This is a genomic window from Clostridium neonatale, assembly GCF_001458595.1.
Lineage (GTDB): Bacteria > Bacillota > Clostridia > Clostridiales > Clostridiaceae > Clostridium > Clostridium neonatale.
Map to the genome: position 1 here is coordinate 1,153,431 of NZ_LN890328.1, position 230,686 is coordinate 1,384,116.

Genomic DNA, 230,686 nt, shown 5'->3' on the forward strand with positions numbered 1-230,686 from the left:
GATACTGAAAATGCTTGTGGTAAAATTATATATCTAAAAACTTGTAAATTGTTTAACCCTATGCTTGTTCCTGCCTCAATTTGTGACTTAGGTACAGATTCAAGCCCCGCTCTAAAGCTTTCACACATATAACTGCCTCCCAAAAAGGCTAGTCCAATTATTCCGCATGAAAATCCACTTAAATGTACTCCTATTTTAGTAAAACCATAATATAAAAAGAATAGTTGTATTAAAAGTGGTGTATTTCTAGACAATTCAATATATATATTTACGATTTTACGTAATACTTTCACTTTAAAATATAAAATAGAACTGCATATAATTCCAATAATAACTGATAACGCTATTCCACCTACTGCAAGTGCTAAAGTTAAGTACATTGCATCAATATATTTGGGAACATGCTTAAATATAAACCCCCAGTCCATTTATTTACCTCCTCTTATGATATTTTAAAATTGTCATACAATAATCCCGATTATCTTTATAGGAATTATTATATAACAATTTAATTAGATGTCAATACCACTACTTAAAAATAATGTAATTTATTTATCAATTATGTATTTTTAACAAAAATTATTTTACTAAATAATATACCTGATTATTTTGTTGCTAAATTTGTAATCATCATTCTTTATATATGATTTTTATGGACTATATTTAATAATGTATCAGCATCAGTATATTTTGTTACAAATCTAAATTAGGCTTTATTATTATTTTTTATAAGCTATAATAAAAAAATATCCCTTATTTATAGTTTTGCTAACCATAAATAAAGGACGTAGAATCATGGTTTAGTGGATAACAACCGAAATTCAATATATGATATGCTCGATTGCGTAAATATTTCAGCCAAAAATTCTAATGAAAGAGGTTGTGCCCAAAACAGTTTGCTCCAACAACAAGTGTTGGACAAACAATTTTGGAACAACCTCCAGCCTCTTTCAAAGAATTTAAAGGCTAAAATATTTAATGCAATACTACGCATAAGCAGAGAACTCAAATCTTTGATTTGGTGTGAATCGCTTACCCAGCGAACGAATGTGAGTCGGGTATTCATATATTGAATTTCTTTGTTTTTCTCTAAAATCATAGACATCTAATTTATTTTAGTTATAATTATGTGGCTACTTAGAAAATCCAAGTATTCCCCAATATATAAGAAAAGTTCCGAATTACAGTATAGCTGCTCTTTGGCATATAATGCTTGGTGATGTACGAACTTAGCAGTATAGCCCCTATTCATCTAATGATGAATAGGTTTCCTTATAAGTGCACATTCGTAAGGATTTATATTCTGATATTTATAAATCTATATCTTTTAAAAAATGATAAAATATTAACTTTTTAAATCTTTAATATCTATAAATAACTATTCCTTAATTTAAAAATGTATTTATGTATAGCAGCAATAATACAGATACTCTGAATTTAGATGAAACAAAGAAATAAAGCTCTTATGTGTGCGGTGTCTTGCATTCAAAAATTGAGCTTTAGAATTCTTCATGTAGACTTGTTCCAAAATTGTTTGTCCAATTTTACATTGGAGCAAACATTTGTGGGTGCAAGTCTGCATGTTTGAATTCTTAGCTTCATTTTTGTAGCAAGCGAGCACCACATAAGAGCTTTATTTCGGTTATTCACACTAAACTCAGTACGTCCCTTATTTAAATTGAGTATATGTCAGAAAATTCAATATCAAATCTTTCAACTTTTGATGTTATTTGTTTTGTATATGTATAATTCTCATTCTTTTCTTCAGTTAATCTAATTGGAAGAATAAATACAAATTTGCTACCTTTTAATTCTGATGTATCTACATAAATTCTCCCTCCATGCAATTCTACCAATAGTCTAACTAAAAACAAACCTATTCCTGTTCCTTCTCTTTGTCTTGTATATAAATTTTCAGACTGAGTAAACCTTTCAAATATTTTTTCTTTATCTTCATTATGTATGGGATCTCCATCATTTCTAACACTTATTATAACTTCATTTTTTTCAGAGTCCATATCAACAAATACTTCGATATTACCTTTTTCATATGTATATTTTAATGCATTTGAAAGTAAATTAAGTATTATCCGTTCTATTTTCATCGGATCACAAGCTAAAATAATTTCTTCTTCAGTTGTATCAAAAATTATATTTCTTTTATTTTCAGTTATATATTCTGCAACTGAAAGAACAATATCTTCAATTAGACTCACAATATTGTGATTTCCAAGTTCTAAACTGTAGCTTCCGCTATCAATTTTAGTAATATCCATTATATTATTTACAATCTTTAAAAGCCTGTATGAATTTTGCTTAATACCTTTTAAATACCTATTCATATCTACTTTGCAGATATTACATGTATTATTAGAATTATTAAATCTCTCTGCTAGTACTTGTACAGTTGTAAGTATTATATTTAATGGGGTTTTAAACTCGTGAGACATATTAGCAAAAAATTCTGTTTTTAAACTTTCTAATTCAATTGTTTTTTCTAACTTCCTTTTTTCATCTTCTAATTTTAATCTAGAAGTTATATCTTTTCCTGAAATAAAAAATTTATTATCTTCACTAATGTACATTATATTCCACTCAATACTTTTATACTCATTATTTGCACATAAGTATCGTACTACAATTCCATGTATTTTCTTGCATTCTTTTGCAATTTTATATATCTTATCAACTTTTTCTTCATCATCTGGATGACGTAAAATTTTCTTTTTATATCTATCTCCTATTTCTTGAATATCATATCCAAAAAACTTCTCTAAATGTTCTATTTCACCTCCATTTTCAAAATAATTTTGCTCACCATCAAATATAATATAAAAATCAATTGTATTTTCTAAAAAAATCTGAAGCTTTTTTTCACTTTTTTTTCTTTTTTGCAGTTCCATTTTATACTTATTTGTAAGAATTCTGTTTTTTATAATTACTCCAAGTCTATCACATGTATTCCAAATTAAATCTTCCTCAATGTATGAATATGAACTTTTATCATCATAATGAATATTTAATATTCCAATTAATTCATTTTCATATTTTATAGAATAGGTTTTGATAAAACTTATGATATTCTTACCATTATATTCTATTTTAAAAGGCTTATTAACATTATTAGCATTCATCAAGTAATCTTCATATTCTTTATGTAATTTAACATTATAATCTTTTGGAATTATACTATCATTATATGTCTTTAAAAATATATTCATTTTTTTATTTTCTTCATCAAATATAAATACTGTTACTCCACTTGCTTTTAAGGTATTTTTCAAAATATATGGTAACTCGCTTGTATTGTTAGCGTTCTTATTATCTAATAGTGTAAGTGTACTTTCCTCAATTTCTTTATAAAGATTCTCATTAAGTGTTATATCTCTTCCTATTCCACCGATTAATTTTATATCTTTGTTGTTATTTTCTAATATCATTCTAGAAACTTCAAAAAAATTCTTGAATTTCATATTAACAGGGGTTTTCCTATGAAATACAGTTTTCTCATTATCCAATATTTCTCTATCTTCTGATAAAAATAGTTGTGATGTTTCCTCATCTCTAATATCATAGTCACTTTTTCCTATTATGTCTTCTGGGACCATGTTAGTTATTTCTGCATACTGCTTATTAACATACTTATATATTCCATCGCTACCTTTAATCCAAACTGGATAAGGAATATTATCTATTAAATATTTTAAATCTTCTAATTTATAATCTTCAGTGTATTTATAATTATTTCTCATACTCTCAACCCTTTATATGTTATTTTAGCAATTATTCATAAGATATTTGTACAATATACAATAAGTATATCCTGTTATTATAATATTTACAATAAAATATAATTAATTACTTAATATTGAATTTATTCTTTGATAATTACAATTTCTCCAAGAATTTTTCAAGTATTTCAGCAGTTATTCCCCATATAACATAGTGATCATATTTATAAAATAAAGTTCTTCCTATTCCTTCTCTGAATTTATAATTTTCTCCATCTTGTATCAAATCATAAGGGAAATCTTTCTCACGTATAGCTATTAATCTTTCTTTTGTTTTTATAGGTTCTATATTATATATTTTCTTTATTGGAATATAAAAGATATGATCAACTTCATCCGTATTGATTTCTAATTCATCTAAATTCTTCACTTGCCCCAAAAAAGGATATATTATTGTAGACTCAAATTTAACAACTGTATCAAGTTCACATATTATATCAATTGACTTAAGACCGATTTCTTCTTTGGTTTCTCTAAGTGCTGCCTCATATGGAAATTCATTTTCTTCAATTTTACCACCCGGAAAGCATACATCCCCTGGCTGAGTTTTTAATGTTTTAGCTCTAACTTCAAATATTATATTCAGTTCGTTATTAATATTAATTAATGGTATTAATAATGAATATTTTTTCATAGTCTTATGTCCACTTATATTAACTTTTCTATCTTTTAATTTATTTTTTATTATTTCAATATCCATATCTATAAAAATCCTTTTCTTTCATACTATGCTTATTATTATAATTTATTTTTTCAATGAAATATAATTCTTTACATAAAATATTGTTAAAATTCTTTTACTAAAGTATACTTATTTTATAAAGTATATATTAATTTTTTGTTACTTAAATGTTTTATTTTTAGAAAGGTTTGTTGTTATGGGCGATGTTTTAATAATTGGAATACTATTTATTGTAGCATACATAATTGGAAAAGTTATTGGTAATGTTATTTATAAAAAACGTAAAGGGAAAAAATAAAAAACCTGGGAGAACCCAGGTTTTCATTTTTTAATCATTATATTCGTAATTTGTTATTTCGTTTATTGTGTTATCATCATTCATAAATACAACCTTAGGTTTATGCTCTTTTGCTTCTTCCTCACTCATTTGAGCGTAAGCAATTATTATTACCTTATCTCCAGGCTGTACACATCTTGCTGCAGCACCATTTAAGCAGATTGTACCTGAACCTCTTTTACCTGGAATAACATATGTTTCAAGTCTTGCACCATTGTTATTATCAACAATTTGTACTTTCTCATTTTCAAGAATTCCAGCAGCATCCATTAGATCCTTATCTATAGTTATGCTTCCAACATAATTTAATTCTGCTTGAGTAACCGTTGCTCTATGAATTTTTCCTTTTAACATTGTTAATACCATTTTATATTTCCCCCATTTGTTTCTAAGTTATAATACATAAACAAAAATCATAGTTTTTCAATTTTTTAATAAAAACTGTTTTTAGGTTTTTATAAAAAATATTGTATTTTTAGATTTTATTAAAAATTTAGATTTTTATATATTATTTAAATTCTTATAGTTTTTTAATAATTACGTTTTTATAAAAATATCAAAAAATCAGATTATCAATAAGTCTTGTTTTTCCTATATAAACTGCTATTGGAATTAAAATTTTATTTTCTATTGTATTAACATCTTCTAAACTTTCTGCATCCACAACTTCTACATAGTCAATCCTAGCTAATGGATCTAAGTTTAACTCATTTCTTATTATCTCTTTAATTTTTTGTGCATCTCTTTCTCCTGACATTAAAGCTTCTTTAGCTAACTTTAAACTTCTGCTTAAAACTAATGCAGACTTTCTTTCATCTATTGAAAGATAAGTATTTCTTGAGCTTTTAGCTAGTCCATCTTCTTCTCTTATTATTGGACATTCCACTATTTCAACATCAAAATTTAAATCTCTTATCATTCTCTTTAAAACAGCAACCTGCTGAGCATCTTTTTGACCAAAATAAGCTTTATCTGGAGTTACTATATTAAATAATTTAGATACTACTAGGCAAACTCCATCAAAATGGCCTGGTCTTTTAGCTCCACAAAGTTTATCTGTTAAATTCAATACACTTACACTTGTAGATTTATTTTCAAAATACATTTCACTTGGTTCAGGGTTAAAAACTATATATGATCCTGCTTCTTTTGCAGTTTCTAAATCTTTTTCTATATTTCTTGGATAAGCATCATAATCTTCAGTTGGTCCAAATTGAGTTGGATTTACAAATACACTTACAATAACTTTATCGTTTTCTTTTGCTGCTCTTTTTATTAAACTTTGGTGACCTTCATGAAGTGCTCCCATGGTTGGAACAAATCCTATGGTAAATCCTTGTCTTTTATATTCTTTAATTATATTTCTTAATTCTTTAATTTCTTTAACTAACATAATTTTGCCCCTTTTATAATTAATTAAATTTTAGATTTTATTTTTTATATATAATTCTTTTAAAATTCAGTTTTTGTGAAGTATTTTATTTTTTATAGCTTTTTTTAATTTATATAAAATTTATAATATACTGCTTTTTTAAAAATTTCTTAAAAATCATAGTTTTTATGATTTTTAAGAAATTTAGTTAATTTTTTATTTTTTTAATTTATAATAAAAAATATATAAATTAAGATATATGAGTTAATATAATTTCTTTAATTCTTCCTCATTTATACTAAAAGTATGTTTTTCCTCTGGAAAACTTCCATTTTGAACTTCACTTATATAACTTCCTACAGCTTCTTTTATAACAGTTCCTAGGTTAGCATATTGTTTAACAAATTTAGGAACAAAATCATTAAACATTCCAAGCATATCCTGATAAACAAGTATCTGCCCATCGCATTCCTTTCCTGCACCTATTCCTATTGTTGGTATACTTATTGAATCTGTAATCATCTCTGCAACCTTTCCTGGTATTCCTTCTAGAACAACTGCAAATGCTCCAGCCTTTTCTATAAGTTTTGCATCTTCAATTAATTTTTTTACTGTTTCTTCACTCTTTCCTTGAACTTTAAATCCACCAAAAGCATTTACTGATTGAGGAGTTAGCCCTAAATGTCCCATTACAGGAATCTGTGCATTAACTATTGCTTCAATTTGTTTTATTACATGAGCTCCACCTTCAAGTTTAACTGCATGAGCTCCACCTTCTTTTACTAATCTTCCAGCATTTAATACAGCTTGTTCAACTGATATATGATAAGATAAAAAAGGCATGTCACTTACTATTAATGCATTTTTTGCACCTTTTTTAACCGCTTTTGTATGATATATTACTTCATCTATTGTAACACCTAATGTATCTTCATCACCTTTTATAACCATACCAAGTGAATCCCCTATTAATATCCCATTAATATTACATTCATCAAATAATCTTGCAGTTGAATAATCATATGCTGTAAGCATTGATATTTTTTTATGTTGTTTTTTCAAATCCTTAAATGTTAGAATTGTGTTTTTCATTACTTTCTGCTCCTTTAAGTAATTCATAAATTTCTTCATATTTTTGAATTTTACAAAAATTATTTTGATTCATTGCATTTTCCTTTTTACAAGCTAGTTCTAAAAGATTTAAAGATAGAATATCATAAAACTTATTATGTTCTTCGAATAAAGATGCTTTATGTTTTTTTATTGTTTCTAAATCTCCACGTACAACTGGTCCTGTAAGTGAATTTAAAAAGCCATTTTCAAAAATATTATTCATATTTCCATAAATAAGTGGTTTAAGTGCTTTTAAAGCTTCTTCTTCACTTAAATCAAAGTACTTTAGATAGCCTGTCCCAATATTTATTAAAGATAATACTAGGTTAGAAACAATAACATTACATAAATGATATTTTGAATCTATTTCGCCGTTTCTAATAAAATATTTATTAGGCAGTTTGTTCAATAAATCTACTATTAATAAATGACTGTTAAATTTTAAATTAGCATCTGTTTTCTTAGAAATATTTTGACTCTCTAAATTGTCTCCTTCAATTGAAAAATAGATTTCTTTTAAATCTCTCATAATTACATTTTTATTTGGAAATGCAAAGATTGGGTGTATAGAATAGATAAGTGCTCCAGCACTTTTTGCATTAGATAATACACATGATTTTAGAGAGCCACTGCAATGACAAATGCATCTGCCTCTTAAATCAAATTCTGAAATTTTTTTATCTATAATTGAAATGATATCGTCAGGAGTTGTAATAAATATTATATTACTTTCTTTAATTATATCTTCAATATTCACATAGTATTTCGAATTTGTAATTATTGAAGCCTCTTTTGCGCTTATAAAATTTTGACCATAAAAGCCTGTTACATATAATTTATTGTGAGTAAAGTAGCGTCCAAGGTTTACGCCTACCTTCCCAGGTCCTATAAAACCTATTTTTAAACTTATAAGTACCACCTCCATATAAAGTGATACAACATCCTAATTTCAATCTCATTCAATATACTAGATATGAGTTGTATTATTAAATAATAAAAAGTCTGGTGTAGTTCTATCTTGATACTACCCAGACTTATTTTATCATCTTGTTATAAAATTAACAATACAATTTTTATTTTTAATCTTCTTTGAGACAGCATACACCATCTATATTATTAAGCTGCATCATATATTCATTATGGTCTCTTTTTTCAGCAAGAGTAAGTGTCATAGAAAAGGCTATAGTATGGCTGTCTAATTTATCTAACTTTCTTACTTCTACATTTGTTATTTTAGTTCCATCAGACTTTACAACTTTCATAAAGTTTGCTATTCCTACTACTTCCTCAAGTTCAACGTATATATCTAATACCCTTGTATGCATTCTAGAATGAACATCCCATCTGTGGAGTACAGTAACAACTGCATATAAAAAAATGCAAGAAAGTATTGCACCTTCATAAAAACCTATTCCAACAGCTAGTCCCATACAAGCACAAGCCCAAAGGCCCGCAGCTGTAGTAAGTCCTTTTACTTCATTTTTTCCTACAACCATAATTGTACCAGCACCTAAAAAACCAATTCCACTTATGACCTGAGCTCCCATTCTGCTTGCATCGCCAGTCATCCCAAGTATATCACTCATGTACTGACTTGTTATCATTATCATAGCTGCACCAATACATACAAGTATATGTGTTCTAAATCCTGCTGGTCTTTTCTTTCTTCCTCTTTCAGCACCAAGAATTCCTCCACAAATTGTTGCAAGAGTAAGTCTTATAATTATAGAAATAGTATTTATTTCTCTTAAGTATAATGTAAGTTCTTCAAAGTAGTTTTGTATATTCTGCATTATAAAATCACGTCCTTTGTATAATGTTTAAAATAACTCTTTTGTTAATAAAATATTCAACTATTAAAATTAAGTTCTATTATTAAATACTAATACTAATTTTTATTATCTTTAAGATATTAATTTTTTTACAAATTCCTCGTATTTGAAAATATGATTAGAGTATTATGGTACATATAAAATTAAATAATAAATAGTCATGTTAACTAATAAATATGAAATAGATTATATCATAAAATACTAGTTAAAACAGCATTCATTAAAATATATAAGTCTATAACTTTTATATTTTAAGTTATAGACTTATAATACTTAATTAAATAGTGATAAAATATCCTCCTCAGATAACGTATTAATATTATCTGCACTTAAATCATCACCTAAAATTTTAGAAATAAGTTCTCTCTTAGTATCTTGAAGATCAACTATTTTTTCCTCTATTGTTCCTTTAGCAATAAGCTTAATAACTTCTACAACATTTTCCTGTCCAATTCTATGTGCTCTGTCTGTTGCTTGATCCTCTACAGCTGGATTCCACCAAGGATCAAAATGTATTACAATGTCTGCACTTGTTAAATTTAACCCTGTCCCACCAGCTTTTAATGAAATTAGAAAAACACTATTTTCTCCATTATTAAATTCTTCAACCATCTTCATTCTATCAATTGATGGTATAGATCCATCTAAATATGAATATCTAAAATTATTTTTTTCTAATGTTTTACCTATATTTTTAAGCACAGAAGTAAACTGAGAAAATACTAGTACTTTATGATTTTCACATACACTTTGCTCAAGTAGTTCCATAAGTGAATCTATTTTCCCACTATCCCCATTATACTCCTCCATTACCACAGACGGATCTAAGCATAACTGACGAAGTTTTGTTATATAAGATAAAATTTCGATTTTACTCCTAGTAAATTCTAAGTCTTCTACCTTTTTAGCAATTATATCTTTTACGTATTTTGAATAAGCTTCATATACTTTTGTCTGCTCATCACTAAGTGGAACATATAATCTTTTTTCAATCTTATCAGGTAATTCTTTAATTACATTTTTCTTATACCTTCTAAGTATAAACGGCTTAATAAGTCTATTTAATTCTTGAATAATTTCTGGACCTTCTTCAAGTCTTCTAAAATATCTAGAAGTAAAACGCTTTTCATCATAAAGATAATTTGGCATTATAAAATCGAAAATTGACCAAAGCTCCATAAGGGAATTCTCTATTGGAGTACCAGTTAATGCAAATCTTCTTTTAGCATTAATAGTCTTCACAGCCTTTGCATTTTGAGATGATGAATTTTTTATATTCTGTGCTTCATCTAAGATACAATAATCAAATTCCATAGTATAAATATCTATATCACGTCTTAAAAGATTATATGTAGTTATAATAACATCGTATTCTTTATACTCTTTAAGGAGTTTTTCTCTCTCTTCTTTGCTGCCGTTTGCTATTGCAATTTTCATATTAGGTGCAAATTTTTTGAATTCATTATTCCAGTTATATATAAGAGATGTAGGTGCAATAATTAAACTTTTGCTTCCTTTGTTTGATAATAACAATGTTATGGTTTGAAGTGTTTTACCAAGGCCCATTTCATCACCAAGTATTCCACCAAAACCTAAATAATCTAGTGTTTTAAACCAATTATAACCACTTATTTGATATTCTCTTAAGCTTGCATTTAAATCATTTGGAACTTCAAATATTTTGCCTTCAATATTTGTAAGCTTCTTCTTAAGCTCCTTAATTTCTTTACGCCCCTTTATATAGCGCATTTTTTTATCTTCTAAATAGTCTTCTAAATATACAGCTTTATTTAAAGGTATTTCTATTACATTTTTATTTAATATTTCTTCTTCTATTAAATTATCAATAAGAGTTAATGCTTCTTTAATGTTTATTTCTTCTAAATCTAAAAATTCTCCATTTTCAAGCTTATAATACTTAACATTATCTCTAAAACTTCTTAAAATCTTAGTTATTTCTTCCTCTCCCAAATCCCCAAGATTAAATTCAAATTCAAAGTAGTCATATTTTCCTTTTCTAACTTCACCTTTAAATTGTGACTTAGTTAATTTCTTTAACCCCTTAAACCTTTCTGAATAATATACTTCTCCATAACTTTGAAGCTTTTCTATATCATACTTAAAAAATCTAAAGCCTTCCCCATCATCACCTATAAAGTAAAATTTATTATCTACTTCTTGGAAATGTAGTCTTCTTATAAGACCAAATACTTCACTTTCAGATGCAGAATCCCTATATATTACCTTATCTTTATATTCTTCAAAGTAATTAAATTCGTGGCCAGCGTATGAAACTTTAAATATTAAAGATATTTCCTTATCTTTATCAAAATAAAAGTTAAACTTAGGCTTTGATATTACAACCTTATTTTTTATACTTTTTGATAATATTAAACCATCAGTCACTTTTTGAATGGATGGTATTAAATCCGTTAATATTTTAGTTTCCTTATCTTTAGGAAAACTAATTTTTGAAGTTGCACCAAAAATCTTTAAGTAGGGCTCAAGCCTTTCACATTGTTCTAATGATGGTATATAGATTGAAGTTCCATATAAAAATACATCTTCATCTTTTGTTAAAGCTTCAGGCATTCCATTATTAGCTTCCAAAGTTACACTATCTTTTTTAGTATCTAAACTCAAAGGAATAGGTATATCTTCTTCTAATATCTCACTTTCAAGTACTCTATAAAAAAATCCATCCCCTAAATAAACTCTATTTTTTTTAATTATTCTTAAAAACTCTTTTACCATATAATCTGGAATTGTTATTAATTTTCCGTCTATAAGTTTATCTTGTGATCTTCTAAAACTTCTATCATTTTCAGCAATAGATCGGATATTATTCATAAATTTAAACAATCTTTTATCTTCTAATGATAATCTTTGCCTTCTTAAATCAAACTCAAAATCTTTTCCATATTTTATAGGAACATTATTGTAACTACAAAGTAAAAATTGATTAATGTCCCTAATTATATACATCTTACTACTTTTCTTTCTAATCCCAACTTTAAATTCTGCTTGTAGTTTTGATGACCAATTATTTTTATTTATTATAATATCAAATTTAAGTAAATCCTTCTCTTTATCATCTATTAAAAGAGATAATAAACTTAAGCTGCTATCCCTAGATGTACTATTTTCTGATTTATTTTCTAAAGATTTAGAAAGTTTTTTTCTTAGTTCAGAATCATTATCTATACTTTTTAAGAAAGAGTAAAAGGTTGCTGTAATATGTTTACAGCAATAATTATCTTTCCTAAATTCATTTTTTTCAAAATCTGCACAACTACAGTGAGTTCCAATAAGTTCTCTCGTTATATTATCAATTTCTAAATTGCATGAATACTCACTATAAAGGCTTTCAGAAACAACATATGATTTTATATTAATAGAATCGTCTTCTACATTTATATTTATATCTTTAATAAGATCATTTTTTAAAACTCTTTCTCCTTTAGTTTTCATAAGATTTGTAATGTGCTTATTAAATTCTTCAAGTAAAATCTGTTTTATCAAAATATCACCCTTTTATTCAACTGACTTCATTCTAGTTATAAGTTTGCTATCAATATATTGTGATTTAGAAAAGCCTTTTCTAAAATATCTTATCTGCTTATATTTAATGCCTTTCATTTCTATATCTAGAACGTCAATTCTATCACCACTAAAAATCATAGGCTCCATCTTACCTTTTAAAAAAATATGTAATTCCATTATGATACTCCCTTTTGTATATATAATAAATCTTTTCTTTAATATAACATCACATTCAACCATTTAATAAAAGTTTTGCTGATATTAAATCTGATATTAAATAATATTTATTATATAAGTATACTAATTAATTTATTTTGAATAATTCTTTATAGCTTCAGCTATTTCATTTAAATATTCCCATCTCTCATACTTAAATTCAAGCTTTCCTTCAAGTTCTTCTTTTTCTTTCATAAGCTCATTAAGCTTTCCATAGTTTGAAGCGTTTTTGCTCATCTCATTTTCAATTTTTTCAAGATTCTCTTCAAGTTCAGCTATCTCGTCATCAATTACTTCATATTCTTTTTGTTCTTTAAAAGTAAATTTAGGTTTAGTTTCTTTTGTCTTTTCTTTTACATTTTTTGTTTTATCATCTTTTTCTTCTTTTATGATTGCATTGTTATTTTCAACATCTGATTTTTCTATTTCTTTATATATAAGAAAATCACTATAATTGCCGTGATATTCTTTAATAAGTCCATTCCCTTCATAAGAAAAAATCTTATTACATATTCTATCTAAAAAATATCTATCATGTGATACAACAACTACTATTCCCATAAATTTATCTAAAAAATCTTCTAAAATCTGTAATGTTTCTATATCTAAATCATTTGTAGGTTCATCTAAAATTAAAAAGTTTGGTGATTCCATTAATACTCTAAGAAGGTGCAATCTTCTTCTTTCACCACCTGATAATTTTTCAATTGGTGTATACTGCATAGTACCATCAAATAAAAATCTCTCACACATTGTTGAAGCGGTAATCTTAGTTCCATCTTCTACTGGAATATATTCTCCACCTTCTTTGACATAGTCGATTACTCTCATTTTAGGATCCATATTTTCGTTGTCTTGGGCAAAGCATGCAATCTTAACTGTATCTCCAATATGAATAGTTCCGTTATCCTGCTTAAACTTTCCACGAAGAATATTAACTAAAGTTGTTTTACCTACACCATTTTCACCAACAATTCCTATTCTGTCATCTCTTAAAAATATGTAACTAAAATCTTTAATTATAACTTTATCATCGAATGATTTAGATATATTAGAAAGTTCAACTATCTTTTTACCAAGTCTTGTTCCTACAAAAGACATTTCTACATCGTCTTGTCTTTTTATACTCTCAGTATTTACAAGTTCATCAAATCTTTGAAGTCTTGCTTTTTGCTTTGTTGTTCTTGCTTTAGCACCACGTCTAACCCATTTAAGTTCATTTCTTATTAAAGCATTTCTTTTTTCTTCCTGTAAATTTTCTATTTCTATTCTTTCCATCTTTTTCTCTAGAAAATCTGTATAATTTCCAGGATATGAATAAAGATTACCACGATCAAGTTCAATGATTCTATTTGTTACTCTATCTAAAAAATACCTATCATGTGTAATCATAAGAAGGGCACCTTTTCTTCCATTTAAATATTCTTCAAGCCATTCAATAGAATCTGCATCCAAATGGTTTGTAGGCTCATCTAAAATTAAAAGATCACATGGAGTTATTAATGCACATGCAAGTGCAATTCTCTTTTTTTGTCCACCTGATAAATTACCTACTCTCTCATTGTAATTTTTTACTCCAAGCTTAGTTAAAATAGTCTTAGCACTACTTTCTAAATCCCAAAGATTTAAACTGTCTATTTGCTCTTGCAGTTTTAGTAATTTATCATTTAAATTATCAAAGTCATCTCCATTAGAATTTTCTATTCTTTCAATAGTTTCCTCATATTCTCTAAGTGTTATCATTTCTTTTGTTTCACCTTTAAATACCTGTTCAAGAACAGTTGCATCTTGGTCAAAAGGTGGATTTTGATCTAAATATTCAATTCTCATATTTTTGCCCTTTGATATACTTCCATCAAAGAATTCATCTTTTCCACCTATTATTTTTAAAAATGTAGATTTACCTGCTCCATTTATACCGATTAATCCAATCTTATCTCCATCATTTATCCCAAGAGATACATCTTTTAATAATACTTTTTCACTATAATTCTTACTTATATTTTCTAATGTTATTATGTTCATTTATTCATGCTCCTTTAAGAATCCTATATAAGCTTTATTGTATCATAATTTAATATATCTTGCATAAAAATTGAGTTTAGTCTTTTTAAAAGTAATATTAAAAAACTGTTTAAAATTCAATAAAATTCATTTATAAATGATTACCTTAATCGCTGAAAGCCCTATTTTTGAGTTTAGAACTTTTGTTGTATTTTGTTTTTTTGTATAGTTTAGTTTACATAATATTTATTATTTCTACTAATTTTCTTAAATATAACGATTTTCTTACATTCTTTATTCTTTAAATTTCTCAAAATAAGGTAGCTCTTACTACGTTTATTTAATTAAGAATTTAGTAACTAAAAATTAAAGCTTCCTCTCTATTTAATTATAATAATCTTAACATCTTTGTGGCTTTTTTCATTATTACTTCTTCACTATTTATTATCTTTTCGATGTTTAACTTTTTATATCTTTATATTCAATAAAAAAGCTGTATCAAAATTATTATTAAAATTCTGATACAACTTATCCAATTAATATACTATTTATTTAACCAGCATCATCTTTTCTTCTACATCATTGTATTCTTTATTTTTATCATAAACTATCTTAAAATGCTCATATGCTTTATTCTTGTCATTTAAATTCAAATATGCAATTCCTAGAAGATAATCAAATTCTAATAGATCTCCTTTTAACTCATCTGAAGTATCTTTTTCTCTTTTTAAAAGCTTTATAGCTTGTTTATAATCCTTATTAAAACAATACGCTTTTCCAAGTAATATGTTTTTTACATGTTTCATAGGATCGTTGTCATCATATCTAACTAAATTTAAATATTTAATTGCTTCTTTATATTTATTAAGCATATAATAACAGCTTCCAACTAAATAATTATATTTACTTCCTTCTGTGGTTAATACTTTGCTGTCTTCTAAGGTTTTTACAGTATTTATATAATCCTTTTCTTTATAATATATAGATGATAACAAAATATATGCTTGTCTGTTTTCTGAATTTAATTTTATAGCATTATTTAGTTCTTCTTTAGCTTTATTCATCTCATTTTTTCCAATACTATCTAATGCCATATTAAAATAAGTAGCTGAAGTATTTTTAGGACTTTTTTTATATAAAAGAAATATAGCTACTGATACTAACATTAAAAAAATTCCGCCCTCTAAATTCTTAATAGATAATATAATTCCTGAAATAAACATCCAAATTACCCAGCTTCCAGCTAGCTCTTGATAATTACTGCATTCTGTTAAGTCTACATCTCTTTTTAAGACATTATTTTTAAAATTCACATTAAATCCCCCTTACCATTAACTATATTAACTATTTTTATATTCTTTCTTTAATAAAGAATAGTATTTACAATCTATAAATTTGTTATTGTTATCTTTTATAACACTCCTTAAATTACCTTCATATAAAAATCCACATTTTTTTAAAACTCTCATTGAAGGTATATTATTTATAGCACATTTAGAAGTAATTCTATTGATTTCCATTTGATTAAATACAAAATCTAAAACTAATGTTAAGCTTTCAGTCATAATGCCTTTGTTCCAAAATTTGTCGCTTAAACAGTATCCAACTTCTAGGCTTTCGTTTATATTGTCAATATTGGTCAAATTTATGCTTCCTATAACTGTACTACTATTTCTTTCTTCTATGCACCAATTATAGTAATCTATATTTTTATAATTTTGAATCCAATTTCTTATAATAAATTTTGTTGTTTCAATATTAGTATGAGGCTTCCATGTTAAATTTTTAGTTACTATAGTGTTAGATGCCCAATTTTTATACATGCCATAAGCATCACTTAATTGAAATTGCCTTAATATAAGCCTATCACTTTCGAGTCTTACGGTACCCTTATGATTTATCATTTTCTCTCCAACCTTAATTATAAAATCAATGAAATTATAACATGATAAATAATTTTATACCAATGATTTCATATAATATAAAAATTTTATATTATAACCTATGAACTTTTTAAATCATTTACATAATTTTTTTTTATAAGTTTATAATAAAAGTGTAGAAAATATATGAAAAATATTATGTAATTTAGACATAATTATTTATTTTATGGTTTTCATATCCACAAATTTAGAGTATAATAATCTCTAGGGATAAATTATTATATATATTATGTCCCTAGAAAATTCAATTTCTATACTATTTAGAAAAAATTTATTTAATTATGGAGGTTACATTTATGTTAGTATCAGCTAAAGAAATGTTAAACAAAGCAAGAGATGGAAAATATGCTGTTGGACAATTCAACATCAATAATTTAGAATGGACAAAAGCTATTTTATTAACAGCTCAAGAAAATAATTCACCAGTAATTTTAGGAGTATCTGAAGGTGCTGGAAAATATATGTGTGGTTACAAAACTATAGTTGGAATGGTTAACGGAATGATGGAAGAATTAAACATCACAGTTCCAGTTGCTCTTCACTTAGACCACGGTAGCTATGAAGGATGCTTCAAAGCTATGGATGCTGGATTCTCATCAATAATGTTTGATGGATCTCATTATCCAATCGATGAAAATGTAGAAAAAACTAAAGAATTAGTTAAAATAACTTCAGAAAAAGGATTATCTTTAGAAGCTGAAGTTGGATCTATCGGTGGAGAAGAAGACGGAGTTATTGGTAGAGGTGAAGTTGCAGATCCTCAAGAATGTAAGCAAATTGCTGATTTAGGAGTAACAATGCTTGCTGCAGGTATCGGTAATATTCATGGAAAATATCCATCAAACTGGCAAGGTCTTGCTTTCGATGCTTTAGAAGAAATCAATAAAGCTTGCGGAAATATGCCATTAGTATTACACGGTGGTACTGGAATTCCTGAAGATATGATAAAGAAAGCTATATCACTTGGAGTATCAAAGATCAACGTTAATACTGAATGTCAATTATACTTCCAAGAAGCTACAAGAAAATACATTGAAGCTGGAAAAGACTTAGAAGGAAAAGGATTCGACCCAAGAAAGCTTTTAGCTCCAGGTTACGAAGCAATAAAGACTATAGTTAAAGAAAAGATGGAATTATTCGGTTCAATAAACAAAGCTAACTAATTCTACTCTTTAAAAAAGAGCTACAATTTGTAGCTCTTTTTTTCATTATTTAAAACATTTCTCTCACTTCTTACTTTCATCCATTCAAGTTTATTACTATGAAGATTATATATAGAATCACTCATATATTCTTTAGATATTTCTATATCTCTATTAGTCCATGCTTCTTGCATTTTAAAGTAAGTTTCTTCTACTCTGTCATTAAGTATATCTTTTGAATAGTTATTATCAATTTTTCTAAGATATATTATTAGATTATTAGCTTCTTTATTTTTTCTTATTACTTTTACTTTACATATGATTTTTTCTCTTTGCCATATCATTGCAAAGAAAATAATATTTATTGCAATACTCATTGGACTTGCATGTCCTGTACTCCTTCCATTTGAAGAGTGACTGCTACTACTATGGCTTCCACCTCCTCCACCACCGCCAGATCCTCCTCCACCTGATCTTGCAAATGATAGGGTATAGCTTTGAAATATAATCATAATTATCATTGAAAATATAATAAAATATTTACTGAATCTTTTCATAAATATTCTCCTTGATTTCTATTAGACTCATATATAGGACAACTTTTATTTTATTATATCTAATATGAAAAATACAGTCTATAAATTTAGTATTTTTATATTATGTATATCATAGAAAAAGCATCAACAATTACTAACTTTAAATTGTTGATGCTTAATTTATATTATTAGGTTAAATAAGAAAATGCGTTAATTAATATTTGAAATACTAAATTTATATTCTAAATCTTTGCTAGAATCTATTAGATATTCATCTAAAACAGGTGCGCCCCAGCTATCATCTCCACCTACTCCCATTTGTTTTCCTATAATATTTACATTTGTATAGTTTACTTTTGGAAGCTCTTCTATATGAAGTGCATTTTCAAGTTCCATATAATTATAATTAAGTACACTAAATTCAAATGGAACTTTATCATAAGTAAATTTTAATCCTTCTCCTTTATGATTTCTTATTTTTACATATCTTGTATTTGTTCTATTGCCGCATTCCTGTGGTACTAAATACCTTGACAAGTTATTTTCTGGGGTATTTGTATAAACTCCTAGTTTTGCTCCTTCACATCTATCTATATAATTTTCTTCTGGTCCCATTCCATAGTATGTGAATACGTTAAACTCACTTAAAAGTCTAAAATTCATACCAAGTAGTGGAAGTTCAGGAAGACCATCTACTCCATTATATTTTACATGTATTTTTATTACTCCATCTTCATCAACTGTATAATTTATGTTAACTAATGTTTTTGGAATTGTAGGCAGTTCATAAATATATTTTAATTTTATCATATCTTCATTTTCTTCAACACTAAAATCTATATACTTTTGTCCTACACTTGCAGCCAGCCATTGTGAGCATCTGAAGTCATATTTATTACCTCTATCATTGTCTGTAGCAGCCCTATAATAATATGGTTTTGGAACCCTTGTTATAAACTCTTTACCAGAGTATCTTAAAGATACAATTCCACCTTCTTGTTTTGAAAATATCACTTTAAAATCTTTCCCTGAAACGCCTATATTAGCATCTCCATGAATTACTTTAAATTTAGATAATCTCTTTTCTATTTTTTCTTCATTATTTAATACATACTGTCCAAATGCTATCTCATATCCTTTTTCTTCCCAAATAGTATTATATGATAATCTAATAGAAACAGTATACACATATTCTCCTGAAGACTTAATATCTATAAATGGAAGCTTTATATATTTTTCTTCTAATGGCTTAACATTTACCTTTGTTACACCTTCCATAATTATTTTTTCTTCTTTTTCAATCTTATAGTATAAATCATAAATATCTGTATTAATAAATAAATTTTGATTTTTAATATTTACACCATTTTTATCTACATTTAATTTTATATTTTGATAGAGATATTTTACTTCTTGGGCTTTTGGAGATACAGTTCTATCTGCATATATAAGCCCATTTCCAGAAAAATTATAGTCAGTTGGTCTGTCAGTAAAATCTCCTCCGTATCCTAATACTTCTTCACCATTTTCTTTTTTTCTATATAATGCTTGATCGCCATAATCCCATATAAATCCCCCCTGATACATAGGATACTTATCTTCAAGCTCCGTATATTTCATCATTCCACCAGTTGAATTACCCATAGAATGCATATATTCACAGCTTATATATGGCTTTTTAGGATTATTATTTAAATATTCTTCGATATCCTTAACTTTTGCATACATTCTGCTTTCCATATCACTTGTTTTATCATATTCTCTATTCCAGAACACGCCTTCATAATGAACCAATCTTGAAGAATCTTTTTTTCTAAAATACTCAGACATCTTAAATATATCTTCTCCTGCATAGCTTTCATTACCACAAGACCATATTAATACTGAAGGATGATTCTTATCTCTTTCAAGCATTGATTCTGCTCTGTCAAGAACACATGCTTCCCATTCTTTCAAGTTTCCTGGAACATTCCAAGATGGTTCACATTGGCCCATCTTTTGCCATGATCCATGGCTTTCAAGATTGGCTTCATCTATTAGATAAATTCCAAATTCATCGCATAATTTATACCAAAGACTTTGATTTGGATAATGTGATGTTCTGACTGCATTAATATTATGCCTTTTCATAAATTTAATATCAAAAAGTATTTCTTCTTTAGTTATAGCGCGTCCATGTCTGGCACTAAACTCATGTTTGTTTACACCTTTAAAAACAATTCTTTTTCCATTTAGACACATGACTTTATCCTTCATCTCAAAATGCCTAAACCCTATATTTTCTGGAACTATTTCAATCAAATTATCTTCTATATCATTTACTTCTATATAAAGCTTATAAAGATATGGATCTTCTGCACTCCAGAGATTTATATCTTTAACATCTAGTGATAAAGTTAAGAAATTTTCTATATCCATTTTCTGAGTTTCAGCTTTTATATTATTATCTGCATCTTTTAAGTAAGCTTTTATGCTTCCTTCTAAATTACCAATTATTTTAACTTCTGCCTTTAACACTGCATTTTTAAATTCATCATCTAAATCTGTTTTTATAAATATATCATTTATATGTGTTTTAGGAACTGCATATAAATACACATCTCTAAATATTCCTGAAAATCTAAAAAAGTCCTGATCTTCTATCCAACTTGCACTGCTTCTTTTATAAACTTCTACTGCAAGTTTATTTTCTCCCTCTTTTAAATATTCAGTAATTTCAAATTCACTTGGCGTAAATGTATCTTCACTATATCCAACAAATTTTCCATTTACCCATATATAAAATGCTGTCTCAACTCCTTGAAAAGATATGAATGTATCCTTATTTTTTAATTCTTCTTTTACCTCAAAAAATGTCACATAGCTTCCAACAGGATTATATGTTTTTGAAATGTGTGGTGGTCTTAATTCATCATGACCATCCCATGGATACATTGTATTTATATATTGACATTTGTCATAGCCTTGAAGCTGAATATGTGCAGGTACATCAATATAATCAAATCCACTTACATCAAAATCTTCTTTGTAAAAATCTCTAATTCTAAGTGATGGATTTTCGCTATATGAAAATCTCCATTTACCATTTAAACTTTGCTTGAGTGGCATGTTATCTTCTAATTTTATATGATTCATTTCTTCATAAAAATAATGATCTGAATGTGCATCAATTCTATTAATTCTAAATACTTCTGGATCTTCTAACCAATCTAATGTTGGTTCATTTATTTTCATAAAATTTCCTTCTTTCTTGCATTTAAATTTTTATTTAATCCTTTACACTAATCTTATAGTATTTTTAGTAAAACTTCAACTTATTTTTACTAAATTTTATTTATATGTTTTTATAAAAATTTGATAAAAATATTGTTTTATATTATAATATTTTAGAATAATAAATTTAAATTTATTATTTTGGTCTATGAATACGTATTCTAAAGTATTACTATATATTGTTAATTATTTTAGTAAAGTATTTTTTTCTTTTTATCTATATACATAGAAAGGGTGAATATTCTTGAATGAATATTGCAAAATTCTAATAGTTGATGATGAACTAATTATGAGACAAGGTATAAAGCATATGATTGATTGGGAGAAAGAAGGATTTCAAATAATAGGTCAAGCTTCTAATGGACAAGAAGCTATTGAGTTTATAAATAATACACTTCCGCATATAGTAATTACAGATGTTGTTATGCCAAAGGTTGATGGTGTTGAACTTATAAAATTTTTACAATCTAACTATCCAAGTATAAAAATTATTGTTCTTAGCAGTTATAGTGATTTTGATTATGTAAAATCATCTTTTACTTATGGTGCCATCGATTATATATTAAAGCCCTCATTAAATATTGATGAACTTTTAAATACTTTAAAAAAAGCTGCAAGCAAACTTGAAAACTTTAAGCTTTCAACTAACAATGCTACATTAACAGAGAAAAATATGTTAAGCAGATTACTTATCGGCTTTGAATCCTTAGATGATCTTACTTACTTTAACAATATTTTTACTAATGACTCATTTTGTTTATTAGGCATAAGCACAAAAGGTCTTGGATATGACTATAAAACAAAATCAGCTTTAATGAATTCCTTATATCATGATTTAAATGAGGAAAAATCAAAAAATTTTATTATTAAAAATATAAGCATAGATTATGATAATATAGTCTTTATTGTAAATTTTAATAGTAATCACTACAATGAGTTAAAAGATACATTCATTAAAATTTCTAATTCTTTATTTGATAGATATGAAAATTCTTTATTTATGCTAAGTAAAATTTTCTTATCCCTACAGGACTTAAGAAATATATTTGAAAACGATTTTTTAAAACTTACAGAACAGGCCTTTTATAAAAAAAATTCATCTTATATTATTTCATCGGAAATTAAATCTTTTTCTAATATGGACAAGTTTAATTTTAAGCATTTTTCAGAACTAACATCAAAGCTTGAAATTGAAGATGCCCTGGATATGCTTACTTCTTATATTAATGATTGTATTTTAAAAGAAAGCATTAGTAAATTTGAAGTAAAAGCCCTAATTCAAAATTGCTTTTATAACATAATTTCTACATTGGAAACACTAGATTATAATTTGGAGAAACTGCAATCTTTAAAATATAAATGTTTTAGCATTATCGATAAAGATCTATATGCTGAAGATTTACTAATAAATTATAATAATTTATTAATCGATTTCAAAAAAATTATTTATGAATGTCAAAATAGATTTAATTCTCACATGATTAATAAAATAATAAAATATATTAATGAACATTTTGCAGAACAACTAACCCTTTTGGATGTTTCAAAAATATTTAATTTCAATTATTACTACCTCTCTTCATATTTTAGTAATCACAATAAGGAAGGTTTTAATGAATTTTTAAATAAAATAAGAATAGAAAAAGCCTGTGACTTTTTAAGGACAGATATACCTATATCAGATATAAGCAGCATGGTTGGTTATTCAGACCATAGTTATTTTTGCAAGGTATTTAAAAAATTCACTGGTGTTACTCCAAGTAAATTTAGAAAAGATAGCATTAAAGTAGTATCATAGATATTTTGTGTTTAGAGAGGATTTTTATAATGTATAAAATTTCAAAGTTTATGCACTCAACTAGCCTTTTCTTTAGAGTTGCATTTATCGTATTAATAAGTATAATATGCGTTTTTCTTTTAACCTGCACAATAACTATAAGTATTTCTAAAGATGTACTTGTTGATACATTTAGCAAGTCAAATTATAAAATTTTAAATCAAATTACTGATAGACTTGGTGTTTTAAATGATAATATCATAAATATAATGAATGTTATAGATTCGAGCTCTGATTTCGAAAATTATTTAACTTTAACAAATGTAACTTCAGCTGAAACTTTTAAAACCTTGTATAATATGGATATAACATTAGATACTGTTCCTGAGAAAGACTTTAATGACATTACATTATTAGTTATAGGACGTAATGGTGAATCGTTCTTAAAAGGACATAATTATTTTAAATTTGATACAGATGAAATTTTAAATAGCGATTTAACCCAAAATGCGGTTTTAAATAGTAACGTTGTATTTTATCAATATTCTGAATTTCAATTAGTCAACGCTCAAAATAACTCCAGTGCTATAACTGCTGTTAAAGTACTATGTGACGATAAAACAAAAGAAATTTATGGATTCGTTTATGTTATTATAAGCCAAGATGATTTTAAAAAATATTATGTTCCATTTGTAGGTACTTCAAATAATATAGCTATTATCTCCAATGATGGACAAATTGTATCATCAAGTATTCCATATGAAATTGGTAGCACAAATAATAAATTATTAGATATATCTAATAAAATTCAAAATGATAATTTGCAATATTATAATACAAACATGAACAATAAAGATGTTGCAATTTTATCAAAATATCTTCCAAGATATAATTTTAATATTGTAGGTATAATTGAAAAAAGTGCTATTTTAAATGAAGTATATAATACATCTCAAATTTATTTTGTAACAATAATAATTGCATTAATTTTTCTTTTAATAACATTTGTTATAATAAGAAGAACAACAAAACCACTTTATAATTTATCATATAAAATGTCACAAGTTACGGATGGTAATTTTAAAAACTACGTTAAAGTGGAAGGTAGCTATGAAGTCCGTCAACTCTCCTATGCTTATAACTATATGCTGGATGGTTTAAACTCTTATATGAATGAACGAATGGAAATGGAAAAAGAAAAAAGAAAAGCTGAAATACATGCTCTTCAAATGCAGATAAACCCACATTTCCTTTATAACACATTATCATCTATAAAATGGCTTATATGGCAAGGTAATACGGATAAATCAATAAAGACAATAGATGCTTTCATTTCTCTTTTAAGAAATACAATAAGCAATAAAAATGAAATGATTACTATTAGTGAAGAAATTGAAAATCTAAAAAATTATGTTTTAATAAATCATATGCGTTATGGTGAAAGTATTACAGTAAACTTTTTTGTTATGCAATCATGTGAAAACTACATAATTCCTAAGCTAATACTACAACCATTTATTGAAAATTCATTTTTTCATGGCTTTGTTGATAAAAATAGTGGATTTATACATGTTTTTATTAATAAAAAGAATCATATTATAACCTGTGAAATCATAGATAATGGAGTTGGAATTTCTAATGAAACCATACCAAATCTTTTAAAGACTTCTGTAAACAAAAGTGATCATTTCACGAGCATTGGTATAAATAATGTTAATGATAGAATAAAACTTCTATATGGAGATGAATATGGTGTTGTTATTTCAAGTGAAATAAATGTTGGAACTACTGTTAAAATTAAAATTCCAGCCATAAAAAAATCTGATCTTCATGATTCAAATCAATCAAGCACTTAAATTAAACTGTTACACATATAAATAAGGGACGTACTGAGTTTAGTGTGAATAACCGAAATAAAGCTCTTATGTGGTGCTCGCTTGCTACAAAAATGAAGCTAAGAATTCAAACATGCAGACTTGCACCCACAAATGTTTGCTCCAATGTAAAATTGGACAAACAATTTTGGAACAAGTCTACATGAAGAATTCTAAAGCTCAATTTTTGAATGCAAGATACCGCACACATAAGAGCTTTATTTCTTTGTTTCATCTAAATTCAGAGTATCCGTATTATTGCTGCTATACATAAATACATTTTTAAATTAAGGAATAGTTATTTATAGATGTTAAAGATTCAAAAAGTTAATATTTTACCATTTTTAAAAAGATATAGATTTATAAATATCAGAATATAAATCCTTACGAATGTGCACTTATAAGGAAACCTATTCATCATTAGATGAATAGGGGCTATACTGCTAAGTTCGTACCTCACCAAGCATTATATGCCAAAGAGCAGCTATACTGTAATTCGGAACTTTTCTTATATATTGGGGAATACTTGGATTTTCTAAGTAGCCACATAAATTATAACTAAAATAAATTAGATGTCTATGATTTTAGAGAAAAACAAAGAAATTCAATATATGAATACCCGACTCACATTAGTTCGCGGGGTAAGCGATTCACACCAAATAAAAGATTTGGTTTCTCTGATTATGCGTAGTATTGTATTGAAAATTTGAGTTATTAAATTCTTAGACAGAGGTTGTTCCCAAATTGTTTGTCCAACACTTGTTGTTGGAGCAAACTGTTTTGGGCACAACCTCTTTCATTAGAATTTTTGGCTGAAATATTTACGCAATCGAGCATATCATATATTGAATTTCGGTTGTTATCCACTAAACCATGATTCTACGTCCTTTATTTATATTGTTTAATGATTCTTTTTATAATTTCTTTAATACTTTTACATCATATTTACCTAGAGTTATATGATCAGTTATATTTTCTTCTTTTATCATATCTGTATATTGTATATTTCCAAGTTCTACTTTCTTTTCTTCTTCTGTAAAGTTCATTATAAATACATACTCATTTGAATCCTTTGTACGAACTTGAGCTGTAACACCAATAGGAAGCTTTCCTTCTATTACACTTTTAATATTAAGATCTTTAGCTAATTTCATATAAAAGTCATTATTGAAGTCTCTGCTTGTTCTAGCTGCTATATAATAACATTTTCCTTTACCATAATAATTAACTGTAAGTGCAGGCATGTTTTTATAAAAATCATTTTTATATGTTCCAAGAACTTTTGCAGTTTCTGCATGGATTAATTCACAGTAATCTTTTACTTCATATTCTCCATTTACGCCTTCAAGTACATTTTCTTTAACTATTATGTGATTATTTTCATCATCATATAATGAGTCAATTTCTTCTGCCCAAATTCCAGTTAAATCTTTAAGTGGTCCTGGAAAGCCACCAAGGAAACATAAATCATTTTCATCTACTACTCCACTAAAGTAGCTTGTTACTAGAGTTCCTCCATTTTTAACAAATGCCTCAAGTCTTTCAGAAACATTTGGTTTAATCATATAAAGCATTGGAGCAACAATAAGCTTGTATTTTGAGAAATCGCAATCACTGCTTATCACATCTGTGCTTATTCCATTTTGCCAAAATGCTCTATATTGTTCCTGGCATATTTCTTCATATCCCTTTTTATCAGCACCATCTTTCCTAGCTTTAGTTTTTAGTCCTTGAAGATCATCAATTGCCCATCTATTTTCAACATCATAAATAATTGCAACTTCTGAATTTTTCACTGATCCTTGTATTTCATTAAGCTTTTCAAGAGCTTCTCCAACTTCTGTAACCTCTCTAAATACCCTTGTATTTTCATGTCCACAATGATCTACTACAGCTCCATGAAATTTTTCTGATGCCCCTCTTCCCTTTCTCCATTGGAAATAAAGAATTGAGTCTGCTCCATGGGCTAAGCTTTGCATTGATGATAAAAAGTGCATCTTTGGACGTTTTAGCTTATTAACTTCATGCCAGTTAACAAGACTTGGAGCATTCTCCATTATTAAAAATGACTGTCCACCCTTAAGGCTTCTATAAATGTCGTTAACAAAACTAACATTAGCTGCCAAATCATAAGTTGTTTCAAAATTATTATGCCATGCAGGATAACTATCCCAGGATACTATATCAACTTCCTTTGCAAATTTTGAGTAATCTAGTCCAGTAAAAAGTCCCATGTGAGGATAATTCCCCATAAAGTTTGCTGTAACAGGAACATCAGGCGTAATTTCTCTTATTGGTGTTATTTCATTTTTATAAAAATCTATTGTTTGATCTGTAACAAATCTATTCCAGTCAAGATTATGTCCATGTACAAATATTTCACCAAGTTCTGATGGACTTTCAATTTGTGAAAAATCATTAAATCTATGGCTCCAGAATCCTGTCCACCATGCATCATTTAGCTTTTCTATATCATTATCATATTTTTTCTTAAGCCAGTTTCTAAATGCATCCTGGCATTTATCACAATGACACTCTCCGCCATATTCATTAGAAATATGCCACATAATAAGTGCCGGATGATCTTTATATCTTTCAGCTAAAAACTTATTTATATTATAAGTTTTTTCCCTATAAATTGGTGAAGTAAAACAGTGGTTATGTCTTTGTCCATGAAGATTTTTAGTTCTATCCTTATTTACTCTTAATACCTCTGGATATTTTTTTGACATCCATGCAGGTCTTGCACCACTTGGTGTAGCAAGTATTACATTTATATTATTTTCAGCCATTCTATCCATAAGCTCATCAATCCATTCAAATGTATATTTGCCCTCTTCTGGCTCAATTGCACTCCATCCAAATATATTTATTGATACAGTATTGCAATGTGCAATCTTCATAAGGCGCACATCTTCTTTTAATATTTCTGGATATTTAAGCCATTGATCTGGATTATAATCACCACCATGTAAAAATCCTTTTATTTTATCAAGTCTTGAATTCTGTTCCATATAAAGTCCCCCTGTCTATTATAAGTTTTGCAAATATAAATCTGTTTATTTCAATTTAATTACTTGGATTTAATATAAATTTCTTTAGAATATTGTTTAAATTTTCAGATTGTATTGCAAGTTCTTCACTTGCAGATGCACTTTCTTCTGCTATTTCTGAATTTGATTGAACAACTCCAACAATAGATTCTATCCCTTCCTTTATCTGCTCAATTGACATTGATTGTTCCTCTGATGCCATTGTTATTTTAGAAACTAAATCTGTTGCTTCTTTAGTCTTTTCTAGAACAATTTTTAAGGAGTTTGCTGTGCTATTTGTGATATTTTTTCCATTATTTACTGATGCAATAGATTCTTTAATTAAACTCTCTGTATTCTTAACAGCTTCTGAAGACTCACCTGCAAGCTTTTTTATCTCTTCTGCAACTACTGCAAAACCTTTTCCTGCTTCCCCAGCTCTTGCTGCCTCTATTGCAGCATTAAGCGAAAGCAAATTTATTTGTTCTGCTATCTCATATATAGTATTTATAATATTTTTTATATTACTTGAAGATTTTTCTATGTTCATCATAGCTTCAAGCATATTATTCATTCCTTTATGGCCTGTTTCCATTTCATCAACTAGCCTTTTTACTATCTCATCAGTACTTTTAGCATTTAAAAGATTATTTCTTGCTTTTTCATTTATTTCACCTGCAAGCGCTGTTAATTCTTCTATAACACTTGCTTGATCTGTAGCACCTTGTGATAAATACTGTGCATTTTTTGCAACCTGCTCAGATCCATTTTCAACTTCAATTGCAGACATTCTTATTTCATGAAATGTATTATTTAATGATAAAATTATATTATCTAGTGACTTCTTTAAAGCTATAAAATCTCCACTATAATTATCACTAGTAAATGTATTTAAATTACCATTTGATATATTTCCCAATACTTCATCTATTTCACCAATATAATTTTTAAAATTATATATCATAACTTTAAAAGATTCAAAAAGATAGCCGATTTCATCTTTTGACTTATAGTCTAATTCTATGTTAAGCTTTCCACAAGATAAATCGTTTGCTGCATCCTTTATGGATTCTAATGGCTTAGAAATTGATGTTGAAACTTTTTGGCTTAATCTTGATGATATAATAATAAATACTAATATTGAACTTAATGAAATAATAATTGATATTATTTCAAGTCTCTTAAGATTATTAATTATAATCTCACTCTGATTTATATTTTCTTCTAACAAACTATTTATCTCTTCTGATATTACATCTGATATTTGATTTCCTTGTTCTGTAAGTAAAAGTAACCCTTCTTCATTCTTTTCATCAAGAAATAAATTCATGGCCTTTTCTCTAATTTTTCTATATTCTAATGAATTGTTTGTAATTTGCGAATAAATCTCTTTTTCTTTATTTCCAACTATTGTTTTTCCCAATTCTTCTAAAAGCTTAGATACGTCTTGAATATTTCTATTTAAAGATTTATTAATCTCCGCTAAAGTAATTTTATCATTACTTAATGCCATATTACTAAGCAATGCTCTTTGTTCATTGAATTCCATACCAAGCTTACCTATTGTTCCTTGAGAATATCCATAATTTTTCACTGCATATTTATAATCATGATTTGTTTTAATTAGAAAAATCACTCCTAGTAAAGATACAATAATCCCTAGGATCCATACATATCTAAATGATATATATATTTTTTTTCTTATGGTTAAATCATTAATTTTATTTTTATATTTGAATTTTTTAATTTTCATATGATTTAACTCCTATCTAAATAAATACAATAATAATCAAATTCCTGAATTATTCAATTTTTTAGTATAATATAATTCAACTGAATAATTCAGGATTTATTTAATTTATAATTGCTATAAATTATTTTACAGAACCAAGCATACCTTGAACAAATTGCTTTTGCATTACAAAGAATACAAATGCAGTTGGAAGTGTTGCTATTACTATTGCAACCATTATCATTCCATAATCAGGAGTATAACTTGACCCAAGTGTTGAAATTATTAAAGGTACAGTTCTCTTTTCTGGAGATTGAAGTGCAAGTAATGGCCATAAATAGTTATTCCAACTACTCATAAATGTAATTATTGCTGCAGCTGCATATGTTGTTTTCATCATTGGCATATACATTTTGAAGAATATACCTATTTCACTTAATCCATCAATTCTTGCAGCTTCCAATGTATCTTTTGGAAATGACTTTGTATTTTGTCTAAAGAAGAATATTAAAAATGCTGTTGCTATACTTGGAAGTATTATTGCACCAATTGTATTTAATCCAATAAACTTTAATGGTGTAGTTTTTAAATATCCAAACATCTTAAAAAGTGGAATCATAAGAGCTGAAAAAGGCACCATCATAGATAAAAGAAGTATATTAAAAACTTTATCTCTTGTATCTGTTCTAAAGATTTCAAATCCATACCCTGCTATTGAAGATACCAAAAGTGCAACTATTGTTGTTATAATTGCTATTTTAGCTGAATTTCCAAGTGAATTAATAAATCCTAAGTCTGAACCTAAAAGATTATTGATATTTGTCATCAAATTACTTCCTATTGTTAATTTTCCTCTTGTAACATCAACTGATTTATTTGTTGCACCAATTATCATCCAAAAAAACGGAAAGATTGATATAAATGCTGCTAAACTCAAAAATACATATTTAAAAGCTGATGAGAATTTAAATTTACGTTTATTCATTACTGTCCCCTCCTATTTTAAATTGGATTAATGAAAGAATTACAATCATAATAACAATAACATAAGCAACTGCTGCTGCATAACCGAAGTTTGGTGTATATGTGAAACATAAGTTATAAATATAATGTGAAATTGTTGTTGTGGCATTTGCTGGTCCACCGTTAGTTATGTTTACGACTTCATCAAATAATTGAAGAGTACCAATTGTTGATGTTATTGTTGTAAATAAAATTATTGGTTTTAATAATGGAATTGTTATTTTTGTGAATTTTTTAAATGTTGATGCTCCATCAATAGATGCTGCTTCATAAACTGCTGGATCTATATTTTGAAGTCCAGATAAGTAAAATATCATATTGTAACCAGTCCATCTCCATGTAATTGCAATAATTATTAATATTTTTGCCCATATAGGATCTGTTACCCATTCAATAGGCCCTGAAATTATGTTTATTGCCATTAAGAATTTGTTTACAAGTCCATCAGATGCAAATATACTTTTCATTATTATTGAATAAGCAACTAATGAAGTTACACAAGGCAAAAATATAGCTGTTCTAAAAAATCCACTGAATTTTAAATTCTTGTCATTAAGTATGGATGCTATTATAAGTGCCAAAACTATCATTATTGGAACTTGTACTAATAAATATAAAAATGTATTTGAAACTGCTTTTATGAATGTTGCATCAGTTAACATTCTTTTGTAGTTATCTAAGCCAACAAATTTCAGATTATTTCCCATACCAGATTTTAATGATGTTATAAATGATTGCACTGTAGGATAAAATACAAATAATGTTATAAGAAATACACTTAGTGATACAAAAATCCATCCCCATCGGTTAGTCTTTCTTTCTATACCTTTATGCTTCATTATTATCAACTCCTTTAATTGTTACTAAGACCACTTGTCAAATTCTAAATTACAATTTGACAAATGGTCTTGAAAAAGATTTTAATATATAAATTTCATTTGTCATAATTGTTTATTGTCATATAAAAGTTTAATTGAGATTATTAAAAATATTTTTTAGGATTATTAAGATATAGTTTTTCTTTATATCTTGTAGGTATTATCAATTTCTAATAACACCTACAAGAATTTATTTTAAAAGAAAGAGTTTTTAAGTATTTATACTAGTTTCCTACTGAGGCTTCTGCTTGAGCTTGAGTATTATTTAATGCTTCATCTATGTCTTTACCTGAAACTATAGATTGCATTCCCTCTGCCATTATGCTTTCCAATGCATAAGTGTGAAGTCCATAATTTACAGGTGGAATTTCTTCGGTCCATTTAGCAAAATCTTTAAATATTTCTTGTCCACCAAAGAATTCTGAAGGAGTACTGTAGTTTTCACTGCTACTTGCTGATTTTAATGTACTTACTAAATTAATAGCAGGAACTAAATCATTCATTAAATCATCACTTGATCCAAAAGTCTTTGCTAAGAAATCTGCTGCTAAATCCGAATTACCAACTTTATCTAATACATACCAACTACTTCCACCACTATTTGATGTATTTACTGATTTAGGATCTGAACCCATTCTTGGTGTTGCTGCTACTGCCCACTTTCCTGCTTGATCTTCAGCAGCTTGAATTGAAGATGAAATCCAACAGCCATTAACTACACTTGCAACATCTCCACTTTGGAAAGCTCCTACAAATGCATCCCATCCTGATATTTGTTTTGCAATGTTTGCATCAACCATCTCTTTATAGATTTCAACAGCTTTTCTTAAAGATTCATTGTTATTTATGCTTACTTTACCATCTTTATCAACATACCAAGCACCAGCTGATTGCATCATAACTCTAATTTGATTTAAATCACTTGGATCCATTGTTAACATTGCTTTACCAGTCTTTTCTTTTACTGCTTTACCAATTTCAATATATTTTTCCCAAGTAATATCTTGCATATCTGCTTCTGTATATCCAGCTTGTTCAATTAAATCTTTTCTATAGAATAGAGCTGTTACACCACTGTCAAATGGCACTCCATAAATTTTATCTCCTTCTGTCATAACACTTAATTTGTAATCCATAAATTTACTTGGATCTACGTATCCACTTAAATCTTTAAGTTCTCCTGGATATGATAAAAGGTAATTTTGAATCTTATAATCTTCTATTAAAACTATGTTTGGAAGTCCATCATATGTTCCAGAAGAAAGGCTTGTATTTAATTTTTGTACTACATCATCTTGAGCCATACTTACAACGTTTATAGTTACGTCAGGATGATCTTTTAAATATCTTTCTTTAGCCATATTGGCTGCTTTAATATTAAATGTATCATCCCATGCCCAAATTGTAATTGTCTTATCATCTGATGATGCTGAACCTGCCGAAGATGATGAATCTGTGCCTGTTGCACCACCACATGATACTAAACCTAATGTCATAACTGCAGTTATAGTTGCTGCTAAAATCTTTTTAAGTTTCATAAATAAATCCCCCTTAATTTTTTTATCTTACATGAGATTAGTAAAATTATTTCTCATGTATTTGTTTACATTGTAACATTTTTAGTAAAAAAGTTGTTATGATATTATTTATTATAAATAGTAATAATTTTATAATCAGTAAAAATAAATTTGTACTTTTTTTAGAAAATGGTATTTATTTATGAAAACAATTACAAAGTATTGTTGTTTTTTACTTTTGCTCTTAATTATTTTACTAAATTTATTTCTTTAATTATACTAAAAAAACTATTGTTAATAATTTTAACAATAGTTTCTTTTGTTTTATTTGCTTATTGCAACACAACTCTCTCTTATTTTAAGCTGTGTTGGTATAACTACTTTTTTATTATATTCTCTATTATTTGATATGTTTTCAATTAACAGTTCCACTGAAGCTTCTCCCAAATACTCACTTGGTATTCTTATAGTTGTAAGCGATGGAATCATATATTTTGCACTTGGCTGATCATTAAAAGCAACAATGCTTATATCATCTGGAATTTTCAAATTTGCTTCAGCTATTGCTTTATATGCTCCAACAGCCATTGTATCATTTCCAATTAAAATAGCAGATGGTCTATCTTTACATTTTAACAATTTTTTAGCACCTTCATATCCACATTTAAATGTGAATTTTTCAACCCTATGAATATATTCTTCATTGAATATATCTCTGCTTTTCATAAATTCAAAATATTTATTTTGCCTTGAATCAACATCAATTTCTCTTACTATTTTTTTATTATTTTCACTGCCACCAATGAATCCTATTTTTCTGTGTCCTAAATCATATAAGTATTCTAATGCTGTTTGTGTTGCCTTTTCTAAATCTGGTATTACTGAATCAAATCTATTTTCATCTGGAGAATAATCTACAAAAATTATATTTTCGTTTTTCATATAAAGTTTTTCTATTATACTTTCAGAAAATCTTCCTATTGCTATTATTCCAATAACATCACCAATTTCGGAATCCATACTGTTTTCATTTAATCTTACTAAATTTAAATTATATTCATTACATCTCTTTTCAACTGCCCATCTTAAAGTTAGATAATATGGATCTCCTAATTCTTCCTCATAATCATACCAATATATAATTCCTACATTTTTTGTTTTCTTTTCTTTATTTTTTTTACTCTTAGTTGATATATAATCTAATTCATCTGCAACCTTTAATATCTTTTCTCTTGTTGTGTTACTTACATTTAATGTATCATCAAAATTTAAAACCCTTGAAACTGTTGAAATTGAAACTCCAACTATTGATGCTATATCTTTTATAGTAGCCATAAAAGCTCACCTCACTTAAATATCAATAAATCAATTTATATCTGAATAAATGTATAGTAAAATTTAATTTATTTTACTAAAACAAATTTTAGTTCTATTCTGAAATTATTATATTTAATTGAAAATATAATTTAGTATTACTATTATCTCTTCCTATATAATATACTATATTTCATGAAAAGTTAAGCTTTTAATAGTAAAAAGTCATAAATATTATAATATTTATGACTTTTTACTAAAATTCTAATTTTATTTTATTTTAAAGCTTCTTCAACTTCATTAAGCATTTCATTTGCTGCTTTAATTCCAGCGCCTCCAACATACCAAGTTTGAGGATCTAAATAAACAATATTTCCATTTTTATATGTATCTGTAGTTTTAACTAATTCATTTTCTATTATTTCTTTAGCTGGTTGATTTTCTCCACCTGTCATTGCGCCTTTATCAATTACAAATAAGTAATCTGGATTTTTACTTACTAAATATTCATTTGAAATACTTTGACCATGATTTGATATCTCAATACTTGAATCAGCTGACATAAATCCAAGCTCATTATAAATTATATTAAATCTTGAACCTTCACCATACACACTCATAGAACCATCACTTACCATTGTCATTAAAGCATTTAAATTATCTGCTTTAACCTTTTCTTTTATAGAATTCATTCTATTTTCAATTTCTTCTATTTTTTCTTTTGCTACATCTTCCTTATCAAATATTTGCCCAAGTACTGTTACATTGTTTTTTAATGTTTCTAAATAATTTGCTCCATCAGAACCTAAATATATTGTAGGTGCAATTTTAGAAAATTCATCATAAGAATCCGCTTGTCTTCCTTCAATAATTATTAAATCTGGATTTAATTCATTTACTGCTTCTAAATTAAATTCTTTAACCGAACCTAAATCTGTATATTTTTCATCGTTATATTCATTTAAATAGTCTGGAAGACTTTTCTTTGGAAGAGCTGAAACTGAATCTACTCCCATTTCATTTAATATATCAAGTGAACCATAATCTAAAACAACTACATTCTTTGGATTTTTACTTACCTCTGTTTCTCCACCTCTATGAGATACTGTTATAGTTTGAGTATTATCTTGTTCGTTATCACTAGTTTTAGTATTACATCCAATTAATCCTCCTACTAAACTAATACCTAATGCTAAGGTTACTAATAATTTAACTTTCTTTTTCATATTTATTCCCTCTCCTTTTTACATTTCCAACTTTATTTTACATAATAATTATTATTTAGATTATATTATTGTTTATCTACTCTTTTTTATATTTATTTCTAAAATATATGCATATTTTTATCTTAATTCGATTTTAGAAATATACGCATATTTTATTATCATTAATATTCTTTATATCAAAATCTATTTCATATACACTTTCAAGAATTTCTTTATTTATGATATTTTCTGTCATATCATCTTTAATAACTCTTCCATTTTTTAAAATTACTATATTATCTGAATATACAGATGCAAAATTTATATCATGAAGTACTATTACTACTGTTTTATTAAGTTCATCAACAAGTTTTCTTAATACTTTCATCATTGCTACTGAATGTTTCATGTCCAAATTATTAAGTGGTTCATCAAGAAGTATATATTCTGTATTTTGAGCTATAACCATTGCTATATAAGCCCTTTGTCTTTGTCCTCCACTTAATTCATCTAAATATTTATGCTCTATATCTTTAAGCTCCATATATTCTATAGCTTCATCTATATATTTTATATCTTCCTCATTAAATCTTCCTTCGCAATAAGGATATCTTCCAAAGCCTACTATTTCTCGTATTGTGAGTCTTACATTTATATTATTAGATTGTTTTAGAATAGAAATTTTCTTTGCCAACTCCTTGTTATCATATTTATCTATATCTAAATCATCTATTATAACAGAACCTTTATCCTTATTCATTATTCTCGATATCATAGAAAGTACAGTACTTTTTCCAGCTCCATTTGGTCCTATAAATGATGTTATTTTTCCTTTTTCTATATTTAATGAAACATCATCTACTACTTTTTTGTTTCCATAGATTTTTACTAAATTTTTAACTTGTATCATTTTAAGACTTTGCCTCCTTTAATAAAAGGTATATAAAGTATAACCCACCTATAAAGTTGATTATTATACTTACTGTTGTACTAAAGTTTAGTATTCTTTCTACTATGAACTGTCCGCCAACAAGAGCTATTATACTTATCAAAACACTTCCTGTTATAAGATAGCTATGCTTATATGTTTTAAAAAATTGATATGATAAATTTACTACAAGAAGTCCTAGAAAAGTTATTGGTCCAACTAAAGCAGTTGAAATCGAAACAAGCACTGCCACAACTAGAAGTAATTTTTTACTTAATTTATCATGATTTATTCCAAGATTTATTGCTATTTCACGGCCTAAATTCATTACATCAAGTTTTTTTATATCTTTATATGTAAATATAAAGATTCCACATATTAATACTAAAGCAATTATCAAAATATCTGTATTTATGTTAGTAAAGCTTGCATACATTTTGCTTTGAAGCGCTATAAAATCGTTTGGATCTATAAGTACCTGCATGAAAGAACTCATGCTTCTAAATAAGGTTCCAATGACTGTACCAACTAACAATAACACAAAAACATTGCCGCCTTTTTTAAAAACAAATTTATATAATAATAACGTTCCCAAAAGCATTATTAAAACAGATACAAAGAAGTTTACATTTTTATTAGTCATCATAATACTTTCTATTCCAAATAAATAGACACATAAAGTTTGGCCAAATGTATATATTGAATCCAAGCCAAGTATACTTGGAGTTAAGATTCTGTTATTTGTAATAGTTTGAAATATAATTGATGAAAATGCTATTGCACCTCCTGTAACACATATTGCAATTATCTTTGGTATTCTTTTTGACAAGTTATATGCATAATTTCTCGCATTGAGTCCGCTAAAAATAAACAACATTATAAAAACTACTGCAATCATAGATAATATATAAATTTTTGTTTTATCATCTATTTTTACTTTTTTCTTTACATTGCTTTTTATCGAAATTTTACTGCTAAGCTGCATTTCCATTCCTCCTGAATATAAGATAAAGGAATATTATACTTCCTATTACCCCTACTGTAAGACTTATTGATACTTCATATGGATAAATAACAATTCTGCTTAAAATATCGCAAACAAGTATAAAGTTTGCACCAAATAATGCTGTTATTCCTATGTTTTTACTTAGGTTGTCTCCCTTATAAATAGATACTATATTAGGTACTATAAGGCCTATAAAAGGAATACTTCCTACAGTTATTACTACAAGTGCTGTAATTAAAGCTACTATCATCATTCCAACATTGCATACCTTATTATAATCTAATCCAAGATTCTTTGATATGTCTTCACCCATTCCTATAATAGTAAACTTATTTGCATACAAAAACGCAATTATTAATAGTGGAATAGTTAAATATAATAGCTCATAATTTCCTTTTAAAATCATTGAGAATTTCCCTTGAAAAAATGATCCCATATTTTGTACTAAATCATATTTATAAGCAATAAATTCTGTAAGTGATCCTATAACATTACCGAGCATTATCCCAACAAGAGGTATAAATATTACACTTTTCATCTTTATGTTTTTAAGTATTTTCATAAATAAAAACGTTCCTATAAGCGCAAAAATAAATGCTGTAATCATTTTTTGCATGACTGTAGCCGAAGAAAACATCATCATAGCAAAAATCACACCAAGCTGCGCTGAATCTATAGTTGCTGCAGTTGTTGGAGATACAAATTTATTATTGCTTATTTGCTGCATTATAACTCCACTTATACTCATCCCAACTCCCGCAACTAATATGCTTATAAGTCTAGGTATTCTGCTTATAAGTAATACATCAAATTTTTCTTTAGTCATTGAAAATATATCTGTAATACTTAAGTCATGAACACCTATGAAAAGTGATATAAATGAAAGTACTATTAAAGTTAAAATCAAAATTTTTTTCTTCATATGTTTTCAATTCAAAATTCTAATTTTGAATAATACCCCTTCCTAAAAAAACTATAAATCATCTGATAATTTATCTAATTGATAACGGTTCTCTCTTGTATCTATATTACTGATATTGTATCTCAATGTCAACTATTTTTATCTTAAAAATATAAAAAATATAGCTTTATGAGCATAATCCATCCTTATTATGTTAAAAATCCACACATAAAACAGATTAATTGTAAAAATCTATTTTATATGTGGATTTTTTATAATTCTCATTTTATCCAATATATTGGAAAATTAGTATTGTTACATCATCAGTTTGATCTTCACCTATACAATATTCATCAATGCTTTCTTCTATTAATGGTATTATTTCATATATATCTTTACTTTGAGTACACTTTTCATTAAGAACATCCCTTAGCTTCCCAGCACCATACAAGTCGCCATTAATATCCATTGCTTCAGTAACTCCGTCTGTATACGCAAACAAAATATCTCCTTCTTCTAATTGTAACTCCTGCTTTTCAAACTTAGCTTGTGGCATAATTGCAAGAATGCAATTATTTTTTACATTCATATAATTAAATTTATCATTGTTTCTTTTAATTAATGGTGGGTTATGTCCAGCATTAACATATGTCATGATTCCTGTTTTGAGGTCTACAATGCCTAAAAATGATGTTACAAACATAAATGTATCATTATTTTCACTTAACTCATTATTAACTTTTTCAACTACATCCTCAATATCAGAAGAAGATTTTAGTAAGTTTTTAATTATAGTTTTAGATATCATCATAAAAAGTGCTGCTGGTACTCCTTTTCCTGATACATCTGCTATTACAAAAGCAAGTTTATCTTCATCTATGAGGAAAAAATCATAAAAATCTCCTCCTATTTCTTTTGCTGGATTCATTCTTGCTACAATATTAAAATCCTTTCTCTCTGGAAAAGCTTCAAATGCTTTTGGAAGTATTGCTGACTGTATATTCTTTGCCACGGATAATTCTGTACTTTCTTTTTGAATCTTTTCTGTTACTGTAGATAAATTTTTGACATAACTTTGAATTTGACTCATCATTTTTTCAAAGGCTATTGCTAGTTCTTCGATTTCATCTCCTGTTTTTATTAAAGCAAATTCTTCTTTTATTTCTTCTTGTTTTTTCTTATCATAATGTTTATTTCTTCCAAATTCTTCTACTGAATTAAATAAAATCTGTATAGGAATTATTATCTTACTTTCAACATATCTTAAAGCTAATAATGTTAACCCAAATACTAAATATCCAAATATGCAGATGGTTAAATAAATTTTTTTATATTTAACTACTAAATGTTCAGTAATATTGATATTAGTATTAAAGCCTAAAGCTGCTTCAATTGACACATAAGCTACTATACAAAGAATAACTATGAATACAATGCCAAACGTTAAAAGTCCAACAGTTATCTTTCCTTTAATAGAAAAAACTCCTCTAATTTTAGATATTTCAACAGTATTTACTTTATTAACTATAGGCATACAAATAAAGATAAATAATAGTACATATATAAATGCCAGTCCTAAAATGATTAATATTTTATTCTCTATAAAATTATTATTAGATATTAAAATAAGGATAACAGATAATAGAGCCATTAAATATACTATATATTCATAATTCACATTTTTTAATATGTTAGTTTTTGACCTTGGTATATGTGGTTTTATATCAGTAGTAGATAATATTATCAAAATTAACATTTCAAGTATTACTTGAAAATTATAATTATTCAAAAATCTTAAAATCATAATCTCAATATTAATATTTTGTCCTAGCAGTATACTTAATGATAATTCAGAAATAAGACTTACTGAAAGATAATTAATAAAAATAATAAAAATATATTTTAATATAGATCTAATATTATTTAAATTGGGTATTTCACATTTATCTTTTATATTAAATGTATACCAAAGTTTATATGGAGCATATGAATAAAAAAAGTTTAAGCAAAAGTTAACCATAGCAATTGATAAAGAATACTTACAAATTGATACATCTATTATTAAACTTCCAATTGCTACTCCAAGTGCTCCACTTGGTCCTAAATATAATCCTAATACAGGAAACAATGCTTTTTCAGGTCTTATCATCAGCATATTAGATATACGTAAACTTATAAGCTCGCTTATTAATGATATTATGAAAATTATTATTCCGCTTATTAGTATTTTATTTCTTTCATCTTTTCTCTTTATTATAGAAAAAATTTCCGTCAAAAAGTTTTCACTCCTTTTTAAAACGTACTGTATTTTATTCAAATTTATTTATTATCACTAAAGTGATTGATAATGTTTTTTGATAGTTAATACATTCATATTTTCTCTTCGTTCATATTCAATGATATCTGATATTTTTTTCAACAAAAATATTCCAAGTCCTCCAATGCTTCGTTCCATAATATCGCTTGTAATATCAGGATTATTTTCCTTAATCGGATTAAATTCAATTCCATAGTCACAAACCTTTAAAGTAAGACAATTATTTTCCTTATCATATTCATAACCTGCAATCATTTCTCCATGCCCTTTTGGATATGCATAATTAATAATGTTCATTAAGGCTTCTTCACAAACAAGCCTTATCTCCATATCTACATGTTTTGTAACCTTAACATCTTTTCTTAAGTTTTCAATTATAAAGTCTATCATTATGTTTAAATTACATATATTAGCTTCTTTTCTTAACCAATCCATAATAATCACCTTCACCATATTTAAATAAACTTAATTTATAATTCAAAATTTCTTAAGATAAAACTTTTCAATATTTATTGTTTACTTTTTCCAGTGAGTATAATTATGCTTCTAGGATTTACATAAATTTCATTTTGATTTTCGATTAATATATATTTATTTTCTTCATATATATCTTCTCCATATTTACAAGAAGTGTCACAAAATTTATACCACTTTTTATTTGCTGGAATAATCGGTAAACTGAACTTATGCATTTCCCAATGCATATTAATAGCTATATATATATAAGTATCTTCTTTAACATTATATTTATATTTGTCTTCAACAAACATAACAGCAAGATGCAATGAATTGTATATATTATCAGTATTCCAAGGAGTTTCGCTATGCCAGGAAACTTCTGGATATCCAGTTTTATTTATGTCAATATCGTAGGAAGAATTTTTTAATACAGGATGTAATTTTCTAAACTTTATAATATTTTTAAAATAATTATAAATATCATTGTTTTTCTCTAGCATGTCCCAATTTAGCCATGATATTTCATTATCTTGACAATAGGCATTGTTATTTCCAAATTGAGAGTTACAAAATTCATCTCCTGAAAGAATCATTGGAATCCCCCTACTTATAAGCAAAATGGTTATTGCATTTTTTATTTGTTTTTTTCTAAGTTCTACTATAGAAACATCTGTAGTTTCACCTTCACACCCACAATTCCAACTATTATTGTCATTTGTTCCATCAGTGTTATTTTCCCCATTTGCCATATTATGTTTTTCATTATATGAAACTAAATCATAAAGAGTAAAACCATCATGACAAGTTATAAAGTTTACTGATGCATTTGATGATCTATTATCGTATAAATCTTTTGATCCAAGAATTCTTTCCATAAATTCACTTGTAATATTTGAATCACCTTTAATGAATCTTCTTATGGTATCCCTGTACTTTCCATTCCATTCTGCCCATCTTCCCCATGAAGGAAAATTTCCTACCTGGTAAAGTCCGCCTGCATCCCATGCTTCTGCAATAAGCTTGCACTTAGATAAAATTGCATCATGTGCAAGTGTTTCAAGTAGTGGTGGATTTGTCATAGGCTCACCATCTTCATCTCTAGATAATATTGATGCTAAATCAAATCTAAATCCATCAATATGATATTCAGACACCCAATATCTTAAACAGTCTAATATAGAATTTCTAACTATAACATTATTGCAATTTAATGTATTTCCACATCCGCTAAAATTATAATATTCTCCATTAGGTGTTAAAAGATAGTATGTTTTATTATCAATTCCTCTATATGATATATATGGACCTCTTTCATTACCTTCTGCTGTATGATTAAATACAACATCAAGTATTACTTCAATTCCATTTCTGTGAAGTCTCTTTATTAGATTCTTAAGCTCATCAACTTCCATTCCATACTTTCCTGTAGCTGCATATCCAGCCTTTGGTGCAAAAAAATTAACAGTACTATATCCCCAATAATTATATAATCTATTTCCATCTATTATTTTTGAATTTTCAAATTCATCAAATTCAAAAATAGGTAGAAACTCTATGCAGTTGACTCCAAGCTCCTTTAAGTATGGTATTTTATCAGCGATTGCTGCAAATGTTCCTCCATATTTAGCTTTGCTTGAACTATGCTTTGTAAAACTTCGTACATGTGTTTCGTATATTATGAGATCTTCCATTGGTATTTCAAGAGGAATATCTCCTTCCCAATCAAAGTCGTCATAAATTATTCTTCCTCTATGTTGAAATTCATTTTCAAAGTCAGGATCTTCTCCCCATATATTTCTTCCTGATACTGATTTTGCATATGGATCTAAAAGTGTCTTTTCCTTATTAAACCAAAACCCTTCTCTTGGTGAAAACTTTCCATCCATTCTATATCCATATTCAACATTCTCATAATCTATATTAAATACTATCATAGAAAAAACATCACCAATTCTAAATTCCTTTGGAAATGGTATTATTGCATATGGCTTTTTTTCTCTTTTTTTATAAAGAACCAGATCGCATGATATGGCATATTTTGAAAATATAGAAAAATTAACTCCATTTGGCACAATAGATGCCCCATAAGGAAGAACTTTTCCTATTCTATATTTAATTCCATCATGTTCATGTGTAGGATAACTATCAACTCTTATCATCAATAACCTCCCATTATACTTATTAATTTATTTTATAAAAAGTAATATATTTATTAATCCTCAAAACCTTTAAATATTCCGCTGAATCCTGTTATCTCCATAACCTCTTTAACATCTTCGCTTAAATTAATTATGTTCATATGTCCACTTTTCAATTTTATAGTTTTACCAATAGTAAGTAAACTTCTTAGACCTGCGCTTGATACATACGGACATTTTCCCATATCTATTACTATATTATTACTTTCATTTAATATATCTAAAACTTGTTCAGTTACATCATTACTTGAATTACCATCTAAATTCCCTATTAATTGTATATACTTTTTGTCTTCCATATCTTTAATATTTACATTCATTAATTTCACTTCCTTTTTATTACAAGGATTTATATAACAATTATATCACAAATTTCTACTAATTTTCTTTATAATACCAACTCCATAATAATTAATTTTCAATGATTAATTTAATTTAAAGCTCTTTCAAAACTTCTACTAATTATTTTTTTAGATTTTGTGATGCGAAATCCTCTTTCACTGATCATTTATATTTGAAAGTTTATCATTAAAATATGTATTTAGATAAAACAAAGAAATAAAGGTCTCATGTTCTGCTTAAATCTCGCATCAGAAAAATGAGCTTTAGAATTCTTACATCAATGATTGTTCCAAAATTGTTTGTCCAATTTTATATTGGAGCAAACGGTTTTGGGCACAATCATTTATGTTTGAATTCTTAGCTTATTTCTCCTGCAAAGCTAGCAGAATTTGAAACCTTTATTTCGATTATTTCTCACTAAACTTAGTCTATACTTTATTTGAAGTATTGATCACCATATCCGTAATTTTCTACTACGTAATCAATGTCTTTATCTCCACGTCCACTTAAGCATACTAATATAGATCCCTGTTTCATTTCTTTTGCTTTTTTCATTGCATATGCTACTGCATGTGAACTTTCAATAGCAGGTATAATTCCTTCATATCTTGATAACTTAAAGAACGCTTCCATTGCTTCTTCATCACTTATTACGTTATAGTTAACTCTTCCAACATCTCTTAAAAATGCATGCTCAGGTCCAACTGATGGATAATCAAGTCCACTTGCAATTGAATATACTGGTGCTGGTTCTCCATCTTTATCTTTTAGCATTATACTTTCAAAACCATGCATAATTCCTTTTTTTCCAAATTTCATTGATGCTGCATGATCTCCAAGTTTTTCTCCTCTGCCTAAAGGTTCAACCCCGATAATATCTACTGGTTCATCTAAAAAAGGTATAAACATTCCAGCTGCATTACTTCCACCACCAACACATGCTGTTACGACATCAGGTAACAATCCTGTCATTTCTTTAAATTGCTCCTTTGCTTCGTATCCTACTACTGATTGGAAATCTCTTACCATAAGTGGAAATGGATGAGGCCCAAGAGCTGATCCAATGCAGTAAATAGAATCTTTATAATTTTTAGCATAGGATTCAAATGCAGAGTCTACTGCTTCTTTTAATGTTTTTAATCCATGTGATACTGGTACTACCTTTGCGCCAAGTATTTTCATTCTTGTAACATTAGGTGCCTGCTTTGCAATATCAACTTCACCCATATGTATTTCACATTCGAGTCCAAAAAATGCAGCAGCTGTAGCTAAAGCAACTCCATGCTGTCCTGCACCTGTTTCTGCAATCAAACGTTTTTTCCCCATATATTTAGCAAGTAACCCTTCACCCATACAGTGATTTAGCTTATGTGCACCTGTATGATTTAGATCTTCTCTTTTTAGATATATTTGACAGCTGCCAATTTCTCTAGATAATTTTTCACAATGATAAACTGGTGTTGGTCTTCCCTGAAATTCCTTACGTATTCTTCTAAGTTCATTAATGAATTGTGATGAATGGCATATTGTTTGATATGCATCTGCAATTTCCTCAAAAGCTGGAATGAGTTCATCACTTAAATACGCACCTCCATATTCACCAAATCTTCCATTTTGATCTGGATAATCTTTTAAATACCTTTTAAAATCCATATATATCCCCCTTATAATAAAGATTTTTGTTATTTAATATCTTTTATTTTATCACTAACTTCCTTTATGGAAGAGGATAAGCTATTTAATTTGTCTATTGCTTTCATATTGTCATCTATGTTTTCTGACACTGAGATTATATTATTTAGCTTATTACAATAACTTTCATTTAGTTTATTAAGACTCTTTGAGTGTTCTAGATTATTTACTTCATCCTTTATATTTTTCAAATCATCTATGTAATATATTAAATCATTTTCTGCACTCACATCGTTTTCTGAGAGAATGGATACCATGTTCTTTAAATCCTTTTGAACATTAATTGTCTGCTCAGAAATAGACTTTATGTAAACAGCATCATTTTTTAAATTCTCAGCTGTTTTTGCAGGACTTTGATTTAATATTATAAAATTATATCCAAATAAAATTAAAATAAAGATACTTATTATTATAACAGCACCTTTAATAGCCCTTTTTAAAAGTCCAATTGCAATAACTGCTACAATTACTACTAATAAAATTTTAAAGATTGAACTTTCTAACATATGCACCTCATAATTAATCTGTTGCAACTAGTTTGTATATTCTGTTTCTTGTCTCAACATAAATATCATCATTATCAAAAAAATAATTTACAACGGGACTTGTCTTTATATAGACTTCTTCATCTATATTTTTCATTGTAAGAGATTCATCTTTTAAAATTGTATTTTTATCTATTCCTACTCTTTTTCCTAATCTATTACTGCTTTCTAAATCTGGCTTCTTAGTTTTACTGTTAATTATTCCATCAATTATATAATTATTCATATTTTCATCTCCTCTTAGCTAATAAAACATATCTTTATTATATCATATGTATATTATTTTAGCCTTAATTTTACTTTAAAAAAGAGTTTATACTTAAAATTAGGTATAAACTCTGAAGTTTAGAAATTTAAAGTTTTTAAAATAACTTATCTTTACCAGATTTTTTTAATTTAAGGAGAATTCATTATTTTATCTTTAAACATATCATTGTTTGTGAAACTGTATCAGAAAATAGCTCTATATTTTCTGCTTTTATTACATGAATAACATTAGCATAGTCACATTCTATTAATTCACCAATTATATTTTCAGACTCTAATATTAAATCTTCATTGAATTTCACATTATCATCTCCATTAAAAATAGCACCATAAAATATTCCTGATTCGACTAAATCCTGAAAGAAATGACTTCCATATGAAAGCTCTGGCATCAAATTTTCACTTTTATAGGCAACTTCAAATATGCCAAGCATATTACAAAGCTCAGTAAAATGAACTGGTACTCCGAGTGAAGTTATCGTAGTGCCCCATCTTCCAGGGCCTATTAATATTGCATTCCTATCTTTTAACACAGAATTTAGCTCTCCAACTTTTCTAGCTATTTTGAATCTTTCTTGTTCATTTAAATTTAAGTATTCTTTTGCTTTTATATGAACTATATAATCAACTTTATAATGTACATTTCCTCCCATAAAATTACCGTGTGTCTTAAAAAGACATTTTATTTCTTCACTTTCTTTTGGGATATCTACAAGTTTTCCAAGACCTCTAGTTTGAAGTGGTCTACATTGAAGTATATTTATTTTGTAGATTTTATCATTTTTAAAATTTGCAGTGAATTCTATATCAACAGGATAATCATAAGTATCACGTAATAACTCTAATATTTCTTTCATTTTTTCTGCCAAATTTGTTTCATTGAATAAATTCTTAAAATTAATTATATATGCATCACCTTTTAAATTTAGTTCTCGTTTTCTTTTTGAAGTTTCATAATCCATTTGTGCAAATAAGTCCTTGCTTGTTCTAAGATCCTCTGACATTCCATAATCAATAGTAAGTTTACAAAATGAATTTTTTTCTATATTGATACAATCCATATAGTGCTGAGAAAACTTTTTTTCATCTCCATAAGAAATTAACGGAACTCGTTTAGGATCATCTAAACATACTATTCTTGGATAATCACCTTCAATTCTATCTACTGCTCGTGTTCCGAGGCCTACAACAAGTCTTAGCATTCCTGCATTCATGTCAATATTCTTATCCCATACATAAAGATTAGATGAATTTCCTACTCCAGCAAGGTGAGGAAAGAAGTAATTCCCATACTTGTCGCCTGATACCCTTTGAATTAAAAGTGCCATTTGTTCATCCTTATCTACAAGTCCTCTATTCTTACGGTAATTAAGTGCATCTTCATTCATTGTGCTTGCATATACAATCTTAACTGCTTCTTCAAATGCATTATAACGCTCCTCTGGAGTTCCTTGGTTTGTACAAAATACACTATCATATTTACCTGCAAATGCATTACCAAAGTTATCTTCAAGAAGTGAACTTGAACGAACTATTATAGGAGATTGTCCAAAGTATTCCAATACGTTCATAAATTGTGTTTTCATTTCATTTGAAAAAGTTCCATTTAAAAGCTTTTCCTTAAGCTTAGGTGCATATTTATAATATCCTTCTTCTGTCTTTTGTTTTGTTCTAAGAGACCAACATCCATTTTGAACGATATATGTATAAAATACATCTGTTCCTAGATAAAAAGAATCATGTATTTCCATTATAGATTTAAATCTTTTATTTTTGTCACTTTCTAATATTTTTCTTGCAAGAAGCATTCCAACAGATTTTCCACCTATCATTCCAGTTCCTATTTCACGACCTTTTATATTTAGAAGATCTCTTAACGTAAAATATTTTTTACATAAGTCATACATTTTAGATTCTCTTCCAATCAAAAGTTTTATAAGAAGCTCTTTAGCTTTTTCTTGTGCCTCATTAGATCCACTTAATTTTGTATAAGCATCATTAAATGTTACATCCCAATAATCAAGTTTATTTGAATTTAAATTGAATCTTGAAAAAATCAACGAAGCATCAAAGCTTGCTGAAATACACAAGGCTTCTTTTCTTGTAATTAGATGAGGCAAAAACATGTTAGATGAATATCTTTCATAAACCTTTAATGGATGAACATAGTAAGTCCCATCAATATTATATAAGTCAAGAAGAACTTGAGTTGTTTCTCTTATTCTTGAAATTGTATCATTTGTATGGGAATCGCGTATAAGTGCAAAATACGCTATTGTTTCTAACTCATATAAAAATGGACATGTTACTTTAAAGAAATTTCCTATCATTAAGTCAGAATACCAATACTTAAGAAGATCTGTTAAACAGTCAAATACATAAAATGCTCTTTTTCCTTCACCTTCAATTATTGAATGTATTGTGCTTGCAAAATATTCAAAACCTTTTTCTGCTTCAACATTGATTAATATAACATTAGAATTTTCTAAAATTATGGGCTCATGAGTCCCAAAACGTATATAAATTATCCTTCTGTTATCTTTTACTGCCTGTTCTATATAAGGATTTACAATTTTTCTGTAATCGTCTAAAGAATCAACCTGCCATACTACATTATCTCCTAATCTTAACTTATCTATAACTTGATCTAATCCATTAATTCCTGTGCTTACTGCATTCATATAATCTCATCCCCTATCAATAGAAATCGATAACATAACGTGTATGTATTTAAGTATCAATCACTTATCAAGATTATTATCTAAAATTTCAAAGTATAGCCCTTTAATAAATTATATCATGCTTCACTAAGATTTATATATTATTTCCATAATACACATATGAAATATTAATTTATAAAATATAAAAAAACGCAAAATTATTAAAAGTTTAATAATTTTGCGTTTTATCTTTTTAACTAAATTTTAAAAATAAACTAAATCATTTTCTATTTTCTCTATTTCTTTATAACTTTTTACCATTAAGAATGGAATTTCTCTTTGTTCTTCTTTTACATATTGCTTATGAATTACACCTTCAAGTTCAATCCATTTTTGCCCTTCAAAATCTACTGGCTTTCCAGATTGACATAGTAATCCTAAGAAAGATATATCATCTGCACAGCATGTCATAGCTCTTCTTCCAAAAGCAAAAACATTTTTTGGATATTGATCATGAGTATAAGCAAGGCCTTTCACCTTTATATGTTTTCCATCATACTTTTCTGGTGTTTCAATTGCATCTAAATACCATACTCCATAATCATAATCTTCAAATTCTATTATAGGTGCATTTATGTCAAATGGAAGTTCTAAAGGTGTATCATCAATTTCACCATTTTCAAGTTCAAAAACTATGTTTGCTTTTCCACTAACAGCTTTTATACTATTCCTAACAGCTAATTTATTTGTATTTTCTTTGCAACGATTAACTACAATTAAATCTGAATCTTTAAATTGCTCTATCATTAAAGATTTCATGTTACTCATATAGGCATCGAATGTTGTAGCATCTATAGTAGTCATTATTTGTACAAGTTCCCATCCTTTTGGAAAATCTAAATTTTCAATAAGGTCAAACTGCCACATACCATTATATTCAATTATGACTTTTGTAGGTTTATACTGAACTTTACATTGGTTCAAAAATTCTGATGTAAGCTCTTCTTTATTTTTAATTTGTATTAAAACTGCATTATTTTTATTTAGAACTTCTTTTTCATATTCTTCTATTCCACTTTCACAGGCAATTACTGCGATTTTTTCACCTTCTGTAAAGTCTGGATCATTAAATATTTCTTTAATAAAAGTTGTTTTACCACTTTCTAAAAAACCTGTAACTAAGAAAACTGGCACATCTATCATCACATTCTACCTCTCTTACTTATCTTAAGCTATATTAAATAATTCTTCTATTTTTTTCTTATCAATATTTGTTCCTATTACACATAATTTACCTGTATAATCTGGTTTTCCTTCACGCACTTCATATTCACCTGGAACTAAATCAAAGTTAATCCATGTTCCATCAGTTGAAGGTATTATTCCTTTTGCACGTAATATGATTCCATATTCTTTTGTTCCAGATAAAGTTTTTAAAATAGTATCTAATTCTTCTTTAGAATACTTTTTAGGAGTTTCTGCCCCCCAGCTTGTAAATACATCATCTGCATGGTGGTGCCCATGATCATGTCCGCATCCACATCCTTCTCCATGTTCGTGATCATGATGGTGATGACTGCATCCACATTCATCATTATGCTCATGGTCATGATGATGATGTCCGCATCCACATTCTTCATCATGTTCATGGTCATGATGATGGTGTCCACATCCACATTCTTTATCGTGCTCATGGTCATGATGGTGGTGTCCACATCCACATTCTTCATCATGTTCATGGTCATGATGGTGGTGTCCACACCCACATTCCTTATCGTGTTCATGATCATGATGATGGTGATGATGTTCTTTTTCAGCTTCTAAAAGTTCTTTTTCTAATGAATTTCCTTCTTCCATAGCTTCTAAAATTTGTTTTCCATCTATTTCATCCCAGTTAGTAGTAATTATTGCTGCATCTTTATTATGTTCTCTTAATGCTTTAACAACACTTTGAAGTTTTTCTTCAGATAATTTTTGTGAACGACTTAAAATAATAGTGTTAGCACTTTCAACTTGGTTATTAAAAAATTCACCAAAGTTTTCCATGTACATTTTACACTTCATAGCATCAACTACTGCACTTGCGCTATTTAAATTAATTTTAACTTCACCTTGAACATCTTTAACTGCCTTAATTACATCAGATAATTTACCAACTCCTGATGGTTCTATTATTATACGTTCTGGTGCATATTTTTCAAGTGCTTCCTTAAGTGCTGTTCCAAAATCTCCAACTAAAGAACAACATATGCATCCCGAATTCATTTCTGTTATTTCAACACCTGAATTATTTAAAAATCCTCCATCTATTCCTATTTCACCAAATTCATTTTCAATAAGCATTAACTTTTCACCTTGTAATGCTTCTTGTATTAATTTTTTTATTAAAGTTGTTTTTCCTGCTCCAAGAAATCCTGAAATAATATCTATCTTTGTCATCTAAAAACCCTTCCTTTTATATATAAATTTATATTAAATCCAATATCACTATTTGATTATTTATTTGAGAGTCATTCGCATTTATCTTTTCTCATCTAATACTACTCCCTACTATTAATATTGTCAATAAATAAGTTTTAAATCATTTGGTGCATATAGACAAGTTTATTTATTTTTATTATAGCCATTACAGCTTATAAATTTATTGACTTTATTACAATAAAATCCACTAAGTCATTATTACTTAGCGGATCAATAATTTTATATTACTCTTAAGTTTTAAAACTGTCAATATCATATGTTTTTTCTAAATTTATTATAATTACATTCCTATTTCACTTCTATTTGGCATTATAAATGCACAAATAATGTAAACCAAAAGTCCAGTTCCAAAAAAGAAAAATGAAATAACCCATAATAATCTAATCACTGTTGGATCAACATTTAAATATTCTCCTATTCCCCCACATACTCCACATATTTTCTTATTTCTTTCAGCCTTATATAACTTCTTGTTTTCCATCTGTATCCCCTTCCAAATTCAATTAAAATAAATATAAATTATTTATCTCTTCAATCTATATTTATTTTATCATAAAATATGTAAAAACATATTAAATTACACCAATAATAAGCTAAAAATAAGAAAATACTAAATTCTTAATATTTGTTTAAATAATATTAAACTTCACTATTTTCTATAGGCACTTCATTATTTATGGAGCTTGATTTACTAGGTAATTGTGCCATTATTATTGCTGAAAATACTAAAATACATCCTATAAGTTCTTTTCCTGAAAAAACTTCTTTTAAAATAAGCCATCCTGAAAGTGCAGCAAAAACTGATTCTAAGCTTAAAATTAATGAAGCTAAAACTGGATCAGTATATTTTTGTCCAACTATTTGAAGAGTATATGCAACTCCACATGACATTATTCCTGAATACAATATTGGCGTATACGCAGCAAGAATATTCTTAAGTTCTGGATTTTCAAAGATTACTGCTGGTATAAATGCTATAATTCCACAAACAAAAAACTGTATGCATGACATTTTAACACCATCTACAATAGGTGAAAAATGATCAATAACAAGTATATGTATTGAGAATACAAAAGCAGATAAAAACATAAGAAAATCTCCTTTGTTTATGCCTAAGTTTTCTTTAACACACAATAAATATAATCCAACCATGGAAATTACAACGCTTAGCCAAACATTAGACTGCACTTTTTTCTTTAAAAATAATCCAAGTATTGGAACTATAACTATATAAAGTGCTGTTATAAAACCTGCTTTACCAACTGATGTATAAATTATTCCTACCTGTTGAAGTGAACTTGCTACACATAGAACTATACCACACAATACACCTCCAACTATTAAATCCTTTTTGTTTTCCTTCTTTTCTATTTTCTTGTCTTTTGAGCCAATCTTATTCAATAAAAAAATACAAGGAATAAGAACAATTCCTCCTATTATGCTTCTTGCAGCCAAGAATGTAAATGGACCAACAAAGTCCATTCCAACACTTTGCGCTACAAAGGCTGTCCCCCATATAAGTGCTGTTAAAATTAACATTGAATTTCCTTTTAATTTGCTTTCTTTCATTTGTATGCCCCTGCTTTCTGTTTAAATTGCTTAGCTTATATTTTTCAGCTAACGCTTATTTGCTTTTAAAATAAAAAGTGTAAAAACTATATTACAGTTTTACACCTTTTTTAAAATTCATATCAATACTACTTATTATACCATATTATTTATAAAATTAAAAATTCTTTATAGTAATTTTGTTTACATTTATATCTATACTCTCATTTTTTTATGAAATCATTCAATATATATTAATTCCTCATATATAACTAACAATAATGTTAAATAACATAAAGATGAACTTTCTATTTAAAAGCATCTTTAGACTTTAGATACTTATTAAGTCCATTTTTCCTTAATATACATGATGGACATTCACCGCATCCATCGCCTATTATTCCATTATAGCATGTAAGTGTTTTTTTTCTTATAAAATCAAGCTTTCCAAATTCATCCGCCATTTTCCATGTTTCTGCCTTATCAATCCACATTAGTGGTGTATGTATTACAAAGTCATAATTCATTGCTAAATTTAAAGTGACATTTAAAGATTTTATAAATACATCTCTGCAATCAGGATATCCACTAAAATCTGTTTCACATACTCCAGTAATTATATGTTTAGCACCTTTAACCTTAGCCAAAACTCCTGCAAAACTTAAAAACAATAAGTTTCTGCCTTCTACAAATGTTGAAGGTAATTCACCATCTTCTCCTTTAGTTATTTCTATATCATTTCTTGTAAGTGCATTAGGTGCTAATTGATTTAAAAGTTCCATATCCAATACATGATGCTCCACATTTAATTCTTTTGCTATATTTTTAGCACATTCTATTTCCAGCTTATGTCTTTGATTGTAGTTGAAAGTTACTGCTATAACCTCATCAAAATTCTTTAAAGCCCAAAATAAGCATGTTGTTGAGTCTTGTCCTCCGCTAAATACTACTACTGCTTTTTTATTCATTTTCATCCTCCATAAATTAATAGAATAGTATAAACAGTTCCCATACACATTCAAAATCTCCAAAACAAAAAGGTTATTTTAAAAGACTGTTTATAAATCCTTTAAAATAACCATCTATAGTCTAAATATATTTTATGCCATAATCAAACATGGCAGCAAATCTCATAAAATTAATAGCCTAGTTTTGTTTAAGGACAGGATGGTCTTAATGAACTGTCCATTATTATATTTTTAAATTAATAATATCATTAATTAGTAAAGAAGTCTAATATATTCCATCCATCACTGGTTTGGCTCTTATATAATTCAGTATATCCGCAATGACTGCAGGTAACTGTGATAAATTTTTTGTTTTGTATATCAAATATTTTAGCAAAATTACCTCCAGTTGCTTGGAACTGATCAGTTTCATATCTGTCACATCCACATTTTGGGCAAATATATTTTCTATTTTCCATATTTAATTCCTTTCTAAAATAGTTTCTTTATAACTAGCAATGAATTGATATAATATGTATTTTTTTATTTTCTAAAACTTTGTACCATACTTCAAAATTAAATCCTTTATCTGAAACAGCTTCAAAATAATCATATTTCTCTCGTCCTTCTTTAACAAGTCCTATACTTAGTGCTTCTGGGTCATGAGTAAAATGTAATTCATATAAGCATTTCTCTATTTCTATCAGCTCATCTATGCTAAAATCAACTATATTTTCTATATCAGTATCTTCTATAATAAATCTATCAAATGTATCTTTCCATCTTGAGAATATTTCACACCTTTTTTCACTTTCTATCTGATTAGCTTCTTCTTTCTTTGATAAAAATATCTCTTGCAATTTTTCTTTTTCTTTAGCAAGTTTTTCTTTTTCAATTGAAAGTTTTTTTAGCAACTCCTCTTTCTCATTAATTTCTTCTAATGTATTATTTCTCAATTCATTTTTATATGTAATTTCATGAATTATATTATTAATTTCATTTGTAATATCAAAAACTTCTAATTTTACTTTTTCATATTCTTCCATTAATAAATTCAATTCTTCTAAATTTAAATTTTTTCGTTGTTCTTCAAATATCTGAAGTTTTTCACATTTTAATTTTTTTTCTTCTTCTAAAGATTTTTTTAAATTTTCTAAATCAATAATATCTTTCTCAGAATTTTTTATTATTTTTATTTTACTATTTAAATTCTTATTTTCTTTATTTAAATCATTCTCATTTTTTTCTATATCATTTATGCATTTTTTAACTTCATTTTCTGTCTTTAATAAATTATCTTTTAAACTTCTAAAAGCTTCATCATTTTTTATTATTGCTTCTTTTTCTTCACCATTTACAAAGCTCGGCATATCTTCATTTTTAGGAGTAAATAATTTTCCATAACTTTTAACTGCTATCCATACAATTTTGGCAAGCATATCTTTATCCAAATTTTTCATTGAATTTAAAATTGAAATTTTATCTTCTTCTATTACTTTCTTAAATTCATTTTCTTCTTCAAATTCTAAGTATTGATTATTTTCTTCACCTACAATAACATACTCTACTTCCTGAATGTTTTCTCCTTTTAAGTGTTTTTCCTCATTTTCATCGTTCTTTTTAGAATAATTCAAATAAGTCAGATCAGCTTTTTTTGCTGGTGTTAAATTATCATTAATTTTATATAATTTTGCTGCTTCTTCTATAACTTTTACTGAAATTTCATCTTCACTTGGTTCATCAGATTTATTTTTGGATTTTTCTATAAGTATCTCTTTTAATCTTTCATTAAGCTCTTCTCTTGTATACTCTTTTAATTCATTTGTCTTTTCTTCAAGTAGTATCCAAATTTCTTTTACTTCTGGTTCTTTTATATTAGGATCTTTTCCAATCTTGTTTCCTAAAAAATTAATTATATTTACAGCTTTTTTTATAGCTTTTTGAGCAATAGGCTTTGAAAGGTTATACATATTAATTGTTTCAAGTAATGCTATTTGCTCTATAAGCTCATTATCACTTAACTTATTGATTCCATCAAAAATATTCGGCATACTTTATCTCCCTTTATAATGTATTTACAAATTAATTATGTACATTTAATTTAATTCATCATATACTTGATTTAGAATTCTATTTCCTTCATAAACTAATATCATTTCATATTTTTCTTCATCTTCAAAAATTTTCTGTAAAATTATATTATTAATTAAAAATTTAGTTTCAAAATCCTTCTTATTTATTATGGCTAGATTAATCCATTTATTTATATGTTTAGCACGTAAAATCCATATTGCTTCTTTATCTTTGCTATCCGGCAGATATGCATTAACATGTTTATTTATAAATTCTGATAATATCATTTGATTATTTACTTTAAAATTTTTAACATGGCTTTCAAAATCATCTACAATATTTATGCTGCTTCTATCAAGCTTTATTAATAAGTCATAACTTTCTAAACAATCAATCCTTTTATTCAAAGCATTAGATTCTTCAGTTATGTTTTCAATATTCTTAGATTCTTGTTTTTGTTCTTCTTTTTTCAGTCCATTTTTTAATTTATTCAACCATTTAAAATATAATCTCATAATAATACCCTTCTTTTCAAATTATAATATATCATATAATTATATAATTTAAAATTCTATATATGTGGAAGTAATCCCCATACTCTTCATTTCCTCAATTACTTCTAAATAAGCTGACTTATCATAAGTATACTTAGCTGCTTCTTCATAGCAGTAAAGCGCTCTACCTTCATCTTCAAAATGATAGTAACATGCAGCGAGCTTGTTTAATAATTCATGATTATTTCTATGTAATTTTAATGACTTTTTAAAATTCTTTACAGCTAACTTATAATTAAGTTTCAATTTATCACTTCCATCAAATTCCAAAAGATTTTCTCTATTTAAATATATGTTTCCTATACATTCATATACAGAGGATAATAATAATTCATCATTTCTCTTTTCCTCTTCTGAAAGACTTTTTTCACCTTTATTAAGATAGTCTAAAGCATTGTTACTATCAAATAATTCTGCATAACAAAATCCTATATATATAAGACTTAGACCATCATTCATAATTTTATTATAATTCTTAAAGCTTTCAATTGCTTCTACATATTTCATTTCGTGTCTGCAAATCATGCCTTTTATAAATAATGCCTCATGGTTTTTATGATCAAAATTAATTGCTTTATTTATAAAGTACTTTGCTTTATCTACATTCTCTTTTTTAAGTTCATCTTTAGCAATACTATTTAAAAGTAATGATAATTCTGCATTACTTGAAATATTTCCACCTTGGACTCTTATTTTGTTTTCTTCTAAAAAATTATCTATTTCTTTTTGGTCCATATATTTTCACCTGCTTTTTATAAAATCATTTACAAACTTATTTTACCATAAAATCTATTATATTAGATTATCAGACTATAAAAATTTATAAATTTTACTTGATAAAGAAAATTTTATTTTATATAATCATATAGTCATGCAATATAATTAAGTACAATAAAATTTAATAAGACAGTTCGTGACCATCCTGTCTATAAATAAAACTAGGGATAATGTAGAAAGAGTAAGAGTAATATTTCTATGTGTTTTTTAAGATGGGCATTTTCCCATCTTTTTATTTTTTTGGAGGTGATTTATATGGAATTAGGTAAGAATATTTCTAAAACACAAAAGCTTACTGTTTCTGCAATAGTTATTGCTATATATGTGGTAACAATGTTTTTTACACAAAGCTTTGCTTTTGGAGCTGTACAAGTTCGTATAGCCACAACACTTTATTCTTTGGCTTATCTATGTCCATTCCTAGTTTTACCCCTTGGTCTATCAAACATAATATCAAATATGGTCCTTGGAGGACTTGGCATATTTGACATATTAGGTGGTTTCATTGTAGGAGTAATAACCTCTTACTTAATTTATCTAGTAAAAAAATATAAATTGAGTACAAGCTATATTGCGCTTATAATAACATTTGTTCCAGGGCTTATTGTACCAATATGGCTATCTTTAATACTACATGTACCATATTACACTTTAGCCATAAGCTTATGTCTTGGGCAAGTTATTCCTGGAATTTGTGGCGTGTTTCTTGTAAACTCACTAAAAAATAAATTTCTATAAACTCTTAAACTTTAAGGAATTCTGCATGATAAATTTTAAAATCGAAAAATAAATACTACATGAATGGAGAATAAATTATGCGTGAAGATTTAGATTTAAATTTACTTGGAAATCAAAATGTTAAATATCCTTTTTCATATGCACCAGGGGTTTTAGAGACTTTTGATAATAAACATCCTGACAATGACTACTTTGTAAAATTCAATTGCCCTGAATTTACAAGCCTTTGTCCAATAACTTCGCAGCCTGACTTTGCCACAATATATATATCATATATACCAGATAAAAAAATGGTTGAAAGTAAATCATTAAAGCTATATTTATTTAGTTTTAGAAATCATGGAGATTTTCATGAAGATTGCATGAATATAATAATGAAGGATTTAATAAAGCTTATGGATCCAAAGTATATAGAAGTATGGGGTAAATTCACTCCAAGAGGGGGAATATCTATAGATCCATATTGTAACTATGGAAAACCTAATACAAAATATGAACAAATTGCATTTAATAGACTTGCTAATCATGATTTGTATCCAGAAAAGGTTGATAATAGGTAGTATTTAGAGTTTAGGCTGAAATAAGCGAAATAAAGCTCTTATGTGTGGCTCGCTTGCTACAAAAATGAAGCCAACATAAGAGCTTTATTTCTTTATTTCATCTAAACTCATAATATAAAGACTATTACTATAAATACATTTTCAAATTAAGAAATATTTAAAAAGTTAGTAGCAAACTGTTTTGGATACAACCTCTTTCATTAGAATTCTTAGCTGAAATATTTACGCAATCGAGCATAACATATATTGAATTTCGAATATTACCCCTAAACTCTGATATCAAATATTTTACTCATTTATTCTCATGTTATTAAAATAATATGCTTCTTTTATCTTTAGGTAAAACTTAGCTTTAGTGATTTGTGTATATGGAGTAAGCCATAGAAATCCTATTCCAAGAGTGAATATGCAAAGAATTCCCCATCCAATAAAACTTAAATTAAGAATTATATAATTCCATATGTGGCCTTTCATCATTTTAAAACTATTTTTAATACAATTAATTATTGATTCTGAATGATTTTCTTTAAGAATGTAGTAAGTTTGTGACATAAATGCATCCAAAATAATACATGCAATTGTAGTTATAATTGATAATATTATAAGAATTCCAATGAAACCAAAAGCTCCTGATAAAATATCTGGGGCAATACTACCATAACCACCATTAAAATAAGAAATTGAACCATAAGCAAAATATAATGCTGATATTATAATTAAAGCATATACGGGTAACAGTAATATATTAAAACCTATTCCTGTAATAATCCATACTAATAGTAATTTTAGAATATTTTTAAATCCTGAAAATATATCTACAACATCAGCATTTTTATCCTCTGCAATATTTAATGAAAAATGACACCTTCCATATTCAATTACCACCTCAAGCAAAGCTCTGATAATTGAAAAAATGATTGCAGTAATGCACGTTATTAATATTACCGTGTTTGAATTTATTGTTCCTACAGTATTATTCATAAATGAAGATATAATATTAGGTATACATGTAATAATTCCTCCTATTAAAAATGTTCCTACAGCTAGTCCCCATCTTCCTCTTAATGAGTTCCTTGCCTCTCTTCTTAAGTCTGAACAACTTATCCAATTCATATTTCTTTCTCCTTTTTTATATTATACAAGTTATATTTTACCATATATTATAATAAAACAAAAATATAAGCTATGTAATAGTAAAAGGCTTAATCAACAATATTCTGTTTTGATTAAGCCTATATTTTAGATAAAAGGATTATAAAATCTATTTCCATTTTTAATTGTAATTATAATTGATACCATAAATATAAGTAACATAACAATCATTGCAAAATAATCTCTACTTCTAAACTTTTTTTCACTATACCATGTACGTTTCTTCATATTTCCAAACGATCTAAGCTCCATGGCACTACTTATTACCTCTATCCTATCGAGACTAGAAAAAATTAATGGCATAAGTATAGAAGTTGAATTCTTAATACGCTGTGTAAGCTTTGCCTTTTTAGACATATCTATTCCTCTTGCCTGTTGTGAAAATGATATATCTCTATACTCATTTTGAATATCTGGAATATATCTAAGAGCTATTGAAACAGAATATGCTATTTTATAATTAACTCCTATTTTATTTAATGATGCTGCAAATTCACTTGGATTCGTAGCAACCATAAAAACTAAAGCTATAGGTATTATAGAAAAATATTTTAATGTTATATTTAAGTGATAAAAAAGCTGCTGGCTTGTCACTGTGTATGGTCCTACTATATGAAAAAGGTCAGTTCTGCTTTTATAAATAGCTACGCCTTCATATGGTGAAAATATAAAAATAGCTATATTATTTATAATTAAAAACACCACTATGAAATAAAAAACAAATGAAATTTGTTTAAATTTTACTTTAGAAATTTTAAATATCATAATGCTGAATATAACTAAAAATGCCAAAACAAATGTATTATAAGTCAGCATTGATGTAAGTGACCAAAGTATCAAGCAAATAAGCTTTGTTGCACCTGTAAGATTGTGTATAGGAGATTCTAATTCTCTATATTCTAAGAATGTTTCATTCATATCTTTCTATACCTCCTATCGTAATCTATAAATTTTTTCACAAATTGTTTAGGCTCTTTTAAATCTGTTTTTACTGCAAGTTCATATAAAGATGTTTCTTTTAAATTCGCTTTCTTTATTATTTCATTATTTGTTAAAACCTTATATGAACTATCATCCATAAGTTTTTCACCTTCACATAAAACAATTGCTCTATTTGTATACTCAAGCATTAAATGCATATCATGAGTTATCATTATTATAGTTATACCTTGTTTGTTTAAATCACATAAAAATTCCATTATTTCTGTGTAATGTTTAAAATCTTGCCCTGCTGTTGGTTCATCTAATATTAATACTTCCGGATTAAGAACAAGCATAGATGCTATTGTAACTCTTTTCTTCTGCCCATAACTTAAAGCTGATATAGGCCAGTTACGGAATTCATAAAGACCACATATTTTCAATGTATCATAAACTTTTTCTTTTATTTTTTCTTCATTAATACCTCTAACCTTTAGCCCTAATGCTACTTCATCAAAAATCATTGTTTTAGAAATCATTTGATTTGGATTTTGCATGACCATTCCTATTTTCTCTGAACGTTCTTTAATACTGTCTTTTAAAATACTTCTTCCGTTATAAAGAATATCTCCTTTATTAGGATTATAAAAACCACAAATTAGTTTAGATATGGTAGATTTACCTGCTCCATTTCTACCTACTATACTTATCATTTCACCTTTATGTATTTTAAAAGATATATTTTTTAATATCTGCTTTCCATCATTATATTTAAAGTCTATATCTTTAAGCTCAAGTATGGTTTCTTCACCAGGAAGGCTTTCGTCTTCTTTAATATTTTCAGCCCATGTATTTAACTTATTTACACATTCTTCTACATTTATAGTATTTATATTTTCTACGTGCATATCACTATTAATATGACATCCTGCATACTTCAAGGCACTTAAATATAAAGGCTCCCTTATTCCTATTTCTTTAAGTGTTTCCTTACATAATAATTCAGATGGCTTTTCATCTGCAATTATCATACCATCATTCACAACTACTATTCTATCAACATCACAGTAAAGAACGTCTTCTAAACGATGTTCGATTATAATAATTGTTTTATTGGTTGCTTTTTTTATTTCATCTATTAGCTCAATTGTCTTTTTACCAGTGCTTGGGTCCAAACTTGCTAATGGTTCATCAAAAAGAAGTATATCTGGCGCTCCAACCATAACTCCTGCAAGGGATACCCTTTGCTTTTGACCACCTGATAATTTCTGTGGTGATGAATTTAAATGATTGTCTATTGAAACAAGCTTTGCAGCTTTTTTTACTGCTTCTTTCATTTCATTTTGATTAATACAATCATTTTCCAGTTTGAATGCTATATCTTCTCCAACCGTAAGTCCTATAAATTGTCCATCAGGATCCTGAAGAACTGTTCCTACCATATTAGATAGTTCAAATATACTTAAATCTTTACTTTCTTTATTATTTATTTTTAAGCTTCCATCAATTTTACCTTCATATTTAAATGGCACTAATCCATTTATACAATTTGATATTGTACTTTTTCCACAACCAGAAGGACCAACAATAAGTACTTTTTCTCCTTCGTATATTCTTAAATTTATGTTTTTTAAAGTTGGCTTTGCCTGAGCTCTGTATTGGAAACTAAAATCATTAAACTCTATTACAGTTTTTCTCATACAAATCTCCCTTTTCATTATTCTTTCTTCTTTATTTAGACATTCTTTTTACATACTCTACTATGATAAACTATTTTTTTTAATATGTATATGGTAAATTTATTATACTATTAAATTAATTTATTTTTTGTAAAATATAAAGAGACGGAATGTTTTTCCATCTCTTTATATTTTATAAAAACTATTCTCTGTCTAAGCTACCTTGCTTTACTCTAGTCTTAGAATATAAAACTAATAAGATAGTGCCTATAATCCCTACTGTAATCATATTACTTATTCCTGCAACTATACCTTGAAGATATACTTTATTAGCAGGTTCTGCGTATATTACTATGTCTAAAGTTGGTGCAACCAAAAACCAAGCAACTGCATTTGCTATAACTTGACATATATTAAATCCGATAATTTTTTTCTTAGATAATTCACCTTCATTTATATTAATTTTATTCCATGCAAGCCCAATAATAAGTCCAACAATAGCTGATGCAATTATCCAGCTAAACCAAGGTAAACCATATGAAGTTAAATCCTTTAATGTATGACCAATAAATCCAATTGAAATTCCAGCTATAGGCCCATAGATAATTGCCATTAATGCAAGGAATGCATATGCTGTTTGAATTTCAGTGTTTGCAATACCTGTTGGAATAGATGCAAATCTTCCAAGAATCATAAATACAGCTGATCCAATTCCAATTGCAACTATTGTTTTGATGCTTAATAGTTTATTTGTCACTTTCTTTTCCTCCTCAATCTTTTTAATGAATATTAGTATCAATATAATTCCTAACAACTGTATTATAATATATTATAGAAAAAAATAAAGCTAAAAAACAAAAAAATCCATATTAAATTGTTTATTTTATTAAAAATCCCAATTTTATCATAATTAATTAAAAATGATTGTTTAATATTCAACATGGCTATTTGTATATAAAATAAATAAATTACGTAGTATTAGATGTTAGTGGGTAAAAACCGAAATGAATCCCTCATGTTCGGCTCGCTTGCTACAAAAATTCAAGTCTCCGACGAACATAAGAACTTCATTTCTTTGTTTCATCTAAACTCATAGTATAAAGATTGTTACTCTAAATAAATACATTTTTAAATTAAGGAATGGTTATTTATACATGTTAAAGATTTAAAAAGTTAATATTTTATCATTTTTTAAAGGTATAAATATAAGAATATAAATTCTTACGAATTTGCTTATTCTATGCTGGTTAGCTTGATTTTTATAGCTAACTTCATAAATCACCTCCATTGATTAGAAGATATACTTTATGGCATAGAATATAAAAAACATTAATCATAATTAAAATAAATTGGGTATATATGATTTTAGAGAAAAACAAAGAAATTCAATATATGAATATGCGTAGTATTGTATTGGAAATTTAAGCTTTTAAATTCTTTGGCAGAGACTGTTCCAAAATTGTTTGTCCAAAAACTTGCTTTTTGGAGCAAACATTTTTGGGTGCAGCCTCTGCCATTAGAATTTTTAGATGAAATTTCCATACAATCGAGCATATCATATATTGAATTTCGGTTGCTATCCACTAAACTCTTATTCTACACAACATATTTATGTTGTACTATATTTTAATAAATATATTTTTACAATTTGAATTTACTTATGCTTTTTACTAATTCTTCTGATAAAAGTACAAATTGTTCTGCCTCACCTGAAGTTTTGTCTATAGCTTGACTTAATTCAGTCATTGAAGCTGATGTTTCCTCAGTACTTGCAGCATTCTCTTCTGCTATTGCTGCTAAACTTTCAATGCTGTTTAATAAGCTATTTTTTAAATTATTTAAGTTTGCTATTTCTTCAGAAATTTTTACTGTTACATTTCTTACTCCTATGATTTCATCATTAACAAATTTAAATATCTTTTTTGTAGAATCTAATTTATTGTTTTGTTCATTAATTATGGTTTCAACATCATTCATTGTACTTACACTTGTATTTGAATTCTTAATGAGTTTTTCAACTATGTCAGCTATTACTTTTGCTGAATTTTGTGATTGATCAGCAAGCTTTCTTATTTCTTCTGCAACAACGGCAAATCCTTTTCCAGCTTCTCCTGCTCTTGCTGCTTCTATACTTGCATTAAGCGAAAGTAAATTAGTTTGATCTGCAATATCAGCTATAAGTTCTGTTGCAGTTCTAATTTCTAATGCTGAACTGTTTGTTAAATCTGTTTGAGATTTAACTATGCCTACACTTTCTTTTGTTTTGTTACTAATTTCTGAAAGTTCATTTAATGTATAATTAGCATTATCATTATATTCGCGCATCTTTTTAGAACTACTATCTAAAAGTTCAACATGATTTTTAGTCACATCTATAGCATTTCCAATATCAAAAATTTGAGAGCTTGCATTTTGAGTTTCATTGGCTTGTGATGTTGCACCATTAGCTATTTCTCCAACTGCTGCATTTATATTTGCCATTGAACCGCTAATATTTTCAGCTGATTCATTAAAATTGCTTGAAAAGGCTTCTAAAGTCTTTGATGTTATTATAATATTATTTAAAATATCTCTTAAAGATTGTATTAAGTTATCTGTTCCTCTTATAACATCACCAATTTCATCAGTTCTTTTAAGCATTTTTTCATCAAATCTTATGGAAAGATCTCCGTCTTTCACTTTTATTAGGTTATTAGTAGAATATCTCATTACTTTAACCATATGTCTAATAGATATAGATGCTAATACACTTAATATTAAAATTATTACTATTTGACATATAAAAGATATAGTATTTAATTTAGACATATCACTATCAACTATAGTTCTATCTTTTCCTACAAAAACCATTCCAACAACTTGTCCCCCATTAGGTTGTTTTATTGGAATATAATTAGCAGCACATTCTATACCATTTATAGATATATTAGATGTATAGAACATTTCTCCATTTTTTAGAACTGCATCTATGACTTTGGGGTCAGCCTTTGTACCAATAAATCTTTCACCATTTTCTTTCATTATATTAGTTATTACTCTTGTATCATTATAAAATATTGTAACGTATAATCCTGTTTTTTCTTTAAGTTTATCAATATAATTAAACTCTTCTGATATTTTTATATCTCCTTTACTAAAAATATCGTTCTTATATTCATAATTATCAGTATTTGATGATTCATAATTTTGTAAAATAGTCATTCCAGTATTTCTGAGTTCCTCTTCTAGTTGCTTGTCACTAGTTTGATTTAATCCCTTTATATTTAGTATCGTTAAAAATAACGATATTCCTATAATAGGAATAAATGTAATTAGTAAAATTCTCATGGAAAAATTTAGTTTTAATTTCATTATTATTTATGCCCCTTTCATCTTCAAATATTAAATTTATAAAAAATTTTAATAAATATACTTTATACCCAATATCTACATTTGTATTTTATATTGTTATATGTGCTCTGTCAATAAATTGTATTTTTTCCTTTAATGCAACATATGATTTTCATTCTAATAATAAAAATCACCTTAAACTTCCAGTATTTACAGTAGTGTTTAAAGTGATTTTTATCTATTTATTAAAACTTATTTCTTTATGTTTTTTTCTGATACTGCATCTCCTATAACTAATATTATTGATAAATATACATTAATACCAAAAACTGCCCCGAAACTTCCATATAAATAAAGTTTCTTGAAGAAATCGCCTGCAAATGAATCAAATAACATATGAATTTCTTTAGGGTCCATAGCTGAAATTTGTTTTTCAGTTACTTCTTTTAATTTGATACCTTTTAATATATTAGTTGTATGTTCAATTGCACCAGACATCATAGCTTCTGAAAAATATTCTGTCAGATCCATTTTTGCACTATTATTTATAAAATCCATATTATTTCTTATTGCATTTTCTACTACTATATTTATTAATCTCATATTTTCAGCATTAAATTCATTGTTTTTAGACAATCCTATTAGATTTTCTTTTATATCTGTAAATAATACATTTTCATCAATAAAATCTTTAAAAGTTAAATTTGAATTACTTTCATAAAAATTCTTTATTATACTACTTATATTATCTTTTCGAATACTAATATCTAATGCTTTATTTAGAATAGTTTTAATAGTATATCTTATATTCATGTTTTCATATATTTCTTCTACTTTAACATCATAAATATATTTTATAATATTTTCTTTTAACATATTAGTTATATATCTAGAAATTTCGTCTAAATCGTCATTTATATTTCTTGAAATCTCCTCCTGAATCATATGCACTTCATTTATGCAATTCTCATTTATAAAGCTTCTTATATAATCCACTTTTATGTTACATATGTATTCACACAAATAATAACTAATGCTTTCTATCTCTTTACTTAAATCTATGTTTTCACCTACATCAAAAATAGAATTAACTGTATTTGGTATGTTAATATCCTCAACTTTTATATTAAATTCACTTATTTCAGTCACATATAATGAATTATTTAACATATTTTCTAGTACAGATATAATTTCATATAGGTTATCATTCATAAATTCTGGAGTCTTTTTAGAGACCATAATATCTACGCATTCATCTACAATTTTATTCCCTCCAGCCATTAAAAATAAACCTTTTTCTAAAAAGTTTAATTGACTGCTTATGATATTTTTTACCAATGAACTTATTTCATCTTTATTTATATTTAAATATTTCACAAGCTGATCATTTAACTTTTTGCTTATACTATATAAATTTCTATTAAGTATTAATCTTACATAGCCATCAAATACATCTGCAACTGTATTTTCATTACTCAATTCTTTTGTTAAATAATCTTCTACAAATTTTCCTGCAAGAACTTTAAAATCTTCTTTTAAGAATTTTTCTATTTTTACTTCAAAGAACTTATTTATACTTTCAAGTTTTTCTTCATTTAAGAAGTCTTTTATAGATTTATTTATTAAATTTACATAACATTCATCATTACTAAATAACATGTTTTTTATAAAATCTTTTTTTGCTAAAGAAAATGTAAAACTCTTAATATTTGAATATATTTCATTTTCTATAGATTTATTAATTTTTAATAAAATTTCATCATTTAATATATCTTTTATTTTTTCTTCCTTTTGAATTTTTCTCTCAATATAGTTAATTATATTATTTTCTATAGAATCTTTTTGTTTTATAAAATTATTAAACAAATTATCTAAATGAGTTTTTTTAACAATCTTATTTATTTTAGTATTTTTAATACTTTTACATAAATCATTATTTGTTTTCTCATCTTGTAATACATTTAAAATTCTTTTATACAACGAATTACTTAAAGTCTCTTTTTTGGCAGCAATAAGCTTTGATAATACTTCATAATTACTACCTTCAATATTATTAATTAATGACATCTTTAAGTAATTTTTTTTATTTTCAAATAAACTTTTGACTTTTGATGCATTAAGAAGATTATCCTCAATCACATTTCCAATGCCAACTGCCATACTTTCTCTATGTGCTGGAATATATCCTAATGCAAAGTTTTTTAAAAACGGAATCTTTGCAAGAAACTTATTTTTCTTATATGGATGAAAAAGCATTTTTAAAGCTATTACATTTGTCATAATACCTATAATTCCCATTAACAAGCATGAAGTAACTGTTGTTAAACTATTATTATAAAATCCAAATGTATTAATATTAGCAGAGAATAGTCCAAATATAAGTCCAGTAATTCCTCCAAGTATTCCACCAAAAATCGAAAGTGGTTTTAATTCATTTCCCATAAATTTTTGCGCAAGATCACAGATTTCATCTTCATTAAATGTAATAAGGTTATCATAAACTATCTTTTTAACCTTTTGATCTAGTATAATATTTAAATTGTTATTTACATAAGTAAAAATTTCTTCATTTAACTGCTCAATAACTTCTTCTTTGCTTGTTATCTTTTCTATTATATCTATTACTTCACTATCCTCATATTTAGATATTATTTCATCTTCAATACTTAGTACTTTTTCTATGCACATACTTTCTACAAAGGTCTTATTTTTAATAAATTCTTCATTCAAATTTATTTCACTTATTGAAGTCTGCACTTTACTCTTAATATATTTTTTTATAGTTTCTTCATTTTCTTTAAATAATTCAAAAATATACTTAGATGAATTTTTTGATATATTATCTATATTGTTATTTATGAAATTTATTGATTTTAAATCAGTATTATATAATTCATCAACTTTATTATTTATATTTTCACATATAAATTGTGAAATTTTCTTTGATAGATTAATTTTATTTTCAAATATAATCTTATATATGTATTCACTGCCATTATCATTTAAAAACTCTTTTAAATCAAATGTTATAACATCCTTAATTTTTTTCTTAAGAAGTTTATTTATAATGACTTTAATTATAGAATCATCATTCATAAATAGCTTTTCATAAACAATTTCTTTATCTAAATTTTTAACTATATCACTTACTTTTATATCTTTAGAGTAATTAATAATATATTCGCTTAGGTCTTTTGGCGCATTTTCATTTGTTGAATAATTTTCAATATATTCTACAATTTTATTAACAGCATTAGTCTTTGAAGGATTATCACTTAAGAAAGTATCTCTTGCCTTATTAATTATTAAATTTTTAATAGAGCTATCAAAACCAACCATGGCTTCATTAATAGATTCTTCTATTAATTTGTTAATTTCATCCTTATTATGTACAACATATTCACATATATATGGTGTACTTTTTTCTATAATCACTTTTAAAATAGATTCTATAATTGAATTAGTTTCTTCTGGCAATATTTCATATATATACTTATCACTTTCTAAAAATTCCTCATATATTTTGCCTATAATATCTTTTAGAATTATTCTTAAATCATTAGAATTTATAAAATTTTCTATTTTTTCTGAATTGATAAAAAATCCTATTTCTTTTTCTTTTAACGATTCCTGTAATTTATCAATAATATCATCAATCTTTAAAATTTCACATAATTTATTTATAAATGATTTTAAACTTTCTTCATCCTCAAAAACATCTTTTATTATTAATTCTGTATATTTTTCAATTTCTTCTTTTATTTTATTTTTACTGTCTTCATTTAATATTTCTGAAATTTTAATATTTGAATTTTCATTATATAAATCAAGTATCAGCTCTTGAGTTATACCTTCTTTTTCAAGAGTATCTAAAATCAAATTATACAGCTTATTACTTATATTAGCTTTTTGAGTATTCGATAAAATAGATTCTATATCAAAGTTATTCAAAAAATTGCTTACAAAATCACTCATAAGTAATTCTAAGTTTTCTTTGGTAAACTCTCTAAAAGCATTCTTACATTCATAGAAATTAGATATATCCTGAAATTTCAATTCATTTATTGACTCTCTTAAATTAACTGTAAGAATACTTGTGCACATACTTTTAAGCTGCATTTTAAATTCATCTGTTGAAATTTTCTCTTTTAAAGTGTTACCATTTATAATATCTCTTTCAATTAATTCACTAAGCTCTTCAATAAACTTTTGTTTATTTTTTCTTATTACTCCACCAAATTTTAAAGGAGTATATTCTTTAAACAGCATATTTACAGCATATTTATTTGTAATATATCCTGAAGCCCCTCCTGAAATTCCTTGGAGAATTAAAAACATTAAATTTCCATTTATACTCATATTCATCACCTTAAATTATTTTATAACATTACTTATTTTTTTACAAATTTTATAGAAATCCTATACATTATCATCTTACCTTTTAAATAAATTTAATTTATGATTTAATATGATTATGCACATAATTCACACTTAACATACTATTTAATTTATGACTATAAAAAAGAAAGGATATAAATAAAAAATGAAATATTTAAGTGATTATCACCTTCATTCATATTTTTCCTTTGATGGAAAGCAAAGTATGGAAGAAGCTGTAATTCAAGCAATAAAAAATAACATAAATGAACTTTGCTTTACAGAGCATGTAAGCTTTGATCCTGAAGATAAAAGCTATAAAACTTTCAAATTTACAGATTATAAAAATGAAATAGAAAGATTATCTTCAATTTACTCAGATTCAATAAAAATAAAAGCTGGAATTGAATCTGGAGAATATCATTTATATAAAGAAGATTTTGATAAATATTATAAAAATAATGACATAGATTTTATAATCGGTTCCGTACATAATGTAAACAATAAAGGACTTCGCACTAATTTAAAAGAATATGGAGAACAAGTTTCTTATGAAGATTATTTTAAAGAAATTCTTATACTTTCAGAAGTTGGTGACTTTGATGTTCTTGGCCATCTAGATATTATTCAACGATACGCTTTTAATTATTACGGTATATATGATTTATCTAAATATAAAGAATATATACATGAGATATTAAAGACTCTTATTTCTCGAGGAAAAGGAATCGAGATTAATACCTCTGGTCTTCATAATAATATACTTTTTCCAAAACTTGAAATATTAAAAATGTATAAAGACTTAAATGGAGAAATAATTACAGTTGGTTCAGACGCTCATGATTCTATAAGAGTTGGTGAAAATATTTCTTATACATATGATATTTTAAAAAGCTTAGATTTTAAATATGTATTTACTTTTAATAAAAGAAACAAACATGGAATATTGATATAGTGAATTAAGTGATATCAACTGAAATAGAACTCTCAATTTCTCCTAGCTTTTTAATACGTAGGGAAAACATATCTTGCATTTTGCTTAAATTGTATGCTTTGCGAAGAACTTGAGAGCTCTATTTCTTTCTTTCATCTAAAATTATTTATTAGTATTATTAAAATAAGTAATATCACAAAATTCATTCTTTTAAATAATATGATATCTATATTTCTTATTAAATGCGGATGTTATGGCTAATGCCATAACAATGCAATATATATAATTAAAAAGCTTTAAGCTTTTTTTCCTTCATTGATTATTGAAAATTGACAATTGGTAATTTTAAGGAAACACACTATTCACATTAGTTCATAGGAGTAAGCGCGAGCAGCCAAATATAAAATTTGGGTTCTTGCTTAAATTACAATTTATCTATCGGTAAATTATAATATATTAGGCATATAATATTCATCTACATATTTTCATCAATGTATATTGATTTTCTTTTTGTATCATCTATTTAAAAACTACCTTTTATTTATAATCCTAAATTATATTTTCTGACTTTCCCCATTTACTAATCTTTTTATAAGTAGGCACTTCCACATTATACTTTTCTGCAAGTCTTACAACATTGTGAACCAATCCATCAAATTCAGAAGGACCACCTTTCTCAACATCACGCTGCATAGAAGTTGTTGAATCCTTTGTTAGACCCTTTAATATTTCCATATTAACAGTTGTAATATCTTCTTCAAAAACGATTCCCATAGCATGTCCTAATGATTCTATTTCTTCAACAAGACTAATAAATGTATTTTGTTTTTCACCAGGAACCATAAAATCACTACCAACTCCATGATAATATAATCCAGCTGCTCCCATAGGTGAAACAAAACTGAACTTTTGTAAAGTATCACGCTTAATATTGTCACTAAGGTAAGCTTCTATTTCTGAACTCTTTAAATCTTTCTCAACAATCTTTGCTAAACTTTCCATGGTTCTATTTTGATTGTCTCTGAAACCAAAATACACTTTAAAAATAGAAGTAGGCTGATTAATTACACCTGGCTCTTCAATCATGCTGAAAATATAAACACATCCATCTAAAACAGTACATTTAGGAGAATACTTCTGCATTACTTCTCCTGTTCCAAATACGTTTAAAATAGGTATTACTAATGTATCCTCTTTAGCTATTCTATTTACGAATGCACCAGTTTCTTCTAGAGAATAATACTTTACACAAACAAAAATAACATCTGGTACATCATCATATTCACCCATAGTACATGCTTTCGCATTATCAATAGTGAAATTTCCTATTCTTGCTGAATGTACTGTCAATCCATTTTCTCTAATTGCTTGAAGATGCTTTCCCCTTGCAATAAAAGTCACATCATTTCCTGCTTTTGCAAGATAAGCTCCAATGCATCCTCCTGTTCCGCCTGCCCCAATAATTAAGTACTTCATAGTATAATTCCCCCTTTTAAATTATCATATATATATTCTTCTTATTTTATAAAAATAAAACACAACTCTTTTTCTATGACTCTATACTAATCTTTTCACTTTTTACATCTCCTTAAAATAATTCTTTATTTATATATTATCATATTATTGATTATAAAAGTGTATTTTATGTCTTGTGTTTTTCTATATCTGCATATATAATATTAATTAATAATTACTATTATATGATAGGAGAGATTGAAATGGAAATAAAAGAAAAAATATTGAGCGTTATGAAAGAAGCTGGGAAACCATTAAGTGCTGGAGAAGTTGAAAAGTTATCTGGACTTGATCGTAAGGATATTGACAAAGCATTTAAAGAATTAAAAAAAGAAGAAGCTATAGTTTCTCCTGTACGTTGCAAATGGGAGCCTGCAAATAATTAAATTACATAAAACAAAAAGATTCTATTCATACTTAATACAAGTAAATAGAATCTTTTTGTTTTTATTCTATATATTAATTATTTTATATGTTCATGTTCATATATATGTTTTTCACAATATGCGTGATGTCCTTTGCACTTGCTGCAATATCTAAATTGCATATTCTTATCATCTGCATCTGTAAGACCACAAATTGTACATTTATGCTTATATGGCATTTCGACCACTTTAAATGCCTTCTGATATTTATTTTTTCTAATTTTAGATGTAGCATTTATCTTTGTATTTTTATAATTACTTTTTCCAAAGAAAACTATATAATTTAGTAATGGTAATAAGTAAACTAGTGCATATCCATAATTTCCTGTTATAAGTGATTTTACAACATTAAGTATAACAATTGCCCATGATAAGTATCCAAGATATTTCATCTTTATTGGTATTATAAAGAATAATAAAACTGTAAACTCTGGAAATATCTTAGCAAATGCTAAAAATATTGATAATGTTATATTAGTACCATCTACTGGACTTTTTGTTATAAATGATACTATTATTGTGGCAATCATACCAAAGAAGAAATATACATTAAACTTAAATTCTCCCCATTCACGTTCTAAGCTTACACCTGCAAGATAATTAAAGTAAAGAGTTAAAACTACTGATAACAAGCTAGTTGTTAATGGAGGAATAAATATAAAGGTAATGAGTCTCCATATTTGCCCCTGCATGACTTTTCCAGGAATTAATATCATTGAATTAATAAAACTAGTATCACCTAAAATAAAAAAAGTTACTACATATAAAATTGCACTGACAATAATGACCTTAAGCATCAAATCTGGAATATAATACCTTCCAAATTTTCTCTCCAGCTTATCTAACCACTTCATATTCAAACCTCGTTTCTTTTGTATGTATTATTAATTATTGTCACAAGTATACCACAAATATATTCATTATTAATATAGCAAAACTATTTACTATTTAATTTTTTTATAAATTTACTTTCTACATTTTGATTAAAATTTATTATATGACGTGGAGACTATATTTATTTTAATAAAATGTCTTATCCATTGCTATTTATTGATCTATTACTCTTCCTGCGTATTTCATATTTGATGTACTTAAAGTACTTATCTTAACAACATCGCCAGTATGAGGAGCATGTATATATTTATCATTACCTATGTACATGCCAACATGTGTTGAATCGCTTTCCTTATTGAATACTAAATCTCCTGGCTCTACATCATTTATATCTATAGGCTCTGATGCTTTTTGCTGTTCTTGAGAAGTTCTCGGTATACTTATTTTTTCTTTTGCAAATACATACTGCATAAGACCAGAGCAATCAAATCCGCTTGGTGTTGTTCCTCCCCAAAGGTATGGAACACCTAAATATCTTTGTGCTGTATTTATTAAATTTTTAGCAAGTTCTGAAATTCCATCTGGAAGTTCAATTGGAACAATAGTTCCATTAGTAACATTTAAAAGTTCACTATTTTCTTCAATGTATTTAATAAGTTCTGCTTTTTCTTCTTCTAATTTTGAAAGTTCTTCTTTAACATACTCTTTATCTTCTTCTAGCTTCTTTTTATCATTTACAATTTTCTCTTTAGTATTCTCTAAATTTTCTTTGGCTTCTTTTGCTTCTTCAATTAATTTTGCATCACTTTTGCAGATTCTATAAATAGAATTTAGATTGTTTATTGCATCTAATAGATTTTCTGAATTTAAAATTGCCTCTATATATTTTAATGGTGTGACTTTAAGTCCTCCACTGTTTTCAATTTCTTTTAATCTTTCAGCAAGTAGTTTGTCTCTTTCTTCAACCTCTTTTTCAAGAGATTCTATATTTTCTTCATTAATTTTGATTTCTTCACTTTTAGCATCCAATTCTTCTTGAAGCTTTTGTAATTTGTCCATCTTTTCTTCTATGTTGTTATCACACTCTTGTATGTTTAATATAACTTCTTCAAGTGAATTACTTTCTTCCTCAGATTGAGTAATTCTTTCTGCCTGCTCCATTGGTGCAGCAATTACAGTTATATAATTTAGAGTAGTTCCACTAAGTAGTAATCCTATAATCGCTATTTTTCCTATATTCTTATTCATACTTTCTCCTTTTGTTTATGTATACAGAATCATATATTAGTCTATTCTATTATAAGACAAGTTTATGTCAAATTTTTTTCGTAATTATTAAATATTTATTAATCTTCAATCAAAAAATAAATTAAGTCTTTTTAATATTATAAAAAACTTAACTGTATGTAAACTTAACTAAATTTAATAATTTTGAAAAATATAAAGGCTTAAGTGATATTTTTGAATATCACTTAAGCCTTTAGTTATGAATATGGTTTAATATAAGCATTAATTTTTCTTATTTAAAGTAATTAATAAACATTTATTTAATAAAAAGTCTATTTCATTTTTAAGTCTTAAAAGTTCTTCTGAATTTATATTTTCAAGTTCATTTCCGTCATTTTTAAATTCGTGACTTAATTCATTATAAAGGGCTACTATTTGTGATTTCTTTTTATCTCTTAATACATCCAAGTATTTTTTAACTGCATACTCTAAATCATTAGCCCATCTATCTACTGCATTTACTGCCATATCTTCAACTGACTTTTGCCAATTAATTGATTGGAATAAAGAAAAAATTGACTCTGTGAACACTGCTAGATATTCTGTGATCGCCTTTATTGAAGTAGCTCTTATTACCTTAAAAAATTGTTTCCTATTATGATCTGTTTTTATGCTTTCATTATTTACTTTTAATCTTTTAAGGTTCTTATATGTGCTGTTTTTTGCCTGTTCTTCTGAATGCTCAGATTGTCTTAAAAGTTCTCCTGTCATCTTTTTTATTTCATCGCCTAAATGCTGATCTATAACATTTACCATAACTTCACTGTATGAAGGAATATTTATTCTCACTCTTTCCTTTAAGTTATTTAAAGAAGCCTCTAAAACCTCATCTATTTTTCTCTCTAAAGAAATTATCTCATCTTCAGTATAATTTATTAAATCATCTGTTTGTTCATTAGTAAACTTTGGCACATAATAATGTTCCATTAGATTTAATGTTTCTTCTTTCTTTGACCACTTGCTTTCATCATATATTATTTTGCTTATTTCTTCTTTTACATTTAAAGCTGATTTATCAATATATTTTACTGTATTTAATTTTATCTTTGTATATCCTCTTTCAATATTTTCAATTATTCCACTCTTTTTATCCAATAAAGTACTATAGATATTTGCTATTTCTTTAATATCTCCTCTTTTTGCTTCTATATTTGCAATTTTAGAGTTAATTTTTATATTACATTCATTTAATATAAAATCTTGATAGCTTTTTAAAGTTTTAGCCAATTCTTCTTTTTTATCTTCTGAGTTTATTCTTTCATATATATAATCATAAAGCTTAGTAGCATCTGGTATTTTATCAGTGCTGCTTTCTATTAAAAATGTGTTTGGCTCTCTATTTGTACATTTTTCAAAATTACTTTTTATTTCTTTTATTCTTTTATTTTCTTCGTTAACTCCAGAAGGACACATATTAACTGCTAAAACTATTTCTACATCCTTATCAATTGCTTCTGCAACATATTTTAAAAATTGATAATCATAATCACCAAATCCAACTTTATAAGATACTACATATACTATGAAATCACTTTCTGGAATAAATTCTTTAAGAACTTCTTCATGATAGCTTTCAAGTGATCCATAACCTGGAGTATCAAATAATCTTAAATTATCGTATTTTTCATTTTTACATTCTCCAATATATCTTAATCTATGTAGATTTTCTGGAGGATTTACCACAAGCTTATCAAATTCTTCTTTTTCAATTATTCTATATGTACTATCCTTATTTATTAAAAAGCACATCTCTTCGCAACTATTAGATATAGCCACTTCTGTTATTACACTTGTTGTTGGCTTAACGCTTTCAATAAGCACTTTATTTTCAAAAAGACTATTTATAAGTGTACTTTTCCCTGAACTTGTTTCCCCAAGCATAACCACATAATGACTTGGATTTACGACTCTTTCTTTTATTAATATATTTTTATTTATTATGCTATCGACTCCAAGTTCTCTTACTACTCTATCTATTCTTTTTTGTCTGTTTATGCACTCTTCAAATATATTCATATTCTCGTCTCCTTTTAAACTTAAACTTATTTGAAGCTTTCTCTAAGCTCATATAATAATTTTAAATCATCTTCAAATTTCTCTATATGCTCTTTTGTATATGTTCCTTCATATTGTTTCTCTATTATAATAATATCATCTTTAAAGTTCTTTTCTAAGGATTTTCTAAAATCTTTTATTGAATCATCTATTTCTATCTGCTTTGCCCTTAAATCATCTAAGATTTCTTCTTTTAGATAATTTTTTAAGTCTTCTATCATAGGATTCATATCTTTCATAGTAAAATCAGCTCTTGTCTTTACTATTTTTTGTCTCATATAATCTCCTAAAATAGAAAACATAATTCCAATACCCATACCAGCTAAAATTCCAATTGGGCCACCAAGTGCAGATGCTGCAGTTATTGTTCCTATTAATCCTCCAGATAATCCAAGAAGTGATGGAAGTGATTTTTCATACTTAATTTCACTTTCTTTATTAAAAAAAGATATATTTTCATACGTTCCATTAAAGCCTCTAATTGTAATATCTCCAAGCTTATCATTAATATCCTTTATTATCCTACTTGTACTGTTTAAAACTTCATCCATGATTTCATTTATTGCTTTATCTGATAATTCTTTATAAATCATTCCAAGTTTTTCTCCATCAACTATTCCTTTGTTTATAATTCTCTTTAAATCTCTAGTCAATGTTGCTATTTTTTCATCTATTAATAAATTAGCATTTTCTATAAGCTGATCTAGACTGTAATCTGCATCATTTCTTATTTTTTTAAAGTTCCTTTTATTCTCACTTATGATGTCTTTAATTCCTTCTATTCTTTTTTCTTTATCAAATTCATTTTCCTTAGTTTCGTTTAAAGATACAGTTTTATATGTTTGTATCTTTCTTTCTATATTTTCAAAGCAGTCTTGTATTTTTATATTCAAATTGCCTTCTAAAGTTTTATTATAATCTATAGCGACTTTTCTAATTTCATCTATTACATTTGTTATTCCTGAATTCCTATATTCTTCATCATTATAGGTCAGCTTGCTCTTAAGAGCCTCATATACATTTACAACATTTACATGAATTTCTTTATCTTCATTATGCGATAAACTGATTCCTTGTATTACACTTTCATTATGTTCCTTTGCATCTTCTGCATCTTCTTTTGTTTCATCATTCCACTTATTTTGAACAAAAATTGTATTTGAAAGTTTAGGCCATAATGCATTTATAAAGTTTTTTTCAGTCTTAGTTATTGGAGGGTTAGTTCTAATTACAAAAATTGCAAAAGCAAGTCTATTTACATAATCTAATGTTGTCTTTTGATTCTCTGGAGTTAAACTTCCAACACCAGGTAAATCAACAAGGACTAATCCCTGTTTTAGTATTTCACTGTCATTAAAAATGATTATTTTACTAACGTTAAGTTTATTTGCTTCATTATAATCATTATGAACATACTTTTCTAGTTCCTTTATATTTATCTTTTCTTTTGGCTTATCATGAAAATATATAATAGCTTCATCAGTATTTTCACCAAACTTAACTTCTACTGGAACACAAGTTGTTTCGTCAACATCAGTGGGGAGAACATTATCATCCATTAAAATCGCATTTAAAAAGCTGCTTTTTCCAGCCCCCTGTACACCTAAAACTGGCATTATCAATTCATTTTTGTCTAGATTTTCAATAAAATGCTTAAAATACTCTTTATATTCTTCTCCCTGACCCTCATGATTGAAATATTTATCTATTAAATAATTAAATCTATCATCATTAAGTAATTCCATGTATGTCATAGTATCCCTCCAAATTAAGTTTACAAAACCAATCTTTATTTTTTCTTAAAAATCTTTGAAAAGAATGATTGATTAAGATATTCTACTTCTTCTTGAAGATTAGATAATTTTTCACTGTGTTCGCCTTCAAGTTTATTTACAATTTGAATCAGCATATTCTTTTCATCGATTTGTTCACTTATTTTATTAAGTTTTTCTATAAATAACATTTTGTGATCAAAAAAATTGCTTTGAATTATTTTTTCTAAATCATCTATTCTAGTATTTAAATTCATTATGTATTTATTATTTTCTTCTAATTTTCCCTTAATAGACTCATTTTCTTTAGATAATTCTTTTAATTTATTGTTTAAAATGTTATCTTCTTTTGTCATAACATTATTTAAACACTCTTCTAATACATTTTCAATGGAAGATGTCATTTTATTTATACTTTTATTTAAATCATCAAGCTTTTCTAATGCTTCTTCATTCTCATCACTTATATCTTCCCTAAGATCATTAATTCTTTTTTCTATTGGTTTTAACTTTTCTAGTATTTCTCCACTTACATCTTTTGAAACCTTTGTAAGTGAGGTTACCATTTCATCCTGAAGCTCTTCCATTATATTTTTTGTAACTTCATCACATTGAATTGAAATACTTTTGTTTTCCATAACTGTTCTCCTTTTTAGTCTGCCTTTTCATCTTTAAGAAAATGCATTAAAATTTCCTCTATTATCTGCTTTTCTTCTAATCCATGTGCTAAAAAGTTTCCAAATAATCTTTCTTTTACTTCCTTATAAGCACTTAAAATGAACTTATCACATTCCTGACATTCTATTAATGTTAGATTGTATATAGGATTTTTAGAATTTATAAGCAAATACCCTTCTTCATAAAAATTAAATAATTTTAATATTTTAATTTTTAAATTATTCATATCATATAAAAGTTCTTTTATTATACCTGCGTTAATAAATTCTCTTGTAGAATCTATAACAAAATTTATTCTAACCCTATTTTTGAAAACAAACTGCCTTAAAAATATACTTGTACATATCTGTTTATCTGAACTCCCGATCTGTATTCCATTTATCATAAGATACATATTATAGTTAATTCCGCTTATACCTTCAAGCCTCGTTAAAAGCTCATCTTTATCAACACAATTTTCATAAACACAAAGTACATTTTCTATTTTTAATATGCCTTTTGTAATCAATATTTTTATTTTTTCATCATCTAAAATAATCTTTTTTATTCTATATAAAAATTCTACACATGTATTTATATCATAAAACCATATCACTTCTTCTTGTATGTTCTTTCTTATATAATTACCAACGATTAAATAGTTTTTCTCAACTATGCTATTTGCATACTTAAAAATATTAAATGACTGCATAGAAATATGAGTATTTACAAGGTTTCTAAGTGCTTTCTTGGTTTTTAATAAATTATCATCAATATTTAAATCTTTAGTTATGTAGTCTAAATCATCTCTTAAGTCTATAAGTTCATCATAAACCTGCTTAATGTTATATATATCAATATCTGCATTTCTCTTTTTATCATAATTTTCACTGTTTTCTTTTAAAACAGCATAAATCTTATTTAATGAATCTGTGTATTGTGAGCTCCAGTCATAAAGAATATCAATATATTTATCTTTATTCTTATCACATACATTACAAACTTTTGCTATTGTAGCATCCTTGTCAATTATTTCTTCACCATATTCTTCTTCATCATATCCCCAACGTATTTTTAAAATATTAGAAACAAGTCTTTTCCCTTTATTAAATGCTCCATCTTTCTTTATTAATCTTACTTTTTCCTCATGCTTCATAGTAATATCATTAATATCTAAACTTTCACTTGCATGACTTGGCAGTGTATAACTATATCTTATATCTAAGTTCAATTTTCTGTAAACTCTTTGTCTATCTACTTCACAGTTTCTAACAATATCTAATATATCTTTTTCTATTTGAAAATTTTCCTTATTGATCTGCCATATTATCTCTAAATAATTACTAACTTCTTTTGAATCTTCCTTTTTTATATTTTCAATTGTTCTAATTGTAATATTATCAATTTCTTTTATTTTTTCATTTATCTTTTGACGTCCTTCTTGAAATTTATAAACCAGTTCATCAATTTCTTTAGGTTCCACATCATAAAACTGTGATGTATCTTTTATGATTTCCTCATCCATATCTATTATAAAATTTATTTTCTGCTTTAAACTTAGAATTCTCTCATTATTAATTTTAGGTGTAACCTTTCTTACACACTCTTTTACAGCATCTATAAAATCTTGTATATTAGATATATCAAATAGTTCTTTATTATTATTTACTATTCCTTTAAAAGCATTTAGAGCTGATATTTGAATTACACTGCTATTCTTTCCACTGGTAGCTACATGTAAAATATTTTCTGCTCTTTTTCTATGCTTTTCTAATATAACTTCATTATCTTCTTCAATAATTCCATTTTTCCCGAGCTTTGGTTCTATAGAATCTATCATATTTTGGACCATTATTATTTCTTTATCTTTTTCAAACACAGTTATTATTTTTTCTTTGTTTACATTATCACTGCTTGCTTTAACTGTTGTTAAAAACACACATATATCAATTGTTGGAAGAAGTATTTCAAGAGTCAGTTTTTCATGCATCTCTAAATCACATGCATCTAATCCTGGACTATCTATTATTTGAATATTATCATCTAAAAGAAACTTTGGACTTTTAATGTCTATTTGAGTTACATTATACTTATTATTTGCATTTGAACTTTCATCTGCATATTTCTTTATAATATCCTCATTTAAATCTTCACCTTTTAAACTTAATGGTTCTTTATCTCTAAAATATACAATTCCTTCACGTTCATGACCTTTAGAACATGTTATAATAATACTGGAACTTGGCTTAATTGCTATAGGTAATATTTTTTCACCTAAAATGCTATTTACAAGAGTGGATTTGCCGCTGCTCGTAACCCCTATAATGGCAATTCTTATAATATTTCCATCTGCAATTTTTTCTCTATTTTTAAACCACTCAATATCATTTTCATATCTATTTTTTCTGTATTCGTCTTTCTCTAGGACATTTCTTATTTCTTTTATTATATTTAATATATTTCTTTGTTTATCCATTTTTTTCTCCAAAAAGTTTACTTATCTATGGCTATCTTATCACACTTTTATTGTATAAACCAATTTAATTTTCTTAAATTTAACTACAAAAATCTTAAATTTATATTAACATATTCTTTATCATTAATTTCTTGACTATCTTTTACATTAACTGTATATTATTTTTAGACTAATAATTTAATTGGGGGATTAAAAATGAGTTTTACTAGTATAAGAACAATACCATCACCAGAGGAAATAATTTCAATGACACCTCTTGATGAGCATTTAAAAAAGGTTAAAGCAGAAAGAGATAAAGAAATCAAAGAAATTTTCAGTGGTAAAAGCAATAAATTAGTTGTTATTATAGGGCCTTGTTCTGCTGATGATGAAGATTCTGTATGCGATTATGTTAACAGATTAGCAAAAGTTAATGAAAAGGTTAAGGACAAGCTTTTTATTGTTCCTAGAATCTACACAAACAAACCTAGAACAACTGGGGAAGGATATAAGGGTATGCTTCATCAACCTGATCCTGAAAAATCACCTAATATGCTTGAGGGATTAATTTCTATAAGAAAGATGTTTATACGTGCAATTAAAGAAACACATCTTACTCCTGCTGATGAGATGCTATATCCATCCAATCATCCTTATTGTGACGATTTATTAACTTATGTTGCAGTTGGAGCAAGAAGTGTCGAAAATCAACAACATAGACTTACTGCGAGTGGTGTTGATGTTCCAGTTGGTATGAAAAACCCAACCAGTGGAGATCTATCAGTTATGTTTAACTCAATAACCGCTGCACATTGTAAACATGATTTTTTATATAGAAGTAATGAAGTAAAAACAAGTGGTAATCCTTATGCCCATGCAATAATGCGTGGTTCTGTTAATAAGCGTGGTATAAACATTCCAAATTATCACTATGAAGATTTAATGCGTGTTTTAGAAATGTATAAACAACATGATTTTCCTAATCCAGCTGTTATTGTTGATGCAAATCATTCAAATTCAAATAAGCAGTTTGCAGAACAAACTCGTATAATTCAAGAAATACTTCACAGCAGAGAATATAATCCAGAACTAAAGCAATTAGTTAAGGGTGTTATGATTGAAAGCTACATTGAAGAAGGATGCCAAAAAATAGATGAACATATTTATGGAAAATCTATAACTGATCCATGTCTTGGATGGGATGCTACAGAAAGATTACTTTATTATATGGCTGAAAGAGTTTAATTTGGTTATATAAATTTACACTGCTAAAGAATTATTTTTTTATTCTTTAGCAGTGTTTTATTTTTAATTTCTTTATATTTATTAATAAATTTATCATTGTGACATATATTTTAATATTTATTAATTTGATATTAGTTATTTATATTTCCAATTAATATAAGTTCTTAAAACCCGCTTAATGTTTTAATTAAATGTTGGTAATTTCATGTAATTAATAATTGATAAATTGCAATATAATTATTTTTAAAATCATATATTTTTTATTACATTTTTAATACGTACACTATTAAAATACAATAGTGTTAACGTATACAAAAATTACATGCATTATATGAATATTTTATCTGTTTTATTATTAATTGTTAATTTTAATCAGGATGAAAAATACTAAAAAAGATATTATATTATAAGTATAAACAATATTGATTGGAGTGATCTTTATGAAAACTATTAATAATTCTGTTATGAACACTAATTCAAAAAAGTTGAATATTTTTAGTAAATTCTTGCACTCTATCCCTAACCTTTTAATGAATGATTCTGATCAAGAAGAGGTCTATCATCCTTATAAAGATAGTTGCTACTTTAGAGATATATATGATATTCAGTGTACAACACGTAACAAAACTTTTCATTAAAATTTGATTGGTTTTTATATAAATAAAGCAAAAAAAGTTGGCTTACATAACTGTAAGCCAACTTCTTATTAAATTTCTCCATTTAACATGTCATGAATTATTCTAGTAGCATCCATATATTTAGAAATAGATCTTCCATGATTTAATCTATTTATTATTCTTGAACAAAGCTCAGATAAATCTGCACTATAGAACCATGGTGCATTTTTTAGTGTTTCTGGCACATATGTTAAATTAGTTGAATATATTCTAGTTATAAGTCCATCTTCATGTGCTTTATTAAACTTTTCAAGACCTTCTGTAAAGAATGCAAATGTAGCTGCTACATATACATTTCTTACATTTCTCTTCTTTAATTCTTTTGCTATATCTAAAACTGATTCTCCAGATGCTATCATATCGTCAACAATTAATACATCTTTTCCACTTACATCTCTTCCCATATACTCATGTTGAACTATAGGGTTTTTACCATTAACTATTGTTGAATGATCTCTTCTCTTATAAAATAATCCTACATCAACACTTAAAGCACTTGAATAATAAATTGCTCTATCCATAGCTCCAGTATCTGGGCTGATTACAAGTAATTTTTCCTTATCTAATTCTAAACTTTTTTCATTATGTACTAATGCTTTTACAATATCATATGTAGGATATATATTTTCAAATGATAGTAAAGGAATTGCATTTTGGATATTAGGGTCATGAACATCAAATGTGATTATTTCATCAACACCTAATCTTTCAAGCTCTTGAAGTGCAAGGGCACAGTCTAAAGATTCTCTTCCTTTTCTTCTGTGTTGTCTTGATTCATATAAAAGTGGCATTATTACTGTAATTCTTGCTGCTTTTCCTCTAATTGCAGCAACAGTTCTTTTTATATCTTGGAAATGTTCATCTGGGCCTTTATGATTTTCAATTCCAAACATTTTATATGTGCAGCTGTAGTTTCCAACATCACATAATATATACATATCTTTGCCTCTAACCGTTTCAGAGATTTTTACTTTACCCTCACCATTAGAGAATCTGATTTCATTTAATGGTATTAAAAAAGATTCACTAGTACCTCTCATCTTTTGTATGTAATTATCAATAGCCTTTCCTAGTTCTCTGCAACTTTCAAGAGCTATTATTCCAAGTTCATGATTTAATTCAGTCATTGGTGCCTCCCCTTTAGTTATATTAACACAATATTTTAATTTGTATATGCTTTAACATTATCAGTATATACTAAAAATTATTATTAATAAATATAAAAATGTAAATTTTATATTTATTATATGATGAAAATGTTTTCTTATACTACTTTATATTCTACAATAAGTGATTAATTATTATTATAGAATATATTAGAAGGATATTAATACAGAAATTCTTTTATAATTAATTTACTCCATGATATTACATAGAAATACATATTGTTTTAACATTTCGCTTTTATACCAGTCTGTTTTTAAAACATTAACATATCCATCAATTAATGTCTTTACTCGTTTATCCTCTGTAAACTGCTGAAATATTGAAAATGAAAATAATAATATGATTCCAATTCCAATAATAATTTTGGCCAAACTAGAAATATTATTAAATATTATAAGCATAATTCCTTGTAGTACAATTGCTCCTATGGATATATAAGTTAAATAATCTATATTCTTTTTAGTACTTTTTACTTTTTGTTTTAATTCTTCAATTGAATTAACATCCTTATATAATAATTCAAGCTTGTCTCCATAAATGTCATAAAATTTCTTTGCTATATATTCTTGATTTTTTCCATTATATAATTCAGAAATTTTCATACACATTACTTTTTGATATTCATATTCAGTTATTTTTTTATACTCATACTCATCTTTTTTGACTAAGCTAGGAATTTTGACTTGTAAATCCCCTTCATTATCTACAACAATTTCATAGTTATCATGTCTTATATCACCATAACTGTCTTTTATTACTTCTAGTGCTGGATTTAAAACTTTATTATTAACTCGCTTTCCAGTTAAAATTTCTAAAATTGTCATCATTGCTCCCCCTTAGAAAATAAATATATTAATATTAATTTATATATACTATATTACTATCTTTACCATAATAATGCAAAACAAATATAACTTGCATACTTATTGTAAGAAAAATTAAAAATAATTTTTAATAATTCTTTTTTTATAGACTAAATGTGATAATATATTACATGGAGGAATTAACTATGTTAAAAATTATAAAATATATTAAATATGGAGTATATATGATATTCTTTCAATTGAAAGGAATAAAATATGCATTACTAAAGAAATTCAAAGGCATGGAAACAGCATCAGAGTATGTGAAAAAGGCAGCGTTTTTATGGAGTGAATTTACAATAAAAACAATTGGAATTGATATAGATTTATCTGGAGAAGAAAATATACCTAATGAACCATGCATATTTATTGGAAATCATTCAAGTATATTAGACATACCATTAATCTTATATACTTCTAATAAGAAGGTTGGATTTATTGCAAAAAAAGAAATTCTAAATGTACCTATAATAGGATACTGGCTTAAAAGAAGCGGTGGAATTGCACTAGATCGTGAAAATCCAAGAGAAGCTATAAAAAGCATAAACGAATGTGTTGAAAATACCAAAAAGGGATACTCAATAGGTTTATTTCCTGAAGGCACAAGAAGCAAAGATGGCTTAGTTGGAGAATTTAAAAGAGGCAGCTTAAAATTTGCAACAAAATCAAATTGTCCTATAGTTCCTGTAAGTATAGATAGAGCTTCTCGATGCTTTGAAGATAACAGAAGCTTCATTTCAAATAAAATCAAAGTTGTCTATGATAAGCCTATTTATACATCAAATTTAACTAAGGAAGAGGAAAAGAACTTATCTGAAACAATTAGAAATATAATAATATCTAATTTAAAATAAAAAAAACTGCTTTTTTCATAAGTATAAATTTGTACACCTAAAAAAACTAATAAAATAAGCTAGACTATATTTTAAAATGGAACCTATGAAATAAACACGTAAAAAAAGGCTATTTTTATAGGTTCCATTTTATTTTTATATTCTAGCTCCTTTTAATTATATATTATTTCTTTATACGTGGAAAATAATCAGTATGAAGAAGTTCATGAGCTTTATGACTTAATGGATGATCTAGATATTTTTCATAAATAGCAAGAACTTCTGGATTTTCATTTGATCTTCTAATAGCTTTCGACCTATCTATATTATTTAGGCCTTCTGCTCTTTCCTTTAAAATTTGTTCTTTATTTTTTCTTATTTTAGGCTGGCCTCCGCCACCAACACATCCACCTATGCACGCCATTATTTCAATTGCATGGAAAAATTCTTCACCTGATCTTATTTTATCTAACATTTTCCCTGCTTCTTTAAGACCATGTGCAACTCCTATTCTCAAATTTATATTATCAATTTTAACTTCACATACTCTAAAGCCATCCCATCCTCTAAGTGCTTCAAACTCTAATTTATCCATTTTCTTTTTAGTTATATTTTCACATGCAGTCCTTACTGCTGCTTCTATAACTCCACCTGTTCTTCCAAAGATTATTCCAGCGCCAGTATATTCACCCATTACATTATCTATTTCTTCATCTTCAAGTTCTTTTAGATTTATCTTTGAATCCTGAAATATTTTTATAAGCTCTCTTGTTGTTATTACATAGTCAACATCGTAATTCATATCCATTGAAAATTCTGGTCTTGATGCTTCATACTTTTTAGCAATACATGGCATAATTGCAACAGACGTTACTTCTTTTCTTGAAAGTCCTTTTTCTTTTGCCCAAATCTCTTTTGCTACAGTTGCAAACATCTGCATTGGTGATTTTGCAGTTGATGGTACTTCAAGCATATCTGGATAATTTTGCTCTATGAACTTAATCCATGACGGACAACATGAAGTAAGAATTGGAAGCTTAACATTTTTATCGCCTGCAAGATATTTTTCAAGTCTTTCTTGGAGTTCTGCTGCTTCTTCCATTATTGTTAAATCTGCGCCCCAAGTTGTATCAAAAACATAGTCTACTCCAATTTTTCTAAGACCTGCTGCTAGTTTCTTTTCTATATTTTCTCCTGGCTCAAATCCAAAAGCTTCACCAATTGCAACTCTTATAGCAGGTGCCATTTGAGTGATCACCATCTTATTTGGAGTAGCCAAATCCCTAAGAAACATAAGTGTATTATCCCCTGCTGTTATAGCATCAACAGGACATACTGATATACATGCTCCGCAATGAGTACATCTATTATAATCTATATTATGTTGCTTTCTTAACTCTCCATCTATACAATCAACTGGGCACACTCTTTTGCAGCTTCCACACCCAATACACCTACGGGTAATTGTTAGCTTTATAAGATGATTACATTGAGAAGTATAACACTTGTTTTCTTCTATATGCTCTTCTATTTCTTCATAGAAATTACTTATGATTTCTTCCATTATGTTATGTTTTTGATTCATTTTAACTTTTACAGTTTCTGCAAGAGTTCTCAATAGATAAACATCACGCATATTAGATACACCTTTACTTATTCTATCTAAGACTTTAAGCATTTTTGTTATTTCATCTTTAACGGTTTCATAGCCTTTATAAGTTTTATCTTTAATTCTCCCTAGTAAGTATTCTATGTAAAATTTTCCGTATTGAATTATACAATCTTCTTCTGATAAAATAATAATAGTTCTACTTACATTTTTATCAAATAATTCAAAATCTAATTCTTTATCTAAACTATCTTCTGTTAAGAAACCTCCAAATGGCATTCCAATATGAGCCGCTTTAAAATCACTTTTATTTATGATTCCTCCACAAAGATCAATTACTTCTCTAAGAGTTGCTTTTTCTGGAATTTCTATTATTCCTGGATTATTAATTTTTCCGCATATAGCTATGCTCCTATTTTTATCGGATGAAATTTCTTTTAATAATTCTTCACTAAAAACAGAAAATACTGAACCTAATGAACTTTGTATTAAAGCTGTTTTTTTATCTTCCATAAATATTAACACTCCTAAAATTTTATTTTATTTATTACTCTTTGTTATGTCCTTACTGCCATATCCATATAGTATATTCCATTAAATGTTTTTCATACTTAACATTAGAATATGTTATAAAAAATTAACCTTTTTTCAAATTATTGATATATTATTTTCGTTTGAAAATATAAAATATTTATTCTTATTATATAAAAAATCATTTATATAACTTTTTTAACTTTTTATTACATCATTTATATATTTATCAGTATCATCACATTTATCTTTATGCTATTCATATTTTTAGTATGCACAATGGATAAAATATGATGATATTAATATTTAATTTTATTCACAAACTTTTCCAGGATTCAATATATTTTTAGGATCAAAAGAATATTTTATTCCCCGCATTATACCTATACATTCATTTGGCAATGACTGCTTTAAATATCCTTTTTTAGCAAAACCTATACCATGTTCACCAGAAACTTGTCCTTGTAATTCTTTAGCTTTATCATACATTATCTGCATTATTTCAGTTAATTTTTTATTCCAATTTTCTTCATCTAAATCGTCTCTTAATATATATATATGAAGATTTCCATCTCCAGCATGACCAAAACTCTTTATCCTTATATTCTTTTCCTTCTCAAGTTCATGAGTAAAAGTTACAAATTTACCTATCAGATTTCTTGGAACTACAACATCAACCTCATCCATCTCTGTAGTCAATGCTTTAATTGCTTCTAAAAAGCAGCCTCTTGCTGACCATATTGATTCTTGTCTTTCTTCTGTATCTGAGATAAGTACATCTAATGCGCCTGCTTCTAAACATATATTTGCTACATTTTCATAATTTTTTTCTATTTCTTCTGTTGAATTTCCATCAAAAGTTAGAAGTAAATATGCATCTGAAGATTTATCCGGAAAACTTTTTCCTAAAAATTCTTCTGCTGCAAGTATTGCTTCTCTTTGCATGAACTCTATTGCTGTAGGAATTGATTTTGATTTTATTATTTTAGGTACAGTTTCTATTGCATCCTCGAGAGTATTAAATGGAATAAGAAGGCTTACAGCCTTTTTAGGCAAAGGTAATAATCTTAAAATTGCTTTAGTTACTATTCCAAGTGTACCCTCTGATCCAATTATTAAATCTTTTAATGAATATCCAGAACTATTTTTAACAACCTTGCCACCTAAATTTACAACTTCTCCATTTGGAAGTACTACTTCTAATCCTCTTATATAGTCTCTAGTTACACCATATTTTACTGCTCTCATTCCACCAGCATTTGTATTTATATTTCCACCAATTGTTGCTGATTTTTCTCCTGGATCTGGTGGATAAAACAACTCATGTTCTTCTACATACTTGCTTATTTCCATAAGCAACACTCCAGGTTCTAATGTTAATGTTAAGTTTTCTTCATCAAGTTCTAATATTTTATTCATTTTACTAAGGTCTATTACTATTCCACCTTCAAGAGGTACTGCAGCACCAACAAGACCTGTTCCTGAACCTCTTGGTGTTACTGGAATATTATTTTCATATGCGTATTTCATAATTTTTGATACTTCTTCTGTTGATAGTACCTGCACAACTATATCAGGCATTTTCTTTATTCCACCTAATTCATCATGGCTATAATCTTCATTTACATCATCTTTAAAAAAGACTCTTTCTTTATCATTTTCTATTACAGATAAAACATATTCATAATCTTTTAATTCTACTTCCTTATAACTCATTTTTATGCCTCCTTAGCTAATTTAATTTTTTCTATTAGATCAGGTATTATTTTATATAAGTCTCCTACAATTCCATAGTTTGCCACTTTAAAGATAGGAGCTTTATCATCAGTATTTATTGCAAATATATAATCTGAATTGTTCATTCCTGCTGTAAATTGAACTGCTCCTGATATTCCACATGCTATTATAAGCCTAGGTCTTACAGTTCTTCCACTTAAACCTATTTGTCTTTTTGCATCTACCCATCCTGCTTCTATTAATGGTCTTGTACACGCGAATTCTCCACCTAAAAGTTCAGAAAGCTCTTTTAATAAATCTATATCTTTTTCAGACTTAACTCCTCTGCCTGCTGCTACTATTATTTCAGCATCACTTATACCAACATCTTTATTCTTTTTCTTAACATCTAATGCTGTGATTTTAGATTTAAGATTTTCTTTCTTTATTTCACATTTAATTATTTCACCTTTTACCCCTTCTGATCTTTCTGGTGCTGTCATAACTTTATATCTTACAGTGGCTAACTGAGGTCTTGAATTTGGTGTTACTATTTGTGCCATTATATTTCCACCAAAAGCTGGTCTTATTTGCACTAAATCTGTATTTTCCTTCATATCTAATATTGTACAATCAGCTGTAAGGCCTGTTTTAAATCTAGCTGCAATTCTAGGAGCTAATGATCGTCCTATAGTTGTTGCTCCTACTAATATTGCTGCTGGCTTAATATTATTTATAAAGTCTGAAAAGGCTGCTGTATATGGTTCTATTCTAAAATATTTTAGTTCTTCTTCATCATAAACAAATACTTTATCCACTCCATAATGTAATAATTCTTCAGCTTTATCATATATATTACTTCCAATAAATACTGCATACACTTGCTCTCTTACCTTTTCTGCAAGTTCTCTTGCCTTTCCTATTAATTCATAGGTTACTGGATGTATTTCTCCATCTACATGATCTACATATATTCCTATACCGCTCCAAAGACTTTTATCTATCTGCTTTACTTCTTCTTCTACATACTCAACTGCACCTTTAGGTCCCTTTTTAACACATAATCTGCACATTTTGCATGCCCCGCTTATTTCAAGAACACCATTATGGTTTTCTAATGCACCAAAGGGACATATTTTTACTAACTCCTCAATATTTCCAATCTTATCTTGATTTACCACTAACTTTGCCATAAAATTTCACTCCTTTTTAATTCTAGTGTTATATAAACTTCAATTCTTTCAATTTACATTCTATTTTTTCACTTAATTCAGAAGAGTTACCTGTCCATAGTTCTCTCTGATCGTTTACCTCTGGTGGGAATATTCGCTCTACTTGCGTTGGAGATCCGTTTAATCCATAATTCTTTTCATTTTTATCTTTAAAATCATTTAAGCTTAATATTTTTATTTCTTTATCTTTAGTTTCTAATTTCTTTTTATAAGAAGGCAATCTTGGTTCGAATATTCCTTTTTCTACTGTTATAAGGCAAGGATATGCAATATTTACTGTTTCAATGCTCTCAGGCATGTCCATTTCAACTGTTACAGATTTATCCTTTAGCTCAACAATCCTTTTTACATTCGTTACATGTGGTATATTAAGCCATTCTGCCATTTCTGCTCCTACTTGCGCTGTATCACCATCTGTTGTCTGCTTACCACAAACTATAATATCTATGTCCCCCATCTCTTTTACGCCTTGTGCAATTGTATAAGAAGTAGCTAATACATCTGCTCCTCCAAATTTCCTATCTGAAAGCAATGTTCCTTCATCCGCTCCCATAGTAAATGCTTCTTTTATTATGCTTAAAGCTTGAGATGGCCCCATACTTAGTACTTTTACTGTTCCACCTTTGCTTTCTTTTATCCTTAATGCAGTTTCTAAAGCATATAAATCATATGGATTCATTTTTGAATCAACTCCATCTCTTTTTAATACTCCTGTACCAGGATCTACTTCAACTTTTGAAGTTCCTGGTACTTGTTTAATGCAAACTAAAATATTCATAACTATTTCCTCCTAAAATTTAATTTATAATACAAAAATTGATCCGCAGAAAAAAACTATTATTCCTGCTAATACAATATATAGTAAGCATACTTTTAAGGCTGAATTTAGTATTTTTCCTTCGCTGCCTATAAGATTAGTTGCTGCTGTTGCAACTGCAATACTTTGTGGTGAAATCATCTTTCCAGCAGTAGCACCTAAAACATTTCCTCCTGCTATCCAATAAGGATTAGCACCAATAGAATTAGCTGCTTGTACCTGCAACTGACCAAACAAAACGTTTGCAGATGTATCACTTCCTGTTATAAATGTTCCTAATGCTCCTATTATCGGTGAAAATAAAGGATAAAATCTTCCTGTAATTATAACCAAAACGTCTGCTATAGATTTTATCATTCCGCTATAGCCCATAACTTTAGCTAAAGCTACAATAGATACTATTGTTATTGCAGATTTTGTCATCTGTTTAACTGTGCTAAATAATATAAGTAGTATCTCTTTAAATCTACAACCTTGTAATAAACCTCCAACAAATGTAGCTAATATTATTAATACTCCTGGGGTTACTAACCATGAAAATGTATATGGCTTTGCTCCAATGCCCGTATAAATAAGTATAGATGTTTTTATTTTTGAAAGAGGATTATATATAGCTGGAAATAAAGGTGAGCATACTATTACAAACAAGAATACTAATATAAATGGAATCCATGCTCTAATCTGCTCTTTTACTGATACCTTTTCTTCTTTTTTCTCATTTGTTTCTTTGTTATAAAACTTTTTTGCTAAAAGTATTGTTACAAGCATAGAAGTAATAGACCCTGCCAATGCTGGAAGTTCTGCTCCTATAAATTTTGCGACTAATATTTGTGGTACTGCAAAGGCTATTCCAGATGCAAGTGTTATTCCAAATACACCTTTAATAGCTTTTATGCTTTTTCCAGTTATAGCAACTAATATAAATGGAATTATTACTATCATTAAGCTGAGTTGAATTGTTGTTATATAGGATAATTGATGTATGTCTAAACCAGTTACTTGAGATAAAGTTATTATTGGTAATCCTATAGCTCCAAATGCTGTTGGTGTAGTATTTGCAATTAAACAAATTATAGCTGCAAATACTGGATCAAATTCTAAAGCTGCTAGTATAGCTGCTGGAATTGCTACTGCTGTTCCAAAACCTGCTACTGACTCTAAAAATCCTCCAAACCCCCAAGCTAGTATTAAAACCAGAATCCTTTTATCTTTGGTGATATTTACCATTGTCTTTTTTATGATTTCCATGCTTCCTGAGTGAATTGATAAGTTATAAGTAAATACTGCTGCAATAATTACAAGAACTATGGGCCATAGTGCTAAGAAAACACCTTCAAAGCTAGCTGTAACAGCATCGAGCACGTCCATTTTCCAAATAAAAATAGCAATTAGAAACGTTATCAAAAATGCGATAGGACAGGCTTTATGCCCTGGAATTTTAATTTTCCCAAGAGATATAATAAGCCAGATAATAGGAATACAAGCAACAAAGAATAATAAATTCACCTTTATCCCTCCACTTTTTTAATACATCATACCAGTTACTAATTGGTATGACCAATTCACAATTTAATTATAATTTGTAATCTTATGGTTGTAAACGATTGTTATTTTTTTAACTAAAAATTTTATTTTTGTTAATTTATTAAATTACTGTAACTTTATATAATTAGGCGAATAAAAAAATAAGTCAATAAATAAAAATTAATTATTGGCTTATTTTCTAAATTGATTGTTTAAATTATCACAATATACTATTCTTCATATCCATATGCTTTTCTGATTAAATCAAAATGCTCTTTCATCGCCTGACTTGCTTTTGCTTCTTCTCTGCATTTAAGTGCTCTAAGCAAATTTTCATGTATTTCTAATAAATTTTCTCTGGTATTTCCTTCATGCAAAATTTGCATTCTAGATTTTCGTATAAATTCGTCCATAAGCTGTGATAATACTTCAAGAACATTTATTAATAACATATTTCTTGATGTTTTAGCTATTAAATAGTGAAACTCTATATCTAACTCAAGACTTTCCTCTTCAGTTTTTGCAAGATACATCCTATTTAATATAGCTGTTAAAAGTCCTAATTCATTTTCTTCTATATACCTTGCTGATAACTTAACACATTGAAGTTCTAGTGTTTCTCTTAAATCGTACATTTCTTTAACTGAACTCTCCTGAAGCATAAACATAAGTGATAATGGTTCTATTAATGAATTATCAAAGTTTGTTCTTATGTAATTACCTGCTCCCTGTATACTTTCAATTAAACCTATAACTTCTAAAGCTCTAAGCGCTTCTCTAACAGATGCCCGTGATAAGCCCAAAGATTCTGCCATTTCTCTTTCAGAAGGAAGCTTATCCCCTTTTTTTATTTTTCCTTTTTTTATTTTGTCTTTAATTACCTCTATAACCTGATCATATGCTTTTGGATTCCTTATAGGAGTTGACATATTTACTAGCCTCCATTTTTTCTATGTAGTTTAACACCTTTATTATAACATTAATACAATTATTTCTTTAGATTATAATACTTATTAACTTTATTTGTTTTAAATAATGGAATTTATTAAATTTCCATACTATAGCCCCTATTTTATCTTCAGAATTACCCACACCTTCCATTTAAAAGGTATCATAATCCATAATGATTTCCCTGGAAATAAATTACATTTCATAGAAAATATCATATATAAACTATTGTATCATATGATATATTACGATTATATATTCTTTTATTAAATCTATACTTTTTAGTACTTCATCTCAAAATTTATTGCTTTATGATGACTTTTTAATTAACTTTGGCATATGTTTAACTAAAAAATATATAAATAATTTCTAGTGCATTTACTGTATAAAGAGTATATTTATAGGAAAAGTTTAGTAATAAATTATGTAGCTCTAAGTCCCCATAAATACTGCATTGAGTATAAACAATGCTAAATATCGATGACTATCTTTTACTATTGATTTTCTTTTTCAGTATTGATTTTTCTGTGATAAGCAGTTATAATGATTATAATAAATGAAAATATTTCAATATATGGAGGTAATATATATGAGTGAAAAAGAAAAAGATTGTAAATGTAAATGTGAAGAAAAAGTTGAAGTGACATATGAAGCAGAAAAAAATGTTGATCCTACAAAGGAATGTGATCCTAGCAATCCTGATTACCCATGGGTATCATGTGGATTAGATAAAAAAGATAAAAAAGAAGAAGAAAAATAATATATAAAACTTCACATAAATAAGATACACCCTATATAGTGGACAAGATATAAATTCCATTATATAGGGTATTTTATTGCTCATTTATAAAATTATTATTCACCTTAATATTCATATTTAATAAAATTTCATAACGTGTTAGATGTATAATATGCTGTAAAGCTCGTTGTAAATTATTAACTATTTTTATTTTTTCCTTTTATATCCCCCCTTTAGTTGACAATTCTAGGAATGTTACAGGCACCATTTGATAGAGTAACTCATACCATATTTTTTAACATAAATTTAACATATATATTAGTTAAAGTTTCATTGACATTTATTTCATGCCCTCCTATAATTAGCGTGACAAATATTATTATATAAATAGAAAGCTGAATTATATTATGAATACGATAAAAAAATTACTTTTAGGAAAACCGTTAAAAAACAATGAAATTTCACACCAAAAGTTATCAAAACTTTGGGGTCTGCCTATTATGGCAAGCGATGCTGTCTCTTCTGTTGCATATGCAATTGAAGAGATATTATTAGTTCTAATTCCTATTGCAGGTATATTAGCATTTAAATTTATACCGTATATTACCATTTCAATTTTACTGCTTTTATTAATTTTAGTGTTGTCTTATTCCCAAATAATCGATCACTATCCAAATGGTGGTGGTGCTTATGCTGTTGCTAAAGAAAACTTAGGCAAGATAGCTTCATTAGTTGTGGCATCTGCATTAATTGTAGATTATATAATGACTGTTGCTGTTAGTATTTCATCTTCAACTGCTGCTTTATCTTCCGCTTTTCCAGCATTACAAGATTATAAAGTGGTTGTTTCTTTAGTTTGTGTAATTTTTATTACACTTATAAATTTAAGAGGAATACGTGAAGCCTCAAACATTTTTGGACTTCCTACATATATATTTATTTTTTCTATGCTCTCATTAATTATTGTTGGATGCTTTAAACTATTCACTGGAACTCTTCAGCCTGTAAGTTATTCAACACCAGTAATTCCTGCTGAAACTGTCAAAGGAATTGGTATGATATTATTATTAAGAGCGTTTTCTTCAGGATGTTCTGCTATGACTGGTATTGAAGCAGTAAGTAATTCAATTCCAAGCTTCGAAAATCCTGCACAAAAAAATGCCAAGCTTATTTTATACATGCTTGGAGGAATAATAATATTCATCTTTGGTGGTACTTCAATTTTAGCTATAAATCTTCACGTTGCGCCATCAGATGGACATACTGTCTTATCACAAATGGCAAGTGCTGTTTTTGGGCATGGCTTTATGTATTATATAATACAAATCTTTACATCAATAATATTGATTTTAGCTGCAAATACAGCATATAATGGACTACCTCAATTGCTATATATACTTGCGCATGATGGATACGTTCCAAGACAATTTTCTTCAAGAGGAACAAAACTTAGTTTTTCTAATGGTATATTATTTATATGCATTGTTTCCTCTTTGCTTATAATTGCTTTTAAAAGTGAGACTCATAGATTAATTCCTCTTTATTCAGTAGGAGTATTTGTATCATTCACTTTAGCGCAATATGGTATGTTTAAAAAATGGCGTGTTATTAAAGAAAAAGGATGGAGATATAAATCTCTTATAAATGGATTTGGTGCTTTAGTTACATTAGTGGTTTCAATTATTGTATTTCTAACAAAGTTCAGTCATGGTGCTTGGATTCTTGCAATTGCAATGCCAATTTTAATGTTTATAATGTATTTTATTCATAAACATTATTCCTTTGTTGCAAAGCAGCTTAGACTTGATGAGTTTAATCCATATTATAGAGAAGAAAAAAAGGCTTCATCCACTCAATGTATAATTCTTGTACATGATATTAATAAACCATTTTTAAAGTCTCTAAATTATGCTAATTCTATTTCAAACGATATAATTGCTCTTCATGTATGTCGTCATCCTGAACATGCTAAGCAGCTTAGAAAACAATGGGAAAAATTCAATATTCCTATAAAATTAGTTATTATAGAAACACCGTATAGAGATATAATAAAGCCTTTAGATGACTATTTATGGAAACGAGAAAGTGAACTAAAATCAGGAGAAAATATATCTGTTATTTCAGTTAAGTTTGTTACTGCTCATTGGTATGATACTATACTTCATAATCAAACAACTTACTTCCTAGAAAAGCATTTAAGCAAGCACAAAAATGTTTCAACAGTTATATTACCTTTCCACTATAATCTTAGCAAAGTAAGTTTAGATAATCCAGATCGTAAATATAGTTAAAATATAATTTAAGAAAAAAAGTTAAGCTTTTAGATATAAAAGCTTAACTTTTTTTCTTACTCTTCTCTAAAAATTTTCATAAGAAACCTTAATAATATTCTTAGAAAAAAAAATCTTATTGTATGGAATACCGAATTCCATACAATAAGACCCACTTTTTAACAACCCAGTATATATCTAAGCTGCCAATATGATTTAAAATGAAAAATTTGCTTGCAAGGTTATCGTTTGAGTAACCCTCCTAACTTCTTTGTCTGTGTGGGAACAAAGAAGCTTTTTGTTCTTGAGAATATTATATAGTTAAAAAACATTAATTTTTAAATCTTTAATTTAGTTGAAAACTATTCTCAACTATATAGTACATCCTTATATTAGTTTTGTCAATAATTTTATTGCACATTTCTGTAAAAATTATTAGGATTCTCTAATTGTGATTTTCATTGATTTACTACATTTGTTACACTTGATAATGGAAATATCAAACTCACCTTAGTTCCTTCATTTACTTTAGAACTAATATTTATTTGCATACCCAGTCTTAAACAAAGTTTTCTGCACAAATATAATCCCATTCCAGTGCTCTTTCCAAATTTTCTTCCATTTTCTCCTGTGAAGCCTTTTTCAAATACTCTATTTATATCTCTTTTTACTATTCCCACTCCATTATCTTCTACTTTTAGTACCACAGAATTAGCAAGCTTCTGTGAAGTGATTTTAATTTTCCCCTGTCTTCCTTGTATGTATTTTATTGAATTTCCAATGATTTGATTTAAAATAAACTCAACCCATTTTACATCACAATAAACAATTTCATTTATTTCTTCTAACTGCAAAATTATCTTTTTACTTATAAAATCTCTATAGTTTCTTTTTATAACTTTTTTTACTATATGATTAAGATTAACTTCTTTAATTATATAGTCTTTTGATGCTTCATCACTTCTTGAGTAATATAATACCTGCTCTACAAAGTTTTCAATTTTATCTATCTGCATATCTATTTTTTTAGTAACTTCATTATTATTATTTTCTATAAGAAGTCTTGTAGATGCTATTGGAGTCTTTATTTCATGAACCCAAGTTTCAATATATTCTCTGTATTCTTTCTGCATATTTTTATAGTATTTTACATTTTCATGCATATCTCTGCCTATTATCTTTAAAATATTATTTATATTTTCTCCAATTAGAAAATTTGCTTCTTCAATTACTTCTGGTAATAAATATTTTTTATCTAATCTATCTAAAAGGCTTTCTATCGTACTAAAATATTTCTTATATTTAATGTAATCTAAAATCATATAAGTAAGTAAAGGCACAAACCATATAAACGCCACTAAAAAAATTATCACTAAACTGACCTTAGCAAATATCATAATTCCTAAAGCTATAATAAAAACAATTAAATTAACAGCTAAAAACAAACCTTTATCTTTAAAGAAATCTATTATTTTCATGGCATTATATATCCTAATCCTCTTCTTGTTTCTATGGCATTTTCTATGCCTATCCCCTCTAGTTTTCTACGTAATCGTGTTATATTCACTGTTAATGTACTATCATCTACAAAGTAATCAGATTTCCATAAGTATTCTATAAGTGAATCTCTAGAAACAATAGCCCCTTTACTTTCTATTAAACATGATAGAATTTTAACTTCATTTTTAGTAAGTTCCAATTCTTTATCCTTATATGTAATAGATGCATTTGATAAATTAAGCTCGAAATCCTTGTATTTTAAAATAGTACTAGAAGCTGTACTCCCACTTGCTCTTTTAAGGAGAGCTGCAATTCTTGCTAAAAGTATCGCAGTGTTATATGGTTTAGTTACAAAATCATCAGCTCCTAAATTCATGCTCATTAATTCATCCATCTCACTATCTCTACTCGTTACAATTATTATTGGAATTTCAGATTTTTTTCGTATTTCCCTACATATATAATATCCATCATAAAATGGCAAGTTTATGTCTAATAATATTAAGTCAGCTTTTTCTTTCAAAATATCTTCTACAATATTTTCAAAATCTATTGGAGCTACTACTTCATAATTATATTTACTTAAAAAGCTATTAAGTTCGTCTCTAATTATTTCATCATCTTCTACTATTACTATTTTTTTCATAAATACTCCACCTATTATTTTTTATTAACATACTCTTATAGTAATATTTTCGCATATACATATTCCTATATTTTTTCCTATTAACTTTTTTATCATACTGTTAATAGGAATATTTTATCTCATATTATTTAAATTAATTATATCAAAAATCTATCTAGAATAAATATAACTTACCTAAATTGATTTTTACAGTAATATTATATGTTATGCAAATCTAAAGAAAAAATCTATTTGAAGTAAACATAAACTACATCAAATAGATTTTTATAATTATTTTTAAATATTATTTTTTACTATATTTTTATAACCTGTATATGTAGTATAAAAATATATTGCATATATTATCATAAACATTCCTGCTGTAATAAGTGATGATCCCAATATATTGGGCTTATTATACATCATAATAAATTCATTTGCTACTTTTATTCCTACTATAGAATGTACTAGAGCTAATACAACAGGCAGGCTAAAATATATTAAAGTTTGTATAAATATTGTTTTATTTATATTCTTTTTATCTGCACCTAATTTCTTTAAAGCTACATATCTCTCAATACTATCACTTGCTTCACATAACTGCTGAAGTGCAAGAACTGCCATACTGCTTATTAAGAAAACTATTCCTAAATATATTCCTATGAATAATATTACTGTGGTTGCGCCTTTATTTCCTTCATAAATTTCATTTCTTGTATTTGCAATTACATATCCAACTGTATCATAATCCGGATCTGAATTTTTATATGCATTTACTGAATTAACAAAATTATTTTCAGACTGATTTTTATTATTTTCATTAAAATTTATATTAACATTACTTGAACTTATAGTTTTATGATTACAGAACTCATCATTTATTATTATTGTAATTATATTATTTTGCATAAAATCAGTTTTTAAATTATCTTTTATTATTTCTTCATTTTTTATATTATATACTTTATCTTTGATTTTTATAGTTTTATTGTTTTTCATATAATTTTCTATAATTGGTAAAGTTTTTGAAAAATTTGAAGTTATTAATACTTCATCATTATTTAAATTAACTTGCTCCTCATTATTAATTTCTCTAATTTTGTTATAATCAGAAATTTTTATATATGAGACTGTAAAATTCATATTCTTATCTATATTATTTAATGATAAAACATCTGAAATTTTTGTATCTGCCATATATTCATTATAATAAGCAACCTTATCATTTTCATTAAACTTAACATTCATTATTTTAAGCGAATCTTCAATATTTCTTGTATCTTCATCTGTATCTAAATACATAAATGCACTAGCATCAAAAGGAGTTGCACCTTGCAAACCTGATTCTAAAGCATTTTTAAAACTAAATCCTGTAGATAGTACCACTATTGTTATAAATAACATTAAACAAATTACAGACATTGATATAAAATTAGTATTAACCTTACTGTTTATTTGCTTTATTGTGAATATATTTAGATTTTTAAAGTAAATTCTCTTAGTTCTTTTAACTACATATAGTATAAATCCTGCTAAGCTAAAGAAAAATACCACAGTTCCTACTATTCCAAGTATTATGGATATTAAAAACTTAGGATCATTGAATTTTAATCCAATACCTAATACAAACTTATATGCAGTTCCAAGAGAAATCATACATAAGATAAATGTGATTAAATAAACAAATGGATTTTTAAACCTTATTTCTTCACTCTTTTTCCCCATCTTAAGTAAATCAATTATTTTATATTTTGAGATTATATACGTATTAAATAACATTACAAGTAAAAACATTATTCCAAAGTAAAGAATTGTCTTACTTATAGCTGATGGTGATATTATAAAACTATATTCGTCCATTTTAAATTCAAATAGTTTTGAAACTAATATTGATAATCCTTGTGATACTATTAATCCCAGTATTAATCCACTTATTAATGAAAGAATTCCAACTATTATTGTTTCAATAATTAATATTTTTGAAATCTTTGATTTTCCCATACCTAAAGTCATATAAAGACCAAGTTCCCTGTTTCTCTTCTTAATTAAAAAATTATTTGCATAAAGAATAAGGCTTCCTAGTATTATAGCTACAAATACAGATATATACGATATAACATCTGAAAGTATAGTTACATAATCCCCTTCTGTAGATGATACTTCTACCAATGCTTTTTGAGATTCAATTGAGTTAAAGCTATAAAATATACAAACGGCTAAAGTTAATGTTAAAAAGTATATTGTATAATCCTTAAAACTCTTCTTAACATTTTTTAAAGCTATTTTAGAATACATTGTTGTCGTCACCTCCAATTAGAGTTATTACTTCAATTATTCTATTAAAGAAGTCTTTTCTTGAATCATTTCCTCTAACCAATTCAGTAAATATCTTTCCATCCTTAATAAATAAAATTCTATGAGCATAACTTGCTGTAAATGCATCATGTGTAACCATTAAAATTGTTGTTTTTAAATCTTTATTTAGACTTTCAAATCTCTCTAATAATAATCTTGCAGCTTTTGAATCTAAAGCTCCTGTTGGCTCATCAGCAAGAACCAATGATGGATTTGTTACTATTGCTCTGGCACATGCAACTCTTTGCTTTTGTCCTCCTGACATTTCATATGGATATTTATTTAAGACTTTATCTATTTCTAAATATTTAGCTACCTCTTTAATTTTACTATCAATATTTGAAGGCTTTTCGCCTTTAATAGTTAAAGCTAAGGCTATATTTTCATAAGCTGTTAATGTATCTAAAAGATTAAAATCTTGAAATATGAATCCTAATTCATTTTGTCTGAATTTATCTAGCTTTTTTGATTTCAATCTTGTAATATCTTGATCATTAATTATTATGTTACCTGTTGTAACAGTGTCTATTGTTGATATACAATTAAGAAGCGTTGTTTTACCACTTCCTGAAGGCCCCATTATTCCAACAAATTCTCCTTCATCTACTTTAAAGCTGATATTGTCTATTGCTTTTGTTACATTTCCCTTATTCCCATAATATTTTTCTATTTTTTCAACACTTAAAATATTTTTCACTTTCTATACTCTCCTTTTTATCTATATAAAAACTTAATTTTTTTGAATTCTTTAAATCTTTAAGATTTTTTATTTTCTTTCATTTTTATATGTTCTAAAACAATTTTTATAAAACTTAAATTTCTCCTTCGAAAATATCAAATAAAGTAATGCTGGTAATTCTAAATTCTATTAATTAGCACTTATATATACAAAATTCTATATGTTAAAACTTGCTTCATCGTATCCTGCAAATATAACTAAAAATGCAATTTTAAAAAACTCATAAAGTTTTACCATAAAATCATCTCCTAGGTTTTATTATGTATTTTTTAAGTTATTGATTTTTATATTTGGCTTTGTATTAACCTTATGTGCTTATTATATATGTTACAGATTTAGTTAGAAATTTATGTAGGCTACATTAACATTACATTTTTGTAAGGTTAAGATTATAGTAGATTGGTGTGTTGGATCATAAAAATATACTAGATTTTATTTAAATATTCTTACTATATATTTTCTAGACTTCCATATGAACATAAAATAAAAAAGTCCTGAATTTCTTCAAGACTTTTTACAATGTTATACTACCTCATCAATAATAGTATTATCAAATATCATATCATACACCTTATCATAAATTTTATCAAAAATTTTAGTATATACAGCCCCAAATATATTATTAATAATACGTAAAATTATTGCTCCACCTAATCCTAAAAGTGGTATAGCTGCTGCTAATCCGCCAAAACAATTGAACACTGTCTGCCATTCATAGGTTGCTGATACTCCTACCATTAATCCACCAATTAAACCTATATACCCAATATATTCTTTTGGTAAAACTAAATAAACTATGCCAAACATAATGGATCCTAAAACTACATATATTGGTCTTTTTTTGTATCTAAATTCTAATTTTTCTGCAGTCGGCTGTAATATTGACATACATGAAAAACCTATCCATATTGTTCTTGGTAAATTCAGAATTTCTCCAATCAACATAGCTGAACATATTCCAAGAGCAAGCTTTATCTGCCACTTAGTCCTATTATCATTAATACTAATATCTTTTATTATAGTAATAAATGTATTTTCAAATTTATTTTTTCTTTGTTTATAATAAAAAATACCAGATACAATAATTCCTCCTAAAATAAGTCCAAATATACGATTAATATATCCTTTAAAATCATTTACTTCATATCCATATAAAAGTAGATATGATAATACTAAAGTTGATTGATTAGCTAACTCTACCCTATGACATGATAAAATAATTATTATCATTATAGAAAAAAAGTTTATTATACTGCCTATTATAGGATTTGATATAGATGCAAAATATGGACTTATAATATAGATTATAAAAATTCCAAATAATGCAATTGCAGATTGTTTAACATTAAAATTTAAGTTTGAAAATCTGAAAGTCAAAAGTAATATAACTGTTACTACTCCTACTATACTATTATCTTCTCCAAAAATTCTATTAAAAGATGTAACTATAACCATACAAAACAAAACGCATAAAAAATCCTTTATAATAAGTGCTGATATATATTTTCTCCTTAGTTTTTTATCTTCTGTATTTTTTATTATAGGTTTTAAACCATTTGCTCCTAATTGCATAGCTTCATAAAATGTCATAATTTTCTCCTTTCATTATCATATATTAATTAAATATAGTGCTGAATTTAATACTATAAAAAGGTAAAGAATAATCTATTATTTCTGTAGATTTTTCTTTATATCTATGCTCATTTTTTCATTTGCATTTTCTATTAACCCTATTAACTTTAAAAATTCCTCATCTCCTAACTTTCTGCGCAGTTCATAAATAGGACTTAAATAACATTTATATATTCTATCTAGCTCACCTCTTCCTTTGTCACTTATTTCAACAGCATAACTCCTTTTATCATTTTGGTCTTTTATTTTAGTTATATATCCTTCTTCAGTTAGCTTATCTATTATCCTGCTTATAATCGTTTTATTAACTCCCATAATCTTACTAAGCGTCATAGGTGTCATACTTTCTTCATAAATCACAAGTTGAGATAATAAATCTAAATGTTGTGCTGGAATTTGATATTCTTTAGTAGTGCGATATATCATGTTTCTGCTAAATAATTTTATTTCCTGCAGTTTTTCCGTCATATAAATCCAATTGAAATCTTCCATCATTTATCTTTAGTAAGAACATGTATTATAAGTACCAAACTCTTACTAAAGTTCACCTCCATTCAATTTAGACACTTTTCAGTACCTAATAAATTATTATTGTAGATTCAAAAAATCTTTCTTGAAATTCTACTAATGCCTTTATTTGTTCTTTGTTATATTTGTTTAATTCTTTACAGACTACTAATTTATCCTCAACATCATTTGTTATTTTTATTATTGCTACAACATATCCTTCATATTCTTCTAAAGGGTCAAACTCTCCAATAATGTATACATCAATTTCTTCTCCATCTCCTGATGTAGTATTAGGAATAAAAGCATAATTTAAAGGATATATAAAGTTATGTTTCGGGGGCTTAGAACCTAATGGTCTATCCATTTTAACTTTAACAAGTTTACCTAGGTAAGACCCCATATAATCGTCTTCTTATTTATTTTAATTTCAATATAGTTGACTTTGTAAACTATATTTTATTCTTATTTTTTATGTTTGTCAAACTAAATGAATTGTCAGCTTAATAAAAAATCGTCGAGGCAACTAAGTTACAATCTATTTATTAAGTCCTTATTAATCTATAATAGAAAGAACTTCATAAAAAAAGCAGACATTGCACCTAATGTCATTTTATAATTTAAATGACATTAGGCATCATGGCTGCTTTTTTTATTATAACATTAATATTTATTTAAAATAGCATCTTATTTAAATACTTTTATACGTTCTTCTAGTGGAGAGAATTGCTTTTCATCTGGCTTTGCTGTTGGTTTTCCAAATGGCATTTGTCCAATAAGCTTCCAATTTTCAGGTATGCTCCATTCTTTCTTCACATCATTTTCAATAAGTTCATTATAATGTTGTAATGATGCTCCAAATCCTTCAATTTCTAATGCAGTCCAAATAACAAATTGATGCATTCCACTTGTTTGCTGTGACCATATTGGAAAATTATCTTTATATAGTGCAAATTGCTTTTGTAATGATTCTATTACACTATTATCTTCAAAATATAAAACAGTACCATATCCATTCTTAAATGAATTTATTTTATCTTCAGTAGAACTAAAATTATCAGCTGGTACAATCTTTCTCAAAGCTTCCATTGTAATATCCCATAATTTATCGTGCTCTTTTCCAAGTAATAAAACTATCCGTGTACTTTGTGAGTTAAATGCTGATGGAGTATGTTTCACAGCATGTTCTATAATCTCCTTAATTTTGTCGTCTGATACAACAGCCTCCTTACTAATTCCATAAAATGAACGTCTATCTGCTACAGCAGTAAAAAAATCTTTTGACATTGATTATTCCTCCTAGTTTTTCTAAATTATTATTTATGTATTTTTTAATCTTCATATTTTTTATATTATTTTCTCTACTTATTTCTAAAATTAAAAATTAGGTATTTTATTTCTGTTTATCAAGTTCTAATGAATAAATATTAACATCCAAATTTATTTTTATTAATGCATGTCCATTTTCACTTGAAGGAATATGAAGTTATTTATTTTATCTATCATTCAGAAATAATTTTTATAAAGCTTCTTACTTTTTGTAAGTAACTTTAAATATATTATCATACATTAATTTAAATTAGTCAAGAGTTTTTTTATAATTGTTTTTTCTATATTAAAGTTTATTATTTTTAATATTAATATAACTTTAAAGTATTTAACAAAGTTATATTTGAATTTCCTTTCTAATCTTAAAAGCCTTTGTCTGTATTATATTTATGTGATTATACTAATAAAAATTAAAGAACCTCTTATTATAATTAACAAGAGGTTCTTTCTTTATGCGTTTTGTATTTTATAATTAGGTCCATTTTTCTGCCCACTTTTGAATTTCATCCATGACATTTTCAAGCTCTAAACCCTTTTCTGTTAGTTCATATTCTATACGAACTGGAGTTTCAGGATAAACTTTTCTTACAATAATCCCTTCCTTGTCTAGTTCTTTCAATCTTTCTGTAAGCATTCGAGAACTCATATTAGGAATTGCTTCTTCTATATCTGAAAATCTATGTTGTCCATTCAATATTGTTCTTATAATTAATCCGGTCCATCTCTTCCCTAATAATTCAAAGGCGCTTTCAAATTTTGGACACATATGATATTTTTCTATATCTCTCACCACCTTATGCAATGTTATTTTATCATACTTACTTTACAATAGTAAGTACCTTATGTCATTATTTATAGTATTTATTTTATTAAAAATCACTTTAAATTAACTTTTTAATAAGATAAATTAATCCATTTGCAAGAGTTTCTCCCCAGTAAAGATGATCATGTCCACTGCCAAATTCCTCAAATTTAACTTTATATCCATGGTTAATAAGATTATCTTTAAATGCTTTATTGGTATCTTTCATAGATACTTTTGGTTCAATAGCACCTACATTTATATAAAATTTTAATGGCAGTTTTTCTTTTTTATTAACTTCATGATTTATCCATGTGCATTCATCATCACCATATTCTTTTCTCTTATACCAGTATGAACCAGACTGAGACAATACATTTCCAAATATATCTGAATATCTAAGACCTATGTATGATGCTGCAAGTCCACCAAGACTATATCCACCGATAATATTTTTATTTGGATTATCTGATACATTATAGTTTTCTTTAATATAAGAAATAAGTTCCTTTCCTATAAAATCTGTAAATTCATCACTACACTGAAGATTTTCTGTTCTATCCTTTGTTGACTCAACAAATACAGTTATAATCTTTGGTATCTTCTCGCTTCCCATAAGATTATCAAGAACATTTAATGCATTAAGCTCATTTATATATTCAAAGCCATCATTTAATACAAGCATTCCATAAGGATCACAATTTTCATTATATCCATATGGCATATATACACTTAATTTTCTTTCTTCTTTTAAAATATCGCTATAAATTACATGTTCACATAAATTTCCGCTTTTATAATTATTATTTTTTTGTATATATACTCTTGGGGCTGCATCTTCAAGAGCTACATAAGGCACTAAGCGTACATTTCCACTTAATTTATCTATATGTTTAATTTTATTATTATTAAATTCATCGCCTTGTACATTTCTCCATCTTCTGTTCCAATCATTATCAAGAGGATCATTTATTGAAAACTGATAAGTAAAGCTTATATCTTTTCTTACAATATAAGAAATATACCATAAATTTGTCTTATCTAATTTTTCTAATATACAGTTTTCAAGCTTTCTCATTCCAACAGGCGGTATTAAAACTACATTATGAAGTGGCTTTTTTTCTTTATATATTATTGTTACAAGTTTATTATAATCATCATTTTCTATATCCTCTATTAAAGGAGCTCCCTGCTTTTCTATATCACCCCAAAATACATCAACTGCATTTTTGTGCCCTTCTTTTATCATTTTTTCTAACTGTGCGATCTTTTTATTTTTAAGATATGTTCTCTCCATTTTATCACCTCACATTTATATAGCTTTTCAGTTAAGCCTTATAAACTATAGATTTTTCCCATATATTATTTTAAGTAAATCTCTCAGATGTACAGCTTCGCATAAGTCTACATATCCTTCTTTCAATATTATTCTAATGAGCGTATGCCATTGAGATTGACATAATACTTGTATATTATTTTTAAGATATTTTTTAAGTAAGACTTTCAAATTTACAGCCGCAATAATACTATATATTCTTTTTTCATATATTATTAAAAAAACACAAGCATATTTACAACTTTTCAAAAAACTAAATATTCTTTTTCTCTAGAACTTTAAGTGCATTTTCAAGCATTGATGCTGTTACTTTATATGGATAATGTTTTACATCTGACATTTCTGGAATCTTATCTATTATTTCATTAAACTGCTCTCTTGAAATTCCTATATCCTGAAGCTTTACAGGCAGACCAATCTTTTTGTTAAACTCATATATCTTTTCAAAATCGCGTATTGCATTATCACATAATAAAAGTATAAGTACTCCAAAAGCTACCACTTCCCCATGAAGGTGATTTTTTTCTATTTCTTCAAATTGTGTAAGTGCATAAAATACTGCATGTGCAAGTCCACTATTGTAGTCAGGAGTATGATCACGTGTTAAAAATATTGATACTATAGCTGTAGTAACTATAATTACCAAAGCTGTCTGTTCAAGTTCATATGAACATATTTTCTTTTCATTATCTTCTAGAGCTTTTTCTCCATAGATAATTAGAGGATGCAAACACATATGACTCATTCCTACTCCAAGTGATTTAAAGTGCTCAAGTTCTTCTTCTCTTGCTGAAATTGTACTTTCATAATATTTTGAGTATGTATCTCCAATACCTGCCCACATATATTTTTCTGGAGCATTTGTTAATATTTCAGTATCTATAAATGTATGTACAGCAGGACGTAAGAAAAAGTATGGTTCTTTAAAAGTTCCATCATTGTTGTACATTATAGAAACTGTTGTACATGCTGCACAGTTAGATGCTATAGTTGGGAATGTAAATACTTTTTTGTTTATTTTCTGACCTAAGCATTTACATGTATCAAGTGCCTTTCCTCCTCCAACTGCAAAAATATAATCACATTTTTTAACTGCATCATTTTCACTTAATAAAGATACATTGTCATATGTACAATCATTTCCAAACCATACAAAATCCAAAATTTCAATTTTAGCTTCTTCTGCTGCTTTAATTAGCTTATCCTTTGCAGCGTTCATTCCTTTGTGGCCACCTATTACAACTGCCTTTTCTCCATATTCAAGACATATGTCCTTTATTTTGCTGTAAACATCATTGCCAATGCAATAGCTTGGTAAAAATAAATCATAATTTTCCATATATAACACCCCTAAATTTCTTATTGCTTTCTCATTGTAATGTTTTCTTTTATTATACCATTTAAGTATTTGTTTCTAAACTGTTCATAATATTTAATAATTTCTTTGTTACATTAATATCCATATAAACATTATCTATATTGAACTGTATCATGTTGAAATATATTTATATTTCATATTTCCAAATTAAAAAATTGAAAATAATGAAACTATATATGTTGCAATAATAAAACTTCATTTAAAATGTTTATAGGCTAAGTAAATACCAACATACAAAATGTAGAAAAGTAATTGCAACATATATAAAATAAAAAAGTCTTAGATTATTCTAAGACTTTTTTAAACGGCATTTTTCAGGATGTGACTGCCAACATTCTATAGTTACCTTATATATCACTTAAATCTTCACCGTTAGTTGCAATTACTCTTTTATACCAGTCAAAAGATTTCTTTTTAGATCTTTCAAGTGTTCCAGATCCATCGTTATTTTTATCTACATAGATAAATCCATAACGTTTTTTCATTTCTCCAGTACCTGCTGATACAAGGTCAATACATCCCCAAGGAGTATATCCTATAAGATCAACACCATCTTCTTCAACTGCATCTTTCATTGCTTCAATGTGATTTCTGAAATATTCTATTCTTGGTTGGTCATCAACTGTTCCATCTTCTTTTTTAACATCAATTGCACCAAATCCATTTTCAACAATAAACATTGGTAATTGATATCTATCATAGAACCAGTTTAATGAATATCTAAGTCCTAGCGGATCAATTTGCCATCCCCAGTCACTTGCTTTAACATATTCATTTCTTACTAAATCTCTTGTTTCATCATAATCAAAATGTATATTATTTTCATTATGTTTAGTTGCAAATGACATATAATAACTAAATCCTATATAATCTACGCATCCTTCTAATAGAGCTTTTTTATCTTCAGCTGTTATATCAAGTTCATATCCTTTTCTTTCAAAGAATTTATCCATATATTTAGGATAAGCTCCTCTTACATGAACATCTGTGAACCAATAACGTTTATGCATTGCACTCATTGCCATAAATATATCTTCTGGTTTGCATGTTACAGGATATATAGGACACATTGCAATCATACATCCAATTTGCATATCTGGATTTATTTCATGACCAATCTTTACAGCTATTGCACTTGCAACAAGCTCATAATGAGCTGCTTGATACATTATTTTTTCACGATTTTCTCCATCTTTATACTTAATTCCTGAGTTTGTAAATGGTGCAAAATCCTCTGCATAGTTAGCTTGATTATTTATTTCATTAAATGTCATCCAGTACTTAACTTTATTTTTGTATCTTTCAAAACAAACTTTTGCAAAGTTTACAAAGAAATCAATACATTTTCTATTTCTAAAGCCACCATATTCTGTTACTAAATGATATGGAAGCTCAAAATGTGATAATGTTACTACAGGTTGAATTCCATATTTTAAGCATTCATCGAATAAGTCATCATAGAATTTTAATCCTTCTTCATTTGGAGTTTCTTCATCTCCATTTGGGAAAATACGAGTCCATGCTATACTTGTTCTAAAGCACTTAAAGCCCATTTCTGCAAATAGTGCTATATCTTCTTTATATCTATGATAAAAATCGATTGCTTCATGATTTGGATAGTTTAATCCTTCGATTACTCCATCTGTTATTTCTCTTTTTGTATTAACTGAACCAGCTGTCATTACATCTGCAACGCTGATACCTTTTCCGCCTTCTTTCCATCCACCTTCGAGTTGGTGAGCTGCAACTGCTCCACCCCATAAAAAGTCTTTTCTTAGTGCCATTATAGCCACATCCCTTTCTTCATAAAAAATAATTATCTAAGTGTTTTTATAATAATTATGGAAAACTTAAAAATTTACTATATCTTTTTTTATTATATAATTACAAATTTCTTTTCTACATTTATAATTTTAAAACATTTACTTTTATTTGTTAAGATTTTATGAGTAAAATAAAAATAGTTATAACTTCTGTAATTTGTTACTTGTATGTAACACCTTGTAACATATTGAATTTCTATAAACAGATGTGAACTATAATTAAAACTTATATAAATAATATTTCCTAACCAACAAAATCTTAAAAGCACTTAGATTCTTGAAACGCCACATTTATAGTAACAGCTTTATTATTTAGATTGTTCACTATAATTAAGCTTATCATTTCACTAAGTGCTTAATTAAGAATTGCATCAGTCAGTTAACTTCTGTTATCACCTGCTGTTGTAATTCCTATAATTAATATTAAGAATTATATAGATTAGTTTACTATTATCATATTAAGAATTATATGCGTTAGTTAACTCCTACCATATGGCAAGCCACCTTTCTTCCATTAATATCTTTTAATATAGGTTCTTCCTTTGAGCATATATCTTTACAATATGGGCACCTTGTATGGAATCTACATCCTTCTGGAGGATTTACTGGACTTGGTATTTCACCTTGAAGTACCTCTTTTTCAGTACTTCTAAGCTTTGGATCTGGCTTTGGAACGGCAGAAATCAAAAATTTTGTGTATGGATGAAGTGGATTTTCAAATATCTTTTCTGTTTCTCCTACTTCGCATATTTTACCTAAAAACATAACACAAACTCTATCTGAAATATATCTTACAACACTAAGATCATGTGATATAAACAAATATGTAAGATTATATTCCTTTTGTAGTTTATTAAGAAGATTAATTATTTGAGATTGAATTGATACATCAAGTGCAGATACGGGTTCATCACAGATTATAAGCTTTGGCTTTAAAGCTAACGCTCTTGCAATTCCTATTCTTTGTCTTTGCCCTCCGCTAAACTGATGAGGATATCTGTTTAAAGATTCTTGTCTTATTCCAACTTCTCTCATTAATTCATTTATCCTCTTAAGCATATCTTCCTTATTTTTATACATCTTATGAGTAATTAAAGGTTCTGCTATAATCTGCTTAACAGTCATTCTTGGGTTTAAAGAAGCATATGGATCTTGAAATATGAGCTGCATTTTCTTTCTTATATCTCTAAGCTGTGCTGGCTTTAAATCATATAAATTGCATCCATCAAATTCTACTTTTCCATTTGTTGGTTCGATTAATCTTATTAAAAGTCTTCCGAGTGTGCTTTTCCCACATCCTGACTCTCCAACAAGAGCAAATGTTTCACCTTTATATATTTCAAGATTTATATTTGACACAGCATGTACAACACCATTACTTTTTTTATAACCCGAAGATGATATATTAAATTCTTTTACAAGATCAGTTGCTTTTAACAATATTTCCTTACTCATTGTACTACCTCCTTTTCATAAAGGAAGCATCTTGTATAATGTCCTTCTTCAACTTTATATAATTCTGGTTCCTCTTCAAAGCATCTTGATATAGCTTTATCGCATCTTGGACAAAAGAGGCATCCTTTTGGAAGTTTCAATAAATTAGGCACCATACCTCTAATACTATATAAATTATCCTTATGGCTATCTATTCTAGGCATTGATTTCATTAATCCTTCAGTATATGGATGACTTATATTATCAAATAATTCAAATACATCTGCCTGTTCCATGACTTTTCCAGCATACATTACATATACGTAGTCACAAATTTCTGCAACTATTCCTAAATTATGAGTTATCATAAGTATGGATGTTCCATTTTCTTTTTGGAGCTTTTTCATAAGCTTCAGTATTTGAGCTTCAATTGTAACATCTAATGCAGTTGTAGGTTCATCTGCTATAAGAAGTTTAGGCTTACATATCATTGCCATTCCTATAACAACTCTTTGCCTAAGTCCTCCAGATAATTGATGTGGATAACTATTATACCTTTTTTCTGGTTCTGGAATTCCTACTTCTTTAAATATTTCAATAACTCTTTTCTTTGCTTCTTCTTTACTTACATTCTCATGAAGTAATATTGCTTCTCTTACTTGCTTTCCAATAGTATATACAGGATTAAGTGAGGTCATTGGTTCTTGAAATATGAATCCGATCTCATTTCCACGTATTTTTTGCAATTCTTTTTTACTAAGATCTATGAGTTTCTTATCTTCAAGTTCTATACTTCCGTCCACTATCTTCCCCGGCTTTTTTATTAAATTAATTATGGACATTGCAGTCATACTCTTTCCACAGCCTGATTCACCAACAACACCTATAATCTTTCCTTTTGGAACTTCTATATTGACACCATCAACTGCCGGCACAACTCCTTTTCTTGTAAAAAAATGTGTCTTTAAATTATATATAGATAATAACTTTTCATCTTCCATGAAATTCACCTCCTATAACTACTCCTTTAAATATGGATCTATGGCATCTCTTAAACCATCACCTAAGAAATTAAATGCTAAAACTATTACTAAAATTGCAATCCCAGGTGCTATTGAAATCCAAGGATCTGTAAATAAATATTGCTTTCCTCTAACCACCATGAGTCCCCAGCTTGTTGAAGGTGGCTGTGCTCCAATTCCAAGGAAGCTTAAGCTTGACTCAGATAAAATTGATGCTGGAACATTTAATGTAAATAAGACTATTAATGAAGAAATACAATTTGGAAGAATATGCTTGAACATTATAACTGATTTTTTTACTCCAATTGATATTGCAGCTTCCACAAATTCCTTCTCTTTAAGTGCTAAAGTCTGTGATCTTACAATCCTTGCTGTTCCTGCCCAATTTACGAGACTAAGTGCAATGAAAATGTTTATAAGACTAGCTCCTAATGTATACATTACTACCATAGCTAATAATAATGATGGAAATGCTAGCATTATATCTGCAAATCTCATAATAATAAAATCAACTTTTTTACCAAGAAAACCTGCCATAAGGCCAAGTATAGTTCCAATAACCATTGATATTACAGTTGGTACAATTCCTATAACAAGTGATATTCTTGCACCATATATAAGTCTGCTTAAAACATCACGTCCAAGTTCATCTGTACCAAGAAGATGAGTTGAACAAGGTGCAATTAATCTGTCTTTTAATACTTGTGCATTAGGATCATATGGCGAAAAAATTGGAGCAAGTATTGCTACTATACATATTGCCAATATTATAAATGCTGAAAATACTGCTAACTTGTTATTTCTAATCATACTTTTTATTTTATCTAAAGCTGTATCACTATCTTCTATGTCTGTTTCTATATCTTCTTCAAATTCGTTATGAACAAATTCTTCTAATTCTTCTCTTAACTTTGCTTCACTCATATTTTCACCTACTCACATCTAATTCTTGGATCAATTACTGAATATAAGATATCTGCTACCAAATTACCACCAATTATAAGTACTGTTGTAAAAAGCACTGTACCTTGAAGCAGAGGCATGTCTCTGTTTGAAATTGCATCAACAGCAAGTCTTCCTATACCTGGAATAGAAAAAATACTTTCTGTAATTACAGCTCCAGATAATAAACTAGAAATTTGTATAGCCATCATTGTTACAACTGGAAGCAATGCATTTTTCAAGGCATGACCTACAACAACTATACTTTCAGAGGCACCCTTAGCTCTAGCAGTCCTTATAAAATCATTTTGCATTATTTCTAAAAGACTTGATCTTGTAAGTCTTGCTATGGTACCTGCTGAGCTCCAACCAAGAACTATTGCCGGCAAAGCAAGATGCATCCAAGTTTTATATCCTGATACTGGAAATACTTTTAGCTTGTATGCAAAAACATATTGAAGTAATAATGCTCCCCAAAATACTGGCATAGATACACCAAATAATGAAACTGACATAAATAATCTATCTATAATTGTATTTTGTTTTATTGCTGATATTATTCCTGCTGGTATTCCTACTATCCATGCTATTACTGCAGCAAATAATGCAAGTTTAACTGTATTAGGAAATGCATCTTTTATTAAATCTGTAACATCTCTCTTTAGTTTATACGACATACCTAAATCACCTTGAATTGCATTTATAATATATTTGAAAAACCTTACAATTACAGGGTCATCAAGTCCCATTCTCACTCTAAACTGTTCAATAAGATCAGGCTTTATATGCTCTCCCATCATTAATGTTATTGGATCACCTGGAACAACATTTAGCATTATAAAAATTATAAAGATAACTCCAATTAATACTGGTATGGAAATTAAAATTCTTTTTAATATATATTTGCTCAAATTGCTTCCCCCCTTAGCTTTTTTGATTTACATTGTTGTTATTTTAAAAAAGTGGGATATTTCAAAATGAAATACCCCTGATACATTAACTTAATACTATTCTTCTATATACATATCATGATACATATTTCCAGACCAACCATTCCACAATATCTTATAATTTTTAACTCTTGGATTAACTACAAATAAATGTTGTTTTGAATATAGTGGAACCCATGCTGCATCTTCTTGAATAATTTTCTTTTCAAGATCTTGATATAACTTAATTCTTTCATCCTCATTAACAATAGTCCTTGCTTTTACTACTTCATTTGAAGCTTCTCCATTATTATAGTTAAAAGATCTCTTTACAGTATTTGTTGGTGCAAAAAATGTATAAATAAAGTTATCTGGATCATTAAAATCGGCTGACCAGTTTGTAACATATGAACCTAATTTGCCTTCCGCTCTTGTTGAAAACCAAGTTGCTTCATCAACAACATTAATGTTAACTTTAATTCCTATTTGAGCAAGCATTGATTGAATTAATTCATAAGTTTGAACTGTAGAATCAACACTTTCTGAATCTTGGCTTATTTCCATCTCAAATCCATTAGGATATCCTGCTTCTTTTAATAATTCTTTAGCTTTTTCCGGATTATATTCTATCACTGGAAGATTTTTATTATATCCAATTAATCCTGGTGGGAATATACCTGATTGTACGGTTCCCTTCCCACTATAAACTGTATCTAAAATAGCCTGTCTGTCTATTCCCATTTGAATTGCTTTTCTTACACGCACATCATTAAGTGGTTCAATATTTTCATTAAGGCTCATATAATAAATACCAACCTTATCTCTGCTTACTATCCAATTTTTGTACTTATCACTATATAAGAAATATTTAATTTGCTGTGGTGCAGTATCTAAATCAAGTTCATCTAATTCACCTGATTCAAACATCATTCTTAATGTTTCTGGATCTTTTACAACCTTGAATGAAATTCTATCTAGCTTAGGTCTTTCATTCCAATAATCATCAAAGGCAACAAGCTGCTCTTCACTGTTTAATACCCAGCTGTCAAACTTGAAAGGGCCAGTTCCTACAGTAAGTTCTGGCTTAATTCCAAAATCTGCACCTGCTTCTTCTGTTGCTTTTCTATTATAAATTGATACCCCTGGTGTAGAAAGATTTGCTAAAAATGGAGCAAACGGCTCGTCTAATGTCATTTTAACTGTGTAATCATCAACAACTTCTAATCCTTTTAATGAATCTGCCTTACCATCCATCATGTCTTGTGCTCCGCTTATTGCATCAATAAAATCTTGATTTAGTGCTTCTGTTTCAGGCTTTAGCATTCTTTCAAATGTATATTTAACATCATCTGCTTTAAATTCTTCTCCATTATGGAACTTTACACCTTTTCTTAAATGAAATGTATATGTAAGTCCATCTTCTGAAATATCCCAGCTTTCTGCTAAACTTGGAACAATTTTAGTTTCCCCATTCTCATCTAGTTTTACTTCTACAAGTCTATCAAAAATGTTCATTGGAATTGTATAATCCTCAGTAGTTTTTTGAACATCAGCAGTTTGAATTTCTTCATTGGTTGCAAGCCTTAATGTGTTACTTGTATCATCTGATGAAGCTGAACTTGAACTGCTTTTATCTCCACCTCCACATCCTGTTAATATTAACGTGACTGTTAACACCGCTGCCACTAACGACCCAATTGATTTTTTCATAAAGTATATTCCCCCTTCAAATAGATATAATATTTTTTATAATAATAAAAAAAGGTGCATTTTTATATAAAAATGCACCTTTGCTTTCATATTTTGTAATATATGTCTAGTATACCATTTTTTACGCTTTAAGTAAATCATTTAGATAAAATTTATTCATAATACTATTCATTTTCTATTCGTCTTAATTTTAAAATCATAAATTATCTTAAATTTTAATTTGATTTTTTATAAGATAATATAATCGCCTTATAAACATTAGGACTTGCTCTTAATATACTTAAGAGTAAGTCCTTTACGTCAAACTTTCATTATTTACATAAACTAATTATAGCTTGTGTAAATATATTTCCATTTAACATTAATTTATCAATAACATCAAATTCATCATTCATAGCACATCCACAGCTTTTGCCAAAAGACTGTAATTATTTCATAGATTCCATAACGCTATCTACAAGTATATCCATATCTGTAATATTATCTTCTTTCATAGAAGATACAAGCGTAACTTTATCATCTAAAACAGTCATATCTCTCATTCCTTCTAAAAATTCACGCATTAAATTTCCAGACCTACATGCCCATGATCCATTTTCAATTATTGCAAAAGTTCTATTTTGAAGATTTAAAGCTTTCATATCCATAAGATAATTATGCATTGGTGGGTAAATACCAAGATTATATGTTACAGAAGCTAAAACAACATGACTAACTCTAAATGTCTCAGAAATTAAATTAGATACATGTGTACTTGAAACATCATACATAACTACATTTTTAATTCCCTTTTCTACAAACTTAGTAGCTAAAGACTCAACTGCACTCTCAGTATTACCATACATTGAAGCATAAACTATCATTACGCCTTTTTCTTCTGGTTCATATTTACTCCATTTATCATATTTATCAAGGAAATATCCAAGATTTGTTCTCCAAACCGGCCCATGTAATGGACAAATCATCTTAATATCAATTCCACTTGCTTTCTTTAATAATGATTGAACATGAGGACCGTATTTACCAACAATGTTAGTATAATACCTTCTAGCATCATCAATCCAATCACGCTCAAAATCAACTTCATCATTAAATAGCTTTCCATCTAATGCTCCAAAAGATCCAAAGGCATCAGCTGAAAAAAGAACTCCATTTGTATTATCAAATGTAACCATAGCTTCTGGCCAATGTACCATTGGTGCAGCTATAAATGTTACTTCGTGCTTTCCAAAAGATTTTGTGTCACCTTCTGAAACTTCTTCAATCCTTCCGTCAATATTAAATCCAAATTGTCTCATTAGCATAAAAGATTTTTCAGTACTTATAATCTTAACATCCGGATAACGTAATATTATTTCTTCAATCGAAGCTCCATGATCAGGCTCCATATGATTTATTACTAAATAATCTAAATTTCTACCATTAAGAACAGCTTGTACATTCTCTAAAAATTGTCTACCAATTGACCAATCAACAGTATCAAATAGTACAGTCTTCTCATCTAATAGTAAATATGAGTTATATGAAACACCCCTTGGAATTGGATGAATATTTTCAAAAAGAGCTAGACGCCTATCATTACCGCCTACCCAATAAAGGTCTTCGGTTACTTTCCTAACACAAAACATTACTTATTCCTCCTTTTTACTATAAAACATTTAAAATTTTTGCTAAAAATATTAGACCTCTATAAAATTATCTTTTTCTTCACCACAATCTGGACATATCCATTCTTCTGGAAGATCTTTAAATAGAGTTCCACTAGCTATTTCATTTTCTACATCACCTACAGCTGGATCATATTCATATCCACAGCCATTACAAACATATCTCTTCCAATTAGAAGCTGTTTTTTTAGGGAGCTTTTTCTTCATTTTTTTCATAGGAGGAGCTTCCTTTTTAGGTTCTCCATTATCTAAAGAAGCTGTTAATATAGGCATTATCTCCATTATATCTCCAACAATACCATAATCCGCATTCTTAAAGATTGGAGCATTAGGATTATTATTAATAGCAACAATAGTTGTTGCTTCCTTTATTCCTTTTAAATGTTGACCGGCTCCTGATATTCCACAGGCAATATAAAGATTTCCATTAAACTTTTGTCCTGACATTCCAACATATCTATTTAAAGGTAAGTATTTTAAAGTCTCAGCAACAGGACGTGAAGAACCAATAGCTGCACCTGCCTGTATAGCTAGTGCTTTTGCAAGTTCCATATTTTTTTCTTCTCCAATTCCTTTTCCTACACTAACAACACGATCAGCCTTACTTATTGGAGTATTTATATCGATGCCAACAGTAAAATCATAACCATCTGTTTTTAGTGCTTCTACAAGGTTATAAACTTTTTCTTCTGCTGTCCCATCATTAAATATTATCTTCTTACGTGCACCAGTTAGTGGATCACGTGAAGTCTTTCTATCTCTACTCTCATTTTTAGGCATCTTTCCAATTATATGAGAAGCAATTACAACTCTTTGAATTTCATTTGTTCCCTCATAAATAGTACAAATTTTAGCATCACGATAAGCTCGTTCTACATCCATACCTTTAAGATAGCCATTTCCACCAAAAATTTGTAGTGCATCATTTACAACTTCTAAACAAATATCTGATGCATATTGTTTTGCCATAGCTGCTTCCATGGAATACGGTTCATGATTTTCTTTAAGTTCAGCTGCACTATAAACTAATAATCTAGCAGCCCTTATCTTTGTTGCCATATCAGCTAGTTTAAAAGAAATTGCTTGTTGCTGGCATATAGGTTTTCCAAACTGTATTCTCTCTTTTGAATATTCTAAAGCATTTTCATAAGCTCCCTCTGCTATACCTAAAGCCTGAGACGCAATCCCAATACGGCCACCATCAAGAGTCTTCATTGCTATTTTAAATCCTTGTCCTTCTTCACCTAATAAGTTTTCTTTAGGTACTTTTACATTATTAAATATTAATTCTGCAGTTGAAGAAGAACGAATTCCCATCTTATCATAATGATCACCAAAGGTGAATCCTTCCCATCCTTTTTCAACTATAAAAGCACTTATTCCTTTAACTCCTATATCTGGTGTTGTTACAGCAAATACAACATATGTATCGGCTTTATCTGCATTAGTTATAAAGATCTTTCCACCATTTAAAATATAATAATCGCCTTCTAGTACTGCAGTTGTCTCTGTTCCACCAGCATCACTACCCGCATTTGGCTCAGTTAACCCAAAAGCAGCAAGCTTCTCTCCTTTTGCTAGAGGAATCAGATATTTTTGCTTTTGCTCTTCTGTTCCATATGCAAAAATTGGGTAAGTCCCCAATGAAACATGGGCAGATAAAATTACACCTGTACCACCATCTACTCTAGAAAGTTCTTCTACAGCAATGGCATAACTAAGTACATCTAAACCTGCCCCACCATATTCCTTAGGATAAGGTGTTCCTAACACACCCATTTTGCCCAGTTTTTCAATTGCTTCTGTTGGAAATCTATTTTCCTTGTCCAACAAAAACGCCTGTGGCTTTACCTCTGACTCTGCAAATTCTCTAATTCTAGCACGAAAATCTTCGTGTTGTTCTGTGGTCTTAAAAAACATAATCTTACCTCCTTTAATTTTGTTTTTAATTAGATTTTTATAACTTCTATTATTAAAAACTTATAATAAAATATATGCTAATGAAAAAACATATTTATTATAATAATATAAGTAAATAATTAAGGTTTCCTCTAATCATGAGGAATGCCGTAATTGTTTACATTGTCTTTAATATCTTTTAACAATAATTATTATAAAACATAAAATATCATTTGTCAATAATTCCCGTAAATGAATTATATTTCATTAAAAATGTTTAAATATTCATATTAATATTTTTAGAAATCCTATATTAATAATAAAAACTACTCACTTCAATTTCATATATTATTTTTCTTTTTCAATAAAATCACTGTTAAAATAGGATTAATACTCATAGTAGACACATTTGAATAAATTTATAAATAAAAAGCCCTGAAAATTCAGGACTTAATTTTTTAAAAAGTTCTTCTTAAAGATAAAATCTATTAAGAAGAACTTTTTAATCTACTATATTTAATTATGCTAAAGAAAATAAAAAACTATACTCTTACTTATATTAAGAATTTTAATATAAATATAATTCCTATTATTACTGTAGTTATGCTAATCTCTTTTGCTTTTCCTGTAAATAACTTTAATACTATATATGAAACAACTCCAAATACAATACCATCAGATATGCTATAAGATAGAGGCATCATAATTATAGTTAAAAATGCCGGTATAGCTTCTGTAAAATCTGAAATATCTATTTCCTTTATTGGCTCAATCATAAATAATCCAACTAACACCAATGCAGAACAAGTAACTGCTGGCGTAATTGATGCAAATATTGGTGCAAAGAATAATGATAATACAAACATTACTGCAGTAGATACTGCGGTTAAACCTGTTCTTCCACCTTCTGCAACTCCTGATGCACTTTCAACAAATGTACTTACTGTACTAGTACCTACACATGCTCCAAATGTAGTTCCTACAGCATCTGCAAAAAGAGCTTTCTTTAAATTTGGAACTCTACCATCTTTATCTAACATCTTCGCCTTAGTCGCTACCCCAACTAAAGTTCCTATAGTATCAAACATGTCCATAAATAATAATGTAAATAAAACTATTACCATATCTAGAGAAAATATGTTATTCCACTGAAATTTTAATAAAATTGAGCTAATTGATGGCGGTGCACTTATAATACTAGTAGGAATTGGTGTAACTCCTAGAGGAATTCCTATTATAGCTGTAACAATCATTCCTATAAATAATGCTCCTTTAATATTTCTCACTAAAAGAATACCTGTAATTAGAATCCCTATAATTGCAAGTAATCCTGTTCCATTTGTTATATTTCCAAGAGTTAGTATTGTTGCACCATCTTCTGGATGAACTATAATACCAGCACCTTCAAGTCCTACTAATGAAATAAATAATCCAATACCTACTGAAATCGCTTTTTTAATATTTTCTGGTATTGAATCAACAATAGCTTCACGAACATCAAATAATGTTAATAAAATAAATATTATTCCTTCTAAAAATACTGCTGTTAAAGCAAATTCATACGAGTATCCCATCCCAAGAACTATTGTAAATGCAAAAAATGCATTTAGACCCATACCTGGGGCTTGAGCAAATGGTAATTTAGCATATATACCCATAATTAAAGTTGCAACTATTGCTGATAATGCCGTAGCTGTAAATACTGCACCTTTATCCATGCCTGCGGCTGATAATATAGATGGATTTACTATTAATATATACGCCATAGTCATAAAAGTAGTAATACCAGCTATAACTTCTGTTTTTAAATTTGTATTATTTTTCGTAAGTCCAAAATAATTATCTAGCTTTCCATCTTTTTTAAATAAATTTTTCATTTAATCACTCTTTCGTAAATCTTTTTTCTTCGCCCGAACTATAATAATACATTTTACGATATTTTTCAACTTTTTATGAATATTAATAGCTTGTTTATAATTTATTTTCGCTTTTTGTACTTAAAAAAACAATACAATACCCTTTATTTTAGAGTATTGTATTGCTTTAATCTAGATATAACTACTATCCAAGAAACTCTTCACAAGTTTCTATAATTCTAGGTTCTTTTTTAAATAAGAATTCACACTTGTTAATCCTCTTATCTTTGGATATGTATCGTGTCTTCTTTGAAGATATATATTTTCAGTTGGGAATGCTATAAAGTTTAATTTTGATTTTTTAAAATCTTCCTTAAGATTAAATGCATATGCATTATTTGCTAAGCCAAATGAACATGTATGACTAGCTGTTGTTAAGTGTCCAATTTCTTCTATATAAGAAATTGCAGACAATTATTATTTTAGAATGTAAATCTAGAACTGAAACTAAATAACACAACTCTATATCTTTACTTTAAGTATTAGGGATTCATAAAATTATATGCCGCCCCTATTAGACCAGCATCATTTTCATGCTTACACTTTTCTAATTTACATTCTACAAAGTGCCACCAAGGAATTTCTCTTAATGCAATCTCAATCTGATAAATTAAATCTGCTCTAGCACTAACGCCCCCACCAATTAAAATCTTTTCTGGATTTAATATTGATGAAAGATTAAATACCATTCTAGCTATATTTCCATACCATTCATTAATAATATTTTTTACATTTTTATCTGTTTCAGCTTCTTTGAAAATTTCATCACCTAAGACTTCAACAGTATTGTCAAGAATTTTATATTCTTTATACATATCTATAAGGGCTGTTATCGAAGAATTTTTACTCAGTATTTGATGTCCTTCCTTGTCCTTAGTAATCATATAACAAAACTCTCCGCCTTTAAATTGCTTTCCTCTTATAAGATTATTATTTAAATAGATTCCGCCACCTATCCCAGTTCCTATAGTTATGCATATAAAATCTTCACATTCCGTAGCATTTCCATTAAATTTTTCAGCTAAAGCAACACAATTTGCATCATTTTCTATTTTAACTTCTAAATTAGTTCTAGAAGCTAATTCATCCTGCAATTTGTAATTTTCTATAAATCTTAAATAACTACATGCTACTGGTATCCCTTCTTTGTTATTAATAAAGCCTGGCATACTAATTGATACACCTAAAATATCGCTATTATCTTTATATAGATTTACTATTTCACATAATTCATCAACAAAGTCTTCTGCACCACTTTTTACTGTTACTTTCTTATCCTTGCATAAAACTACACCTGCTTCATCTACAAGTCCATACTTTATAAAAGTACCGCCTATATCGATTGAAATTATCTTTTTCATATCTTCTTACTTCCCTTTAATAGTTTATCTCAACCATTTGATGACCATTTATCTTACCTAGTGTAAACTCTAAAGTTCCATCTACAATATTAAACTTAACCTCTTCATTTTGTGGAACTAATGTAACACTCTTAGGTAATTTATCTAGGTTTAACTTCATTTCTAAGTTGTATAGAGGTATTACATCTTCAATTACATCAATTCTTTGGCATCTTCTTTCAGGAATATAATGAAGTAGATGAAGAACATATCTATTTTTATTTTCTTGCTCATTTAATGTACTTATTATAGTGCTAGGTCCATTATGATTAACTAATCTATTTTCTAATAATATATCTATTGCATTAATAAATAGCTTCTTACACCAAATAGATCCATATTGGTGATATTGGGAGAATATCTTATGAGCAAAATATATTGAATTATTTCCCTTTACAATAGCTGGCCCATATATTTTCCCACTACTTGGTGCATGTTGGTGTGAGCAAAAATGTTCTGGTGTTCTGTTGAAGTAAGGTTCTATTGAATTGCATAATACTCTTTCACCTTCTTCAACAGAAATCTTCGCTGAATCTTCATACATAACATATTCTGTGTTATATAAATCTTTAGATAGTTCACCTTCTGGTATTACAAATGTTGGAGTAAATTCTCCTTTACCTTCATAGTTTACTTTTAAAGATGGTATATTAAACTTAGTTTTCTCTTCATTTAATCCACCTTCGTATACAGCTATTATTTTGCCACCATTTTGGATAAATTTCTCTATCTTATTCTTAAACTCATCATTTACCATTACCCTCTCTTCTGGTAATACTAATAATTTATATTTAGTAAAATCCATAGAACTATCAATAATATCAAATTGAAGTGATGCTTCTTGTAACATTCTAGTTGCTCCAGTTATTGACGGTTTTAAACCAAATGGCTCTTTTGAATTATAGTCTATAAATTCTTCTGGAGTAAATACTGCTATCTCACAAACAGCTTTTGCATCTTCACACCAAGGTTCTTTTGCTTCAACTTCACTATAAACCTTACCGATTAAATCATAAACTTCCTTAGATATTTTTCCACTAGGATCTAATTGATCTCCAATAGAGCATTTTGTATTTTGAGCTAACATATGAAAACATTCATATTGAAGTGCAGCTAAATTTTTAAATGAGTGGAAATCTCCCCAATAAGTATGGAATTTTCCTGTCATTCCCAAGCAGTCCTTCCCTAAATTTCTAGCATATCTAACTGTTGTAGGAAAATGCATATATCCCCATCCACCACTTGGTAATGATTCAATTTCAATATGACTATAGTTATCTAGTGAATCTTTAAGTTGTGGACTTATATGTGAACCATTATAGAATATAGTTACATTTGGATTTATATCTTTAATAAATTGGCTCATTTCAGTTTTAAATTCAGTAAGCATCTTTTCAGAGAACTTTAACCTTTCTCCCCTTATGGTATAATCAATTCCCTGCTCTTCCATACTTTTTTTACAGTTTTCACAAGCACAAGGAACTACCATAACTATATCAAAGAATAATCCATCACACTCTGGAAACATTTCTAATATTTCTCTTACATGATTCTTTAAAAATGTTCTATATTCACTATTTACACATAAAAAGTCATAAAAGCCCGGCTTTCCACCTTCACCTTTTATTGTCTTACCATCTATATCCTTAGACACCCATTCTGGATGTTCATCACAAGTAAACTTATCCCATTGAACAGGTAAATATATTGGTGCTTTAATTCCCCTTTCATGGCAAGCTTCTATTTGTTCTTTTAACAAACTTTTATTAGCTAGATTAGGATGAATTCTTTCTTTATTAATTTTTGAATCATAGTATAAATACCCGTGATGACATCTAGCAAAGCAAGTTATAGAATTAACTCTAGCTTTTTCTAATACTTCCCCAAATTCTTCTTTGTTAAAATCTTTTCCTATACCTTCTATTAATTGACTTGTATGAAAATCTAAATGTATTTGTCTACTTCTTGTCTTATATCCCATAATAACTCTCCTCTAAACTTAAAATTATAATAATTTAACCTTTAACAGCTCCCGCTGTAATACCTTTTTCAACATGCTTTTGACATAGTACATATATAATTACTATTGGAATTATAAACATACATATAGCTGCAAATATTGCACCTTTGTCTGATGAATATCTTCCATTCAAGCTCATAAGTGCTACTGAAATAGTATACTTTGTTTTATCAGTTAAGAACATAAGTCCAAATATGAACTCATTATATACTGATAAGAATGTGAATACTGATATTGTAGCTGCTGCTGGTTTAGCAAGTGGTAATAATATGCCAAATACTAATCTTAAACGTCCACATCCATCTATTATTGCTGCTTCATCTATTTCCTTACTTATTCCTCTCATATATCCAGACATCATAAAGATTGCAAATGGCAATTGGAATGTTGCATATAAGAATATGAGCGGTGTTAAGTGATTTTTAAATCCATACCTATTAATAATATCGGCAATTGGAATTATAGTTGTATGCATTGGAATAGTTAATCCTATTACAAAGTATGTTAAAACTAAATTCCTAAATTTAAATCCTGTTCTTGTTATTACATAAGCAACTAAAGTAGCAAGTATTACTACTAATATAGTTGTTGATATGGCTAAGAAAAATGAGTTGAATATGGCAGTTACAATATTAGCTTTACTCAGTGCAGTTTCATAATTAAAAAAACTCATAGTCTTTGGAAGTGAAAATGCATTTCCATATATATCATTAGTACTTTTAAATGATGACATTACTGTGAATATTAATGGAGCAACACTAAATATAGTCCATATTATTGCACAAACGTACATACAATATTTTAAAATTTTACTTTCCTTATTTTGTAACATTTTGTTCCCCCCTAATTATCATCATTTTCTTTAAAGGCTTTATTTAATATTAATGTACAAATTATTGATGCAACCAATATTAATATACCAATTGAACTACCATATCCAAAATTATTATATTTAAATGCTTGCTCATATAATAATGTTACTGGAACGTCTGTAGCGCCCCCTGGTCCACCACCTGTCATAATATAAATGATGTCAAAAACTTTAAATGATCCTACAACAGCTAATACTGAAAAAATTTTAAAACTTTCCTTCATTAAAGGTAATACTATGTGTATTTGTTCCTTAAATCCATTAGCGCCATCAATTTTAGCTGCTTCTATTAAGTCATCTGGTATATTAGTTAATCCAGCTACAAAAATAAGCATATTATACCCAATAAATACCCATGCATTTACTAATGCAACCGTTAAAATTGCAATCTTTGGATTACCTAACCAGTCTTGCTGAGATGCTCCCATTCCTATTTTCATTAACAAGGCATTTAAAGCACCACCTGATTTATATAAAATCAATGTCCACATTAAACCTGTTGCTGCTGTTGGTATTATTGAAGGTAGGAAATATACTGTCTTGAAAAATCTTTTTCCATTAATATATTTACTACTAACTAACAGTGCTAAAAGATATGCAAATGGCATTATTACAACAAAACTTATCAGCATAAAAACCCCTACATTTTTTAATGCACTATAAAATGATGGATCCTTAAATATGTTAATAAAATTTCTTAACCCTACGAATTTTTTATCTATAGCAGGTATACCATTCCATTTTACAAATGATAAATATAATGACTTTACTACTGAAGATGTATAAAAGAAAGTATATATAGCAATGGCAGGAAAAATAAATAATGTACATATAATATTTTCTTTTAAAGCCCTCTTAAATTTAGATTTTTTCAGCATAGTATTAAATGTTGGTGTACTACTATGATTATGTTCTACTTCTTCTATAACAGTATTTTTCATTTTCTCTCTTACCTCCTTGATTCATTATTTTTCTCCATAATAAGGTCGTAAAATTTTACAACCCTATTATGGATCATAAACTTATTCCATATCAGCTACTTTTTGAATTCTAGTCAAAGTATCATCAACGCTAGTTCCAGCAAACATCCCTTGTATAGCATCTCTTATTTCTTCTCTTAATTGTGGATTCTTAGCATAATCCCCTGGCTCCAATTTTGTCTCTTTAACATCTACAAAAGCTTCCTTAAATTCTTTAGCTATTGGTGTAATGTCATCAATTTGTTCCATTGTAGTTACTGGGAATATTCCACCCTTAGATATTTTTTGAGATTCATTATATGCTTCTGCATCAGTTAAATACTTTAATAGTTTTATTGAAGCTTCTAATCTTTCTTCTCCATTATTAGCAGCTAAACTAAATCCTTCTGAAGTACCTGAATGCCAATTATTTTTATTTTCAGCATACTTTTCAAAGTAAGGGAATGGAACAAATCCAAATCTTTCTGGATTTTCAGAATCATTAATTTGATTCATAAACCATGAACCATTTAAGTGCATTGGAGTATCACCATTTAAGAACAAAGATTGTTCACCAACTGAATCTAATGTTGTAATATTCTCACCTAAGTAACCTTTTTTTTGCCAATCAGACATTAATTCGAATACTTCTTTCATAGCTGTATCGTTCCACTTAGTTTTTCCATCAATAATAGATTTTGTATAATCAAAATCTTCTCTCTTTAATATTAAATTTGCTAAAAGATGTGCTCCTCTAAAGTTATCTTTATCACCTAAAGTAAATGGTGTGATTCCTTTTGCCATAAAAGCATCACATACTTTTTCAAACTCTTCTATTGTTGTAGGCGGATTTAAACCGTTTTCTTTAAATAAATCTTTGTTATAATAAAGTCCTGTTGCAAAACTTGACATAGGAACACCATAAAATCCCTCTATACCATCAAACTTCCATGAATCAAGCATGCTTGGAATATATTTGTCACTCCATGCACTATCTTCCGCTGCAACTTTACTTAAATCATAAAATAATCCACTTTCAACATAATCTTTAAATTGTGTTCCTCCATAGTTTACTAATACGTCTGGAACATCTCCTGTTGCAACAGATGTTTTAAACATATTGTTATATGTTGCTTCATCACCAATAGCTTCATGTTCAATTTTAATATTAGGATTTTCCTCCATAAACTTCTCTATCCTACCATTAACAACTCTATCATCTGCTCCTTGGTCGCTACTATATCTTGATAGTACCTTTATAGTTACAACATTTTCGCCTTTGCTAGTTGTGTTAGAACTATTACCTCCACAACCAATTAATGAAGTCATAGTCATTGCAGCTAAAACTAAGCCTATAATTTTTTTTTTCATAAAACCCTCTCCCTATCTTTTATTTATGATAGTTTTATGTTAACATTTACACTAAAGGAATTGAATGTATTTTCTTTGATTCGTATTGTATTATTTTTAGAATTTATTTGGAGGTGTTTTATGAAAACTAACCTTTTAAAATTTAAATCTATAAAAGATAAAGTATTCTATTTTTCATTCTTAGTAACTTTATCAATAATACTGCTACTTATTTTTATATCCTACTTTATTTCATACAACTCTATAAAGAATAACTCTATATCTAGGGAATTAGATACATTAGAGATAATAGGAAACCAAGCTGAATTAGTTTTAAATTCTGCTCAATTAAGTTCAACTGGAATTATTATCGATTCAGATGTTCAGAATACTTTAACTAATAGTAGTATAAATAATATTCAACCTAGCAAAGCAGACGTATTAAAAATTCAAAGAGCCATAGATAATAGCATGTATAAAGACTCAGTTATATCTGGAATCATACTCCACACTACAACCGACTTTACATTTAAAACAAATAGTAAGCTTATTAGTTTGCCTAATTACAATATGGAATTTAATAAATGGTATGGTGCAATTTCAGATACAGTAGGAAATCCTTATTTTTATACAACAAGACAAATATTTAATATGAATACTGGCAAATTAATTGGATACTTAGAAGTATTTATTGATGAATCTACTTTATCTACAAACTATACAAACAGCAAATACACTAAATTTACTGATTTCTTTATTATTAATCCCAAAGGAGTTATAATTTCATCTTCTAATCAAAGTGAAATTTCTAATAATATTTTTAAATTAAGAAAAAACTTAAAATTAGCTACTGCAAGAGATCCTGTAAAAATAATAAATAATAGGGAAGAAGATAAATTAACTCTTATGCTGTACAACAACAAATTGAACTGGAACATAGTTGCTGATATCTATTTAAAAGATTTAATTAAAAATAAAAAAACACTTATTTTATCCTTGATTATTTTATCATTAATAGGTTTATTATGTTCTTATGTTCTTTCTAAGTCTATTTCAAAATCCATTATAAAGCCAATTACCAATTTATCTTTAGCTATAAATCAAATTGAAAAAGGTAATTGGGCAGCAGAAATAGATATTTTATCTGATGATGAAATAGGATTACTTTCAAAAAAATTTAATAATCTTATAGTCTATATAAAAAATTTATTAGACAAAATAACTATTGAACAAAATAAGAAGAAAGAATTTGAATTTCAATTAATTCAGTTACAAATAAAGCCCCATTTTTTATATAATTCATTAGAAAATATTTCTGCTTTAATTGAACTTGACATGAATGATGAAGCTGTAGACATAATCTCAAATCTTTCTACCTTCTACAGAGGTGCATTAAGCAAAGGAAACAATATTATTTCAATTAGGGATGAGATTTCCTTAACAGAAAGCTATTTGAAAATTATGAAGCTAAGATATTATAATATTTTTGATTATGACATTATATGTGATTCTAATCTGGAACACTTCTCTTGTCCTAAACTTTTAATTCAACCGTTAGTAGAAAATGCTATTTATCATGGCCTAAAAAATTATGATGATAAAGGCAAAGTAATAGTTGCTATTGAATACTTTAATGATGAACTAAAAATAACTATAGAAGATACTGGTATAGGAATGACAGAAGATGAATTAAAAAAAGTAATTAACGGTAATATCTCCTCTTCTGCAAAAGGTGGATTTGCCGTAAAAAATACTATAGAACGTTTAAAATTGGTTTATCATAATAACTGTATTTTCAATATTAAAAGCCAAAAAAATAAAGGAACTACTATTACTCTAGTAATACCTGCAATAAGAAAGGATTTATACAGAGATGAATATACTTTTAGTTGATGATGAATATCTTATTAGAGCAAAAATTTTGAAATATTTGAAAGATAGTACCTTTTCATTTAACAATATTTTTCAAGCTTCTGATGGATTTGAGGCCTTAGAAGTTATTAGAAATAATTCAATTGATATAGCAATAATTGATATACAAATGCCGAAATTAACAGGGATTGAACTTTTGCAAAATTTGAGAGCTGAATCCTATCAAACTAACGTAATATTTCTTACATGTTTTGAAAAATTCGAATATGCTAGACAAGCCATTAAATATAATATTGTAGATTACTTACTTAAACCAGTAAAGAAATCAGACCTTTATAGTTCCATAGAAAAATGTATATCTTTAATTGAAAAATCAGCTCAAAATCTAGCAGCCTTACATGAATTAGATGAAAAGTCAAAATATCAATACATAGTAGATTTACTTTATAATGACTTAGATAAAAAAGATTCTCTCCTTAACATTAAGGAAGATAACTTTATTTTTATATCAGTAGAATTGTCAAAAGAAGATTATATAAATAATTTATATAACTTTTTAGATGATAATTTTAAATCTTATGATGTTATATATGGTCTTTCTAAAAAAAACAAGATATTACTTATTAATTGCATATATTCCGATGAGATAAAAAGTAAACTTAACTATCTAATTAAAAATAAAATATTATCTTATTGTTATTTTAATAAAAGCTGTACAGATATAAAAAACTTGAAGGATTCCTTTCTTGAATGTATTACATTATTTCCTTCTAAAATTTTTTATAACGAGTTTTCAATATTCACTTTTAATGATATTAAATATAAAACTTACACACTTCCTAAAAGTCTTAAGCTTGACTTTCAGCTATTAATACGCTCTAATACAAAAACCACTTTAACAAATAAGTTTGAGTTTTATTTAAATGAAGTAAGTAGGATTAAAGATGTACATGCTCTTAAATCACTAGTAACTTATTTTTTATCTGCTATGGAAGATGTCTTTCTAGAAGGTAATGGCGAATATTTCTCTTTAATAAATATTGATCTAGTAAATAATCTATTATATGCAAGCAAAGATTTAAATTATATTAAAGATTATTGTTATACTTGCTATGAGCGATTAACAAACGAGCAATCTAAGATTAAAAACACTAAAAATTCTATTTCATCAAATACTATAATAAAAGTTAAGGATTATATAGATAAAAACTATTATTCTGAGGATATAAATTTAGATTTTTTATCAGCTCAGTTTTATATTAATAGTTGTCATTTAAGTTCTACATTCAAAAAAATTACAGGTGAAAGCTTAGTTGAATATACAACAAAAAAACGCATTAGTGAAGCTAAATCCCTACTTAAAAATGATGACATAAAGCTTTCAGAAGTAGCTGAAAAGGTTGGGTATAAAGATTACTACTACTTCAGTAAGTTATTTAAAAAGTATGTAGGTGTATCGCCACTGAAATATAAAAATAAAAAATTTTCATTTCTATAAAAAAAAACGCCAAGGCGACTATGATATAATAACCATATAATATACAAATCCAATAGAGTACAATAACTTAAATTTAAGAAAATCCTTTAGCCGTCGATTATTTTAGCGCATTCTGGATTTTCTGAGCTTGCCGAAGAAAAGGCCAGGCGCATATAATTTATTTTTTATTCTTTAGGAACTATTCATTATTCTATTGCAATATTTTTTTAAATAACTTATCCACAGATTGTCCGTGAATACAATTTCCTAAAGAATAAAAAATATCCCAGCAAGGTAATTACTAAACTTTACTGGGATTTAATTTATTTATTATCTTTAATTTTCATATTTTATTCTTGTAGCATTGATAACGGAGTTATAACCATTATAGCCATCAGTTTAAAGAAATTCATTGAAATCACTAAAGAAACTTCTACTATTTGCATAAATCTATTATGGCTTGTGTAAATATCTTTCCACTTAACATCAATTCATCAATAACAGCAAATTCATCATTTCCATGCATGTTGTTGTCAGTTCCAGGCATTGAGCATCCAAAAGCTACACCATTTTTAAGATGATGTACATAAGTACCTCCACCTATGGCTAAACATTCACCCTTTTGTCCACTATATTCTTCATAACATTTTAATAATGTACGCACAAAATCAGAATCACAGCTTACGTGATGTGATGGATTTAATTTTTTATCTTCTAATGTTATGTTTAAATCTTTCATGTTCTTTCTTAATACTTCAGTTAAATTTTCATCAGTTGCACAAATAGGTGCTCTTGAATCAAAAGTTCCTTTTAAGCTTGTTAAATTATATTCAAAAATAGTAAATGCAATACTTAAACTTCCGCTTAATTCATCACTCATAACAATCCCACAACCTTTCCCAATAAAATCATTATGAGGGAATAATTTATTTACGCTACATAGCCTATCAAATCCTTCACTTTTTGCACATGGCATTGAGCATAATAATTCAATTATAGCTGTTATTGCATTGTGTCCATTTTCAGGTGTTGAAGCATGAGCTCCTTTACCCTTAGCATTAATTGTAATTAAAGAATCATCTTCACTTACAGTAAACTTAACATTTGTCTTTTCTTCTTCCTTTTTACATAGTTCTTTAACAATCTCTAAATCAAATCCTTCAACTACAGCTGTGGCTTTATCAGGAACAACATTAGCCTTTACTCCTCCATTAATTGATATAATTCTTGGAAGTGCTTTATCTTCAACATATTCACTTGTAAATTCTGCAGCTAACTGTCCCTTTTCAATATTTATAAGTGGAAATTCAGCATCTGGTGAAAATGTCATTGGAGCTTCTTTCTCTAATTTATAATAATGCTCGATGTCTGAACTTCCACATTCTTCATCAGTACCTAAAATTAATCTTACATTTTTACTTAAAGGAATATTTAAATCCTTAACTGCTTTTAATGCATATAAAGCAACTATAGCAGGGCCTTTATCATCTGATGTTCCTCTTCCATATATTTTCCCATCCTTTATTATTGGTTCATAAGGCTTAGTTACAGTCCATTCATCACCTGCTGGGACAACGTCTAAATGAGCTAATATATCAAGACCTTTTTCATTATCATTAAAATCAACAGTTCCTACGTAATTATCATAATTTTTAGTCTTAAATCCCATACTTTCTGCAAGCTTTAATGCTGCTTCAAGCGCTTTTGCAGGGCCTTCACCATAAGGCATATTTTCTTTTGCTTCTCCTCTGTCACTCTTTATCCTTACTATATTACATATATCATTAAGTATCTCATCTTTATTATTTTCAAAATACTCTTCAATTTGTTTCTTATACATTTTTATTACCTTCTTCCTTACATTTAATTATTAATATTATGTACATTTATAGTATAACTCAAATTGTTGTATTTTTAACATTTTTATTGAAATATATATATTCTAAAAAAGTTTGTTCATGAAAATATAGTATCTTCATCTGTCACCTTAAATATTTGTCCAGCACAATTTTATCCTTGTTTACAACATATGCACTTCCGCCTCTATCTTTTACATCCTCTACCATGCTAACTATTAATATTGGCTTTTGTGCATTTTTGTCTGAGGTAGATACTGCAAACCATCCAAGCTCTGTACCGTTTTTATCATCTTGTGATGTTTTTATTTCAGCTGTACCAGTCTTACCAAAAAGCGAAATATCATCTCTATATGCTCCATATCCAGTTCCATGAGGATCATTTACTACCTTTTTTAAGCCATTCATAACTTCATTTGTAACATCACTTGAAAATGCATTTGGAATCCATATATCTGCTTTTGCATCTTGCTTATAAAGCAAATAAGGCTTTATCACATTTCCTTCATTATTAAATGATGTATACAAACTAGCGAGATGTAATGGATTTATTAGCATCTGTCCTTGCCCATATCCACTATCTGCCAACTGTATCTCTGTTTCAATTTTATCTGTATTAGAATATTGTGACTTTTCCATAGTAATTTCAAATGGTAATTGCTCATTAAAGCCTAACTTATCTAAAGATTTTTTTAAATTTTCTGCACCAATTTTTAATGCTGCCTTAGCAAAATAAATATTATCTGAATAAATAAGTGCATTTTCTAAATTTACTGGAGAATATTTATGAAGAGTGGTCACATGATAATCCCCCCATGATTTATCTTTTTGCCAGCTTAACCCTTCATATCCATAATCCTCATTAGGATTGATTGCTCCTGTACCTAGGCCAATTTCAGCAATAATTGATTTAAAAGAGGAACCTGGAGCCCATTTTTGCCTGAAACGATTATATAGTGGCTTTTTCTCATCTTCATTTAATGCTTTCCACTTCTCTTGTGATATCCCCATAATAAAGTCATTGTTATCATATGCTGGTGTACTAACTAGCGCTAGCACTTCTCCTGTATATGGATCCATTGCTACTGAAGCACTTTTATCATCTTTAAATTGTTCATATAAGCTAAGTTGAAGAGATGAATCTATTGTAAGCTTGATATTTTTTCCATCTTCTTTTTCAATACTCGCTAATACTTTCTTTTCATTTCCAAACTCATTTGCAATACTTATTTTGATGCCATCCTGTCCTTTTAGATCTTTTTCATATAACCCTTCCATGCCACTTTTACCAATTACACTATCTGAAGAATACCCTTCACCTGCATGCTTCTCTAAATCTTCTGCTGTTACACTTTGAACATATCCAACAAGATGAGCTGCAGCTTCTTTTAATGGATATTCTCTTCTATCAACATCCGAAATCATTACTCCTGGTATAGAAAGGAGTTTGTCCTGTATTTCATCTTGTGTTTCTGCATTATTTTCTGCAGTTTTTAAGGTCAATTCACTCTCTTTAGGAATAGTCTTAATAGGAACAAAGGAATCTTCTTTTACCCATTTTTCATTTAATTTTTTTTCTATTGTTTCTTTTTCCATCCCTAGTAATTCAGCTATTTTATTAAGTGAGTCACTCTTATCAGTAAGTTTACCAGGCACGATGCCAACAGATGAAGCAGCTCCTTTTCCAGCAAGCACAGTTCCATTTCTATCCACTACTTCTCCACGCTGTGCTTTTTCCATAGATACTTTAACCTTATCGTTTTCTCCTAGGTCAGGAAATATAATATTATCATTCCATATAAGGCCATATCCTTTATCTTGTTTTAAAAACGAAGCTTTATTTTCAAAACTTATTTTTCCAGCCACAGTATCAAATGATGTAGAATATTGAACTGTTATTGTGTTATCTTTATTATTAACTGTATCCTTTACATTTACTTTCATATTGTGTGCTTCTATGCCTTCATAAATTTTAGAATTTCTGGCTATGTAATCTTCTTTGCTAATCTTAGTTGTACTTTCCTTGCTTAACACTCCATACATATCTTCATATTTTTTCTGTTCAATATTATTCATATATTGCACTAATAATTCTTCAAGTTTTACATATTTAGGCAATTTGAAAAATATCATAAATGCAAACACTGCTGATAAGCCAGCAGCTACTATTCCTAATATTAGCATCAACCGAAACAATGGTTTTCCATCATTTCTTCTACTTCTTCTCATACGCTACCTCACTTTCATTTTAGTTAAATAAAAAAATATCGACATCTTTCGGGAGGTGACTGTCACCATATAACTAATTGAATATTTCTAGAAATCCGTAACCATCAAAGTCACTGAAAAATTTGATTTTTACTCTAATATCTCTTTAACTTTATCTTCTGAAATTCCACATTGATCTGAAATATTGTTTATATTAATTTTCCTTTGAAATTTTATACTCTATGTCTACTTCTGAGCATCTCCCATCTTTAAATTTATTACAAATATGTGAATTTGCATGTTGATATAATTTAAGATTATATCATCTTCTTTTAATGTAATAAATACCATTAATCAAAATTAATAAAACATCCTCAAATTCTTCACATATATGCCTTTCATTACAATTTTATTCATTCAATAAAATTTTTCCCAAAAATTCACCAATGTCTATTTATATTTCTTTACTTAAATTTACATAAATAAAAAAAGCCTTAGAAAATTATAAGACTTTTATCAATTAAATTTGTTGGTATATGAAATTTATCCCACTTTAAATTATTTCTAAACTAGATTTTCAAATGATTAACTAATTCAATAAGTTCATTTGCTCTTTGCTTAGTTGTATTTATTTCTTCATACAATGTTTCTGAATTACTATTAATATGTTCAACATCGCCAACAATATTCATTACATCCTCTGTGGTTGCATTTGCAGCACTTGTAATATCATCTATTGCCTTTGTCATAACATTAGTTGAATCATAAAGTTTTTGTGTAGATATATTAAATTCTTCAAAGATACTTACCATTTCATTTGATTCTTTAGTATATTGTTGCCCAGTAGCCAAGAACATTTCATAGTTTTTAACAACTTCAAAGTCTAAAAAGTTTAAAATACGTTCTGAATCTGAAACTAATTTTTCAACTGATTCTAAAGCTATGTCTACAACTTCTTGCATCTTGTAAGTTACATTTTTTGATTCTTCAGCCAAATCAGAAACTTCTTTCGCAACAACTGCAAATCCTTTTCCATGCTCACCAGCTCTAGCTGCTTCAATTGATGCGTTTAATGCAAGTAAGTTAGTTTGGTCACAAATATCTCCAATCATACCTATAGATTTTTTTATATATTCAATATTTTTAGAATTATTTATTGAATCTTTAAGATTGCTATGCATTTCAGTATAGACCTTGTCCAAATTATCTTTAGATATTATTATTTTATTATTGGCTTCTTCTATTCTATTATTGTTTTCCTTACTTGCATTCATACCATTTATTGATCTATCTTTTATCATTCCCATTGTTTCAGTTACAGTACTAGTTGTAGCATTTATCTCTTCTGTATATGATGTAGTCTCTTCCATGACGCTTAAAACTTCCTGGGAATCATTAGTTATATTGTTTACTTTTTCTTTTAAAATTTCTATACTTTCAAAACATAGTTTAGCTGAGCCATCAATTAACTTACTATCTTCAATAACTCTACTTACTAAATTCCTTACCGAATTTCTCATATTTTCTATTTCTCTTGAAATAAAACCTATTTCATCTTCTTGATTTATAATAGATTCATCTACTCTAACACTAAAGTCTCCTTTAGATATAGATAATAAAGTTTTTACAACTTTATTTATTGGTTCACTTATGTATCTTTTTAAGAATATAAAAATCAAGAATGCTGTTAGTATTGAAAATATCAGAATAATTCCTTCGATTATTAATAATGTATTTTTAATATCTTTATATGAATTCTCTGCTGAAATATCACAAGATACTATCCCCAAAACATCACCTGATTTGTCCTTTATTGGAACATTACACGATATAAGCATTCCCCATTCCTCATCTTTATATGGCTTTGTAAATGTTTCTATTCCTTTATTAAGAGATTCAAGTGCTTCTTCTGTATCGTAGTAATTTCCTTCAGAATTTACCGTTTCACCAATCTCATATGGATCACCATCTCCTTTAATACTTAATGTATCCACTCCATAAACTGTCGTTTTTCCATCTTTATCATAGCTTTCAGTATAAAGATATTTAAAATTATTATCTAACTTTATTTCTGTAAAATCTTTTTGAAGTGATTTATAATATGCATCTTCCATATCTTTATTTTCCATAAAGTTTTCAAATTTATCTGTATCTATCATATTTACAATTGACCTTAGAGATTTTAATGCTTCTTCCGCTGTCTGATTAATCGTATGATTATATATGTATATCCCCCCAGATATTGATGTCATAACAATTAATAAAGAAAATACCGTGAAAATTACTATTAATCCTCTTTTTTTAATATTCATTTTTTCAATTTCACTCCAAATCTTAGTAAATTAAATTTTTATATATAATTATCCAATTTATTATAAGTTAATCTATACTTTATTGTCAATATAAGCTATAATATGAATAAAAATGAATAATTTAATGATTTATTTTTTATAATCAAAAAAGAACCTGCTTTTACACAAGTTCCAATTTGAAAAATATTTTATTACTATTATAACTCAGTATATTTTTTGCTATTTCCCTTTGACTTCTCAACTGGATATTTCTTTTCATTCTTATCCATTTTGCTATTTATAATTTCATCTATATCAACACCAATACAATCTGCCATATGTACACAATAAACTAAAACATCTGCAAGCTCTTCACAAACATGCTCTTTGTTATAATTTTCTTCATCCCATAAAAATTCTTCTAAAAGTTCACCTGCTTCTATTGATATTGCTTTTGATAAATTAGCTGGTGTATGGAACTGACTCCAGTCTCTGTCATTTCTGAACTTTCTTATTCTTTCTATTGTTTTTTGCATTTTATTAAACCTCTATCTCTCATGTCTATTTATTTTATTATATCATTTATTGAATTTTATGATTATATAAATATCAGTATTAGTCCTTATAAATTCAAATTAAATATTGAAAAAATATTTCATACAACCTAAAAAATGAGATATAGTTGACTTTCTATTGCTTCCATGTTCAAAATCTCCCTTCATAACTAAATCACAATCCCATCACAGTGATCAACCTCATGCTGAATAATTTGTGCAATCCAGCCAGAATATTTCTGTCTTTGCTTTTTAAATCCAGCATCCAAAAACTCCACTTCAATATCTTTATATCGCGTAGTCTTTCTTACTCCTAATAATGAAAGACATCCTTCTTCTGTTTCATATGGTCCGGATTTTTTCACAATCACTGGATTAATCATTGGAATATTAGCAAATCCCATGCTTACTACAATTATACGTTTTTTTACGCCAATCATATTAGCAGCCATTCCAACACAACCATCTTCGTTTGCTTTCAGTGTATCCAGTAAATCTTGAATTACATGCTTGTCTGCTTCCGTTGCCTGTTCAGATTTTTGATTGAGGAAAAACACATCCCTCATTATTGGTCTAATCATCCACCTCAATTCCTTTCATTTAACTTATGTTTCTTTTATTATATCATTTATCTGATATTATCTGATAGAAATTTAACTTTGCATATAATATATATAAAAAGAAGCTTTAGAAATTCTAAGACTTTTATCACAAAAAATCGCTATATTTACAGATTATAAAAATAACTTTTGTATATTTAACAGCATTTTTCGGGTGGTGACTGTCACCATTTATACTCTTCCAAGAGATTAACCGTATTATTAACTTCTTGTTATAAAAGCATCGTATGCCTTGATTTTTTTACCAAAATATATTAGAATTTTTACAATATATAAGGGTAAAGGATGAAATTAAATGCAAAAAAAAGTAACTATGCGCGATATAGCAAAAAAAGCTGGAGTGTCGCCTGCAAGTGTTTCTATGATACTTAATAAAAAAAGTATTTCTAGATTTTCTGATGATACAATATCTCTGATTTATAAAACTTGTGAAGAATTGGGATATAAAACTAAGCATAAAAATAACAATAATATAGAAAACAGCAATCTCATTTACATTATCTGCCCGTCTGTTATCAATCCCTACTTTGCTACAATTATACAAAGTATTGAAAATAATGCATATTATAATGGATATGAAACTGCTATTTTAACTACATATTGGGATGAAAATCGTGAACATTACATAATTGATAGACTCTCATCAAGTAATGCATGTGGTGTTATATTTTCAATGATACCTCAAAATCCTGAACTTGCATTTAAATTAAATGATAAAATACCTGTAATTGCAATTGGAGATCGTAAAAATGAACTTGGTATTGATACTGTAGATATTAATAATTTCAATGCTGGAAAGCTTGTTGCAAAGCATTTAATCGAACTTAATCATAAAAATATTGCTTATGTTTCAACTACATTAAATGATCACCACTCTGCAAGAATCAGACGTTTAAAGGGAATTAAAAAAGAATATGAAGAAAATTGTCCCGAAGGTAATGTACATATTTTTACACGCGATATATCTCCTAAAACAGAAATCAAAAGCATAACATTAGAACATGATGTTGGATATGGTCTTACTCTAGAGTGCATTAAAAAGGCTCCAGAAATTACTGCAATTGTAGCAATAAATGATATGGTTGCTTATGGTGTTATAGATGCAATTCATTCTTTAGGACTCAAGGTTCCCGAAGATATAAGCGTATGCGGATTTGATAACATATATCCATCTAAACTTTCGCCTATTGAGCTAACAACTGTTGACCATTCTCTTGAAAAATGTGGTGAAAGCGCATTTAATCTTCTAATAGATAAATTAAAAGCTGAACCTTCAAAAGCACACTCTTCTGCAATAACACGAGTTGAATATGTAAGCAAACTAGTTGTTAGAAATACTACTAAAAAATCAACTTTTTAACATCATAAATAAATTGCGTGGAATCAGAGTTTAGTGAAAAATAACCGAAATTCAATATATTATAAGCTCGATTTGAGAGCTTTATTTCGGTTATTTATCATTAAACTTTGTACATCCCTTATTTATAGTTTTCAGTAAAAACTTTATACTTTTATTAGCTTATAAATGTCCTTTACAGAATTGAATATATGAGTAGGTTTATATTTTGAAGCTTTAATTTCTTCTTTATTGGTTTCTCCAGTGAATACAGCAGCTGTGTCTACTCCACTTTTTAACCCACATAAAATATCTGTAATTTATTGATTTATTATTTTTCTTGCCACATCTGGATAGTTGGTAATTATTGAATCAATCTGATTTTCATATAAAAGTTTCATATCTTTTTCTTCATTAACAGTCCAAACATGCAAAAGCATATTTTCTTTTTTACATTCTTCTATAAGATTTTCATATTGAAGATTATATCCACAAGGATGCAGTGCAGTAACACCTAATTTTTTAGCATATTCTAAAATACCTATCCATCCATCACAATATAATAACCCAGTAGGTACCCTATTATTAAGTTCTTTAATTCTCTTTATTGTATAATGATTGAAAGATGAATATATTATTCTATCTTCCATTTCCATTTCTTTTGCGAGTTTTAATACTTTTTCTTCTATTCCTTCATAAAAGATAATTCCAGTTTTAATCTCTACGTTTATAATTAAATTTGTTGGCTTTAAAAGCTCATATACTTCTTTGAGTGTTGGAATCTTTACCTCTTCATATTTTTCATTACCATAATTAAAATTGAACTTTTTAAGTTCCTCCAATGTATAATCTTTTACATACCCCTTACCATTACTTGTTCTATCTATTTTTTCATCATGTATTACGACTAATTCTTTATCTTTTGTAAGCTGTACATCTAATTCAATACCATCTGCTTTTTCATCTATTGCAAGCTTAAATGCTTCTAAAGTATTTTCTGGTGCATACCCTGAAGCACCTCTATGTGCCCAAATCCTTGTCTTGTACATAATTTATCTCCTTATACATAACTTATAATGTAAAAAGAGTATCTAACAATTAATTATTGTGGATACTCTTTTTTAATTTAATGCTTATATAATAATTATATTCAGTCCACTACTTATTAATGGTGTTATATTCTTTAATTGATTTATTTATACTGTCTGCCATAGCTTTTACAGTTTCTTCTGGAGATTGTTTTCCATTAAGCATATTTTCGATTTCAGTTTCAACTGTTTGTCTAGCTTCTGGGAATACGCTAAGTAATGCTCCAGCATATTCTGGTGCTGAACTGTGAAGTTGATCAATTGCTGTTTGAAATTGTGGGAATTCTTTAACATTATCTTTAAATACTTGTTCATTTTGTGCATCAGTTGTAACAGGGAAATATCCAGTGTTAGCATTCCAATAAGCTTGTGAGTCTGGAGAAATCAAGAATTTCACAAATTCCCATGTAGCATCTTTCTTAGCTTCATCCTTATTATCTAAAGCCCATAAAGAAGCACCACCAATTGAAACTCCGCCTTTAGAGCCATCAACAACACTTGGGAAGTATGCAGTACCAACTTCGAATTTACCATCAACATCTTTTAAGATTTGTTTTAATGAAGCTGTTGAACCTAATGTCATTGCTGATTTCCCAGCTGAAAAGTCAGCAAGTCCTGCATCACCACCACGACCTACATTTGCTGTACATCCCTTGTCATATAAACTCTTCCATGCAGTTAAAATATTTAAAGCTGCTCCATTTTTGTCAAATTCAACTGAAGTTGCAGCGCCTTCTCTACCATTTCCGTTATCTGCATATTGAAGGCCTTGTTTACATATAAATTGTTCAAAGAACCATCCATAAATTCCTAGTGATATAGCATTTGTTGCTCCACCTTCTGATGTTAAATCTCCTGATATGTTTTCAATTTGAGAAAAGCTTTCTGGTGCTTTTTCAATTCCCGCCTTATCAAACATATCTTTATTATAATATAATATAGGTGTTGATGAATTAAAAGGCATTGAATATAACTTATTATCTACAGAATAATATGCTGCTATGTTAGGTTCAATTTTTGAAACATCATACTTATCTTTATCAATTAACTCCTGCATTGGAGTTATCCAGCCTGAATCTACCATAAAACGAGTACCAATATCATAAATTTGTACTAAATCTGCTCCCATATTTCCAAGCTGTGCACTTTTAAGTTTATTTATTGAATCATCATATTCCCCTTGATATTGTGCATCTACAAAAATTCCTTTATCATTTTCGCTGTTGAATTTATCAACTAAGTAAGTAAGAGCTTCTCCATTTACTCCACCCATAGAGTGCCAGAATGTTATTGTTGTCTTCTGAGCATCACTACCATTTGATGATGCATCAGCAGTCCCCTGACTAGCGCCGCCACATCCTGCAAGTGTAGTTAAAGCCATTGTAGCAGTTAAAACAAGTGGTAAGAATTTCTTTAATTTCATTTTTGTTTTCTCCCTTCAACTTTAAAAAATCATAATCTTTTTATATTAAACAGCATGTATTTTAAATTTGATCTTCTTAATATTAATACATGTTGTTTTTAGCCAACATAATAATCGATACATTTTACTTTTTAGTATATTTAGCCTTTAACGGCTCCTGAGAACATTCCTCTTATAAGCTGCTTTTGACCAACAACAAAGATTAATAGTGAAGGTACAATTATCATTACAACACCTGCAATCATCATCGTTATAGATTGAGAATCAATGCTGTTAAGCATACTTATACCAATTTGAACAGTTCTCATCTTATCAGAGCCAGTTACTAGAAGAGGCCACATATACATATTCCATGCATTTATAAATGTATAAACTGCCATTGCACCTATTGCCGATTTTGTAAGCGGCATTAAAATCTTGCATATAAATTTTAAATTTGTACATCCATCTATTTTGGCTGACTCATAAAGAGCAATTGGGAATGATAAATAAAATTGTCTGAATAAGAATATTCCCATAGCTGATGTTAAATATGGAACGATAAGTACCTGATATGAATCTAACCAGTTCCATGAACTTACTGTTAAGTAATTTGAAATAATTGTTGCTTCACCCGGAATCATCATTGTTGACATAACAAGCATAAACAATATTTCTTTGCCCTTAAAATTTAAGAACGAGAATGAAAATGCTGCTAGTGAACAAGATACTATCTGCCCAAGTGTTATAAGTCCCGCTACTACAAATGAATTGAATACAAATTTAAATAAAGGAACCTTTTTTAATACATCTACAAAGTTTGATATGGTTGGATTTTTAGGTATTAAATTCAAATCTGTTGTAAATACTTCACTTGATGGCATAAAAGCAATACTTAAAGCATATAAAAGCGGTAAAAGGACAATTAATACAACAACTAGATTAACTGCTAGTCTTAAAGAAGATTTAATTCTTTTTCTATTTTTGTGTTTTCTTCTCATTTTTGTTTGAATGTCTTCTATTTCTTTTTTGGTTATATTCTCATTAATTACAGCTTCCATTAATACTTGACCCCTTTCTTCTCCATTTTGAACATTACTAAAGTAAGTATCATTATTATTGCAAAAAGTATAACTGACTGTGCTGCTGCGCTACCAAAACGATAATTGAAAAATGCATCTCTATAAATTGAATATACAAGAAGGTTTGTAGACTCTCCCGGACCACCTTGTGTTAATATCTTAACTTGTCCAAAAGCCTGGAACGCTTGTATTATATTTACTACGAAAGTATAGAATAGAATTGGACTAAGCCCAGGAAGCGTTAATTTGAAAAACTGATGAATTGAATTTGCACCATCAATTGATGCTCTTTCATATATGGATTCATCAATATTGCTTAATCCAGCTGAAAAATACAAGAAATTAATACCGCTATTAAGCCATGCAGTTAGTACTGCAACACAAATTAATGCATACTTAGGGTCTGTCAGCCAATTTATATTAGAATTTAAAACTTTATTTGCAATTCCTACTGACGGATGAAGAATGATCTTAAATATCATTGCAGCTGACGAAGATGCAATTGCCATTGGAAGTGCATAAGCTGTGCTGAATGCTCTTATTCCAGGGAAGGATTTATTACATAATACAGCAGTTAAAAGTCCAATTGCCATGCTTCCTAAAACAACTATAGCTACAAAAACAAACGTAACAACTAAACTGTTATAAAAGGAAGGTGATGAAAATAAATCTGTATAATTTTCAAATCCTACAAATAATTTTGGTTGTCCCATTTTATCTGTTTTGTATAAGCTTAAATATAATGTTTTAAAAAATGGATAAAATAGAAATAATGAAAATATTATAAGACTCGGCATAATAAATGAATATGGTTCGATTTTAAATCTTTTTGTTTTATTCATCACATAAACCTCCTTTAACTTCGTCATGTAAGATATTCTTCTCGCTTTTTTCATCAAAAATGCATATATTTTTTGTATATATTAAAACCTCCGCCTTATCTCCTATCCCAAAATTACAATTATCTTTAAAAATTGCTGTTAAATCATTATCACCAATTTTAAAATAAATATTTGTTTTATCTCCAAGCATTTCACTTAAATCTACTTTTACACTAATTGGCGAAGATATATATTCTTTATCTCTTTCTGTCATATCAATGTTGTTTGTAATATGCTCTGGTCGTATTCCTATAATTACATTTTTGTTTTCATACCCTTTTTTAATTAACAAATCACTTTTACTTTTGGGTAAATATACTTTTTCATTGCCAAGATTAAAGTACATTAATTGATTTTCATTTTTCAATTGACATTTTATAAAGTTCATTGATGGAAGACCTATAAATCCTGCAACAAATTTATTAACTGGATTATCATATAATGCCTCTGGCGTATCTACTTGATGTACCTCTCCATTTTTTAATACAACTATCTTTGTACCAAGTGTCATAGCTTCTGTCTGATCATGAGTTACATATATAATTGTATTGTTTAATTTTTTATGAAGCTTTGACATTTCAACTCTCATATGATTTCTTAATTTTGCATCTAAATTTGATAAGGGCTCGTCCATAAGTAAAATCTTTGGGTTTCTTATTATTGCACTAGCAATTGCAACTCTCTGCTTTTGTCCTCCAGATAATTCTTTTGGCATTCTTTTTAATAGCTGCTGAATCCCTAAAATTTCTGCAACTTCATTTACTTTTTCTTTTATAGTATTTCTAGAAACTTTTCTTACCTTTAAAGAAAATGCTATATTATCATAAACAGACATGGTTGGATATAATGCATAATTTTGAAATACCATGCTTAGATCTCTTTCTTTGTGAGTGAGATAGTTTGCAAACTGTCCATCCAGCCACATTTCACCTTCACTTATTTCTTCAAGACCAGCTATCATTCTAAGTGTTGTTGACTTACCGCATCCTGATGGTCCAACTAAAATCACAAAATCTTTATCATCAACTTCTAAATTAACGTTTTTAACTGCATATGACTCCTCATCATATTTTTTACATATATTTTTAAGCAATAGTTTCGGCACTTAATTTACCTCCTCATAAAACTTGATTGTAATAAATTTCTTTAGTAAACTTTGTTGAACTTTTTTTTAAAAATTTTCCTTCCAACAATTTGAATCTTATCACCACGCAAAATCAAAGTCAATTTAATGTAATCGTTTATCAATACTATTTACGTAGTATTTACACAATCTTTACAGGCCTTTATCAGTATCTTTACTTTGATTTAACATATTTATCCCGTTGAACTTTGTTGAATTAAATATATAATTTATTAATTTATTTCAATAAACTTCAACATAATATTACTATTGTTGCTGAAATCATATGGAATATTAGCTAATTTCATAAACTGTATGGATATTCAAGTGATTTAACCAATAGATAACTGAGCATAAGTAGAAAATCAAAAAAGCCATGCTTGAATATTTATTATTCTTACACATGGCTTTTGTTTTAATTATTAATACTACCCTATCTAATTAAATAATACTGTTAAATGATTTATACTATATTCATATAAGAATCTATAACTCTAGGCTGTTTCTTAAATAAGAACTTACCATTTCTAACCGAGCTTAAAACTTCTGCACGTTCACATATTGCTTCAAATTCAGATTTTGCATTCAGAACTATAAAATTAGCTGGCTTATTTACTTCTATACCATACATATCTTGAATATTCATAGTTATAGCTCCATTGGTTGTAATAAGATCAAGGGCATTATCAATTTCTTCAAATGACATCATTTGTGCTATATGAATTCCATGATCTAATATCATCATCATATTTCCATTTCCTAAAGGATACCATGGATCAGACATTGAATCTTGAGCAAAGCATACATTTATTCCTGCATCGTTTAGCTCTTTTACTCTTGTTAATCCTCTTCTCTTTGGATATGTATCTTGTCTTCCTTGAAGATATATATTTTCAGTTGGACATGCTATAAAGTTTAATTTTGATTTTTTAAGGTCTTTCATAATTTTAAAGGCATATGCGTTATTTGATGATCCAAATGAGCATGTATGACTTGCTGTTGTTAAATGTCCAATTCCCTCCATATAAGAAAGTGCAGATAAAAGTTCTACAAACCTTGATTGATCATCATCTGTTTCATCACAGTGAACATCAATAAGTTTGTTATATTTCACTGCAAGTTCTACTGTCTTATGAATTGATTTTTCGCCAAATTCCCTTGCAAGTTCAAAATGTGGAATTGCACCAACACAGTCAGCCCCCATCTTTAAACCTTCTTCTACAAGTTCATCTCCCCCCTTATATGCATACATACCTTCTTGTGGAAATGATACAACTTGTATTGTAACAAATTCTTTAAGCTCCTCTTTAAGTTCTAAAAGTGCTTTTAAAGACGTAAGATTTGGATCTGTAACATCGGCATGAGTTCTTATAAACTGAACTCCTTGAAGTACTTCTTTTTTTATTCCAAGTCTTGCTCTCTCTTTTATTTCCTCAATATTTAAATCTGATTTTGTTTCACTCCATCTTTGAATTCCTTCAAAAAGAGTACCAGTATCATTTAAAGCTCCTTCTTTTTTAGCTGTAAATACATAGTCAAGATGAATATGAGGATCTACATATGGAGGCAAAACTAAATTTCCCTCTAAATCATAAATTTCCTTAACTTTATCATTATTTAAATTGTTGCTTATTAAATCATTACCAATTTCTTTTATTACTCCATCTTCAACTAATATATCAGTTAATTCTTTTTTTCCTTTTAATCTTGCATTTTTATATAGTATTACCATTTTAAATTCCCCCTGAGCCTTTAAAGCTTTTAATTTAATAAATACTAATCTTAGTAGACTACAACTTAAAATAATGTATTTCTTTATTTTATAATTCTTAAATATTTTTATAAACCTTGAATATTTTTAAATTTTACATATTTTATATGTTTTATTGTAACTCTTGTATATTAAACTTTTACTTAAATTCTTTGTTACATATTTTCACTAATTCAGGTATAACACTATCAACAATTACTTTTCCTTTTTCTGCACATGATGATTTTGCACTTGCAAGTGCACCTGTTTCTGGTACATCCCCTTTATATAATGGATATCTGAAATAAGGAAGTGCTTCTGTTTCTCCTACTTCAACATTTTTCTCAAAATGAACAAGCTCTGGTTTAAAATACATCATAAGAGATGTTTCAGTTACTGCTGCGTGTTCAAATGCCCATCCTGGAAATGGTACTTCATTAAATACTTCATCTATTACATCTTGAAACATATGATCCCACCAGTTAGATTCTATTATTACTACTTTTCCATTTATATCTCTATTTACCAAATCCATAGCTTCTATAATGAATGCCTCATTTTCAAAATGTGCATTCATTATAAATATCTTTGTAAAACCATCCTTTACTATTTCCATTAGTATGTCATAAACAAGCTTTATAACAGTTTCTCCATTTAAATCAATAGTTCCTGGAAACAGTGGTCCTCCACCACTTAGAGGTTTTGATTTATATCCATATGTTAGTGTTGGCATAATAACTCCATCTACAGCCTCTGCAAGCTTTAATGCAAAGTTTTCTGCAATTGCTGCATCTGTACATAATGGCAGATGCATTGCATGTTGCTCTGTTGCTCCTATTGGAAGTATTACAATTTTCTCTTTACAATCATTAAATTCTTTCCATGTCATATCATGCATAAAATAACTCATTTTAAATCCTCTTTTCTATTTTTTATTTATCTTTATAATTAAGCAATATCAAATTTTCCTTTTTCGATTTCTAATGCTTTTTTGTTTACATATGCTGAAATTATAATCATTGATGCCCCTGAAATAGCTATTGCAAGAAGGCATGAGAACCAAAAGTTTAGTCCAATTACATATGTGATAATCATATATGCTATAGGTCCAAGTATTGATGATACTATTGCACCTTCTTTAGTAGATTTCTTTGACACTATTGCTGAAAATAAAGGAACACCTATGCATGAACCAATACCACTTAATCCAAGATACAAAACTACTGATAAGAATTCTGGAGGATTAATATAATTAAATATCATACATATTAAAGAAACTGCCACAACAGCTATTCTTGTTACTTTTACTTCAAGTTCAGGACTTGCATTCTTATTTATTGTTTTAGAATAAAAATCCCTTCCTATTGCTTGCCCAATTACTAATAATACTGAAGTTGCTGTTGACATCATAGCTGCAAATATTCCAACCATCATAAATGCTGCTCCTGCTTTAGGAAGTAGGTTAATTGCCATTGTTACTGTTAAATAATCAGCTGCTGCATCTGGAAATAAAACTCTTCCTGTTAATCCTGCAATATAAAAACTGTTGTAAATTACACTTAAAACCAATGCTGTAATAAGAAAGGTCCCTATTGTTTTTCTATTTACATTTGGTATAGCTAAAAATCTTGAACAAAGGTATGGCTGACTTATAAATGTAACCCCCCAGAATGCAAAGTTTCCAATAACTCCTGTAAGAGGCATTTCAGCACCTTTTACACTCGGCTGAACAACATTTAACATTGATGGATCAATTGCTGCAAGTCCTGCTTCAAGTCCATCAAATCCACCTACTGCTTTTAATGAAACAATTAATAACACAATTGTTATAACAAGCATTGGAAGTCCCTGAACAAAATCTGTCCATGCTACAGATCGAAGACCACCAACAATAACGTAAAAAATCAAAACACATGTTATAATTACAAGTCCTGTATTAAATGAGATTCCAGTAAAGCTCTCTAAAAGTATTGCCGCACCTTTAAACTGAGCTACTAATGGGAATATATAAAATACTGAAATAACTCCTGCAATTATTAGCCTCAAAGTATCACTATTGTATCTTTGCCCAAGGTATTCTGGGATTGTAAGTGAACCTAAAGCTTCAGCCTGAAGTCTCATCTTTCTCATAAGAAAAACTGCTGGAATTATAAGTCCTGGAACAATTGCAATAACAACCCAGTAGTAAGGCCATCCCATAGTTGACATTATTCCTGGGTCACCCATAAAACACGCTGCACTTATTGATGATGTCACATATGAAAATGCAAGAACAACTGTAGGTGTACTTCTGCCTCCTAAATAATATTCAACATCAGCACTCTCACTTCGACCTCCATTATTTCTACTTGAAACAAATGCTACAATAGCAACAAATGTTAAAAATCCAACGAAAAATATAATTGATATTGTTTGTAAACTCATATTATTTCCTCCTTTACTTTTTTCAATATAATGATTATTTGCTTTAATTAAATTCCATATATCAACAATTTCATTACTCTCTAAAATACATAATTTATACCATAGTCTTTATTTATTAATTCCCCACCTTACGCTTAATCTCATATATTGAGTTGACTTTTATACAATCTCATCCTTTTTAAACATAAATATTAATACTGACACTAGAGAAATCAGTGCTGTCAAAGCCTGAAATCCAATCATTATTTCCCATGTTTTCATTAATATTCCCCCCTTTTCACACTTGTAATAATCTTTTATAAATTCTACTTTGAATCTTGATTCATTCAGCATTAATAGCTGTACCAAACTATTTTTAGCTGCTAAAATCTACAATCTCCTACAAGTAAAAAAAGAGGCCCTAAGTAAAGTTAACTACTCTACTTAGAACCTCATTGCTCTATCTATTTAAACGCCATTGTTTATATTAAATTTTCCTTACCTAAATATTAATCTAATAGAATTTTTCAGTCAAATTTTATTAAATTTTTATGCACTAAGAACAAAAATATTAAAATCTTATTGTTAATAATAAACAAAATATATGGTAAAAGTCTAGACAAGTATATACTAATAAATTAGAATAATAACAAATGTTAGGAGGTCTTTTTATGTTTCAATGCAAAGATTTATTCACTCTTCCTTCACTTACTAATGTAAAACTTTTATGTGGCAGCGAAGGATTAAATAATGTAATTAGATGGGCATACAAAGCTGAAAGCCTAAGCCTTAAAAACTGGGTAAAAGGTCATGAGCTTTTAATAATAAGTGGTGCAATTATTGATAAAAAAGATTTTAATATATCAAATCTCATTTCTGAAGCTATAGAATTAAATCTTTCTGGAGCACTTCTATTAGTTGGAGATAATTATATTAAATCCATCCCGAAGACTACAATAAAGCTTTGTGATAAAAAGGGCTTTCCAATATTTCTAATAAGCTGGAACACACCACTTGTTAATATTTTCGAAGAGTTAGGACATGCCATTGTTCTTAGCAGCAGCATAAGCCAAAGTCGAGATGATTTGGTATCCAGTATAATCTTTGGGAATGATTTAAATAAAGAAAGACTATTACTTAAGGCTGAAGAGCTTGACTATCCTTTAAATCTTAGTCAAAGTGTTTTTTTAATAAACTTCTTTAATAATTCAGAAAATGAGCAATCAAAACCATCTCTTGATGAATTTAAGATAGGAGACTTAAAAAACTTTCTTTTATCTCTATTTAATGAAGAAAACTTTAATGTTGTTCTATCTAACTACGGTAATAATATTGTAGGACTTTATACAAGCTCACAGCATAATCTACCTATGAATAATGACAGCCAATTTAAAAGTAATGATGATTTCAGCCACAATCTTTTTAATGAAAATAATAAAATTAATATAGCTGATAATACTTACTTTAAAACCATCAATGATCCTAATATATGCCATGAAATTCTAAATAAATTTATTACAGAGACATTAAATAAATATCCTTATATAAACATGAATATAGGAATTGGAAAATGCTATTTTTCAATAGATCAAATACAAAAAAGCTTTAATGAAGCCTCAAAGTGTATTTCTCTATGCACAAAACTTAAACACAAGGGCAAAATCCTTTCTTATAATGAAATTGGAATTCTTCAAGTCTTCTCTGAAATTGAAAGACAGGATTTATTAAAAAATTATAGAAATGAAATGCTTAATCCTCTTATTATTCATGATAAGAAAAACAAAAGTAATTTAATACAAACATTAAAAGTTTATCTTAAGAATGATTGCAATATTATTAATACTTCTAAAGCATTAAATATACATAGAAACACAATAAAATATAGAATAAACCGTATTGAAGATATTTTAAATGTATCATTGTCAGATTCATTTACAAAACTTAATTTATATAATGCTTTGCTTATTCATTCATTTATATTATAGAAATACAACTGCCTTGCATTAAAATCAACTATTATAATTATATGAATATCCATATGAGTACTTATAAATTTAAAATACCCATACTATCTAAATTGTACCCTTTGTCAATGATAGTAAAAAAGAGTAGACTAAATAAATTTAAAAAATAGAGTAAAAACTCTCTATAATCTAAGAAAGTTTTTACTATATATGTTAATAATTAGATTTATCTTGCTAGACTTGTTAAATATTCAACTGTTTGTGGATCATAATGTGAGAAGAATAAACTTTCAGCTTTATCTAAAGTAGCAATTAAATCCATATCCTCTTTAGTTAATTCAAAATCAAATACACTTATATTTTGTATCATTCTTTCCTTACTAACTGTTTTAGGAAGCACTGATACTCCTTTTTGAATAAGATATCTTAAAGCAACTTGTGCAGCTGATTTATTATATTTATCTCCAATTTCTTTTAATGTTTCATTATTAAAGAAGTTATTTTTTCCTTCAGCAAAAGGTGCCCAGGCTTGAATTTGAACGCCATATTTTTTCATTACTTCTTGAGCTTTTACTTGTTGATTAAACACATGTGTTTCAACTTGATTTACTGCTGGAGCAACTTCATTGAACTGAGTAATGTCTATTAATCTATCTGGATAGAAGTTACTTACACCTATTGCTTTAAGTTTTCCTTCTTTATATAGCTCTTCCATTGCACGATAAGTTCCATAATAATCATTAAATGGCTGATGTATTAATACTAAATCCAAATAGTCTAATTGAAGTTTTTCCAATGATTCTTCAATAGATTTCTTTGCCTTTTCATATCCAGCATTTGAAATCCACACTTTTGTAGTAATAAATAATTCTTCTCTTGGAACGTTGCATTTTTTAATAGCCTTTCCTACAGCTTCTTCATTACCATAGGCCTGAGCAGTATCAATTAATCTATAACCTACCTCTATTGCATCTAGTACACATCTTTCACATTCTGCCTGATTTGCAATTTGAAATACTCCATATCCCAAAATTGGCATTTTAACACCATTGTTTAATTCTACATATTTCATCATAATCTCTCCTTTATTATAATTTTTCCTGCCATTCATTATTTAACCTAGGCAGAATTATCTTTGCACAACTGAATTTACTGTGCTAAAATTATTGTATTCCGTTAGAGTAACTCTAAGTCAAGAGGTTACATTGAAAAATTTTTCGTCTTTGACGATGGAAATGAGGTAAAAATGTATACAGTAAAAGAGATTTCAAAGCTCCTTAATATGAGTGAACATACAGTTAGGTATTACACAGATATGGGATTAGTACCTACTTTAAAACGTGATAAGAATGGAAACAGACTTTTTGATGAAAATTCTAAGAATTGGCTCATTGGCATAAAGAATCTTAGAGGATCTGGTATGTCTATAAAAGCCGTCAAGGACTATGTAGATCTGTGCTTGCAGGGAGAATCCACTTTAGATAAAAGATATGAAATAATTATAGAACAAAAGATGCAACTAGAGAAACAGTTAAAGGAAATGAATGAAAGATACAATTATATTACCCATAAAGCAAACTGGTATCTGGATATAATGAATCATCGTATCCCAGATAATAGTGATCCTGGAACATGGAGCATTTCCAGCTCAGAATCACAAGAAAATAGTTCTGAGTCTCAGATTATGACCAAACATGATGTTTCTTAAACAAAAATATGTTGCAATATTATAATTTTATATTCTTGATGACTCTCTAATATATTGCATTTGTTAAATAAATCATTATTTTTGCAAATTAAACAATTCTTTTTTTAGCCATGCTAAGTTACCTTCTCTTCTCTTAATTTATACTTTTATAGTTTAATTTCTGGATTTTTTAATAAAAAGGTGGTCTTTTATGTTTTTCAGAATATTTTTTATAAAATAGACATTTCCAATTATATTGTTATTAACTGTCCGTAAGTCAGAGTTTTTCATAGTGATTCCATAAATCTTTCATGCTAAATACTTGACTACTTATTGATTAACAAATCAATAGCCCACGAGTATGTATATGAGTATTCCAACTCAATGCACTTAAGATGGAATACCCCTATAATATTTTTATTCATAGCTATTCTCAGCCTTTTAAATTATTTCAACTGTTGTTTACTATCAAGGATTTCCCTCAGTTTGGCAGCCTGGGCGTCAATTGACTGCGGACCGTTGCCGGTCAGCAGATTTGCCTTCTCATCAAAGACCACCTGTACCGCACTCGGATTGACAGTGCTCTCAACCTGATAACCGGCTTCTTTTAGTGCCTCGTCTACGTAATATGCCACCCGAGTCTTCTTCCTGGGAACTTTCGGGTATGCAAGCGTCAATGCCATTATTTCTCCACCCTTGGATACGGTGGTCAGTCGTGCCCCTTTGAAATTATGATCACTGGTGGTCGAAATTTTACCATCAGCGGAAACACGGTACTTCGCCGAGACCATAGCAACAGGTGCATGGCAGATAAGTGAAATCAGCACTCCTTCTTCGTGCAGTGTATTTAGCAGTTCGCCCATATAGGGACTATCAACAAAATCAACCATCGGTGCATGCCCACCGGGCATGTGGACAAATGTAAAATCGCGGAGTTTGAACGGATCTTGAGGGTCGCGGTTCTTCTCGACTAATTCTCTCACCGAATAGTAATTGTACTTCGGCAATGCTTTGAACTTCTTTACGATACTGTCTCGTATATGCTTGGCTTCCTTGTCAGTATTAGGAAGTGGATCTGAAACAGGGATGTTTCCAAGGAGCTTATAAGCGGTCTCCAGTTCAGCTTGGCGGCGAGCAATAAGCTTCGGACGTCTTTTACGGAACTTGTCAACGTTAAACAGAGTAGCCTGTGCTACGCCTGATAATCCCATAGCTGCACCCAGGCCTGCGCCAGCGTGAAAGAATAGTGCCATCCCATTGATATCTAACTGCGGAAGTTGACCGTCGGGAGTCGCAAAAACGAATTCGTACTCATCACCAAAACTTTGCAATATCTTTGCCATTTCGACGAGGAAGAACCCTGTTGAGATACCTGGATGACCACTAGGTTCAACAAGCGGCAAAATCTTATTTGAAGATATAACAATTAGTGCTTTTTTCTTTCCAAGCGATTGCTGTGTACTATTTTTTTCTTTCATGAATGTTTCCTCCTTTTTTCCTACTATATCTGAAATATATCTTTCATCCAAACATGGCTCAATTATTACTTGGATTTCTATTATTAAATTGGAATGTCCATCATGTGATTATATTAATCACATGAAACTCTTAACAAAATTGTCGTAGATATGATTGCCGAATACATTCTTTATAAATATACAGCAGGCTTTGCGCCGAAACCTAACAGATACCAGGTTTTGGGTTTATTGATAGTAACCCCCTTACCAATACATACTTAATCTTATTAGACATTTAATCAGCTCCTTAGAATATTAATATTGTTCCTTTTTGCCTATAATTTATACATCTTATAGTTACTGTTATTTTTTCTTTAGGCTTTTTATTTTCATACCAGAATGTATTCTTCATTACATTCTAGACATTTATGTTTAAAATATCCCTTCTCTATATTTCCACAATCTAAAGCTCGTTCTACGATATCTATTATATGCTCACGCATTTCTTTTCTAACTCTATGCCACTTCAATTTTCTAAATTCATCGAAGTGATTTACTAATATTTTATTTATGATTTTGTCACTTTCGTATTGTCTGCATATACTCATATCACTATTATAAACAAGTTTTCCACAGTTTTGAAAGCATTATAAAATCCTTGTAATAAAAAAAACACATCGACAAAATTGTCAATGTGTTTTCGTGGATTTTAATGGTGGAGACGACTGTCACCCAGAAGATCACCTAAAAGCCTTGAAAACTCAAAGCTTAATAATTATGAATTTAAAAGCTTTTTATCATAATCTGCTATAAAAAATATACATGTACAAACCACATATACAAATCCCTGTTCTTTAAGATTATGTAACTGTTCTTGTAATATAATATTAAAATCAACTGCATCTAAATAACTTAATGCATCTTCATATTCTATAACCTGCTTATGAATCAAAAATAATGATTTGCATAAATTTTGTATAATTAGAGCTTTCTGTTTTATAACCAATATATCTATTTTCATCAAGACTTCTAAACCATAACATATTATTTACAAAGCGCATCAATTGCTTAAGTGGCATCACCCTGTCAGATGGTGTATTATTGACTATATATCTCAATATTGAAACGCTATTATCTTGGAATTCGTAATTTAATGAAGGCATTAGCTTTTTTATTCCTTCAAGATCCCCGCTCATCGTTTCATAATTATATGATATCAAAACCTCTCCATCTATTGAGATTCTCTCATATAACAAATTTTTTATATCTTTTTTTCTATATAAGTAGTCAACCTCTCCACTTTCCAATTTAAATATATAATGAAATTCAGCATATTCTGTTTCTTCATCAGCATTTAAATAATAATCATACACTCCTGGTGTTATATTTTTGTCAGTTAAATGTGTTGTTATATCAAATAAAGCTAACCCGATATTTGATTTTCCTGAAGCATTTTTCCCATATATAATTATTTTATTAAGTAAATCATCTTGAATACACCATTCATTGAATTTATAATCTCTAACATCCGAAAAATTTAGTTCTATATTTTGGTTAAAATTCTTAAAACCTTTGACTTCAAACTTTTTGAGCATTATATCACTCTATCATAAATTATACATTTTTAAAACTTGAAATCAATAACAAGTGATAAATATCCGTAAAAAAATTACGGATATTTTAGAGCTTTTGCTTATTTTTATATCATTTAAAAGCTTTATTTCCCTTTATTGTATTGTATACCATTATTTTTCATAAAAAAGATATATTAATAACTTTTTTAAGTACATTCCTCTATAATAATATTATCTTTTAGATTCAATTATCTTATTAAATAAACTTAAAAATTCTGCTGTTATTATAATAATGTCCATAATTATAATAAATCAACATAATCATATTAAATTAACGATACATTTACATTATCAAACTCTATTATATCTTCATAATCATAAAGAAATAACACAAATGCTCCCAAAATACAGTTATTTATGTTTTTATGATTTTCAAAGAAATCTTTGTTTTTTCATAAATATTCATATTCTATTAAATTCTTATTTTTCAATAAATATTCATTTTTTATCAAATCTCACTTTTTAATAAATTTGCATTACACATTTTACTTATGATAAACTTGTCTAAAATGAAAATTTTAGTATAAAGTTATTTAAAAAGGATTTGATATAGAAATGAAAAAAATTATAAAAGTCGTTGGGGCTATTATTGAAAATAAAAATAATGAAATACTTTGTGCTCTACGCTCTCCAATTATGTCTACGCCAAACATGTGGGAATTTCCTGGTGGAAAGGTTGAAAATAATGAGACATTAAAAGAAGCTATGGAAAGAGAAATCAAAGAAGAGTTAAATTGTAATATTGAAGCTCTAAGCATTTTTAATGATAATATTCATGAATATGATAATTTTATAGTTAACTTAATTACTATAAAGTGTAAACTAATGTCTGGTACTCCTACAGCAAATGAGCATTCAAAGCTTATATGGCTAAAAAAAGAAAATTTAGATTCTTTAAAATGGGCTCCTGCAGATATTCCTGCTGTAATGAAGTTAATAAGCGAAACAGAGTCTGCCATATAGACATTGGGCTGCTGCATTTAATAATTCGTAATTCATTATATTTACATTTTAAATATATAACGTAACATCCTACAGCTTTTAGCATACGCTTAACTTAGTGCTTAAGGCCTTCTGAAATAGTAAGGTAGCCTGAAACAACTGTCTGAATATCTCTCACTCTCTTCTTTAATATTTACTTAATTATAATCATGATTTATATTATTATAATCCTTTCTCACAGACGTACTTAAAGAAAGAATCTGCTGCTGGTGAGTGGTATCTGTTTTTCATCCTAGCTATGTAGAAATAGCTTTCCCAATCTGGTTTAATTATTGGAATTGCTTTTACATTTATGTATTGAATTGAATACATTTTAGGGAGGATTGCTATTCCAAAGTTTTGAGCTATAAGTCCTACAATTAGGCTGTCTTCTTCAACTTCATATGAAACTTTAGGGTATTCTCCTATTTTTTCAAACAATCCATCTATTACAGGTCTTAATCCACTACTTTTAGAAAATATGATTTGTTTATATGGTATTGTATCTTTTAAGTTTAGTTCTTTGTATTTAGCCAATGGATGGTCATATGGCACTACTGCACACATTTCTTGCTTTTTAATTGGTACAAACTCAACCTCTGCTTCATTTTCCATTTTTGAGCAGAAACCAATATCATAAATTCCACTTTTTAAGCCTTCTACAATATCTTTAGTCACTCCTGTATAAAATTTAAAATCAATTTCTTTGTCTTTATTTATGTCTAAAAAATCATGAGCTACTTTTGGAATATCCTTTATTGCAAGTGGCTTTATCATAGATAAACTTATGTTTCCTCCACCTTCACTTATGTTTTGAAAGGAATTCACACTTATATCTAACATACTGATGATTTTACTAGCATCATTATAAAACATTTTTCCATATTTATTTAATACAACATTTCGACCTTCTTTTTCAAATAATTTTACTCCTAATTCTTCTTCTAAAGAGGCTATAGCATGACTTAAGCCTGGCTGAGTTATTTTTAATTTTTCAGCTGTTTTCCCATAATGCTCTAATTGTGCTAAAGTAACAAAATATCGCAAATGATATAAATTCAATATTTCCAAGTCCCTTCTAAAATATTATTTAGGCATATGAAAGAAAATAACAAGTCCAAATATGCCGAGGATATTTTTCATCAGACAAGGAAGTAGATTACCCTCATAGCTGGGTCTATTAGGGTAATCTGGTGACGCAGTATGATGGAAAATAGGCAGGTGGATTGACTTGTTATTTTTTTGATAATGCCTTATTATTATATATTAATTCATAAATAAAATGAATGAATTTCTATAAAATAAATCATTAGAATTTATGAAAAATATCTCATATAATTAATTAGTATTAGACACAATCAAAAAATAATAGAGCAGTATACATGTATTATTTATTTTCATGTGCCTTAATTACAGTTATTTTTATCTTAATGAAAGAAGGCTTTATTTATGAAAAAAATCAGAATTCCAGGAGAGCTAGCACTATTTACAGCAGTAATTATTAACAGCCTTGGTATTGCCTTAATGACCAAAAGTAATTTTGGTATATCTTCTATCTCTTCAGTTCCTTATGTATTTAGTCAAGCTTTTACAATATTAAGCTTTGGAACATGGAATTATACTTTTCAAACAATTTTAGTAATATCCTTAATGATTTTAAGTAGAAAAATTAATTTAAGTTATAGTTTTTCTTTTTTAATGGGTATTGCTTTTGGGAAAATGATAGATGTTCATGAATTATGGGTTTGCTTTTTACCTGATTCTTTAACTTATCATATTATTTACTTTATTTTAAGCTTTTTCATATTAGCATTTGGAATATGCTTATCTAATAATAGTATGCTTCCAATTATACCAACTGATACATTTCCAAGAGATTTATCAGCTATTTTAAATAAACCCTACAAATATGTTAAGACAACCTTTGATTTATGCTGCTTAACTACAACTGTTATAATTTCATTATTTATACTTCATAAAGCAGTTGGTGTTGGCATTGGTACAGTTATATGTGCATTTACTACTGGAAAAACTGTTTCAATTGTTCAAGGCTTTTTTGATAATCATGTAAAATTCTACAGATTAACATCCTTAAATAATTCACATGGTTCAAAAAAACATAATTTAAGTGTCTAAGTTAATCTTAGATACTAAATTATGCTTTTCTTGATTATAGTAATCTATTGAATAAATTTACAGCTTAACAAGAAGCTATATATTTTTTGTAGGCATGAATTTAGTAGCTGTTTACGCACTATTTTCATATGTGTTTATCTTTTGTTCTGATTATTGCCATTATTATAATTGATTATTCATAACGTTTCAATGTTACCCTTTACTATATTGGAAGACTATCGACATTTTTCGAGAGGTGACTGTCACCAACCATTATATCTTTAGCTTTTATCTGAGAACTAAAGTGATTCAATCTATCTTTAAAATAATTTCTAAGTACATCATCTTCACACCATATATAGCAGCCTTTAATTCCTCTTGTCATAAGAATTCTATAGGTATTTTTAATTATTTCATCACTTCTTCTTAAGGCTTCTTCTTTATTTTCCTTATATAATTTCTTTATGCCATTTAAGCTTTTATCACCTTTTGCTCTTTTAGTAAAATCAGTTACTATTTTTCCATTTTCAAATCGCAAGTCTTGTCCAATTATTACACCAACGTAATCAAATTCAAGTCCCTGGCATGTATGTATACATCCACATTCATTTACCGAATCTTTATCAATTGCCCATGTCTGCGTATTATTCAGGTTCCACTTCATTTTAAAATCATACTCTGGGAATTCTATATCACTTTCACTTGAATTTATATTCTTTTTAGTTTTCCATTCATAGCAATATCCTGCCAAAAGCCTTGCTTTATTATTAATTAAATTTTTCTCTTTAATTGCTTCTTCCATTTCTTTTGGATTATCAAATACTTTAAAATCAAAATCAAATTCAAAGCCATCAAAATTACCTGTATCTTCAATTTCTAATACATCATTAAGCCATGATATATATCCATCTGATCCATTACATCTAAATTGTGATGTTAATTCTAACTCTCTTGTTTTTACATTTAATAACTTAGCATATCTTTCAATTTCATGTACACTTCCTATATCATCTAATGTTACTCTCTGATTATCATCTACAAAGAAAACTGAAACCTTAGCAGTATTTATAATTTCTTTAATTTGATTTTCACCAATATTTTTAAACATACCTGATTTTGCATTAAGTCTATGTGCTTCATCTACTATTAATACATCAATTTCATTCTCATCTGTATCAGTATATACTCCAGATCCTTTAAATAAATTTTTAATGTATTTTTGCGTATAATTTCCTCTAAGTTTCTCTGCATATACATTTCTAGGTGCAGCATTCTTAGTAACATATTGACAGTTTAAACTCATATTGCATATCTTAACAAGAAGATTTATTGCTAAAACTGACTTTCCAGTACCAGGTCCACCTTTTACAATTATTGTTCTCTTTGTGTTTTCTTTAATACATTTACGTACAGTTTTCATAATACTTTCAAAAGCAACCTTTTGATCATCAATCATTATGAATTCTTCATTTCCATCAATCATAATCTTAAGTGCATCTTGAAGTGATTTTGATGGTCTTATTTTTCCACCTTCAATATAATAAATACCTTTACCTTGATCTGGCTTTTTAACAAACTTACAGATAAACTCTCTGAGCTTTATAACATCGCCTTTAGTATACGCTGGAGCCTTATTAAGATAATTATCATAAACTTCATTTTCAAGTGGATCATTTTCAATATTCTTTATATAGTTATGTAAATAAGCACAAGGGTGCAGTACAATATTTTCTTTTTCTACAGAATCATTATAATCTTCAATAAGACTTGCATATGACCATGCCTGATATGAAGGATGAGATACCCTTCTTTTAGATCTGTTTATTACAGTTTTAACAATTCCATCTTCATCGTCTATGCATTCTAATTCATTCCACTGTTTAAGTTCAACAATTATAACATTTTCCTTATCATTTTCATCAAGTCCAGTCAAAATGAAATCAACTCGTTTTGATGTTGCAGGTATTCTGTATTCAATTGCTACACCACAATCATCTGGGATATCATTAGTATTAAGAGCCTTATACATATACAGCATAGAATTATCCCATGCCCTAAATTCATTTTCTCTAGATTTTCCTATTTTTCTTTTGTATTCTCTATCAATTAATATACTGATTTCATCGTTTGTAACATGATTCATAAAATCCTTTTTCCTTGCTTCATATACAATCATGTTAAGCTCTCCTTTAATGGTTATTAAATATTATAAGTCTATATATCGACATTCTTCGAGAGGTGACTGTCACCTTCACTATAGCTCAGTATATTTTTTACTGTTTCCTTTTGCTTTTTCAACTGGATATTTCTTTTCATTCTTATCCATTTTGTTATTTATTATTTCTTCAATATTAACACCAAGACAATCTGCCATATGTACACAATAAACTAAAACATCTGCAAGTTCTTCACATACATGCTCTTTGTTATAGTTTTCTTCATCCCATAAAAATTCTTCTAAAAGCTCAGCAGCTTCTATTGATATTGCTTTACTTAAATTTGCTGGTGTATGAAACTGAGACCAGTCTCTGTCATTTCTGAATTTTCTTATTCTTTCTATTGTTTTTTGCATTTTATTAAACCTCTATCTTTACATATTTGTTTCTTTTATTATATCATTTACTGAATAAAATTTTAGATTATATGCAAAAAAAGCCTTAGTAAATTCTAAGACTTTAGTTTCATTAAATTCCACATCTATAAGCTCTAACATTTTTCACTTCAATAGAAACAAACTTCTTAATCTGTATCGCTTTTCCTTTTAATTCATTTGGAGCCATTTTTTTGTTTATCCTTTTAGATGTATCATTATTAAAATTCATGAGCATCTTCATTAATCATTTAAAGTTGTTAACTAAAAGTTTTCATCTAAAAAAACTTTTTCAAATCTTCAATACTTTCCAAATCAAAAATGTTTAGCCCAATTTCTTCAACCTTTTCTTCAGATAAATTCATTATCTTTTCTTCATAAATTTTAGGTAGTTCTTTAAATTTTCTATTAAGTTGTTTTAGAAGAAGTTCTGTTTTCCCCTCTTCTATCTTCTCTCTATCTCTTTCTAATAAAGTCATGAACTCCACCTCCATATTTTTATCTTTTTTAACTGCATTTACTCTTTCATGTATATGCTTAACAAGTTCACTTTTCGCATTAGCTGCTACCGCATCAGTTGAATCTTCAACATAGTTTAAAAATTCTAAGATTTCTATATCTAGATCATTAATACATCCTTTTGTATTTAATATTATTTTTTGCGCATCATCTTTAAGTTTTATATTACTATCTTCCAAACATACATTTTCAAAAGTATACTTATGACGCCCTTCATTGAAATAATCAAAAGTACATATAAATATAACATATGACTTTGTGAGTTCTCTATAATCTTGACTTTTTTAGATACAGTCTATATCTATATTTCCTTGATAATATCTCATTCTCTTTCCAAGATTCTTATTATCAGTTCTTTGCATCTCTATGTTATATACTGTATCATTTTCGTCTTTAACATAAACATCAAGTCTTATTCCCTTACATTCTAAAAGAAGATCTATTGTCTTTTGATTTTCCGGCATTTCAATTCTGTCTATCTCAATGTTAAGAAGCTTTTCTAAAAACTCTTTGCATATTTCCTTATCACTCATAACCTTTGCAAAAAGGAAATCATCTTCTAAATTCAGTTCTTGTAAAGTTTTATTCATATTAAGTTTTCCTTTGTCTCTTTTTTATCTTTAGTAAAATTATTGCCATATTACATTAAATTATAATCTTTCGCATTTATAATATATAATCTTTTTCTTATCATTATTATATATTATGACTTATACATTCTTCAATAAGCTAAAATAAATAGCCCTGAAAACTCAAGGCATAATAACTATTTGTATTTTAATCGACATTTTCCGGGAGGTGACTGTCACCATGAATGGTGACAGTCACCTAAAGGCTACCTAAAAGTCTCCTCAAACTTCTCACAGTCCTTCTTCTAAACTCATCCTTAGAAACTTCCACAACCATATTCCCCTTAATGCTTTTTACAGCTGTATCTGTAACAATAACATTAATTCCATCAATATCAAATGCTTCAATATTTCCAGCTTCTTTATTTACCTTCGCCATAACATCATCCTTTGTAAATCTTTTTAGTTCCATCCAAAGTCTAAATTCTTCTTTGTTTTTAATGCAAAGTTCTTCAAGTGTATTTGCATTATTTAAAAGATAGAATGTTGTATAAATAGGTCTTCTTAATGGAAAACCATTTGAAATTATTTTATGTGAAAGTTCTATCCATTCTTCAATTTCAAATCTACAATATAATTCATCTGAAGCTTTAGGTATTTCAGTTATTTCATTTCTTTTAAGTACATTGATTTCTTTTACTTTCCCATAGCATGTAATTCCTGAATCTTCACCAAAGAAATTTTTTGATTTATATAATGCAATATATTTTATATTGTTTTTTACAAGGTTAATATTTTTCTTTGGCATATGATAGAACTTATTTGAAATATTTATATTATACTGCTCTTTATCTTTTAATGTTCCAACAAGGACATTTCGCTCATTAAAGTATTCATCTTTCAAGTATGTGTCTTTTCCTATTTTATCTATTGATCTTTCAAATGTTGAATATGATGATTCATTAATAAGCTCATCTAAGAAATTTTCCATAAGACCTGTAGTTGAAGGCAAAAAAGGAAATGCTCCAACATTAACCTCTTCTATACTTTTATAAAATCTATGATTTTTAAATTCTTCTTCATTATCATATGGAAATAATACAAATGCTCCAAAAATACAGTTATTTATGTTTTTGTGATTACCAAAGAAATCATTGTTATTTAATAAACTTTCGTTTTTTAACAATTCTTCATTCTTTAATGAATCTTCACATTTTAGTAAATCCTCATTTTTCAATAAATATTCATCTTTTAATAAATTTACATTTTCTTTTAAATTTTCATTTTTTAAATATTTTGAAGAATATGTATCCATATTACTAATTTCATCTTTACCTAGATCTTTAGAATTTTCAAGTTTTAATGAGTTTTTATGAAAAAGTTTATCTTTTTTATAATCATAAATTATAGCATCACGATACCTGTGCATTGTATTTATATCTTCTTCTTTTGGACCTGGTGTATTATATTTTTCTTTATATTTAGATGATGTATCAATCTTATACTTTGCATCAAATATAAACTCATATGCCTTTAAAGTTCCATCTTTACAAATAGAAAGTATATTATCTGGCTTTTGTGATACAGTTTTTGAATCTCTTCCAGCATTATAATATACTATAAACTCTTCATTAGTTTTAGGATTTAAATATTTAAAGGAAGCTTCTTTTCCTTTCTTTAAAGTAACATACACCCCATCTTTATTTAGCTTTAAAACATCAGTAGAAATTAGTTTATATTTTTTCTTAAGCAATGAGTTTATCTTAATGAAACACCAATATTCATACAATACTGAAAGTTCCTTCATTGATAATGTAAAAATATTAGAATTTATACTTAATCCTTTTTGCAGCATCAAATAATACTTATACAAATCCTTATATCCACTACCCATGGAAAATACAAGTGATAAATTTGCTTCATTATATTGTGGAGATACTCTGCTTAAAAATGATGTATTAAGTCTTTTATTGATTTCTCTTTTATATTTTTTTAATTTTTCTATAACATCTATATCTTTATTACTTTTATATCTTTTTGTTACATTTTCATCTTTTTTATTTTTATCATATTTTATTATAAAAGCATCAATTTTCTTAATAATCTTAATTAACATAAATTTTGTAAATCTATTTTCTTTTGTATCTTCACTAACTATCTTTTTAACTACTAAAGCTTTTTCTGGAACATATGAATTATTTACCTTTTTCAATAAATAAGGTCTTTTTTCTAAATATTTAATACTTTCATTACTTACATTTCTAACTTTATGATATTTAACTATACTTTCCTCTTTTTGAAGCATATGATTTGGATTGCATAATATAATATCTATTGAGCGTATTAGTTTATCAAAAACATATGCTAATATACTGTAAAACTCACTATCATTATTATTTTTCTTATTAATGATTTGTGTAGACATATATGTTCTAGATAAAAATCCATATGCTAAATTATATATTTCTTCATTTACATCGTTAAGTATAGCTTGATAATCTTCTTTATAGCTTATCTTACTTGGATATACCTCTAGTGTAATTTTAAGTTCTTCCTTATTATTCACCTTTACTATTAAATCAGTATATCCAATATCACCTTTAAAATTAATTATTCCACTTAAATCCTGACTTTTTGAGGTTATTCTAGTAACTTTTTTTCTAATATTTAGATTATCATGATAGAACTCTATATTTTTATTATCTTTATTCTTACTTTGTATTATTATCTCATAATCAGAATATTCCTTAAGATACAGCCCTTTTATATATTGAATATTATCACTTGAAATGTGATCTTCATCATATACAGCCTTAAATTCTCCATTATCATGTCCATAATTTTCACCTTTAAGAACAAAAATAACATTTTGTGTTTCAATACATATAAGTTCATTACTGCCAGAAGGTTGTGAATCCATCACGTATGAACCTCCTAATCATGTAAATTAACTTTAAACTGCTTGACTTATAAATACATTTAAATGTTTTATTATCAATTTGTAACTGTTCTGTATTTTCTGTTTTTGCTGCAATTAGATCTTCTAATTTCTTTAATTCACCGTTCTCTATATAGTCTCTATTATCAAATTTATATCCTGAGTTAAATTCTTCAAAAAGATCAATTAAAACATCTTTAACATCATCACTGCTTCCACTTATTTTAGAAAGAATTTTTTGTACAATACAAATATCAAAAGCTTCATCAGCATCTAATAACTTATATTTATCTGCATAAATCATATAAAATACAATTTCATCTCTTACTCTGTATCCAAAATGGTAGTTGTATTTTTCAAGAATATTGTTTATATTAATAAGCTTGTCTATAATATCTTTTGCAATATCTTTATAATCAATGCAATCCTTAATCTTTAAAAATTCACTTTTAAGAAAATCATTGTGATAAGTCTTTGGTTCAATATTATTTTCTGTAAAAATATGTTTAAATGAATAATTTAAATTTACTTTGTTAAATTCAATTGTATTTGCTCTATCTAAAACTTTTTTACTAAATGGGAATGTAGTTTCATCCATATTTACTGTTCCTATGATATAAACATTTTGAGGAATATATACATCACCATATTTACTTATAGCTTCATTATCATTTCCAATAGCTTCTTCTTTTAAAAGATAATTTGTTATAATTTCTTTATCTTCATTAAGTTTTCTTGTTTCCATAAGTGAAAGAATATCACTAAAATAATATTCAACCCTTGCAAGGTTCATTTCATCTAAGCATATAAAATAAGGAAGTTCAGGATTAAGCATTGCATTATAGCAGATTTCTGTTATTATACCTGGATTAAAATTTCCTTCTATATTTCTAAAACCTAAAAGATCTGTGCTGTCTGACCAATCTGGCTTTACTGGAATTAAATTAAATCTTTTGTTTTCAGCTGTAGCACCAAGAGCTTTTGCAAATAATTCTATAATCTTGCTTTTACCAGTTCCTGATATTCCTGATAAAATTACAAATGGTTTTGTTTTTAATGAAATGTATAAATTTTTAATTAATGTCTTTTCATATGAAAATCCTTCATTTTTAATAAAATCATAAATATGGTCAATTGCTTCATTTGTGTTGAAATCTGAAATAATTTCATTTTCTTCAGTTTCTTTAAAATCTTCAATTTCATCTGGATTTTCAAGATTTTCATTTTTATTTGTTCTATATTCATTTAGATCTGCTTTACCTTCAATTTCCTTTAAATAATATTCATTGTATATTTTAATAATTTCAGATAAATCATTTAATATTATATCTTCTGATGGAAAATCATTAAGTGAATATTCCTTGTAATAAATACACCCTTCTTCATAATCCCTATTACCAACTGTTAAGTCATTATCACTTTTAAAAATTGTACTATTAAATTCATTTCTAAAATGTTCTCTTGCCCTTTGCATCTCATCTCTAGCTTTTTTATTGCCTAATTTATTTTTTAAATTTGTGCAACCTTGATTTAAAGTTAAATACAATCTTTGCATATCTTCACTAAAAAGATATACAATATATATTCCTTCTTGAATTGTAGTTGTGATTTTAGGATTAAAAATAGCTATCCAAGGATATCGCGTCCAACCTCCAGCTCCACAAGATGCTTTAACATCTAAATCTATATTTGATAAATACAATTCATTAATTACATCTCTAATTGCATCTCGTGATGTATAATTTATGAATTGAAACATTGAGCTTTCTTTGTTATATAGTTCTGATTTCTTTTTACTTAAGTAGTTTTCCATTATGTTTTTTAATATTTCATCTATTTTCATAGTGTCACCTTTATGCTTGTATTAATTATTTTTCTCTATTATTAAATTTCAAAATTCAACTTTTGGTTTCAATTATTTTATTAGATAAGCTCAAAAATTCTGATGTCTTATTTATACTAGAACAATGAACAAGTATATTTAATCCTTCTTTAGATTTAAATGAAATAGTTCCATATTTGCATACAGGCAACTGCCTATTATCTTTAAATCTTTTATCTGGAGAGCCATTTTTATTTACATATTTCCATGTATACTCTATAACAGTAGCATCCCTAGATACTGTTTCACTTTCTACAAAGTGTACAGAATCTATAATAATATCCAATGAATTAACATTAATTGCTCCAACCTTGCCTTTACTAATTATTAATATTTTATCTGGTAATATATATAACTCTTCTTTCTTTAATTTAACATAAAAACAATCAACATTAGTTGAAATATAAAATGGTGACTTTTTTAAAATCCTAATTATATTTCTTTGTATTGATTCTGATGCTCCTGCATTTATCTTTAAATTAGAATTTTTATAGACTTCATTAACCTGCCATATGATTGAATTTCCTTGAAGTATAGATATTAACTTTTTTATATTAGAATGTAACTCAGATTCGTATTGATCAAATTCATAACTAAGATTTACTTTTTTAAAATATCTAAAATATATTTTAAAAGGACATAATAAGACAGCTATTATCATAAACATTGGAATAATACATCCCAGTATTATAGAAACTATTAACCCTATATTAAGATATCTATTCATCTGAACTATACTTGTTATTATATTAATAAAATCTGAATATTCTGCTGTTTCAAAATTTTCAATATCTGCACTTTCAATAGAATATCCCTCTCTTTTCTCTTGAACTATTTTATTATTAGGCCTATTTATAGAATTTTTATTCTTATTACTATTCTCTGTAAATGATAAGCCTGTCCCAGGTATTGAATATGTTTTTCGTGTTTGCCCATTTGCAGTACGTGTTACTCTATAGCCTGGAACTCCCCAGCTATAACCCACCCCACTTTTACTAAGATTTATTCTAAATCCTCCGCCAAGATTAATACTCTTTCTATACCTAAATCCCATTATATACATCTCCTTCTAAATCGTATAAATATTAAAGTTAATCAGAGTGCATTTGCTTTAATAACTATATATTTTATGTTTGACCGAATAAATATATAATTACAATCAAATTATACCTTATTTATACATTTTAATAAATATAATAACATTATTATAAGTATAACTCCAAAGTTTACATATTTATTTGAAATTTCTTTACATCTGTTGCTTATGTAATGCATTGGGAATATATGTTCGTTTTTTATTCTAAAGTCTATTTACAATACACTACGTAAGTAATATAATAGAAATAGTATGTTATACGTACGTAGGAGGTACATTATGAAAAATAATTTTTTCTATACTTTTCCTGCAATAAAAGGAAAACAGGCAACTAGGGACTACTTCATAATAATGTGTCCCCTAAAAATATTATCAAAACTTTTCATATTTAATGAAGATGATTTACCACCTGAACATAGAGCTCAAAGAATTTTGAACAAAAGTCGTATTCCAGAAATGGCTTCATATATAGTTAATAATCCCAAAGACTATGTCTTTTCGTCTTTAACTGCCTCAATTGATGGTGAATTTGAATTTGCACCGATTGATAAAGAATTTGATGAAAAGATTGGAACCCTTAAGGTATCTATGGATAGTCGATTACTTATTAACGATGGGCAACATAGAAGAGCTGCTATTGAAGAAGCATTAAAAGCTGATTCTTCACTTGGCGATGAGACAATATCTATAGTTTTATTTATTGATGAAGGTTTAAAACGCAGTCAACAGATTTTTGCTGATTTAAATAAACATGCTGTTAATGTATCTAAGTCAATAGGAATATTATACGATTCTCGCGATCCTATTGCTATGCTTACAAAATCGCTACTTGAAGAAAATAAATTCTTGAAACATTTTACTGATAAAGAAAATCCTTCTTTGTCAAAGTTTTCACCAAAACTATTTACTTTAAGCAGCATTAATCAAACTAACATTAAACTTTTAAATAAATTAAATACTAATGATCCTAAAGTCACCTCTTTCGTATATGAATTTTGGAATGTATTATGCGATAATATGAAAGAATGGCAATTTGTATTTTCTAAAGATATAAGTTCTGCTCATTTTAGAACAGACTATATTAGTTCAAACGGAGTTGTTCTTGAAGCCTTGGGATTAGTAGGAAACTATTTATATAAAAATAATCCTGATAATTGGAAAGAACTATTATCAAATATTAAAGATATTGATTGGCATAGAACAAACCTTGACGATTGGCAAAATAGAGTTATTGGCCCTACTGGACGTATTGTAAAAAGCGCTACTTATGTTCGATTAACTAATAATTTAATAAAAATGAAATTAAATATTCCATTAAGCAAAGAAGAACTTAAGATAGAAAATGAATGTAAAAAGGAAGATAAACAAAATGATTAAAATAGATATAAATACAAAGGTCAATAATATTTTAGATGAAATGAAAATGGTATATAAAAATGATAAAAGACCTTGGGTTATAGGTTATAGTGGAGGTAAGGACAGTACTACAGTTGTACAACTCGTATTTACTATGCTTCAGAGCCTTCCAAAAGAAGAAAGACATAAGGATGTTTACATAGTTTCATCAGATACATTAATTGAAAACCCTATTGTCCTAGGCTTTTTAAAACATAATTCTAAGTTAATAGATGAAGGGGCAAGAAAATCGGATATTCCATTATACACTCATATGGTTCATCCCGATTATGATAATACATATTGGACTAATATTATTGGTAAAGGACTTCCAACTCCTACTTCTATTAGATTTAGATGGTGTACTGAACGTCTTAAAATTAAACCATCTAATAAATTTATTGAAGATAAAGTTAAAGAAAATGGCGAAGTTGTTGTATTACTTGGTGTTAGAAAAGCTGAAAGTATTGCAAGAGGTATAAGAATAAAAAACAGAGAAATTGAAGGCTATCTTCTAACACCTCATGTAACTTTGGCAAATACTTATGTTTATAACCCAATTGTAGAATTAACTACAGATGATGTTTGGGAAATTCTACTTTCTAATAATGGTGTTACTCCATGGGGTAGCAATAATAACGATTTATTTTCATTATATATGGGTGCCGATGGTGGCGAATGTCCATTTACTACAACAAATGATAAAGATACTCCATCTTGTGGGAATTCAAGATTTGGTTGCTGGGTTTGTACTGTTGTTAATAAAGATAAATCACTAACAGGATTTATAGAAAATGGCGAGGAATGGCTTAAACCTTTATTAGAATTTAGAGAGTGGATTGTAACTATTAGAAATAGACATGAATATAGAATGCAATATAGACGTGATGGTAATCACTATTATAAAAAACTGTATTTAAATAAGTTGCCTCTTTTAGAGGATAATATTATAAATCAAGATTATATTTTTTCTAACAGTGAAACTGGTGAAGCTTATATTGATTTAAAAAATTCTCGGAGTGAAAAAGAAAAAGGTAATTATACTGAATCTGATGATAAAGAAAAAATATATTTAGAATTACTTCCTATACTTAATGTTGAAAATTCAGATGATGTTATTCTTGATAAATCAAAGATTCAGAAAGATGAAAATGGAGAATATGTGAATGTTCTTGGATATGGTCCTTTTAATTTTGCAGGTAGACAGCTTATTTTAAGAAGATTATTAGAAGTTCAAAAGCTTATAAATACAGAATTTGAAGATATTGACCTTATTAATACAGAAGAACTTGAAGTTATAGATAAGATTTGGGATGAAGAAGAAGATTTAACTCGTAGAACATTAGTTGATTTATACCATGAAGTAATGGGTAAAAGACTTCCTTGGGATGAATATAAAAAGCCTATGTTTGATGAAGACACAAGAAATGCAATTGAGGTTTTATGTACTACTCATAATATTGATCAAGACTTAATCAATAAACTATTAATTGAAACCAATAAATATAAACATTTCACAAATAAAAGTGTTTTAGATAAATCAATTAATAAAATTCTTAATGCAAGACATTTACACAAAGAGATTGTTGAGGAGATAGAAAATGATAATTAACAGCATAACATTAAAAAACTTTAGATCATATGAAGATGAAACTACTTTCTCCTTTGCTCCTAAAGATGATAAAAATATTGTTTTAGTTGGTGGTGAAAATGGAGCTGGTAAATCTACTTTATTTGAAGCCATTAAATTATGTATTTACGGACCTATTACTTATGGTTACCTTGGAGAAAATCATAATTACTTAACTAAAATTAAAAATAATATAAATAACAATGCTTTTACAAATGAAAATATAGACTGCTATTTAGCTATAAGTATTTCATTTAAAGAAGGTACTGAAATAAAAGATTATTATTTAAAGCGTTCTTGGAGTTATGTAAATCAAAGGATACATGAAGATTTTAAAATTTATTTAAATGATAAAGAATTAAATAATGAAGATAAATTATATTTTGATAAATATTTAAAATCGGTTCTTCCACCATCACTATTTGATTTCTTCTTTTTTGATGGCGAAGAATTAAGTGATTTCTTTACAGGTAAAAGTGCTAGTTCTAATTTAAAAGAATCAATACTTGAGTTGTTTAATTATGATACTTTTGAAGTATTAAAGAAACAACTATTAAGCTATCAAAGATCAAAATCTAAATCAAATATAAAATTAGATGAAGCTCAAAAGAATTTTGATGACTTATCTTCTACTGTTAAAGAAATAAAAATGCATATTGAAGATTTACAAAATACTCTCGTTTTAGATGAAGAACAACTTGATAATCTACTTATTAAGAGAGAAGAATCTGAAGAAGATTTTAAAAATAGCGGTGGTCTTTTAGAAGGTGAAAAAGCTGCGTTGAATTCTGAAATCTCAAAACTTGAAAATGATCGTATTAATATAAATACAGAAATAAAGGATTTCTGCAACGACACTCTCCCCTTCTTATTAGTTATAGATCTTTTAAAAGATACTAAAGAACAAACAGAAAAAGAAGAAGCATTAAATTCATATAATGCTATAAGTAAAAAGTTATCTGGAGATGTAGTTAAAAATGCACTAAATACTCATCTTCCACAAAATATAAATAAAATTGATTATGATGGAATTGCAGTAGATCTTTTAAATGCCATGTTTAACAAAAATGAATTAGAGGAAATAGACAATATTTTAGAATTATCTACTGAACAAAAAAATACTGTAAATCATACAATTGATAATATTTTAGGAAATCAAGAAAAATTAAAAAAATTAATTTTTAATAGATTTAATAAGATTTCTGAAATTACTATAAAAATAAAAAATTTAAGAGAAAAGCTAAATTCATCAATTTCAGATGATATTTTAAACAATTATTTAGAAACACTACATTCAATAAATACTGAAATTAATACAGTTGAAAAAAATATAGCATTAAAAAAAGCTTCTATTGAACATAAACAAAATGAACTTAAAAATAAAGAATATCATCTTACAAGAGCGAGAAACGAGTACACTACTCTACTACAAAATATAAATGTTTTAGATATGTCTAATCAACTTATTGAGTATTTAGAAGAACTTCTTTCTAATTTAACTAAAGACAAAATTAAGTTAATAGAAGATGAATTTATAAAAATTTTCAGCATGATTATTAGAAAAGATAATTATGTAAATAGTATTGTTATTGATGATAATTTTAATACTACCCTTTATATAAATAAAGATTATACAAGTAATGAACTATTAAATGTAATAAAAAATCTTGGATTTGATGAACTTGTAAAAAAATATGGTGCTAAGTTCTTAGAAGACTTATTAAATCATTATGAAGTTATGACAATAGATCAATTAAAAGATAAAGTATTTAACGATGTTTGGAGTAAAAATATTACTTTAAGTACAAAGATTAATATAAATGACTTTTCTAATGGAGAAAAACAAATTTATATTTTATGTTTAATATGGGCAATAATTAAAAGCTCAGGTGTTGAAATACCATTTATTATTGATACGCCTTATGCACGTATAGATGAAACACATAGAAATTCATTAACTACTACTTACCTTCCAAACATAAGTAAGCAAGTAATAATTCTTTCTACAAATAAAGAAATCGATCATGAATTATATAAAGTTGTAAAACCTTATGTTTGTGATGAATACTTACTTCTATACAACACTGAATTACGTAAAACAGAAGTTAAAAATGGATATTTTGAGGTGTAATTATGGGATTTAGATTAAAAACAAGCAAAAAGACAAAAGAAATATTTGAAGAAGTAGGTAAAAGTACAAATCTTAAACCATTTGCTTTAAGTAAGATTGCAGTTGCACTTTCATTAAAAGATGAAACTTCTATTGATGAATATAAAAATGATGATACAAATGGACTTGAACTTCAAAGAGCTACAGTTACTGGTGAATTTGATTCCATATTTAAATCTCTTATAGAAGTTAATTTAAATCGTAACATAACTGATGATGAATATTATCCATACTATATGAAACTTCATATGGACAGAGGCGCTGAACTTCTTCAAAATCAATACAAATATAGTGGTGGTAATTTAGAAAAATTCTTAAAAAATGCATTAGAAAAAGGAGATTCAAATTTATGATTTATTTAGATAATAGTGCTACTACTCCTGTTGATCCTGAAGTTTTAGATGCAATGTTGCCATATTTAAAAGAGGAATATGGCAACCCCTCTAGCAGATATTATTCTTTAGCGGTTAATGCTCACAATGCTGTAGAAAAAGCAAGAGAACAAGTTGCTTCATTAATAAATGCAGATCCTAAAGAAATAATATTTACTGGTGGTGCATCTGAAAGTAATAACTTCATTATTAAAGGTGTAGCTGATTATAAAAAATATTATGAAGAAAGCGGAAATCATATTATAACTTCTACTGTTGAACATAAATCTGTACTTCAAACATGCAAATTCTTAAATGGAGACGTATTTTGGAATAAGTCAGAAAAATCAGTAGCAAGTAAATTCTTAAAGAAAAAAAGTGAAACAAAAAAAATTGACCGTGGATATGAGGTTTCTTTTCTTCCAGTAAATAAGTATGCTCAAGTTGAAGAAGATACTTTTAAAAATGCTATTAAAGATAATACAATTCTAGCTTCATTTATGATGGGCAATAATGAAATTGGTTCATTAAATGATATTGAAGGTTTATGTAAAATAGCTAAAGATAATAATATACTCTTCCACTCTGATGCTACACAAGCTTTAGGTAAAATAAATATTGATGTTAAAAAGCTTCCTGTTGATTTTCTTTCAATGTCAGCTCATAAAATTTATGGTCCTAAAGGTGTTGGTGCTGCTTTTGTAAGACAAAGTGGATTAAGTAACTTTAAAATGACTTCATTAATTCATGGAGGCTTACAAGAAGATGGATATAGAGCTGGAACTTCTGCTGTTCATAATATTGTAGGCTTTGGTAAAGCTTGCGAAATTGCTAAAAGAGATATGAATGAATATATTAAGAAGATATTTGAAATGGAAATTGAAGCTAAGAAAATGCTTAAAGAAAAATATCCTGAAGTTGAATTCTTGGGCGATCCAGATAATCATATTCCTGGAGTTATTGGAATGCTTATCCCTGGAATAGTTAATGATATGTTTATTAAAGATATGGCTGATAGAGGTATTTGTGCTATTTCTTCTGGGTCTGCTTGTGGGATTGGGGAGCCTTCTTATGTTATTAAGGAAATTGGTTTATATAACAAAAGTTCAAATTTTATTCGTTTAACCTTAAGTAAAAATAGTTAGAGATATTAACCTCTAACTATTTTCTTATATTAATAAAATAACTTAGATTAACATAAATGAAAAATATTTCTTAGTATAACAATATCACATTTCTTTTTTTATAATATCTATAATATTAACTATATCTTGTTTAATTATCTCCAAATCATCATAAGATAATTTTTCACTAATACTAATCCTTTTATTCTTAGGTTCAAACCTTTGTGTTGTTACACAATCTTCTAATTTTTCAATTGGACAATTATATTCATTTCTCCATTTAAACAAAATATTTAATATATTTTGTTTTGAATCAAAATCAAATCTAAAAATCCATACTCTTTTCTCATTAATAGACAAATATATGTTTACATTCTTTACAATTCCTAAAATATAATCTTCTCTATTATTTACATATAGCTCTCCAAAAAACCAATAAACAAAATTTTTTGCTGCTGTATTACCAATTAAATTATTTAAAAATAAGCTTAATCTTTTTCCTGTTATATCTGATTTAATATTTGCTAATTCTCCCCATTGTTCAGTATCATCATCAATATCATTACGCACATTTAAGTTACTTACACTTATATATAATGAAATATAATAAAGATCATTACTTAATTCTTCAACAGTATTAATATTTCTATCTTTAAAATATAATTCAAATAAATCATATATTTTTTCATCTATCGTTTTAATATTTTTCTTTTCTAATTCTTCATTTACATCTTTAATTGTTTTTTCTTTTTGAGCATTTATTACATCTTCTACAGGAGTAAATTTCCAATCCAAAGGTATCAATTTATTATCTTCATTTTTATCTTTTATAAATGATACAAAAAATTTTTCAATTACATTCCTGCATAAAAGCTCATTAGAAATTTTTTCTTTATAATAATTGGGATATACCTCACGTATAATACAAAATAATGCTAATAATTTTGTGTTAATAGTAAGATTATTATTTTCTACATTTTTAAATTTCATAAATATATAATTTAAGAAAGTTAAATTAATTATTCTCTTTATTCTTCGTGGATTTATATCTGCTGCTATTATTATATCAGATAAAAAATCATCTTTTAAATCATTCTTAAAATTCAAAAATGCATTTTTTTCAATTGATATTTGTTTATTATTAACTCTTTTATTCCATAAAATTGATTGTATATATTTTTTTATTGATTTTGCATCTATAGCTGGAATATAAAATGGTATTTGAATTATTTTCTCTAGATATTCCCTGGAAAAATTATCAATATCAGAAATTGACTTATCCTGAGAGTTTTCTTTACTAAAATTAATAAATTTCTCATATTTGTTTGAAAGTGCACTTTGTAAATAATTAATATCACACCCCAAAAAAAATATGCAATTTTTTGAATTAAATATTAACTTGATTGATTCAATAACTTCCATTACTTTGTAAACATCACATCTGTCTAAATCATCAACAAAAACTACGATCTTTTTCCTTGAAATAAACTCATGATTTAATATGTAATTAATGGATTGTTTTAATGCAAAATTGTCTGAAATGAACTTATTAATAACAGCTTTTTGTTGATCAAAACTGAATTTATCAAAATCATATTCCATTTTTATTGCTTTTAAATCTAACGATAATTTTAATGGTTTAAAAATTGATTTAATAAAATCTTCTCCAGACTTTTTTCCTTGAATATTGATTTTTAACTGCACTTCTTGGTAAAGCTTAGCTAAAAATATTGTAATAAAATTTTGATTCTTTCCATATTCCCATGGATTAATATTAATTGTATAAAAACTCTTTTCTTTATCAATTCTTGATTTTATTAAATTCATAAATGTAGTTTTACCCATACCCCACTTTCCATGTATTCCAAAAACAAATGGAGGTGTAATTAATTCATTACAATTTTCTAGAATGTAATTAAATGCTTCAATATAAGGATGATATCCCAAATAATCTTCATCACTTGCTATATCATTGAAAAAGTTAACCATATTTTGCTCCTTACTCATAATGTTTATAATATAATTACATTAATTTTGCATTACTATGTATACTCTATTTAAAATATATTTCTAATTTTTTATTATAATCATCTATTTTATTAATTAAGTCCTGATTACCACAATTTTTGTAATCAATTAATTCTTTATATAAATCTTCATTTTTAAAATTACTCAATGTCAATGTTTTATCTCCTAAATCACTAATTAACTCATTAAACAAAACAGCAAATAAATCGACTATTTCATATAATTCACTATCTTTAGCTGTAACTGAAGCATTAAAATTAGTAAAATCTTTTGTATTTTTTTCATTTAATATATAAATAACATATGATATAAAATACCATTTTCCATAATTCACAATAGCTTTCTTTCTTTCTAATTTTAAAGTTTCTTCTGTTGTTAATTCATTTTGCTTAGTTTCATCATCAATTTTTTTTATCAAAATTTTTCTAGCATCTAAAAATTTATTCGCCAGTTGATTTGCAAAATTTACCGGTGTAAAGTATTTTTTGAACTCATCTTCAGAAACTTCTTGGTTATTCAATTTCACAGTATTTGTGAATATCCCATTTGAGAAAAAAGGTTCACCATCTTCATCTTTTTTTACTTGTAATAATTTTTTAGCTGCATCATTTAGTGCTTGTCCAGGTTGCTGCTGTAAGTAAGCTTTTATTGTTCTAAAAAATGTTGCCAAATCATAACCATGTCCTTCTCCTCTTCTAACTAAAGAGAAAAATATTTTATTCGTAAAATTATTATTTTTTAATTTATTAATATTGTAAATAAATGGAACTGTATATGCTACATCTTCAGGTTTAATTGGCTTTTGCCTATTTAATGCTATACTTATTTTATTTATTTCTTGAATAGCTATATTAGTATATTGTTTTTTTTCTATACTTTTTTCCATTTGCTTTTCTGCACTTACTTGAATAATTCTAAACATAACTTTTGCATCATCTTTGGCCTTATCGATATTTTCAGATAAAGAATTATAAAAATACTCAGCAGAAGTTGAAACTGTTTGCGCCCCATTAATAATTGACATAATATCGTCATTGCAATAATGTAACTCTATAAACCTACTATTTTTCAAATTTAAATTACTATGATCAATAACCATTGTTATTCCGTTATTTAAATACCAAAAACTTTTTGGGTCATCTTTTAACGTTTCTTTAATTTTTTTATCTACCTCTAACTCATCTTTAATGCTACACCTAACATTAAAATTAAATAGATCACTTCCCAACTGATTATATAGTTCAACAATATTATATAAACTTGCTGTAAAAACATATCCTCTTATCTTTAATTTATTATTATCAATATCAATTTCTCTTTCTATATCTAAAGATTTAATTCTGCTTTCTATATTAATTTTAAAATCTTGCTCTGAAGGATTTCCACATATTAAAGAATTATAATATATGTTTTGAGCTGATATAACATTTTTTTTAATTTTATATATTTTCTTAATTGAATCTTTTAGTTTTTTCTTATCCATACTTTCACAAAAATGTATTTGTTCTTCTAATGCATTAAATATATAGAACACATTTACAGTTTCAGGTAAACAACTTTCTTTCTCAAAATTATTTTCAAATTGTGAAGTAATTAAATTAATAGTATTTTCAAAAGATTCCTCACTAACAAATATAAATATACAAAAATCTTCGACATTTAAATCTAAATCTATCGAATCAATCATTTTTTTATTACCATTTAAAACATAATCAACATTATCATCTAATGAATTATTTTTTAATATTTGTATATCAATACCTAAATTAATTAATTCTTCTTTAATCATCCTTACCATTTTTTCTTTTCTATTTTCACCAAACATTATTATTTCTCCTCAAATTTTATTTCTTCTGATACTTCTATTTTGAACTTTTGTAAATAACTACTTATGCTATCAAAAAAAAGTACTAATAAATTATTATATTTTACTTTCATTTCGGATAGTATTTTTTCTTTTTCTTTATCATTATTATTAATAATCAAATTTTCTTCATCTTCAATAGCTATTTTATAACTGTATATTTCCGTTTCTAATTTGTAGATTAATTTAAAAATCGCTTCTTCATTTTTTTCAAAAGCATATGCAATTATTTTCTTTCTATAATACTCTAGCTGATTTTCTAAGTTGTGTATGACTAAATTCATCTCATTATCATAAGTAAACTTGTTATTATTTATTTGGCAACTTTTTCTTGAAATTTCATTAACTAAATTAGTTGGTTCAGGATATATAGATCCTGTATAAATTCCGAATAAGTTTTTTAGTTGTTTTCTAATCTTAGATTTACACTCAGCAGGAATCTCAATTTTTTCATAATAACACTCCGGTATAGGTGAAACTTCATCACCTTGAAATAATATAAATGCACCTTGTTGAGCAATTATTCTTTTATTTATTTTTATATGATCTATTAATTTGTGATTTTTTTGAAATATAGGATGGGTCAAAAACGATTTTTCATTTCTATTAATTAACTCATCGTATACTTTATTTATAATATCTCCTGAAGGGCAAAAAAATTTTTCTATAAAAAATACATATACACACCCATTATTTTCATTACTATTTTTTTCATTTTTATCATAAATATCTTCTTTTTCATGATAATATGGAGTAACCGCAAAATATAATGCTATCAAACTATTATAACTTACATCTAATAATCTACTTGGAAATTCATCATGTTGTGCATCTATAGCTCTTTCTAAATATGTTTTCCCTTCTGTTATTCTATTAGCCCTCATCTCTTCAAATAAGTTCTTTTCAAAAAATTTATTTCTAAATAAATAATCTTTCCTAAAGATATTAGGTTCACATGGTTTTGCGTGTACTTTATCTTCACCACGATACACCAGTGTAAACTTATCTTCTTTATTACTAATTAATTTCAATATTTTTTCTATATAATCTGAAACATTTTTTGCTTCATACATTTAACCATACTCCTTTAATAATTTTTTATAATGCATGGTTAACAGTCATTATTAACCATATATTAAAAATTCACAATAAACAAAATAAAATTCATCAAAATATTTCTCATTATATTTTACCATATTTTATATCAATTTACAAATAACAGAAGTTATTTAGAGGCGTATTTAATTCACTTCTAAATAACTTCTGTTTATTATCTTTCGAGTTCCCAAAAAGCCCTATCCTTCATAAACACAGCCCTATCACTATCCCCCATCTTAACAATAGAATAATGCTTATTAAGACTCTTTATCTTACTATATATATTCTCTTCTTCACTCTTACTTTGAGTATTAAATATATACTTAACATCTTTATTATTTAAATCAGCTACATTATGAACAACCCAAGTTAAGATATAATTAGCATACTCATTTTCTCCTGTAGAGAAATGACTTAAAAGCTGAGTTGAAAGTATTGTTCCGACACCAAATTCTCTACCTTCTTTAAGTATCTTTTTTAATGAAGAAAAGTTCTTGTTTAAAAAGTTATCTGCTTCATCAACTAATACAATCTTGTTTAATTGTCTTAGATTTCCATCAATTTTACTATGTCCATAAGCTTGCATCTGAGAATAGAACAAGTCTAAAGTTATCGCTACAACAAGATTTTGTATTCCTGGATCATATCCTGATAAATCTATAACCGTAACTCCATCTATTAAATCAAATAAACTTTCTGTTTTTGTGCTGTCTGGTTCAAATATTTCAAAATCTATTAGATTACTAAATGTTGCATACAAGCTATCTTCTTTTAAATCTTCCTTATTAATATAGATATCATAAACATCTTTTAATGTTGGTGCGTTTTTATCCCATGTATCAGGCTGATTTTTTATTATGCCTTTAGCCTCATATGCTTCCATTATTAAATCTCTTAAAAGAGTTTCTTGTTTTATTCCAAGCCCAAAAGCTTTTGCTAAAGTTTCTTTCAATCCATTTGCTGTATGGAGTGGAAGCATTGGTTTTGAGTTGGCAGCTTTAACTACTGATAGTGGATTAAAAGGTAAATGATAAAGTTCAAATACTTTAGCATCTGTAGCATCTATAAAATCCTGTTTTGTTTTATTATAGTCACCTTTATAGTCAAAAATTAATATTCCAACCTTCTTACCCTCAACATTATATTTTGATTCCCTATAAATTTGTGTAACCATAGATTTAGTAAATTGTGTTTTACCAGTTCCCATTGTTCCAATAATACCTGTATTAGTATGAAGTAATTTATCAGTATCATTTGGACACCAATAAACTTCACTATTACTCTTTTGGTTTACGCCAAATAATATCTTCATATTTCTATCTTCATCACTTGAATACTCCTTATCTTTAGGTGACTCAGCTATTTTCTCTAACTGCTTATCTTGTTTTTTATTATCATCTTCTATGAAATCAGTAGCTGCTTCATTGGGTTCAACCAAATCTTGATTATATCCTGTAGATGTATTTTCAAAACTTTCATCTTTGTCTAAAGTATTGAATTTTTCTTCGGAATCTGAAGTATCATCTTCTTCATTAGGATCAAAACTTATATCAGGATGCTCATATTCTGCTTCACTAATTATTTTAATTGGTTTTACTATAGAACGAATTTCTTTTACTGTTTTAGTTATAAATTCAATTCCATCTTGTTCTGACATTTCAATTACTAAAACATTATCTTCTAATCTTACACTTTCACCATGATTTCCATCTTTAAATGAAATTACTGCTGCTTCACCTATAGATTCTTCTAAGGAATCAGTCACTATATAGTTTTCATTTAATAATACTTCCCTTATATCTGAATCTATTACACTATTCCAGTTTTCTTCATTACAAACATTATATAAATTAAGTTTTTCTGCACTTGTTATTACAAGCTGCATTAAGAAGTTATTATATACATTTTGTGCAGCAGTTAAATTTTCTTCTTTAGGATATAATAATTCGTTAAATATTTTCTTTGTAGCCTTGGCTTGTTCTATACCTTTTTCTACATACCAATTTGGATTATCTCCTATTTTAACTTCTATTGGATATGGATGTACATATACATCACCTTTATATTCTTCAATTCCAATTAAAAGAATATCATCACTTGTAGCTCCATTATTATCAAAACCTAATTTTTTAGCTGATAAGAAGCCTTCACTTTGCTTAAGTCCTGCACCACCTGATACTCTTAAAACTTCTTCAAGAGATATTGGCACCCAAATTATATTGTCTTTTTTAAACTTTGCAAGTGCTAATTTAATAGCTGAAAGAATGCTTATCTTTTCTTTCGGGAAATGTGATTTACTTGATAATAATCTAAGAAGCCAATCACCATTTACAGCATTAAACATATTTATTACGTCTGCTGAATAATCCTCTGCATTTTCTATTCCCTTTTTAGTTAAGAATTCTTCAATAACTTTTTGATACGGTCCGCTTTTTCTTGTAACTGTAATAGCATCATATCCACCAGCTGTTGTATATTGATCACTATAATGAATTATAAGAAGATCTTTTGCATCGGGATCATTTTTAAAGAAATTCAAATCTACTTTTGGATCTATAAATGTAACCCAATGACTTGCATTATATATATCATCTAATGTTGTTTTATTCTTATTAGCTACTGATATTGCTATGCAGCTATTACTGTCAAATGCCTCACCATTTATTGCAGCATTAATTGCATTTAATTTACTTGCAACTACCATTAAATCTGTATTAGTTTCTGCATACTTTGTACCAAAACCAGTTCTGTAATAATCACCTGAGAATACTGATGGTACACCGCTTATCAATCCATTTAAAATTACTCCAGACGGAATATCATCCATATTAGATTTTATTGTTTTCGCATTACTACTCATTTCAACAAAAGTAATATGTGCATATTCTATTCCTTCTTCACTTTTCTTAGAATAAAAATGTACCTTTTCTCTATATAAATCCAATACGTCTTCCTCTGACATACTATCAACATTTAAGTCTAATCCATATGTTTCTTTTAAGTCTTTCATATTATCACTAAATGCAACTTCTTCAAAAGCATTTGTAATGCTCTTATTTGAATAAATAAATAAGTCAATTGGCAGTACTTCTTTATTCTTAGATTTTAGCTGCTTAATATAATATTTAAATATTCCTTGTAGTATTTCCTTACTATCACCAGTATTGATTAAATTAATTCTAATTGGTGCATTACTTCCCATATTAAATAAATACTTAAAGTGATCAACGAATTCTTCTATCTTTTCATTAACAAGTTTTGAAACAAAATCTCTCGAGCTCTTATATCTTGGAAGTTTTTCATCTACATAGTACTTCCATTCAGGTGAATGATTTTGTTCCATTGGAATATATAATTTTTCTTCACCTACATTAATATATGGTAGTAGATATGTTGATGTAAATTTCTTAAGTATATCATCTTCTAGCACTTCATCTTCTATCTTCTCATTAATATGAAGCTGATAAGCTATATTTAATGGATGCAGTGCTGAAAGCATTAATTCCTTATCTTCTATTTCTCTTTTTATAGAACCAATCTTAAATAAATTCTTTTGTTTTTTATTTAAGTATTCTTTTTCTTCTATATTATTAAGCTCTTTTATATATACCCTTATAAATTCAGTATATAAGTTTTTGAGATCTTCATTTAAATATGTTAAGCTTGGTAATCTGTTAGATAAATTAAAGTATCTTAGAATATTACTATACGCTTGCATAACTTCACTATTTAGCTCTAAATCAATGTTTTCTAATCCATCACTTGTTTCTATAAAATAGAAACCTTCCATTTCTATTATTTGTTTTTCTAACTTTAGATTTTTTCTAAATTCATCTCTTGTGAAGTATTCCTTTGTTCCATGTTGAAGCTTATTTTCTCCTATAAATTTAAAGTCACATTTCTTTTCTCTTTTTAATTTCCATACTTTTAATCCTTCAATAGGAGCAATTTTTTCGCTTGTTCCAATAACTCCAAATGGTATAGTACAGTTATTTATATTAAGTTTAAATTTAACTAAATCACTATCATTTTCATATTCAAAATTATCACTTATATTTAAGGTTAGTCTTTCATCTTCACCAATCTGAATATCATCATAATTATCACTTAATTCATGGGATTTTGATGTTGATGCATATTCATTAAATACTATATCTGACTCATTTGTGTTTATTGATATATAACTATACTTTTTATTTATGACTATTGAATATTTAGTTTTTATACTTTCTAAATATTTTTCATTACAATTTACAATTACTACTCTAAATTCAAATTTTATATTTTTATCATTTTTATAAGTTATCTTATAAAAACTAGCGTCACAATCACAATTTTTGAAAGTAGCTTTTATCTTCTTTCCAGATGTTACAGCCTCAACATCACCTTCTGATTTTAAAAATTCCTTAGATAATGATGCATCAAAAGAAAATTCTGTTTCAATTTCTTCTTTTCTTCCTTCATTAAATATAATCATATTTCTTATTCTTGATTTAGCTTTTGATGTACCTTCTTCTCTATCATATTCAATAGAACTTGATTCATACTCTAATATAGGAACATTTTTCTTGTCTTCAATATATTTTTTAACATCTTTAAAGTCTGTTTCTTTCCAGTCCTCACCTTTTAATTTATCTATACCTTTATCATCAAAATATCTTTCAAGTTGAACTTCAGGATTCCCATAATTATGGATTTCATCTACTCTATTAAAGTTTGTAGCATTTTCTTCAATTCTATTCTTTAGCTGCTTCCCTGAAAAATCTTTTAATTTACTATCATAAAATAAACCAAAACTTTTGTATTGATCCTTTTCAATACAAGTTCCATTTATAGTCGCCAATAAATCTTTATATTCAAAAATTGATATACTCTCTCCAAGTAAATCCTTCTCTTTTCTTTCAACCATTAATTCAATAATAGTTTTATCAACTTCGCTAAATTGTGACTTAGCTAATTTCACTTTGATATCATTTTTTATAGAATTTATATGAAAAGGCATGCCTTCTTTTGAGAAAGATTCCGTTCCACCCATGATACTATCTAATGTTGTATCATGAATAAAAAGAATTGCCTTGTCTTCATATCCTTTTTCTGTACCTACCATATTTCTAAGTCTAGTTAAAAAATCAGGCTGTACATTATCTATTGTTGCAGAAACAATTAATTTTACATTACCAAAATCAAGCATGTATGCTGTATATTTAACTTCTCCAGTCTTTTGATCTGTATATTCAAAAATTTTATATAGATCATTATTTTTAAGCTCTTCATAAAGAGCCCTTACTTGTTCCTGTTTTTCAAATTGTATATTATATTTTGCTCCCACGCTTAATGGATTCATTTTAAAAAAATCTATTATTTTCTCCGATAAATAACTATAAAATTGATCTGACATATTGTGCATCCCCACTATCCGATTTCTTTTCTAATAAATTTAACTTTTCATATAATTGTATTATTTTAGCTTTTGAGTCTCTATCAAAAGAAATTCCTCTTTTTTCAAATTCTTCAAATAAAGTACCCAATTTAAGTTTTTCATTAATATTAATGCAAATTTTAGTTAAGAAAATAATATCTTCTTCACTTAAATTTAAACTATATCCAAGTGAACCTCTTCTTTTTGAAAAATTATCAAATATAAATCTTTTAAACCAATTCTTGTACGCATCATTTGCTCTACTTCGGCTTGACTTGTCAAATTGATATTCTAGAGCATCAAATAATTTATATACCTTATCAAATGCTTTGTTTCCACTGCTAGCTCTGTTTTTTTCTTTAAATTTATTCCAATCCTTATCTCGTACACGATTAGTATATTCATTAAATAATTCTTCAATTTGATTAGCAATAGCTTCTTCATCATTATCTTTAAATAACTCAAATAATTCTGTATATCCATACTTTTCATCAAAATTATTATGATTTAAAAATTCTAACGTTATTGCATGTGAAAATAAGCTTTCAGTATAACTGCTAAGTTTTTGCCAACCATACATATATGCTGTTCTATTTTTTGATATACTTTCCCATCCCAAAGTATAATATAGTGGTTCTGGCTTCGTTAAATCAGCTTTTTCAAAAGAACTTAATTTCATAGTTAATTGAGATATATAAAACATGTAGTAATATTCTAAAAATCTCTTTATTGAGTTTTTATATAATTCTTCATTGCTAATTAAAAACTTAAAGTCTTTTATAAATAACTCCTTTACAAATGGAAGATAACATTTATATTCGTCACTATTAATTTCTTTTTCTTTCAATTCTGGTAATGCCTTTAATACAAGCCTATATAAAATATTATCTACATCTCTTTCGTAATGCTCTTTGACAAAATCTTTTAGTTCTTTATTAAAAAAAATTGAATATAAAAACTTTGCCACTTTTTCTTCAGAAGAAGTAGACGATATATAATTTAGGGTTTTTATATCAAAATCTACTAAGTTATTTTTATCAATAAACATAGTCTTTACTATATCTCTAAAAGATTCTTTGCTTGCATTACCTTCAAATTCACCAATTTCATCTACGACATTTTCTATAAATTCAGTGGCATTAAAATCATTTTTTAATTCTTTATTGTTTATAAATCTTGAAAAAGCACCAATAACTCCATTAAATTGTGATACTAATGTTTTTTCATTAGCAGCATAAGGTAATAATTTAAATTCTTTGCACTGACTGTGAGTTAAATTACATGATCCTTCTTTTATATCTGGTTCTTCTTTAAACTTAAAATCTATCTTTATCTGATCTAAATCCAATTCATAAATTATATTTTCATTCATACTTTATATCTCCACAAATCTATAAGTTTCAAATTCTTCATCAAATTCTAATTTAAACTGCTTATTATTTTCTCTATTCTTTTCAGTAAAGATTATTTCCTCATTTTGAGAACCAGCTTCTTCAAGTTTATTAATGAATTCAATGAATTTTATAAAGTGATTTTTATCTTTCTTGTTAGGTCTATACCCATTAGTTACTTGTAGTAAAAGTTTATATAAAGTATAGTCAACATCTATCTCATATGACTTATCAGTATTTTCACCTTTATACTTTAACTTTAAATCACCTATAAATTTCTTAAGATCATTCTCATCATTTTTAGGTAAATTGCTTGTGTCTGCCTTTAACTCAATCTTTTCACTTGCTTTATACTTTATTTGATTTTTTCCCATAAAAATATTTATGTGACTTTTATCAGCTTCACCATTCCACTTCATAATACCTTCTTTTACATTATTATAAAGATTTTTTAATTTTACCTTATCACCTTTATTCCAGTAAAATAATGCATTTATATAATCGTCATAATCTTTATCCCTTAAAGAAAATAGTTCATTTTTGCCACAAATATAATAACTTCTTATAAATAATCTTAATAATTCAAATTTTAACTTTTTATCTTCTGTTTCATTAAAATCTATATTGCTAATCTTCTCTAAGTAATTCTTTGGATAATCAATATATTTTGAAAAGTAATCCATTATATTTGTAGCATTATTGAATTCAATTATAAAATCATCAACCTTTTCATTTCTAACATTTAAAGGATCAATTTCATTTAATGCTTCAAATATAAATGATAATTCTTTATGATCAAATACTATATTAGGAAGCAAGGCTTTTATATATTCTTGATTATTAAGCTTACTTATTTTGCTTTTAAAAGTTGGTGAATTAACATCAATATACGATCTTGGTATAATAAGCTCATACATGAAATTTAATAGAGCTCTTGTTGAAATAATTATTTTATTTTTTATTATGCATTGAACTAATAAATCAACTATAGAATCTTGAACATTATCTTTTGATAATAATTCATAATTAGCTTTTATTGGGCAACACATATTATTTTCACATTTACTACAATTTTTTATATATGATTTATAGAAAATATTTTTTTCCATAAAATCATCATCTTCATATGATTTTGTTATTTTTTGTATTAAAGATTTAACATAATCTGAATGCACTTTTCCATCTTTCAAAGTAAATATGTGATAATCACTAAAGTTTACAAATTGAAAAGACAAATTTTCATCAAAATCACTGTCTTCAATGCTGGTATCTAATATCTTCTTTTCTTGTACAAATTCTTTTAGCTTAGTAAATCTATGTCCATATTTTGAATCAATAAAGTTATTTAAAGTTCCTAAATTTATCGCTAATATAAATTTCTGAGTGCTGTTTTCTATTTTTTCATCACTAAATTCATCTAAAACATCATTTAATGTATCTACTGAAGTTTTATCTGGCTCTAAGCTTTCTGTTGCATCATTGTGAAGAGTAAAATCTTTCATTATGTCTTTATACTTATTATTAAAGTAAGATATTATATGGGATTTACCGTCACCAACACTACCACAAACTAGTATAAGCTGAGCTTTGTTTGATTCATAAGCCTTATGTATTAATTCATCTAAGCTTTTTTGCGCATCTCTAACTATATGCATATATTTTTTGAATGGTGTAAATTCACCTATACTTTCAACTGCTTCTTTAGATGATTCTTTTAATCTAGATAATTCTTGGACCAAACACTTCTTATCTGGTTCATCTGCCACTATACTTTCTGCTACTAGTCCAATATATGCATCATCAATATCTTGTGCATTATTACCAGCTGCAATTTCATCTTGTACCTCTTCAATAGATTCATTGTTGTCAGTTGAATTCACTTGATTTTTTTCCATAAACTGTTCCATTGTTTTTTTCATAATATCTGCAATTACTTCTTTATCTAACGCAGGCGCCTTATCTACTGTAGGCATTGGACTTTTGTATGGTAATGCTTCAAAATTAGGATCAACATAAACTTCTACAAACCAACATGTGATTTTATAAATGTTTTTATGTATATTTAAAGCTACTTCAAGTTCTCCTTCTATATTTGAATGAGCCGCCTTGTTTCCCATTAACCTTACCGAATTAAACAATTTATCTATATCTTCTGTAAATATTCCTTCGTTTGTAAGCTTTCTTAATCTCTCGGCTTGAGTCATCATATTTAATAATCCATATCCTTCAAGCCTAGCTATTTCTTGAGTTAAATTTTCTACAAAAGTTCTTCCTTTTATTATTGCTTCATGTGGAGATGTAAATAATGCTGAATTTATATCTCTTATATAATTATTAAGGTATCTATAATCTTTTTCTAAATAACTAAAAACCTCTTTTTCCAATGCCTGTTCTTCCTTTCTAGACAAATAAATACGAGTTAATTAATACTACATTCTTAAATTCTATTTTACCATATCCTTATTGTTTTGAGGATATCTATACTATACAAACCAATTATTAGAATTATTTTTATTCCTTCATTGTTTAAAATTACTATTTTTCAACAAATTCTCAATTATATTTATTATGTAAATTCTACCAATCTTATTTTGCAACTTATTATATTAAATTATATAAATTTCTATTTTCTTTTCTAATTTTGACTCATCACTATTTTTAAGACATTTAAAAAAAAACAATAAACATCTAAGAATTGATATTTTCTTAAAAATCAATTTTTTCTTATATTTATAATTTTTTAATTTCTTTTCTTCTATTTATAATTTTATTAAAAAATAAACTTTTATCATTTTTATTAAGAACTTTATTATTTTATATTTTTGATGCTTTTTTAAGATTTGTATTTCCAGTGGATATATTATTAAACTGTAATACACCTGTTGCATCTGCTTCTTTTTCATGTAACTTAAACTTTTCCTCTTGTAGTATCTTATTACTTATTAATTTTCTCCCTTATATATGATTCCTTATAGAATATTTTACTACAATTTGCACATATCTTCCAACCATTATATATTTATCTTTTTAATGTTTAGATGTAACATGTGAGGTTACTTATAAAATATTTTTATTATATAAAATGCAAACAAGCAGGAATTTATTTTAAACAAATTCCTGCTTGTTCTTCTGTTCATATTTTAATATTATTAATTTACTTGACTTGTGCATTAATTTAAGAAAATTTACCATTGGATTTTTATTGATATTTTACCAGTATAATTTTAAATAAAAAAGTAGCATATAAACCTCAAACATGCTAGATTTATTGTTGCGAAACCAAATCTAAGGAGATTTATATGCTGACAACAATATTAAACCAAAATGAAACAATTATCAACTATATTTCAGAGTTAAATCTGCCATATTCTTCTGCGATAAAGAATCATATGGTAAATATAGTATCTGGAATTATTGTAACAGAAGGAAGCAAAACTATTTCATCTGTTCATAATAAAATTACATGCAATAGAGATCGAAGTACTGGTTCAAGGTTCCTAAGTTCATATTCATGGAATCATGAATATGTTACGCAAGAACGCATATTTCATGCAATATCTGAAATTTCCAACACTTGTGAAGATAGTGATGTTGGATTCCTAATCATTGATGATACCTTAACTAAGAAAAATACTTCAACTAAAAAAATTGAAGGCTTAGATTTTCACAATTCACATGCTGATGGCAATAAACCTAAATGGTCACACTGCTTAGTTACATCGCATTATAAGATTAATGATTATTCTATACCTTTAGATTTTAGACAATATCACCGAAAGGAATCGAGTAAAAAACTATCTAAAAAATTTCTAGATAAAAATGAACTTGCGATGGAACTGATTAATGAATTCACTCCTGTAACTAAAAACAATTATTTACTAGTTGATTCATGGTATACTTCAGCAAAAATTTTGCTTCACGGTTTAATAAATGGTTGTCACACTATAGGGAGAATAAAATCTAACAGAGTAATATATCCGGCTGGCATTAAAACAAATGTCAAAAAGTTTTCTTCATACATTAGGACTAATGAGACTAGCTTAGTTACCGCTAGTAATAACAAGTACTATGTTTATAGATATGAAGGAAAACTTAATGATATTGAGAATGTAGTTGTACTTATAAGCTGGACTAAAAACGATTTATCTGATAATCCAGCATTCATTATAAGTACGGATGTTTCACTCGATAATAAAACCATAATTTCATATTACGAAAAGCGTTGGGATATTGAAGTAAGTTATAGATATCATAAAACAGCTCTTGGTTTTGATGAATTTCAAATTCAATCTTTAAAATCAATACATAGATATTGGAGCATGATATTTTTAACGTATACTTTTCTTGAGATTTTCAGAGTCAAATGTGAAAAATTATATAAATTTAAAAATATTGGAGATGTAATATTACACTTCCGAAACAACTATTTGGTAAAAATAGTTTCTTTTGCACATGAATGTGCAGATAACGGGATTGATTTACAGTCTACTATTGCCAAATTATGACTAGTAGCTTAAATTTTTCCTATTTACTGCACAAGTCTAGTTAATTTAGTTATCTTTTTATCTTTCTTATTTATATATGAACTATTCCAATTTCCATCTAATTTTCTTTAAACTTATATATAAAACTGAACACAGAATTCAATAGTTTTCTTCTCAGCGCCATATCTAAACATACTTTCTTCACTGCAGCATTTAATATTAAAGTCTTTAAAGAAATATCTAATATCTTCTTCATCAAAAAATCTTTTATAACCATCTTTAGTTAAATAATAATGCTTTTCTATTTCTTCACCCTGACTAGCTCCATAATTAGTATCATTCATAGAATTAACTCTTCCAATAAGATATCCATCAGCTTTTAAGATTCTCTTTATTTCTTTAATTATTTCAATAGTTTTTCTTTTCTTAAAATAATGAAGGCTTAAATCCGCAATAACTAAATTCATGGATCCATCTTTATATGGAAGTCTTTTTGTTATGTCATGCTCTAATAATTTTACGTCTTTAAAATTATTTCTTACTATCTTAAGTGCTTCTTCTGAATAATCACAAGCATAAATATCTTTGAATCCTCTTTCTGTTAAGTATAAAAGATTATTTCCTGTACCACATCCCATATCTAGAACAGGTTCATCTTTATATTTACTAATTATATCCTCATACTTATCTAACCATAAACCATAAACTATCTTATTATTACTTTTTTCTTTGTATATGTTGTTCCAATAATCTTTATTACCTTTCATGTAATTTATCTCCTAAATTCTAATGGTTACCTTGTATTTTTTCTTCTTTGTGAAATATACAGCTATCATATAAAATCAAATGCAGCCCTTCAAATATTATTAACTCAGTTATATAGTACAATATATAATATCAACAATATTAATTTTGTATTCTAAATATAAGGAGCCAACACAGCTAACAGCAAAATAAAGATAAATTTTCTCATATTAAATCAAAATTCTATCGAATACATATATAAAAACATTGAAATATATTATTTTTCTGCAAATTCTTAAGCAGAGAGCCCAAATCTTGCATTTGGTGCGAATCGCTTACACCTATGAATGTATATGAGTAGGTGTTTCCTTGGCATATAATGCTTTATGAGGTACGGGCTTAGCAGTATAGCCCATTTTCATCTACTGATGAAGATGTTTCCTTTAAAATAAAAAAATATATATTCTTAAATTCTAAAATTCTTAAGAATATATATTCTTTACATTATTTTTTATTTAACAGATTTAAGAACAATTCCATCCTTAAATCCTTCACGCTCCTTAAGTTTTTTATTTATTCCTTTAAACCTCAAACTTCTTAGCAATTATATGAATTATCTGACTAGTGAGCCTCTTTAAATCTGAACATAAAACTACAGATGGATAAATTAGTTTTAATTCCTCGTAGCATCCCTCTTCATCACTATCATTATCATCATCCAGTGCTACTGCTATTATTTCAGTTCCACGTCTTAATATTTTTTTGACTGCATTTTTTGTGTCCTCTATTGATACTGGAGGAACATAATAAGCTTCCTCACATGTATGTAGTGGAACCCCATCTGATACAACAATCATAAGTTTGTGTTCATCAAAGGATGTATTATATTTTAAGTATTTTTCTGCCCATAATAAGCTTAAGCCATCACGATTATCTCCAGAAGCTTTCATTTTCATAATATTATATTTCTGATCATCTCTGCCATTAAAATCTATTAATATATTACATGTTATAGATGGTTCATCAAAAGATGCCCTATGTTCTACTATTGAGTGCTTAATTTTTTGATTTTTTAGTACTTCATGAAGAATCAAAGCTGTATTTCTTGCACTTTCACATCTTTCACCACTCATTGAGCCTGAGCCATCAATTAATAAAAGTAGAGAAAGCTTTGGAATATCAATTCTTTCTATATTTTTATACCAGTATCTCTTTTTTACGTCACCCATATACTTTGATGTAATTCCTGTTCCAAATTGTAATCTTTCTTCTCGCCCTGATACTCTTGCTCTTAGTATTGCACTAAATTGTGCATTGTATGAATTAATATTTATACTATAATTTTTATATATATTATTGTAGGCTTTTTTCAAATTCAAATTTATCTTTGGCTTAATTACTTTTATTTTTACATCTTTATGAATTCTGCTGTCATTAAAAACACTTCCATATAATTCTTCATATTCGCCTTTCTTAAAAAACAGTCTTAAAACATTTTCCTTTTCTGAATTTAATTTATTAATTATCTGCTTCCATTGTTCATTATTATTATCACTGCCACCAAAAAGTACTTTTGTTATTTTTATTTCTTTCCCCTGACTGTTAATATCCATAGGGGAATCATTCTTTGATTCATGAGTTTTAATAGCCCCTAATTTCTGCCTTAATATAGTTTCATCTATATTTTTATCATCTTTTGGAATAAGATTTTCAATTATATCAAATATTTTTTGTACGTACTTATGCCTTTCATAAGGATTTCCACAAATCATTCCAGAGTGAAATAATTCCTTAGTAGCATTTACATACTTTCTTATTGCAAATATTGGTGCAGGCTGAATTACCATTGGATATAATAAGTCAGTAGCCATATAATCAAGATATATCATTAATAATTCACATTTATCTTTATGGAGTTTATCTACAATATTACTTAATTTATTCTTCAATTTAAAACTTCTTACCATATGCTTTTTTAAGCCAATAGATTTATTATTTATGTTTTGGGATTTTTTATAATCATGCATATGATCATTATGAAATGCTTTTTTTACAGTTCCTTCCTTAGGATTGCTTGCAAATAATCTTGAAACTCGTCCAAATTTCAAATAAAATTCAATGTTATCAAAATAACTGCACCCTGCTGCTTCTATAAATGCATCTTCTATTATATTTGCAATCAAAGATAAAGTTTTCAGTCTTGCATTTGTTATACTTCTTACATCATTTACACAAAACAATGGAAAATGAGTAAATATAATATGAAGGCTTTCATGAATACTCTGACTTCGTGTAACTATTTTTAAGGCAAGCCATTTATCTTCACATAATTTATGCTCACATCCAAGATATTCTTCTGCTTTATAAAGAGCAGTTCTGTCTTTGTACATTTCATCTAAAGCAGGATCTACAATTATATTTCTGCCATCTGTAAAAGCTTCATTTTCATTGATGAAAAATAATTTAAGATATTCTGTATCACATAGCATATTTACAAAGCTTTCTTCAATTTCCCTATTATAATCACTTTGAAAAGCATCTAATATTTCATTATCATCATATTCCATCTTCTATTCTTCCTTCCACTTATATAAAACGATAATACTTCTTATTGTCTCTTCAAATATTCGGTCACATTTTGCAATAGGTATTATTGTCTTTTCAGCAGCTGAAACATATCCCTCATACTTTGCAAGCTTTGCCCAGTTTTCAAGATTTCTTGGTGATATGACCATATCAAGTTCTTCATTTTCAATTTTTCTCTTAATTTTATTAAAAACACTTATTATTTTTTCTACCATTGGTTCACATTGAGGTACACGCGATATAAGCATCCTTCTTATTGATTTATCTGAAAGTTCTCCTATTTCAATTATATTATTAAACCTGTTGTATAGTGCTTGGTTCAATTCTCGTGTACCGTAATAACCTATATTCATTGTTGCAAAAAATCTAAAATTCTTATGCCTTTTAACAATTTCACCATTATCAAGCCTTACAAATCCATTATCATCTAATAATGAATTCAAAAATGCCAGATATTGAGGCTTTGCAAAATTTATTTCTTCAAATATTACAGCTCCGCCTTCCCTTACTGCCTTTGTTACAAAACTTTCCTTAAATACTATCTTATCATCTTCAGGTATATACTTTCCAAGTATGTATTCATCAAGATTTTCTGTGCAGTTAATTGTATCCATTATTGGAATGCCTGTCTCCTGACATATAAGTTTACAACTTATTGTTTTTCCTGTTCCAGATGGTCCATGAAGCAAAACAGCTAAGGTATCTCCTTCAGTTACTGCATTACATACACTTTTTAACTTCCATGGCAGAATAAATTCATCTGATAGCTTTGGTATGAGGTTTCTGTATTGCTCAGAAAATTCATCAACATTGAACTTTATTACTTTTTCATGTAATCTTATGCTATTATCTTCTTTATTATCCTGAACAATTTTATTTATGCTGCTATATGATTTTAATCTGCTTATATCATAATCAGAAATATCTTCATATATAACATTGTAATCATAATTTTTATGATTTTGATAAATATCTTCATGGAGATTTGCAAACAGATCTACGGAAGGACTCTTTATATATTCATTAAATAATTTGCTGTAATCTTCATTGAATCTGCTTTCTTTAGCAATAATAACTGCAATACATGGCAAGAGCTTGTATAGTGGATGAAGATGCTCCATATCTCCACGTATATATTCATTATTCATATCATAAGCAGCAATTCTTATAGTTTCCATATCAAAAAATGCTTTATAATTGTAAATGTTGTACTGTACCACCCCATTTTCACGCCAGTCATCCTGTATATTTATATTTGCAAAAAATATCCTGTTATCATCTGAAAAATATATATCACCAATTTTTTCTGTGTTCCCTTTGTTTATTTCCACAATCATTGATGATAATAATGAAAGAGCTTCTCCTATGGGCTGACATAAAGTTGTTTTTGGTGGAATCAATTCATTCTTCGGATGAATATAGTACTGTGTCGCATCAGACAAATGCCTGAATCCAAATCCTTTATAAATGCTGTCACTGTTTTTTCTTTTTATTCTATAAGCTGTCTTAAAAATGTACATTGATGATAGCCCTCTCTTAAATTCTAATTTATCGAATATAAATTTTTAGCATAATTTAAATTAATGCATAATATATGAATATTTTACCACATAATTTATTTAAATTTTAATTATCATTCCACATTTTAATTTGTATTACATTGTTGTTTCAATTTCAAATCCATATTCATGTAATATAAAATCATCATCAATTACTTCATCATAAATTCCTTCTGCCTTTTTAAATCCATTCTTTATATAAAGATTTATTGCAGGCTCATTTTCATCAACAACAAACAGCCTCAAATATTTAGCCTTTTTATGATTTGCAAGTGCAATAGCCTTCTTTAACATTACACTTCCCATTCCTTTTTTTAAATAATTGACATTAATTCCAAAACGGTCAATATATAAGGCTTTAGCATGTTTATTCTCCCATTTTATATATTCTTCGCCAGCATTTGAATCACATAAAGCAAATGCTCCAATTATTTCATTATTTTTTACTAAAATATAAAGACGATTATTTTCAATATCCTCCTTAAGAAATTCACATGGATAAATGTCATCCCAAATTTCTAAATTATTACTATTCATATTATCAACAATCTTTTTGTATATAAATTTAAGTTGTGATAAGTCATCTATACTAGCTAGTCTCAAAAACACTTTTAAGTACAATTCCATCTTTAAATCCTCCACGCTCATTAAGCTTTTTATTCCTAGCTTTTAATAAATCGTCTTCACTATATCCAAGTGCTTCTGCAAGTCCAAATAAAACTTCCATAACATCTGCAAGCTCTTCTAAATTTTGTCTTCTAGATATTCATTTACTTCTTCATTTAATTTATCTTCTAATAAACTGTATTTTTCCTTTTCATGTGCAATTATAATTTCACATGTCTTTCCTGAAGATTTAATTATCTCTGGAATTTTATCACGTACTAATTTATTGTATCCCTTTATACCTTGACTCATATATTTTATCTCCTGCAATGTAAAATATTAAATTTATCGAAAAACACTATAATTTCTTAAATTCATAATTTTATGTTTTTTGAACTTTTAGGAGTTTTCTTTAAAAAATCATGTTTTTTCATTTTTATCAAAAATTATATAAATCAGCTTTATTTATATTTTATCATGAATAACTAATATATCTACAAATATTAAAAGCAGATAAGATTAACTTTTAATACTCTTACCTGCTTTTTTCACCTTATTTTAATTTTTCTCACATTCTTGCCTAATTTTTTTAACTAAATCTAGTGAAACATTTGCAATTTTACAAATAATATCATCATTTAATCCATTATTTATAGAATTTCTAACAACTTCTAGTTTGCTTTTTTCAATGCCTTCCTTTCTACCCTCTTTTCTTCCTTCTTTTCTTCCCTCTTCTATTCCCTCTTTTCTTCCCTCTTCTATTCCTTCCTCTCTGCCTTCTTTTTTAGCATTTTCTTTCATTTCATCTAATATAAAAGCATTTCTTGCAACCATAAGTTCTACCTCCCTTTTATCCGCTTCTAAAATCTTTATGGCAGATTCTGCAAGTGGATCAACTACAGTGTTTTTTATCCATTTTTTAATTGCTTTAATTTCAGCATCACTTAGTGAATTAAAATATAGTGCTATCACCTTTATTCTTTCTAAGAATTCTATTGCATCCATCTTTTGATCTAATAAAAATATAGCTGCAGTTACATTTTTTAAATCTATAAGTGCATCTTTCTTTAATTTTTCATCATTACTTATATCAAAAATATCATATTCAAAATTTAAAATATTATTGCCAAAAAGCTCTTCATTATAAATCATCTTTCTAAACTGATTAGGTACATCCCATACCTGCTCACCATTATACAATACTATTGGAACTATAGCTGGAATTTTCACATTTTTATCGTACTTTTTATGTTTAGTATTGACTGCATATTCTTTTAGTATTTCACACATATAAAATAATAATCTTAATGGCATTGTATAATCTACACTTGATTGAAATTCTAAAAGAATATAAAAAACCACTTCACTATTATTTATATTAGCCTTATATACTATATCGGCTTCCCTTTCTTCATAATCTGCTGTTATGTATGTATTATTAACTAATGTTAAATCTTCAGCCTTAAGATCTTTGCTCCAGTTAGCATTACTAATATTTTTAAATAAATCTAGAGCAACTTCACGTTTTGAATATAAGTCTTTATAGCTTTTATCGTGAATATGATGTATGTTCTTTTTATATTTTTCTTCGTTATTCATTTTTTACTTCCTCAATTTTATCTTTAGTGTAATTCTTAACTTAATTATAACTAATTAAACAACTCTGTTCAAGATTGACTCATATGAAGAACAGTCTCCATATCATCTGAAAGTTTATCATAATCATTTTCCTCTATACTAGATAAATACTCTTTTGAAAAATTATATTGTTCAATTGTCCCATTCCATTTACCTACAATAATAACCTCATTTTTATATTTAAATGCTGTATGGCTTAAACAAGTTCTTGCTACTAAATCATATTCTTTATTAGAATATGCTCCTGCTTTTCATGTCAGATACACAAGTATGTTGTTTTTATATTCTCCTTTATCAAATTTACCTTTTTGATATAACATAAATAATACAATTAGTATTACAGGCAAAAATAATAACTCCATACGATCGCCATCTTTTCTAATTATACTATTTTTTGTATTTTATAATTTTTTATATTTTTCTTAAAAAGTTACGTTTCTTCACTTTTATCAAAAATTATATAAGTCCGCTTTATTTATATTTTATCATGAATCTCTAATATATCTATAAATATTAAAAGCAGATAAAATTAACTTTCAATAATCTTATCTGCTTCTTACACTTTATTTTTTAAGCTTAATTAATTTCTTTTTCTGATAAACCTGTCCCTTCACTTATTAACTTAATTTACCAGTACTTGCTACATGTTTCATGTCCAGAAGCTTCCACCTGTCCAACTATAGTCTAAGCAGTTTCATTCCCTACCAAACATGCTACACAAAATATCTTCCACACAAAAATAATTCTGCTTCTGCCTTTCTTCTATTAACAAGCCCTGGAAGCACTTTCCCATCATACCCCTTAACATATCTTAAGAAGTTTTCTTTTATTATAGAATAATCTCTTATTGCATTTTTTATATTTTTCCAAAGAGTAGAATTTTCAAGTGTTATTATGCCACAATTAAATGAAAATGATATTAATGCTTCACGCTGAAACTTGTTTAGGTTAACATTATTTCTAGAGCATAAAATATCAATTTCTTCTAAAAAGTTCTTAATATCCTTTCTAAATTCTTCATATGCTCTTTCTTTTGTAATAGTACCAAGTCTTGTCACTTCATTTCTTGTACATCCAATTCCTATTGTCTTTACACCGCTTGGACAATAATATGCATTGAGTCTGCAGCCTTCAAAGAAAGCTACAAATTTACAAAACTCGTCTGAAACTTCACCTTTACTTGAAATATTATAATTTAAATCCTCCTCTAGCCATACTCCATTATAATCAAACTTTTGATATTTGTTATTTATAAAAAATGTTCCATTACAATGCATTGATCCTAGATTTTCTTCATCATATTCTTCAAAGTAATACCATAAATCTTTTAATTCAATCCATCCTGTACATATCTGCCCTTCATAAAATACTTTATTATCCTTAACTGTTTCTTCATAAAATGCATAATACCAATTATTATCTCTTGTAGTCTGGAACCATCCTTTCACCATTCTTCCGTCTTTCTCTAAATAATACATTCTATTTTCATGCTTTACCCATGTTGCATTAAGCTTTTTGCTGTTTTCATAGAAATACCAGTTTTCATCTTCTTTTACCCATTCTTTGCTCAATACCTATTCCCCCATATATAAAAATTTTTAATTTATGTTAAGCAATACCCTTTTCATTTTTTCATCATATATAAGTTCTAATAAATTTTCTACGTTAAGCATATATAATCTGTCTTGCTTTGGTGCAAATTTAAATGAATAATCATAATTAGAAGATATATATTAACCTTCACATTAATGAAAGCCTCCAAAATATAACAACATTTATTTAAAACATCTGCATATAAGTAATTACGTTACAATATCCCAATTTTAAAATTTTTATGATCAGTATTAAAACTCATTTATTACTTCCACCCTAGAAGTTTCTCTTCAAGATCATCATAATCATATTTCCTGGCTTCAAAATTGTTAAACCTAAGTTTAGGCTTTTCTCTAGATATTTCAATACAGCCATCAGATGAAATACCAAGCTCTTCTTCTGGATATCCGTTTTTTGTCCAATTTTTCAATATGCCTTTTATATAATTTATATCATGCTTATTTTTTTCAATTGCTTTTATTGCTGCAAGAAGTATATATCTTTCATCATGAACATCTAAAAGCTTTTGAAGGACAGAGACAGATAACCCTTTTGTATTAATGCCAAACTCTTTAAGCTTTTTTAATAAATCATCTGTATTTTTATTTTCTTCTTTTTCTTCTACTAATTTCTCATTCTTAATTTCTTCATTCTCTTTCTGAGTCTCTTTCTCTTTCTCATCCATTACATTACCATTACAATCATCATTACAATTTTTATCTATACTTTCTTCCTTATTCTCATTACCTTCATGACCCTCAAGTTTCTTCTTTTCTCTAAATCTTTTAACTCTTTCTTTATTCATTTCCTTTGCACGCTTCATGCCTTCAACATTTTGATACTTTTCCCAATTGCATATTCTTATGATATTGTTTTGTGATACATCTATCATTTTTAACGATGATAGTGTCTTTAAGGCTTCACTTATTTCCTCAACAGTTATATCAAATACTACACTTAACATTTCATTTGTATATGGAATATCTTCATTTAAATAAATAAATCCATAATCATTAACCTTTCCAGCCTGAGTGAGAAGTTTAAGCCATATCAAAAGTTTTATTGCGCCATCTGGCATTGATAATATTATTCTTATCTTTTCATCTTCAAACATTCTAGTTGAAAGCTTTATCCAGTCTATCATTTTATATCTACCCCTCACTTTTATATAGTAATTTTTCACATAGCTTAACTAATGATACCTGCTAAGTATACTTTTTTCCTGCCCTTTACATACTAATAATCAATGCAATAATTCAGCCTTTAAAAAAAGACCATCTTAAATCTGTTTTCATATACAAAGATATATTATCTACATATTTAAGATGGTCTAAAGAGTATTTTTTAACCTAGTTTTACATTTTAGAATATCGTTCAAATCCATTCCATGAAGGTATAAGATTTAAGGTATTACATGCTTTTATATATTCTCTAAATTTCTTTGACTTTATTTCATCTATACTTTCTTCACTTATTTCATCTTCTGCATTTTCTAATTTTTCAATTGTTTTTTCCTTTGCAGCATCTTTATTTGCAGTTTTATTTTTACTTTTGCTCATCTTTTTATTAGCTTCAGGAACATCTACCAAAAGCTCAATTACTTCTGTTTCATCCTCTTCATTTATTTCCCCAATTCTGTCTCCAATCATTATTACTGATTCAGCATCTTTATTATCTTCTAAGCCTAAATCAAATGATTTAATAACTGTTTCTGTATTTAAACTTTTAAGATCGTTTACTCCACCCATAATAATTCTCCTTACATACCACAACAATTTCTATTTATCTTCTATACCATTATCTTTGTCCACTTAATTTACCTATTAATATAACTTACTAAAATATTTTTAGAATCATACACTCCCTAACTTACAGCTTTTTATTTAATTTCAAAAATCGTTTACAAATATCATAAATAATCATACAGGACAATATTAAATCGTAGTTTTATTATGACACTGTCCCGTGATGAAAAATCAGCTCCTCTTCCATTTAAAGCCTTATTTATAAATGACAGTGACTTTCCTAATATTTCGGCTAATTTCTTTTGTGTTATTTTCATTTTAGATAAAAATTTTTTAAAATCTTCATATGGCTTATTATTATTCACATAGACTCTCTCCCTTCTATATTTTTTATAATGATTATTAAGTTAACCTCCTTTCAAATATTCCTTTTATAGCTGTTATTTTTTATAAATTATTCAAATATTTGTGTCACATTGGTTAATTTAAATTATACTGATTTTTGTGTCTATGTCAACAACTTTATTGAAATTTTTCCCAATTCCATATTGCTTTTTAAAATTTATAAATATATACTTATCATAGTATTATTAATTAATAATTAATTGTGGAGGAAAAATGAATATTACAGGCACTATTCTAAAAAATTTAAGAATGAAAAAACATCTTACACTTGAAGAATTAGCTAATGAATTAAATGATAAGTTTGATATAAACATAACACGCAGTATGTTATCTAAATGGGAAACTGGGAAGTCAGCCCCTGTATATGGGCATTTAAAACGTTTAGCTACATATTTTAACGTAACTACTGATTTTTTGCTTGGTTTTAGTGATGATAACTTTCAGAATATAGATATTGACTTAGATACTCCCAAACGAATAAGAAAGACTAAAAAATCTTATGAAATAGACAATATCATTGAAACTTTGAACAATGATAAATTTACTTCAAAACATATAGCCTTAATACAATATTATATACGCTTTTTAGAATATGAAATCGATAATAATATAATAAAATAGCTCTATTTAACATATTTCTTAATAACAATACTGTGATATATTTTTTTCAGTATTGTGTTTACATACCTATTAATTATTCTTTTTAATACTTTTTTTAAAAAAGTGTTTACTAAAATATTCTTAAATCATATATCCCTAATGTAAGCAATTATAAAAATTTAGGAGGGATTATGTGAATTATGAATTTATAGAATACATTGTTAGAAACATTAAACAAACTGACAGCAAAGAATCTAAAGAAGATTTAGTAAATGAATTTCTCCCACTTATTAATTCAATATGTAAAAGAACCTTTATTTCTGGCTATGACATAGCTGATCTTCAAAACGAATGCATAGTTACCCTGCTTGAGTGTATTTCAAAATATAATGTAAATTCACACAGGTTTGTTGGCTATGCAGGTAATTCAATAAAAAACACTTTGAATCTTCTTATTCGTGTAGCTGCAACAAGGCAGAAATACAGTTGTCTTTCTGACTTTTCTTTAAGTAGCACCATTAATGATATTTCATCTGATGAAGCATCATTAGATGAAATTATTATACTTAATAATGATAATAAATTGATTCAAATGGCTATTGAAAAATTAAATACTGAAGAAAAATTTTTATTTAATTACTTATTTATCAATGAAAATACCCTTTATGATTATTCCTGCATAAAACATTTTTCATATACTACAGCCAAAAAGAAAAAAAAACAGCTTTTAAATAAGCTTAGAAAAAATATTTCTATATAAAATATTTCTTACTAGGGGGTAGTTTATTTATGGACTTTGAACAATTAATTGCTTTAATTTCAAATACTGGCTTCCCAATAGCAATTTGTGCATATCTGCTTTTTCGTTTAGAAAAACAGCTAAACCTTCTATGTTCTACAATAATAAAGCTTAATACCATAATATCAACAAAGCTTGGAATTGTTATAGATACTGATAAAGATGAAAATAATTAATAAATTTTAAAATTTTATTCATAAGGTGTTTCCTTTTTCTCATCTTAACCATATATATTATATGTAAACAAAATTTAGGAGGTATTTAATTATGGCTGTAAACAAAACTATTGAAACTGCATCTATTAGTATTGAAATTCAAAAAGGTGTTGATCGTGCTGGAGATCCAGTGTACTCAAAGAAAAGCTTTTCTAATGTAAAACCTGAAGCTTCACCTGAAAATGTCTATTTAGTAGCTCAGGCTATTAAAAATGTTATGGAAGCATCTACACGAGATTCTTATCTAAATGAAACATCAAGTTTGACTGAAAATTAATTTATCTTTTTAGGCTGATATTGAAGTCCACATTTTAACTTTTCATCTCTAAAAATATGTCCAAATTATAATTTTATTAAATTTTAGGAGGATTAAATTATGGATTATACTTTAACAATGACATTTTTAACTTCTGGAGGCCAAAAGAGTACTTTCTCTATAAGTGGTATAAAGCCTGATATTACTACAGCCGAAATACAAACACTAATGAATACAATAATAGAAAAAAATGTATTCTTTGCTCAATCTGGAACACTTGTAGCCATCTCCGCTGCACAGGTTACTCAAAAGAAAGTTACTAAGTTTGAAGTAGCATAAACCTAAAAATGAGGCTGCCCATTAAGAATCAAGCTCAGAGTATATTCTGGCCGAATTTCTTAATGGGCGCCTTATTTTTTAAGCTTCATTAATTTCTTTCTCTTATAAACCTGTCACTTCGCTTATCAACTTAATTTCCATGCCTTTTGCTTTCATATTTTTACCAACTTTAATTGCTTTAAATTCTATAATTTCCCGTATAAAAATATAATATAGCTTTTTTATATCTTTCCATTCTATTATTATGATGCCCATATTCATCCCATTCCAAAGATACATTAGATTCATCATTAACATTTGATTTAAATATTTCACATCCCTTTTCAACAGAGGTTACTGCATTTTTTTGGATTGTTTTTTTTCCATCAGCTTCTTTAAGTCCAGATATAAGTAATATCTTAATATCTTTATTAATTATCTCATTACTTTTAATGAAGTCTATCCACCCCTCGTACCATTGTGATCCACAAATACTAACTACTTTATCAAAACAGGTGTGCTTGTACATAGCAAATAATGATATTAAACCACCTAGCGAGAATCCCATTATTCCAGCATTATTTTCGCAAGTATTATAAGTTCTATCTATATACGGTTTTAATTCATTTACTATAAATGATAAATACTCTTCACCCTTTCCTCCAAATGCCTTGAATTTTTCAACTAAAGGTGCAGCTGGCCATGGAGTATATTCATCCAGTCTATCTATAGGAGTGATGCCCACTATAATATGTTCACTATAATTTTCGCTCTCAAGTTCTTCTGCAAAACTCATAAGTTCCTCTAAAATATCTGCAAATGAGTCTCCATCATGAACATATATAACAGGATACTTTTTACCACAATTATATGACGGAGGTAAATATATAAAAATATCTCTATTAAACTCTTTATTATAAACTAATTTACCATTCATTATTTTCTCCTTCTGTAATTACACTTATGTTTTTATTTTTTATTTTACTTGGAACTACTCCAACGTGTTTTTTAAATAATCTACTAAAGTAAAACTCATCATTATATCCTACAGCTGATGCTACTTTTTTTACTGAATTACCTTCCTCTAAAAGTCTAGTAGCAACTGCCATCCTATACTTAATTAAGTAATCAATAGGTCTAATTTTAGTATATTTATAAAATACATATGAAAGATGATTTATAGATTCTCCATATCTTCCTGATAATTTTTTTAGTGATATATCCTCCATATAATATTTAGATATGAATTCTATTATATCAGAAACTAAGTCACTTTCACTATCATGAATTTTATAGTTTTGCTCACTAAATAGTTTTCTTAGAAATAAATTAATATGTATTTGTAATTTTAATTTTGATGTTATTTCTGATTTATTGGAAATTTCTAATATATTATTTAACGACTTTATTACTAAATCGTAATTTTTTATCTTCATTTCAAAAACAGAATGTATATAATCAGTATTTGTACAATTACTATAAGAAATATAATATATATTTATATATTTAAATTTTTCATTGCCTAAGACATTAAACGAGATTTGTTTATTTTGACATCCATGAATAACCTTTCCTGGCTCAGCAACATAAATTTCATCATCAAATTGAATCTTAGCTAGGCCGCTTATTGGAAAAATAAATGCTGAAAGATTAGTTTGATAGCTATCTTTTTCTAAATTAGGTTGTTTTTCGAAGTATCCAACTCTAACTACTTGAATAGAATTATCACCAAATTCATTAATTAAGTCACTTGCTTTCACTATTGTCATTTCTTTACTGTCTCCTTTCTTAATACTTACAGTTCAAAATATATACTAATATGATTAAAATTTCCTAATATCATTAACTCATATTTTTATTTTGATTCATATTAATACTTTAAATACATTTTTAATAATTGTCCATGTTTTTATAATTGTATATTCATTTACTTAAAAATGTATATTATAATGTTTTAAGCAGTTGAGAAATATTCTCAACCAAATTCAAAATCATATATGCTAGGAAGGAAAAACTTTATGGACAGTACATCTTATACTTCTTTTGAAGATAATGAAAAATTTAAGAGAAGATTTTTCATTCTTTTACTTTCATTAATTGTAGTATTAATAATTTCAGTTATATTATCTGTATCTGTTGGTTCATTAAAAATTCAGCCTTCAGTTTCCTATAGGATTCTTATTAATAAATTATTAGGTATTACTATTGGAGATCAATCTGAATTAATAGGAAATGCTAACTATAATATAATTTGGATGATTCGTTTTCCTAGAGTATTACTTGCAATAATTGTAGGTGCAGGTCTTTCTCTTTGTGGAACCATAATGCAAGCAACAGTTCAAAATCCATTAGCAGAACCATATATTTTGGGTATTTCATCTGGTGCATCTTTAGGTGCTACTTTTTCAATAATGCTTGGTATAGGTTCATTTAATTTATTAAGTATGCAAGGTACTTCATTTTGGGCTTTTTTAGGCGCATTAATTTCTGCAGCTATGGTACTTCTTCTTGCTTCATTTGGTAGTAAAATATCTTCAGCAAAACTTGTACTTTCAGGAACTGTAGTAAATGCACTTTGTAATGCACTATCTAACTTTATTATTTCTATAGCCAGCAATGCTGAAGGTATGCAAACAGTAAAGTTTTGGACTATGGGATCTCTTGCTGGAGCCAATTGGGGTAATATTTTATTTCCAAGTGTAGTTGTAATATTATGTTGTATTTTTTTCATTATTCAAAGTCGTACTTTAAATGTATTACTAATGGGTGATGAATCAGCAATAACACTTGGTATTAATCTTAACTTTTATCGCAAACTTTATATGATAATAACTTCTCTCTTAACTGGAGTATTAGTTTCTGTTTGCGGTATTATAGGCTTCGTAGGTCTTATTATTCCTCATATTGTTCGTTCATTAGTTGGCTCTGATCATAAAAAGCTTACACCTGTTTCAATTTTACTTGGTTCTATTTTTATGATATGGGCTGATGTATTTGCTAGAACGTTAATACCAAATTCGGAACTTTCAATTGGTATTATAACTGCACTAGTTGGTGCACCATTCTTTGTTTACATACTACTAAGAAGAGGTTATGGATTCGGAGATAAATAGGAGGTTACGTATGAATTTATCTGTCAAAGATTTAAAGGTAGATATTGCTACTAAACAAATTGTCAAGGGAATTTCTCTATCTGTTAATGATAATGAATTTATTGGTCTTATTGGTCCAAATGGTAGTGGAAAATCCACATTATTAAAAGCCATATATCGTGTTTTAAAGCCTTCTTCTGGCTCTGTATTTTTAGATGGAAAAGATATGAAAGATATTAATCCCAAAACTATTGCTAAAAATCTAGCAGTTGTAAGTCAATTTAATAATATTAATTTTGACTTTAAAGTTATAGATATTGTTTTAATGGGACGCTCTCCACATAAGTCTTTACTAGAAAGTGAGAATAAAAATGACTACTCTATCGCAACTGAGGCTTTAAAAAAAGTTGGAATGGATCATTATTCTAATAGAAGCTTTACTTCTCTTTCTGGTGGCGAAAAACAAAGAGTTATTCTTGCTAGAGCATTAGCTCAAAAGCCTAAAATATTAATATTAGATGAACCAACTAATCACTTAGATATTAAATATCAAATTGAAATTTTAAGTTTAGTTAAAAATTTAGGTATTTGCGTGTTGGCAGCATTACATGATTTGACTTTGGCTTCTCAGTACTGTCATAAGCTTATAGTCTTAAAAGATGGAGAAATAGTAGCAGAAGGCATACCAAAGGAAATAGTTACTTCAGAAATGATTAAGAATGTATATGATATAGATAGCTATATTTATACTAATCCAATAACTAATAATATATCAATTGATTATTACCCTAGTAACCAATACTAAAAAATTAAATACATCCGTGTACAAACAAGTACACGAGATATGGCAAGGAGATTTATAAATATGAAAAGAAAAAAATTAGTTCTTATTACATCAATAATGATTATAGCTACTATGCTATCTGGTTGTGGTCAAAGTCAAAAAGATAACAGTAGCGATACCAATAATAGTTCAATATCATCTAATTCTGAAGCTAGTGAGACTTCTTATCCTCTTACTATTGATGCCTTTGACAATGATGGTAATACATATCCTCAGACATTTAATAGTATTCCACAAAAAGTAGTAACGAATAATCAATCATCTACAGAATTACTTTTAGAATTAGGTTTAAAAGATTATATTGTTGGTACAGGTGATTTAGACAATAAAGTATTAGATAGATTACAAGCTGATTATGAATCTATTCCTGTCGTATCTGAAAAAGGGCAAATTGCTAAAGAAGCTATAGTTGGAACAGGTGCTGATTTTGTAATAGGAAGATCTGCATCATTTACAGATGAAACTTACGGTACTATTCCAAATCTTAATGCAATGGGTATTAATACATATACTCAATTAGCTAGTAAAATGAATACTACTCAATCTTTAGATAATATAATTTTAGATGTTAGAAATGTAGGTAAAATTTTTGACATACAAGATAAAGCAAATAGTTATGCTGATAATCTTCAAAAAAGATTAGATACACTTACAAGTAAAATTTCAAACATTAATGGAGAACCAATTAAAGTTATGCTTATGGTTAAATACATTGATGGCCAATTTGGTGTATACGGAGCAAATGCTTCTTTACAAACAGAGATGCTAAAAATTTTAAATGCTGAAAATGTTGCTGAAAAAGGCGGAACACTATCTACTGAAAATTTAATTTCACTAAATCCTGATGCTATTGTTTATGTACATGCTGATAAAAATGCAAGTACTGATAAAAATGCTGTTGAATCACTTTTATCAAATGATTTAATACAAAGTGTTAATGCTATTTCTAATAAGAATATTATAGAAGTTGATTATACCGAACTTATGGGCTATGGTTTTAGAACTTTTGATTGTTTAGAAAAAATGGCTAGTGCCCTATATCCTGATTCATTTTAATACTATAGGATAGGACTGTGTATAATGAATAAAAATTCATTATACACAGTCCCTTTTGCATAGTTTATATGAAATGATATATATTTAATACAAATATCATTAACAATATTATTCTTCCTAAAATAATGCTCTAAAGTTTACTTTTATTTTTGGTTTTATATAACTAAATCATAGATCCATCTAAGCTAATGTTATACCCATTAATTATAGTATCACTTGCCATAGTACCATCATTATATAAATAGTACCATTTGTTATTTATTTTCTGCCAGCCAATTGCCATTGCTCCATCATTTTTTAAGAAATACCATGAGTTATTTACTTTTTGCCAGCCTGTTACCATCACTCCATTTTCTTTTAAGAAATACCACGAGTTATTTACTTTTTGCCAGCCTGTTGCCATCACTCCATCATCTTTTAATAAGTACCAATAATTGTTTACTTTCTGCCAACCTGTCGCCATTATTCCATTTTCTTTTAAGAAATACCACGAGTTATTTACTTTTTGCCAGCCTGTTGCCATCACTCCATCATCTTTTAATAAGTACCAATAATTATTTACTTTCTGCCAGCCTGTTTTTACGTTTCCTTCTTCATCTGCTAAATACCATTTTGAATCTATCTGTTGCCAGCCTGTAATTATTTTTCCATCTTGTGTTATGAGTTTTAGTGTTCCATCATTATTTTTTTGAATTTTTATAATACCACTATTATTGTTAGATGAAGTAGTAGTCGTAGTATCTTCTATCTTACTTGAATCTTCGCTCTCAGTGTTTGATGAATTTTTACTTGATGAATGGCTGCTTGATGAGCTTGAACTTGAACTGCTCTTTATAGCTCCAATAATATTTTCATAATCTTTGCCATTATAATTTATTACTAATTTAATAAATTTATTTTTATCTGCACTAACTAATTTGTAGTTTTTATCGTTTCCTATTAATACTCCATTTTCATCATTTTTAGTAGATAATCTATACCACTTATATGTTATTCCATTAGAATCTACAATTTCATCGCCTTCTGATGTTAACAATTTAGCATTTAAAGTACTTCCTACCTTACCATTCCCTTGTATTCTTGCTACATTATTAGAGGTATCATTAACATCTATATAATAAACTGGTGTACGTTTTATTCCACCATATGAATCTTTTATTTCTGCATACCATCCATAATGTCCATTTTCTTTTTCCCATGTTATTGAAGCAGTATCTCCACTTGCAACATTATTCACTGTTCCTATTACTTCATTTGTGTAAATATTAGCTGTCATTGAAGTTGTATTCAAAGTTTTTTCTTGTGGAATAATCCCTAAATCATCTAATGGAATTATGAAATTCTCTTCTTCTTTTGTAAATTCTCCTGATGAGTAACTATCTTCTGATGGAGAATATGTCCTTATAGAAATAGTTCTATCTTTAAGAGAAAAATGCATTAGACGTAAAAATCCTCTTCCACCTTCTGCTAGAGCTTGATAATCAAATAACATTTGATAAACTGTACGTTCCGCTATCCCATCATTATCATCATCAAATTTATCAATTCTAGTTGCTGCACTATGATAATGTCCTGATAAAACCATACATACATTAGCATTTTTTGAAATCACTTCATCATATACTCTTTTTGGTTCCTCACCAAGGCCTTTACTTGCTAATAAATATTCATGAAAATTAAGAATAGCCTTTCTTTCTGGATATTTAGCAAGTACTTCATTCATCCATTTTATTTCATCATCACCAATACCCCAACCCATATATATCATTATAAAGTCTATTCCATCTACACTAATTAAATCATAGTGTCCTTTATTATTTTTATAGCTTTCTCCATACCAAGGATTATCGTTAAATCTATTTTCTCCAAAGTACGTTCCATACTCTGTATAATCTTCAGACTTATGACCTACATCATGATTACCAGCTAAAACACCATATGGAAATTTTGCATCATCTAATTTCTTATATGCTTCATCTGCATTTTTCCATTCATATTCTTCTTCAACATCATCTACAATATCTCCATCATGAAACATATACTGAATATTCATCCTAGGTTTATTTGCAAGAATCCAATCATGTATATTTATTTGATGATGATATTTGTCTCCATTAATATTTTCATTATAATATTGAGTATCTGATTCTAATGCAAATGTGAAGTCATAGCTATTTCTATCTAAATCTTCTACATTTGATGTAGTAATTTCAGTATTGCTTGTTGTATCTGCAGGAGTTCCTGGTGCATATTGAATAGGATTATACCCTATTCCATTTTGGACCATTACTTTTAAAGAATTACCATTTCTATATTTATCAACTGGTATTTCTGCGTTTATTGAAACATCACCATTTTCATCTGCTGTAGTGGCTTTTATAAGATTCCATTTTTGTTTACTAATTGAATAAGCATATAGATTTATTTTACTATTTGGATTGGCTTGACCCTTCCAATTTATCCCCACTATTGAGTCATCTGTAACGTTATCTGCAAGTGATATGTCATAAGTATTATATGGATATCCATCATTTGCTTCTTTTATTCCTCCAGAAACTTGTGCAATTCCACCATCTTCTTTAATTTCAGCATCTCCTAATTTATATTGATCACCAGTTTTAAAAGTAACATCCATAGTATCATTAGTAGGATCAGTAACCTTTATGCTAAGTATTGGATTTTTATTAACATTAGCTCCATTTCCTGGTGTAACTGCTTCTGGATCATTAGGATTTTCATCTGGAATAGTAAAGTTTACTACTTTTTCGCCTTTATTTCCAACTTCATCTATTGCAGTTATTTTTAAAATATGATTTCCCGCTGCAAGTAAAGTTGATGAAACTTTTAGTGGCATATTTACTTCTTGATTATCCAAAGTCACTAAAAACTTTGAAACCTTTGTTGTTTCATCACATGCTGAAGCTTCTATTGTAAAATCACCTTTGTATTGCTTGTTTTCCATGTTTGTACTGATTTCTGGTGCTGTATTATCAACAATTACTTGCGCACTAGTTGTAGCTAATCCAGAAGTAGCTTCAATTTTATGGCTTCCATCTGAATCATCTATCGTATTCCAATTATATCTAATACCTGTATAAGCATCACTATCAACAGTAAATTTAGCATCAAGTATTTCTATTTTTCCAGCACTATCTCCCATATTTATTACTTTTTCTGGAGTTTCATACCCATCTGCTCTAATAGTCTTTCCATTAGGCAATAATAATCTTATATTTTTAATTACAAAATCATCATTATTTTCTTCATTATGTTCAAGGGGATTTGCTTTATTTCCAGCATGAATAGATATTGTAATATTTTTTCCTTTTTCAAAATATTTAACTGGAATAGAATATTTTATAGTTGCCCAATCTGAATATGTTCCATCATCAAAAACTCCTATAAGGTCATTCCCAATTGCTACTGCATTCTTAAAAAATACATCTGTTTGAGATACATCAAAAGCTATAATTGGAGCATCTCCTAATGATTCAATTGCTTCACTGGTAACATCTTCTCCATCAACAAACAATTTTAAATCTTTATTATCATCTTTATTTGATGATGCTATTAATTGCTGCTCTCCAGATAATAATTGATTATTTGATAAGTTTAATTCTAATTCATTTTTACTTGATGAATCATTTGTAATTGTTTTTTCATCAGTTTCTACATTATTAGTTCCATCAGATACCTCAAAGTAATAGCTATAACTACTTTTATTTGAAAGATCTATTGAAGATATTGTTTTAGTAAACACAGAGTCAATTCCATCGGTTAAATTATACTCTTCATATTCTGACATTGTATTATCTTTTAAATAAAGTTTTACAGTTTTTATACTTCTATCTCCAGCTTCTGCTTTCACTGAAAATTTTAAATCTTTATTACTTGAAAATTGTAAATCCGTCATGTCTGTAAGTATTGGTTCATTATCGCTGCTTCCCAAATCAACACTAGAAATTGGCTTTTCATCTTCAGTTATATCTCCAGGCGTTGGTTTTGAATCATTTGACATCATTTTAGATTTTCCTGTATACATATCATATTTATATGTAATTGATTTATTTAATTTAACATCCTTATCACTCATATTATATGAAACAAAATCAAGTACCTCTTTAGTATTTGTAGTTAACTTTAAGGCTCTGTCACCACTATTAGCCATACCAGCACTATAAATTTCTACTATATTTTTTCCCATTACAAGGTTTGTATTAAATTCCTTATTAAAGTCATTCACTGTAAGCTCATCATTACTACCATTCTTAATCCAAAATACTAATGTTTCTTCTGGATCTATTTTTATACTTGAAGGATCACTTTCCCATATAACATCACTAGAGTCACCCTTATCTGGATAATTATAATATATTTTATAATCTTTTAAATCTATTGTTTCATTACTATTATTGTATACTTCGATAAATTCATATGCATCTGCTTTATTAACATTATTTGAATCTGGAAGTATTTCTGTAATTACTAGTGGAGATGGATTCTCGCAATAATCCCCCTCAGTAAGCAGCTCTAATGCATCTTCTGTTGTGGTTTCTAAAATTTTATCATCTGAACCAATAACATTGTTTATTGTTATTGCACCTTCTGTTGTTTCTTTATTAAGATCTGACAATAATTTATTATTAGAATCACTATCACTCTTATTATTATTAATTTCTAATTTATTTACCATATCATCATTAATAAGATTTGATGGCTTAACTTCAAGTGCTTTAACTCCTACATTGGTAATATTAATAGCAATTACGCCAAAAGTAGTTATTCTTTTGGCGTCTTTTAAAATTTTCTTCATCATCTTCCCCCATTTTCTAATACAAATTACTTATATCATATCCCTATAATGTAAAGCATTTATTATATTATAGTAAATTACAGGTAAATGATTTGTTAAATCTAAAATTTCTTTTGATTTTAATTTAAAGTTTATTAGAGATCTAATTCAATTTCTGGATCCATAAATATGTGACAATAAAACTTAATATATCTAATATTAATACCCTTGATATTTTAATAAAAAAATATATAATTTAAATAAAAAATTATATTTTAATTTATTAAGAATATTTCCCATTTACTTTTAGCTCTTAATTAGCTAATAAAATATTTTAGATAACAAATGATAATTGAAAAAATGGAGGATTACTAAAATTGAATTACATTATTCTAAAAAATATAAGAAAATTTAATAAAATCATTTTAATATTTGGAATTCTCCTCATATGTTTTAGCATTCAAACAAAATCCATACAAGCTGAAGAAAATAATGTAATAAAAGTTGGATACCCAATTGTTGAAGGTTTTACAGAAATCAAAGATGGTGTTTATAGTGGATATGCATATGAGTATTTAAGAGAAATCGCTAAATATACTGGTTGGGAATATGAATTTGTTGAGATGAGTCTCAATGATGCAATGAACGAATTAAAAAATGGTAACATAGATATTGTAGCAGGTATGCTTAAAAATGATCAAAGTATTAAGATTTATGATTTTCCAGAATACGATTCTGGTTATACTTACACTACTCTATCCATTTTAAAAGATAATGAAAATATTAGTCAATCAAACTTTGAAACATTAAACGGACTCAAGGTAGGTTACTTTGAAACATCTAAAGTTAGACTGAATAATTTTATTAAATTCTGCGAAAATAATAGCATTACCAATATTGATTTAATTCCTTATCCTTTTCAAACTGGAAAAGAACTTTCAGAGGCTTTAGAATCTAAAGAAGTAGATGCTATTATCGACGGAGATTTATTAACAAATAAGAATGAGAAAGTAGTTGTTAAATTTGGAGCTATACCTTACTATTTTGCAACAACTAAAGGAAATACTAAAATAACGCAACAACTAAATCATGTGCTCTTTAAAATTAAAGAAAGTGATCCTGCATTTAATCAGAAATTATATAATAAATACTTTCAAATTAATAAGGAACATTTCTTTATCTTAACAGAAGAAGAGCAAAGCTACATCAATAACATGGCTCCTTTAAAAGCTATCTATATTGATAATTATAATCCACTTCAATATTACGATATTAATACTAAAAAGCCAGCTGGTATTTTTATTGATGTAATGAACTTAATCACTCAGAAATCTGGACTTCGTTTTGAATTAGTTCGAGTAAAAAGCTATGAAGAAGCATATGAATTAATAAAAGCTAAAAAGGCTGATTTAATAATTGGCGCTCCCAGTATTTATCCAATTGCAGATGAAAATGAATTTACACTAACAAAATCTTATTTAAAATTTGATATGGTAGAGGTAGTTCGTAAGAATAAAAATAATCAACAAAATAATCCCAAAATTATTGCATTACCTATAGGAGGTGCCTATTATAATATAAATAATGACTATGAAATAAATTTATACGATACATTTGAAGAATGTTTAACAGCAGTTGAAAAAGGAACAGCAGATTTAACTTGCGGAAATAACCATTCTGTATCTAACTATCTTGCTGCTGGATACTATCCTAATTTAACTGTTATTTCAAATGATTTTAAAACGGAGGTTTCAATTGGGCTTGCTAAACCAACCAATAATAACTTACTAAGTATTATTAATAAAGCAATTTATAGTTTATCAGAAGAAGAAATTAAAGATATTATTTATCTGAATACAATTAACATTAAACACTCTGTTACATTAAAACAATTTTTCTTTGATAACTTAGCTTTATGTATAGCAGTAATTATATTATTTTTAAGTTTAATATCTATAATTACTTATCTATTGGTGCGAATAAAATTTAAAAATTTAGTATTATCAAAAGAATTGTTACTAAAAAAGTCGCAAACAGATCCATTAACAGGACTTTATAATCGTGACGCATTTGAACAATCAGTTATAAATTATTTAAATACGAAAAATCCTATATTATATGGTGCGTTCATTATTATCGATATAGATTATTTCAAACAAATAAATGATTCTTTAGGGCATAAAGTAGGTGATGATCTCTTAAAAGATTTTAGCCAATTATTAAAGGAATTTTTTTCACTAGAAGATATTCTTTGTCGATGGGGCGGAGATGAATTTATTGTCTTTATGAAAGATATTGAAGAAAATAACCTCCAAATTGTGAATCAAAAGTTACAACAACTATGTCAATTAATGAATAAAGACATAAGCTATAATGGTTGTAGTAAAAAAATCTCTCTTAGTATAGGTTCTACCGTTATTAAACAAAATCTCGACTTCAATGAAATATATCAACAAGCAGATACATTACTTTATGAAGTAAAACGTAATGGAAGGAATGGATTTAAAGTAAATATTAATTTCTAAATCATATTTTTTTCACTTTTATTAAAAACAAAAAACCTAACTAAAATCCTTTATCTATATTTTAGTTAGGTTAATGTTTGAGGCTAACATACATTTAAACTTCACTATGAAAGCCTCCAAATTTATAATAATCTTTTTTAAATCAATAATTTATTCTTCAACACTCATATAATAAAGTTTAGCAGCATCGCCTTTTTTAATAGTATGATATCCAGCTTCTAATTCTACAGTAACTGTACCTTTATCAGCTTTGTATTTAACTCCATCTACAATTATATATTTTGAGAAATCTGAGTTAAGCACTAAAGTTAAAGTTGAAGTACTATCTGTAGTAAACGAGATACTCGTACTAGTTTCAATCTTTAAATATTCAGTTAAAAAGAATCCATCATATGACATTCCAGTTTTATTTTTTCCTAAGTTACCTTTGATAGTAAAATATGAACTTTCCTTACCATTCTCTGTGAAATTATGCACAGTGTCTTTAGATGTATCTGGTGTTTCCGGTGTTTCTGGAAGCTCTGGTGTCTCTGGTACCTCTGGAACTTCCGGTACTTCTGGTACCTCTGGTGTTTCAGGTACTTCTGGAATTTCTGGAAGCTCTGGTGTTTCAGGTACTTCTGGTACTTCCGGAATTTCTGGAACCTCTGGTACTTCTGGTGTTTCAGAATTATCACCATCTGGATCAACAACTACTGAATTTCCTCCAATAGAAACTACATCAGACTTATAGCTTAGAAGTTTTTTCATAAGATCTTTATTTAGTGAAGATGATTCATCATCTGCTTTTGTAAATGTCCATTCAAAATCTCCACCATTAGTTCTTCCTGCATAAGTAGTAACATTATCTACTACATCTTCTACATCGTCTGCTTTATATTCATACATTTTTGAGCTTGTATCAAAATTATTATAAGTTGTTTTTCCACTTACTGTCTTATAAGAAGCTGGTACAACTTCATCTCTTGAATTTGCAAGATAAGCATCAAATTGAATAGCATTATCTTGTGCATAAACTAAAGCTTTTTCTCCAGTTATGCTATTATTATAAGCCTTAATCATTCCCCCTGATTCACCTGAGAATGTTCCAGTAGAGCTTCCTGCAATATCTGATCCTTGAAGCGAACTAAGCATTGGATATTTACAGTTTCTAAATGCATTTGCTTCTACAAAAGCTGATGCTCCCTTTGTAACACCAACACCATATTTTGAATTACCATCAAAATAATTATTGTAAATGTGTATTGTACCTACTCTAATACGAGGATGTCTTGAATCTGAATGATCAAACCAGTTATGATGATATGTTACAAAAAACTCATCTGTATCACTCATACCACAAAGTGAAGACTTTCCAGAATCCCAAAAATGGTTATATGAAACAGTAACATTAGTTGATTTTCCCTTAACATCTAGTGAACCATCACCCTTAGCTTGGTCTGCATCACTTCCTGCTGTTCCATAGAATATATCATTATTATGAATCCATATATTTTCATTATCAGTATCTAAAGAAATTCCGTCATCTTGGAATAGCATTATTCCAAGGTTTCTAACTTCTACATTTCTTGCTCCTCTTATAAGAATTCCCCAGCCATTTATTGTAGCATCTTCACCTACACCTTCAAGAGTAAGATTGTAGCATCCTTTTAATTGAAGGTATCCACTACTATTAAGCCCATATATATCTGATGCTTTAATTTCACCAATTACACGTATAATAAGATGAGACTTATCATAACCTTTTTGACGCTTTGATAAAATGTCAACAAGACCAGTACATGTAGTTTTAGATCCCTTTGAGTTTGTTATAACATCAGCCTTTACTGTATTTATGTTATCTGCTGTAACATAAAGTATAGTAGCATCTTCAGCTACAGTTCCATCATCATTATATCCACCTGATGCGGTCCCCATGGCAGAATCTTTTGAAAAAGCAAAACCTTCTCTTGTATGAGATTTTACATCAATTGATGATGTAGCTGCAGATTTTGATTTGTTTTCTTTTCCATCAAATAATGGAACTACCTTTATAACATAAGATCCTTCTTCAACCCCAAGTACGTCAGCTCTAAAATAAGATGAATATTGTCTTATTAATTCACTATCTAATTGTCTGTATTTAGAATCAGCTTCCCCATCTTCTTTATAGTACACATTATAACCTGATGCATCGTCTGCACCTTGCCATTCAACACTTGCAGTTTCTAAATCTCCATAGCTATTTAAAATAACTACATTTTCATTATTATAATTGCTTATAGATATTGAATCTACACTTTTATCTAATGCATAAGCATTAATTGAAGCTCCCTGTCCAATTATAACTGATGACACTAGTGTAATAGCCATAACCTTTTGCGCTAATCTTTTAGACATACATCTGTATTTCTTTTCTTCTGGTTCTTTAAACATTTTTTAATTCCCCTTTAGTATATTTATGTAAAAAAGTACATTAAAAAAATCGCCAAGGCGACTATGTTGTAGTCTTCTATAAAATACAAATCCAATAGAATACAATAGCTTTTATAAAATGTAGTTCTTTAAGCCGTCGATTTTTTTCAGCGCACTCTGGATTTTCTGAGCTTGCCGAAGAAAAGGCCAGGCGCTATAATTTATTTTTTATTCTTTAGGAACTATGCATTAGCCTATTGCAATATTTTAAAAAATAACTTTTCCCCTCAAAAGATACCACCATGAACATAATTTCCTAAAGAATAAAAAAGCTACTCATAAAGAGTAGCAGAAATAATAATCAAAACCATTAATAAATAAAATTATTAAACTATCATAAATATAATTATATAGATTTTAATATAACAAAAAGTAATGCACTCTTTGGCAACTGGCTGACATAGTTTATTAAAACATTAGTCCCTATAGCTTTGCGCCCTTAGATTTCCCTAAGTTTGCCTATTAAATTTTATGGGCTAATTATATATTATATTTTTAAGATTGTAAACACTAATTTTATCTTTGGCTTCATCTGAATAATCACAGGCATAAATATCTATAAATCCTCTTTCTCTAAACACAATAAATTATTGCCTGTGCACATCCCAAATCTAAAACTGGTTCATACATACATTTTTCCATTAACTTTCTCATAATTTTTTGAAGCAATATACTTATTAATAAGAAGCTCCCTAAAAGATGAAAAGTTAATATTATTAAGTATAAACTCTTCACTTTCTTTTTTAGTGCCATACTCATCAATTATTTCATATAATATATGAAGCATGCTCTCATTACTATATTTCTTATATTCATTATTAGAGTTACTATCAATCATAGATTTTATTTTTTCTGTTAATTGGTCTCTAAATTCTTCTATATCTGCAAATTGAGCACATATTTCAAGCATATTAATCCTAAAATCATTCCATCCATCAAAAATTTTACTTTCACTTTTCTTTAATAATTTTTTAAATAGCTGTCTTTTGATTTTTATATCACATTCTGTATTTCTATCTATAATTGTACTTATTGTTTTCATGGTTTTTGATACAAGCATTCCTATGTCACCATCAGAATCATCTGCATATTGAAATGCTTCTATTGCTTCATCTAATACCAGTAGTGCAATATCAACTGAAAGCATAACGTCTTCAGTATTTCTTGCTTTTTCAAGAACATTATCCATATCACATGCAAAATAATAAGCCTGCCTATATGAAATAAATCTATCTCTCCCACAATGCTTTTTAACAATAGATTTTGTTAATTTTTTACAATTCTCAAGTCCATCTTTATTATCTTCTTTTGAATATTTTAAAATAAGAGTATCGTTAAGCATTTTATCTTTTTTAGCAAGATCAACTACTATATGAATAAGTTGATCTTTTGAAAGAGAATTATACTAAATTTTGCTATTTATTTTAGCAAATATACATAAATAATATTGAAATTATAGATATTGTTTTATAGCATCTATGTAGTCATAAAAATCTTTTAAATTATAAGCAATAATTGACTCAACAACTTTTAGATTAATAGATTGATAATCATGTACTACAATATTTCTAAAACCAACCATAGCTTTTAAATTTTTTGATAATTTATCATCAATTGTTTTACTTTTACTTAGAACATCAAAAGCATCTCTGCTAGTCTGAGGAATTCCTAATTTTTTCTTTGATATTATATGCATGGCTAAATCAATAGATGCCTCACACGCTCTTTGTATATTAAGCATTATTGAATCCTGCTTCGTATAATCTTTTAAGTTTTCAGGATTATTTTCATATACTATATTAATTCTGTTTATACACCTTTCAATAGTTTCTATTTTATTTAAGATTACATTATTTTCTTCCATATACAGTCCCGCTTTCCCTAATATTATCAACAATTTCTTTTCGCTCTTCATTAAGTATTGCATATTCCTTTAAAGTCCGCATTTCAAAAGCCATACGCTTGTTATTATTGCTACAATAAATTAATTTTCCATTATAAGTTATCTGTACTTTAAATACTGAAGATGCTGAATTTACATGAACTAAATCAACATCTCTTTTAAATATATCAGCCAGCTCTTGAGCTTTAATAAATTTATCATATTCATCTATTTGAGCATTATAGTCAGTTAAAAAACCTAAGTCTATATCACTATCTTTCCTAAGTTCGTTTCTTGATGCTGAACCAAATAAATATATTGCAATAGGATCAAAATATTTAACAATAATATCAACTGCTTCTTTTAACTGGAGTTCAAAATCCACCTTATTCACCACTTCCATTAAATCTGTATTTTGGTCTGTCTCCTCTAAAAATCATTCTGATTATACTCTATAATAAATATTCTTAAAAAGAATATGAAAAAGGCCTGCATAAGTTACTTATATCAAATGTAAGTTTCTATAAACTCTTTTCTTACCTCTTTGTATTCATTAAGAATATAATTGTGCTTCTATATTAAAATTATATCCTATATTATTTATCTTTAAAACTTATTTTACAACTTGTTATAAAAAAGAACCTGCTGTTACGCAAGTTCTAATTTACAAATTTTTTATACCAACTTTATTATATTGTTTCTCCAAACTTTTCATAATATCACATCAAGTTTGGAGCGGCAGACGGGACTCGAACCCGCAACGTTCACCTTGGGAAGGTGACACTCTACCATTGAGTCACTGCCGCATAATACTAAACTACACTTCTATATTACTCTTGTCCATTTTCAAAATCAATCCTTTTCACCAAAATATAAGTTTTCATCATTTTTAATTTTTTCTGAAGCATTAGTATATTTCTTAAGTTTAGAATAAATCTCCTGGATCTCGTCCTTAGATAAAATCTCAGGAGAATTTTTTATGACTGTTTTTAATATTTTTGCAAGATCTTTTCTATTAAATACATAAACATCATTGCTTTTAATTGTTCCAATCTTAAGCGTACATTTCTCACTAAAAACTATAAGTGATTTCATTTTATTTTCATGAATATTTAAAACTTTAGCCAAAGATTTTATATGAGTCTTATTTTGAAATACAGGATTATAAAATTTTTCTTTCTTATTTCCACTATAAACCTGCGTCCAGTATCTATGATTTTCATCTCCATATATCAATCCATTATAATTTTTAGATTCAATAACAAAGATTCCATAATGACATATATATATTACATTAATTTCAGTTGTTTCACGATCATTTTGGGAAATATATACATTAACAGCTATTCTATGTTCAACATCTAATCTTTCAAGTTCTTCAACTGTTAAAAATTCACTATATTTACTTTTGTCATTCATTACTTCGTTATATGTGTTACCAGTCAAATCTTTATAATTACTATTATGATATTCATATCTGTTTACCAAATATACAAATATCATAACTACTGCTAAAAAAATTAATAAATACATCCCACACCCCTATCTAAAATTTCTATTATACCATAGCAATATTATACCATAATTTTACATTAAAATAAAAAAGTCTTTGGGATGCTTTTCTTTATTAATTTATAAAAATCATAAAAATAAAAAATATTTAATATGTACACTTCATTAAAAGTAGTACAATATCTTATTCAAAAATTGTTTTTTCAGTATTCTGAGTCTCACTCTTTCCACTACCAAATGCAAAAGATAAGATAAAACCAACTACGGTAATCACTACTGCTACCATAGCTGCCCATGAAAATCCTGTAGCCACTGCTACTTGATTAGTTACATTTCCAGATGCTAAAGTTTTAAGTTGAACTGCTGACATTATTCCCATAAATAATGATGAACCTATTGCAGCAGAAACTTGTTGAAGTGTATTTACTATAGCTACTCCATGAGGATAGTATTCCTTTGGTAATTGGTTTAATGAATGCGTTTGAGATGGTGACATTGTAAATCCAACTCCAATACACACACATATATAAGTTATAATTACTTTTATTAATGCTGTTTCACTATTAGATTGAGATAAAATAAATACAAATATAGCCATTATACCTACACCAACTGGCACTAACCACTTCACACCAAATTTATCATATATTTTTCCACCTATAGATGTAGCTACTCCATTGCAAAGTACCGCTGGTAATAATGCAAGAGCCGCTATGAAACTTGTTGTTCCTAGTGATCCTTCCAAATACATTGGTAACATTACATTCATAGTAAACATAATCATCATTGATACCATTACTAATAATACCCCTATTACAAACTTTGGATATTTAAATGGAGATAAATTTAACATTGGCTCTTTTAAATTAACTTGACGCTTTACAAATAGTGTCATGCAAATTATTCCTATAATAAAGCTTAATAATGTAACTTTAATATTGCCTTCAGTAACACTACTTATTCCATATATAACAGATCCAAGTCCTATAGTAGAAAGAATAATTGATAAATAATCTATTTTGGGCTTTGTAACTTCTACTACATTAACTAATACTAAATTTCCTACAATCATAGCTAGTGCTATAACTGGAATTAAAACTATAAATAATACATGCCAGCTAAAGTATTGTAGCATAATCCCTGAAAATGTTGGTCCAAAGGCAGGTCCAAGTGAAATTGCACATACACATATCGCCATAGATGAACCTATTTTTTCTTTTGGTGCTACTAATAGTACTGTGTTCATCATAATCGGTATCATCATACCTGTTCCAGAAGCTTGTATCATCCTAGAAATCATTAGCATTAAAAATGATCCTGAACATGCAGCAGACACTGTTCCTAGTAATAATAATCCTAATGCACTTAAAAATAAGTTCTTAGTTCTAAAGGTTTGAATTAAAAATGCTGTAACTGGTACCATCACTGATGTTACTATCATATAAGCTGTGACTAACCATTGGACAGTGCCAGCTGTTACATTCATTTCTTTCATAATACTTGACAATGCTACATTTAATACAGTCTCATTGAATGTAGCTATAAATGCGCTAAATACTAATACTGCTATAATTGCTGTTGAGTTTATTTTCTTTGTATTTTTCAATTTATTTTCCTCCATTTAGGAAATAATAATATAATGAATCTTTATCAGATCCACTTTTCTAAAAATTTAATTTAATCCAGTAGATTTATATCTTTTAACTTCAAAAAGATTAGATTAAATTTTGATGCTCTTTTCTTTTGCATTTATATTATTTCCTATAACTTTATACATTCTTACTTTTACAGTAATTTTCTTTACTGCTATTAAAGCTTCTTCATACACAGAATCGTTATTAATATTTTTTTCTTCTACCTTAAATGCCTAAAATTTTCATATTCATATCCTCCCTATTAAGTTCAACTTTTATAATTTTTTCATTCATCATTATTCTAACAGTTAACAGTTCCATAAAAAATCTATTCTCATACGCTATTAACTGTAAATTTCTATTCACTTTAATCTGCAAAATATATTTTTTATTATTTTTGTATAAATTTTTACATTTAAAATATTAAAATTTTACAGTTTATATTTTAATTTCTTATAGTACATGCTATAATTTTTTATTGATAATGTCATAAATATATCAAAATGTTATACTTTGACATTTTCTTTTTTATTATGGAGGTATCTTATGAATACAAATTATGAACTTATAAATTTTAAAACTTCTTCTTCTATTGATTTTTCTGTACTTGCCATCGAAAATTTAGAAAGATATTGGCATCAAAGTATAGAATTAATATATGTATTATCTGGTAGTGTTCAAATTCAATGTGGCAATATACAGTATAATTTGCATGAAGATGACATTATTCTTATAAATATGTTTGATATACACTCTTTATATGGAAACAAATGTGAAATATTATCGTTAAAAATTAATATTTCTGCATTAGACCCTGAACTTTCTCGCTTTTCTCAAAATCGATTTGATTGTAATTCATCCATAGAATTAGATAAGCAAAAATTTATACCGCTAAAACGACTCCTTGCTTTAATTGTAAAATCCAATATTAATATAGATGATGATATTGAACTTTTAAATAAATCATATATTTATGAGTTATTATACATATTAGCTACTAGTTTTAAGGTTGAAAATACAAATAATTCTAATGATACAAACAGAAATTCTGAGAGAATAAAGAATATATTAAATTATATAAGTAAAAATTATAAAGAAAAAATATCATTAAATAATTTATCAGATACATTTTATCTATCTATCCCATACATATCAAAAATTTTCAAAGAATTTACCGGACTTAGTTTTAGCGAATATTTAATGGAGATTAGGCTTTCTCATGCAGTAAAAGATTTAACAAATCCTAATTTAAAAATTGAATATATTGCTGAAAAAAATGGATTTTCAAATACTCGTTCATTTGTTTCTGCATTTAAAAATAAATATGACTGCCTGCCAAGCAAATATCGTAAAAGCATAGAGACATATGATTCTAATAATCAAAATAGTATTGCAGAAAGCATAAATTATTTTGCTTTACGCCATAATACCTCATTTAACCGGTTAGTTGATTATCTTAAATATGATATTACCTCTACAGATGATAATAAGCCTCATACTACAATTTATGAAATAAACCCAATTGATACTTCGATAAAAGGTATACAGCTAAGACATACTTTCAAAACCCTTATTTGTATTGGAAAAGCAAAGCATATACTAATTTCTGAAAATCAATATATGCTTCGTGAGTTGCAACAAGATATTAAGTTTAAGTATATTCGTTTCCATGGAATACTTGATGATGAAATGATTGTTTATTCTGAAAATGAAAATGGTGAACCTGAACTATGCTTTACTTACATTGATTTAGCAATAGATTTTCTTCTTTCAATTAATTTAAAGCCTTTTCTGGAACTTTCTTTTATGCCTAAAGAGCTTGCAATTAATCCTACGCGTACAATGTTTTTCATTAATTCAGTTATTAGTCTACCTAAAAACATGGAAAAATGGACTTATACTATTCAACAGCTAATTAAACATTTTATTTCACGCTATGGTAAAAAAGAAGTAGAATCTTGGCCATTTTTTCTTTGGAATGAACCCGATCTTACAAAAATGTTTGGATTTGAAAATAGAACTGACTTTTTTAAATTTTATAAGGAAACATATAAAACTATAAAAAGAATTAGTTCTAATATTTCTTTTGGAAGCTCCCCAGTTTTTGCTGATACACTTGAAGGTTCAAATGATTGGATGGATACATTTATAGATTTTTGTAAGATTAATAATTGTTTACCTGATTTTATAAATGCTCATTTTTATCCAATGAATCTATCTGGACGAGATGCGACTACAATTTCAAGAAAAGACCACACTGAAATGCGAAAATATCTTGTGTATATGAAATCTGAAAATGCTCTAAAAGAACATATACAATACATAAAGAAAAGAATGAATGGAAATGATTGGGGAACTGACAAACTCTACTTAATCGCTTGGAATTCTTCAATATCTCATAATGAACTGCTAAATGATACTGTATATAAGGCTGCTTATGTTGCCAAAAACATATTAGAAAATTATGATGATATTGAAAGTTTTGGTTATTGGCAAATATCAGATTTTAACGAAGAAGTAAAGATAAGAAACCGATTATACCATGGTGGACAAGGCTTTTTCACATATAATCGAATAAAAAAATCTCACTATTACGTTTTTGAAATGCTTAATAAACTTGGTGATAGATTACTTGGAAAAGGAA

At 27.5% G+C, this 230,686-nt stretch carries 175 protein-coding genes, 1 tRNA gene, 2 pseudogenes and 1 riboswitch (2 of these 179 only partly in view); of the genes and pseudogenes, 34 read left to right on the top strand and 144 right to left on the bottom strand.

All coding sequences use genetic code 11. The annotated features are described in order from the left end of the window. The 13 genes from BN2920_RS12330 to BN2920_RS12390 form a co-directional block, all read right to left on the bottom strand. On the bottom strand, nucleotides 1-428 hold the 5' portion of the coding sequence (locus BN2920_RS12330) for an amino acid ABC transporter permease (protein ID WP_058295303.1). 232 nt of this gene lie to the left of the window's left edge; the window shows 428 of its 660 coding nt (coding positions 1-428); it begins with the start codon at nucleotides 426-428; the stop codon falls past the left edge of the window. A 1,245-nt stretch (nucleotides 429-1,673) separates the two neighbouring features. Next, on the bottom strand, nucleotides 1,674-3,752 hold the full coding sequence (locus BN2920_RS12335; protein WP_058295304.1) for a PAS domain-containing sensor histidine kinase: 2,079 nt from the start codon (nucleotides 3,750-3,752) through the stop codon (nucleotides 1,674-1,676). A gap of 136 nt (nucleotides 3,753-3,888) precedes the next feature. Then, complete coding sequence (locus tag BN2920_RS12340; protein ID WP_058295305.1) at nucleotides 3,889-4,491, bottom strand: NUDIX hydrolase; 603 nt, start codon at nucleotides 4,489-4,491, stop codon at nucleotides 3,889-3,891. Nucleotides 4,492-4,801: 310 nt separating this feature from the next. Further along, on the bottom strand, nucleotides 4,802-5,176 hold the full coding sequence (gene panD / locus BN2920_RS12345; protein ID WP_058295306.1) for an aspartate 1-decarboxylase: 375 nt from the start codon (nucleotides 5,174-5,176) through the stop codon (nucleotides 4,802-4,804). Nucleotides 5,177-5,366: 190 nt separating this feature from the next. Continuing rightward, the gene (panC, locus tag BN2920_RS12350; RefSeq protein ID WP_058295307.1) at nucleotides 5,367-6,203 is read right to left on the bottom strand and encodes a pantoate--beta-alanine ligase; all 837 of its coding nucleotides are present in this window, start codon (nucleotides 6,201-6,203) and stop codon (nucleotides 5,367-5,369) included. Between the two features lie 243 nt (nucleotides 6,204-6,446). Further along, nucleotides 6,447-7,274, bottom strand: a complete 828-nt coding sequence (gene panB / locus BN2920_RS12355; RefSeq protein ID WP_058295308.1) for a 3-methyl-2-oxobutanoate hydroxymethyltransferase — start codon at nucleotides 7,272-7,274, stop codon at nucleotides 6,447-6,449. Continuing rightward, complete coding sequence (locus tag BN2920_RS12360; RefSeq protein ID WP_097919282.1) at nucleotides 7,249-8,220, bottom strand: Rossmann-like and DUF2520 domain-containing protein; 972 nt, start codon at nucleotides 8,218-8,220, stop codon at nucleotides 7,249-7,251. The genes panB and BN2920_RS12360 overlap by 26 nt, the downstream gene beginning before the upstream one ends. A 154-nt stretch (nucleotides 8,221-8,374) precedes the next feature. Next, complete coding sequence (locus tag BN2920_RS12365) at nucleotides 8,375-9,088, bottom strand: MgtC/SapB family protein (protein WP_058295309.1); 714 nt, start codon at nucleotides 9,086-9,088, stop codon at nucleotides 8,375-8,377. Nucleotides 9,089-9,400: 312 nt separating this feature from the next. Continuing rightward, nucleotides 9,401-12,649, bottom strand: a complete 3,249-nt coding sequence (locus tag BN2920_RS12370) for a DEAD/DEAH box helicase (RefSeq protein WP_058295310.1) — start codon at nucleotides 12,647-12,649, stop codon at nucleotides 9,401-9,403. Between the two features lie 12 nt (nucleotides 12,650-12,661). Further along, nucleotides 12,662-12,847, bottom strand: a complete 186-nt coding sequence (locus tag BN2920_RS12375) for a hypothetical protein (RefSeq protein WP_058295311.1) — start codon at nucleotides 12,845-12,847, stop codon at nucleotides 12,662-12,664. A 132-nt stretch (nucleotides 12,848-12,979) separates the two neighbouring features. Continuing rightward, entirely contained in the window at nucleotides 12,980-14,911 is a 1,932-nt protein-coding gene (locus BN2920_RS12380) for an ABC-F family ATP-binding cassette domain-containing protein (RefSeq protein ID WP_058295312.1), read from the bottom strand. A 527-nt stretch (nucleotides 14,912-15,438) separates the two neighbouring features. Beyond that, a complete protein-coding gene (locus BN2920_RS12385) occupies nucleotides 15,439-16,203 on the bottom strand; it encodes a tetratricopeptide repeat protein (RefSeq protein ID WP_058295313.1) in 765 nt (254 codons plus the stop codon). A 27-nt stretch (nucleotides 16,204-16,230) separates the two neighbouring features. After that, entirely contained in the window at nucleotides 16,231-16,794 is a 564-nt protein-coding gene (locus tag BN2920_RS12390; protein ID WP_058295314.1) for a GNAT family N-acetyltransferase, read from the bottom strand. A gap of 335 nt (nucleotides 16,795-17,129) precedes the next feature. On the opposite strand from BN2920_RS12390, the gene fba reads away from it, so the two are divergent. Further along, nucleotides 17,130-17,996 (top strand): class II fructose-1,6-bisphosphate aldolase, encoded by an 867-nt coding sequence (fba, locus tag BN2920_RS12395; RefSeq protein ID WP_058295315.1) that lies wholly within the window; start codon nucleotides 17,130-17,132, stop codon nucleotides 17,994-17,996. Between the two features lie 20 nt (nucleotides 17,997-18,016). On the opposite strand, the gene BN2920_RS12400 is transcribed toward fba, so the two are convergent. Continuing rightward, nucleotides 18,017-18,532: a Tim44 domain-containing protein gene (locus BN2920_RS12400; protein WP_058295316.1), complete on the bottom strand. Its 516-nt coding sequence runs from the start codon at nucleotides 18,530-18,532 to the stop codon at nucleotides 18,017-18,019. Between the two features lie 189 nt (nucleotides 18,533-18,721). After that, nucleotides 18,722-21,745: a beta-galactosidase, LacZ type gene (lacZ, locus tag BN2920_RS12405; protein ID WP_058295317.1), complete on the bottom strand. Its 3,024-nt coding sequence runs from the start codon at nucleotides 21,743-21,745 to the stop codon at nucleotides 18,722-18,724. A gap of 283 nt (nucleotides 21,746-22,028) precedes the next feature. Between lacZ and BN2920_RS12410 the strand changes: the two genes are divergently transcribed. Both BN2920_RS12410 and BN2920_RS12415 read left to right on the top strand, forming a co-directional pair. Beyond that, nucleotides 22,029-23,582 carry a response regulator transcription factor gene (locus BN2920_RS12410; RefSeq protein WP_058295318.1) on the top strand — a complete coding sequence of 518 codons (1,554 nt, stop codon included), beginning with the start codon at nucleotides 22,029-22,031 and terminating at the stop codon, nucleotides 23,580-23,582. 29 nt (nucleotides 23,583-23,611) lie between these two features. After that, entirely contained in the window at nucleotides 23,612-25,417 is a 1,806-nt protein-coding gene (locus tag BN2920_RS12415) for a sensor histidine kinase (RefSeq protein WP_058295319.1), read from the top strand. Nucleotides 25,418-26,349: 932 nt separating this feature from the next. Here the strand turns inward: BN2920_RS12415 and BN2920_RS12420 are convergent. The 27 genes from BN2920_RS12420 to BN2920_RS12550 form a co-directional block, all read right to left on the bottom strand. Beyond that, nucleotides 26,350-28,449, bottom strand: a complete 2,100-nt coding sequence (locus BN2920_RS12420; RefSeq protein WP_058295320.1) for a beta-galactosidase — start codon at nucleotides 28,447-28,449, stop codon at nucleotides 26,350-26,352. Between the two features lie 55 nt (nucleotides 28,450-28,504). Next, nucleotides 28,505-30,220 carry a methyl-accepting chemotaxis protein gene (locus BN2920_RS12425; protein WP_058295321.1) on the bottom strand — a complete coding sequence of 572 codons (1,716 nt, stop codon included), beginning with the start codon at nucleotides 30,218-30,220 and terminating at the stop codon, nucleotides 28,505-28,507. Between the two features lie 121 nt (nucleotides 30,221-30,341). Next, complete coding sequence (locus tag BN2920_RS12430) at nucleotides 30,342-31,184, bottom strand: carbohydrate ABC transporter permease (protein ID WP_058295322.1); 843 nt, start codon at nucleotides 31,182-31,184, stop codon at nucleotides 30,342-30,344. Continuing rightward, nucleotides 31,177-32,061: a carbohydrate ABC transporter permease gene (locus BN2920_RS12435; protein WP_058295323.1), complete on the bottom strand. Its 885-nt coding sequence runs from the start codon at nucleotides 32,059-32,061 to the stop codon at nucleotides 31,177-31,179. The genes BN2920_RS12430 and BN2920_RS12435 overlap by 8 nt, the downstream gene beginning before the upstream one ends. A gap of 263 nt (nucleotides 32,062-32,324) precedes the next feature. Next, nucleotides 32,325-33,638 carry an ABC transporter substrate-binding protein gene (locus BN2920_RS12440; RefSeq protein ID WP_058295324.1) on the bottom strand — a complete coding sequence of 438 codons (1,314 nt, stop codon included), beginning with the start codon at nucleotides 33,636-33,638 and terminating at the stop codon, nucleotides 32,325-32,327. Between the two features lie 303 nt (nucleotides 33,639-33,941). Then, nucleotides 33,942-34,952: a LacI family DNA-binding transcriptional regulator gene (locus BN2920_RS12445; protein ID WP_058295325.1), complete on the bottom strand. Its 1,011-nt coding sequence runs from the start codon at nucleotides 34,950-34,952 to the stop codon at nucleotides 33,942-33,944. A gap of 254 nt (nucleotides 34,953-35,206) precedes the next feature. Next, nucleotides 35,207-36,157, bottom strand: coding sequence for a siderophore ABC transporter substrate-binding protein (locus BN2920_RS12450; RefSeq protein ID WP_058295326.1), 951 nt, complete (start codon nucleotides 36,155-36,157; stop codon nucleotides 35,207-35,209). A 133-nt stretch (nucleotides 36,158-36,290) separates the two neighbouring features. Beyond that, nucleotides 36,291-37,046 (bottom strand): iron ABC transporter ATP-binding protein, encoded by a 756-nt coding sequence (locus BN2920_RS12455; RefSeq protein WP_058295327.1) that lies wholly within the window; start codon nucleotides 37,044-37,046, stop codon nucleotides 36,291-36,293. A gap of 1 nt (nucleotide 37,047) precedes the next feature. Further along, the gene (locus BN2920_RS12460; protein WP_058296913.1) at nucleotides 37,048-37,962 is read right to left on the bottom strand and encodes an iron chelate uptake ABC transporter family permease subunit; all 915 of its coding nucleotides are present in this window, start codon (nucleotides 37,960-37,962) and stop codon (nucleotides 37,048-37,050) included. A 76-nt stretch (nucleotides 37,963-38,038) separates the two neighbouring features. Further along, complete coding sequence (locus BN2920_RS12465) at nucleotides 38,039-38,992, bottom strand: ABC transporter permease (protein WP_058295328.1); 954 nt, start codon at nucleotides 38,990-38,992, stop codon at nucleotides 38,039-38,041. Between the two features lie 265 nt (nucleotides 38,993-39,257). Further along, nucleotides 39,258-41,246, bottom strand: coding sequence for a PP2C family protein-serine/threonine phosphatase (locus BN2920_RS12470; RefSeq protein ID WP_058295329.1), 1,989 nt, complete (start codon nucleotides 41,244-41,246; stop codon nucleotides 39,258-39,260). 57 nt (nucleotides 41,247-41,303) lie between these two features. Continuing rightward, entirely contained in the window at nucleotides 41,304-41,723 is a 420-nt protein-coding gene (locus BN2920_RS12475) for an ATP-binding protein (RefSeq protein ID WP_058295330.1), read from the bottom strand. 74 nt (nucleotides 41,724-41,797) lie between these two features. Then, the gene (gene glgX / locus BN2920_RS12480; RefSeq protein ID WP_058295331.1) at nucleotides 41,798-43,906 is read right to left on the bottom strand and encodes a glycogen debranching protein GlgX; all 2,109 of its coding nucleotides are present in this window, start codon (nucleotides 43,904-43,906) and stop codon (nucleotides 41,798-41,800) included. A 53-nt stretch (nucleotides 43,907-43,959) separates the two neighbouring features. Further along, nucleotides 43,960-44,265 (bottom strand): STAS domain-containing protein, encoded by a 306-nt coding sequence (locus tag BN2920_RS12485; protein ID WP_058295332.1) that lies wholly within the window; start codon nucleotides 44,263-44,265, stop codon nucleotides 43,960-43,962. A gap of 457 nt (nucleotides 44,266-44,722) precedes the next feature. After that, entirely contained in the window at nucleotides 44,723-45,940 is a 1,218-nt protein-coding gene (gene trpB / locus BN2920_RS12490) for a tryptophan synthase subunit beta (RefSeq protein ID WP_058295333.1), read from the bottom strand. Between the two features lie 29 nt (nucleotides 45,941-45,969). After that, nucleotides 45,970-46,485 (bottom strand): hypothetical protein, encoded by a 516-nt coding sequence (locus BN2920_RS12495; RefSeq protein ID WP_058295334.1) that lies wholly within the window; start codon nucleotides 46,483-46,485, stop codon nucleotides 45,970-45,972. A 13-nt stretch (nucleotides 46,486-46,498) separates the two neighbouring features. After that, on the bottom strand, nucleotides 46,499-46,750 hold the full coding sequence (locus BN2920_RS12500; RefSeq protein WP_058295335.1) for a hypothetical protein: 252 nt from the start codon (nucleotides 46,748-46,750) through the stop codon (nucleotides 46,499-46,501). A 184-nt stretch (nucleotides 46,751-46,934) separates the two neighbouring features. Next, nucleotides 46,935-49,472: a PEP/pyruvate-binding domain-containing protein gene (locus tag BN2920_RS12505; RefSeq protein WP_058295336.1), complete on the bottom strand. Its 2,538-nt coding sequence runs from the start codon at nucleotides 49,470-49,472 to the stop codon at nucleotides 46,935-46,937. 243 nt (nucleotides 49,473-49,715) lie between these two features. Further along, nucleotides 49,716-50,654 carry a TIGR03943 family putative permease subunit gene (locus BN2920_RS12510; RefSeq protein ID WP_058295337.1) on the bottom strand — a complete coding sequence of 313 codons (939 nt, stop codon included), beginning with the start codon at nucleotides 50,652-50,654 and terminating at the stop codon, nucleotides 49,716-49,718. 24 nt (nucleotides 50,655-50,678) lie between these two features. Further along, complete coding sequence (locus BN2920_RS12515) at nucleotides 50,679-51,890, bottom strand: CobW family GTP-binding protein (protein WP_058295338.1); 1,212 nt, start codon at nucleotides 51,888-51,890, stop codon at nucleotides 50,679-50,681. Nucleotides 51,891-52,212: 322 nt separating this feature from the next. Further along, entirely contained in the window at nucleotides 52,213-52,413 is a 201-nt protein-coding gene (locus tag BN2920_RS12520) for a PspC domain-containing protein (RefSeq protein WP_058295339.1), read from the bottom strand. 158 nt (nucleotides 52,414-52,571) lie between these two features. Continuing rightward, the gene (locus BN2920_RS12525; protein WP_058295340.1) at nucleotides 52,572-53,501 is read right to left on the bottom strand and encodes a DMT family transporter; all 930 of its coding nucleotides are present in this window, start codon (nucleotides 53,499-53,501) and stop codon (nucleotides 52,572-52,574) included. Nucleotides 53,502-53,788: 287 nt separating this feature from the next. Beyond that, complete coding sequence (gene queC, locus BN2920_RS12530) at nucleotides 53,789-54,448, bottom strand: 7-cyano-7-deazaguanine synthase QueC (RefSeq protein WP_058295341.1); 660 nt, start codon at nucleotides 54,446-54,448, stop codon at nucleotides 53,789-53,791. Nucleotides 54,449-54,696: 248 nt separating this feature from the next. Continuing rightward, nucleotides 54,697-54,906: a zinc ribbon domain-containing protein gene (locus BN2920_RS12535; protein WP_058295342.1), complete on the bottom strand. Its 210-nt coding sequence runs from the start codon at nucleotides 54,904-54,906 to the stop codon at nucleotides 54,697-54,699. Nucleotides 54,907-54,939: 33 nt separating this feature from the next. Further along, nucleotides 54,940-56,478: a hypothetical protein gene (locus BN2920_RS12540; RefSeq protein ID WP_058295343.1), complete on the bottom strand. Its 1,539-nt coding sequence runs from the start codon at nucleotides 56,476-56,478 to the stop codon at nucleotides 54,940-54,942. Between the two features lie 45 nt (nucleotides 56,479-56,523). Continuing rightward, nucleotides 56,524-57,015, bottom strand: coding sequence for a hypothetical protein (locus BN2920_RS12545; protein WP_058295344.1), 492 nt, complete (start codon nucleotides 57,013-57,015; stop codon nucleotides 56,524-56,526). A gap of 48 nt (nucleotides 57,016-57,063) precedes the next feature. Continuing rightward, nucleotides 57,064-57,789, bottom strand: coding sequence for a tetratricopeptide repeat protein (locus tag BN2920_RS12550; protein ID WP_058295345.1), 726 nt, complete (start codon nucleotides 57,787-57,789; stop codon nucleotides 57,064-57,066). A 297-nt stretch (nucleotides 57,790-58,086) separates the two neighbouring features. On the opposite strand from BN2920_RS12550, the gene BN2920_RS12555 reads away from it, so the two are divergent. Together BN2920_RS12555 and queF are read left to right on the top strand one after the other, a co-directional pair. Further along, the gene (locus BN2920_RS12555; RefSeq protein WP_058295346.1) at nucleotides 58,087-58,569 is read left to right on the top strand and encodes a QueT transporter family protein; all 483 of its coding nucleotides are present in this window, start codon (nucleotides 58,087-58,089) and stop codon (nucleotides 58,567-58,569) included. Between the two features lie 77 nt (nucleotides 58,570-58,646). Then, nucleotides 58,647-59,129 (top strand): preQ(1) synthase, encoded by a 483-nt coding sequence (queF, locus tag BN2920_RS12560; protein WP_058295347.1) that lies wholly within the window; start codon nucleotides 58,647-58,649, stop codon nucleotides 59,127-59,129. Between the two features lie 288 nt (nucleotides 59,130-59,417). Here queF and BN2920_RS12565 read toward each other — a convergent pair whose 3' ends face one another. The 6 genes from BN2920_RS12565 to BN2920_RS12590 all read right to left on the bottom strand — a co-directional run bounded on the left by BN2920_RS12565 (nucleotide 59,418) and on the right by BN2920_RS12590 (nucleotide 70,570). Further along, nucleotides 59,418-60,242, bottom strand: coding sequence for a DUF975 family protein (locus tag BN2920_RS12565; protein ID WP_058295348.1), 825 nt, complete (start codon nucleotides 60,240-60,242; stop codon nucleotides 59,418-59,420). Nucleotides 60,243-60,368: 126 nt separating this feature from the next. Next, complete coding sequence (locus BN2920_RS12570) at nucleotides 60,369-61,199, bottom strand: energy-coupling factor transporter transmembrane component T family protein (protein ID WP_058295349.1); 831 nt, start codon at nucleotides 61,197-61,199, stop codon at nucleotides 60,369-60,371. Beyond that, nucleotides 61,196-62,902: an ABC transporter ATP-binding protein gene (locus BN2920_RS12575; protein WP_058295350.1), complete on the bottom strand. Its 1,707-nt coding sequence runs from the start codon at nucleotides 62,900-62,902 to the stop codon at nucleotides 61,196-61,198. Before BN2920_RS12575 ends, BN2920_RS12570 begins: the two co-directional genes overlap by 4 nt. Nucleotides 62,903-63,083: 181 nt before the next feature. Then, the gene (locus BN2920_RS12580) at nucleotides 63,084-63,638 is read right to left on the bottom strand and encodes an ECF-type riboflavin transporter substrate-binding protein (protein WP_058295351.1); all 555 of its coding nucleotides are present in this window, start codon (nucleotides 63,636-63,638) and stop codon (nucleotides 63,084-63,086) included. A gap of 884 nt (nucleotides 63,639-64,522) precedes the next feature. Next, entirely contained in the window at nucleotides 64,523-66,232 is a 1,710-nt protein-coding gene (locus BN2920_RS12585) for a methyl-accepting chemotaxis protein (protein WP_058295352.1), read from the bottom strand. Nucleotides 66,233-66,463: 231 nt separating this feature from the next. After that, nucleotides 66,464-70,570 (bottom strand): DUF445 family protein, encoded by a 4,107-nt coding sequence (locus tag BN2920_RS12590; protein ID WP_058295353.1) that lies wholly within the window; start codon nucleotides 70,568-70,570, stop codon nucleotides 66,464-66,466. 184 nt (nucleotides 70,571-70,754) lie between these two features. Between BN2920_RS12590 and BN2920_RS12595 the strand changes: the two genes are divergently transcribed. Then, nucleotides 70,755-71,543, top strand: coding sequence for a histidinol-phosphatase HisJ family protein (locus tag BN2920_RS12595; protein ID WP_058295354.1), 789 nt, complete (start codon nucleotides 70,755-70,757; stop codon nucleotides 71,541-71,543). A 528-nt stretch (nucleotides 71,544-72,071) separates the two neighbouring features. On the opposite strand, the gene BN2920_RS12600 is transcribed toward BN2920_RS12595, so the two are convergent. After that, nucleotides 72,072-72,998 (bottom strand): ketopantoate reductase family protein, encoded by a 927-nt coding sequence (locus BN2920_RS12600; protein ID WP_058295355.1) that lies wholly within the window; start codon nucleotides 72,996-72,998, stop codon nucleotides 72,072-72,074. Nucleotides 72,999-73,240: 242 nt separating this feature from the next. Between BN2920_RS12600 and BN2920_RS12605 the strand changes: the two genes are divergently transcribed. Then, complete coding sequence (locus BN2920_RS12605) at nucleotides 73,241-73,423, top strand: hypothetical protein (protein ID WP_058295356.1); 183 nt, start codon at nucleotides 73,241-73,243, stop codon at nucleotides 73,421-73,423. A gap of 77 nt (nucleotides 73,424-73,500) precedes the next feature. On the opposite strand, the gene BN2920_RS12610 is transcribed toward BN2920_RS12605, so the two are convergent. The 6 genes from BN2920_RS12610 to BN2920_RS12635 all read right to left on the bottom strand — a co-directional run bounded on the left by BN2920_RS12610 (nucleotide 73,501) and on the right by BN2920_RS12635 (nucleotide 82,543). Then, entirely contained in the window at nucleotides 73,501-74,316 is an 816-nt protein-coding gene (locus BN2920_RS12610) for a hypothetical protein (RefSeq protein WP_058295357.1), read from the bottom strand. A gap of 193 nt (nucleotides 74,317-74,509) precedes the next feature. Beyond that, nucleotides 74,510-75,544: a C40 family peptidase gene (locus BN2920_RS12615; RefSeq protein WP_058295358.1), complete on the bottom strand. Its 1,035-nt coding sequence runs from the start codon at nucleotides 75,542-75,544 to the stop codon at nucleotides 74,510-74,512. A 261-nt stretch (nucleotides 75,545-75,805) separates the two neighbouring features. Continuing rightward, nucleotides 75,806-77,599 carry a dynamin family protein gene (locus BN2920_RS12620; RefSeq protein WP_058295359.1) on the bottom strand — a complete coding sequence of 598 codons (1,794 nt, stop codon included), beginning with the start codon at nucleotides 77,597-77,599 and terminating at the stop codon, nucleotides 75,806-75,808. Between the two features lie 26 nt (nucleotides 77,600-77,625). After that, nucleotides 77,626-79,392 (bottom strand): dynamin family protein, encoded by a 1,767-nt coding sequence (locus BN2920_RS12625; RefSeq protein WP_058295360.1) that lies wholly within the window; start codon nucleotides 79,390-79,392, stop codon nucleotides 77,626-77,628. 35 nt (nucleotides 79,393-79,427) lie between these two features. Continuing rightward, nucleotides 79,428-80,048 carry a coiled-coil domain-containing protein gene (locus BN2920_RS12630; protein ID WP_058295361.1) on the bottom strand — a complete coding sequence of 207 codons (621 nt, stop codon included), beginning with the start codon at nucleotides 80,046-80,048 and terminating at the stop codon, nucleotides 79,428-79,430. Between the two features lie 14 nt (nucleotides 80,049-80,062). Next, nucleotides 80,063-82,543, bottom strand: a complete 2,481-nt coding sequence (locus BN2920_RS12635; protein ID WP_058295362.1) for a dynamin family protein — start codon at nucleotides 82,541-82,543, stop codon at nucleotides 80,063-80,065. A gap of 195 nt (nucleotides 82,544-82,738) precedes the next feature. Between BN2920_RS12635 and BN2920_RS12640 the strand changes: the two genes are divergently transcribed. Then, nucleotides 82,739-83,767: a 3-deoxy-7-phosphoheptulonate synthase gene (locus BN2920_RS12640; protein ID WP_058295363.1), complete on the top strand. Its 1,029-nt coding sequence runs from the start codon at nucleotides 82,739-82,741 to the stop codon at nucleotides 83,765-83,767. A gap of 706 nt (nucleotides 83,768-84,473) precedes the next feature. Here BN2920_RS12640 and BN2920_RS12645 read toward each other — a convergent pair. Together BN2920_RS12645 and BN2920_RS12650 are read right to left on the bottom strand one after the other, a co-directional pair. Then, complete coding sequence (locus tag BN2920_RS12645; protein WP_058295364.1) at nucleotides 84,474-85,571, bottom strand: ribose-phosphate pyrophosphokinase; 1,098 nt, start codon at nucleotides 85,569-85,571, stop codon at nucleotides 84,474-84,476. 228 nt (nucleotides 85,572-85,799) lie between these two features. Further along, nucleotides 85,800-86,438: a hypothetical protein gene (locus BN2920_RS12650; RefSeq protein WP_125149721.1), complete on the bottom strand. Its 639-nt coding sequence runs from the start codon at nucleotides 86,436-86,438 to the stop codon at nucleotides 85,800-85,802. A 182-nt stretch (nucleotides 86,439-86,620) separates the two neighbouring features. Here BN2920_RS12650 and BN2920_RS12655 point away from each other — a divergent pair, with 182 nt between their 5' ends. Next, the gene (locus BN2920_RS12655) at nucleotides 86,621-87,328 is read left to right on the top strand and encodes a lysophospholipid acyltransferase family protein (protein WP_058295366.1); all 708 of its coding nucleotides are present in this window, start codon (nucleotides 86,621-86,623) and stop codon (nucleotides 87,326-87,328) included. Nucleotides 87,329-87,491: 163 nt separating this feature from the next. On the opposite strand, the gene BN2920_RS12660 is transcribed toward BN2920_RS12655, so the two are convergent. From BN2920_RS12660 to BN2920_RS12685, 6 genes are all read right to left on the bottom strand, one after another. Beyond that, entirely contained in the window at nucleotides 87,492-89,429 is a 1,938-nt protein-coding gene (locus BN2920_RS12660; protein ID WP_058295367.1) for a [FeFe] hydrogenase, group A, read from the bottom strand. A 330-nt stretch (nucleotides 89,430-89,759) separates the two neighbouring features. Continuing rightward, nucleotides 89,760-91,163: an FAD-binding oxidoreductase gene (locus BN2920_RS12665; protein ID WP_058295368.1), complete on the bottom strand. Its 1,404-nt coding sequence runs from the start codon at nucleotides 91,161-91,163 to the stop codon at nucleotides 89,760-89,762. A 2-nt stretch (nucleotides 91,164-91,165) separates the two neighbouring features. Then, a complete protein-coding gene (locus tag BN2920_RS12670; protein ID WP_058295369.1) occupies nucleotides 91,166-92,356 on the bottom strand; it encodes an electron transfer flavoprotein subunit alpha in 1,191 nt (396 codons plus the stop codon). A gap of 28 nt (nucleotides 92,357-92,384) precedes the next feature. Next, nucleotides 92,385-93,173 carry an electron transfer flavoprotein subunit beta/FixA family protein gene (locus BN2920_RS12675; RefSeq protein ID WP_058295370.1) on the bottom strand — a complete coding sequence of 263 codons (789 nt, stop codon included), beginning with the start codon at nucleotides 93,171-93,173 and terminating at the stop codon, nucleotides 92,385-92,387. A gap of 24 nt (nucleotides 93,174-93,197) precedes the next feature. Continuing rightward, complete coding sequence (locus tag BN2920_RS12680; protein WP_058295371.1) at nucleotides 93,198-94,724, bottom strand: L-lactate permease; 1,527 nt, start codon at nucleotides 94,722-94,724, stop codon at nucleotides 93,198-93,200. Between the two features lie 242 nt (nucleotides 94,725-94,966). After that, nucleotides 94,967-95,665, bottom strand: a complete 699-nt coding sequence (locus BN2920_RS12685) for a FadR/GntR family transcriptional regulator (protein ID WP_058295372.1) — start codon at nucleotides 95,663-95,665, stop codon at nucleotides 94,967-94,969. A 608-nt stretch (nucleotides 95,666-96,273) separates the two neighbouring features. Between BN2920_RS12685 and BN2920_RS21770 the strand changes: the two genes are divergently transcribed. Continuing rightward, a complete protein-coding gene (locus tag BN2920_RS21770; RefSeq protein WP_172437805.1) occupies nucleotides 96,274-96,444 on the top strand; it encodes a hypothetical protein in 171 nt (56 codons plus the stop codon). Between the two features lie 386 nt (nucleotides 96,445-96,830). Beyond that, nucleotides 96,831-98,714, top strand: a complete 1,884-nt coding sequence (locus BN2920_RS12690) for an APC family permease (protein ID WP_058295373.1) — start codon at nucleotides 96,831-96,833, stop codon at nucleotides 98,712-98,714. A gap of 437 nt (nucleotides 98,715-99,151) precedes the next feature. Here BN2920_RS12690 and BN2920_RS12695 read toward each other — a convergent pair whose 3' ends face one another. The 26 genes from BN2920_RS12695 to BN2920_RS12820 all read right to left on the bottom strand — a co-directional run bounded on the left by BN2920_RS12695 (nucleotide 99,152) and on the right by BN2920_RS12820 (nucleotide 130,859). Continuing rightward, entirely contained in the window at nucleotides 99,152-100,171 is a 1,020-nt protein-coding gene (locus BN2920_RS12695; protein WP_058295374.1) for a sensor histidine kinase, read from the bottom strand. Beyond that, nucleotides 100,168-100,839, bottom strand: coding sequence for a response regulator transcription factor (locus BN2920_RS12700; protein WP_058295375.1), 672 nt, complete (start codon nucleotides 100,837-100,839; stop codon nucleotides 100,168-100,170). The genes BN2920_RS12695 and BN2920_RS12700 overlap by 4 nt, the downstream gene beginning before the upstream one ends. 276 nt (nucleotides 100,840-101,115) lie before the next feature. Continuing rightward, a complete protein-coding gene (locus BN2920_RS12705; RefSeq protein ID WP_058295376.1) occupies nucleotides 101,116-103,113 on the bottom strand; it encodes an ABC transporter permease in 1,998 nt (665 codons plus the stop codon). Next, the gene (locus tag BN2920_RS12710; protein ID WP_058295377.1) at nucleotides 103,103-103,870 is read right to left on the bottom strand and encodes an ABC transporter ATP-binding protein; all 768 of its coding nucleotides are present in this window, start codon (nucleotides 103,868-103,870) and stop codon (nucleotides 103,103-103,105) included. Before BN2920_RS12710 ends, BN2920_RS12705 begins: the two co-directional genes overlap by 11 nt. Before the next feature lie 564 nt (nucleotides 103,871-104,434). Next, complete coding sequence (locus BN2920_RS12715) at nucleotides 104,435-105,502, bottom strand: FUSC family protein (RefSeq protein WP_058295378.1); 1,068 nt, start codon at nucleotides 105,500-105,502, stop codon at nucleotides 104,435-104,437. Nucleotides 105,503-105,580: 78 nt separating this feature from the next. Further along, nucleotides 105,581-106,012, bottom strand: coding sequence for a MarR family winged helix-turn-helix transcriptional regulator (locus tag BN2920_RS12720; protein ID WP_230131955.1), 432 nt, complete (start codon nucleotides 106,010-106,012; stop codon nucleotides 105,581-105,583). Nucleotides 106,013-106,121: 109 nt separating this feature from the next. Beyond that, on the bottom strand, nucleotides 106,122-106,454 hold the full coding sequence (locus BN2920_RS12725) for an inorganic diphosphatase (protein ID WP_058295380.1): 333 nt from the start codon (nucleotides 106,452-106,454) through the stop codon (nucleotides 106,122-106,124). Between the two features lie 284 nt (nucleotides 106,455-106,738). Next, complete coding sequence (locus BN2920_RS12730; RefSeq protein ID WP_058295381.1) at nucleotides 106,739-107,338, bottom strand: nitroreductase family protein; 600 nt, start codon at nucleotides 107,336-107,338, stop codon at nucleotides 106,739-106,741. A gap of 514 nt (nucleotides 107,339-107,852) precedes the next feature. Further along, on the bottom strand, nucleotides 107,853-108,161 hold the full coding sequence (locus BN2920_RS12735; RefSeq protein WP_058296914.1) for a winged helix-turn-helix transcriptional regulator: 309 nt from the start codon (nucleotides 108,159-108,161) through the stop codon (nucleotides 107,853-107,855). A gap of 100 nt (nucleotides 108,162-108,261) precedes the next feature. After that, nucleotides 108,262-109,479: an alpha/beta hydrolase gene (locus BN2920_RS12740; RefSeq protein ID WP_058295382.1), complete on the bottom strand. Its 1,218-nt coding sequence runs from the start codon at nucleotides 109,477-109,479 to the stop codon at nucleotides 108,262-108,264. 292 nt (nucleotides 109,480-109,771) lie between these two features. Further along, nucleotides 109,772-110,857, bottom strand: coding sequence for an iron-containing alcohol dehydrogenase family protein (locus BN2920_RS12745; protein ID WP_058295383.1), 1,086 nt, complete (start codon nucleotides 110,855-110,857; stop codon nucleotides 109,772-109,774). A gap of 386 nt (nucleotides 110,858-111,243) precedes the next feature. After that, nucleotides 111,244-112,680, bottom strand: coding sequence for a 6-phospho-beta-glucosidase (locus BN2920_RS12750; protein WP_058295384.1), 1,437 nt, complete (start codon nucleotides 112,678-112,680; stop codon nucleotides 111,244-111,246). A gap of 513 nt (nucleotides 112,681-113,193) precedes the next feature. After that, a complete protein-coding gene (locus BN2920_RS12755; protein WP_058295385.1) occupies nucleotides 113,194-114,174 on the bottom strand; it encodes an ABC transporter ATP-binding protein in 981 nt (326 codons plus the stop codon). Beyond that, nucleotides 114,171-115,154, bottom strand: a complete 984-nt coding sequence (locus BN2920_RS12760) for an ABC transporter ATP-binding protein (protein ID WP_058295386.1) — start codon at nucleotides 115,152-115,154, stop codon at nucleotides 114,171-114,173. Before BN2920_RS12760 ends, BN2920_RS12755 begins: the two co-directional genes overlap by 4 nt. 18 nt (nucleotides 115,155-115,172) lie before the next feature. After that, nucleotides 115,173-116,099 carry an ABC transporter permease gene (locus tag BN2920_RS12765; RefSeq protein ID WP_083498780.1) on the bottom strand — a complete coding sequence of 309 codons (927 nt, stop codon included), beginning with the start codon at nucleotides 116,097-116,099 and terminating at the stop codon, nucleotides 115,173-115,175. An 8-nt stretch (nucleotides 116,100-116,107) separates the two neighbouring features. Next, a complete protein-coding gene (locus tag BN2920_RS12770; protein WP_058295387.1) occupies nucleotides 116,108-117,028 on the bottom strand; it encodes an ABC transporter permease in 921 nt (306 codons plus the stop codon). 96 nt (nucleotides 117,029-117,124) lie between these two features. Continuing rightward, the gene (locus tag BN2920_RS12775; RefSeq protein WP_058295388.1) at nucleotides 117,125-118,756 is read right to left on the bottom strand and encodes an ABC transporter substrate-binding protein; all 1,632 of its coding nucleotides are present in this window, start codon (nucleotides 118,754-118,756) and stop codon (nucleotides 117,125-117,127) included. A 428-nt stretch (nucleotides 118,757-119,184) separates the two neighbouring features. Further along, a complete protein-coding gene (locus tag BN2920_RS12780; protein ID WP_058295389.1) occupies nucleotides 119,185-120,384 on the bottom strand; it encodes an FprA family A-type flavoprotein in 1,200 nt (399 codons plus the stop codon). A gap of 51 nt (nucleotides 120,385-120,435) precedes the next feature. After that, nucleotides 120,436-122,343: an acyl-CoA dehydrogenase family protein gene (locus BN2920_RS21025; RefSeq protein WP_083498781.1), complete on the bottom strand. Its 1,908-nt coding sequence runs from the start codon at nucleotides 122,341-122,343 to the stop codon at nucleotides 120,436-120,438. 533 nt (nucleotides 122,344-122,876) lie between these two features. Beyond that, nucleotides 122,877-124,199, bottom strand: coding sequence for an NCS2 family permease (locus tag BN2920_RS12790; RefSeq protein ID WP_058295390.1), 1,323 nt, complete (start codon nucleotides 124,197-124,199; stop codon nucleotides 122,877-122,879). A 210-nt stretch (nucleotides 124,200-124,409) separates the two neighbouring features. After that, complete coding sequence (locus BN2920_RS12795; RefSeq protein ID WP_058295391.1) at nucleotides 124,410-124,652, bottom strand: hypothetical protein; 243 nt, start codon at nucleotides 124,650-124,652, stop codon at nucleotides 124,410-124,412. Between the two features lie 68 nt (nucleotides 124,653-124,720). Further along, a complete protein-coding gene (locus BN2920_RS12800; protein WP_058295392.1) occupies nucleotides 124,721-125,599 on the bottom strand; it encodes an ROK family protein in 879 nt (292 codons plus the stop codon). 16 nt (nucleotides 125,600-125,615) lie between these two features. Beyond that, a complete protein-coding gene (locus BN2920_RS12805; RefSeq protein ID WP_058295393.1) occupies nucleotides 125,616-127,619 on the bottom strand; it encodes a beta-galactosidase trimerization domain-containing protein in 2,004 nt (667 codons plus the stop codon). 34 nt (nucleotides 127,620-127,653) lie between these two features. Beyond that, the gene (locus BN2920_RS12810) at nucleotides 127,654-128,490 is read right to left on the bottom strand and encodes a carbohydrate ABC transporter permease (protein WP_058295394.1); all 837 of its coding nucleotides are present in this window, start codon (nucleotides 128,488-128,490) and stop codon (nucleotides 127,654-127,656) included. Nucleotides 128,491-128,501: 11 nt separating this feature from the next. Next, on the bottom strand, nucleotides 128,502-129,470 hold the full coding sequence (locus tag BN2920_RS12815) for a carbohydrate ABC transporter permease (protein WP_198157492.1): 969 nt from the start codon (nucleotides 129,468-129,470) through the stop codon (nucleotides 128,502-128,504). Between the two features lie 81 nt (nucleotides 129,471-129,551). Beyond that, entirely contained in the window at nucleotides 129,552-130,859 is a 1,308-nt protein-coding gene (locus BN2920_RS12820; protein ID WP_058295395.1) for an ABC transporter substrate-binding protein, read from the bottom strand. 120 nt (nucleotides 130,860-130,979) lie between these two features. On the opposite strand from BN2920_RS12820, the gene BN2920_RS12825 reads away from it, so the two are divergent. Together BN2920_RS12825 and BN2920_RS12830 are read left to right on the top strand one after the other, a co-directional pair. Then, nucleotides 130,980-132,731 (top strand): sensor histidine kinase, encoded by a 1,752-nt coding sequence (locus BN2920_RS12825; RefSeq protein ID WP_058295396.1) that lies wholly within the window; start codon nucleotides 130,980-130,982, stop codon nucleotides 132,729-132,731. Continuing rightward, nucleotides 132,712-134,208 (top strand): response regulator transcription factor, encoded by a 1,497-nt coding sequence (locus tag BN2920_RS12830; RefSeq protein ID WP_058295397.1) that lies wholly within the window; start codon nucleotides 132,712-132,714, stop codon nucleotides 134,206-134,208. The genes BN2920_RS12825 and BN2920_RS12830 overlap by 20 nt, the downstream gene beginning before the upstream one ends. A gap of 415 nt (nucleotides 134,209-134,623) precedes the next feature. Here the strand turns inward: BN2920_RS12830 and pepV are convergent, their stop codons facing one another. The 5 genes from pepV to BN2920_RS12855 form a co-directional block, all read right to left on the bottom strand. Next, nucleotides 134,624-136,027: a dipeptidase PepV gene (pepV, locus tag BN2920_RS12835; RefSeq protein WP_058295398.1), complete on the bottom strand. Its 1,404-nt coding sequence runs from the start codon at nucleotides 136,025-136,027 to the stop codon at nucleotides 134,624-134,626. Between the two features lie 142 nt (nucleotides 136,028-136,169). Continuing rightward, nucleotides 136,170-138,272 carry a penicillin-binding transpeptidase domain-containing protein gene (locus tag BN2920_RS12840; RefSeq protein WP_058295399.1) on the bottom strand — a complete coding sequence of 701 codons (2,103 nt, stop codon included), beginning with the start codon at nucleotides 138,270-138,272 and terminating at the stop codon, nucleotides 136,170-136,172. A 548-nt stretch (nucleotides 138,273-138,820) separates the two neighbouring features. After that, a complete protein-coding gene (locus tag BN2920_RS12845; RefSeq protein ID WP_058295400.1) occupies nucleotides 138,821-140,563 on the bottom strand; it encodes a methyl-accepting chemotaxis protein in 1,743 nt (580 codons plus the stop codon). Nucleotides 140,564-140,760: 197 nt separating this feature from the next. After that, nucleotides 140,761-141,078 (bottom strand): nucleotide pyrophosphohydrolase, encoded by a 318-nt coding sequence (locus tag BN2920_RS12850; RefSeq protein ID WP_058295401.1) that lies wholly within the window; start codon nucleotides 141,076-141,078, stop codon nucleotides 140,761-140,763. 188 nt (nucleotides 141,079-141,266) lie between these two features. Then, the gene (locus BN2920_RS12855; RefSeq protein WP_058295402.1) at nucleotides 141,267-141,677 is read right to left on the bottom strand and encodes a peptide deformylase; all 411 of its coding nucleotides are present in this window, start codon (nucleotides 141,675-141,677) and stop codon (nucleotides 141,267-141,269) included. 334 nt (nucleotides 141,678-142,011) lie between these two features. Between BN2920_RS12855 and BN2920_RS12860 the strand changes: the two genes are divergently transcribed. Beyond that, the gene (locus BN2920_RS12860; protein ID WP_058295403.1) at nucleotides 142,012-143,076 is read left to right on the top strand and encodes a LacI family DNA-binding transcriptional regulator; all 1,065 of its coding nucleotides are present in this window, start codon (nucleotides 142,012-142,014) and stop codon (nucleotides 143,074-143,076) included. Nucleotides 143,077-143,219: 143 nt separating this feature from the next. Here BN2920_RS12860 and BN2920_RS22620 read toward each other — a convergent pair whose 3' ends face one another. The 10 genes from BN2920_RS22620 to BN2920_RS21775 form a co-directional block, all read right to left on the bottom strand. Beyond that, nucleotides 143,220-143,372 (bottom strand): HAD hydrolase-like protein, encoded by a 153-nt coding sequence (locus BN2920_RS22620; RefSeq protein ID WP_083498916.1) that lies wholly within the window; start codon nucleotides 143,370-143,372, stop codon nucleotides 143,220-143,222. Then, nucleotides 143,373-144,101, bottom strand: coding sequence for a glycerophosphodiester phosphodiesterase (locus BN2920_RS12865; RefSeq protein WP_058295404.1), 729 nt, complete (start codon nucleotides 144,099-144,101; stop codon nucleotides 143,373-143,375). 109 nt (nucleotides 144,102-144,210) lie between these two features. Continuing rightward, nucleotides 144,211-145,563, bottom strand: coding sequence for an ABC transporter substrate-binding protein (locus BN2920_RS12870; protein ID WP_058295405.1), 1,353 nt, complete (start codon nucleotides 145,561-145,563; stop codon nucleotides 144,211-144,213). 140 nt (nucleotides 145,564-145,703) lie between these two features. Beyond that, a complete protein-coding gene (locus BN2920_RS12875; RefSeq protein ID WP_374116954.1) occupies nucleotides 145,704-146,543 on the bottom strand; it encodes a carbohydrate ABC transporter permease in 840 nt (279 codons plus the stop codon). A 59-nt stretch (nucleotides 146,544-146,602) separates the two neighbouring features. Then, nucleotides 146,603-147,466 (bottom strand): carbohydrate ABC transporter permease, encoded by an 864-nt coding sequence (locus BN2920_RS12880; RefSeq protein ID WP_058295407.1) that lies wholly within the window; start codon nucleotides 147,464-147,466, stop codon nucleotides 146,603-146,605. Then, nucleotides 147,459-148,610, bottom strand: coding sequence for an ABC transporter ATP-binding protein (locus BN2920_RS12885; protein ID WP_058295408.1), 1,152 nt, complete (start codon nucleotides 148,608-148,610; stop codon nucleotides 147,459-147,461). The genes BN2920_RS12880 and BN2920_RS12885 overlap by 8 nt, the downstream gene beginning before the upstream one ends. Nucleotides 148,611-149,091: 481 nt before the next feature. After that, nucleotides 149,092-150,360 carry a cytosine deaminase gene (gene codA / locus BN2920_RS12890; RefSeq protein ID WP_058295409.1) on the bottom strand — a complete coding sequence of 423 codons (1,269 nt, stop codon included), beginning with the start codon at nucleotides 150,358-150,360 and terminating at the stop codon, nucleotides 149,092-149,094. Between the two features lie 178 nt (nucleotides 150,361-150,538). After that, nucleotides 150,539-151,288, bottom strand: a complete 750-nt coding sequence (locus tag BN2920_RS12895) for a creatininase (protein WP_097919284.1) — start codon at nucleotides 151,286-151,288, stop codon at nucleotides 150,539-150,541. Between the two features lie 38 nt (nucleotides 151,289-151,326). Continuing rightward, nucleotides 151,327-152,802: a sodium:solute symporter family transporter gene (locus BN2920_RS12900; RefSeq protein WP_058295410.1), complete on the bottom strand. Its 1,476-nt coding sequence runs from the start codon at nucleotides 152,800-152,802 to the stop codon at nucleotides 151,327-151,329. 159 nt (nucleotides 152,803-152,961) lie between these two features. Continuing rightward, nucleotides 152,962-153,135 (bottom strand): hypothetical protein, encoded by a 174-nt coding sequence (locus BN2920_RS21775; RefSeq protein ID WP_172437913.1) that lies wholly within the window; start codon nucleotides 153,133-153,135, stop codon nucleotides 152,962-152,964. 317 nt (nucleotides 153,136-153,452) lie between these two features. Here BN2920_RS21775 and BN2920_RS12905 point away from each other — a divergent pair, with 317 nt between their 5' ends. Continuing rightward, nucleotides 153,453-154,766, top strand: coding sequence for a PucR family transcriptional regulator (locus BN2920_RS12905; protein ID WP_058295411.1), 1,314 nt, complete (start codon nucleotides 153,453-153,455; stop codon nucleotides 154,764-154,766). Between the two features lie 205 nt (nucleotides 154,767-154,971). On the opposite strand, the gene BN2920_RS12910 is transcribed toward BN2920_RS12905, so the two are convergent. Continuing rightward, entirely contained in the window at nucleotides 154,972-155,817 is an 846-nt protein-coding gene (locus tag BN2920_RS12910; RefSeq protein ID WP_058295412.1) for an aldo/keto reductase, read from the bottom strand. 174 nt (nucleotides 155,818-155,991) lie between these two features. On the opposite strand from BN2920_RS12910, the gene BN2920_RS12915 reads away from it, so the two are divergent. Continuing rightward, the gene (locus BN2920_RS12915) at nucleotides 155,992-156,453 is read left to right on the top strand and encodes a MerR family transcriptional regulator (RefSeq protein WP_058295413.1); all 462 of its coding nucleotides are present in this window, start codon (nucleotides 155,992-155,994) and stop codon (nucleotides 156,451-156,453) included. A 425-nt stretch (nucleotides 156,454-156,878) separates the two neighbouring features. Here BN2920_RS12915 and BN2920_RS12920 read toward each other — a convergent pair whose 3' ends face one another. The 4 genes from BN2920_RS12920 to BN2920_RS12925 all read right to left on the bottom strand — a co-directional run bounded on the left by BN2920_RS12920 (nucleotide 156,879) and on the right by BN2920_RS12925 (nucleotide 159,484). Then, nucleotides 156,879-157,910, bottom strand: coding sequence for a type 1 glutamine amidotransferase family protein (locus BN2920_RS12920; RefSeq protein ID WP_058295414.1), 1,032 nt, complete (start codon nucleotides 157,908-157,910; stop codon nucleotides 156,879-156,881). Nucleotides 157,911-158,278: 368 nt separating this feature from the next. Then, nucleotides 158,279-158,497: a transposase zinc-binding domain-containing protein gene (locus tag BN2920_RS21420; protein WP_125149769.1), complete on the bottom strand. Its 219-nt coding sequence runs from the start codon at nucleotides 158,495-158,497 to the stop codon at nucleotides 158,279-158,281. 167 nt (nucleotides 158,498-158,664) lie between these two features. Next, nucleotides 158,665-158,841: a hypothetical protein gene (locus BN2920_RS21425; RefSeq protein ID WP_172437806.1), complete on the bottom strand. Its 177-nt coding sequence runs from the start codon at nucleotides 158,839-158,841 to the stop codon at nucleotides 158,665-158,667. After that, nucleotides 158,831-159,484, bottom strand: coding sequence for an AAA family ATPase (locus tag BN2920_RS12925; protein WP_058295415.1), 654 nt, complete (start codon nucleotides 159,482-159,484; stop codon nucleotides 158,831-158,833). Before BN2920_RS12925 ends, BN2920_RS21425 begins: the two co-directional genes overlap by 11 nt. Before the next feature lie 594 nt (nucleotides 159,485-160,078). On the opposite strand from BN2920_RS12925, the gene BN2920_RS12930 reads away from it, so the two are divergent. After that, nucleotides 160,079-160,486: a (deoxy)nucleoside triphosphate pyrophosphohydrolase gene (locus BN2920_RS12930; protein WP_058295416.1), complete on the top strand. Its 408-nt coding sequence runs from the start codon at nucleotides 160,079-160,081 to the stop codon at nucleotides 160,484-160,486. Nucleotides 160,487-160,687: 201 nt separating this feature from the next. Here BN2920_RS12930 and BN2920_RS12935 read toward each other — a convergent pair whose 3' ends face one another. Continuing rightward, nucleotides 160,688-161,551, bottom strand: coding sequence for a LysR family transcriptional regulator (locus BN2920_RS12935; RefSeq protein ID WP_338132745.1), 864 nt, complete (start codon nucleotides 161,549-161,551; stop codon nucleotides 160,688-160,690). A gap of 402 nt (nucleotides 161,552-161,953) precedes the next feature. On the opposite strand from BN2920_RS12935, the gene BN2920_RS12940 reads away from it, so the two are divergent. Further along, the gene (locus BN2920_RS12940) at nucleotides 161,954-162,640 is read left to right on the top strand and encodes a DUF6198 family protein (protein WP_058295418.1); all 687 of its coding nucleotides are present in this window, start codon (nucleotides 161,954-161,956) and stop codon (nucleotides 162,638-162,640) included. A 202-nt stretch (nucleotides 162,641-162,842) separates the two neighbouring features. Here BN2920_RS12940 and BN2920_RS12945 read toward each other — a convergent pair whose 3' ends face one another. The 7 genes and pseudogenes from BN2920_RS12945 to BN2920_RS12970 all read right to left on the bottom strand — a co-directional run bounded on the left by BN2920_RS12945 (nucleotide 162,843) and on the right by BN2920_RS12970 (nucleotide 172,171). Then, nucleotides 162,843-164,795 carry a DUF2075 domain-containing protein gene (locus BN2920_RS12945; RefSeq protein WP_058295419.1) on the bottom strand — a complete coding sequence of 651 codons (1,953 nt, stop codon included), beginning with the start codon at nucleotides 164,793-164,795 and terminating at the stop codon, nucleotides 162,843-162,845. Between the two features lie 78 nt (nucleotides 164,796-164,873). Beyond that, the gene (locus BN2920_RS12950; protein ID WP_058295420.1) at nucleotides 164,874-165,191 is read right to left on the bottom strand and encodes a nucleotide pyrophosphohydrolase; all 318 of its coding nucleotides are present in this window, start codon (nucleotides 165,189-165,191) and stop codon (nucleotides 164,874-164,876) included. A 112-nt stretch (nucleotides 165,192-165,303) separates the two neighbouring features. Continuing rightward, nucleotides 165,304-165,441: a hypothetical protein gene (locus tag BN2920_RS21430; RefSeq protein WP_157065779.1), complete on the bottom strand. Its 138-nt coding sequence runs from the start codon at nucleotides 165,439-165,441 to the stop codon at nucleotides 165,304-165,306. A gap of 46 nt (nucleotides 165,442-165,487) precedes the next feature. Continuing rightward, nucleotides 165,488-166,318, bottom strand: a pseudogene (locus BN2920_RS12955) (Rpn family recombination-promoting nuclease/putative transposase). A gap of 238 nt (nucleotides 166,319-166,556) precedes the next feature. Beyond that, nucleotides 166,557-169,217, bottom strand: coding sequence for a DUF2357 domain-containing protein (locus BN2920_RS12960; protein ID WP_058295421.1), 2,661 nt, complete (start codon nucleotides 169,215-169,217; stop codon nucleotides 166,557-166,559). Continuing rightward, nucleotides 169,192-171,078 (bottom strand): McrB family protein, encoded by a 1,887-nt coding sequence (locus tag BN2920_RS12965; protein WP_058295422.1) that lies wholly within the window; start codon nucleotides 171,076-171,078, stop codon nucleotides 169,192-169,194. Before BN2920_RS12965 ends, BN2920_RS12960 begins: the two co-directional genes overlap by 26 nt. 55 nt (nucleotides 171,079-171,133) lie before the next feature. Next, nucleotides 171,134-172,171, bottom strand: a complete 1,038-nt coding sequence (locus tag BN2920_RS12970) for a DUF4236 domain-containing protein (RefSeq protein ID WP_058295423.1) — start codon at nucleotides 172,169-172,171, stop codon at nucleotides 171,134-171,136. A gap of 321 nt (nucleotides 172,172-172,492) precedes the next feature. On the opposite strand from BN2920_RS12970, the gene dndB reads away from it, so the two are divergent. From dndB to BN2920_RS12995, 5 genes are read left to right on the top strand one after another with little or no spacing between them, the layout of a single operon-like run. Next, a complete protein-coding gene (gene dndB, locus BN2920_RS12975; protein ID WP_058295424.1) occupies nucleotides 172,493-173,590 on the top strand; it encodes a DNA sulfur modification protein DndB in 1,098 nt (365 codons plus the stop codon). After that, complete coding sequence (gene dndC, locus BN2920_RS12980) at nucleotides 173,583-175,220, top strand: DNA phosphorothioation system sulfurtransferase DndC (protein ID WP_172437807.1); 1,638 nt, start codon at nucleotides 173,583-173,585, stop codon at nucleotides 175,218-175,220. Before dndB ends, dndC begins: the two co-directional genes overlap by 8 nt. Continuing rightward, nucleotides 175,210-177,369 carry a DNA sulfur modification protein DndD gene (gene dndD, locus BN2920_RS12985; RefSeq protein WP_058295425.1) on the top strand — a complete coding sequence of 720 codons (2,160 nt, stop codon included), beginning with the start codon at nucleotides 175,210-175,212 and terminating at the stop codon, nucleotides 177,367-177,369. Before dndC ends, dndD begins: the two co-directional genes overlap by 11 nt. A 2-nt stretch (nucleotides 177,370-177,371) precedes the next feature. Continuing rightward, nucleotides 177,372-177,761 (top strand): DndE family protein, encoded by a 390-nt coding sequence (locus BN2920_RS12990; protein ID WP_058295426.1) that lies wholly within the window; start codon nucleotides 177,372-177,374, stop codon nucleotides 177,759-177,761. Beyond that, complete coding sequence (locus BN2920_RS12995) at nucleotides 177,758-178,924, top strand: cysteine desulfurase family protein (protein ID WP_058295427.1); 1,167 nt, start codon at nucleotides 177,758-177,760, stop codon at nucleotides 178,922-178,924. The genes BN2920_RS12990 and BN2920_RS12995 overlap by 4 nt, the downstream gene beginning before the upstream one ends. Before the next feature lie 84 nt (nucleotides 178,925-179,008). On the opposite strand, the gene BN2920_RS13000 is transcribed toward BN2920_RS12995, so the two are convergent. The 6 genes from BN2920_RS13000 to dptF all read right to left on the bottom strand — a co-directional run bounded on the left by BN2920_RS13000 (nucleotide 179,009) and on the right by dptF (nucleotide 193,087). After that, nucleotides 179,009-180,892 carry a KAP family P-loop NTPase fold protein gene (locus tag BN2920_RS13000; protein WP_058295428.1) on the bottom strand — a complete coding sequence of 628 codons (1,884 nt, stop codon included), beginning with the start codon at nucleotides 180,890-180,892 and terminating at the stop codon, nucleotides 179,009-179,011. A 64-nt stretch (nucleotides 180,893-180,956) separates the two neighbouring features. Then, nucleotides 180,957-182,756, bottom strand: coding sequence for an AIPR family protein (locus BN2920_RS13005; protein WP_058295429.1), 1,800 nt, complete (start codon nucleotides 182,754-182,756; stop codon nucleotides 180,957-180,959). 2 nt (nucleotides 182,757-182,758) lie between these two features. Continuing rightward, complete coding sequence (locus BN2920_RS13010) at nucleotides 182,759-183,868, bottom strand: FRG domain-containing protein (RefSeq protein ID WP_058295430.1); 1,110 nt, start codon at nucleotides 183,866-183,868, stop codon at nucleotides 182,759-182,761. 197 nt (nucleotides 183,869-184,065) lie between these two features. Next, a complete protein-coding gene (dptH, locus tag BN2920_RS13015) occupies nucleotides 184,066-189,291 on the bottom strand; it encodes a DNA phosphorothioation-dependent restriction protein DptH (RefSeq protein WP_058295431.1) in 5,226 nt (1,741 codons plus the stop codon). Beyond that, nucleotides 189,272-190,684 (bottom strand): DNA phosphorothioation-dependent restriction protein DptG, encoded by a 1,413-nt coding sequence (gene dptG, locus BN2920_RS13020; protein ID WP_058295432.1) that lies wholly within the window; start codon nucleotides 190,682-190,684, stop codon nucleotides 189,272-189,274. The genes dptH and dptG overlap by 20 nt, the downstream gene beginning before the upstream one ends. A gap of 3 nt (nucleotides 190,685-190,687) precedes the next feature. Next, entirely contained in the window at nucleotides 190,688-193,087 is a 2,400-nt protein-coding gene (gene dptF, locus BN2920_RS13025) for a DNA phosphorothioation-dependent restriction protein DptF (RefSeq protein WP_058295433.1), read from the bottom strand. A 915-nt stretch (nucleotides 193,088-194,002) separates the two neighbouring features. Here dptF and BN2920_RS13030 point away from each other — a divergent pair. Next, a complete protein-coding gene (locus BN2920_RS13030; protein ID WP_058295434.1) occupies nucleotides 194,003-195,208 on the top strand; it encodes an IS701 family transposase in 1,206 nt (401 codons plus the stop codon). A gap of 113 nt (nucleotides 195,209-195,321) precedes the next feature. Here BN2920_RS13030 and BN2920_RS13035 read toward each other — a convergent pair whose 3' ends face one another. The 10 genes and pseudogenes from BN2920_RS13035 to BN2920_RS13080 all read right to left on the bottom strand — a co-directional run bounded on the left by BN2920_RS13035 (nucleotide 195,322) and on the right by BN2920_RS13080 (nucleotide 206,023). Then, nucleotides 195,322-195,954: a class I SAM-dependent methyltransferase gene (locus BN2920_RS13035; protein WP_058295435.1), complete on the bottom strand. Its 633-nt coding sequence runs from the start codon at nucleotides 195,952-195,954 to the stop codon at nucleotides 195,322-195,324. Between the two features lie 558 nt (nucleotides 195,955-196,512). Continuing rightward, nucleotides 196,513-198,498, bottom strand: coding sequence for a vWA domain-containing protein (locus BN2920_RS13040; RefSeq protein ID WP_058295436.1), 1,986 nt, complete (start codon nucleotides 198,496-198,498; stop codon nucleotides 196,513-196,515). A gap of 3 nt (nucleotides 198,499-198,501) precedes the next feature. Further along, complete coding sequence (locus BN2920_RS13045) at nucleotides 198,502-200,037, bottom strand: AAA family ATPase (RefSeq protein WP_058295437.1); 1,536 nt, start codon at nucleotides 200,035-200,037, stop codon at nucleotides 198,502-198,504. A gap of 135 nt (nucleotides 200,038-200,172) precedes the next feature. Then, the gene (locus tag BN2920_RS13050; RefSeq protein ID WP_338132746.1) at nucleotides 200,173-200,703 is read right to left on the bottom strand and encodes a GNAT family N-acetyltransferase; all 531 of its coding nucleotides are present in this window, start codon (nucleotides 200,701-200,703) and stop codon (nucleotides 200,173-200,175) included. Beyond that, nucleotides 200,666-200,982 (bottom strand): annotated as a pseudogene (locus BN2920_RS13055) (phosphoribosyl-ATP pyrophosphohydrolase). The gene BN2920_RS13050 and the pseudogene BN2920_RS13055 overlap by 38 nt, the downstream one beginning before the upstream one ends. A 258-nt stretch (nucleotides 200,983-201,240) precedes the next feature. Further along, nucleotides 201,241-202,281: an Rpn family recombination-promoting nuclease/putative transposase gene (locus BN2920_RS13060; RefSeq protein WP_058295439.1), complete on the bottom strand. Its 1,041-nt coding sequence runs from the start codon at nucleotides 202,279-202,281 to the stop codon at nucleotides 201,241-201,243. A gap of 752 nt (nucleotides 202,282-203,033) precedes the next feature. Then, nucleotides 203,034-203,891: a lysozyme gene (locus BN2920_RS13065; protein WP_058295440.1), complete on the bottom strand. Its 858-nt coding sequence runs from the start codon at nucleotides 203,889-203,891 to the stop codon at nucleotides 203,034-203,036. A 287-nt stretch (nucleotides 203,892-204,178) separates the two neighbouring features. Further along, nucleotides 204,179-205,057 (bottom strand): phage replisome organizer N-terminal domain-containing protein, encoded by an 879-nt coding sequence (locus BN2920_RS13070; RefSeq protein ID WP_058295441.1) that lies wholly within the window; start codon nucleotides 205,055-205,057, stop codon nucleotides 204,179-204,181. Between the two features lie 211 nt (nucleotides 205,058-205,268). Further along, nucleotides 205,269-205,661, bottom strand: a complete 393-nt coding sequence (locus BN2920_RS13075) for a hypothetical protein (RefSeq protein WP_058295442.1) — start codon at nucleotides 205,659-205,661, stop codon at nucleotides 205,269-205,271. Nucleotides 205,662-205,822: 161 nt separating this feature from the next. Further along, nucleotides 205,823-206,023 carry a helix-turn-helix domain-containing protein gene (locus BN2920_RS13080; RefSeq protein ID WP_058295443.1) on the bottom strand — a complete coding sequence of 67 codons (201 nt, stop codon included), beginning with the start codon at nucleotides 206,021-206,023 and terminating at the stop codon, nucleotides 205,823-205,825. A 253-nt stretch (nucleotides 206,024-206,276) separates the two neighbouring features. On the opposite strand from BN2920_RS13080, the gene BN2920_RS13085 reads away from it, so the two are divergent. The 5 genes from BN2920_RS13085 to BN2920_RS13105 all read left to right on the top strand — a co-directional run bounded on the left by BN2920_RS13085 (nucleotide 206,277) and on the right by BN2920_RS13105 (nucleotide 208,272). Continuing rightward, the gene (locus tag BN2920_RS13085) at nucleotides 206,277-206,684 is read left to right on the top strand and encodes a helix-turn-helix domain-containing protein (RefSeq protein WP_058295444.1); all 408 of its coding nucleotides are present in this window, start codon (nucleotides 206,277-206,279) and stop codon (nucleotides 206,682-206,684) included. Nucleotides 206,685-206,856: 172 nt separating this feature from the next. Continuing rightward, the gene (locus BN2920_RS13090) at nucleotides 206,857-207,423 is read left to right on the top strand and encodes a sigma-70 family RNA polymerase sigma factor (protein ID WP_058295445.1); all 567 of its coding nucleotides are present in this window, start codon (nucleotides 206,857-206,859) and stop codon (nucleotides 207,421-207,423) included. A gap of 29 nt (nucleotides 207,424-207,452) precedes the next feature. Beyond that, a complete protein-coding gene (locus BN2920_RS13095; protein WP_058295446.1) occupies nucleotides 207,453-207,638 on the top strand; it encodes a YvrJ family protein in 186 nt (61 codons plus the stop codon). Between the two features lie 91 nt (nucleotides 207,639-207,729). After that, nucleotides 207,730-207,954, top strand: a complete 225-nt coding sequence (locus tag BN2920_RS13100; protein ID WP_058295447.1) for a DUF1659 domain-containing protein — start codon at nucleotides 207,730-207,732, stop codon at nucleotides 207,952-207,954. Between the two features lie 99 nt (nucleotides 207,955-208,053). Then, the gene (locus BN2920_RS13105) at nucleotides 208,054-208,272 is read left to right on the top strand and encodes a DUF2922 domain-containing protein (RefSeq protein ID WP_058295448.1); all 219 of its coding nucleotides are present in this window, start codon (nucleotides 208,054-208,056) and stop codon (nucleotides 208,270-208,272) included. A gap of 178 nt (nucleotides 208,273-208,450) precedes the next feature. On the opposite strand, the gene BN2920_RS13110 is transcribed toward BN2920_RS13105, so the two are convergent. Continuing rightward, on the bottom strand, nucleotides 208,451-209,188 hold the full coding sequence (locus BN2920_RS13110) for an alpha/beta hydrolase (RefSeq protein ID WP_058295449.1): 738 nt from the start codon (nucleotides 209,186-209,188) through the stop codon (nucleotides 208,451-208,453). Beyond that, nucleotides 209,178-210,020: a helix-turn-helix transcriptional regulator gene (locus tag BN2920_RS13115; protein WP_058295450.1), complete on the bottom strand. Its 843-nt coding sequence runs from the start codon at nucleotides 210,018-210,020 to the stop codon at nucleotides 209,178-209,180. Before BN2920_RS13115 ends, BN2920_RS13110 begins: the two co-directional genes overlap by 11 nt. A 249-nt stretch (nucleotides 210,021-210,269) precedes the next feature. On the opposite strand from BN2920_RS13115, the gene BN2920_RS13120 reads away from it, so the two are divergent. Genes BN2920_RS13120 through BN2920_RS13130 form a run of 3 tightly spaced genes read left to right on the top strand, consistent with a single transcriptional unit; the run spans nucleotide 210,270 to nucleotide 213,243 of the window. Continuing rightward, complete coding sequence (locus BN2920_RS13120) at nucleotides 210,270-211,364, top strand: FecCD family ABC transporter permease (protein WP_058295451.1); 1,095 nt, start codon at nucleotides 210,270-210,272, stop codon at nucleotides 211,362-211,364. 10 nt (nucleotides 211,365-211,374) lie between these two features. Next, the gene (locus BN2920_RS13125) at nucleotides 211,375-212,148 is read left to right on the top strand and encodes an ABC transporter ATP-binding protein (RefSeq protein ID WP_058295452.1); all 774 of its coding nucleotides are present in this window, start codon (nucleotides 211,375-211,377) and stop codon (nucleotides 212,146-212,148) included. A gap of 60 nt (nucleotides 212,149-212,208) precedes the next feature. After that, nucleotides 212,209-213,243, top strand: a complete 1,035-nt coding sequence (locus BN2920_RS13130) for an ABC transporter substrate-binding protein (protein WP_058295453.1) — start codon at nucleotides 212,209-212,211, stop codon at nucleotides 213,241-213,243. A gap of 163 nt (nucleotides 213,244-213,406) precedes the next feature. Here the strand turns inward: BN2920_RS13130 and BN2920_RS13135 are convergent, their stop codons facing one another. Further along, complete coding sequence (locus tag BN2920_RS13135) at nucleotides 213,407-218,056, bottom strand: lamin tail domain-containing protein (protein WP_058295454.1); 4,650 nt, start codon at nucleotides 218,054-218,056, stop codon at nucleotides 213,407-213,409. A 356-nt stretch (nucleotides 218,057-218,412) separates the two neighbouring features. On the opposite strand from BN2920_RS13135, the gene BN2920_RS13140 reads away from it, so the two are divergent. Continuing rightward, the gene (locus BN2920_RS13140) at nucleotides 218,413-220,560 is read left to right on the top strand and encodes a transporter substrate-binding domain-containing diguanylate cyclase (RefSeq protein WP_058295455.1); all 2,148 of its coding nucleotides are present in this window, start codon (nucleotides 218,413-218,415) and stop codon (nucleotides 220,558-220,560) included. Between the two features lie 150 nt (nucleotides 220,561-220,710). On the opposite strand, the gene BN2920_RS13145 is transcribed toward BN2920_RS13140, so the two are convergent. The 8 genes from BN2920_RS13145 to BN2920_RS21780 all read right to left on the bottom strand — a co-directional run bounded on the left by BN2920_RS13145 (nucleotide 220,711) and on the right by BN2920_RS21780 (nucleotide 228,408). Beyond that, nucleotides 220,711-222,975, bottom strand: coding sequence for a pectate lyase family protein (locus BN2920_RS13145; protein ID WP_198157493.1), 2,265 nt, complete (start codon nucleotides 222,973-222,975; stop codon nucleotides 220,711-220,713). Nucleotides 222,976-223,397: 422 nt separating this feature from the next. After that, nucleotides 223,398-223,484, bottom strand: a riboswitch (cyclic di-GMP riboswitch). Between the two features lie 152 nt (nucleotides 223,485-223,636). Beyond that, entirely contained in the window at nucleotides 223,637-224,356 is a 720-nt protein-coding gene (locus tag BN2920_RS13150; RefSeq protein ID WP_058295456.1) for a hypothetical protein, read from the bottom strand. A 111-nt stretch (nucleotides 224,357-224,467) separates the two neighbouring features. Further along, the gene (gene hepT, locus BN2920_RS13155; RefSeq protein WP_058295457.1) at nucleotides 224,468-224,878 is read right to left on the bottom strand and encodes a type VII toxin-antitoxin system HepT family RNase toxin; all 411 of its coding nucleotides are present in this window, start codon (nucleotides 224,876-224,878) and stop codon (nucleotides 224,468-224,470) included. Then, nucleotides 224,865-225,299, bottom strand: a complete 435-nt coding sequence (gene mntA / locus BN2920_RS13160; protein WP_058295458.1) for a type VII toxin-antitoxin system MntA family adenylyltransferase antitoxin — start codon at nucleotides 225,297-225,299, stop codon at nucleotides 224,865-224,867. The genes hepT and mntA overlap by 14 nt, the downstream gene beginning before the upstream one ends. Before the next feature lie 328 nt (nucleotides 225,300-225,627). Continuing rightward, a tRNA-Gly gene (locus tag BN2920_RS13165) sits at nucleotides 225,628-225,702 on the bottom strand. Between the two features lie 46 nt (nucleotides 225,703-225,748). Continuing rightward, nucleotides 225,749-226,429 (bottom strand): nuclease-related domain-containing protein, encoded by a 681-nt coding sequence (locus BN2920_RS13170; RefSeq protein WP_058295459.1) that lies wholly within the window; start codon nucleotides 226,427-226,429, stop codon nucleotides 225,749-225,751. 163 nt (nucleotides 226,430-226,592) lie between these two features. Beyond that, nucleotides 226,593-228,014, bottom strand: coding sequence for a DHA2 family efflux MFS transporter permease subunit (locus tag BN2920_RS13175; RefSeq protein WP_242868376.1), 1,422 nt, complete (start codon nucleotides 228,012-228,014; stop codon nucleotides 226,593-226,595). Nucleotides 228,015-228,267: 253 nt separating this feature from the next. Then, on the bottom strand, nucleotides 228,268-228,408 hold the full coding sequence (locus tag BN2920_RS21780) for a hypothetical protein (protein WP_172437808.1): 141 nt from the start codon (nucleotides 228,406-228,408) through the stop codon (nucleotides 228,268-228,270). A gap of 180 nt (nucleotides 228,409-228,588) precedes the next feature. Between BN2920_RS21780 and BN2920_RS13180 the strand changes: the two genes are divergently transcribed. Further along, nucleotides 228,589-230,686 carry the 5' portion of a GH39 family glycosyl hydrolase gene (locus tag BN2920_RS13180; protein WP_058295461.1) on the top strand. 428 nt of this gene lie beyond the right edge of the window, so the window shows 2,098 of its 2,526 coding nt (coding positions 1-2,098); the start codon lies at nucleotides 228,589-228,591; the stop codon falls past the right edge of the window.

What these genes read in the sequence shown, in the direction of transcription:
- BN2920_RS12940 (WP_058295418.1), top strand. Translation starts at nt 161,954, where the DNA reads ATGAAAAAAATCAGAATTCCAGGAGAGCTAGCACTATTTACAGCAGTA.
- BN2920_RS12815 (WP_198157492.1), bottom strand. Translation starts at nt 129,470, where the DNA reads ATGAAAAATACTGTTATAGAAGAAGTAGAACATAATCATAGTAGTACA.
- BN2920_RS12595 (WP_058295354.1), top strand. Translation starts at nt 70,755, where the DNA reads ATGAAATATTTAAGTGATTATCACCTTCATTCATATTTTTCCTTTGAT.
- BN2920_RS12960 (WP_058295421.1), bottom strand. Translation starts at nt 169,217, where the DNA reads ATGGATTCACAACCTTCTGGCAGTAATGAACTTATATGTATTGAAACA.
- BN2920_RS12575 (WP_058295350.1), bottom strand. Translation starts at nt 62,902, where the DNA reads ATGAGAAAAACTGTAATAGAGTTTAATGATTTTAGTTTCCAATACAGA.
- BN2920_RS13130 (WP_058295453.1), top strand. Translation starts at nt 212,209, where the DNA reads ATGAAAAGAAAAAAATTAGTTCTTATTACATCAATAATGATTATAGCT.
- BN2920_RS12450 (WP_058295326.1), bottom strand. Translation starts at nt 36,157, where the DNA reads ATGAAAAAGAAAGTTAAATTATTAGTAACCTTAGCATTAGGTATTAGT.
- BN2920_RS12460 (WP_058296913.1), bottom strand. Translation starts at nt 37,962, where the DNA reads ATGATTGCAGTAGTTTTTATAATGTTGTTTATTTTTAGCGGACTCAAT.
- BN2920_RS12725 (WP_058295380.1), bottom strand. Translation starts at nt 106,454, where the DNA reads ATGGGGTCTTACCTAGGTAAACTTGTTAAAGTTAAAATGGATAGACCA.
- BN2920_RS12690 (WP_058295373.1), top strand. Translation starts at nt 96,831, where the DNA reads ATGAATACGATAAAAAAATTACTTTTAGGAAAACCGTTAAAAAACAAT.
- BN2920_RS12390 (WP_058295314.1), bottom strand. Translation starts at nt 16,794, where the DNA reads ATGATAAATCATAAGGGTACCGTAAGACTCGAAAGTGATAGGCTTATA.
- BN2920_RS12365 (WP_058295309.1), bottom strand. Translation starts at nt 9,088, where the DNA reads ATGCAGAATATACAAAACTACTTTGAAGAACTTACATTATACTTAAGA.
- BN2920_RS13005 (WP_058295429.1), bottom strand. Translation starts at nt 182,756, where the DNA reads ATGTTTGGTGAAAATAGAAAAGAAAAAATGGTAAGGATGATTAAAGAA.
- BN2920_RS12995 (WP_058295427.1), top strand. Translation starts at nt 177,758, where the DNA reads ATGATTTATTTAGATAATAGTGCTACTACTCCTGTTGATCCTGAAGTT.
- BN2920_RS21775 (WP_172437913.1), bottom strand. Translation starts at nt 153,135, where the DNA reads ATGCTGAATGAATCAAGATTCAAAGTAGAATTTATAAAAGATTATTAC.
- BN2920_RS12685 (WP_058295372.1), bottom strand. Translation starts at nt 95,665, where the DNA reads ATGTCAACTCCTATAAGGAATCCAAAAGCATATGATCAGGTTATAGAG.
- dndC (WP_172437807.1), top strand. Translation starts at nt 173,583, where the DNA reads ATGATTAAAATAGATATAAATACAAAGGTCAATAATATTTTAGATGAA.
- BN2920_RS12715 (WP_058295378.1), bottom strand. Translation starts at nt 105,502, where the DNA reads ATGACATTTTATGAAGCTATGCAATTAGGAGCAAATGGTTTAAAACCT.
- BN2920_RS12600 (WP_058295355.1), bottom strand. Translation starts at nt 72,998, where the DNA reads ATGAAGTACTTAATTATTGGGGCAGGCGGAACAGGAGGATGCATTGGA.
- BN2920_RS12805 (WP_058295393.1), bottom strand. Translation starts at nt 127,619, where the DNA reads ATGGGATATAAGACAAGAAGTAGACAAATACATTTAGATTTTCATACA.
- BN2920_RS12525 (WP_058295340.1), bottom strand. Translation starts at nt 53,501, where the DNA reads ATGAAAGAAAGCAAATTAAAAGGAAATTCAATGTTAATTTTAACAGCA.
- BN2920_RS12900 (WP_058295410.1), bottom strand. Translation starts at nt 152,802, where the DNA reads ATGAGTTTACAAACAATATCAATTATATTTTTCGTTGGATTTTTAACA.
- panB (WP_058295308.1), bottom strand. Translation starts at nt 7,274, where the DNA reads ATGAAAAACACAATTCTAACATTTAAGGATTTGAAAAAACAACATAAA.
- BN2920_RS12465 (WP_058295328.1), bottom strand. Translation starts at nt 38,992, where the DNA reads ATGAAGAAAAAAATTTTGATTTTAACTTTAATAGTACTTTCATTTATA.
- BN2920_RS12810 (WP_058295394.1), bottom strand. Translation starts at nt 128,490, where the DNA reads ATGTTACAAAATAAGGAAAGTAAAATTTTAAAATATTGTATGTACGTT.
- BN2920_RS12505 (WP_058295336.1), bottom strand. Translation starts at nt 49,472, where the DNA reads ATGAATGCAGTAAGCACAGGAATTAATGGATTAGATCAAGTTATAGAT.
- BN2920_RS12840 (WP_058295399.1), bottom strand. Translation starts at nt 138,272, where the DNA reads ATGAGAAGAAGTAGAAGAAATGATGGAAAACCATTGTTTCGGTTGATG.
- BN2920_RS13045 (WP_058295437.1), bottom strand. Translation starts at nt 200,037, where the DNA reads ATGTACATTTTTAAGACAGCTTATAGAATAAAAAGAAAAAACAGTGAC.
- BN2920_RS12670 (WP_058295369.1), bottom strand. Translation starts at nt 92,356, where the DNA reads ATGGCAAAGTTAGTGGTAAATCAAGATAAGATTGGAAATATTGAGGAG.
- BN2920_RS12720 (WP_230131955.1), bottom strand. Translation starts at nt 106,012, where the DNA reads ATGACGGAAAAACTGCAGGAAATAAAATTATTTAGCAGAAACATGATA.
- BN2920_RS12645 (WP_058295364.1), bottom strand. Translation starts at nt 85,571, where the DNA reads ATGACTGAATTAAATCATGAACTTGGAATAATAGCTCTTGAAAGTTGC.
- BN2920_RS13070 (WP_058295441.1), bottom strand. Translation starts at nt 205,057, where the DNA reads ATGATAGACTGGATAAAGCTTTCAACTAGAATGTTTGAAGATGAAAAG.
- BN2920_RS12755 (WP_058295385.1), bottom strand. Translation starts at nt 114,174, where the DNA reads ATGAGTAAGGAAATATTGTTAAAAGCAACTGATCTTGTAAAAGAATTT.
- BN2920_RS13125 (WP_058295452.1), top strand. Translation starts at nt 211,375, where the DNA reads ATGAATTTATCTGTCAAAGATTTAAAGGTAGATATTGCTACTAAACAA.
- BN2920_RS12950 (WP_058295420.1), bottom strand. Translation starts at nt 165,191, where the DNA reads ATGCAAAAAACAATAGAAAGAATAAGAAAATTCAGAAATGACAGAGAC.
- BN2920_RS12455 (WP_058295327.1), bottom strand. Translation starts at nt 37,046, where the DNA reads ATGATACAAGTTAAAAATTTAGTAAAAATCTATGGAAACAAAAAAGTA.
- BN2920_RS12825 (WP_058295396.1), top strand. Translation starts at nt 130,980, where the DNA reads ATGAAAACTAACCTTTTAAAATTTAAATCTATAAAAGATAAAGTATTC.
- BN2920_RS13135 (WP_058295454.1), bottom strand. Translation starts at nt 218,056, where the DNA reads ATGAAGAAAATTTTAAAAGACGCCAAAAGAATAACTACTTTTGGCGTA.
- BN2920_RS12850 (WP_058295401.1), bottom strand. Translation starts at nt 141,078, where the DNA reads ATGCAAAAAACAATAGAAAGAATAAGAAAGTTCAGAAATGACAGAGAC.
- BN2920_RS13030 (WP_058295434.1), top strand. Translation starts at nt 194,003, where the DNA reads ATGCTGACAACAATATTAAACCAAAATGAAACAATTATCAACTATATT.
- dndB (WP_058295424.1), top strand. Translation starts at nt 172,493, where the DNA reads ATGAAAAATAATTTTTTCTATACTTTTCCTGCAATAAAAGGAAAACAG.
- BN2920_RS13050 (WP_338132746.1), bottom strand. Translation starts at nt 200,703, where the DNA reads ATGGAATTGTACTTAAAAGTGTTTTTGAGACTAGCTAGTATAGATGAC.
- BN2920_RS12880 (WP_058295407.1), bottom strand. Translation starts at nt 147,466, where the DNA reads ATGAATAAAACAAAAAGATTTAAAATCGAACCATATTCATTTATTATG.
- BN2920_RS12650 (WP_125149721.1), bottom strand. Translation starts at nt 86,438, where the DNA reads ATGATGACAATTTTAGAAATTTTAACTGGAAAGCGAGTTAATAATAAA.
- BN2920_RS12375 (WP_058295311.1), bottom strand. Translation starts at nt 12,847, where the DNA reads ATGGAATTACATATTTTTTTAAAAGGTAAGATGGAGCCTATGATTTTT.
- BN2920_RS12970 (WP_058295423.1), bottom strand. Translation starts at nt 172,171, where the DNA reads ATGGGATTTAGGTATAGAAAGAGTATTAATCTTGGCGGAGGATTTAGA.
- BN2920_RS13000 (WP_058295428.1), bottom strand. Translation starts at nt 180,892, where the DNA reads ATGGTTAACTTTTTCAATGATATAGCAAGTGATGAAGATTATTTGGGA.
- BN2920_RS12500 (WP_058295335.1), bottom strand. Translation starts at nt 46,750, where the DNA reads ATGAATAATTATATAATTGATGGAATAATTAACAGTAAAACTAAGAAG.
- BN2920_RS12895 (WP_097919284.1), bottom strand. Translation starts at nt 151,288, where the DNA reads ATGAGTTATTTTATGCATGATATGACATGGAAAGAATTTAATGATTGT.
- BN2920_RS12905 (WP_058295411.1), top strand. Translation starts at nt 153,453, where the DNA reads ATGTTTCAATGCAAAGATTTATTCACTCTTCCTTCACTTACTAATGTA.
- BN2920_RS13075 (WP_058295442.1), bottom strand. Translation starts at nt 205,661, where the DNA reads ATGGGTGGAGTAAACGATCTTAAAAGTTTAAATACAGAAACAGTTATT.
- BN2920_RS13060 (WP_058295439.1), bottom strand. Translation starts at nt 202,281, where the DNA reads ATGAATAACGAAGAAAAATATAAAAAGAACATACATCATATTCACGAT.
- BN2920_RS13115 (WP_058295450.1), bottom strand. Translation starts at nt 210,020, where the DNA reads ATGACAATAGTGAAAGCAAGTGACTTAATTAATGAATTTGGTGATAAT.
- dptH (WP_058295431.1), bottom strand. Translation starts at nt 189,291, where the DNA reads ATGTCAGATCAATTTTATAGTTATTTATCGGAGAAAATAATAGATTTT.
- BN2920_RS13085 (WP_058295444.1), top strand. Translation starts at nt 206,277, where the DNA reads ATGAATATTACAGGCACTATTCTAAAAAATTTAAGAATGAAAAAACAT.
- BN2920_RS12930 (WP_058295416.1), top strand. Translation starts at nt 160,079, where the DNA reads ATGAAAAAAATTATAAAAGTCGTTGGGGCTATTATTGAAAATAAAAAT.
- BN2920_RS13105 (WP_058295448.1), top strand. Translation starts at nt 208,054, where the DNA reads ATGGATTATACTTTAACAATGACATTTTTAACTTCTGGAGGCCAAAAG.
- BN2920_RS12655 (WP_058295366.1), top strand. Translation starts at nt 86,621, where the DNA reads ATGTTAAAAATTATAAAATATATTAAATATGGAGTATATATGATATTC.
- BN2920_RS12420 (WP_058295320.1), bottom strand. Translation starts at nt 28,449, where the DNA reads ATGGAACAGAATTCAAGACTTGATAAAATAAAAGGATTTTTACATGGT.
- BN2920_RS12565 (WP_058295348.1), bottom strand. Translation starts at nt 60,242, where the DNA reads ATGAATTGGATAAGTTGTTCAGACTTAAGAAGAGAGGCAAGGAACTCA.
- BN2920_RS12730 (WP_058295381.1), bottom strand. Translation starts at nt 107,338, where the DNA reads ATGTCAAAAGATTTTTTTACTGCTGTAGCAGATAGACGTTCATTTTAT.
- codA (WP_058295409.1), bottom strand. Translation starts at nt 150,360, where the DNA reads ATGGTAATACTATATAAAAATGCAAGATTAAAAGGAAAAAAAGAATTA.
- BN2920_RS12780 (WP_058295389.1), bottom strand. Translation starts at nt 120,384, where the DNA reads ATGTTTTGTGTTAGGAAAGTAACCGAAGACCTTTATTGGGTAGGCGGT.
- BN2920_RS12675 (WP_058295370.1), bottom strand. Translation starts at nt 93,173, where the DNA reads ATGAATATTTTAGTTTGCATTAAACAAGTACCAGGAACTTCAAAAGTT.
- BN2920_RS12545 (WP_058295344.1), bottom strand. Translation starts at nt 57,015, where the DNA reads ATGAGATTATATTTTAAATGGTTGAATAAATTAAAAAATGGACTGAAA.
- BN2920_RS12845 (WP_058295400.1), bottom strand. Translation starts at nt 140,563, where the DNA reads ATGAATATTAAAAAAAGAGGATTAATAGTAATTTTCACGGTATTTTCT.
- pepV (WP_058295398.1), bottom strand. Translation starts at nt 136,027, where the DNA reads ATGTATAAGAAACAAATTGAAGAGTATTTTGAAAATAATAAAGATGAG.
- BN2920_RS12625 (WP_058295360.1), bottom strand. Translation starts at nt 79,392, where the DNA reads ATGACATACATGGAATTACTTAATGATGATAGATTTAATTATTTAATA.
- BN2920_RS12750 (WP_058295384.1), bottom strand. Translation starts at nt 112,680, where the DNA reads ATGGCACTAAGAAAAGACTTTTTATGGGGTGGAGCAGTTGCAGCTCAC.
- BN2920_RS12630 (WP_058295361.1), bottom strand. Translation starts at nt 80,048, where the DNA reads ATGGAAAACAAAAGTATTTCAATTCAATGTGATGAAGTTACAAAAAAT.
- BN2920_RS13095 (WP_058295446.1), top strand. Translation starts at nt 207,453, where the DNA reads ATGGACTTTGAACAATTAATTGCTTTAATTTCAAATACTGGCTTCCCA.
- BN2920_RS13040 (WP_058295436.1), bottom strand. Translation starts at nt 198,498, where the DNA reads ATGGAATATGATGATAATGAAATATTAGATGCTTTTCAAAGTGATTAT.
- BN2920_RS13170 (WP_058295459.1), bottom strand. Translation starts at nt 226,429, where the DNA reads ATGTATTTATTAATTTTTTTAGCAGTAGTTATGATATTTGTATATTTG.
- BN2920_RS12475 (WP_058295330.1), bottom strand. Translation starts at nt 41,723, where the DNA reads ATGGATTGGTTAAGAAAAGAAGCTAATATATGTAATTTAAACATAATG.
- BN2920_RS12790 (WP_058295390.1), bottom strand. Translation starts at nt 124,199, where the DNA reads ATGAAAAATTTATTTAAAAAAGATGGAAAGCTAGATAATTATTTTGGA.
- BN2920_RS13110 (WP_058295449.1), bottom strand. Translation starts at nt 209,188, where the DNA reads ATGAATGGTAAATTAGTTTATAATAAAGAGTTTAATAGAGATATTTTT.
- fba (WP_058295315.1), top strand. Translation starts at nt 17,130, where the DNA reads ATGTTAGTATCAGCTAAAGAAATGTTAAACAAAGCAAGAGATGGAAAA.
- BN2920_RS12830 (WP_058295397.1), top strand. Translation starts at nt 132,712, where the DNA reads ATGAATATACTTTTAGTTGATGATGAATATCTTATTAGAGCAAAAATT.
- lacZ (WP_058295317.1), bottom strand. Translation starts at nt 21,745, where the DNA reads ATGAAAATAAATGAACCAACATTAGATTGGTTAGAAGATCCAGAAGTA.
- BN2920_RS13120 (WP_058295451.1), top strand. Translation starts at nt 210,270, where the DNA reads ATGGACAGTACATCTTATACTTCTTTTGAAGATAATGAAAAATTTAAG.
- BN2920_RS12870 (WP_058295405.1), bottom strand. Translation starts at nt 145,563, where the DNA reads ATGAAATTAAAGAAATTCTTACCACTTGTTTTAACTGCTACAATGGCT.
- BN2920_RS12865 (WP_058295404.1), bottom strand. Translation starts at nt 144,101, where the DNA reads ATGTACAAGACAAGGATTTGGGCACATAGAGGTGCTTCAGGGTATGCA.
- BN2920_RS12800 (WP_058295392.1), bottom strand. Translation starts at nt 125,599, where the DNA reads ATGAAAAAGATAATTTCAATCGATATAGGCGGTACTTTTATAAAGTAT.
- BN2920_RS12860 (WP_058295403.1), top strand. Translation starts at nt 142,012, where the DNA reads ATGCAAAAAAAAGTAACTATGCGCGATATAGCAAAAAAAGCTGGAGTG.
- BN2920_RS12745 (WP_058295383.1), bottom strand. Translation starts at nt 110,857, where the DNA reads ATGGAAAATTATGATTTATTTTTACCAAGCTATTGCATTGGCAATGAT.
- BN2920_RS12510 (WP_058295337.1), bottom strand. Translation starts at nt 50,654, where the DNA reads ATGATAGATGTGCCAGTTTTCTTAGTTACAGGTTTTTTAGAAAGTGGT.
- queF (WP_058295347.1), top strand. Translation starts at nt 58,647, where the DNA reads ATGCGTGAAGATTTAGATTTAAATTTACTTGGAAATCAAAATGTTAAA.
- BN2920_RS12915 (WP_058295413.1), top strand. Translation starts at nt 155,992, where the DNA reads ATGTATACAGTAAAAGAGATTTCAAAGCTCCTTAATATGAGTGAACAT.
- BN2920_RS12965 (WP_058295422.1), bottom strand. Translation starts at nt 171,078, where the DNA reads ATGAAAATAGATGAAATATTAAAAAACATAATGGAAAACTACTTAAGT.
- BN2920_RS12705 (WP_058295376.1), bottom strand. Translation starts at nt 103,113, where the DNA reads ATGTATTCTAAAATAGCTTTAAAAAATGTTAAGAAGAGTTTTAAGGAT.
- BN2920_RS12875 (WP_374116954.1), bottom strand. Translation starts at nt 146,543, where the DNA reads ATGAGAAGAAAACACAAAAATAGAAAAAGAATTAAATCTTCTTTAAGA.
- BN2920_RS12990 (WP_058295426.1), top strand. Translation starts at nt 177,372, where the DNA reads ATGGGATTTAGATTAAAAACAAGCAAAAAGACAAAAGAAATATTTGAA.
- BN2920_RS12700 (WP_058295375.1), bottom strand. Translation starts at nt 100,839, where the DNA reads ATGAAAAAAATAGTAATAGTAGAAGATGATGAAATAATTAGAGACGAA.
- BN2920_RS12520 (WP_058295339.1), bottom strand. Translation starts at nt 52,413, where the DNA reads ATGGAAAACAAGAAGTTATATAAGGCTGAAAGAAATAAGAAAATATGT.
- BN2920_RS12855 (WP_058295402.1), bottom strand. Translation starts at nt 141,677, where the DNA reads ATGATTAGACCAATAATGAGGGATGTGTTTTTCCTCAATCAAAAATCT.
- BN2920_RS12360 (WP_097919282.1), bottom strand. Translation starts at nt 8,220, where the DNA reads ATGGAGGTGGTACTTATAAGTTTAAAAATAGGTTTTATAGGACCTGGG.
- BN2920_RS12740 (WP_058295382.1), bottom strand. Translation starts at nt 109,479, where the DNA reads ATGGAGAGAACATATCTTAAAAATAAAAAGATCGCACAGTTAGAAAAA.
- BN2920_RS21430 (WP_157065779.1), bottom strand. Translation starts at nt 165,441, where the DNA reads ATGAATTTTAATAATGATACATCTAAAAGGATAAACAAAAAAATGGCT.
- BN2920_RS12635 (WP_058295362.1), bottom strand. Translation starts at nt 82,543, where the DNA reads ATGGATAAACAAAGAAATATATTAAATATAATAAAAGAAATAAGAAAT.
- BN2920_RS12610 (WP_058295357.1), bottom strand. Translation starts at nt 74,316, where the DNA reads ATGAAGTGGTTAGATAAGCTGGAGAGAAAATTTGGAAGGTATTATATT.
- BN2920_RS12555 (WP_058295346.1), top strand. Translation starts at nt 58,087, where the DNA reads ATGGAATTAGGTAAGAATATTTCTAAAACACAAAAGCTTACTGTTTCT.
- BN2920_RS12440 (WP_058295324.1), bottom strand. Translation starts at nt 33,638, where the DNA reads ATGAAACTTAAAAAGATTTTAGCAGCAACTATAACTGCAGTTATGACA.
- BN2920_RS12640 (WP_058295363.1), top strand. Translation starts at nt 82,739, where the DNA reads ATGAGTTTTACTAGTATAAGAACAATACCATCACCAGAGGAAATAATT.
- BN2920_RS12335 (WP_058295304.1), bottom strand. Translation starts at nt 3,752, where the DNA reads ATGAGAAATAATTATAAATACACTGAAGATTATAAATTAGAAGATTTA.
- BN2920_RS21770 (WP_172437805.1), top strand. Translation starts at nt 96,274, where the DNA reads ATGAGTGAAAAAGAAAAAGATTGTAAATGTAAATGTGAAGAAAAAGTT.
- BN2920_RS21420 (WP_125149769.1), bottom strand. Translation starts at nt 158,497, where the DNA reads ATGAGTATATGCAGACAATACGAAAGTGACAAAATCATAAATAAAATA.
- BN2920_RS12925 (WP_058295415.1), bottom strand. Translation starts at nt 159,484, where the DNA reads ATGCTCAAAAAGTTTGAAGTCAAAGGTTTTAAGAATTTTAACCAAAAT.
- BN2920_RS21025 (WP_083498781.1), bottom strand. Translation starts at nt 122,343, where the DNA reads ATGTTTTTTAAGACCACAGAACAACACGAAGATTTTCGTGCTAGAATT.
- mntA (WP_058295458.1), bottom strand. Translation starts at nt 225,299, where the DNA reads ATGGAAGTGGTGAATAAGGTGGATTTTGAACTCCAGTTAAAAGAAGCA.
- BN2920_RS12920 (WP_058295414.1), bottom strand. Translation starts at nt 157,910, where the DNA reads ATGAAAGAAAAAAATAGTACACAGCAATCGCTTGGAAAGAAAAAAGCA.
- BN2920_RS12605 (WP_058295356.1), top strand. Translation starts at nt 73,241, where the DNA reads ATGGAAATAAAAGAAAAAATATTGAGCGTTATGAAAGAAGCTGGGAAA.
- BN2920_RS12660 (WP_058295367.1), bottom strand. Translation starts at nt 89,429, where the DNA reads ATGGAAGATAAAAAAACAGCTTTAATACAAAGTTCATTAGGTTCAGTA.
- BN2920_RS12695 (WP_058295374.1), bottom strand. Translation starts at nt 100,171, where the DNA reads ATGAAAATAATAGATTTCTTTAAAGATAAAGGTTTGTTTTTAGCTGTT.
- BN2920_RS13035 (WP_058295435.1), bottom strand. Translation starts at nt 195,954, where the DNA reads ATGAAAGGTAATAAAGATTATTGGAACAACATATACAAAGAAAAAAGT.
- BN2920_RS12435 (WP_058295323.1), bottom strand. Translation starts at nt 32,061, where the DNA reads ATGAAGCATAAAGGTATAGAAAGAAAGACTAACCGATGGGGATGGATT.
- BN2920_RS12445 (WP_058295325.1), bottom strand. Translation starts at nt 34,952, where the DNA reads ATGGCTACTATAAAAGATATAGCATCAATAGTTGGAGTTTCAATTTCA.
- BN2920_RS12590 (WP_058295353.1), bottom strand. Translation starts at nt 70,570, where the DNA reads ATGAGTATAAATGGAAATTTAATGTTTTTAATTCTCCAAGGAATTTCA.
- BN2920_RS12765 (WP_083498780.1), bottom strand. Translation starts at nt 116,099, where the DNA reads ATGAGTGAAGCAAAGTTAAGAGAAGAATTAGAAGAATTTGTTCATAAC.
- BN2920_RS12585 (WP_058295352.1), bottom strand. Translation starts at nt 66,232, where the DNA reads ATGAAATTAAAACTAAATTTTTCCATGAGAATTTTACTAATTACATTT.
- BN2920_RS12380 (WP_058295312.1), bottom strand. Translation starts at nt 14,911, where the DNA reads ATGAACATAATAACATTAGAAAATATAAGTAAGAATTATAGTGAAAAA.
- BN2920_RS12495 (WP_058295334.1), bottom strand. Translation starts at nt 46,485, where the DNA reads ATGTTAGAAAGTTCAATCTTTAAAATTTTATTAGTAGTAATTGTAGCA.
- glgX (WP_058295331.1), bottom strand. Translation starts at nt 43,906, where the DNA reads ATGATAAGAGTTGATAGTTATCCTACACATGAACATGATGGAATTAAA.
- hepT (WP_058295457.1), bottom strand. Translation starts at nt 224,878, where the DNA reads ATGGAAGAAAATAATGTAATCTTAAATAAAATAGAAACTATTGAAAGG.
- panD (WP_058295306.1), bottom strand. Translation starts at nt 5,176, where the DNA reads ATGGTATTAACAATGTTAAAAGGAAAAATTCATAGAGCAACGGTTACT.
- BN2920_RS12820 (WP_058295395.1), bottom strand. Translation starts at nt 130,859, where the DNA reads ATGAAAAAAAAAATTATAGGCTTAGTTTTAGCTGCAATGACTATGACT.
- dptG (WP_058295432.1), bottom strand. Translation starts at nt 190,684, where the DNA reads ATGAATGAAAATATAATTTATGAATTGGATTTAGATCAGATAAAGATA.
- BN2920_RS12515 (WP_058295338.1), bottom strand. Translation starts at nt 51,890, where the DNA reads ATGACAAAGATAGATATTATTTCAGGATTTCTTGGAGCAGGAAAAACA.
- BN2920_RS13010 (WP_058295430.1), bottom strand. Translation starts at nt 183,868, where the DNA reads ATGTATGAAGCAAAAAATGTTTCAGATTATATAGAAAAAATATTGAAA.
- BN2920_RS12665 (WP_058295368.1), bottom strand. Translation starts at nt 91,163, where the DNA reads ATGAGTTATAAGGAAGTAGAATTAAAAGATTATGAATATGTTTTATCT.
- BN2920_RS12775 (WP_058295388.1), bottom strand. Translation starts at nt 118,756, where the DNA reads ATGAAAAAATCAATTGGGTCGTTAGTGGCAGCGGTGTTAACAGTCACG.
- BN2920_RS12570 (WP_058295349.1), bottom strand. Translation starts at nt 61,199, where the DNA reads ATGAATGAAACATTCTTAGAATATAGAGAATTAGAATCTCCTATACAC.
- BN2920_RS12550 (WP_058295345.1), bottom strand. Translation starts at nt 57,789, where the DNA reads ATGGACCAAAAAGAAATAGATAATTTTTTAGAAGAAAACAAAATAAGA.
- BN2920_RS12425 (WP_058295321.1), bottom strand. Translation starts at nt 30,220, where the DNA reads ATGAAAATTAAAAAATTCAAATATAAAAATAAAATTAATGATTTAACC.
- BN2920_RS12620 (WP_058295359.1), bottom strand. Translation starts at nt 77,599, where the DNA reads ATGAATATATTTGAAGAGTGCATAAACAGACAAAAAAGAATAGATAGA.
- BN2920_RS12910 (WP_058295412.1), bottom strand. Translation starts at nt 155,817, where the DNA reads ATGAAATATGTAGAATTAAACAATGGTGTTAAAATGCCAATTTTGGGA.
- BN2920_RS12945 (WP_058295419.1), bottom strand. Translation starts at nt 164,795, where the DNA reads ATGATTGTATATGAAGCAAGGAAAAAGGATTTTATGAATCATGTTACA.
- BN2920_RS12400 (WP_058295316.1), bottom strand. Translation starts at nt 18,532, where the DNA reads ATGAAAAGATTCAGTAAATATTTTATTATATTTTCAATGATAATTATG.
- panC (WP_058295307.1), bottom strand. Translation starts at nt 6,203, where the DNA reads ATGTTAGTTAAAGAAATTAAAGAATTAAGAAATATAATTAAAGAATAT.
- queC (WP_058295341.1), bottom strand. Translation starts at nt 54,448, where the DNA reads ATGAATAAAAAAGCAGTAGTAGTATTTAGCGGAGGACAAGACTCAACA.
- BN2920_RS12760 (WP_058295386.1), bottom strand. Translation starts at nt 115,154, where the DNA reads ATGGAAGATGAAAAGTTATTATCTATATATAATTTAAAGACACATTTT.
- BN2920_RS12485 (WP_058295332.1), bottom strand. Translation starts at nt 44,265, where the DNA reads ATGAATGTAAATATTAAAGATATGGAAGACAAAAAGTATATACAATTA.
- BN2920_RS12415 (WP_058295319.1), top strand. Translation starts at nt 23,612, where the DNA reads ATGTATAAAATTTCAAAGTTTATGCACTCAACTAGCCTTTTCTTTAGA.
- trpB (WP_058295333.1), bottom strand. Translation starts at nt 45,940, where the DNA reads ATGGATTTTAAAAGGTATTTAAAAGATTATCCAGATCAAAATGGAAGA.
- dndD (WP_058295425.1), top strand. Translation starts at nt 175,210, where the DNA reads ATGATAATTAACAGCATAACATTAAAAAACTTTAGATCATATGAAGAT.
- BN2920_RS12540 (WP_058295343.1), bottom strand. Translation starts at nt 56,478, where the DNA reads ATGCCGAATATTTTTGATGGAATCAATAAGTTAAGTGATAATGAGCTT.
- BN2920_RS12615 (WP_058295358.1), bottom strand. Translation starts at nt 75,544, where the DNA reads ATGAATAAGAATATAGGAAAAATAGCGATTATAGGATTACTACTTAGT.
- BN2920_RS12340 (WP_058295305.1), bottom strand. Translation starts at nt 4,491, where the DNA reads ATGGATATTGAAATAATAAAAAATAAATTAAAAGATAGAAAAGTTAAT.
- BN2920_RS12535 (WP_058295342.1), bottom strand. Translation starts at nt 54,906, where the DNA reads ATGGAAAATAGAAAATATATTTGCCCAAAATGTGGATGTGACAGATAT.
- BN2920_RS13150 (WP_058295456.1), bottom strand. Translation starts at nt 224,356, where the DNA reads ATGCTTAACGATACTCTTATTTTAAAATATTCAAAAGAAGATAATAAA.
- BN2920_RS13100 (WP_058295447.1), top strand. Translation starts at nt 207,730, where the DNA reads ATGGCTGTAAACAAAACTATTGAAACTGCATCTATTAGTATTGAAATT.
- BN2920_RS12430 (WP_058295322.1), bottom strand. Translation starts at nt 31,184, where the DNA reads ATGAATAAACGTAAATTTAAATTCTCATCAGCTTTTAAATATGTATTT.
- BN2920_RS13145 (WP_198157493.1), bottom strand. Translation starts at nt 222,975, where the DNA reads ATGTTTAAAGAACCAGAAGAAAAGAAATACAGATGTATGTCTAAAAGA.